231 protein-coding genes, 4 tRNA genes, 1 other RNA gene and 17 pseudogenes (1 of these 253 cut by a window edge) are annotated in these 219,572 nt (G+C 68.7%); 107 read left to right on the top strand and 146 right to left on the bottom strand.

Going from position 1 to position 219,572, the window contains the following annotated elements; translation table 11 throughout:
* Positions 1 to 140 carry the 3' end of a 6-pyruvoyl trahydropterin synthase family protein gene (locus MU852_RS03820; protein WP_249751091.1) on the top strand. Its footprint begins 229 nt before the window's first position, so the window shows 140 of its 369 coding nt (coding positions 230–369); its start codon lies beyond the left edge, outside the window; its stop codon occupies positions 138 to 140.
* Here the strand turns inward: MU852_RS03820 and MU852_RS03815 are convergent.
* The gene (locus tag MU852_RS03815) at positions 137 to 415 is read right to left on the bottom strand and encodes a hypothetical protein (protein WP_249751090.1); all 279 of its coding nucleotides are present in this window, start codon (positions 413 to 415) and stop codon (positions 137 to 139) included. The two genes, MU852_RS03820 and MU852_RS03815, sit on opposite strands and share 4 nt — an antisense overlap.
* A 56-nt stretch (positions 416 to 471) precedes the next feature.
* The gene (locus MU852_RS03810) at positions 472 to 1,344 is read right to left on the bottom strand and encodes an acyl-CoA thioesterase (protein WP_249751089.1); all 873 of its coding nucleotides are present in this window, start codon (positions 1,342 to 1,344) and stop codon (positions 472 to 474) included.
* Between the two features lie 174 nt (positions 1,345 to 1,518).
* Here MU852_RS03810 and MU852_RS03805 point away from each other — a divergent pair, with 174 nt between their 5' ends.
* The 3 genes from MU852_RS03805 to MU852_RS03795 are packed head-to-tail and all read left to right on the top strand — an operon-like array spanning position 1,519 to position 3,152.
* On the top strand, positions 1,519 to 2,010 hold the full coding sequence (locus tag MU852_RS03805) for a winged helix-turn-helix transcriptional regulator (RefSeq protein ID WP_249751088.1): 492 nt from the start codon (positions 1,519 to 1,521) through the stop codon (positions 2,008 to 2,010).
* Between the two features lie 44 nt (positions 2,011 to 2,054).
* Positions 2,055 to 2,756, top strand: coding sequence for a helix-turn-helix transcriptional regulator (locus MU852_RS03800; RefSeq protein WP_249751087.1), 702 nt, complete (start codon positions 2,055 to 2,057; stop codon positions 2,754 to 2,756).
* 54 nt (positions 2,757 to 2,810) lie between these two features.
* Positions 2,811 to 3,152, top strand: a complete 342-nt coding sequence (locus tag MU852_RS03795) for a VOC family protein (protein WP_249751086.1) — start codon at positions 2,811 to 2,813, stop codon at positions 3,150 to 3,152.
* On the opposite strand, the gene mnmA is transcribed toward MU852_RS03795, so the two are convergent.
* The 5 genes from mnmA to MU852_RS03770 form a co-directional block, all read right to left on the bottom strand.
* Positions 3,149 to 4,366, bottom strand: coding sequence for a tRNA 2-thiouridine(34) synthase MnmA (gene mnmA, locus MU852_RS03790; RefSeq protein ID WP_430641186.1), 1,218 nt, complete (start codon positions 4,364 to 4,366; stop codon positions 3,149 to 3,151). The genes MU852_RS03795 and mnmA overlap by 4 nt on opposite strands.
* A gap of 102 nt (positions 4,367 to 4,468) precedes the next feature.
* Positions 4,469 to 4,753 carry a CtrA inhibitor SciP gene (gene sciP, locus MU852_RS03785; RefSeq protein WP_201217154.1) on the bottom strand — a complete coding sequence of 95 codons (285 nt, stop codon included), beginning with the start codon at positions 4,751 to 4,753 and terminating at the stop codon, positions 4,469 to 4,471.
* Positions 4,754 to 4,925: 172 nt separating this feature from the next.
* Positions 4,926 to 6,689, bottom strand: coding sequence for a flagellar hook protein FlgE (flgE, locus tag MU852_RS03780; protein WP_249751084.1), 1,764 nt, complete (start codon positions 6,687 to 6,689; stop codon positions 4,926 to 4,928).
* Between the two features lie 49 nt (positions 6,690 to 6,738).
* A complete protein-coding gene (locus tag MU852_RS03775; protein WP_249751083.1) occupies positions 6,739 to 7,461 on the bottom strand; it encodes a flagellar hook assembly protein FlgD in 723 nt (240 codons plus the stop codon).
* A gap of 2 nt (positions 7,462 to 7,463) precedes the next feature.
* Entirely contained in the window at positions 7,464 to 9,440 is a 1,977-nt protein-coding gene (locus MU852_RS03770; RefSeq protein WP_249751082.1) for a flagellar hook-length control protein FliK, read from the bottom strand.
* Between the two features lie 390 nt (positions 9,441 to 9,830).
* Here MU852_RS03770 and flgK point away from each other — a divergent pair, with 390 nt between their 5' ends.
* The 9 genes from flgK to MU852_RS03730 all read left to right on the top strand — a co-directional run bounded on the left by flgK (position 9,831) and on the right by MU852_RS03730 (position 19,409).
* On the top strand, positions 9,831 to 11,921 hold the full coding sequence (gene flgK, locus MU852_RS03765; protein ID WP_249751081.1) for a flagellar hook-associated protein FlgK: 2,091 nt from the start codon (positions 9,831 to 9,833) through the stop codon (positions 11,919 to 11,921).
* Positions 11,918 to 12,886 carry a flagellin family protein gene (locus tag MU852_RS03760; protein ID WP_249751080.1) on the top strand — a complete coding sequence of 323 codons (969 nt, stop codon included), beginning with the start codon at positions 11,918 to 11,920 and terminating at the stop codon, positions 12,884 to 12,886. Before flgK ends, MU852_RS03760 begins: the two co-directional genes overlap by 4 nt.
* A gap of 68 nt (positions 12,887 to 12,954) precedes the next feature.
* The gene (locus MU852_RS03755; protein ID WP_249751079.1) at positions 12,955 to 14,193 is read left to right on the top strand and encodes a putative DNA modification/repair radical SAM protein; all 1,239 of its coding nucleotides are present in this window, start codon (positions 12,955 to 12,957) and stop codon (positions 14,191 to 14,193) included.
* Positions 14,194 to 14,574, top strand: coding sequence for a hypothetical protein (locus tag MU852_RS17690; RefSeq protein WP_347342334.1), 381 nt, complete (start codon positions 14,194 to 14,196; stop codon positions 14,572 to 14,574).
* Positions 14,571 to 15,644: a UdgX family uracil-DNA binding protein gene (locus MU852_RS03750; RefSeq protein ID WP_347342333.1), complete on the top strand. Its 1,074-nt coding sequence runs from the start codon at positions 14,571 to 14,573 to the stop codon at positions 15,642 to 15,644. Before MU852_RS17690 ends, MU852_RS03750 begins: the two co-directional genes overlap by 4 nt.
* A gap of 229 nt (positions 15,645 to 15,873) precedes the next feature.
* The gene (locus tag MU852_RS03745; protein WP_249751078.1) at positions 15,874 to 16,989 is read left to right on the top strand and encodes an ABC transporter permease; all 1,116 of its coding nucleotides are present in this window, start codon (positions 15,874 to 15,876) and stop codon (positions 16,987 to 16,989) included.
* Positions 16,986 to 17,786 (top strand): ABC transporter ATP-binding protein, encoded by an 801-nt coding sequence (locus MU852_RS03740; RefSeq protein ID WP_249751077.1) that lies wholly within the window; start codon positions 16,986 to 16,988, stop codon positions 17,784 to 17,786. The genes MU852_RS03745 and MU852_RS03740 overlap by 4 nt, the downstream gene beginning before the upstream one ends.
* Before the next feature lie 13 nt (positions 17,787 to 17,799).
* The gene (locus tag MU852_RS03735; RefSeq protein WP_249751076.1) at positions 17,800 to 18,738 is read left to right on the top strand and encodes an MlaD family protein; all 939 of its coding nucleotides are present in this window, start codon (positions 17,800 to 17,802) and stop codon (positions 18,736 to 18,738) included.
* On the top strand, positions 18,735 to 19,409 hold the full coding sequence (locus tag MU852_RS03730; protein ID WP_249751075.1) for an ABC-type transport auxiliary lipoprotein family protein: 675 nt from the start codon (positions 18,735 to 18,737) through the stop codon (positions 19,407 to 19,409). The genes MU852_RS03735 and MU852_RS03730 overlap by 4 nt, the downstream gene beginning before the upstream one ends.
* A 3-nt stretch (positions 19,410 to 19,412) precedes the next feature.
* Here the strand turns inward: MU852_RS03730 and MU852_RS03725 are convergent, their stop codons facing one another.
* The 3 genes from MU852_RS03725 to MU852_RS03715 form a co-directional block, all read right to left on the bottom strand.
* Positions 19,413 to 20,063, bottom strand: coding sequence for a CoA transferase subunit B (locus MU852_RS03725; protein ID WP_249751074.1), 651 nt, complete (start codon positions 20,061 to 20,063; stop codon positions 19,413 to 19,415).
* Between the two features lie 2 nt (positions 20,064 to 20,065).
* Positions 20,066 to 20,770: a CoA transferase subunit A gene (locus tag MU852_RS03720; protein ID WP_249751073.1), complete on the bottom strand. Its 705-nt coding sequence runs from the start codon at positions 20,768 to 20,770 to the stop codon at positions 20,066 to 20,068.
* Positions 20,771 to 21,048: 278 nt separating this feature from the next.
* Positions 21,049 to 21,510, bottom strand: a complete 462-nt coding sequence (locus tag MU852_RS03715; protein ID WP_201216905.1) for a peptidylprolyl isomerase — start codon at positions 21,508 to 21,510, stop codon at positions 21,049 to 21,051.
* Between the two features lie 71 nt (positions 21,511 to 21,581).
* Here MU852_RS03715 and MU852_RS03710 point away from each other — a divergent pair, with 71 nt between their 5' ends.
* On the top strand, positions 21,582 to 22,307 hold the full coding sequence (locus tag MU852_RS03710; protein ID WP_249751072.1) for an RlmE family RNA methyltransferase: 726 nt from the start codon (positions 21,582 to 21,584) through the stop codon (positions 22,305 to 22,307).
* Between the two features lies 1 nt (position 22,308).
* Here MU852_RS03710 and MU852_RS03705 read toward each other — a convergent pair whose 3' ends face one another.
* Positions 22,309 to 22,851 carry a DUF2061 domain-containing protein gene (locus MU852_RS03705; RefSeq protein ID WP_249751071.1) on the bottom strand — a complete coding sequence of 181 codons (543 nt, stop codon included), beginning with the start codon at positions 22,849 to 22,851 and terminating at the stop codon, positions 22,309 to 22,311.
* 190 nt (positions 22,852 to 23,041) lie between these two features.
* Between MU852_RS03705 and guaB the strand changes: the two genes are divergently transcribed.
* The 7 genes from guaB (at position 23,042) to MU852_RS03670 (ending at position 30,305) form a co-directional block, all read left to right on the top strand.
* Positions 23,042 to 24,499 (top strand): IMP dehydrogenase, encoded by a 1,458-nt coding sequence (guaB, locus tag MU852_RS03700; protein ID WP_249751070.1) that lies wholly within the window; start codon positions 23,042 to 23,044, stop codon positions 24,497 to 24,499.
* Positions 24,500 to 24,668: 169 nt separating this feature from the next.
* A complete protein-coding gene (locus MU852_RS03695; RefSeq protein ID WP_249751069.1) occupies positions 24,669 to 25,061 on the top strand; it encodes an MAPEG family protein in 393 nt (130 codons plus the stop codon).
* 9 nt (positions 25,062 to 25,070) lie between these two features.
* Positions 25,071 to 25,517 carry a hypothetical protein gene (locus MU852_RS03690; RefSeq protein WP_249751068.1) on the top strand — a complete coding sequence of 149 codons (447 nt, stop codon included), beginning with the start codon at positions 25,071 to 25,073 and terminating at the stop codon, positions 25,515 to 25,517.
* Positions 25,517 to 26,329: an RsmB/NOP family class I SAM-dependent RNA methyltransferase gene (locus MU852_RS03685; RefSeq protein WP_249751067.1), complete on the top strand. Its 813-nt coding sequence runs from the start codon at positions 25,517 to 25,519 to the stop codon at positions 26,327 to 26,329. Before MU852_RS03690 ends, MU852_RS03685 begins: the two co-directional genes overlap by 1 nt.
* 180 nt (positions 26,330 to 26,509) lie before the next feature.
* Entirely contained in the window at positions 26,510 to 27,205 is a 696-nt protein-coding gene (locus MU852_RS03680) for a 5'-methylthioadenosine/S-adenosylhomocysteine nucleosidase (RefSeq protein ID WP_249751066.1), read from the top strand.
* Positions 27,202 to 28,761, top strand: coding sequence for a glutamine-hydrolyzing GMP synthase (guaA, locus tag MU852_RS03675; protein ID WP_249751065.1), 1,560 nt, complete (start codon positions 27,202 to 27,204; stop codon positions 28,759 to 28,761). The genes MU852_RS03680 and guaA overlap by 4 nt, the downstream gene beginning before the upstream one ends.
* A 272-nt stretch (positions 28,762 to 29,033) precedes the next feature.
* Positions 29,034 to 30,305: a tyrosine-type recombinase/integrase gene (locus tag MU852_RS03670; RefSeq protein WP_430641185.1), complete on the top strand. Its 1,272-nt coding sequence runs from the start codon at positions 29,034 to 29,036 to the stop codon at positions 30,303 to 30,305.
* Here MU852_RS03670 and MU852_RS03665 read toward each other — a convergent pair.
* From MU852_RS03665 to MU852_RS03655, 3 genes are all read right to left on the bottom strand, one after another.
* Positions 30,259 to 30,552, bottom strand: a complete 294-nt coding sequence (locus MU852_RS03665; RefSeq protein WP_249751063.1) for a helix-turn-helix transcriptional regulator — start codon at positions 30,550 to 30,552, stop codon at positions 30,259 to 30,261. The two genes, MU852_RS03670 and MU852_RS03665, sit on opposite strands and share 47 nt — an antisense overlap.
* Positions 30,553 to 31,122: 570 nt before the next feature.
* On the bottom strand, positions 31,123 to 31,932 hold the full coding sequence (locus MU852_RS03660; RefSeq protein ID WP_249751062.1) for a hypothetical protein: 810 nt from the start codon (positions 31,930 to 31,932) through the stop codon (positions 31,123 to 31,125).
* 9 nt (positions 31,933 to 31,941) lie between these two features.
* Positions 31,942 to 32,295, bottom strand: a complete 354-nt coding sequence (locus MU852_RS03655; RefSeq protein ID WP_249751061.1) for a hypothetical protein — start codon at positions 32,293 to 32,295, stop codon at positions 31,942 to 31,944.
* 47 nt (positions 32,296 to 32,342) lie between these two features.
* Here MU852_RS03655 and MU852_RS03650 point away from each other — a divergent pair, with 47 nt between their 5' ends.
* The 3 genes from MU852_RS03650 (at position 32,343) to MU852_RS03640 (ending at position 35,403) form a co-directional block, all read left to right on the top strand.
* The gene (locus MU852_RS03650) at positions 32,343 to 32,855 is read left to right on the top strand and encodes a hypothetical protein (protein ID WP_249751060.1); all 513 of its coding nucleotides are present in this window, start codon (positions 32,343 to 32,345) and stop codon (positions 32,853 to 32,855) included.
* Positions 32,856 to 33,397: 542 nt separating this feature from the next.
* On the top strand, positions 33,398 to 34,789 hold the full coding sequence (locus tag MU852_RS03645; RefSeq protein ID WP_249751059.1) for a ParB/RepB/Spo0J family partition protein: 1,392 nt from the start codon (positions 33,398 to 33,400) through the stop codon (positions 34,787 to 34,789).
* On the top strand, positions 34,741 to 35,403 hold the full coding sequence (locus MU852_RS03640; protein ID WP_249751058.1) for a hypothetical protein: 663 nt from the start codon (positions 34,741 to 34,743) through the stop codon (positions 35,401 to 35,403). Before MU852_RS03645 ends, MU852_RS03640 begins: the two co-directional genes overlap by 49 nt.
* 79 nt (positions 35,404 to 35,482) lie before the next feature.
* Here MU852_RS03640 and MU852_RS03635 read toward each other — a convergent pair whose 3' ends face one another.
* From MU852_RS03635 to MU852_RS03600, 9 genes are all read right to left on the bottom strand, one after another.
* Positions 35,483 to 36,106: a DUF2026 family protein gene (locus MU852_RS03635; RefSeq protein WP_249751057.1), complete on the bottom strand. Its 624-nt coding sequence runs from the start codon at positions 36,104 to 36,106 to the stop codon at positions 35,483 to 35,485.
* A gap of 112 nt (positions 36,107 to 36,218) precedes the next feature.
* Positions 36,219 to 36,887 carry a hypothetical protein gene (locus MU852_RS03630; protein WP_249751056.1) on the bottom strand — a complete coding sequence of 223 codons (669 nt, stop codon included), beginning with the start codon at positions 36,885 to 36,887 and terminating at the stop codon, positions 36,219 to 36,221.
* A gap of 48 nt (positions 36,888 to 36,935) precedes the next feature.
* Positions 36,936 to 37,442, bottom strand: coding sequence for a hypothetical protein (locus MU852_RS03625; protein WP_249751055.1), 507 nt, complete (start codon positions 37,440 to 37,442; stop codon positions 36,936 to 36,938).
* A 56-nt stretch (positions 37,443 to 37,498) separates the two neighbouring features.
* Positions 37,499 to 38,689: an Eco57I restriction-modification methylase domain-containing protein gene (locus MU852_RS03620; protein ID WP_249751054.1), complete on the bottom strand. Its 1,191-nt coding sequence runs from the start codon at positions 38,687 to 38,689 to the stop codon at positions 37,499 to 37,501.
* Positions 38,671 to 39,927 carry an N-6 DNA methylase gene (locus MU852_RS03615; protein WP_249751053.1) on the bottom strand — a complete coding sequence of 419 codons (1,257 nt, stop codon included), beginning with the start codon at positions 39,925 to 39,927 and terminating at the stop codon, positions 38,671 to 38,673. Before MU852_RS03615 ends, MU852_RS03620 begins: the two co-directional genes overlap by 19 nt.
* Before the next feature lie 184 nt (positions 39,928 to 40,111).
* The gene (locus MU852_RS03610; RefSeq protein WP_488225928.1) at positions 40,112 to 41,677 is read right to left on the bottom strand and encodes a hypothetical protein; all 1,566 of its coding nucleotides are present in this window, start codon (positions 41,675 to 41,677) and stop codon (positions 40,112 to 40,114) included.
* Entirely contained in the window at positions 41,674 to 42,003 is a 330-nt protein-coding gene (locus MU852_RS18365) for a competence protein CoiA family protein (protein WP_488225930.1), read from the bottom strand. The genes MU852_RS03610 and MU852_RS18365 overlap by 4 nt, the downstream gene beginning before the upstream one ends.
* 128 nt (positions 42,004 to 42,131) lie before the next feature.
* Entirely contained in the window at positions 42,132 to 42,602 is a 471-nt protein-coding gene (locus MU852_RS03605; protein ID WP_249751051.1) for a HEPN domain-containing protein, read from the bottom strand.
* Positions 42,545 to 43,072, bottom strand: coding sequence for a nucleotidyltransferase domain-containing protein (locus MU852_RS03600; protein ID WP_249751050.1), 528 nt, complete (start codon positions 43,070 to 43,072; stop codon positions 42,545 to 42,547). Before MU852_RS03600 ends, MU852_RS03605 begins: the two co-directional genes overlap by 58 nt.
* 256 nt (positions 43,073 to 43,328) lie before the next feature.
* Here MU852_RS03600 and MU852_RS03595 point away from each other — a divergent pair, with 256 nt between their 5' ends.
* The gene (locus MU852_RS03595; protein ID WP_249751049.1) at positions 43,329 to 45,413 is read left to right on the top strand and encodes a J domain-containing protein; all 2,085 of its coding nucleotides are present in this window, start codon (positions 43,329 to 43,331) and stop codon (positions 45,411 to 45,413) included.
* A 351-nt stretch (positions 45,414 to 45,764) separates the two neighbouring features.
* Positions 45,765 to 46,061 (top strand): DUF736 domain-containing protein, encoded by a 297-nt coding sequence (locus MU852_RS03590; protein WP_249751048.1) that lies wholly within the window; start codon positions 45,765 to 45,767, stop codon positions 46,059 to 46,061.
* A gap of 86 nt (positions 46,062 to 46,147) precedes the next feature.
* Here the strand turns inward: MU852_RS03590 and MU852_RS03585 are convergent, their stop codons facing one another.
* Together MU852_RS03585 and MU852_RS03580 are read right to left on the bottom strand one after the other, a co-directional pair.
* On the bottom strand, positions 46,148 to 46,456 hold the full coding sequence (locus MU852_RS03585; RefSeq protein WP_249751047.1) for a hypothetical protein: 309 nt from the start codon (positions 46,454 to 46,456) through the stop codon (positions 46,148 to 46,150).
* 298 nt (positions 46,457 to 46,754) lie between these two features.
* Positions 46,755 to 47,093, bottom strand: coding sequence for a hypothetical protein (locus MU852_RS03580; protein ID WP_249751046.1), 339 nt, complete (start codon positions 47,091 to 47,093; stop codon positions 46,755 to 46,757).
* A gap of 300 nt (positions 47,094 to 47,393) precedes the next feature.
* Between MU852_RS03580 and mobC the strand changes: the two genes are divergently transcribed.
* The 4 genes from mobC (at position 47,394) to MU852_RS03560 (ending at position 50,577) form a co-directional block, all read left to right on the top strand.
* Positions 47,394 to 47,915 carry a plasmid mobilization relaxosome protein MobC gene (gene mobC, locus MU852_RS03575; RefSeq protein WP_249751045.1) on the top strand — a complete coding sequence of 174 codons (522 nt, stop codon included), beginning with the start codon at positions 47,394 to 47,396 and terminating at the stop codon, positions 47,913 to 47,915.
* A 283-nt stretch (positions 47,916 to 48,198) separates the two neighbouring features.
* Positions 48,199 to 48,903, top strand: a complete 705-nt coding sequence (locus MU852_RS03570; RefSeq protein ID WP_249751044.1) for a relaxase/mobilization nuclease domain-containing protein — start codon at positions 48,199 to 48,201, stop codon at positions 48,901 to 48,903.
* Positions 48,904 to 48,974: 71 nt separating this feature from the next.
* Complete coding sequence (locus MU852_RS03565) at positions 48,975 to 49,568, top strand: DUF6088 family protein (protein ID WP_249751043.1); 594 nt, start codon at positions 48,975 to 48,977, stop codon at positions 49,566 to 49,568.
* Positions 49,561 to 50,577, top strand: a complete 1,017-nt coding sequence (locus MU852_RS03560) for a nucleotidyl transferase AbiEii/AbiGii toxin family protein (RefSeq protein ID WP_249751042.1) — start codon at positions 49,561 to 49,563, stop codon at positions 50,575 to 50,577. Before MU852_RS03565 ends, MU852_RS03560 begins: the two co-directional genes overlap by 8 nt.
* A gap of 72 nt (positions 50,578 to 50,649) precedes the next feature.
* Here the strand turns inward: MU852_RS03560 and MU852_RS03555 are convergent, their stop codons facing one another.
* Genes MU852_RS03555 through MU852_RS03545 form a run of 3 tightly spaced genes read right to left on the bottom strand, consistent with a single transcriptional unit; the run spans position 50,650 to position 56,024 of the window.
* Positions 50,650 to 52,569, bottom strand: a complete 1,920-nt coding sequence (locus MU852_RS03555; RefSeq protein WP_249751041.1) for a PhoX family protein — start codon at positions 52,567 to 52,569, stop codon at positions 50,650 to 50,652.
* The gene (locus MU852_RS03550; RefSeq protein WP_249751040.1) at positions 52,566 to 53,564 is read right to left on the bottom strand and encodes a PstS family phosphate ABC transporter substrate-binding protein; all 999 of its coding nucleotides are present in this window, start codon (positions 53,562 to 53,564) and stop codon (positions 52,566 to 52,568) included. The genes MU852_RS03555 and MU852_RS03550 overlap by 4 nt, the downstream gene beginning before the upstream one ends.
* A 12-nt stretch (positions 53,565 to 53,576) precedes the next feature.
* Positions 53,577 to 56,024, bottom strand: a complete 2,448-nt coding sequence (locus MU852_RS03545; RefSeq protein WP_249751039.1) for a TonB-dependent siderophore receptor — start codon at positions 56,022 to 56,024, stop codon at positions 53,577 to 53,579.
* Positions 56,025 to 56,037: 13 nt separating this feature from the next.
* Here MU852_RS03545 and MU852_RS03540 point away from each other — a divergent pair, with 13 nt between their 5' ends.
* Complete coding sequence (locus MU852_RS03540; protein ID WP_249751038.1) at positions 56,038 to 56,364, top strand: hypothetical protein; 327 nt, start codon at positions 56,038 to 56,040, stop codon at positions 56,362 to 56,364.
* A 150-nt stretch (positions 56,365 to 56,514) separates the two neighbouring features.
* On the opposite strand, the pseudogene MU852_RS18135 reads toward MU852_RS03540, so the two are convergent.
* The 24 genes and pseudogenes from MU852_RS18135 to MU852_RS03430 all read right to left on the bottom strand — a co-directional run.
* Positions 56,515 to 57,036 (bottom strand): annotated as a pseudogene (locus MU852_RS18135) (FecR family protein); the annotation flags it as partial.
* On the bottom strand, positions 57,000 to 57,581 hold the full coding sequence (locus MU852_RS03530) for an RNA polymerase sigma factor (RefSeq protein WP_249751036.1): 582 nt from the start codon (positions 57,579 to 57,581) through the stop codon (positions 57,000 to 57,002). The pseudogene MU852_RS18135 and the gene MU852_RS03530, both read right to left, overlap by 37 nt.
* Positions 57,582 to 57,785: 204 nt before the next feature.
* The gene (locus MU852_RS03525) at positions 57,786 to 58,370 is read right to left on the bottom strand and encodes an LPD7 domain-containing protein (RefSeq protein ID WP_249751035.1); all 585 of its coding nucleotides are present in this window, start codon (positions 58,368 to 58,370) and stop codon (positions 57,786 to 57,788) included.
* On the bottom strand, positions 58,367 to 59,218 hold the full coding sequence (locus tag MU852_RS03520; protein WP_249751034.1) for a type IV secretory system conjugative DNA transfer family protein: 852 nt from the start codon (positions 59,216 to 59,218) through the stop codon (positions 58,367 to 58,369). The genes MU852_RS03525 and MU852_RS03520 overlap by 4 nt, the downstream gene beginning before the upstream one ends.
* Positions 59,219 to 59,288: 70 nt before the next feature.
* Positions 59,289 to 60,185, bottom strand: coding sequence for a type IV secretory system conjugative DNA transfer family protein (locus tag MU852_RS03515; protein ID WP_249751033.1), 897 nt, complete (start codon positions 60,183 to 60,185; stop codon positions 59,289 to 59,291).
* Positions 60,151 to 60,996: a P-type DNA transfer ATPase VirB11 gene (gene virB11, locus MU852_RS03510; protein ID WP_249751852.1), complete on the bottom strand. Its 846-nt coding sequence runs from the start codon at positions 60,994 to 60,996 to the stop codon at positions 60,151 to 60,153. Before virB11 ends, MU852_RS03515 begins: the two co-directional genes overlap by 35 nt.
* 11 nt (positions 60,997 to 61,007) lie before the next feature.
* Entirely contained in the window at positions 61,008 to 61,163 is a 156-nt protein-coding gene (locus MU852_RS03505) for a hypothetical protein (protein WP_249751032.1), read from the bottom strand.
* Positions 61,163 to 61,495: a TrbI/VirB10 family protein gene (locus MU852_RS03500; RefSeq protein WP_283843772.1), complete on the bottom strand. Its 333-nt coding sequence runs from the start codon at positions 61,493 to 61,495 to the stop codon at positions 61,163 to 61,165. The genes MU852_RS03505 and MU852_RS03500 overlap by 1 nt, the downstream gene beginning before the upstream one ends.
* Positions 61,492 to 62,076: a TrbI/VirB10 family protein gene (locus MU852_RS17250; RefSeq protein ID WP_283843771.1), complete on the bottom strand. Its 585-nt coding sequence runs from the start codon at positions 62,074 to 62,076 to the stop codon at positions 61,492 to 61,494. Before MU852_RS17250 ends, MU852_RS03500 begins: the two co-directional genes overlap by 4 nt.
* Before the next feature lie 203 nt (positions 62,077 to 62,279).
* Positions 62,280 to 63,107, bottom strand: a complete 828-nt coding sequence (locus tag MU852_RS03495) for a TrbG/VirB9 family P-type conjugative transfer protein (RefSeq protein WP_249751031.1) — start codon at positions 63,105 to 63,107, stop codon at positions 62,280 to 62,282.
* Entirely contained in the window at positions 63,104 to 63,691 is a 588-nt protein-coding gene (locus tag MU852_RS03490; RefSeq protein ID WP_249751851.1) for a VirB8 family type IV secretion system protein, read from the bottom strand. The genes MU852_RS03495 and MU852_RS03490 overlap by 4 nt, the downstream gene beginning before the upstream one ends.
* Before the next feature lie 91 nt (positions 63,692 to 63,782).
* The gene (locus MU852_RS03485) at positions 63,783 to 63,974 is read right to left on the bottom strand and encodes a hypothetical protein (RefSeq protein WP_249751030.1); all 192 of its coding nucleotides are present in this window, start codon (positions 63,972 to 63,974) and stop codon (positions 63,783 to 63,785) included.
* 1 nt (position 63,975) lies between these two features.
* Entirely contained in the window at positions 63,976 to 64,896 is a 921-nt protein-coding gene (locus MU852_RS03480) for a TrbL/VirB6 family protein (protein ID WP_054765304.1), read from the bottom strand.
* A gap of 9 nt (positions 64,897 to 64,905) precedes the next feature.
* Positions 64,906 to 65,121 (bottom strand): EexN family lipoprotein, encoded by a 216-nt coding sequence (locus tag MU852_RS03475; protein WP_249751029.1) that lies wholly within the window; start codon positions 65,119 to 65,121, stop codon positions 64,906 to 64,908.
* Entirely contained in the window at positions 65,118 to 65,846 is a 729-nt protein-coding gene (locus MU852_RS03470) for a TrbJ/VirB5 family protein (RefSeq protein WP_249751028.1), read from the bottom strand. Before MU852_RS03470 ends, MU852_RS03475 begins: the two co-directional genes overlap by 4 nt.
* On the bottom strand, positions 65,843 to 66,517 hold the full coding sequence (locus MU852_RS03465; protein ID WP_283843770.1) for a TraG/VirB4 family ATPase: 675 nt from the start codon (positions 66,515 to 66,517) through the stop codon (positions 65,843 to 65,845). Before MU852_RS03465 ends, MU852_RS03470 begins: the two co-directional genes overlap by 4 nt.
* A 136-nt stretch (positions 66,518 to 66,653) precedes the next feature.
* Positions 66,654 to 66,851: pseudogene (locus MU852_RS17245) on the bottom strand (hypothetical protein); the annotation flags it as partial.
* Positions 66,755 to 68,191, bottom strand: coding sequence for a VirB4 family type IV secretion/conjugal transfer ATPase (locus tag MU852_RS03460; RefSeq protein ID WP_249751850.1), 1,437 nt, complete (start codon positions 68,189 to 68,191; stop codon positions 66,755 to 66,757). The gene MU852_RS03460 and the pseudogene MU852_RS17245, both read right to left, overlap by 97 nt.
* Positions 68,192 to 68,207: 16 nt before the next feature.
* Positions 68,208 to 68,513, bottom strand: coding sequence for a VirB3 family type IV secretion system protein (locus MU852_RS03455; protein ID WP_249751027.1), 306 nt, complete (start codon positions 68,511 to 68,513; stop codon positions 68,208 to 68,210).
* 21 nt (positions 68,514 to 68,534) lie between these two features.
* Positions 68,535 to 68,717, bottom strand: a complete 183-nt coding sequence (locus tag MU852_RS03450; protein ID WP_249751026.1) for a hypothetical protein — start codon at positions 68,715 to 68,717, stop codon at positions 68,535 to 68,537.
* Positions 68,717 to 69,016, bottom strand: a complete 300-nt coding sequence (locus MU852_RS03445; RefSeq protein WP_249751025.1) for a TrbC/VirB2 family type IV secretion system protein — start codon at positions 69,014 to 69,016, stop codon at positions 68,717 to 68,719. Before MU852_RS03445 ends, MU852_RS03450 begins: the two co-directional genes overlap by 1 nt.
* A gap of 1 nt (position 69,017) precedes the next feature.
* A complete protein-coding gene (locus tag MU852_RS03440; protein WP_249751024.1) occupies positions 69,018 to 69,638 on the bottom strand; it encodes a lytic transglycosylase domain-containing protein in 621 nt (206 codons plus the stop codon).
* A gap of 75 nt (positions 69,639 to 69,713) precedes the next feature.
* Positions 69,714 to 69,974 carry a helix-turn-helix domain-containing protein gene (locus tag MU852_RS03435; RefSeq protein ID WP_249751023.1) on the bottom strand — a complete coding sequence of 87 codons (261 nt, stop codon included), beginning with the start codon at positions 69,972 to 69,974 and terminating at the stop codon, positions 69,714 to 69,716.
* A gap of 59 nt (positions 69,975 to 70,033) precedes the next feature.
* Positions 70,034 to 70,534, bottom strand: coding sequence for an XRE family transcriptional regulator (locus tag MU852_RS03430; protein WP_249751022.1), 501 nt, complete (start codon positions 70,532 to 70,534; stop codon positions 70,034 to 70,036).
* A 249-nt stretch (positions 70,535 to 70,783) separates the two neighbouring features.
* Here MU852_RS03430 and MU852_RS03425 point away from each other — a divergent pair, with 249 nt between their 5' ends.
* The 4 genes and pseudogenes from MU852_RS03425 to MU852_RS03410 all read left to right on the top strand — a co-directional run.
* A complete protein-coding gene (locus tag MU852_RS03425) occupies positions 70,784 to 71,398 on the top strand; it encodes a GntR family transcriptional regulator (protein ID WP_249751021.1) in 615 nt (204 codons plus the stop codon).
* Positions 71,399 to 71,550: 152 nt separating this feature from the next.
* Positions 71,551 to 71,688 (top strand): hypothetical protein, encoded by a 138-nt coding sequence (locus tag MU852_RS03420; protein ID WP_249751020.1) that lies wholly within the window; start codon positions 71,551 to 71,553, stop codon positions 71,686 to 71,688.
* A gap of 56 nt (positions 71,689 to 71,744) precedes the next feature.
* Positions 71,745 to 72,386, top strand: a complete 642-nt coding sequence (locus tag MU852_RS03415; protein WP_249751019.1) for a lasso peptide biosynthesis B2 protein — start codon at positions 71,745 to 71,747, stop codon at positions 72,384 to 72,386.
* A 74-nt stretch (positions 72,387 to 72,460) separates the two neighbouring features.
* Positions 72,461 to 74,026, top strand: a pseudogene (locus MU852_RS03410) (asparagine synthase-related protein); the annotation flags it as partial.
* On the opposite strand, the gene MU852_RS18130 reads toward MU852_RS03410, so the two are convergent.
* Positions 74,012 to 74,743, bottom strand: a complete 732-nt coding sequence (locus MU852_RS18130; RefSeq protein WP_430641213.1) for an alpha/beta hydrolase family protein — start codon at positions 74,741 to 74,743, stop codon at positions 74,012 to 74,014. The pseudogene MU852_RS03410 and the gene MU852_RS18130 overlap by 15 nt on opposite strands.
* On the opposite strand from MU852_RS18130, the gene MU852_RS03405 reads away from it, so the two are divergent.
* Positions 74,642 to 75,076, top strand: coding sequence for a hypothetical protein (locus tag MU852_RS03405; protein WP_249751017.1), 435 nt, complete (start codon positions 74,642 to 74,644; stop codon positions 75,074 to 75,076). The genes MU852_RS18130 and MU852_RS03405 overlap by 102 nt on opposite strands.
* A 164-nt stretch (positions 75,077 to 75,240) precedes the next feature.
* Here the strand turns inward: MU852_RS03405 and MU852_RS03400 are convergent, their stop codons facing one another.
* From MU852_RS03400 to MU852_RS03375, 6 genes and pseudogenes are all read right to left on the bottom strand, one after another.
* Positions 75,241 to 76,425 carry a hypothetical protein gene (locus tag MU852_RS03400; protein ID WP_249751016.1) on the bottom strand — a complete coding sequence of 395 codons (1,185 nt, stop codon included), beginning with the start codon at positions 76,423 to 76,425 and terminating at the stop codon, positions 75,241 to 75,243.
* Complete coding sequence (locus MU852_RS03395) at positions 76,425 to 77,450, bottom strand: TonB-dependent receptor domain-containing protein (RefSeq protein WP_249751849.1); 1,026 nt, start codon at positions 77,448 to 77,450, stop codon at positions 76,425 to 76,427. The genes MU852_RS03400 and MU852_RS03395 overlap by 1 nt, the downstream gene beginning before the upstream one ends.
* A gap of 1,189 nt (positions 77,451 to 78,639) precedes the next feature.
* Positions 78,640 to 79,338 (bottom strand): annotated as a pseudogene (locus MU852_RS03390) (STN domain-containing protein); the annotation flags it as partial.
* A 104-nt stretch (positions 79,339 to 79,442) separates the two neighbouring features.
* The gene (locus MU852_RS03385) at positions 79,443 to 80,450 is read right to left on the bottom strand and encodes a FecR family protein (protein ID WP_249751015.1); all 1,008 of its coding nucleotides are present in this window, start codon (positions 80,448 to 80,450) and stop codon (positions 79,443 to 79,445) included.
* A 10-nt stretch (positions 80,451 to 80,460) separates the two neighbouring features.
* Positions 80,461 to 80,583, bottom strand: a complete 123-nt coding sequence (locus MU852_RS03380; protein WP_249751014.1) for a sigma factor-like helix-turn-helix DNA-binding protein — start codon at positions 80,581 to 80,583, stop codon at positions 80,461 to 80,463.
* 35 nt (positions 80,584 to 80,618) lie between these two features.
* Positions 80,619 to 80,945: an RNA polymerase sigma factor gene (locus MU852_RS03375; RefSeq protein ID WP_249751013.1), complete on the bottom strand. Its 327-nt coding sequence runs from the start codon at positions 80,943 to 80,945 to the stop codon at positions 80,619 to 80,621.
* Positions 80,946 to 81,578: 633 nt separating this feature from the next.
* On the opposite strand from MU852_RS03375, the pseudogene MU852_RS18125 reads away from it, so the two are divergent.
* The 6 genes and pseudogenes from MU852_RS18125 to MU852_RS17240 all read left to right on the top strand — a co-directional run bounded on the left by MU852_RS18125 (position 81,579) and on the right by MU852_RS17240 (position 86,543).
* A pseudogene (locus MU852_RS18125) lies at positions 81,579 to 82,769 on the top strand (IS3 family transposase).
* Entirely contained in the window at positions 82,766 to 82,942 is a 177-nt protein-coding gene (locus MU852_RS03355) for a helix-turn-helix transcriptional regulator (RefSeq protein WP_249751011.1), read from the top strand. Before MU852_RS18125 ends, MU852_RS03355 begins: the two are co-directional and overlap by 4 nt.
* A 1,103-nt stretch (positions 82,943 to 84,045) precedes the next feature.
* A complete protein-coding gene (locus MU852_RS03350; protein WP_249751010.1) occupies positions 84,046 to 84,513 on the top strand; it encodes a hypothetical protein in 468 nt (155 codons plus the stop codon).
* Positions 84,514 to 84,528: 15 nt separating this feature from the next.
* Positions 84,529 to 85,092: a TetR/AcrR family transcriptional regulator gene (locus MU852_RS03345; protein ID WP_347342367.1), complete on the top strand. Its 564-nt coding sequence runs from the start codon at positions 84,529 to 84,531 to the stop codon at positions 85,090 to 85,092.
* A gap of 97 nt (positions 85,093 to 85,189) precedes the next feature.
* Positions 85,190 to 86,095, top strand: a complete 906-nt coding sequence (locus MU852_RS03340; RefSeq protein ID WP_283843845.1) for an MFS transporter — start codon at positions 85,190 to 85,192, stop codon at positions 86,093 to 86,095.
* A complete protein-coding gene (locus tag MU852_RS17240; RefSeq protein WP_283843768.1) occupies positions 86,034 to 86,543 on the top strand; it encodes an MFS transporter in 510 nt (169 codons plus the stop codon). The genes MU852_RS03340 and MU852_RS17240 overlap by 62 nt, the downstream gene beginning before the upstream one ends.
* Positions 86,544 to 86,550: 7 nt before the next feature.
* Here the strand turns inward: MU852_RS17240 and MU852_RS03335 are convergent, their stop codons facing one another.
* The 12 genes and pseudogenes from MU852_RS03335 to MU852_RS17225 form a co-directional block, all read right to left on the bottom strand.
* Positions 86,551 to 87,171 carry a transmembrane anchor protein gene (locus MU852_RS03335; RefSeq protein WP_249751847.1) on the bottom strand — a complete coding sequence of 207 codons (621 nt, stop codon included), beginning with the start codon at positions 87,169 to 87,171 and terminating at the stop codon, positions 86,551 to 86,553.
* Positions 87,172 to 87,185: 14 nt separating this feature from the next.
* Positions 87,186 to 87,509: a HupE/UreJ family protein gene (locus MU852_RS18120; RefSeq protein WP_283843844.1), complete on the bottom strand. Its 324-nt coding sequence runs from the start codon at positions 87,507 to 87,509 to the stop codon at positions 87,186 to 87,188.
* A gap of 77 nt (positions 87,510 to 87,586) precedes the next feature.
* Positions 87,587 to 87,919, bottom strand: a pseudogene (locus tag MU852_RS18360) (HupE/UreJ family protein); the annotation flags it as partial.
* 97 nt (positions 87,920 to 88,016) lie between these two features.
* Positions 88,017 to 89,087, bottom strand: a pseudogene (locus MU852_RS03325) (acyltransferase family protein); the annotation flags it as partial.
* Positions 89,087 to 92,272 (bottom strand): annotated as a pseudogene (locus MU852_RS03320) (efflux RND transporter permease subunit). The pseudogenes MU852_RS03320 and MU852_RS03325, both read right to left, overlap by 1 nt.
* A 15-nt stretch (positions 92,273 to 92,287) precedes the next feature.
* On the bottom strand, positions 92,288 to 93,505 hold the full coding sequence (locus tag MU852_RS03315) for an efflux RND transporter periplasmic adaptor subunit (protein ID WP_249751008.1): 1,218 nt from the start codon (positions 93,503 to 93,505) through the stop codon (positions 92,288 to 92,290).
* Between the two features lie 39 nt (positions 93,506 to 93,544).
* Complete coding sequence (locus MU852_RS03310; protein WP_249751007.1) at positions 93,545 to 94,861, bottom strand: TolC family protein; 1,317 nt, start codon at positions 94,859 to 94,861, stop codon at positions 93,545 to 93,547.
* A gap of 48 nt (positions 94,862 to 94,909) precedes the next feature.
* Complete coding sequence (locus tag MU852_RS03305; protein WP_249751006.1) at positions 94,910 to 95,308, bottom strand: hypothetical protein; 399 nt, start codon at positions 95,306 to 95,308, stop codon at positions 94,910 to 94,912.
* Between the two features lie 151 nt (positions 95,309 to 95,459).
* Positions 95,460 to 96,752 (bottom strand): chromate efflux transporter, encoded by a 1,293-nt coding sequence (gene chrA, locus MU852_RS03300; RefSeq protein WP_283843767.1) that lies wholly within the window; start codon positions 96,750 to 96,752, stop codon positions 95,460 to 95,462.
* Between the two features lie 141 nt (positions 96,753 to 96,893).
* Entirely contained in the window at positions 96,894 to 97,103 is a 210-nt protein-coding gene (locus tag MU852_RS03295) for a hypothetical protein (RefSeq protein WP_249751005.1), read from the bottom strand.
* Between the two features lie 537 nt (positions 97,104 to 97,640).
* Positions 97,641 to 99,212 carry a TonB-dependent receptor domain-containing protein gene (locus MU852_RS03290; RefSeq protein ID WP_283843766.1) on the bottom strand — a complete coding sequence of 524 codons (1,572 nt, stop codon included), beginning with the start codon at positions 99,210 to 99,212 and terminating at the stop codon, positions 97,641 to 97,643.
* Positions 99,121 to 99,675 (bottom strand): Plug domain-containing protein, encoded by a 555-nt coding sequence (locus MU852_RS17225; protein WP_283843765.1) that lies wholly within the window; start codon positions 99,673 to 99,675, stop codon positions 99,121 to 99,123. The genes MU852_RS03290 and MU852_RS17225 overlap by 92 nt, the downstream gene beginning before the upstream one ends.
* A 196-nt stretch (positions 99,676 to 99,871) precedes the next feature.
* On the opposite strand from MU852_RS17225, the gene MU852_RS03280 reads away from it, so the two are divergent.
* The 6 genes from MU852_RS03280 to MU852_RS03255 are packed head-to-tail and all read left to right on the top strand — an operon-like array spanning position 99,872 to position 105,998.
* Positions 99,872 to 101,929, top strand: coding sequence for a TonB-dependent receptor domain-containing protein (locus MU852_RS03280; protein ID WP_249751004.1), 2,058 nt, complete (start codon positions 99,872 to 99,874; stop codon positions 101,927 to 101,929).
* Positions 101,929 to 102,849, top strand: coding sequence for an alpha/beta hydrolase (locus tag MU852_RS03275; protein ID WP_249751003.1), 921 nt, complete (start codon positions 101,929 to 101,931; stop codon positions 102,847 to 102,849). Before MU852_RS03280 ends, MU852_RS03275 begins: the two co-directional genes overlap by 1 nt.
* A 10-nt stretch (positions 102,850 to 102,859) precedes the next feature.
* Positions 102,860 to 103,036 carry a hypothetical protein gene (locus tag MU852_RS03270; RefSeq protein ID WP_249751002.1) on the top strand — a complete coding sequence of 59 codons (177 nt, stop codon included), beginning with the start codon at positions 102,860 to 102,862 and terminating at the stop codon, positions 103,034 to 103,036.
* A 29-nt stretch (positions 103,037 to 103,065) separates the two neighbouring features.
* The gene (locus tag MU852_RS03265) at positions 103,066 to 103,983 is read left to right on the top strand and encodes an ABC transporter substrate-binding protein (protein ID WP_249751001.1); all 918 of its coding nucleotides are present in this window, start codon (positions 103,066 to 103,068) and stop codon (positions 103,981 to 103,983) included.
* Positions 103,984 to 104,007: 24 nt separating this feature from the next.
* Positions 104,008 to 105,129: a YncE family protein gene (locus MU852_RS03260; RefSeq protein ID WP_249751000.1), complete on the top strand. Its 1,122-nt coding sequence runs from the start codon at positions 104,008 to 104,010 to the stop codon at positions 105,127 to 105,129.
* A 14-nt stretch (positions 105,130 to 105,143) separates the two neighbouring features.
* Complete coding sequence (locus MU852_RS03255) at positions 105,144 to 105,998, top strand: class I SAM-dependent methyltransferase (protein ID WP_249750999.1); 855 nt, start codon at positions 105,144 to 105,146, stop codon at positions 105,996 to 105,998.
* A gap of 4 nt (positions 105,999 to 106,002) precedes the next feature.
* Here MU852_RS03255 and MU852_RS03250 read toward each other — a convergent pair whose 3' ends face one another.
* A complete protein-coding gene (locus MU852_RS03250; protein ID WP_249750998.1) occupies positions 106,003 to 106,779 on the bottom strand; it encodes an ABC transporter ATP-binding protein in 777 nt (258 codons plus the stop codon).
* Positions 106,776 to 107,867: a FecCD family ABC transporter permease gene (locus MU852_RS03245; protein ID WP_249750997.1), complete on the bottom strand. Its 1,092-nt coding sequence runs from the start codon at positions 107,865 to 107,867 to the stop codon at positions 106,776 to 106,778. Before MU852_RS03245 ends, MU852_RS03250 begins: the two co-directional genes overlap by 4 nt.
* Before the next feature lie 34 nt (positions 107,868 to 107,901).
* Between MU852_RS03245 and MU852_RS03240 the strand changes: the two genes are divergently transcribed.
* The gene (locus tag MU852_RS03240) at positions 107,902 to 108,657 is read left to right on the top strand and encodes an alpha/beta hydrolase (protein ID WP_249750996.1); all 756 of its coding nucleotides are present in this window, start codon (positions 107,902 to 107,904) and stop codon (positions 108,655 to 108,657) included.
* Position 108,658: 1 nt separating this feature from the next.
* Here MU852_RS03240 and MU852_RS03235 read toward each other — a convergent pair whose 3' ends face one another.
* Together MU852_RS03235 and MU852_RS03230 are read right to left on the bottom strand one after the other, a co-directional pair.
* Positions 108,659 to 109,681: a mechanosensitive ion channel family protein gene (locus tag MU852_RS03235; RefSeq protein WP_249750995.1), complete on the bottom strand. Its 1,023-nt coding sequence runs from the start codon at positions 109,679 to 109,681 to the stop codon at positions 108,659 to 108,661.
* Positions 109,682 to 109,705: 24 nt separating this feature from the next.
* Complete coding sequence (locus MU852_RS03230) at positions 109,706 to 110,995, bottom strand: dicarboxylate/amino acid:cation symporter (RefSeq protein WP_249750994.1); 1,290 nt, start codon at positions 110,993 to 110,995, stop codon at positions 109,706 to 109,708.
* 126 nt (positions 110,996 to 111,121) lie between these two features.
* Here MU852_RS03230 and MU852_RS03225 point away from each other — a divergent pair, with 126 nt between their 5' ends.
* The 7 genes from MU852_RS03225 (at position 111,122) to MU852_RS17215 (ending at position 115,379) form a co-directional block, all read left to right on the top strand.
* The gene (locus tag MU852_RS03225) at positions 111,122 to 112,444 is read left to right on the top strand and encodes an amidohydrolase (RefSeq protein ID WP_249750993.1); all 1,323 of its coding nucleotides are present in this window, start codon (positions 111,122 to 111,124) and stop codon (positions 112,442 to 112,444) included.
* An 83-nt stretch (positions 112,445 to 112,527) separates the two neighbouring features.
* Entirely contained in the window at positions 112,528 to 112,737 is a 210-nt protein-coding gene (locus MU852_RS03220; protein ID WP_249750992.1) for a cysteine protease, read from the top strand.
* A 65-nt stretch (positions 112,738 to 112,802) separates the two neighbouring features.
* A complete protein-coding gene (locus MU852_RS03215) occupies positions 112,803 to 113,468 on the top strand; it encodes a glutathione S-transferase family protein (protein ID WP_249750991.1) in 666 nt (221 codons plus the stop codon).
* Between the two features lie 43 nt (positions 113,469 to 113,511).
* Complete coding sequence (locus MU852_RS03210; RefSeq protein WP_249750990.1) at positions 113,512 to 113,706, top strand: hypothetical protein; 195 nt, start codon at positions 113,512 to 113,514, stop codon at positions 113,704 to 113,706.
* A 142-nt stretch (positions 113,707 to 113,848) separates the two neighbouring features.
* A complete protein-coding gene (greA, locus tag MU852_RS03205) occupies positions 113,849 to 114,322 on the top strand; it encodes a transcription elongation factor GreA (protein WP_249750989.1) in 474 nt (157 codons plus the stop codon).
* Between the two features lie 62 nt (positions 114,323 to 114,384).
* Positions 114,385 to 115,047, top strand: a complete 663-nt coding sequence (locus MU852_RS17220; protein ID WP_283843764.1) for a mitochondrial fission ELM1 family protein — start codon at positions 114,385 to 114,387, stop codon at positions 115,045 to 115,047.
* The gene (locus tag MU852_RS17215; protein WP_347342366.1) at positions 115,044 to 115,379 is read left to right on the top strand and encodes an ELM1/GtrOC1 family putative glycosyltransferase; all 336 of its coding nucleotides are present in this window, start codon (positions 115,044 to 115,046) and stop codon (positions 115,377 to 115,379) included. The genes MU852_RS17220 and MU852_RS17215 overlap by 4 nt, the downstream gene beginning before the upstream one ends.
* Here the strand turns inward: MU852_RS17215 and carB are convergent.
* The 3 genes from carB to MU852_RS03185 all read right to left on the bottom strand — a co-directional run bounded on the left by carB (position 115,370) and on the right by MU852_RS03185 (position 119,873).
* On the bottom strand, positions 115,370 to 118,708 hold the full coding sequence (gene carB, locus MU852_RS03195) for a carbamoyl-phosphate synthase large subunit (protein ID WP_249750988.1): 3,339 nt from the start codon (positions 118,706 to 118,708) through the stop codon (positions 115,370 to 115,372). The genes MU852_RS17215 and carB overlap by 10 nt on opposite strands.
* Before the next feature lie 25 nt (positions 118,709 to 118,733).
* Positions 118,734 to 119,048 carry a hypothetical protein gene (locus MU852_RS03190; protein WP_249750987.1) on the bottom strand — a complete coding sequence of 105 codons (315 nt, stop codon included), beginning with the start codon at positions 119,046 to 119,048 and terminating at the stop codon, positions 118,734 to 118,736.
* A 126-nt stretch (positions 119,049 to 119,174) separates the two neighbouring features.
* A complete protein-coding gene (locus tag MU852_RS03185; RefSeq protein ID WP_249750986.1) occupies positions 119,175 to 119,873 on the bottom strand; it encodes an HAD family hydrolase in 699 nt (232 codons plus the stop codon).
* A gap of 107 nt (positions 119,874 to 119,980) precedes the next feature.
* Here MU852_RS03185 and MU852_RS03180 point away from each other — a divergent pair, with 107 nt between their 5' ends.
* Positions 119,981 to 121,255, top strand: a complete 1,275-nt coding sequence (locus MU852_RS03180; RefSeq protein WP_249750985.1) for a S41 family peptidase — start codon at positions 119,981 to 119,983, stop codon at positions 121,253 to 121,255.
* A 194-nt stretch (positions 121,256 to 121,449) separates the two neighbouring features.
* On the opposite strand, the gene purT is transcribed toward MU852_RS03180, so the two are convergent.
* Positions 121,450 to 122,646 carry a formate-dependent phosphoribosylglycinamide formyltransferase gene (gene purT, locus MU852_RS03175; protein ID WP_249750984.1) on the bottom strand — a complete coding sequence of 399 codons (1,197 nt, stop codon included), beginning with the start codon at positions 122,644 to 122,646 and terminating at the stop codon, positions 121,450 to 121,452.
* Positions 122,647 to 122,842: 196 nt separating this feature from the next.
* Positions 122,843 to 124,834 (bottom strand): transketolase, encoded by a 1,992-nt coding sequence (gene tkt, locus MU852_RS03170; protein WP_283843762.1) that lies wholly within the window; start codon positions 124,832 to 124,834, stop codon positions 122,843 to 122,845.
* A gap of 96 nt (positions 124,835 to 124,930) precedes the next feature.
* On the opposite strand from tkt, the gene MU852_RS03165 reads away from it, so the two are divergent.
* From MU852_RS03165 to MU852_RS03140, 7 genes are all read left to right on the top strand, one after another.
* Positions 124,931 to 125,182 carry a hypothetical protein gene (locus MU852_RS03165; protein ID WP_249750983.1) on the top strand — a complete coding sequence of 84 codons (252 nt, stop codon included), beginning with the start codon at positions 124,931 to 124,933 and terminating at the stop codon, positions 125,180 to 125,182.
* Positions 125,182 to 125,487 (top strand): cell division protein ZapA, encoded by a 306-nt coding sequence (locus MU852_RS03160; RefSeq protein WP_249750982.1) that lies wholly within the window; start codon positions 125,182 to 125,184, stop codon positions 125,485 to 125,487. The genes MU852_RS03165 and MU852_RS03160 overlap by 1 nt, the downstream gene beginning before the upstream one ends.
* Before the next feature lie 57 nt (positions 125,488 to 125,544).
* Positions 125,545 to 125,706, top strand: a non-coding RNA gene (ssrS, locus tag MU852_RS18110) — 6S RNA.
* Between the two features lie 65 nt (positions 125,707 to 125,771).
* Entirely contained in the window at positions 125,772 to 126,317 is a 546-nt protein-coding gene (locus tag MU852_RS03155; RefSeq protein ID WP_249750981.1) for a 5-formyltetrahydrofolate cyclo-ligase, read from the top strand.
* Positions 126,314 to 127,135, top strand: a complete 822-nt coding sequence (locus tag MU852_RS03150; protein WP_249750980.1) for a TIGR00282 family metallophosphoesterase — start codon at positions 126,314 to 126,316, stop codon at positions 127,133 to 127,135. The genes MU852_RS03155 and MU852_RS03150 overlap by 4 nt, the downstream gene beginning before the upstream one ends.
* 21 nt (positions 127,136 to 127,156) lie before the next feature.
* On the top strand, positions 127,157 to 128,167 hold the full coding sequence (locus tag MU852_RS03145) for an MFS transporter (RefSeq protein ID WP_249750979.1): 1,011 nt from the start codon (positions 127,157 to 127,159) through the stop codon (positions 128,165 to 128,167).
* 10 nt (positions 128,168 to 128,177) lie between these two features.
* A complete protein-coding gene (locus MU852_RS03140; protein WP_249750978.1) occupies positions 128,178 to 128,384 on the top strand; it encodes a hypothetical protein in 207 nt (68 codons plus the stop codon).
* 95 nt (positions 128,385 to 128,479) lie between these two features.
* Here the strand turns inward: MU852_RS03140 and MU852_RS03135 are convergent, their stop codons facing one another.
* The 18 genes and pseudogenes from MU852_RS03135 to MU852_RS03050 form a co-directional block, all read right to left on the bottom strand.
* The gene (locus MU852_RS03135) at positions 128,480 to 129,622 is read right to left on the bottom strand and encodes a hypothetical protein (RefSeq protein ID WP_249750977.1); all 1,143 of its coding nucleotides are present in this window, start codon (positions 129,620 to 129,622) and stop codon (positions 128,480 to 128,482) included.
* A 105-nt stretch (positions 129,623 to 129,727) separates the two neighbouring features.
* Entirely contained in the window at positions 129,728 to 130,063 is a 336-nt protein-coding gene (locus MU852_RS03130; protein WP_249750976.1) for a hypothetical protein, read from the bottom strand.
* A gap of 86 nt (positions 130,064 to 130,149) precedes the next feature.
* On the bottom strand, positions 130,150 to 131,565 hold the full coding sequence (locus MU852_RS03125; RefSeq protein WP_249750975.1) for a tetratricopeptide repeat protein: 1,416 nt from the start codon (positions 131,563 to 131,565) through the stop codon (positions 130,150 to 130,152).
* Positions 131,566 to 131,677: 112 nt separating this feature from the next.
* Positions 131,678 to 133,308, bottom strand: a pseudogene (locus tag MU852_RS03120) (peptide chain release factor 3).
* Positions 133,309 to 133,638: 330 nt separating this feature from the next.
* Positions 133,639 to 134,013, bottom strand: coding sequence for a hypothetical protein (locus tag MU852_RS03115; RefSeq protein ID WP_249750974.1), 375 nt, complete (start codon positions 134,011 to 134,013; stop codon positions 133,639 to 133,641).
* A 100-nt stretch (positions 134,014 to 134,113) separates the two neighbouring features.
* Complete coding sequence (locus MU852_RS03110) at positions 134,114 to 135,178, bottom strand: glycosyl transferase family 90 (protein WP_249750973.1); 1,065 nt, start codon at positions 135,176 to 135,178, stop codon at positions 134,114 to 134,116.
* A 421-nt stretch (positions 135,179 to 135,599) separates the two neighbouring features.
* Positions 135,600 to 135,946 (bottom strand): annotated as a pseudogene (locus MU852_RS03105) (transposase); the annotation flags it as partial.
* 204 nt (positions 135,947 to 136,150) lie between these two features.
* A complete protein-coding gene (locus MU852_RS03100; RefSeq protein ID WP_084140465.1) occupies positions 136,151 to 136,759 on the bottom strand; it encodes an HdeD family acid-resistance protein in 609 nt (202 codons plus the stop codon).
* 15 nt (positions 136,760 to 136,774) lie between these two features.
* Positions 136,775 to 137,611 carry a MipA/OmpV family protein gene (locus MU852_RS03095; protein ID WP_249750972.1) on the bottom strand — a complete coding sequence of 279 codons (837 nt, stop codon included), beginning with the start codon at positions 137,609 to 137,611 and terminating at the stop codon, positions 136,775 to 136,777.
* Positions 137,608 to 138,990, bottom strand: coding sequence for an efflux transporter outer membrane subunit (locus tag MU852_RS03090; protein WP_249750971.1), 1,383 nt, complete (start codon positions 138,988 to 138,990; stop codon positions 137,608 to 137,610). Before MU852_RS03090 ends, MU852_RS03095 begins: the two co-directional genes overlap by 4 nt.
* Positions 138,990 to 139,934 (bottom strand): HlyD family secretion protein, encoded by a 945-nt coding sequence (locus MU852_RS03085; protein ID WP_347342332.1) that lies wholly within the window; start codon positions 139,932 to 139,934, stop codon positions 138,990 to 138,992. The genes MU852_RS03090 and MU852_RS03085 overlap by 1 nt, the downstream gene beginning before the upstream one ends.
* Positions 139,935 to 140,184: 250 nt before the next feature.
* Positions 140,185 to 141,288: an efflux MFS transporter permease gene (locus MU852_RS03080; protein WP_249750970.1), complete on the bottom strand. Its 1,104-nt coding sequence runs from the start codon at positions 141,286 to 141,288 to the stop codon at positions 140,185 to 140,187.
* Positions 141,285 to 141,515, bottom strand: coding sequence for a hypothetical protein (locus tag MU852_RS03075; RefSeq protein ID WP_249750969.1), 231 nt, complete (start codon positions 141,513 to 141,515; stop codon positions 141,285 to 141,287). The genes MU852_RS03080 and MU852_RS03075 overlap by 4 nt, the downstream gene beginning before the upstream one ends.
* A gap of 375 nt (positions 141,516 to 141,890) precedes the next feature.
* The gene (locus MU852_RS03070; protein WP_249750968.1) at positions 141,891 to 142,439 is read right to left on the bottom strand and encodes a TetR/AcrR family transcriptional regulator; all 549 of its coding nucleotides are present in this window, start codon (positions 142,437 to 142,439) and stop codon (positions 141,891 to 141,893) included.
* Positions 142,440 to 142,949: 510 nt separating this feature from the next.
* Positions 142,950 to 143,429 (bottom strand): TetR/AcrR family transcriptional regulator, encoded by a 480-nt coding sequence (locus MU852_RS03065; protein ID WP_249750967.1) that lies wholly within the window; start codon positions 143,427 to 143,429, stop codon positions 142,950 to 142,952.
* 170 nt (positions 143,430 to 143,599) lie between these two features.
* Positions 143,600 to 144,064, bottom strand: a complete 465-nt coding sequence (locus MU852_RS03060) for a CsbD family protein (RefSeq protein ID WP_249750966.1) — start codon at positions 144,062 to 144,064, stop codon at positions 143,600 to 143,602.
* 58 nt (positions 144,065 to 144,122) lie between these two features.
* Positions 144,123 to 145,214, bottom strand: coding sequence for an alpha/beta hydrolase (locus MU852_RS03055; protein ID WP_249750965.1), 1,092 nt, complete (start codon positions 145,212 to 145,214; stop codon positions 144,123 to 144,125).
* Positions 145,215 to 145,219: 5 nt separating this feature from the next.
* A complete protein-coding gene (locus MU852_RS03050; RefSeq protein ID WP_249750964.1) occupies positions 145,220 to 145,459 on the bottom strand; it encodes a hypothetical protein in 240 nt (79 codons plus the stop codon).
* Between the two features lie 117 nt (positions 145,460 to 145,576).
* Here MU852_RS03050 and MU852_RS03045 point away from each other — a divergent pair, with 117 nt between their 5' ends.
* From MU852_RS03045 to MU852_RS03035, 3 genes are all read left to right on the top strand, one after another.
* Complete coding sequence (locus tag MU852_RS03045) at positions 145,577 to 146,578, top strand: lipoprotein N-acyltransferase Lnb domain-containing protein (protein WP_249750963.1); 1,002 nt, start codon at positions 145,577 to 145,579, stop codon at positions 146,576 to 146,578.
* A gap of 86 nt (positions 146,579 to 146,664) precedes the next feature.
* On the top strand, positions 146,665 to 147,090 hold the full coding sequence (locus MU852_RS03040; protein WP_039248765.1) for an Ohr family peroxiredoxin: 426 nt from the start codon (positions 146,665 to 146,667) through the stop codon (positions 147,088 to 147,090).
* A complete protein-coding gene (locus MU852_RS03035) occupies positions 147,087 to 147,551 on the top strand; it encodes a MarR family winged helix-turn-helix transcriptional regulator (protein WP_039248752.1) in 465 nt (154 codons plus the stop codon). The genes MU852_RS03040 and MU852_RS03035 overlap by 4 nt, the downstream gene beginning before the upstream one ends.
* 220 nt (positions 147,552 to 147,771) lie before the next feature.
* Here the strand turns inward: MU852_RS03035 and MU852_RS03030 are convergent, their stop codons facing one another.
* Together MU852_RS03030 and MU852_RS03025 are read right to left on the bottom strand one after the other, a co-directional pair.
* Positions 147,772 to 149,355 carry a phytoene desaturase family protein gene (locus MU852_RS03030; RefSeq protein WP_249750962.1) on the bottom strand — a complete coding sequence of 528 codons (1,584 nt, stop codon included), beginning with the start codon at positions 149,353 to 149,355 and terminating at the stop codon, positions 147,772 to 147,774.
* Positions 149,342 to 150,043, bottom strand: a complete 702-nt coding sequence (locus MU852_RS03025) for a TetR/AcrR family transcriptional regulator (RefSeq protein ID WP_249750961.1) — start codon at positions 150,041 to 150,043, stop codon at positions 149,342 to 149,344. Before MU852_RS03025 ends, MU852_RS03030 begins: the two co-directional genes overlap by 14 nt.
* Before the next feature lie 483 nt (positions 150,044 to 150,526).
* Between MU852_RS03025 and MU852_RS03020 the strand changes: the two genes are divergently transcribed.
* On the top strand, positions 150,527 to 150,913 hold the full coding sequence (locus MU852_RS03020) for a hypothetical protein (protein WP_249750960.1): 387 nt from the start codon (positions 150,527 to 150,529) through the stop codon (positions 150,911 to 150,913).
* A 120-nt stretch (positions 150,914 to 151,033) separates the two neighbouring features.
* Here the strand turns inward: MU852_RS03020 and MU852_RS03015 are convergent, their stop codons facing one another.
* On the bottom strand, positions 151,034 to 151,537 hold the full coding sequence (locus MU852_RS03015) for a hypothetical protein (RefSeq protein ID WP_249750959.1): 504 nt from the start codon (positions 151,535 to 151,537) through the stop codon (positions 151,034 to 151,036).
* A 570-nt stretch (positions 151,538 to 152,107) separates the two neighbouring features.
* Entirely contained in the window at positions 152,108 to 153,028 is a 921-nt protein-coding gene (locus MU852_RS03010) for an IS1595 family transposase (RefSeq protein WP_249750958.1), read from the bottom strand.
* Between the two features lie 68 nt (positions 153,029 to 153,096).
* On the opposite strand from MU852_RS03010, the gene MU852_RS03005 reads away from it, so the two are divergent.
* The 5 genes from MU852_RS03005 (at position 153,097) to MU852_RS02985 (ending at position 156,792) form a co-directional block, all read left to right on the top strand.
* Positions 153,097 to 154,253, top strand: a protein-coding gene (locus MU852_RS03005) for an IS3 family transposase (protein ID WP_249751843.1) whose coding sequence is annotated in 2 segments (ribosomal slippage) — positions 153,097 to 153,316 and positions 153,316 to 154,253 — 1,158 coding nt in all. Because the reading frame shifts where the segments join, the coding sequence is not laid out codon by codon here.
* 24 nt (positions 154,254 to 154,277) lie between these two features.
* Positions 154,278 to 154,439 (top strand): hypothetical protein, encoded by a 162-nt coding sequence (locus MU852_RS03000; protein ID WP_249750957.1) that lies wholly within the window; start codon positions 154,278 to 154,280, stop codon positions 154,437 to 154,439.
* A gap of 81 nt (positions 154,440 to 154,520) precedes the next feature.
* Positions 154,521 to 154,772 (top strand): DUF3489 domain-containing protein, encoded by a 252-nt coding sequence (locus MU852_RS02995; RefSeq protein ID WP_249750956.1) that lies wholly within the window; start codon positions 154,521 to 154,523, stop codon positions 154,770 to 154,772.
* On the top strand, positions 154,772 to 155,185 hold the full coding sequence (locus tag MU852_RS02990) for a DUF2924 domain-containing protein (protein ID WP_137720926.1): 414 nt from the start codon (positions 154,772 to 154,774) through the stop codon (positions 155,183 to 155,185). The genes MU852_RS02995 and MU852_RS02990 overlap by 1 nt, the downstream gene beginning before the upstream one ends.
* Positions 155,182 to 156,792, top strand: coding sequence for a recombinase family protein (locus tag MU852_RS02985; RefSeq protein ID WP_137720927.1), 1,611 nt, complete (start codon positions 155,182 to 155,184; stop codon positions 156,790 to 156,792). The genes MU852_RS02990 and MU852_RS02985 overlap by 4 nt, the downstream gene beginning before the upstream one ends.
* A gap of 269 nt (positions 156,793 to 157,061) precedes the next feature.
* On the opposite strand, the gene MU852_RS02980 is transcribed toward MU852_RS02985, so the two are convergent.
* Positions 157,062 to 157,137 (bottom strand) — tRNA-Ala (locus MU852_RS02980).
* A gap of 210 nt (positions 157,138 to 157,347) precedes the next feature.
* On the bottom strand, positions 157,348 to 157,806 hold the full coding sequence (locus tag MU852_RS02975; protein WP_249750955.1) for a TIGR02300 family protein: 459 nt from the start codon (positions 157,804 to 157,806) through the stop codon (positions 157,348 to 157,350).
* A gap of 127 nt (positions 157,807 to 157,933) precedes the next feature.
* Between MU852_RS02975 and aroA the strand changes: the two are divergent.
* The 5 genes and pseudogenes from aroA to mscL all read left to right on the top strand — a co-directional run bounded on the left by aroA (position 157,934) and on the right by mscL (position 162,727).
* Positions 157,934 to 159,243: pseudogene (gene aroA / locus MU852_RS02970) on the top strand (3-phosphoshikimate 1-carboxyvinyltransferase).
* A complete protein-coding gene (gene cmk / locus MU852_RS02965) occupies positions 159,240 to 159,884 on the top strand; it encodes a (d)CMP kinase (RefSeq protein ID WP_249750954.1) in 645 nt (214 codons plus the stop codon). Before aroA ends, cmk begins: the two are co-directional and overlap by 4 nt.
* Before the next feature lie 154 nt (positions 159,885 to 160,038).
* Entirely contained in the window at positions 160,039 to 161,742 is a 1,704-nt protein-coding gene (rpsA, locus tag MU852_RS02960; protein WP_249750953.1) for a 30S ribosomal protein S1, read from the top strand.
* A gap of 254 nt (positions 161,743 to 161,996) precedes the next feature.
* The gene (locus MU852_RS02955) at positions 161,997 to 162,287 is read left to right on the top strand and encodes an integration host factor subunit beta (protein ID WP_249750952.1); all 291 of its coding nucleotides are present in this window, start codon (positions 161,997 to 161,999) and stop codon (positions 162,285 to 162,287) included.
* Between the two features lie 17 nt (positions 162,288 to 162,304).
* Entirely contained in the window at positions 162,305 to 162,727 is a 423-nt protein-coding gene (gene mscL, locus MU852_RS02950; RefSeq protein ID WP_249750951.1) for a large-conductance mechanosensitive channel protein MscL, read from the top strand.
* Between the two features lie 4 nt (positions 162,728 to 162,731).
* Here mscL and MU852_RS02945 read toward each other — a convergent pair whose 3' ends face one another.
* A complete protein-coding gene (locus tag MU852_RS02945) occupies positions 162,732 to 163,883 on the bottom strand; it encodes an N-acetyltransferase (protein ID WP_249750950.1) in 1,152 nt (383 codons plus the stop codon).
* Positions 163,884 to 164,119: 236 nt separating this feature from the next.
* On the opposite strand from MU852_RS02945, the gene MU852_RS02940 reads away from it, so the two are divergent.
* Positions 164,120 to 165,904 (top strand): peptide MFS transporter, encoded by a 1,785-nt coding sequence (locus tag MU852_RS02940; protein ID WP_249750949.1) that lies wholly within the window; start codon positions 164,120 to 164,122, stop codon positions 165,902 to 165,904.
* A gap of 75 nt (positions 165,905 to 165,979) precedes the next feature.
* On the opposite strand, the gene MU852_RS02935 is transcribed toward MU852_RS02940, so the two are convergent.
* Complete coding sequence (locus MU852_RS02935; protein ID WP_249750948.1) at positions 165,980 to 168,055, bottom strand: TonB-dependent receptor plug domain-containing protein; 2,076 nt, start codon at positions 168,053 to 168,055, stop codon at positions 165,980 to 165,982.
* A 165-nt stretch (positions 168,056 to 168,220) separates the two neighbouring features.
* Between MU852_RS02935 and MU852_RS02930 the strand changes: the two genes are divergently transcribed.
* A complete protein-coding gene (locus tag MU852_RS02930) occupies positions 168,221 to 169,186 on the top strand; it encodes a TraB/GumN family protein (protein WP_249750947.1) in 966 nt (321 codons plus the stop codon).
* On the opposite strand, the gene MU852_RS02925 is transcribed toward MU852_RS02930, so the two are convergent.
* From MU852_RS02925 to tldD, 3 genes are all read right to left on the bottom strand, one after another.
* Positions 169,180 to 169,788, bottom strand: a complete 609-nt coding sequence (locus MU852_RS02925) for a hypothetical protein (RefSeq protein ID WP_249750946.1) — start codon at positions 169,786 to 169,788, stop codon at positions 169,180 to 169,182. The two genes, MU852_RS02930 and MU852_RS02925, sit on opposite strands and share 7 nt — an antisense overlap.
* 10 nt (positions 169,789 to 169,798) lie before the next feature.
* Positions 169,799 to 170,089 (bottom strand): hypothetical protein, encoded by a 291-nt coding sequence (locus MU852_RS02920; RefSeq protein ID WP_249750945.1) that lies wholly within the window; start codon positions 170,087 to 170,089, stop codon positions 169,799 to 169,801.
* A 62-nt stretch (positions 170,090 to 170,151) separates the two neighbouring features.
* Complete coding sequence (gene tldD, locus MU852_RS02915) at positions 170,152 to 171,582, bottom strand: metalloprotease TldD (RefSeq protein ID WP_249750944.1); 1,431 nt, start codon at positions 171,580 to 171,582, stop codon at positions 170,152 to 170,154.
* A 116-nt stretch (positions 171,583 to 171,698) separates the two neighbouring features.
* Between tldD and MU852_RS02910 the strand changes: the two genes are divergently transcribed.
* From MU852_RS02910 to MU852_RS02900, 4 genes are all read left to right on the top strand, one after another.
* Positions 171,699 to 172,601, top strand: a complete 903-nt coding sequence (locus MU852_RS02910; protein WP_249750943.1) for an enoyl-CoA hydratase-related protein — start codon at positions 171,699 to 171,701, stop codon at positions 172,599 to 172,601.
* A 128-nt stretch (positions 172,602 to 172,729) separates the two neighbouring features.
* Positions 172,730 to 173,191, top strand: coding sequence for an SGNH/GDSL hydrolase family protein (locus tag MU852_RS17210; RefSeq protein ID WP_283843758.1), 462 nt, complete (start codon positions 172,730 to 172,732; stop codon positions 173,189 to 173,191).
* Positions 173,116 to 173,751, top strand: coding sequence for an SGNH/GDSL hydrolase family protein (locus MU852_RS17205; RefSeq protein WP_283843841.1), 636 nt, complete (start codon positions 173,116 to 173,118; stop codon positions 173,749 to 173,751). The genes MU852_RS17210 and MU852_RS17205 overlap by 76 nt, the downstream gene beginning before the upstream one ends.
* Positions 173,742 to 174,545 carry an autotransporter outer membrane beta-barrel domain-containing protein gene (locus MU852_RS02900; protein WP_249750942.1) on the top strand — a complete coding sequence of 268 codons (804 nt, stop codon included), beginning with the start codon at positions 173,742 to 173,744 and terminating at the stop codon, positions 174,543 to 174,545. The genes MU852_RS17205 and MU852_RS02900 overlap by 10 nt, the downstream gene beginning before the upstream one ends.
* A 22-nt stretch (positions 174,546 to 174,567) precedes the next feature.
* Here the strand turns inward: MU852_RS02900 and MU852_RS02895 are convergent, their stop codons facing one another.
* Complete coding sequence (locus MU852_RS02895) at positions 174,568 to 175,131, bottom strand: GGDEF domain-containing protein (RefSeq protein ID WP_249750941.1); 564 nt, start codon at positions 175,129 to 175,131, stop codon at positions 174,568 to 174,570.
* A gap of 122 nt (positions 175,132 to 175,253) precedes the next feature.
* On the opposite strand from MU852_RS02895, the gene purE reads away from it, so the two are divergent.
* Together purE and MU852_RS02885 are read left to right on the top strand one after the other, a co-directional pair.
* Positions 175,254 to 175,745, top strand: coding sequence for a 5-(carboxyamino)imidazole ribonucleotide mutase (gene purE / locus MU852_RS02890; RefSeq protein ID WP_249750940.1), 492 nt, complete (start codon positions 175,254 to 175,256; stop codon positions 175,743 to 175,745).
* Positions 175,746 to 176,828, top strand: a complete 1,083-nt coding sequence (locus MU852_RS02885; RefSeq protein ID WP_249750939.1) for a 5-(carboxyamino)imidazole ribonucleotide synthase — start codon at positions 175,746 to 175,748, stop codon at positions 176,826 to 176,828. It begins immediately after the preceding gene.
* A 41-nt stretch (positions 176,829 to 176,869) separates the two neighbouring features.
* Here the strand turns inward: MU852_RS02885 and MU852_RS02880 are convergent.
* Positions 176,870 to 177,530 (bottom strand): annotated as a pseudogene (locus MU852_RS02880) (COQ9 family protein).
* A 188-nt stretch (positions 177,531 to 177,718) separates the two neighbouring features.
* Between MU852_RS02880 and rpsU the strand changes: the two are divergent.
* Positions 177,719 to 177,940, top strand: a pseudogene (rpsU, locus tag MU852_RS02875) (30S ribosomal protein S21); the annotation flags it as partial.
* Between the two features lie 96 nt (positions 177,941 to 178,036).
* On the opposite strand, the gene MU852_RS17200 reads toward rpsU, so the two are convergent.
* From MU852_RS17200 to MU852_RS02840, 8 genes are all read right to left on the bottom strand, one after another.
* A complete protein-coding gene (locus tag MU852_RS17200) occupies positions 178,037 to 178,471 on the bottom strand; it encodes an ABC transporter permease (protein WP_283843756.1) in 435 nt (144 codons plus the stop codon).
* Complete coding sequence (locus MU852_RS17195) at positions 178,402 to 178,959, bottom strand: ABC transporter permease (RefSeq protein WP_283843840.1); 558 nt, start codon at positions 178,957 to 178,959, stop codon at positions 178,402 to 178,404. Before MU852_RS17195 ends, MU852_RS17200 begins: the two co-directional genes overlap by 70 nt.
* Positions 178,956 to 179,399 carry an ABC transporter permease family protein gene (locus tag MU852_RS02865; RefSeq protein ID WP_249750938.1) on the bottom strand — a complete coding sequence of 148 codons (444 nt, stop codon included), beginning with the start codon at positions 179,397 to 179,399 and terminating at the stop codon, positions 178,956 to 178,958. The genes MU852_RS17195 and MU852_RS02865 overlap by 4 nt, the downstream gene beginning before the upstream one ends.
* Entirely contained in the window at positions 179,396 to 180,355 is a 960-nt protein-coding gene (locus MU852_RS02860) for an ABC transporter ATP-binding protein (RefSeq protein WP_249750937.1), read from the bottom strand. The genes MU852_RS02865 and MU852_RS02860 overlap by 4 nt, the downstream gene beginning before the upstream one ends.
* 80 nt (positions 180,356 to 180,435) lie before the next feature.
* A complete protein-coding gene (locus MU852_RS02855; protein ID WP_249750936.1) occupies positions 180,436 to 181,023 on the bottom strand; it encodes a M23 family metallopeptidase in 588 nt (195 codons plus the stop codon).
* Between the two features lie 233 nt (positions 181,024 to 181,256).
* Positions 181,257 to 181,481: a YdcH family protein gene (locus MU852_RS02850; protein WP_249750935.1), complete on the bottom strand. Its 225-nt coding sequence runs from the start codon at positions 181,479 to 181,481 to the stop codon at positions 181,257 to 181,259.
* Positions 181,482 to 181,506: 25 nt separating this feature from the next.
* The gene (locus MU852_RS02845; RefSeq protein WP_249750934.1) at positions 181,507 to 181,989 is read right to left on the bottom strand and encodes a TIGR02444 family protein; all 483 of its coding nucleotides are present in this window, start codon (positions 181,987 to 181,989) and stop codon (positions 181,507 to 181,509) included.
* Entirely contained in the window at positions 181,986 to 182,492 is a 507-nt protein-coding gene (locus tag MU852_RS02840; RefSeq protein ID WP_347342331.1) for a UbiX family flavin prenyltransferase, read from the bottom strand. The genes MU852_RS02845 and MU852_RS02840 overlap by 4 nt, the downstream gene beginning before the upstream one ends.
* 208 nt (positions 182,493 to 182,700) lie before the next feature.
* Here MU852_RS02840 and MU852_RS02835 point away from each other — a divergent pair, with 208 nt between their 5' ends.
* The gene (locus tag MU852_RS02835) at positions 182,701 to 182,874 is read left to right on the top strand and encodes a YdcH family protein (RefSeq protein ID WP_249750933.1); all 174 of its coding nucleotides are present in this window, start codon (positions 182,701 to 182,703) and stop codon (positions 182,872 to 182,874) included.
* 97 nt (positions 182,875 to 182,971) lie between these two features.
* Here MU852_RS02835 and MU852_RS02830 read toward each other — a convergent pair.
* Positions 182,972 to 183,633 (bottom strand): annotated as a pseudogene (locus MU852_RS02830) (DUF1013 domain-containing protein).
* Positions 183,634 to 183,855: 222 nt separating this feature from the next.
* Between MU852_RS02830 and MU852_RS02825 the strand changes: the two are divergent.
* The 3 genes from MU852_RS02825 (at position 183,856) to rcdA (ending at position 185,396) form a co-directional block, all read left to right on the top strand.
* Entirely contained in the window at positions 183,856 to 184,458 is a 603-nt protein-coding gene (locus MU852_RS02825; protein WP_249750932.1) for a beta/gamma crystallin-related protein, read from the top strand.
* Positions 184,459 to 184,564: 106 nt separating this feature from the next.
* Positions 184,565 to 184,768 (top strand): DUF1192 domain-containing protein, encoded by a 204-nt coding sequence (locus tag MU852_RS02820; RefSeq protein WP_249750931.1) that lies wholly within the window; start codon positions 184,565 to 184,567, stop codon positions 184,766 to 184,768.
* Positions 184,769 to 184,859: 91 nt separating this feature from the next.
* A complete protein-coding gene (gene rcdA / locus MU852_RS02815) occupies positions 184,860 to 185,396 on the top strand; it encodes a protease adaptor protein RcdA (RefSeq protein WP_430641183.1) in 537 nt (178 codons plus the stop codon).
* Between the two features lie 11 nt (positions 185,397 to 185,407).
* Here rcdA and MU852_RS02810 read toward each other — a convergent pair whose 3' ends face one another.
* Together MU852_RS02810 and rpmE are read right to left on the bottom strand one after the other, a co-directional pair.
* Positions 185,408 to 186,970: a L,D-transpeptidase family protein gene (locus MU852_RS02810; protein ID WP_249750929.1), complete on the bottom strand. Its 1,563-nt coding sequence runs from the start codon at positions 186,968 to 186,970 to the stop codon at positions 185,408 to 185,410.
* 159 nt (positions 186,971 to 187,129) lie between these two features.
* A complete protein-coding gene (rpmE, locus tag MU852_RS02805; protein ID WP_201217105.1) occupies positions 187,130 to 187,354 on the bottom strand; it encodes a 50S ribosomal protein L31 in 225 nt (74 codons plus the stop codon).
* Positions 187,355 to 187,576: 222 nt separating this feature from the next.
* Between rpmE and MU852_RS02800 the strand changes: the two are divergent.
* Positions 187,577 to 189,345, top strand: a pseudogene (locus MU852_RS02800) (ABC transporter transmembrane domain-containing protein).
* Between the two features lie 66 nt (positions 189,346 to 189,411).
* Here MU852_RS02800 and MU852_RS02795 read toward each other — a convergent pair.
* The 6 genes from MU852_RS02795 to MU852_RS02770 form a co-directional block, all read right to left on the bottom strand.
* On the bottom strand, positions 189,412 to 190,467 hold the full coding sequence (locus MU852_RS02795) for a glycerophosphodiester phosphodiesterase (protein ID WP_249750928.1): 1,056 nt from the start codon (positions 190,465 to 190,467) through the stop codon (positions 189,412 to 189,414).
* Between the two features lie 40 nt (positions 190,468 to 190,507).
* Positions 190,508 to 191,314, bottom strand: a complete 807-nt coding sequence (locus MU852_RS02790) for an inositol monophosphatase family protein (protein ID WP_249750927.1) — start codon at positions 191,312 to 191,314, stop codon at positions 190,508 to 190,510.
* Positions 191,315 to 191,407: 93 nt separating this feature from the next.
* Positions 191,408 to 191,974: an elongation factor P gene (gene efp, locus MU852_RS02785; RefSeq protein WP_249750926.1), complete on the bottom strand. Its 567-nt coding sequence runs from the start codon at positions 191,972 to 191,974 to the stop codon at positions 191,408 to 191,410.
* Between the two features lie 102 nt (positions 191,975 to 192,076).
* Positions 192,077 to 192,541: a tryptophan-rich sensory protein gene (locus tag MU852_RS02780; RefSeq protein WP_249750925.1), complete on the bottom strand. Its 465-nt coding sequence runs from the start codon at positions 192,539 to 192,541 to the stop codon at positions 192,077 to 192,079.
* 154 nt (positions 192,542 to 192,695) lie between these two features.
* Positions 192,696 to 193,196, bottom strand: coding sequence for a bacterioferritin (gene bfr / locus MU852_RS02775; RefSeq protein WP_249750924.1), 501 nt, complete (start codon positions 193,194 to 193,196; stop codon positions 192,696 to 192,698).
* A gap of 135 nt (positions 193,197 to 193,331) precedes the next feature.
* Positions 193,332 to 193,517 carry a (2Fe-2S)-binding protein gene (locus MU852_RS02770; RefSeq protein ID WP_249750923.1) on the bottom strand — a complete coding sequence of 62 codons (186 nt, stop codon included), beginning with the start codon at positions 193,515 to 193,517 and terminating at the stop codon, positions 193,332 to 193,334.
* Between the two features lie 120 nt (positions 193,518 to 193,637).
* On the opposite strand from MU852_RS02770, the gene thiE reads away from it, so the two are divergent.
* From thiE to MU852_RS02755, 3 genes are all read left to right on the top strand, one after another.
* Complete coding sequence (thiE, locus tag MU852_RS02765) at positions 193,638 to 194,291, top strand: thiamine phosphate synthase (RefSeq protein WP_249750922.1); 654 nt, start codon at positions 193,638 to 193,640, stop codon at positions 194,289 to 194,291.
* 63 nt (positions 194,292 to 194,354) lie between these two features.
* Positions 194,355 to 196,025, top strand: a complete 1,671-nt coding sequence (locus MU852_RS02760; protein ID WP_249750921.1) for a sensor histidine kinase — start codon at positions 194,355 to 194,357, stop codon at positions 196,023 to 196,025.
* A gap of 570 nt (positions 196,026 to 196,595) precedes the next feature.
* Positions 196,596 to 196,928, top strand: a complete 333-nt coding sequence (locus MU852_RS02755; RefSeq protein ID WP_249750920.1) for a hypothetical protein — start codon at positions 196,596 to 196,598, stop codon at positions 196,926 to 196,928.
* A 3-nt stretch (positions 196,929 to 196,931) separates the two neighbouring features.
* Here MU852_RS02755 and MU852_RS02750 read toward each other — a convergent pair whose 3' ends face one another.
* Both MU852_RS02750 and ilvA read right to left on the bottom strand, forming a co-directional pair.
* On the bottom strand, positions 196,932 to 197,273 hold the full coding sequence (locus MU852_RS02750) for a VOC family protein (protein WP_249750919.1): 342 nt from the start codon (positions 197,271 to 197,273) through the stop codon (positions 196,932 to 196,934).
* 199 nt (positions 197,274 to 197,472) lie between these two features.
* On the bottom strand, positions 197,473 to 198,987 hold the full coding sequence (gene ilvA, locus MU852_RS02745; RefSeq protein WP_249750918.1) for a threonine ammonia-lyase, biosynthetic: 1,515 nt from the start codon (positions 198,985 to 198,987) through the stop codon (positions 197,473 to 197,475).
* Between the two features lie 514 nt (positions 198,988 to 199,501).
* Here ilvA and MU852_RS02740 point away from each other — a divergent pair.
* The 6 genes from MU852_RS02740 to nadC all read left to right on the top strand — a co-directional run bounded on the left by MU852_RS02740 (position 199,502) and on the right by nadC (position 204,787).
* Positions 199,502 to 200,125: a hypothetical protein gene (locus tag MU852_RS02740; protein WP_249750917.1), complete on the top strand. Its 624-nt coding sequence runs from the start codon at positions 199,502 to 199,504 to the stop codon at positions 200,123 to 200,125.
* On the top strand, positions 200,118 to 200,327 hold the full coding sequence (locus MU852_RS02735; RefSeq protein ID WP_249750916.1) for a helix-turn-helix transcriptional regulator: 210 nt from the start codon (positions 200,118 to 200,120) through the stop codon (positions 200,325 to 200,327). The genes MU852_RS02740 and MU852_RS02735 overlap by 8 nt, the downstream gene beginning before the upstream one ends.
* Before the next feature lie 84 nt (positions 200,328 to 200,411).
* Entirely contained in the window at positions 200,412 to 201,491 is a 1,080-nt protein-coding gene (gene nadA / locus MU852_RS02730) for a quinolinate synthase NadA (protein ID WP_249750915.1), read from the top strand.
* 55 nt (positions 201,492 to 201,546) lie between these two features.
* Positions 201,547 to 202,416 (top strand): metalloprotease, encoded by an 870-nt coding sequence (locus MU852_RS02725; protein ID WP_249750914.1) that lies wholly within the window; start codon positions 201,547 to 201,549, stop codon positions 202,414 to 202,416.
* On the top strand, positions 202,413 to 203,930 hold the full coding sequence (locus MU852_RS02720) for an L-aspartate oxidase (RefSeq protein ID WP_249750913.1): 1,518 nt from the start codon (positions 202,413 to 202,415) through the stop codon (positions 203,928 to 203,930). Before MU852_RS02725 ends, MU852_RS02720 begins: the two co-directional genes overlap by 4 nt.
* Positions 203,927 to 204,787, top strand: a complete 861-nt coding sequence (nadC, locus tag MU852_RS02715; RefSeq protein WP_249750912.1) for a carboxylating nicotinate-nucleotide diphosphorylase — start codon at positions 203,927 to 203,929, stop codon at positions 204,785 to 204,787. The genes MU852_RS02720 and nadC overlap by 4 nt, the downstream gene beginning before the upstream one ends.
* Before the next feature lie 52 nt (positions 204,788 to 204,839).
* On the opposite strand, the gene MU852_RS02710 is transcribed toward nadC, so the two are convergent.
* From MU852_RS02710 to MU852_RS02680, 7 genes and pseudogenes are all read right to left on the bottom strand, one after another.
* A tRNA-Ser gene (locus MU852_RS02710) sits at positions 204,840 to 204,927 on the bottom strand.
* A gap of 94 nt (positions 204,928 to 205,021) precedes the next feature.
* Positions 205,022 to 205,962, bottom strand: a pseudogene (locus tag MU852_RS02705) (NUDIX hydrolase).
* 4 nt (positions 205,963 to 205,966) lie between these two features.
* The gene (locus MU852_RS02700; RefSeq protein WP_430641182.1) at positions 205,967 to 206,608 is read right to left on the bottom strand and encodes a YfbR-like 5'-deoxynucleotidase; all 642 of its coding nucleotides are present in this window, start codon (positions 206,606 to 206,608) and stop codon (positions 205,967 to 205,969) included.
* A gap of 98 nt (positions 206,609 to 206,706) precedes the next feature.
* On the bottom strand, positions 206,707 to 207,492 hold the full coding sequence (locus tag MU852_RS02695; protein WP_249750911.1) for a methyltransferase type 11: 786 nt from the start codon (positions 207,490 to 207,492) through the stop codon (positions 206,707 to 206,709).
* Positions 207,493 to 207,567: 75 nt separating this feature from the next.
* Positions 207,568 to 208,428, bottom strand: a complete 861-nt coding sequence (locus MU852_RS02690; protein WP_249750910.1) for an AAA family ATPase — start codon at positions 208,426 to 208,428, stop codon at positions 207,568 to 207,570.
* Between the two features lie 63 nt (positions 208,429 to 208,491).
* A complete protein-coding gene (locus tag MU852_RS02685) occupies positions 208,492 to 208,686 on the bottom strand; it encodes a hypothetical protein (protein WP_249750909.1) in 195 nt (64 codons plus the stop codon).
* Positions 208,687 to 208,696: 10 nt separating this feature from the next.
* The gene (locus MU852_RS02680) at positions 208,697 to 209,029 is read right to left on the bottom strand and encodes a hypothetical protein (RefSeq protein ID WP_249750908.1); all 333 of its coding nucleotides are present in this window, start codon (positions 209,027 to 209,029) and stop codon (positions 208,697 to 208,699) included.
* 265 nt (positions 209,030 to 209,294) lie between these two features.
* Between MU852_RS02680 and flbT the strand changes: the two genes are divergently transcribed.
* Together flbT and flaF are read left to right on the top strand one after the other, a co-directional pair.
* A complete protein-coding gene (flbT, locus tag MU852_RS02675; protein WP_249750907.1) occupies positions 209,295 to 209,717 on the top strand; it encodes a flagellar biosynthesis repressor FlbT in 423 nt (140 codons plus the stop codon).
* Positions 209,677 to 210,039 carry a flagellar biosynthesis regulator FlaF gene (gene flaF / locus MU852_RS02670; protein ID WP_249750906.1) on the top strand — a complete coding sequence of 121 codons (363 nt, stop codon included), beginning with the start codon at positions 209,677 to 209,679 and terminating at the stop codon, positions 210,037 to 210,039. Before flbT ends, flaF begins: the two co-directional genes overlap by 41 nt.
* 248 nt (positions 210,040 to 210,287) lie before the next feature.
* Here flaF and MU852_RS02665 read toward each other — a convergent pair whose 3' ends face one another.
* The 8 genes and pseudogenes from MU852_RS02665 to MU852_RS02630 all read right to left on the bottom strand — a co-directional run bounded on the left by MU852_RS02665 (position 210,288) and on the right by MU852_RS02630 (position 215,564).
* Positions 210,288 to 210,947 carry an exopolysaccharide biosynthesis protein gene (locus tag MU852_RS02665; RefSeq protein ID WP_249750905.1) on the bottom strand — a complete coding sequence of 220 codons (660 nt, stop codon included), beginning with the start codon at positions 210,945 to 210,947 and terminating at the stop codon, positions 210,288 to 210,290.
* A 12-nt stretch (positions 210,948 to 210,959) separates the two neighbouring features.
* Positions 210,960 to 211,208: a DUF3008 family protein gene (locus MU852_RS18105; RefSeq protein ID WP_430641181.1), complete on the bottom strand. Its 249-nt coding sequence runs from the start codon at positions 211,206 to 211,208 to the stop codon at positions 210,960 to 210,962.
* A gap of 32 nt (positions 211,209 to 211,240) precedes the next feature.
* On the bottom strand, positions 211,241 to 212,404 hold the full coding sequence (locus tag MU852_RS02655; protein ID WP_249750904.1) for an isovaleryl-CoA dehydrogenase: 1,164 nt from the start codon (positions 212,402 to 212,404) through the stop codon (positions 211,241 to 211,243).
* 46 nt (positions 212,405 to 212,450) lie between these two features.
* On the bottom strand, positions 212,451 to 212,753 hold the full coding sequence (locus MU852_RS02650) for a hypothetical protein (RefSeq protein ID WP_249750903.1): 303 nt from the start codon (positions 212,751 to 212,753) through the stop codon (positions 212,451 to 212,453).
* A 140-nt stretch (positions 212,754 to 212,893) separates the two neighbouring features.
* Positions 212,894 to 213,532, bottom strand: a complete 639-nt coding sequence (locus MU852_RS02645) for a lysozyme (protein WP_249750902.1) — start codon at positions 213,530 to 213,532, stop codon at positions 212,894 to 212,896.
* Positions 213,533 to 213,612: 80 nt separating this feature from the next.
* Positions 213,613 to 215,027, bottom strand: a pseudogene (gene mgtE, locus MU852_RS18100) (magnesium transporter).
* Positions 215,028 to 215,093: 66 nt separating this feature from the next.
* Positions 215,094 to 215,178, bottom strand: a tRNA-Leu gene (locus MU852_RS02635).
* Positions 215,179 to 215,255: 77 nt separating this feature from the next.
* Positions 215,256 to 215,564, bottom strand: a complete 309-nt coding sequence (locus tag MU852_RS02630; protein WP_249750901.1) for a FliM/FliN family flagellar motor switch protein — start codon at positions 215,562 to 215,564, stop codon at positions 215,256 to 215,258.
* 9 nt (positions 215,565 to 215,573) lie between these two features.
* On the opposite strand from MU852_RS02630, the gene lipB reads away from it, so the two are divergent.
* From lipB to MU852_RS02610, 4 genes are all read left to right on the top strand, one after another.
* Complete coding sequence (gene lipB / locus MU852_RS02625; protein WP_249750900.1) at positions 215,574 to 216,290, top strand: lipoyl(octanoyl) transferase LipB; 717 nt, start codon at positions 215,574 to 215,576, stop codon at positions 216,288 to 216,290.
* A gap of 270 nt (positions 216,291 to 216,560) precedes the next feature.
* Positions 216,561 to 217,898, top strand: a complete 1,338-nt coding sequence (locus MU852_RS02620) for a hypothetical protein (RefSeq protein WP_249750899.1) — start codon at positions 216,561 to 216,563, stop codon at positions 217,896 to 217,898.
* 79 nt (positions 217,899 to 217,977) lie between these two features.
* On the top strand, positions 217,978 to 218,469 hold the full coding sequence (msrB, locus tag MU852_RS02615) for a peptide-methionine (R)-S-oxide reductase MsrB (protein ID WP_249750898.1): 492 nt from the start codon (positions 217,978 to 217,980) through the stop codon (positions 218,467 to 218,469).
* A 52-nt stretch (positions 218,470 to 218,521) separates the two neighbouring features.
* Complete coding sequence (locus tag MU852_RS02610; RefSeq protein WP_249750897.1) at positions 218,522 to 219,094, top strand: hypothetical protein; 573 nt, start codon at positions 218,522 to 218,524, stop codon at positions 219,092 to 219,094.
* 55 nt (positions 219,095 to 219,149) lie between these two features.
* Here the strand turns inward: MU852_RS02610 and MU852_RS02605 are convergent.
* Positions 219,150 to 219,224 (bottom strand) — tRNA-Thr (locus MU852_RS02605).
* Positions 219,225 to 219,572 lie beyond the last annotated feature (348 nt).

The raw sequence follows: 219,572 nt of genomic DNA, 5'->3' as shown, positions 1-219,572 counted from the left end.
AGCATCCGGGGCTGGAACTGCCCAGCCTGGAGAACCTGTGCCTGTGGTTCGCCCGAACGCTTCGGCCCGACTGGCCGGGCCTGTGCCGCATCCAGGTGGCGCGGCCGACCATCAACGAGCGGTGCGTGCTGACGCTTTAGCAGTCGCGGCCCTGACGCCGGCGCTGCTCGCAGCGGCGCTGTTCGCGCTCCCAGTCGCGCTGCTCGCGTTCGCGTTTCAGGCGCGTCTCCTCGTCGGAGGTGGTGACGGCGTCGAAGCCGGCGCCGACCACCGCGCCCCCGGCCTTGGCCGCGCCGCCCACGACGGCGGCGGTCCCGCCGACGACCGCGCCGACGACGCAGCCCTGGAGCATCGCCGCCCCGCCCAGGAGGACGACGATTTGAGCGACGGGAAAACGACGATTTCGACGACGCATGAGGGCTCCTTCAGAGAATTGGAAGAATGGCCCATAACGATGAACGGAGGCTGACTTCAGGCGCCGCGCTGGGGCAGCAGTTTTCGGCGCTGACGCGAGATCGCCAGCGGCGCGCCATCGGCCCCCCAGGCGGTCGCTTCGTCCACCGTCCAGCCCAGGCCCAGGTCCAGCATCCTGAACTCGAAGAAGGCCCAGCCGTCCGGCGCCGTGGCGGGCGTGGGATCGGCCAGGATGTCGATGCGCAGGTCCACCGTGGTCATGGGGGCGGGCCTGGCGCTGGCGGTCCAGGCCGGCGGATAGAGGGCGTCCAGGAGATAGCACAGGCCGACCTCGTCCAGCGGTCGGCGGTCGGCCATCCGCATCCAGGTGCGCTCCACCACCGGCCGGCCCTCGTTGCCGCCCAGAATGTTGGGGCCGCCGTCGAAGCGGTAATCGACGTGGCGCGCGAAGTGCGGCGCCATCGGCCCGCCGATGCGCGCCTCCGGGTCGAGGCTCTCCAGCGGCGGCGGCGGCGCATGGAGGGGCGAAAGCGGCGGCGTCGCCGCATCGACGCCGTACGTGCCGGTGGCGTGGTGCGTCATGCGGCCGTCCTGGTCGGCCTCGATCGCCGCATAGATCACGTTGCGGCCGCCGCGCAGCAGGCGCGGGCGGAAGGCGACGGGCTGGCCGAACCGCGCGGCCGAAAGATATTGGACCGACAGGGTCCGCAGCGGCGCCGTCAGCGCCAGGCCCTGGCGCATGCCCTCGGCGCACAGCGCGGCCAGCAGCCCGCCGAAGGGAAAGCCCTTCTCCGGCGGCGCGCCGCTGGGGCCGTTGGAGAAGTCGCCCGCCACCGAGGCTGACAGGGCGCCATCCTCCATCGGGCGGAAGGCGAGGGCTTGGGCGAGGGACAGGGGCGCGGGGGACAGGGGCGCGGGGAACGTGGTCATGGGCGATCCAGAGGGCCGAAGAGGCGCGGAGGGTCGGGGCGGACCCTCCGCCAGTCAAGGAACAAGGACCGAAGGCCGGGAGGCCCGCAAGTCCGTTGCGAAACAAGACTGACTGACTGGGTTCGGATTGGCAACCCTCTTGCCAACAGGCTGACGCGGGGTCACTTTCCGCGCATGGGACGCACCGCCGACTACAGCCGCCAGAGTTGCTCGATCGCCGCCACGCTGGAGGTGATCGGCGATCCGTGGACGCTGCTGGTCATCCGCGACGCCTTCAACGGGGTCAGCCGCTTCGAACAGTGGCAGGACAATCTGGGCGTGGCGCGCAACGTCCTGGCCGCCCGGCTGAAGAGCCTGGTCCAGCACGGGGTGCTGGAGCCGCGCCTGTATTCCGAACGCCCGCCGAGGAACGAATACGTCCTGACCGCCAAGGGCAAGGATCTGTACGGCGTTCTGGTGACGCTGCACGCCTGGGGGAACAAGCACGTCTATGGCGAGACCGACAGCGGCATCGACATGGTCCACAAGACCTGCGGCCACACCCTGAACCCCCGGATCGCCTGCAACTGCTGCGGCGAGATCGTCAAACCCAGGGACATCCGCCTGACCCGCGCCGAGAACCGCCCCACGGTCGGAGAGGTTCTGCCGCCGAGGGAAGCGGCGTAGCGGCTGCTGCCGCTTTTTGTCAGCAGGCCTGCTAGGGTCGCGCCATGTCGCGGTCCGAGCGCCTTTTCGACCTGTTGAACGCCCTGAGGCGGCGTCGCCGGCCCGTCAGCGGCCAGGCGCTGGCCGAGGAGATGGGGGTCAGCCTGCGGACCCTTTACCGCGACATCGCCAGCCTTCAGGCCCAGGGCGCGACCATCGAGGGCGAGCCGGGCGTGGGCTATGTGCTGCGGCCCGGCTTCCTGCTGCCGCCGCTGATGTTCACGCCGGAGGAGATCGAGGCGCTGGTGCTGGGTTCGCGCTGGGTGGCGGACCGGGCCGACGCGCGGATGCGCGATGCGGCGTTGAGCGCCCTGGCGCGGATCGGCGCGGTGGTTCCGCCGGACCTGCGGGACGAGATGGAGGCCGAGGCCCTGCTGGTCGTGCCCGGCGCGCCGTTTCCGGCCGACCACGTCGATCCGGCGCTGCTCAGAAAGGCGATCCGCACCGAGCGGAAGCTGAAGCTGTGTTACCGCGACGAAGCCGGCGCCGCCTCCGAGCGGGTGATCTGGCCCTTCGCCCTGGCCTTCTTCGACCGGGTGCGGCTGCTGGTCGGCTGGTGCGAACTGCGGGCCGACTTCCGCCATTTCCGCACCGACCGGATCGAGGAGGCCGAGGTGCTGGACGCGCGTTGCCCGGCGCGCCGGGCGGTGCTGCTGAAGCAGTGGCGCGCGAGCCGGGAGACGGCGGCGCAGGACGCTCCATGCTGACAGGAACTGGCAGGATGACGGTCTAGGTTTGTTCTCGCCGCACAGGAGGGACGCATGACCGAGATCGAGGACATTCCGCTGGCCGTCGCCGACCCGGAGGCCGCCGCCCGGTTCTATTCGGGCCTGCTGCGGCGCCGGCCGCTGGCGGCGAGCGCGGACCATGCGGTCTTCGCCCTGTCACCGGGCCGGACCCTGAGCCTGTGGCGCGGCGCGGCGATCCCGCCGGCCCAGGTGGACTTCGCCCTGGCCGCGTCGACCGCCGTCGACGAGCTTCATATCGAATGGTGGGACCGGGGCGCGCGCATCGTCTTGCCGCCGGCCGACGAGGACGGGGGACGCAGCTTCCTGGCCCGCGACCCCGACGGCAATCGGCTGAGGGTCTATGCCGCGGTCTAGGCCTGGAAGGCGGCCGTCGTGTCGCGGATGAAGCCGCCGCCCAGGACGCGGTCGGGGTCGGCCGGATCGTAGAGGACGCAGGCCTGGCCGGGGGCGACGCCTTCCTCGCCCTGGTCGAACAGGACCGCGACCTGATCCTCGACAAGGGCCAGGCGGGCCGGGGAGGGCGGGCGGGTCGAGCGGACGCGGGCCAGGACGGGCGCGCCGGCGGCGGCGGCTTCGTGGATCGTGGCCTCGTCGCCCAGCCAGTTGGTCTCTTCCAGCGTCAGGCGGGCGGTCAGCAGCGCCTCGCGCGGGCCGACGACGACGCGGCGGGCCTCGGGCTCCAGCCGCACGACGAACAGCGGCTCGCCCACGGCGACGTTCAGGCCCCGGCGCTGGCCGATGGTGTAGTCGGTGATCCCCGCATGCGCGCCCAGCACCCGGCCGTCCATGTGCACGATCTCGCCGGCCTCGCGCCCCTGCGGCCGCAGGCGGTCGATCAGGGTGCGATAATCGCCGGTGGGGACGAAGCAGATGTCCTGGCTGTCCGGCTTGGCGGCGATCCTGAGGCCCAGCGAGGCGGCGACGCCGCGCACCTGGGGCTTTTCCAGATCGGCCAGGGGGAAGCGCAGATAGTCGAGCTGGTCCTGGGTGGTGGCGAACAGGAAGTAGGACTGGTCGCGCGAATGATCGATCGCCTTGCGCATCTGCGAGCGATCGCCGGCGACGGCGCGGCGGACATAGTGGCCCGTCGCCATCGCCTCGGCGCCCAGGTCGCGGGCGACGTCCAGCAGGTCGCGGAACTTGACCGTCTGATTGCAGCGGATGCAGGGAACGGGCGTCTGGCCCTTCAGATAGCTGTCGGCGAACTGGTCGATCACCGCGTCCCGGAAGCGGCTTTCGTAGTCCAGGACATAGTGGGGAATGCCGATCGCCTCGGCGGCCAGGCGGGCGTCGTGGATGTCCTGGCCGGCGCAGCAGGCGCCCTTCTTCTTCAGCGCGGCGCCGTGGTCGTAGAGCTGCAGCGTCACGCCGACCACGTCATAGCCCGCCTTGTGCAGCAGGGCGGCGACGACGGTGGAGTCCACGCCGCCGGACATGGCCGCCACCACGCGGGCGCCGACGGGCAGGCCGACGGCGGCGCGCGCGCTCTCGACCGCCGCGTCCATGTCCTGCTGCGAGGTCATAGGGGCGATGTCGGGAACGGGGCAGATGTCTTCGACCAGGCTCATCGCCGCCATTTAGGACCGAACCCGCGCGATTTCGAGGCCCCGCAAAGAACAAGGGCCGCGTCCGTCGCCGGACGCGGCCCCTGATCGGCTTCGGGGAAGCGGTTAGGAGCGGTAGCTCTGGATGCGCGTCGTGCGCAGGCCCTGCATGCCCCATTTGTCGATGGCCTTCTGCCAGGCCAGGAATTCCTCGGCGGTCAGGCGATACTTCGCCAGGGCGTCGTCCAGGCTGATCAGACCGCCGCGGACGGCGGCGACGACTTCCGCCTTGCGGCGGATGACCCAGCGGTCCGTGTTGGACGGCGGCAGGTCTTTCAGGGTCAGCGGCGTGCCGGTGGGTCCGACCACGTATTGTTCGCCTTTGCTGTTAAGGCGTCGCTCTTGCAACATGGGCTTATGCCTCTTTCACCAACACCGTAGTCCGGTGAAAGTACGCGCCCGCCGCTAAGGGCCGTTTAAGCGTCGTGGTGAAGGAACGGCTAACATCCGTCCCTCCACAGCCGACATTCTCAACGATGGTTGAGCGACGATTCATTGAACCTAATGATTACCTACTCGGCGATCAGCGTTTGATGTTGATCAGCTCGGCCAGCATTTCGTCGGCCGTGGTGATGATCTTGGACGAGGCGGAATAGGCCCGCTGGGTGGTGATCAGGCTGGTGAACTCCTGCGACAGGTCGACGGTCGAGGCTTCCAGCTGCTGGGCGGCGATGAAGCCCGCGCCGCCGGTGCCCGCCGCCTTCAGGTTGAAGGTGCCGGACTGCAGGCTGACGGCGTAGGCGTTGCCCGAGACCTCCTTCAGGCTGTCGGGGCTGGGGAAGGTGGCGACCGCGACCTGGGCGATGCGGCGCATGACGCCGTTGTCGAAGATGGCGGTGACGAAGCCCTGGTCGTCGATGGCGATCTCGCTGAGATTGCCGAAGGCCGTGCCGTTGGTGATGGTCGACTGAACCACCGAGGCGGTGTTCAGCTGGCTGAGGCCGCCGGCCGAGGTGTTCAGGTCCAGGGTCAGGGTCTGGGCCGCGATGCCCAGGCCGTCGGCCCATTTCACCCGGCCGTTGTCGGCGGGGTTCAGGGGATCGATGACCTCGTCGGGATCGGATTCCTCGAACGTCAGGGTGGCCTGCGTCGGATCGTCGAACAGGCCCGTGCCGGCCGGCCAGTTCTGCATCGTCTCGACGTCGAGGCGACCCGACGGGGTGAAGGCGATCTTGCCGGTCTTGATCTGGCCGTTGCTGTAGGGTGCGCCGGTGACGACGTCCTCGGGCGGGACCGAGACGATCTCGGCGTACCAGATGTTGGGCTCGTCGCTCTTCAGGAAGCGGATTTCCAGGTTGCGCTGGCCGCCCTTCGAGTCCGAGACGGGGATGTTCATCTTGAAGTCCGGCTTCACGCCCACCGGATTGTCGTCGTCGGCGTCGTACATCGCCATCGAGTTGACCGACGCGTCGTACTTGCTGGCGGCGGCGACGTTGTTCTGCAGGCCGATGTCGGCCAGGGCGATGCCGAAGGGCGCGCCGGTGGCCGGGGTGAAGGTCAGGGTCGACAGGGCGCCGTCGACCGCCGCCGTGCCGTTGTTGGCGGTCAGGCCGGTCAGGCCGGTCAGGGCGCCGGTCGCGGGATCGAACGCGGCCTGGCCGGTGATGGTCTGGGTGCCGGACTTGATGGTGACGTCGTAGGTGTTGGCGCCGGTGCGGGTGTAGCGGACCGAGACGTCGTGTTCGACGTCGGCGGCGTCTTCCACGCCCTTGTAGGTCGAGGCGCTGCCCGCGGCCGACGACTCCTGGGTCGAGCGCAGGTTGGCGTTGATCTGGACGCGGGTGGTCGGCTCGGCCGTGCCGCCCACCGAACCGATGTTGATCGAACGCAGGCGCGACAGGTCCGACGGGTCGGTCGAGATCTCGCCGTTGGAATCCACCGGCCAACCCTGCAGGTACAGGCCCGCGCTGTTCTTCAGATAGCCCATGTTGTCGACGCGGAAGGCGCCGGCGCGGGTGAACAGGCGGGTGTCGGTGGCGGCCACGCCCTCGGCCTTGTCGGTCACGACGAAGAAGCCCTGGCCGTCGATGGCCAGGTCGGTGCTCTCGGTCGTGCGCTGCAGCTGGCCTTCCTGGCTGATGAAGGACCGGGCCGAGACGGCGACGCCGCCGGCGGAATAGCCGCCGCCGGCCTTGGACTGGCTGTTCACCAGGGTCTGGAATTCACCCTGGGTTCGCTTGTAGCCCACGGTGTTCACGTTCGCGATGTTCTGGGAAATCGCGGCCAGGGCGGCGGAGTTGGCGGCCAGCCCGGACACGCCGGCCAGCATGGCGCTGTTGAGGCTCATTGGGGACGCTCCTTAAGCGTAACGGTCATCGAAAAGGCGGCGGAGCGCATCATGCGGCCGCCTCCTCGGTCGGGACGTCCGGATTCTCCGTATCGTCGGTGTCGTTGTCGGCCCTGACCTCGTTGAGCGAGATCACGGTCGAAAGCGGAAGGATGGAATCGCCGATCACCAGATAGGGCTCGCCGTTGTACATCTCGACGCCGGTCACGCGGCCCTGGATCAGCGCCTGCGCGTCGACGGTTCCTCCGGCGGCGTTCTTGGCCGTGACCTTCAGCGTATAGACGCCGCCGTCGTCGGCGACGTCGCCCCCGGTCATCTTGCCGTCCCAGGTGAAGCTGTGGACGCCCTGGCTGTTGTCCGGCGCGGCGCCTTCCCAGACCACCTGGCCGCTGCTGTTGACGACCTGCAGGGTCACGTTGTCAGCCTGGGAGGCCAGTTCGTAGGCCCAGGTGGCCTGACCGTCGTCCAGCTCGGTGGCGGTCCAGGCGGCGGTGACGTTCTTGCCGATGTAGTTGGAGGCGTTGTCCAGGCCGCCGGCGGCCTGGGCCGAGAGCAGGCTGGTCAGCAGGTCGTTGGTCAGCAGCTGCTGCTCCACGCCGGCCATCTGGGTCAGCTGGGCGGTGAACTCGTTGGAATCCAGCGGCGACAGCGGATCCTGGTTCTTCATCTGCGTGGTCAGCAGCGTTAGGAAAGTCTCGAAGTTGTTGAACAGCGAGACCGAGCCCGACGTCAGGCGGCCGGCGGCGTCGACGGAAGAAATGGCGTCGGCCATGATCAGACCCTCACATCGACGCGCTCGGGCGTCAGGGAATGGTTGGTCCAGGCGCCGGGGATCGGCGCGGCGGCGAGGTCGGCCTGGGCGGCCAGGCGAGAGCCGCCGGCGAACAGGGCGTTGCGCTGCTGCTGGCGGTCGAAGGCGCCCCCGCCCGAGGACGGATCACGCTGGGAGAAGTCGAGCGAGTCCTGCGACAGCTGGAAGCCGGCGTCCTGCAACTGGCGACGCAGCTCGTCGGCGCGGCCCCGCAGGTCGGCGGCGGCGGCGGGGTTGTCGAAGGCCAGACGCGCGGCCAGCTGGCCGTCGGCGTCGATTTCCACGGTCACGTCGACGCGGCCCAGGTCTTCCGGCGTCAGCACCATGTCGAAGCGGGTCGAACGACCCTCCAGCTTGCGCGCGATCTGGGCGGCCAGGTGGGCGGTGGTCTCGATGGTGGCGCGAGACAGGGCCGACGCCAGCGGATCGCGCGCCTGGGCGACCGGGTTGTCGGCGCGGGCGGCGTCCGGCGTGGTCTCGGCCGGGACGGCGTCCACGGTCGGGTCGGCGGCCGCCGGGTCCGCCGGGACCGGCGGCGGGATCGCGCCCGAGGGAGCGTCGGCCAGCGCCGGCGCCTGAGACTTGACGTCCGGGCCGGCGGCGGCGGTCGACGGGGCCGCCTGAGCGGCGTCGCCGGGCTCCGACGTCGACGGCGCCGGCGCCTCATGGCGCAGCGGACGCAGCGGCTGGGGCTCGGGCCGTATCGAGGCGGCGAGCGGGGCGGCCGCGGCGCTCGGGCGGATCGGGGCGTCCTGCGACGGCGAGGCCGGTTCGGCGCCGGCGTCCGGCGTCGCTGCGTCGTCGGTTTCCGCCGTCGCGGCGGGCGAGGCCTCCAAAACGGCCGGGGCGGGCCCTTCCACAAGGGGACGGGCCAGGGCGGCCGGGCTGACGACCGGCTTCTGGATGACGGCGCTGATCTGGACCGCGCCGGCGTCGGCCGCCGCCGGGGCCTCGACGGAGCGCACGTCGGCGGCGGCCGTCTTCGGCGTCACGGCCGCCCCGGGGGCGGACCGTTCGGGCGTGGGCGCCGCGGGCGCGGCCGGCAGGGGATCGGCCGAGGCGACCGTCTTCGCGGGCTGCGGCCCTGTCGCCTCGCGGACGACAGGGACGGTCTCGGGCGTGGCGGCGGTCAGGGCCGCATCAATCCCGACGGCGGCGCTGTTGGACGGGGTCGGCGCGGCGGAAGCGGGCGCGGCGGGGGCCGTCGCCTCGGCCTTGGCCGGAACGGGACGTTCGACGGCGGCGGCCGGCTTTTCGGTCCTGGACGGGGGCGGGGCGTCCGATCCCTGAGCAGGGACGGCCGCGGCGCCCTCGGTCGGCGTCGCGGCCGCGTCCGTGGCGGCGTCCTGTTTCTGATCGACGGGGGCGGCGCGGGTCAGGGGCGCGGACACGTCCATGCGCGCCGCCTGCGGATCGGCGGCGTCCGACGCGGCGGCGGGCGCGAAGGGTGAAGCGGGCGGGGTCGCCGCCGCCTCGTCGCCCGTTCCGGCGGACGGTTCGACCGAAAGGGATGCGGGCGCGACGGGAGGGGCGACCTGACCCTGAGGGACCGGCGGGAGCGAGCCCGCGACATCCGGCGTCTCCGGCTCCGCGATCTCCGCCGTTTCATCGACGACCGTCGACAGGAGGTCGTCCGAGGCTTCGGCCTGGACGATCGCGCCTTCAGGCCGGGGCAGGGCGGCGGCGGCGGCCGAAACGTCCTGGCCCTCGGCCTCGCCCAGGCCGGCCAGATCCAGGCGACCGACCAGCCGGACCGATGAGACGCGCGAGGCGGTTTCGCCCTGCGTCCGGGCCGGGGCGTCCTTCACCACGCCCTCGCGCACGCCCGCCAGGGCGGCGGCGAAGGCCTCGGCCGAACCGAAGTCGGCGCCGCCCGGCGCAGGCGCGCCGGCGCCGGCGGCGGCCGGAACAGCAGCAATGAGGGCGGCGGCGGAAGGCATGGGGCGCGAGGCGGCTTTCAAGACGGCGGCGCCTGCTGCGCCCGGAAGGTTCGCCGCCTCCGTCGCAAGCGTCGGGCCACCGGTCGTCGCTCATCAATGGCGAATGAAATCAGTATGTTGTCGGCACCGGCCTCAGGAGCGGCCATCGGTTGCAGGATCATTCTTGCCGTGCGCCGCCGCAATTTTGCCGGGCTTGGCGCGGGGGCCGGATCGGCGCGCGGGTCGCCGTGGCCCAAGGCTTGCGGCGCGTCCGGCCATGAACCCGCGTCAAAAACGCTTATCTTTGCAAATCAAAGTCTTGCGGCGGCCGCTGCGCCGTGCGGCGAGGCAAGATTTGCGCGTGGCCGGGCAAGGCTTGCCGGGCGCGGGCCTGGGCGGGGAGGGCCGGCCGTGTCGCTGAACTCGATCATGAACATCGGCGTGTCGGGCCTGCAGACGGCCCAGACGCAGCTGCGCGTCGTCTCGGACAACATCTCCAACGTCAACACCCCCGGCTATGTCCGCAAGGTTGTCGACCAGACGGCCGCCGTCACCGCCGGGGGCGGGGCGGGCGTGGATGTGGCGCGCGTGCGCCTGTCGACCGACCGCTTCCTGCAGGCGGCGAGCATGAGCGCCAGCGCGGATTCCGCGCGCTACGCCGTGCGCAACGAACTCTACGACCAGATCCAGACGGCGTTCGGCGATCCCAGCGGGGACGGCGGCCTGTTCGGCGACATCGACAGCCTGTTCGCCGACTTCACCGCCCTGGCCGAGACGCCGACCTCCTCGCCCGCGCGGCAGGAGACCATCTACAAGACCCAGGCCCTGTTCAACGAGGCCAAGTCGGTGTCGCAGCGCATCCAGGCCTTGCGCCAGGAGGCCGACAGCCGGCTGGGCACGGTGGTGGACTCGGTCAATCCGCTGCTGGAGCAGATCGACAAGCTCAACAAGACCATCGCCACCGCGACCGTGACGGGGCAGGACGCGACTGGAGCCCAGAACGCCCAGCAGACCCTGATCAACCAGCTGGGCGAGTTGATGGACGTCAAGGTGGAGGCGCGCGCCAACGGCGGGGTGACCATCCGCACCAACACCGGCGCGACCCTGGTGGGCGAGGGGCACGCCACCCTGTCCTATGCGCCGGCGGGCACGGTGGGGGCCACGACCAGCTTCAACGACATCTGGCTGACCGAGCCCAGCGGCGCGCGCTCGCTGGCGCTGGAAGGCGTCGGCTCGGGCGAGATCAAGGGGCTGGTGGAACTGCGCGACCAGGACGCCCCGGCCGCCGCCGAACGTCTGGCCGAACTGACCGCGCGCATCGCCGACGAGCTGAACCGCGCCCACAACGCCAGCACCAGCGTGCCCGCGCCCTCGACCCTGACGGGACGCAACACCGGCCAGTCGCTGGAGACGGCGCTTGCGGGCTTCAGCGGGGTCGTGACCGTCGCCACCGTGGATGCGGCCGGCGTCATCACCGGCCAGGCGGCGATCGACTTCACCAACAATCCGCCGACCGACCTGGCGAGCCTGAACGCCCAGCTGGCCGGGGTGGCCACCGCCAGCTTCTCCAACGGCGTGCTGACGCTGAACGGCGACGGCGGCGCGGGCCTGTCGATCGCCGACGACGCGACCGATCCCAGCCTGAAGGGCGGCAAGGGCTTTTCCCACTGGTTCGGCCTGAACGACCTGGTGGTCAGCGACGCGCCGACCACCTACGACACCGGTCTGACCCTGTCGTCGCCGCACGGCTTCACGCCGGGCGAGAGCGTGACCTTCCGTTTCACCGGGGCGGACGGGGCGCGGGTTCGCGACATCAGCGTCGCGGTGCCGGCCGGCGCCGGCACGATGGGCGAACTGCTGAGCGCGCTGAACAATCCCGTCACCGGCGTGGGCCGCTACGGCGCCTTCAGCTTGGACGGGGCCGGGGCCCTGACCTTCAAGAGCTACGACAGCTCCGGCTCGACCCTGTCGGTGGTGCGCGACACCACCAGCCAGGTTCCCTCGGGCGTGACGATGTCCAATCTGTTCGGCCTCGGCGGCGGGGTGCGCGCGGCGCGCACGGAAGGCTTCTCGGTGCGCCAGGACATCCAGTCGAACCCGTCCAAGCTGGCCCTGGCGCAGCTGAACCTGTCGGCGGCGGCGGGGACCCCGGCGCTGAGCGCCGCGGACGGGCGCGGCGCCCTGGCGCTGTCGGACGTCGGCAAGCGCACGGTCAGCTTCTCGGCGGCCGGCGGCGCGGCGGGCGGGTCCAAGACCCTGTCGAACTACGCCGCCGACTTCTCCGGCGACATCGGCAGTCGCGCCGCCGCCGCCCAGAGCCGGGCCGACACCGCCTCGGCGGTGCTGGAGGAGGCCAACACCCGCCGCCAGTCCAAGGAAGGCGTCAACCTGGACGAGGAACTGGTCAACATGACCACCTTCCAGCAGGCCTATAACGCCTCGGCCCGTCTGATCCAGGCGGCCAGCGACATGTATGACACGCTGATCGGGATGCTGAGATGACCCGCGTCGCCACCTTCTCCAACTACCAGTCCGCGCTGCTGGACCTGATGGGCGCCCAGAGCCGCGCGCAGCAGGCGCAGGAGCGGATCGACAGCGGCCGCATCGCCACCGACATGGCCGGATACGGACGTCAGGCCGAATCCATCACCGCCCTGAAGTCGACTCAGGCGCGGCTGGAGGGCTTCGTCGAGGCGGGCAAGTCGGCGGCGGGGCGGCTGGACGCCCAGGACCTGGCGATGAGCCAGGTGTACGCCGGCGGAAACGGCGCGCGCGAGGCCATCGCCAACGTCCTGTCGGCCGGCAAGCTGGACAGTCTGATGACCGAGCTGGGGCTGCAGTTCCAGACCTTCCAGTCGGGGCTGAACGCGACCTATCAGGGCCAGTACCTGTTCGCCGGCGGCCAGACCGACACCGCCCCCGCCACCGCCAAGTCGATGGCCGACCTGACGGCCGCCGCCAGCGTGGACGACGTCTTCGCCAACGACGCCCTGAAGCACAAGTCGCGCATCGACGAGAACACGACGCTGGAGACCGGCTTCCTGGCCAATGAGCTGGGCGGGCCGCTGGCGACGGTGTTTCGCAACATCCAGGCCTATAACGAAGGCGCGCCCGTCACCATCGACGGCGTGACCTATACGCCCGCCGGCGCGGGGACGCTGAGCGGCAAGCCTTCCGACGACGTGCACGCCTTCCTGACCGAACAGCTGAAGCAGCTGGACGCGGCCAACAAGGAGGTGACCAACCAGACCGCCAAGAACGGCCTGATGCAGAACCACGTCGAGGAAACCCTGGACGCCCACGAGGGCCGCCAGACCTCGCTGGACAAGCTGATGATCGACAAGACCGGCTATGACGCGGCCCAGGCCATCACCGATCTGCAATTGGCCCAGGTGGCGATCGAGGCCTCGGCCCAGGTCGTCAACTCCCTGCGCGCCACGTCGCTGCTGGATCTGCTGCGGACCTAGAACCGGCTGAAAGAAAAAGACAATGGCCACGCTGGACGGAAGCGGTGCATGGAACATATCATGAACGAATGGCCCGTCTCGATCTTCGCCGAAAGCTGTCCGTCCTGGCCGACGCGGCCAAGTACGACGCCTCATGCGCATCGTCCGGCACGTCGAAGCGGGATTCGACCGGCGGACGCGGAATCGGCTCCACCGAAGGGATGGGCATCTGCCACGCCTATACCCCGGACGGGCGGTGCGTCAGCCTGCTGAAGATCCTGCTGACCAACTTCTGCATCTACGACTGCGCCTATTGCATCAACCGGGCGTCCTCGAACGTGGAGCGCGCGCGGTTCAGCGTGGCGGAGGTGGTGGACCTGACGCTGAACTTCTATCGGCGCAACTATATCGAGGGGCTGTTCCTGTCGTCGGGGGTGATCCGCGACAGCGACTATACGATGGAGCAGCTGGTCGAGGTCGCGCGCATCCTGCGCGAGGTCCACGATTTCCGGGGCTATATCCACCTGAAACTGATCCCCGAGGCCGATCCGCGGCTGGTCGATCTGGCGGGCCTGTACGCCGACCGGCTGTCGGCCAATATCGAGCTGCCGCGCGACGAGGCGCTGTCGCGGCTGGCGCCCCAGAAGGACGTCGGCGTCATCAAGAAGGCGATGGGGCAGGTGCGCCAGGCGGTGGAGGCCGCCAAGCCCGCGCGCCGCGATCGCGCCCGCCCGCCCCGGTTCGCGCCGGGCGGCCAGAGCACCCAGCTGATCGTGGGCGCGGATGGAGCGCCGGACACGGAAATCCTGGACCGCAGCGCCTCGCTGTACGGCGGATACGGCCTGCGCCGGGTCTATTATTCCGCCTTCAGCCCAATCCCGGACGCCAGTTCGGTGCTGCCCCTGTCGCGCCCGCCCCTGATGCGCGAGCACAGGCTGTATCAGGCCGACTGGCTGATGCGGTTCTACGGCTTCTCGGCGCCCGAGATCGGCGAGGCGGCGACCGGGGGAATGCTGGACCTGGCCGTCGATCCCAAGCTGGCGTGGGCGCTGAACCGGCGCGAGCAGTTCCCCGTCGACGTGAACCGGGCGTCGCGCGAGATGCTGCTGCGGGTGCCGGGTCTGGGGGTCAAGGCGGTCGACCGCATCGTGGCGGTGCGGCGCTATCGCACCCTGAGGCTGGAGGACGTGGGGCGGCTGACCCGCTCGGTGGCCAAGGTGCGGCCCTTCATCACCGCGCTGGACTGGACGCCCGGCGGGCTGACGGACGCGGTCGACCTTCGGGCGCGGGTGACGACGCGCGCGCCCGAACAGTTGAGCCTGTTCTGAATGGCGACGGCGGAACTGGCGTCCGAAACGGATTTCGACGGCTGGCGGAAGGCGGCGCGCCAGATGCGGCTGGCGGGGGTCGAGCCGGCCGCCGCGCGTTTCGTGGTGGCGGGCGGAACCGGCCAGGGCGGGCTGTTCGACGACACGCCGCCTGGTCGCCGCCATGACAGCAGGCTGGAAGCGGAGTTTTCGGTTCCCAAGGCTTTCGTCGATCTGGCGCAGGCGGTGATCCTGCATCGCTCGGCCGACCGGTTCGACCTGATGTACCGCCTTCTGTGGCGTCTCCGGGATGAGCCCGATCTCATCCGCGTCATTTCCGACCCGATGTCGCCGACGCCGTGGAAAGAGCCAAGAACGTCAGCCGCGCGGCCCACAAGATGAAGGCTTTCGTCCGCTTTCGGCGGACCTGCGACGATCAGGGCGAGGCCTGGGCGGCCTGGTTCGAGCCGGCGCACCGGGTTCTGGAACGCACGGCGCCGTTTTTCCAGCGCCGCTTCACCACCATGCGCTGGTCGATCCTGACGCCGGACGGATCGGCCTTCTGGGACGGCGAGACCCTGCGCTTCGGCCCGCCCGCCAGCCGCGACATGGCCCCGGCGGAGGACGAGATCGAGGCGTTCTGGAAGACCTATTACGCCTCCACCTTCAATCCCGCGCGGCTGAAGGTGAAGACGATGCAGGGCGAAATGGCCAAGGGCTATTGGAAGAATCTGCCCGAGGCGGCGCTGATTCCGGAACTGGTGGCGTCGGCGCAGGTTCGAATGGAGGCCATGGTCGCCGCCCCCGCACCCGACCCGAACGCCCGCTTCGCCAAGGCGATGGCGCGCGACGTCCACCAGGACCGGCCGGACGCCGAGGCGACCCCCGATAGTCTGGCGGCGGTGGAGCGCGGGGTGCAGGCCTGCCGCCGCTGTCCGCTGTATCGCGACGCCACCCAGGGCGTCTGCGGCGAGGGGCCGAAATCGGCGCGGCTGATGATCGTGGGCGAGCAGCCGGGCGATCAGGAGGATCTGGCGGGCCGTCCGTTCGTCGGGCCCGCGGGCCAGGTGCTGGACAGGGCGCTGAAAGAGGCCGGCATCGACCGGTCCGACGTCTATGTCACCAACGCCGTCAAACACTTCAAGCATGAGCCGCGGGGCAAGCGGCGTCTGCACAAGACCCCCAACGCCGGGGAGGTGCAGGCCTGCCGCTGGTGGCTGGACGCCGAGCGTCGCCTGATCCGGCCCAAGGTGATCGTGGCCCTGGGCGCGACGGCGGGGTTGGCGGTTTTGGGCAGAAAGCCCGCGGTGATGCGCGAGCGCGGTCGTCCGCTGGACCTGGCGGACGGCGCAACGGGCGTGCTGACGGTCCACCCGTCCTATCTGCTGCGACTGCCGGACGCCGCCGCCCGGGATGCGGCGCGCGCCGGATTCATCGACGATCTGAGCGCCGTTCGCCGGCTTCTGGCCTGACAGGCGAACGAATCCGGCCTCACCGCGTTTGATCCGGGCTGCGAGCGTAGCGGTTAGGACAGAGACGCATGGGGGATCCACACTTCGCGCGAGATAAGGCGGCGTCGGCATATCAATGTCATCGCACGTTGACTTCGCCCGCCGGCTTGATCATTAGGCGGGCTGGGATCGCGGTTGCGTCGCGGGGTCGGGCGCCGACCGCGATGGCCGCTTGCCGACACGGGGACCAATGAGTCAGGCGGATTATGAAATCCAGGACGTGGCGGACGGCGCCACCCTGCGCCTGACGGGCGACTGGACCACGACGGCGCTGGGACGGCTGCCCCAGCGGCTGAAAAGCGACCTGGACGGTCGCCGGGTCGAGGATGTGGACACCGCCGATCTGGGACGGTTCGACACGGCCGGCGCCCTGGCGCTGGTTCAGGCCTCGGGCGGTCGCCTGCCGAAGTCGGCCTGGAAGGGGCGGCCGGAAGCGGGCCGCATCTACAAGATGATCGAGGCGCTGGAGCGCAAGAGCGCGCCCGCCCCCAAGCGCCAGGACATGCTGACCCGCTCCTTCGCCAAGATCGGGCGCGGCGTCTATGACTTCGGCGCCGAGGCCATGCTGTCGCTGGCCTTCCTGGGCCGACTGATGACCGCGGTGGTCGAGGCCGCACGGCATCCGGGCGACATCCGCTGGCCCGCCTGGGTCAGCCAGGCCGAGCGCGCGGGCCTGGACGCCATCCCCATCGTGATGATGACCAACTTCTTCATCGGGGCCGTGGTCGCCTTCATCGGCGTGGACCTGCTGACCGACTTCGGGGCCCAGGTGTTCGCGGTCCAGCTGATCGGCGTGGCCATGTTCCGCGAGTTCGCGGTGGTGATCGCCTCGGTGCTTCTGGCCGGTCGGTCGTCGTCGTCCTTCGCGGCCGAGATCGGCTCGATGCGCATGAACCAAGAGGTGGACGCCATGCAGGTCATGGGCGTCAATCCGTTCCAGGCGCTGGTGGTGCCGCGGCTGGCGGCCCTGGTGGTCATGCTGCCGCTGCTGACCTTCCTGGGGATGCTGGGCGGCCTGTTCGGCGGCCTGATCGTCTGCTGGACCAGCCTGAACCTGGGGCCCGCCTTCTTCTTCCAGCGGCTGGTCGAGGACGGGACCATGGCCCAGCACATGATGGTCGGCCTGGTGAAGGCGCCGGTGTTCGCCCTGGTCATCGCCGCGATCGGCTGCCGCCAGGGCATGTCGGTGGCCGGCGACGTGGAAAGCCTGGGCCGGCGGGTGACGGCGGCGGTGGTGCAGGCGATCTTCGCCATCATCCTGCTGGACGCCATCTTCGCCCTGATCTTCCTGGAGCTGGACATATGACTGACGCCGCCGCGCCGGCGCCGGACAAGGCCCCGGAAAAGATGATCGAGGTGCGCGGACTGCTGAGCCAGTTCGGCGACCGCACCATCCACGAGAACCTGGATCTCGACCTGGATCGGGGCGAGGTGCTGGGCGTCGTCGGCGGCTCCGGCACCGGCAAGACCGTGCTGCTGAACACCATCATCGGCTTGAAGCAGCCCGAGGGCGGCACGATCCGTCTGTTAGGCCACGACCGGGCCGACCTCAGCAGCGCGGACGCGGCGGACATCGAGCGCCGCACCGGCGTGCTGTTCCAGCAGGGCGCGCTGTTCTCGTCGCTGAGCGTGCTGGAAAACGTCGCCTCGCCCCTGGTCGAGCACACCAAACTGCCCAAGTCGACGATCTACGAGCTAGCCGAGCTGAAGATCGCCATGGTCGGGCTGCAGCCGGAATCGCACTATCTGAAACCGGCGGAACTTTCGGGCGGCATGAGAAAGCGCGTCGGCCTGGCGCGGGCGCTGGCGCTGGACCCCGAACTGCTGTTTCTGGACGAGCCGACCGCCGGCCTGGACCCCATCGGCGCGGCCGCGTTCGACGACCTGATCCGCCATCTGTCGGACGACCTGGACCTGTCGGTCTTCATGATCACCCACGACCTCGATAGCCTTTACGCCATCTGCGACAAGGTCGCGGTGCTGGCGGACAAGCGGGTCGTGGAAAAGGCCACGGTGCAGGAACTGGAGCGTTCCGAGCATCCGTGGATCAAGGAATACTTCCTGGGGCCGCGCGGTCGCGCCGCCACCAAGACGGCCGCCTGAGGAGAGCGGGACAATGGAGAGAGACGCACACTACGCCGCCGTCGGCATCGCCACCGTCGCCCTGCTGGCGGCCCTGGCGGTCTTCACCATCTGGCTGGCGCGCCTGCAGTTCGCCAACGACTACGACCTGTACGACATCGTCTTCTACGGGCCGGTCAACGGTCTGTCGGAAGGCGGCGAGGTGCACTTCAACGGCATCCGCGTCGGCGAGGTCACGGACCTGAACATCGACCAGAAGCGCGGCGACCAGGTGGTGGCGCGCGTGCGCATCGACGGCGAGACGCCGGTCAAGGTCACCTCTCGCGCCCAGCTGGAGCCGCAGGGCATCACCGGCCTGAACTATATCCAGATCACGGCGGGGGCGGCCGACAGCGCCCTGCTGAAGGACCAGTATCCAGACAATGTCGTGCCCGTGATCCAGAGCCAGCCTTCGCCCATCGCCGAGCTGCTGAGCGGGTCGGGCGCTGTGCTGGCCCAGACCGTGGACGCCCTGAACCGCATCAACCGCGTCATGTCCGACGACAACATCCGCAGCTTCTCCACCAGCGTGAAGAACGTCGAGTCCCTGACGACCGAGCTGGAGGCCCGCAAGGCCATCTTCCAGCAGCTGGAAGAGGCGGTGACCCACGCCAACGCCGCGATCCAGGAGTATCAGGGCCTCGCCGCCGACGCCCGCCAGGTGGTCAACACCGACGGCCGCCAGGCCATCGCCAACATCAACCAGGCGACCGCAGAGGCCCGCCAGGCCATCGCCTCGGCCAACCGGTCCGTGACCGGGCTGGAGCAGCCGCTGGATCAGTTCGCCACGTCCAGCCTGCCGCAGCTGAGCCGGACCATCGAGGAGCTGCAGGACGCGACGCGGTCGCTGCAGTCGCTGATCGACGACGTGCGGTCCAGCCCGCGCGACTTCATCGGTCGTCCGCAATCCAAGGAACTGGAGGTTCAACCGTGATCGGTTCGGCTTTGAAGATCGGCGCCGCGGGTGCGGCCGCCCTGGCGCTGAGCGGCTGCTCGCTGCTGTCGACGCCCGATCCGGTGCAGCTGTACCGGTTCGGCGCCGTCATGGATGCGCCGTCGCAGGCGGGCGAACGGCCCGCGCCGCTGCTGGTGTCGATCCGCCGCATCGAGTTCCCCGAGGCGTCCAAGGACGACCGCATCCTGGGCGTGACGGGGACCCAGACGGCCTATATCGGCGGCGCCCGCTGGGTGTCGCCGGCCGAGACCCTGTTCGACGACAGCCTCATGGCCGCCTTCGCCGCGCGGCCGGACCAGGTGCGGGTGCTGGACCGTCGCGAGCCGGGCACCACGCCGCTGGTGCTGCGGGTCGTGATCTCCAGCTTCGAGGCGCGCTACCTGAACGGGCCGGAGGCGGCGCCCACCATCGTCGTCACCGCCCGGGCCCAGCTGCGGAACACGCCGGAACGCGAGCGCGGCGACGGCCCGATCCGTCCCGAGGACGGCCGCACGGTGGAGCGGGTCTTCACCGTGTCCCAGCCGGCGGCCGAGAACCGCGTTTCGGCCATCGTTGAGGCCTTCGACATCGCCACGCGCGACATCAACACCCAGGTCGTCGACTGGACGATCCAGTCGGCCCCCGCGCCGCTGTCGGCCGCGCCCAGCTAGGGCTCAGCCGACGCCCGGCGCCACGGTGTAGGCGGCCTCGGTCTTGGCGGCGACCTCGTCCAGGGTGACGCCGTCGGCCAGTTCGACCAGCTCCAGGCCCGATCCGTCGGGCTTGACGTCGAACACGGCCAGGTCGGTGATGATGCGGTCGACCACGCCCGCGCCGGTCAGCGGCAGGGTGCATTCCTTCAGGACCTTGGACTGGCCGTGCTTGTTGGCGTGGTCCATGACCACGACCACGCGCCGGACGCCGGCGACCAGGTCCATGGCCCCGCCCATGCCCTTCACCAGCTTGCCCGGGATCATCCAGTTGGCGATGTCGCCGTTCTGGGCCACCTCCATGGCGCCCAGGATGGACAGGTTGATGTGGCCGCCGCGGATCATGGCGAAGCTGTCGGCGCTGCTGAAATAGCTGCTTTCCGGGATCTCGGTGATCGTCTGCTTGCCGGCGTTGATCAGGTCGGGATCCTCCTCGCCCTCATAGGGGAAGGGGCCCATGCCGAGCATGCCGTTCTCGCTCTGCAGCGTGACCTCCATGCCCTGGGGGATGTAGTTGGCCACCAGGGTCGGAATGCCGATGCCCAGGTTCACGTAGAAGCCGTCCTGCAGTTCCTTGGCGGCGCGTTCGGCGAGCTGTTCACGGGTGCGGGGCATGGTTACGCGGCGCTCCTTTGGCGGACGGTGCGCTGTTCGATGCGCTTTTCGGAGACGGTCTGGATCAGGCGGTCGACATAGATGCCCGGGGTGTGGATGTGGTCGGGGTCGAGCGAGCCGGTGGGGACGATCTCCTCGACCTCCACGACCGTGACCTTGCCGGCCGTGGCCATCATCGGGTTGAAGTTGCGGGCGGTCTTGCGGAAGACTAGGTTGCCGCGCTCGTCGGCCTTCCAGGCCTTGACGATCGACAGGTCGGCGACCAGGCCGGTCTCCATGACGTAGTCGCGGCCGTCGAACGCGCGGACCTCCTTGCCCTCGGCGACCAGGGTGCCGACGCCGGTGGCGGTGAAGAAGGCGGGGATGCCCGCGCCGCCCGCGCGGATGCGCTCGGCCAGGGTGCCCTGCGGGTTGAACTCCAGTTCCAGCTCACCGGCCAGGTACTGGCGCTCGAACTCCTTGTTCTCGCCGACGTAGGACGAGATCATCTTGGCGATCTGGCGCGTCTCCAGCAGCTGGCCCAGGCCGAAGCCGTCGACGCCGGCGTTGTTGGAGATGACGGTCAGGCCCTTGACCCCGCTGTCGCGCAGGCCGGCGATCAGGTTCTCGGGGATGCCGCACAGGCCGAAGCCGCCGGACATGACGGTCATGCCGTCGAAGGTCAGGCCCTCCAGCGCGGACGTGACGTCGGCGTAGATCTTGCGCATCGCTCTCCCTCTTTTCATCGCCTGATGAATATCGGCGTCCTGGGCCACGCCTACCCCGGCTGCGGGGTGGGGGCAAGTCGGCCGGCCCATCCCAAAGCGTGATTGGGGCGGACCGGGAGGTCCGCGCTCCCTTCGGCGAGAAAAAACACCGTCTGAATAGTGCGAATAGTGTGAAATCGCCTGATCGTCGTTACCCGAAAACACCGTCTGAATAGTGTGAATGGTGTGAAATCGTCCCGGACGAAAAGGCCCGGACGGTCGGTCCGGGCCTTGAGGGATCAGTTCACCGTCGCCTTGACGATCTTGCCCGGATTGCGGGGCGGCTCGCCCTTGGGCAGGGCGTCGACGTGTTCCATGCCGGATTCGACCTGGCCCCAGACGGTGTACTGGCGGTCCAGGAAGGTGGCGTCGTCGAAGCAGATGAAGAACTGCGAGTTGGCGCTGTTGGGGTCCGAGGTGCGCGCCATCGAGCAGACGCCGCGCACGTGCGGCTCGGCCGAGAACTCGGCCTTCAGGTTCGGCTTCTTGGAGCCCGAGGTCCCGGTGCCGGTCGGATCGCCGCCCTGGGCCATGAAGCCGGGGATGACGCGGTGGAAGACGACGCCGTCGTAGAAGCCTTCGGAGGCCAGCTCGGTGATGCGTTCGACGTGGCCGGGGGCCAGGTCGGGGCGCAGCTTGATGACCACGTCGCGCGCTTCGCCGTCGCCGGTGTCCAGGGTGAAGGTCAGGGTGTCGGCCATTTCGGTCGTCCTCTTGATGTTGTTGTGGCGCGGTCATAGCCCGCAACGCCGGTCGGGGCTATGTGGGAACGATGAGCGACGACGAAAAGCCCCAGGACCCCAAGGCGGGCGAGCGCAGACGCATGGTGCGCCCGCCCACGGGCGGCACGGCCGCCGGGCGCGGCATGGGCCAGAAGATGAAGACGGCGGACACCAAGTCGATGTCCAGCCAGCAGTGGATCAAGCGGCAGCTGTCGGACAAGTGGTCCGAGAAGGCGCGCGCCGAGGGCTGGCGCAGCCGCGCGGCCTTCAAGCTGATCGAGATCGACGACAAGTTCCGGCTGATCCGGCGGGGATCGCGCGTCATCGACCTGGGCGCGGCGCCGGGCGGCTGGGTCCAGGTGGCGCTGGACCGCGGCGCGGCGGCCGTGGCGGGGGTGGACCTGCTGATGATCGAGCCGATCCCCGGGGCGACCCTGCTGCAGGCCGACTTCACCCATCCGGGCGTGGATCAACAGTTGATCGAGGCGATCGGCGGGCCGCCGGACCTGGTGCTGTCGGATATGGCGCACAATACGGTGGGCCACCGGCAGACGGACCACCTGAAGATCATCGCCCTGATCGAGATCGCCGCCGACTTCGCCATCCGCACCCTGCGGCCCGGCGGGAACTTCGTATCCAAGAACTTCCAGGGCGGGGACGCCGGCGGGGTCCTGACGCGGCTGCGCGAGGAGTTCGAGACGGTGAAATACGTCAAGCCGGCCTCCAGCCGGAAGGACAGCGCCGAGGTGTTCCTGGTGGCGCTGAACAAGAAGTAGGTCAGGCCGCGGCCGGGCGCGTCCTGGCGCGGCGGGCTTCGATCCGCGACCAGATGCGGTCGTGCAGGGTGAAGAAGACCGTCTGGACCAGGGGCTCGATCACGCCGATGGCCAGGGCGGTGCGCAGGCTGCCGGTCAGGGCGAAGGCCACGGCCACGGCCACGGCGAAGTGCATCAGCCCGTAGGTGACGGTCTTCAGCGCGATCTGCCGGAAGGAACGGGGCAGGGCGTGGGAATGGCCGTGGTGGTCGTGGACGCGGGCCTGTTCCTGGGGCGACATGATGTCGAGACGGGCGGTGAAGGCCTCGGCCGCCTCCTCGATGCCGGAGGCCATGCGGCGCCGTTCGATCCGGTGCCAGACGCGGTCGTGGATCGAATAGGCGATGGTCTGGAACACGGGTTCCACGACCCCGACCGCCAGGGCGACGCGCCAGTCGCGGGTGATGGCGAAGGCCACCAGTATGGCCACGACCAGGTGCATGACGCCGTAGCTGGCGATCTTCAACGCCAGCTTGCGCGCGGTGCTCAGGATCAGGCCGACCATGATGGGAAAATGGCGTCGCGCGCCCAAGGTTGCAAAGCAATAAATTCTATCCGGATCATAGGCGCGGGCGGCGGTTCCGGTCGCATCCTGTCGCCAAGCGTGATCGGTCGAATGCCGCGATGCAGCATCGCGCCCCTTGCCGGGACGCCCCGCATCCCGTTATACGCGGCCCGCAAAACGGAGACTCCCCATGGAGATACGCGAAGGCCTAACCTTCGACGATGTTTTGCTGGAACCCGGCGCGTCCGAGTTCATGCCGGCGATGGTCGATGTCTCGACCCAGCTGACCCGCGACATCAAGCTGAACATCCCGCTGCTGTCGTCCGCCATGGACACGGTGACCGAAAGCCGGCTGGCCATCGCCATGGCCCAGGCGGGCGGCCTGGGCGTGCTGCACCGGAACATGACCATCGAGGAGCAGGCCGACGAGGTCCGCGCCGTCAAGCGCTACGAGAGCGGCATGGTCGTGAACCCCGTCACGGTGGGGCCTGAGACCACCCTGGGCGAGGTGCGCGAGATCGTGGCGCGCAAGAAGATCACCGGCTTTCCGGTGGTGGACCCGAAGTCGGGCAAGCTGGTCGGGATGCTGACCCACCGCGACATGCGCTTCGAAAGCGATCCGTCGGTGACGGCGGCCGCGCTGATGACGACGGGCGACCTGATCACCGTGCGCGAGGGCGCCGGCCGCGAGGAGGCGCGCGAGCTGCTGCGCACCCGCAAGATCGAACGGGTCATCGTGGTCGACGAGGACTACCGGGCCGTCGGCCTGATCACCATGAAGGACATCGAGAAGGCCCAGGCCTTCCCCAACGCCGCCAAGGACGAGCAGGGCCGCCTGCTGGTCGGCGCGGCCTCGACCGTCGGCGACGCGGGCTATGAGCGCGCCATGGCGCTGGCCGAGGCCGGGGTCGACGTGGTGGTGATCGACACCGCGCACGGCCACTCGTCGTCGGTCGCGGCGGTGGTGGAGCGGATCAAGCGCGAGTCGAACCGCATCCAGATCATCGCCGGCAATGTGGCCACCTATGACGCCACCCGCGCCCTGATCGACGCGGGCGCCGACGCGGTGAAGGTCGGCATCGGCCCGGGCAGCATCTGCACCACCCGCATCGTCGCCGGCGTGGGCGTGCCGCAGCTGACCGCCGTGATGGACGCGGCGCGGGCGGCCCGGGACTCCGGCGCGCCGGTCATCGCCGACGGCGGCATCAAATATTCGGGCGACCTGGCCAAGGCCATCGCGGCCGGGGCGAACGTGGCCATGATGGGCTCGATGTTCGCCGGCACCGACGAAAGCCCGGGCGAGGTCTTCCTGTACCAGGGCCGGTCCTACAAGTCGTACCGGGGCATGGGCTCGGTCGGGGCGATGGCGCGCGGCTCGGCCGACCGCTACTTCCAGAAGGAAGTCTCGTCCGAGAAGCTGGTGCCCGAGGGGATCGAGGGCCAGACGCCCTACAAGGGGCCGATCAGCCCGGTGCTGCACCAGCTGGTCGGGGGGCTGCGCGCCTCGATGGGCTATGTCGGGGCGGGGACGATCGCCGACTTCCAGGAGCGCGCGCGCTTCGTGCGGATCACCGGCGCGGGCCTGCGCGAGAGCCATGTCCACGATGTGATGATCACCCGCGAGGCGCCGAATTATCGGCAAGGGTAGTTTTCGTCATCCTCGCCCCTCGGGTCGTGCCTGCACGGCCCGCCCGAGGGCAGGCTCTTGTGGCGAGGATCCAGACTCCCGGTGTTCGACAGCTGGTCTCCAGCGTCTGGCGTCGATGTTTCTGGATCCTAGGCGCAAGGCCTAGGATGACGGGTTGGAGAAAGAGGCCATGACCACCGAGCTGACCTATCTGGCCGTGACGCTGATCCTGGCGCTGGTGCAGGTCTTCCTGCCGGCCGGGGCGCGGACGGTCGAGTTCGGCTCCAAGTGGAACGCGGGCCCGCGCGACCAGACGCCGGCGGCGAAGACGCCGCTGACCGGCCGTCTGGAGCGGGCCCAGGCCAACCTGTATGAAACCCTGCCGCTGTTCATCGGCGCGGTGCTGATCGCCCATGTGGCGGGCCGGAACGGCGCCCTGACCGCGTGGGGGACGGCGCTCTATTTCTGGGCGCGCGTCGTCTATGTGCCGCTGTACGCCTTCGGCGTGCCCTATGTCCGGTCGCTGGCGTGGACGGTCTCCTTCGCGGGACTGGTCATGATCCTGGCGGCCCTGTTCGTCTGAAAGCCTGCCTTGACCCCTGCCGCCCGTCTCGCCGCCGCCGCCTCCGTCCTGGACTCCATCGCCCAGGGCCGCCAACCGGCGGAAGCCGTCCTGAAGGCGTGGGGGTCCGCCAACCGCTACGCCGGGTCCAAGGACCGCCGCGCCATCGCCGACCGGGTCTATAAGGTGCTGCGCGCGCGCGGGCGGCTGTCGTGGATCATGGGCGGGCGCGAGGACGGCCGGGCGCTGGTGATCGGTTCGCTGCACGCGCTCGACGGCCTGCCGCTGGAGGAGATCGAGGCGCTGCATTCGGGCGACGGCTACGGCCCGCGGCCGCTGTCCAAGCAGGAACGCGCGCGGATCACGGCGGGGCAGGGGGAACTGCCCGGTTGGGTCGCGGCGGGCCTGCCCGAGTTCGTGGTCGAGGACTTCAAGGCGACGTTCGGCGAGCGCTGGGCGGAAGAGGCGCACGCCTGATGGCGCCGCGCGCGCCGATCGACCTGCGCGTCAACGGCGCGGTCGCCACGGTGGAGGAAGTCGAGGCCGAACTGCGCGAGGCGGGGCTGGAGCCCGCGCGGACGCCGTGGTCGCAATGGGGCCTGCGCCTGCCGTCGGAGCCGCCGCCCAACATCCAGGCGCTGGAGGGCTTCAAGGCCGGCCGGTTCGAGATCCAGGACGAGGGCAGCCAGGTCGTCTGCTGGCTGGCGGGGGCGGCGCCGGGCATGACGGTGGTGGATTACTGCGCCGGCGGCGGCGGCAAGACGCTGGGCCTGGCGCAGGCGATGGCGGTCCCGGATAACGGCTCCGCCGTTTCCGGGATGACAAAGGGCAGGCTGGTCGCCTCGGACGTGGTCAACAAGCGACTGGAGAACATCCGGCCCCGGCTTGAGCGCGCGGGCGTGGAGGCCGAACTGGTGCTGATCGGCCAGAACGGCGGCGGGCTGGAGGATCTGAACGGCCAGGCCGATCTGGTCTTTGTCGATGCGCCGTGCTCGGGCTCCGGCACCTGGCGGCGCCGGCCGGAGGACGCCTGGCGGCTGACGGCGGAAGAGGTCGACAGGCTGCACGGCCTGCAGGTCCGCATCCTGGGTCAGGCGGCCAGGCTGGTGAAGCCGGGCGGGCGTCTGGTCTATGTCACCTGTTCGATGCTGAGCCGCGAGAACGAGGCCAGCGCCGACGCCTTCGAGGCGGCGCACCCGGAGTTCGCGCCCGTGCCGATCCTCCCCCGCAGCGCGGGGAGGGGGACCACGCGCAGCGGGGTGGAGGGGGCGGAACCGGACTCGGTGTAGATGCGTCCGACGCTGGTGCGGCGTCCGCCCCCTCCACCGCTTCGCGGTCCCCCTCCCCCGTGAACGGGGAGGATTTTTGAGAGACGGACTCGGGGAATTCACCAAGGGCCACCGCATTCGCCTGTCGCCGGCGTCGGCCGATACCGACGGCTTCTTCGCCGCCGTCTATGAGCGCACGGCATGAGGCTTGAGCGGCACGGCTCCGTCTCCGTCCTGCCGGTCATGGCCGCGCCGGCCGAATACGGCGACCATCTGCGCGCCCGCATCGATCCGCTGATGACAGGGATCGGCCCGGTCGAGGGCGCGGTCGTCCTGACCGCCGCACTGGCGCGGCTGGAGGCGGCGGGCGACCTGCCGGACCTGATCGTGTCCCTGGGCTCCTGCGGTTCCCGGGTGCTGGAGCATGCGGCGGTCTATCAGGCGTCGTCGGTCAGCTATCGCGACATGGACGCCAGCCCGCTGGGCTTTGCGAAAGGGGTGACGCCGCTGCTGGACCAGCCCGCCGTGCTGCCGCTGCCGTGCCCCATTCCCGGCGTGCCGACCGCGACCCTGTCGACCGGAGCGAACGTCGTGTCCGGCGCCGCCTATGACGCCATCGACGCCGAGATGGTGGACATGGAGACCTGGGCCCTGGTGCGCGCGGCCCAGACCTTCGGCCTGCCCCTGATCGCCCTGCGCGGCGTGTCGGACGGCCGGGCCGAGCTGAAGGCGCTGGAGGACTGGACCGCCACCCTGCATCACGTGGACCAGAACCTGGCCGCCGCGCTGGACCGCCTGGCCGCCGTGCTGGAGGCCGAGGGGCTCGCCGCGCTTGAAATCCCGGCCCCGCAAGGCCAAGACCCCGCCCAATCGCTCGCCCCGGATTCGACCTCATGACCCAGCCGACCCAACACCAGAAGGTGCTCATCGTCGATTTCGGCAGCCAGGTGACCCAGCTGATCGCGCGGCGCCTGCGCGAGGCCAGCGTCTATTGCGAGATCCATCCGTTCCAGAAGGCCGAGGAGGCCCTGGCCGCCATGAGGCCGGCGGCCGTCATCCTGTCCGGCGGGCCCGAGAGCGTGCACGAGGAAGGCAGCCCGCGCGCGCCCCAGGCCGTGTTCGAGGCCGGCGTTCCGGTGCTGGGCATCTGCTACGGCGAGATGACCATGTGCGAACAGCTGGGCGGCAAGGTCGAGGGCCACACCCGCGAGTTCGGCCGCGCCGAGATCACCGTCGAGAAGGCTTCGCCCCTGCTGGCCGGCCTGGCGCCCGTCGGCCAGGAGGAGACGGTCTGGATGAGCCACGGCGACAAGATCGTGGCCATTCCCGAGGGCTTCGACGTCGTCGCCTCGTCGTCCGGCTCGCCCTATGCGGTGATCGCCGACGAGAAGAGGCGCTTCTACGGCGTTCAATTCCATCCGGAAGTCATGCACACGCCGCGCGGCCACCAGATGCTGAAGAACTTCACCCACGGCATCGCCGGGCTGAAGGGCGACTGGACCATGGCCGCCTATCGCGACGAGAAGATCGCCCAGATCCGCGCGCAGGTCGGCGACGCCAAGGTGATCTGCGGCCTGTCGGGCGGGGTCGACAGTTCCGTCGCGGCCGTGCTGATCCATGAGGCCATCGGCGACCAGCTGACCTGCGTGTTCGTGGACACCGGCCTGCTGCGCAAGGACGAGGCGAAACAGGTCACCACCCTGTTCCGCGAGCACTACAACATCCCCCTGATCCACGTCGACGCCTCGAAGGAATTCCTGGGCGAACTGGCCGGGATTTCCGACCCCGAAACCAAGCGCAAGACCATCGGCCGCCTGTTCATCGAGGTGTTCGACCGCGAGTCCGCCAAGATCGAGGGCGCCGAATTCCTGGCCCAGGGCACCCTCTATCCCGACGTGATCGAGAGCGTGTCCGCCTCCAGCGGCAAGGCGCACGTCATCAAGAGCCACCACAACGTCGGCGGCCTGCCCGACTACATGAAGCTGAAGCTGGTCGAACCGCTGCGCGAACTGTTCAAGGACGAGGTCCGCGCCCTGGGCCGCGAACTGGGCCTGACCGACGCCTTCGTGGGGCGCCATCCCTTCCCCGGACCGGGCCTGGCCATCCGCATCCCTGGCGAGATCACGCCGGACGCCGTCGAGACGCTGCAGCAGGCCGACGCCATCTATCTGGACGAGATCCGCAAGGCGGGCCTGTACGACCAGATCTGGCAGGCGTTCGCGGTCCTGCTGCCGGTCAAGACGGTGGGCGTCATGGGCGACGCCCGAACCTACGAAAAGGTCCTGGCCCTGCGCGCCGTCTCCTCCACCGACGGCATGACCGCCGACTTCTACCCCTTCCCCTGGGACGTCCTGGCCAAGACCGCCACGCGCATCATCAACGAAGTCCGCGGCGTCAACCGCGTCGTCTATGACGTGACGTCGAAGCCGCCCGGAACGATCGAGTGGGAATAATTCCGGCCTTTCGGGAGCTTTCGATAACGCTTCCGATTTGAGCCATAAGGCACTGACGTAAAAGTGAATTCTGTCGAGACCCTTCGGAACCTTTCGGAGGGTCTTTTTTTCGTGATGCCGACCTGACTGACGGTATCGCCCTCCGTTGCTCCCGTGGATTCCGGCTCATACCGTCAGGGCCAAGGCGAGCCGATGACGGTATTCTTTCCGCACAAGACGCGGGAAAGATTGAGAAATATCGACCTCGAACCGCCCGATTTCGATCCTGCCCGGTGCGAGGAGATTTTACCGTGCTTACCGACGCCGCCCTAAAGAATTTGAAACCAAAATCAAAGCCTTACAAGAGTACCGACAGGGACGGCTTGTACGCCTATATTTCGCCCGGCGGGGCGATTTCGTTCCGCTACGACTATCGCTTCCATGGCCGGCGCGAGACGCTGACCCTGGGCCGTTACGGGCGGGGTGGTCTCAGCCTGGCTGAAGCCCGGGAGCGGTTGTTCGAGATCAAGCGGACGATCGCGAGCGGCGTATCGCCGGCTCTGGAGAAGCAGCGCGCCAAGCGCCGTCTACAGGAGGCGCGCAGCTTCGAGCATGTCGCGCAGCGCTGGATGGACACCGCCCCTATGGCGGACAGCACCCGGAACATGCGGCGGTCGATCTTCAATCGCGAGGTGCTGCCGCAGTGGCGAAACCGCCTGCTCAGCGAGATCACTCCGGACGACATCCGGGCGCACTGCAAGACCATCGTCGATCGCGGCGCACCGGCGACGGCGATCCATGTCCGCGACATCGTCAAACAGATCTACGCTTGGGCCATTCTGCACGGCGAGAAGATCGACAATCCGGCGGACGGCGTCGGGCCCGCGTCGATCGCCACCTTCCGGCCGCGTGATCGCAGCCTATCGCCGAGCGAGATCCGCATCATGCTGGGCCTTCTCGGGGAGGTGGCGACCTTGCCGACCATCCGGCTCGGACTGAAGTTCATCCTGCTCAGCATGGTTCGGAAGAGCGAACTGCAGGACGGCGTCTGGCCGGAAGCGGATTTCGAGAACGCCGTCTGGTCGATCCCGGCGGCGCGGATGAAGCGCTCGCGGCCCCACAACGTCTATCTATCGACCCAGATGCTCGACATCCTGATCGCCCTGAAGACCTGGGCGGGGAACTCCAAGTACATCCTGCCGTCGCGCTACGACGCGGACGCGCCGATGTCGCGGGCGACCTTCAACCGCGTGACCTCCGCCATCGCCGAGCTGGCGAAGAAGCGAGGGCTGCCTTTGGAGCCGTTCACCGTGCACGACCTGCGGCGGACGGCCTCGACCCTGCTGCACGAGATGGGCTTCAACTCCGACTGGATCGAGAAAGGCCTGGCCCACGAGGAGCGGTCGTCCCGGGGCGTCTACAACAAGGCGGAGTTCGAGATGCAGCGACGGCACATGGCGCAGCAGTGGTCGGACGCCGTCGAGGCCTGGGAGGCGGGGCGGACCTTCACGCCGGTGCTCAGTGTGCCGGAGGGAGAGGGGCCTCGTTTCGATCCGAAGTTCTGACCGGCCGGCTGACGCGCCGGCGGACGTCCGGCGGCGTCGCGCGGCGGATCGGCTGATTGCGGCGCCGCTCTAGCCAGGCCTCGACCTCGGCCAAGTCCCAGACCACGCAGCGGGGCGTCAGGAGGAACCGCTTCGGGAACTCGCCGCGGCGCTCCATCTCCCAGATGGTGCTGTCGGCGAGCGGCACCATCTGGTGCAGTTCAGGCTTCTTGATCGTGCGCCGCAGGGGCGGGGTCGTCTGGGCCATGGGGCTCTCCTCGGTGGCGACTCGATGGAATCCGAAAGACGGGGAGGTGAAATACGGAGGTCAACGGACGGGATCGAGCGACCGCGAGTCAGCGGGTTGCCGCAAAGCGCTTCACGAAATCGACTGGATCGCCGGCGTCTCGGGCCTTGATGAACCACTAGAGCTAGTGGGCTCGTTAGATCACGACCTGGAAGCCGCCGAGTGCACCCTTGATATTCGGGGTCCACGGCCTGCCGGAGAAATGAGACTTCACCCGATAAAGTCCGCATGATCCGTGAACCCTACGACCAGCACCTTACCGGGCGTGAGCGACCACGTTGCCCAGGATCCTTGGGCAATGGGGCCCACAACCCTCTTCACGGCGTTCGACAAACCTCCCGGTATCGACATCTTCGTGGCGAATATGCCGACGTAGGGCGCGGGATGGGCCTGATAGAAGGATATCTAAGCTGCCGACGGTGGGGATGGCGGCTTTGGTTGTTTAGCCATGAAGATTGTCCTCTCTCAGGCGGACGGGTGCTCCGCCGTCGGATGGTCTAGGGGGCGGGGTCTGGGTCTCAAGCGCCGGGCCTACCCGCTAGGGTCACCGTAGCGTGCTTCGTGGGCGTTCAGGATTCTCTGTTCCGTGGCGGCAGACAGTTGGTTGTCCGGCGTCGGCGGACCGATCAGCTTGTCGGCGCCCCGGAGGGCGGTCTCGCAGGTCTCGCAGAGCAGGATGAGCTCATCACCCCAACCGAGACGCTCGCGGGTGGTGTGAAAGATGCCCCGGGAACCTTGGGCGCCGCAGGTTTCGCATCCCAGATCCGCCTGACGCGTCTCCAGGAGCGTCCAGAGATGCCAGTCGCGCTGGTCGCGCCACTCCTCGGTCTTGAGGTAGTCGCCATAGGGCAAGGCGCGCAGCTCGGCCCTGCGGCGCTCGGTCTGGCGCTCCTTCTCTTCCCACTGCACGTGCCGTTCCTCGGTCACGGCTTCCTGGCAAGGAATGCAGAGAACCCGATAGCCCTCGAACCACCGGGAGCCGCCCTGCGCCCGGTCAAGCGTCTCCTTCATCATGGCCCGACTGGTGATCGGCAGGTCCGTGGCGCAGCGATCGCACGGCACGCCGACCGAGACCGGGCCGATCAACTTGAGCAGGGCCGAAGGGTGGGCGCGACCTGTCGCACCGAAGGCTATGTCCGAGGCGTTGATCTCCGGGGCATGCCAATAGGCGTAGACCGCCGCTTCGAGACGCAGGCGCTTGTCCGGTATGCCGGCCAGCGCCTGAGCCTGTTCATTCCCCCGTACCTTGAGGGCTTTCAGCTTTGCCTCGGTCGCGCGGATTTCCTCGGCGGTGTCGAAGATGGCGTCCAGCTCGGGGCTGACGGGGCGGGGCGTGCTCATACAGGCGGCCTATTCGTAGGGAAGTTCGCCGAACAAGCCGATCATCAGATCGCCTTTCAGTTCACGGAACGGGATTTCGACATAGTGGTCGGGATGCCGAGGCTTGGCGCGCCCATCGCCAGGGCCATTCTTGGTGTGGCCGCGCACGAACTCGCCGTTCTCCTTGATGTACGGCAGCACGACGAGGCGACCGTGATTGGTCGAGAGGATGGTCCCCTCGCGCCACAAGGTGGCTCCATCCTCACCTTTGTCACTGGTGGTCGACTTGACCATCCAGCCAAGTTGTCCGTCGGGTTCGTACCAGAAGACGATCCCATTGCTGACCAGCATTCGCTCGCCGCGCGCCAACGCTTCCGCCAGCAATCGCTGGACGCTGGCGAGTTGAAGCAGCTGGTTTGCCCGGGGAGGATTTGGGCCCGGATCTGCGCTTTGACCTTCCCCCAGTGCGCCTCGTGGTGAAAGCCGAACCCATTGGCGATCCGCGCCCGACGCGCGGTCTCCGCAGACTTCTCGCCAGCGAAGTAGGGCTTACTCCAGCCGCCCTTGGCGTCGCGATACATGACGGCCCGGCGCCCGGCGCCTTCGACGAGGGCGATCCAGAGGTAGGGGTAGAGGTCCAGTTCCGCGGCGAGCGCCTGCCGCAGCGGCTCCGCCTCAGGATGAAGCTGGAGCGCTTCCGCCGGGATGCGCGGGTCTTCTCTGTGGCGCTTGACGGCTTCGGCCAGCATGAGCGCCTCCTCGTCGGCAAGGCGTTGCCGCGCTTGCAGCGCCTTTCTCACCTTCAAGGTCAGGGACGTCTTTTCCGCCTCCGGCATCTCGCGGGCGGCCAGGGCTGCGGCGAGCTCCGGGTTAAGGGCTTCGGCGGCGGCCACGCCTCCCTCGCGCGTGTGATGGATGTCCATCCGGACGTAGCCGTCTTCTGACGGGATACGGCGGTCACGCCAGCGCACCGCTCCGTCATCGGTTTCGACAAGCTCGACCATGAACCAGATGTCGGGAAGCGGCCGATAGGACGGCCAGACAGCCAGGATCGGATCATGATCGCGTCGACTGTCTCCCCACCTGATCATGACGCCTCCCGGTTGTAGAGCTCATCTGACCCTCCCGCGAGGGCGATCGCAATTGGGTTCACGCACGTCCTCAGCCAACTACGCACAAGTTTCTATGTCACCGCGGCGCTGTGCGGCCGGCATGGCCGCCTTCTGCGACGGGCTGGAAAAGCTGGGCTAAGGGCTCCGCCCTCGCGCGGGCCAGGGTGAAGCGGCTTCGCCGCCGGACCGGCCGGTCTCCCCGACCTTCCGCGCCGGCGATGGGTGGCGTCATCGAATGGAGGGCCGGCTTGTGCAGGTCGGGCGATCCCCCTCCGGCCGGTCCGCCCTGGCCCTTGCTACCCCGGTCTCGCCGACGGGCAGGGTTTCAGGCGCGCAGTTCGCGTGCCTGCAACCCTTGCCCAAAGGAGGCAGACATGACTGCTCAATCCATCGAAACCGCCCCGACCGAGGCGATCGCGCCGCAGCACGGCGCGGAGGTGATCGTGCCGCTGAACCGGCTCAAGGCCTCGCCGAAGAACGCGAGGAAGAAGACGCCGCACAGCGCGGCGACCATCGAGGCCTTCGCGGCCTCCATCCAGGCCAAGGGGGTGTTGCAGCCGCCCGTGGTCGAGATCGAGCGGGACGGGGAGGGCGTCCCGACCGGGAACTATCTCGTCACCATCGGCGAGGGGCGCCGTCAGGGGCTTCGGCTGCTGGCGAAGCGGAAGGCGATCAAGCGGACCCATCCGGTGCGCTGCATCGTGGACGTTGAGAACGACGCCCACGAGATCAGCCTCGACGAGAACATCACCCGCGAGGCCATGCATCCCGCCGACCAGTTCGAGGCCTTCCAGCGGCTGGCCGTGGACAAGGGCTACGGTCCTGAAGAGATCGGGGCGCGGTTCGGGGTGTCCGCCCAGATCGTGCGGCAGCGGCTGCGCCTCGGCGCGGCGGCCCCGGAGCTGGTGGCCGCCTATCGGCAGGAACGTCTGGCGCTCGATCAGCTGATGGCCTTCTGCGTCAGCGAGGATCAGGACCGGCAACGGCAGGTGTTCGAGCAGATCGGACCCCATACCCCGGCCTACGCCATCCGCCGCGCCATGACCGAGACCAAGGTGGCGGTCAGCGACCGGCGTGTTCGGTTCGTCGGCGTCGAGGCCTATGAGGAGGCGGGCGGCGGGGTCCTTCGCGACCTGTTCACCGAGGACGGCGGCGGCTGGCTGGAGGACGCCGGTTTGCTGGACCGGCTGGTCGCCGACAAGCTGGCCGGTCTGGCCGACGAAGCCCGCGAGCGCGAGGGCTGGAAATGGGCCGAGCCGTGCGCGGACTACACGGAGGTGTCGGCCTTTGGTCGGGTCTATCCGGTCGCGGTCGAGCGGTCGGAGGCGGACGCCGCCCAGATCGTGGCTCTGTCGGAAGAGTACGACCGTCTCGTTTCCGAGACGGACGCGGCGGACGTGCTGCCGCCCGACGTGGACGCTCGGCTGGAGGAGATCGACGCCGCACTGCAAGCCTTCGGCCCGGACTTCCACTATCCCGCCGAGGTGAAGGCGAGGGCCGGGGTCATGGTCCTGCTCGGGCACGACGGGCTGGCCCGGTTCGAGCGCGGTCTGGTCCGGGCCGAGGATGCGGTGGTCGAGCCGCCGTCGCCCTCGGCCGAGGACGAGTCCGAAGACTCTTCCCCCAAACCGACCGGAGGGTCGGAGAGGTCGAGGCGGTGGACGAGGGGCCGGGGCTGTCCGACCGGCTGCTCATCGACCTCACGGCGCACCGGACGATGGGGCTGCGCGACGCGGTGCAGGCCGATCCGGGCGTGGCCCTCGTGACGGTGGTCCATGCGCTGGCCCTGCAGGTCTTCTATCCGACCTATGGGACGTGGACGCCGTTGCAGCTTCGGCTCTCGCTCACGGGGCTGGAGCGGTTGGCCCCGGGGGTGGACGACGGTCCCGCCGGACGCCGGGTCTCGGATCGGTGCGAGGCGTGGGGCGCGCGGCTGCCCGAGCGAGCGGAAGACCTCTGGGCCGTTCTGGCCCCGATGCTAGGCTCCGATCTGCTCGATCTGCTGGCCTGTTGCGCGGGCGTCGGCCTCTACGCCGTGCGCGATCCGCACGACCGGCGGACCGGCGCCTTGGCGCAGGCCGAGACGCTGGCGACGGCGGTCGGGTTGGACATGGCCGGAACGTGGTCGGCCACCGCCGCCAGCTACTTCAGCCGCGTGTCCAAGGCCAAGGTGGTCGAGGCCGTGACCGAGGCGGCGGGCGCCGAAGAGGCCGGGCGGATCGCCGGGTTCCGGAAGACGGACATGGCCGAGGCCGCCGAACGGCTGGTGGAAGGGAAGGGGTGGTTGCCTCCGGTTCTGCGCACCGCGTCGGACGCGGCGGAGACGGACGAGGCGGTCACGCCGCCGGACGGCGACGCCTATTCGTTCGCGGCCGAATAGATCACCCGACCCTGTAAAAACTCGCCGCGCGCCCTTTGGGGGCGCGCGGTTTTGTCTTGGGTATGGTCATCCGACCCGATCACCACGAACCGCTCGCGACCGTGGTCGGCAGCGTCAGGCTATAGCGATCACCCTCGCTGTCGCCCATTTCGAGCGCCTTTATCTGCGGCTTACGGGGATGGCCGAACCATGTCTCAGCGACATGCAGAAGATCGCCGCTGGAGGGGCGAGACAGAAAGCGGTCGAGCAGTCGGTCGGTAAGCTCCAGGTTCGGCATGGCGTAAAAGTCGCCGGGCGCTGCAATGGCGTCAAGCGAAGCCGCCTCGGTACTTAGCGGGCGCTGAAACATCTTGCGGGGAACCGTCAGTCCCTTGTCCGCGAAGGCCTCCGGGAAGATCGGCGCCATGAAGTCGATGATATGGCTCTCCGTTTGGATCCACATATGAAAGCCATCCTCCGAGGAGGTGATCGTTGAGCCCCGTTGCTCACCGAAGAAGGCCATCTCGGGCGTGTCGTTGGCGCAGAAGGCGAAGGCGCCGGCCACGGCGGAGGCCTTGATCCGGTACTGCTTGTTTAGGATCAGGGCGCCGACGCAGGCGAAGAAGATGCAGCCCTTCTCCGAACCGCCGAACGCCCGACTGACGCCGTGGGCGACCTGATAGATGCGATTGTAGTCGCTCAACGGGATCAGATAGCGGCTCATCGGACGTTCCAGGCGACGGCGCGGGAGGTGTCCCGGCCAAGGCTCCTGGAGTCTAGTCGATCAACGCGCCGGATCGAAACCTCGCAGCGCAAAACTCTGGACGGCGCGACGCCTAGCGCTCGAGCAGAATGTGGCCCACTCGAATTTCCGCAGCGAGGCAGCCGGCGGCCCGGTCGTGCAAGGTGTCGAAATCCACGGACGGGGTGTCTTGGGAGGGGTCGCCATAGGCGGGGTGTGACATCGCCTTACTCTGTATGGCAGCCACCACAGCAGGCTTTGAGAAATGGCTCAACAGCGCGGCCCTCTCCGTCGCGACGGAACCGAGCACTAGGCCTACCATCATCCCGAGGTCCGCCTCCGGCGAGTACTGACCGGTGACGAAGCGGCGCACCCCTTCCTTGACGTAGTGGCCGCGTAGGCTCGATCCGTTGTTCAGGCGCTTAAACTCCATGACCAACGCGGGACCCATGTGAGAGCCATGGAGAAAGACGATATCGGTGCGCCCCTTGATCTTGGGCATGCCGGTGGCGTCCAGCTTCACCTTCGATGCCTCGAGGATGAGGTGTCCGAATCCGACGCCATGGTGCATCAGCCGTTCGTCGTTGGTCAGGGCTTCAAAGAATCCGGCGACGAGAACCGTCTCTCGCTGAGCACTCCACCAGACGGGAGACAGGAGCCGGAGTTCATCCCAGACGGCGCGAACATAGGCCAGCAGCTGGGCCAGGTCGGGCGCGGGGAACAGGGTCGGCGCCGCATCCGGCGCATCGATGATGCGCTTCAAGGGCGGCGGGCTCCGGCATCGACCGAGCTTTTCGCGCCCGCAAGCAGTTCAACGATATCGTCGGCGTCGCGCAGTGCTGCGCTTCGAGTCCAGAACCTCTTGCGAGCGGGTTTGACCACGAAGACATCGGTCCCCCCACACCAGCAGGGCATTCGGCATGGCGAAGAAATCAATCGCCCGTCCTTCGGCCAGTTGCGAGGCGATCGCCTTGAGTATGACGCGCATACTCTCATTCACAGGGGCGCTGCGCTTGGCGGCTCCGTCGGCACCGGTGAAGCTGACATGGACGATATCGAGAGGGGTCCGATCTCCATGCTTGTCGATCACTTGCGCGCTCGCGCGACCGCGACCATCGCCGGCCCAGGCTGCCAAGGTCGCGTCGAGTTGCCGGATGTAGACGGGCATGTCCTCGAAGGTCGCCACATGCTGAAGCGGCGTCAGAAGCTCATCGTAGCTGGTCGGCTGCAGGCTTTCGGCGACCAATTCCACCATATCGCGCACGACCGCCCGTTCCTGCTGAGACAGGCCGAAATAGTCGAAGATGATCTCGTCCATCTCCGGACGGACCTGTTCGAACCGCGCGCTGGCGAACAGCTGCTTGTCAGGCGCGCTCAGGTCTTCGAGTAGGCGCTGGCGCGTTCCAGAGCGGCGGACGCGGCGACCCGATCCGGATGCCGGGCAGGAAGAATGAAGGGGAGGGAGCGGATTTCCGCCAGGGTCACCCGGGCGCGCTCCGCCGCCGCCGAATAACCGGTGAGGATCAGCCAGTATTTGGCCAGGCTGGATCGCAGATAGCAGGTTAGGAAACGTGCCAGCGGACCTTCGTCATCCTTGACCCTGATGCCGCCGACACCGGACGGGAAGCAGAAGGGGGCCGAGGCGTAGGCGGCCCGGATCTCCATCTGTACGGACGTACCGTCTGACCAGAGGATGCGGTGCCCCTCATACATGGCCATCTCGCCGTGGCTGGCGACGCCGCGCTCGACCGGAAGCCGGGTCAGGGCATGTAGATCGACGACAGGCGAGTCCGAGTTCAGGGCTTGGGTGGGCAGGAAATCGTAGGCCTGAAGCGGCCCGGGCGACGCGGTCTTGCCGCCGTCCTTCATGTGGTAGCCCTTGGCGGCGATCCAGCCGCCGTCGCGGATCGCCGCGCCGAGGCTGGGCAGGCTCTTGAGCCGGTTGTGCAGACTTTCGTCGCGACGCCCGCCCCAGAAGCGGCGGCGCAGGACGGCGTTGTCCTCGACAAGCGCATCCCGTGCGATCTCTACCCGATCGTAGTCGTGCAGGGTCAGACGGTTGAAGGCGAAGCTGACGTCGACTTTCGGCGCCCAGTACTCGAAGTTTCCTAGGACCTCATCGTTTTCCAGGGCGGGGCGATTGGTCGCCCGCACGATGGTGCAGGCATGTTCGGCCTGGGCGAACAGCAAGCGCCGGAAGTCCGCGAGATTGATCATCCGGTCCAAGGTGGCCCGCACCGTGAACTGGCGCAGGAAATCCGCATTAGTCGGGGCGGTGATCAGGGAGGTCGGGAGGATGAGAACGATCCGGGCGTCCTGCTTTCCTGCTTGGAGCGTCTTTGCGGCGAACCCCGCCGCGATCTGGCGATGCGGCAGCCGGGTTTGCGTCTCTTGGGCCCAGGCGACTGCCGTCTCGCCTTCGCCAGGTTTGAGTTCCCGCCAGGGCGGATTGGAGATGACGATGTCGAAGGCCTGTCCCGAGGCGAAGCGATTGCTCGGCGAAAAGAAGTCGCCGTCCACCGCCCCCTCAACGATGTTGAGGCCGATCAGCGGGGAAGTCTGCAATCGTGATCCCGTTGCAGATTGATCAGATCCGGCGGCGACAGACGTTCCAGCAGGCACAGGTACAGGCTGAAGGCAGTGACGCGACAGGCGATCGGATTGATGTCGCCCCCGAAGATCGCGCGCTTCAGAAGCGCGATACGTTCCGCGATGTCGAGGAAACGCCCGAGCTTGGCCTGCTCATAGGCGATCGTCTTGCGAAACGCCGTGGTCAACAGGATGCCGGACCCACAGGCCCCATCGTAGATGCGGATATCCGAAAGGTCTTCTAGTCCTTCGAACGCCTGCTCGACCGCGAGCTCGGCCAACACCCGGGGCGTATAGTAGGCACCGTCGACCTTTCGCTCGTCCTGCAGGAAGGTCTCGTAGATGCCGGACAGCAGTTCGACCGGGATCTGGCTGAAGTCGTAGTTCCAGAAATCCTGTTGCCCCGTGCTCAGATCGACGCGCGCGAGCAGCTTGCCGACGACGGCCAGAACCCCGCCGTCGAGGTCGCTCCAGCGGATTTCGTCCGGCTCTAGAAAATCGCCATTGAAGTCGGTCTTGAGGCGATCGATGAGGCCGTCGACACCGGCGCCGTCGCCGCTGCTGACCAGATCCGAGAGCGTCCGCAGGCCATGCTCTTCCCGGTACGCGCCACCGACGATGCCGCGGTGCTCGAGGTAGGAGACGAACAGTACTTGGGCCAGCAGCATCTGCGCTTCGAGCTGCGAGGCGATGAGCGGACGATCTCCGCTGGTCAGGGCGGTGACCGACAGGGACAACTGGCGCAACAGATGCCGATCAACCCGGCGGCTCGGGTCGAACCAATCCTCTAGACGGCGCTGCAGATCAGAGGACTGCACCTCGGCCGCCGACCAGATGCCGTCGGGTCGCGCGTCATCGCGGTTGAGCACGTCCGGATGTTGCTGACGACGCCATTTGGGAATGGAGAAGGCTCTGGCTTCTTCCTCGTCCAGCACCACCAGGGCCGAGGCGAGATTCTGGTTCCAGAGGCGCTGACGGACGGCGTCGATATGAGCGCTGTCGGCGAAGGCAGCGCCCGCGGCGAAACAGATCGTCGGGGTGCTCTCCACCAAGAAGATCGCCGCCATGCCGAAATCCCCCTGAGGGTCCAGCAGGTCGTGCAGTTCGGCCGCGTAGGGACGTCGACCGATCTCGCCCGGCTCACGAAGCAGGGCGTCTCCGACCGTGTCGTATCCCAGACGGTCCAGCCAATCCGCGAGAGAGGTGTCTAGCATGTCCTCCCCTCTACAGTGTGGATCAGGCGCTCGGGTTGAGTTGATCTCAGTTGTGGTGGCCGGCGCAAGCGCGGAGACCGACCGCGATTGGCCGAGGTCCAGCATCTCCTGATTCCGGCTCGAGCGGGAAGCCGATCAGGGACGGGCTCCAGCCTGACCGGTGCGTCGTGGCGGCGAGGGAGGGTCATCGGTTGCGCCGGGTGCCGGGCAGGAGCGAAAGACAGACGGCAAGCGTCCGTTGGTCGATGCAGAACTGAAGAGGCGACAGTAGGCCGAGATCGGGGCGAGCCGCGTTCACGAACAATGCGGCTCTTCGCTCATCGTCGAACACCCGCCGCGCCGCCTTGCGGAGTTGGTCGTGCAGGGCTTCGCGCTCAGCCGCCGCACGCCGCGCGGCCTCCCTTGTGATGCGGATGCGCTCCAGGGCCTGGAAACCTTGACCCAGCCCCGCATCATCGCGAAACGCCAGGTCGCGCCACGCCTCGCCGGCCTCTTGATCGTCCAGCCAGGCCAGGGCGCCGTCTCCCAGAACAGACACCGCCGCCATGTGTAGGCGGCCAACGCGTGCCTCGGCCGCCCGCTTCACCGCTTCCGCCTCTGCGGCCGTTTCCTGAGCGGCGATGGCGTCGCTCTCACGGACGGCTTCGTCGCGTTCGTGCTCCAGCGGAAGCCCGAAGAGATCGCGCGCCGGAACGCCGCCCTCCAGCATGCCAATGATGCCGGCCAGCCCTTCCCGAAGGGCGGTCCAGGTCGCGTCTCCCGCGATCGCGGCCTGTTGCGGGGACGACTCGAGGCCCTGCAGCGGCGTTGCGCGCCAAGACGCCAGAGCAGGAAGGTCGAGATCCTTGGCGAGGTCGACGATCGCACCCAGGCGTCGGTCGAGTTCGTTCACCCGATCCCGCCGGCGGCGATCCTCGTCTTCTTGCCGGCGACGCGCATCGTCGTGAGCCTGCAGACGCTTCGCCCACCCCAGATCGAGCCAGTGATCGCCCTTGCGGTAATAGAGAATGCCCGCCTCGATCAAACGCTCGAGAAACCGCTCGATCGCCACATAGGGAGACTGGAAGTCGGAATGTTTGAGGACCAAGGTCCGTGTCGCGCGCTCTCGCCCCGCGTCGCGCCGGAACTCCGGCGCCAGACAGTCCTGCACAAGGTCTTCAAGCCGATCGACCGTGACCTGACCTAGCGGGCCGAAAACTGGGGCCGCCTGAAAAAGGCGATGGAGCGCGGCGGCCTTCCAGAGGGCACCGGGGGTGGTGAAGCCGTCGTCGACCTTCTGTCCCGTGGCGAGTCCGCCGAGTCCTAAAGCCAGGATCGCGCGACGCATTGTCTGTAAGGCTTCGGGGCGCTGTACCGGCCGACTCCGCAGACGGCGAACAGCCTGTTCGGCTTTCCGCTGCTCCGCTACAGCCTTCCGGGCGGCTTCGGCCGAAAGCTCGGCGCGAAGGTCGTCGCGCGCGCGGTCCACAGCGGGATTGAACAGCCAATGCCGATCCGCTCCGGACAGCAGCGCCTGGCGGACGACCGCCTCGTCCTCGCATTTGCGCCAGGGCGAAAGGTCCACCTCGATCGCCGAGACGCCGTGTTCGCGAATCTTGGCGATCTTATCCGCATCGCTGGCATGGGTGACATGGACCTCGACGATCAGGATCCGGCCATCCGGCGCCGTCAGAACGACATCAGGCACCAAGGTGTCGCGGCGGGTCTCCAGAATCGCTTTGGCGAACACGAAGTCGCGGCCCCGTTTCACCAGCTTGGAGCGGTCGCCGATGGCCGCCTTGACGTCCGGAAGCCGGATATGAAGTTCGCTTTCGAGGACGCGCTTGGCCCAGGCGTGGGCATTGGTTTCGCGGCCAAGGCCGCACCCATCCCCGCTGCCCCCGCATGCGCGAAGTGCGCGATGAGAATCTCGCCCTTGCGTGCGATCAGGGCGACGCCGCAGGCCGGGCACACACAGTCGCAGGCCGCGCCGCGACGGACGTCTTCGACAGCGGCGAGGTCGCCCGATGCGGTCAGACCGTATCGCAGCTCCTTGCTGAGCCCGAGAAACGGGCGATGATCTCCCCGTCGCGCCATGATGAAAAGCAAAGCGGCGTTCGATCGCTGGATCAAGACGACCGCGTAAGGGATACGACCGATTTTGACGTACCGATCTGGGGGTCTCGCATCTCCGATCCGGACGTTGATCTAGTGGTTGCTTGCGGTCACTCCGATGTCGAGGCCCGATCTGCTTGCGCGCGCAACGAGGTCAAACGCGCCTCACTGGCCTCCGTCACGATCTGGCGCAGCATCTCGATCCGCTCGGTCAGCCAAGCCAGTTCTTCGTCCGTGATCCGGTAGTGCCGCGAGTAGCGCGCCTTCACATAGGCGGCGCGGAGCAGTTCGAAGCAGCGCTTCTGGAACTTGGTGTCCTGGGGCCAGACCTCGCGGAGCCGGGGCTCCAGCGGCTCGGTCATCTTCCGCAGGTTCACCAGGTTGTGGCTCTTGGGCGAGTAGAGCGTCAGGACAAGCAGGAGGCCTTGATAGAGCGTCTCCACCGCTTGGTGGAGATTGAAAGCGGCGTTCTTCCTCCATTCCTCATCTTGTTGTCCCTCTTCAGCCGAGATCTTCGCCAGCTTCAGAAAGCGCGACGTCGCACCCGTCCATTCCTCAAAGTACTCGGTAGCCTCTTGCAAAGCCGTAGTTGGGGGAGGGGCTGAGGTTCGGAGAAAACGACTCCACGAGTATCCTTCAGGACGACGCCGTCGCGCAGGATGTCGATGAAGAAGCCGCGCCCATGCTCGAGCTTCCAGTTGAAGTCATCGAGGCTGTGCACGATCAGACTGACCGGCGTGCGCATGGCGCCGGCAGACAATTCGGCAAGCAGGCGCTTCTCGACATCCTCCCAGAATTCGAAATCCGTCAGGTCTTCGTGGTCCACGAGCACGACGATATCGAAGTCCGAGAAATAGCGCCCGACCGGGTCGTGGACCCAATCACCACGCGCGTAGCTGCCGAACAGGATGATCTTGAGGATGCGGCCATTCTTCAGCCGGTCGGCGCGTCGCGTTGCGATGGCCTTGGCGAACCCGGTCTCGATGATCTCGACGGCGGCGTCGAGTTCTCTTTGTTTGGCTGCAGGCAGTTGTCGGAGCGGGCGCTTCATGTCCGGAGTCTCCGAAATGCGGGGTGGCGCGCAAGAGTCCAAACGTCGCGAGGAGGCAAAACCTATGCGCGCATAAGAGTCGCCGCTACAGTGACGATGCGGGCGCTGGTTCCATAGGGCGTCGTCGGTTCGACCTAGGTCCGGTTCGCCGGGAAATTGTCGCGGCGTCGTCTGAATGCACCAGGCCTTCCACAGAGGTTCCAACGCCCGCGCCTCCCTCCACGGGCCGCCATCTCCGCGCGAGGTTCAAGGCGTCATGGCCGGGTTTCTGAAGAAGTTGTTCGGCGGGAAACCGTCACCCGATCCTGAGTCGCGGTTGCGCCGCAGCTCGGCCTCGGAGCCTGAAGCGCTCGCGGCTTCGGCGCAGGCAGGGCCGGCCCGCGCCACGTCCGGCTATTTCGCCGCGATGGCGAGCCAGCAGACCGCGATGCGAGCGAACGACTTCAGTACGGCGGCTGCGTTCGCCTTGGACGGCCTGCGCCTGCTGCCGGGATTCGTCGCCGAGACCGCACACACGTTCGGGCGCTTCGACATCGGATCTATCCCCTGTCTTGAGGAAGGCGGTCGGATCTTCGCGTTGATGAGCGATGCGACGGCGCAGGCCGAACTGGCCCGGGTGGTCAAACAGGCCCCTGAATTGGCGCCCTGGCTGCCGCTGCTGGATCGTCTGGAACACGAACAAGCCTTGGTTCCCCGGATCCTCGAGACCGTAGGCGCTCATGCGGGTTGTCTGCAAACCGATCTGAAAACGCTGCTTAATGAGCCGGACGGGCGGCTGATTGCCACCCTCGTGAGCTTCTTGGAGCGCGCGGGTCGCATCGCCAGGATCCGTGAAGGTCGTACTTATGCGCTGCATCTCGGCGGTTCCCAGCAAATTCCTCCGCCTCCGATCCCTCGCGCCGCCTCTTCCCACAGGTCGGACTCGACCCCGCCGCCTCTGGTCGCGCTGGACCTGACGGCAGCGCCCTTGATCACCTTGCCGCGTGCACCCTCGTCATGGGAGGTGCGCGAAGAGGCGCCGGCCGATCCTGACATCGCGACCGAGTTCGAAGTCCGGGATGCGGCTTGGACGATCGTCACGCTGGAGAAACTGTCGAAGAGCGATCGACCCGACGCCGCCTTTCGTCTTATCCACCCGCAATCCGGCGGCACGCTCATCATCGACGATTTGGGCAAGGCCGGGGGTCTGGGAGAAGTCTCGAGCGCGGCCATGCTCTACGACGCGGCGGGCCGGGTTGCGGCCCGGGCCGGCTTTGGCCGGGACCTATACCGGATCGGCGTTCACCCGCTCGGCCGGGGCTTTATCGGAATGTCGCGAGATTGCATCGTGCATGCGTATGGCGACGACCTGCGGCCGTTGTTTGAAACTCCGCTGGCGGAGGCGCCGGAGGTCATCACCGCCAGGCGTCGGCTGGGCATCGACGGCGAGGCGCTGCGCAACCACATCCGATGCGTCGGCCTGTCCAGGACAGCAGACCGCTATCTGTTCACGGTCGTCGACGAAGCCTGGTGCGTCAGCGCGGAGGGGGAGGGCCTATGGGGGGTTCGATTTCCGATCAACGCCGGATGGTCGCGCCGAGCCTCATCGGGTCCGGCCGGCGGGCGCACGAACCTGAACGCCGCCCTGACCTTGATGAACTTGTCCCTGCCGGTCACGCCCGTGGAAATCAGAGCGCGGTATCGACAGCTCGCGAAACAGTGGCATCCGGACCTGAACCCGCTCGACCCTTCGGCCCCGCAGCGCATGCAGGCCTTGAACGATGCTTGCGAACTACTGACGGGCGTCGATGCGGCCAGCCTCGCGCGAGAGGCTGGCGTCAGATATTTCCGCGAGATCGACCGGCAGGATATACAGGTCGGAGCGAGCACCGTCACTGTGACCATGGGGTTCGAAGGTGGCGAGCGGTCCGCTGCAGACTGGATATACGCCGCCAGCTTCGCCGCCGCGTCGAACGGCGTGTACCTGGCGGGGTACTCCGGCAGGATCGCGATGCTCAACAACGAGGGACATCTAGTCCGAGCTTTTGACATTGGCGCCGTGCCGCGGCGTATCGCCGAATTGGACGGCTATCTCTACCTCCTCACCGACACGCGGCTCTATGTTGTCCGTGGCGATGAACTCCACGCCATTGTCGATGTGTCCCGCGTCGCTGAACTGATCCTGTCATCAACGGGCTTCGGACTGCTGGAGAACAAGCGGCTCCGCTGGTTCACGAGCGAGGGGACATATTCGGGATCCCTCGTGTCGAAGACGCCAATCCGCCGGGTCTATCGGGCGCACGACACGCTGGTTGTCGAAAGCCGCCAGACGCGATGCGTGATCGTCGGCGTCGGTTCTTGATCCTTGGACAGGGACAGTCATGACCCGGAGGGGGCTGAACGACCGCTTCTACATCGGCTGCGGCATTGGGCCCGAGAGCGACCACCGTCTCGCATCGTTATCGCGCCAGCCGGCGCGGCCTCTCGAGGGGCGGATCTGACCGAGGCCCATCCGTCTCTCCGCAACCGCCCGTCCGACTTTCTTCCCCGGCCTTATGGCCTCCTCGCGCGCCAAGAAAGTCCTCCTCCACGGTCCTTCGCTGGCGCTGCGGGGGCTCGCTACGTTCGCCCTGCGCGCCGTCCGGTCCCCGGTCCACCGATCGCCATCGAGGCCGCGGCAGGCGTGGCCCGAAGCAACTAAGGAGAGACTTCAATGGCCACGATCGGCACCTTCACCCAGCAAGCGGACGGCAGCTACAGCGGTTCGATCAAGACCCTGACCCTCAACGTCAAGACGGCCCAGCTGCGGGCCAACGAGAAGACCGACGACAAGGCTCCCGACTTCCGCATCTTCGCCGGCCAGACCGAGTTCGGCGCGGCCTGGAAGAAGACCAGCCAGCAGAACCGCGAATACCTCTCGGTCAAGCTCGACGACCCTAGCTTCCCGGCGCCGATCTACGCCTCGCTGGTCGAGGTCGAGGGCGGGCACAGCCTGATCTGGTCCCGCTGACGGCATTGCGGCGGCGCGCCCGCGCGCCGCCGCAATTCTTCTCGTTTTGACGCTGCTGCGGTTACGCGCATTGGCGAACCCGCCCCCTATTTGTCGAATGGGTCCGCAGGCGGGTGCGCTGGACCAGGAGGTAGGACGGCGACGGTCTGCCCCGGGTCGGTCGTGACGCGCAGTTCGATAGGCCCCATCTTCACGGCCTGCGGGGGTGGAGCGGGCGCGCCGATGAAAAGAAAGAGGGCTACTGCTAGGGCGATGGCGGCGGCGATGATGACGGCCATCGTGGCGGTCGCCCAGGTGATCGTGGCTACACGGGCGGCCTCGATCTTCTGATCGGTTGCTGGGCGTTCGGCGCGCCGGGCATGATTGTGGGAAGACGCCATGACCACCAGGGCCAAGACGCCTGCCAACATTCCGAGGCCTGCAGCCGCGCCCAAGCTCTCTCTCAAGCCTCCCGGAGCAACCACCTTGTCGGAGGACGCGAGAAGAGACGCGGCGGCTGCGGTGACCAAGCCGCAATAGACCAAGAACCCATTGCCGATCGCGCTGAACAGGGCGGGCTGAACCGGAGGCGGCTTAGCCCCGCTCTGCGGTTGAAGCGGCGCGGGCGGTACTGCCGGGGACGTTACCGTAGACGGCGGTTGCGCAGGCGGAACCACAGGCGGCGAGGGCGGGCGATTGACGGGCGGGGCCACATCAGTCCCAATCGAAAGTCGCGAAATACTGCCTCAACCCGGCCTGCTCAATGACGCGGCGCAGCCTTCTGCGGTCCATCATCAGATGGACAAAAGCCAGCGCTGCTGGACGCCCCGTCCGCTGAGTTCTGAACGCCAGGGCCTCTCCGAACGGCTGCGACGCCACAAGGGCCACCACCGGACTGCGCCCGTCTGGTCCCAGTCGGCCCGGAATGGCGTCTTCGAGCGATCGTATGAAGGAAATCACGAGGTCTCTTTCATCGCGGGTAAGGCTGACGTGCCGTAGAAGCGCTTCAAGCGCGAACTCTGGCGTGCCTGACCCAGACGTTGCATCGGTCATGGTTTCCTCCCGCTTTCCGCGACCCTAGGGCAGCTTGCCGACTGTCGTCCAGCAATTGCCCGTCTGTGGATTGGCAGGGATCTACAATTGCTGAGAGCCTCGAACCACCGCCGGAGAAGGAGCCGCGCGATATCGGCTGGTTTGAGCCCGGTTGGGGCGCCCTTCAGGGCGGCGGGGAGCGGCCGTGAAGCGGTCGCCGAGGGGAGGGCGGGCAGCACCGGAGGTCTACGGGGCGAGGGTGGTGATGGTCTAGGGCAGGATAGGCTTTGCGCCGGCAATGTCTGACAGACCCGTTCCCCGATGGACCGCCTCACCCTTCGCGTCTCGCCCGATCTGATCCGCCGGTTCGACGCCGCGGCGGCGGGCCAGGGCGGCCGCTCCCGTTTGCTTCGGCGGCTCATGGACGGGGCGGCGCAGGCGTCCTTGCCCACGGCGCCGGAGGCGGTCTCCACGCCCCGGTCCGGCAAGCTGACCCTGCGTCTGGATGAGGGCGACATGCGTCTGCTGGAGGCCGAGGCCGCCGCCGTGGGGTTGTCCCGAACCCAATGGAGCGTGGCGCTCATCCGGCGGCGTCTGCGGGATCGTCCGCAGCTTAGCGGTCCCGAGTCCCTGGCGCTGATCGAGGTTCGGCGCGAGCTGCGGCGCATCGGCGTGAACGTCAACCAGATCGCCCGCGCCCTGAACACGGCCGTGATGGAGGGGCAGGTGCTCGATCTGGAGCTGGCCCAACTGGGCGCCTTCCAGGCCGAGATCGCGGCCTGGGTCGAGGCCCTGGGCGAGGCCTTCGAGGGCAACCTTGCCTACTGGGCGGTGCGGCCGTGAGCGACTTCCGGCCGCCGCGCGGGTTCGAGGAAGCCTTGCGCCCGCCCGTCGATACTCGGCGCGCGCGGATCACGCCCGCGGTGCTTCGGCCGTCTCGAAACCGGGATCAGGATTCGGTCGCCCGCTTCATCCGCGTCGCGCGCCGAACGCCGGAGGTGATGGTGAAGGTCACGGGCCGAACCCGGGACGGGGGCACCTGAAAGCGCATCTCGACTACATCAGCCGCAACGGCGCCCTGGCGCTCGAAGGGCCGGACGGGGAGACGCTGAAGGGGCGCGCGGAGGTGCATGGGCTCGCCCGCGATTGGGCCGAGGAGTTCGCGATGGAGCCGGGACGGCGGCGTGACGCCTCGATCTCCCTGTCGATCGTGCTCAGCATGCCGACGGGGACCGATGCGGTGCGTCTGCAGGACGCCGCCCGGGCGTTCGCGAGCGAGACCTTCGGCGAGCGCTTCCCCTATGTCTTCGCCCTGCACGACGAGGGACGGCATCCGCACGTCCATCTGACGGTGCGGCGGCTGGGCCGGGACGGCGAACGGCTCAATCCCCGCAAGGCCGATCTGCAGGTCTGGCGCGAGGGGTTCGCCCGTGCGCTGCGCGACCGGTCCATCGAGGCCGAGGCCACCCCGCGACGCGCGCGGGGCGTGACCCGCAAGGCCGAACGGACGCCGATCCGCAAGATGCGGGAGCGGTTCGTGGCCGGGAAGGGCGACCTGCCCGAGACGCTCGCCGCCGCCTATCGCGAGGCGCTTCGGGACGGCGGCGGTCGAGGTCCGTGGCTGGACACGATCCAGGCCCGCGAGCTGGCCATCCGGCGCGCCCTGGTCGCGGAAGCGGTTCGGCTGGGTCAATCCGATCGACCGGCGGACCGCGCCCTGGCCTTGGTGGTGGAGCGGTTTGTGCGGGACCGGCCCGGGCCGAAGACGCGCGATCAGGCCTTGAGGGAAGCGGACGTCGATCGCCCGACCGGACGGGAGCGGAGCCGATGAGGCGGTGCGCGTCGATGGGTTCGGTTGCGGAGTGTCAGAAACAGAACTATATTTCTGACACGGAGACGATCATGCAAGTCCTTGCTGAACAGATCATGGAGCGCGTCCGGGCCTTGCCGGAGGGCGCGCCGGTCGCCGCCAAGGGGTTGCTCCATCTGGGCGGTCGCGCGGCGGTCGATCAGGCCCTGTCGCGTCTCGTGCGTCGGGGTCGGCTCGTGCGCGCCGGGCGCGGCGTCTACATGCGTCCGCTGGAAAGCCGCTTCGGATCGCGGACGCCTTCGGTCGAGACGGTCGTGCGCGCGGTGAGCGAACAGCGCGGCGAGGTCGTCGCCTCCAACGGGGCGGCGGCGGCCAACGCCCTCGGCCTGACCACCCAGGTGCCGATCCGCATGGTCTATCTGACCAACGGGAAGAGCCGGGTCCTCAACGTCGGCAAGCAGACGGTGGAGTTCAAACATGCGCCCGCATGGCAACTGATCCTGCCTGATCGGCCGGCCGGAGAGGCGGTGCGCGCCCTGGCCTGGCTGGGGCCGGAGAAGGCCGCGACGGCGCTGGAGACCCTGAAGCGAAAGCTGGGGCCTTCAGCCTTCGGCGAGCTGGTGTCCGTCGGACCGCGCCTGCCGACCTGGCTGGCGCGCTCGGTCAGCCAGGCGGCGCATGTCTGAGCTCTTCCTGCAGCTTTCGGCCGAGGATCGGGCCGAAGCCCTCGCGGCGGCGGCGTCGGCCTCCGGTCGGCCCGCTCATCTGCTCGAGAAGGACGTCTGGGTCGTCTGGGCGCTGGGCGCGCTGTTCGAGGCGCCTCTGGGCGAGGGGCTGGTCTTCAAGGGCGGGACGTCCCTGTCCAAGGCCTACGACGTCATCCAGCGGTTCTCGGAAGACATCGATCTGACTTGGGACATCCGCCGCCTGTTGCCCGATCTGGCCGATGCGCCCGAGGACCCGGTGCCGGAGACCCGCGCGGAAGAGCGACGCTGGTCGCGGGACGTTCAGCGGCTGTTGCCGCTCTGGATCGAGGGCGAGGTCCGGCCGCTCTTGGAGGCCCGGATCGCCGCCGACGGCGTCGGCGCTTCGGTGCGGATCGAAGGCGCCAAGGCCTTCGTAGACTATGCGCCGACCAGCACCGGCACCGGCTATGTCTCGCCCAGCGTGATGCTCGAGTTCGGGGCCCGGGCGACCGGCGAGCCGAGCGCGCCGCGACCTGTGGTCTGCGATGCGGCGGATCATCTGCAAGGCGTCGTCTTCCCGACCGCCACCCCGCGGGTGATGGCGGCCGAGCGGACCTTCTGGGAGAAGGCCACCGCCGCCCACGTCTATTGCGCGCAAGGGCGACTGCGGGGCGATCGTTTCTCTCGCCACTGGCATGATCTGTCGCGGCTGGATGCGGCCGACTTCGCTGAGACCGCGATCGCGGACCGGGCGGTCGCCGAGGCGGTCGCGCGCCACAAGGCGATGTTCTTCCGCGAGACCGCCGACGGCGCGGAGATCGATTATGGCCAGGCGGTCACGGGCGGGCTGCGTCTGAAGCCGGACGGCGCCTCGCTCGAGGCTCTCGGAGAGGACTACCGCCGGATGGTCGAGGACGGCCTGCTGGAGGCGGACGCCGAACCCTTCGAGGCGCTGATGGACGTCTGTGCGGCGCTCGCGGATCGCGCCAACGCCGCCGCGGCCGGCTGACCGCGCGCTACGCCCCGATCGAGCAGGAGGCGATCCTGCCGAACGCCGTCTGGGAAGTCGTGATCTAGTAGTTCAGTTGCCAATAGGCTCGCCGTCCGCTCTACGAACGGCGACCACGGAGGGTCTTGGAGGAGTCGATGGGTCGAAGTCGGGCCATCGCGTGCTGGGCGTATCGCAGGTCGAGCCATCGCCCTCGCCAGGATGCTGGACGGCCACGAACACCGTGCGACCATCGGGCGTGAACTCCTGTCCCGTCAGTTCCGCGTCCACGGGCGCGGCGTAGAGCATTTTGAACAGGGCCCGGCCCGGTCCGCTGATATCGCACCCGAAGAGACCATCCGGGGCGTTATCGCGCTGCTGGTCGCCGCCTCGATCCGTGGACACCCACAGCCGACCCTGCGGATCGAAGGCGGCGTTGTCGGGCGAGGCGAACCAGGCCTGGTTGTCAGGATGATAGGTCGGCGCGAGGTTCGCGACGGAGGGCGGGCCAGCCTTGACGAACACATCCCAACCGAACCGCTCGGCCGCGTGATCCGGCCCCCAGGATGCCTGCGGCGGCGTCAGGTCGAGGACGTGGCCATGCAGGTTCTCGACATAGGGGTTGGCGGGATTGAGCCGATCGGCCCCGCGTCGGTTGTTGTTCGTCAACATGACAAAGACCCGGCCCGTGCGCGAGTCCACCGCCACGTCCTCTGGGCGATCCATCGGCGTGGCTCCGATCAGGTCGGCGGCGCGCCGCGCTTCGATCAGGACATCGCCCTGGTCGCGGAAGCCGTTTTCGGGGGTGAGCGGTCCTTCGCCGAAAATCAGAGGACGCCAGACCAGCCCATCGTCGTCGAACACGGCGACTGACAGGATCCCGGCATCCAAAAGATCACCGGCGCCGCCTGGTCCACCGGCATCGTAGCGGCCCGTCGAAACGAAGCGATACAGATAGTCGAACCGCTCGTCGTCCCCTGAATACACCACGACGCGACCGTCGCCGTTCAGCACGCAGGTCGCGCCCTCGTGCTTGAAGCGACCGAGCGCAGTGCGCTTCGTCGGCGTCGAGTTCGGATCGCGCGGATCGTATTCGACCACCCAGCCGAACCGGTTGGCCTCGTTAGGCTCTCGCGCCAGGTCGAAGCGTTCCTCGGCCAACGACAAAGGATAGCGCGCGCGTTCGGCCAGGCCATAGCGCCGCCAGGCCGCGGTTTCTGGCGCATTGGCAGGGGCGTCGAAGTAGTAGTTGAAGTTCTCTTCGGCCATGAGGACCGTGCCCCACGGCGTCGTGCCGCCCGCGCAGTTGTTGAGCGTGCCCAGAACACGCCGGCCTTCCGGGTCGGCGTGGGTCCTGAGCCGGCGGTGGCCCGCCGCCGGACCTGACAAGGTCATGGGTGTTGAGGCCGTGATGCGGCGCGCAAGTGGGCTCTGCGGAACGACTCGCCACAGACCGGTATCGGACTGTTCGATCTCCAGAAGCGAACCGCCCATGGCGGCCATCTCGATACGCGCCTGCTCGGCGGTCCTGCTCTCGACCGTCCAGCCCGGGAACATCATCACGCCTTCGCAATACTCGTGATTGACGTGCAGCAGGCCGCGCCGCGAGCCCTCCAGCGGCAGATAGGCGATAAAGTCGTTGTTGTAGCCGAACTGTCGGGCCTGGGCGTCGGCGGATTGCCGCTCCACCGCCCAGCTCGGCGCTCCACCCAGCACAGGGTCGCCCCAGCGGATCAGCACGTCGGCGCGATAGCCCTGCGCGACCGCCTGATCGACAGAAAGCTGAATAGGCAAGGACCTGTACGTGAGGGTTGAGTCCGAAGCGTCGGCGTCCGCCCTCACCTGCGCGGGCGAGGATAGCGAAACCGCCAGACCGCTCGCGCCCGCCAGAAAGAGGCGTCTGCTGAGACGACGACCCGCGATGGCGACGAAGGGTTCGCTCGTCGTCGGGTTGACCCCGACATCCTCGGGTTCGGCCGTGGCGCGCGCAGGCCAGTCTTTGAGCAGGCTCATCGCAGGCTGGCCAGTTGTTCGGCGACCACATCGGCGGGCAGCGGCACATATCCGGCCTCGGTCATCATCGCCTGGGCTTCGTCCGACATGGCGTAGCGCAGGAACTCCTTCAGGGCCTCGGGCATGGGCTCGTTCGGGTCCTGGTCGATGTAGAGCCGGAAGTAGCGCGTCAGGGGATAGGTTTCCGCTGCCAGTTCTTGTGGAGTCGGGGCGATGAATTCGCTGGCCCGCCGCTCGGCTTCGGCCGTTTTCTCGTAGCCCACATAGCCCGCTCCGTCGGCAATGCCGCTGGCGATGGGCAGGATGCGGACACGGCTGTCGTCCAGGCCCGCCGGCGCGAAGCCAATCCCGTTCGGATCGCCCGCGACGGCCGCCACGACCTCGGCCGGGGTGGGCAGTTGCACGATCGACGGCTTCATCTGCCCGGACATGGTCGAGGCCTCCGCCCGCAGGAGACCCCAGGCCCCTCCGCCTTCCGGCGTGGCGTAGAGCGTGACCCGACGCCCGGACCAATCGCCGGACAGACCGGCGTCACCCCAGGTCAGGATCGCTCGCTCGCTCATGAAATAGGTGTTGGAGTAGAGGCCGTCCAACTGGGCGCGGGTCAGACCCGCGATCGGGTTGGACGGGTGGACGAACACGGCGACGCCGCCGATCCCGATGCGGAACGACAGGGGCGGATAGCCCCGCGTCTTGGTGAATTCGTCGATCATGCCGGCGGTCATCGGCCGGCTCATGGGCGCCATATCGGAGCGTCCTTCGATCAGGGCCGGAAAAGCGGTGCCCGAACCGCTGCCGACGGCCTCGACGCGAACGCCCGGGTTCAGTTCCATGAAGCGCGTGGCCCAGCGGGCGAGCACCTCGGTCCCCGAGCGAGAGCCGATGCTCGTGACCGTGCCGGTCAGGCCGGGAACGGGCTGATAGACCTGACCCGCTTGGGCGGCGGCGGTCGTGGCCAGTGAAAAGGCCGCGAGAAGCAGAGCGATGAAACGCATGATGTCCTCGGATCAGAAGTTGTGGCGGAGGCTGAGGACAATGTTCCGGGGCGCGCCGTATTCGATGTTCGCGTTGCCACGCGCCCCCAGATAGTATTCCTCGTCCGTGATGTTGTTGACGACCAGCCGGACGGCGGTATCGCCGAAGCGGTAGCCGATGGCCGTGTCGATCCGCGTGTAGTCGGGAAGGTAGAACTGGGCGGTCGCGGTGCCGGCTCGCTCGCCGACGTAGGTCACGCCGCCACCGATCTCCAAGCCCGACCAAAGGCCGGATGCGATCGGGCTGTAATTCACCCAGAAGCTGCCGGAGTTTCTCGGCGCGCCGGGCAGAGGGCGGCCGCTGACGGTGTTGCCCGCGCCCGTGCCTGTGCCCTGGCCGGGAACCGCGCCGCCGCGCACGGTCTCCGCATCCGTATAGGCGTATTGGGCGACGAAGGTCAGGCCGTCGATCAACTCGCCCGTGACGTCGAACTCAAAGCCGCGCGATCGCGCTTCACCGACGGCGATGAAGGTGTTGGCGACCGGACCCGGCAGGGTCATGTCCGTCTTCTTGATCTCATAGACGGCGGCCGTCGCGACCACTCGATTGTCGAAAAGAGCACTCTTCAAACCGAACTCGGTTTGAGCGCCCCGCTCCAGATCGACGGCGGTCCCCGCTAGGAATGCGTCGTTCTGCTGGGAGAAGGACTCGGCGTAGTTGGCATAGAACGACAGAGTATCCGTCGCCTGAAACACCGCGCCGACGCGGGGCGCCACGGCATCGAAGTCGTAATCCGTCGCGCGAGGAGCTTCGACGACCGCGCCTGCGGCGTTGCGAAGTTCGCGATTGCGAATCTCCTGATTGATCGACTCGTATCTGAGGCCGGCGAACAGGGTGATCCGGTCCGTCACGTCGGCGCTATGGCTGACATAAGCCGACCAAACGCCGGTCTCAGACCGCTGGGCGCTGGTCTGACGGTTGAGTCCGTAAAGGGTTTGGTTTGCTGGCAATGGCGAGAGCGCCAAGGTGAAGACGTTCAGGCTGCGCTGGAACCGGCTGACGCGGTTTTCCTCCTCCGTTTCGAAGCGATAACCGCCACCAATCAGGGTCTGCATCGGCAGGCCGAAAACCGTGTAGTCGATGGTGGCGTAGGTATCGGACAGCACCAAGTCCTGGATGGTCTCGCCGTCGACAATGCTGCGCGAGATCACGCCGGCCGCAAGGGCGGCGGGGGAGTTAAACGAGCTCGGCTCGGTGTTGCGGCGAAGCTCGCGACCTCGGCCGTAGGACGCGACGCTGATGACCTGAATGCCGTCGCCATCGTAGCGCGCCGTCGCCCATGCGGTGTCGGTGTCGTAGTCGTTCTTGTCGAACACCGGGTCACCCAGGAAACGCCGACGGGGAAGCTGGACGACACTGGCCCCCCGCTCGGGCGTGTTGGTCGTGCCTTGTGGGAAATAGGCGATGTGACCCCGGTCCATGCGGCGCGTGTCCTGCACCTTCTCGAACTCAAGGCTGAGGTCGAGAGAGGGCGTCGCCTGCCAGTTCAGCGACGGGTTGATCACGGAGCGATCGACGAAGATGTCGTCCTTGAAGCTCTCGCGCGTCGCGCCGCTGGCGTAGAGGCTGAAATTCAAGTTCTCGACCGGCGTCGGCCCGGTGATCCGCAGACCGGCGCTGCGGTCTTCCCACGACCCCAGGCGGCCAAAGACTTCGCCGCCGAAGGTCGTCTCAGGTTGATGCGTCACGAGGTTGACGAAACCGCCGACCTCGGCGCGACCATAGAGCAGCGTGGACGGGCCCTTGAGGACTTCGACCCGTTCGATGTTGCCGAGGTCCGCCTGGACCCGGCTGACCGACTGCACGCCGTTCCGCAGCAGACCGTTTCGATTGACGCCGAACTCAAAGCCCCGAAACAGGATGTGGTCCTGTCGACCGCCGAACTGGCCCAGTGACTGAACACCGGAGACGTTTCGAAGAACGTCTTCCAGCCCCTGGGGGCTTTGTTCGTCCAGAAGGCGTTCGGTCAGGACGGATACCGACTGCGGTATCTCGAAGATCGAGTCGTCGGTCTTGTTGCCGAAAGACGTCCGCCGACGGTCATAGGCCGGGCTATAGCCGACGACGACCACCTCTTCGACTTCGGTTACTGGGCCATCGCTTGCCACCACTCTCAGGGTTATGACGCGGTCGGTCGCCGAGCCGACCTCTAGCCTTGATCCGCTCAGAAGCCGGTCCAGCGCCTCCCGACGGGTAAACCGACCCTGAAGAGGGGCCACAGATTGACCTTCGGCGGCGGCATACGGAAAAACCAGTTGAACATTCGCTTGCGCCGCGAAGGCGTTCAACGCTTGGGCGCGATCGGTCGCCGTGATGTTGAACGCCACGACATCCGCCTGCGCGAGCGCCCCCGTCGGGTTGCCCGCAACAGCGGCGATAGCCAGGACGGCGCAACTGACGCCAGAAGAAAAAGGCTTCATCGTTCGATCCCCCGTGACCGCGAAACGGCCGATGCAGGGAAGGACGAAGAGCGAGCGGCAAACCGCTATCTGTCGGCGGTCTTTTTCTGCAACAGCAGGCGATCGCCTGAGAGGGGGACGCCTCAACGCCGAACGACTCGGACAAGGCCTTCAAAAATCCGTTCGTGTCGGTGGCGCTGAACCGGCCACCGACGCGAAGCCGAGCGACGTCCCGGTCAGCGATCACGATCTTCTGGTCAAGGTATCGGTTGTATTCCGCGACGACCCTCTCCAGCGGCTCTCCCGAGAAGACCAACTGACCGGCACGCCAGCCAGCCAGCTTTTCGCGGGTCTGGTCTGAAAGAGGCTCCAGCCGGGCATCAGGACCGAGCAGGACTTGTTGGCCGTCGGATGCCGCCAGACTGGCCGCGCCGCCGTTTGTCTCGATCAAAGCCGCCCCGGTCAGGACCGACAAAGTGACTACACCCGTCTCGCGCCGCGCGTTGTAGCGACCTTCGGCCAGCTTGGCCGCCCCGCCGTCCCACTGAAGTCGAACCGGCAGACCGCCGACAGGTCGGACATCGAAGGCCGCTTCCCCGCGCTCGAGCCGCATGACCAGAGCCCCGCTTCGCTGACGCCAGGAAAGTCGGCTGTCCGTGTTGAGATGGGCGTCAGCCTGATCGTCCAGACGCACGGTCAGGGTCTGTCCGACGCCGGTGTTCGCCTGACTCCAGGCGAAGGCTCGGTTGGCGTATACGCCGCCTCCCATCAGGGCGAGCCCGCCGAACGCGGCGGCGCGAAGAAGACGCCGTCTGCTTTGGTCGACAGCACGTGAGCGCGACGCCGTCTCCGGCCGAAGGGCGTCAAGCGACGACCAGGCCTTGCTGACCTGATCGAATGCCCGAGCGTGATCGAGGTCCTGATCCCGCCATCGCTGAAAGGCGGCCGTGTCGATCGCGCGGGTTTCCATCGCCGCCAACCAGTCGGCGGCTTCGCTCAGGACCTTCTCGGGAGGTTTCGAGGCTGCGGCCATGGAATGATGCGACACTCGGAGGCAGGCGGTGGTTCCGGCGCGAGACGCTCCGTCAGAAGACGCATCGCTTTAGACAGGTGTTTCTCGACGGTAGAGACGGATATGTCGAGCCTGACCGCTATCTCGATGGGGGAAAGCCCTTCGATTTTTCTCAACCGGACGACACGCTGGCATTGCGGCGGCAGGCTGTCGAGCGCGGCTTCAATCCGTGCAAGACGTTGATTTTGATCGGCCGAAGCCTCTGGCGTCGGCGCCAAGTCCGCGACCGCAAGTTTCTCCAGGTCGACGGACCTATCGACCGGTCCTCTCGACGTCCTGCGCGCAAGATCGATCGCCAGATTTCTGATCACGGCCAGCACGAAGGCCTTCGGTGACGCCAGATGTCGCCATTGGTCATTGGCGACGACCTTCAGATAGGCGTCTTGGACCAAGTCTTCCGAGATGTGGCGGTCGCGGGAGATGGAATAGGCTGCGCGGCGGTAGGCGGCCTCGTGAGGGCGCACCTCCCTGTTGAACCAGACGTCGAGCTCAGGCTCCACGGTCACGCACAGCTCCCCTCGTGCGGACCGCATTTGTCGTTAACTCATGCGACGCCGTGACGAAGCTGCGGTGACATTCTCGCAAACTGAGTTATCGGGCGCTGCCTAAGCTATCGGATTGCGTTTCCGCGCCGATAGCCGACGGCCAGGCCCTCCAGAACGCGCCTAGGAGGCTCTAAACTGAGGGCTCAATCCTTTGAGCCGCAGCCACTATCGACTCCGGTCCGGTCCACGGGCCGCGTCCCGTTCCATCGGGCGCGGCTGGCCGGCCCGCGCCCACGCGGCCTCCAGCAGCCGGGTCTGGACGGCGGGGTCGGGGATGAGGCGAGCCACCACCACCGCGGCGCGCGCCAACCGCTCGGCGAGCGGGTCCTGCGGGGTCTTTTGGGAAGATGTCCGGTCGACCCCGGCCGCCTGACGATCGCGGTCCCGGGGCCGATGACCGTGGACCTCCAGACCGAGGCTCTGGGCCTGGATCCAGACCTCGCGCCGGAAGGCGGGGTCGCCTGAGACCTGTATCCGCTCCCAGCCGCGGTGCCGCGCGATCTTGAGCATGTCGATGACGGCGTCGGGATAGGCCTGGGTTGAGGTGAGCGATCCGCCCCGGTCGCGGAACATCGGTTCAGGCGCGCGGTGATCCCGAAAGAACTGCTCCGCCCGGCCCCTGAGATCGCGCTCGACCAGATAGCGGTCGAGCACCGCGTCCGGTATATCGCCCTTGATTGTGGAGCGGGCCGGCGCGCCGGGCGCGGGCCGCAGACGGTTGGTCGGTGGGGCGGGCTCAGGCGGGGTCATGGCTCGCGCTCCGGCGGGGTCGCATCGACGACGCGGTCGAGCCAGGCGGCGACGGCGCCTTCGTCCGCGTCGGGCGAGGGCGGTGGGAGACCCTCGGCGGCGAAGGCGCGGGCGATGACGTCGAAATCCATGGGATCCTCCTCGAGGACGTGTGGGGTCGCCGGCCCCGCGACTGGCGGCGCCAAGATCGGGGCGGGACGCAGCCGGAGCCGGAAGATCCGGTCACGCCAGTAAGCGATCTTGCGGCCGCGGACAGGCGGCAGGCCGGCCTTCAGGACGATCAGGGCGGTCTGCGGAAGCTGCATCAGCTCTTGCGGCAGCATCAGCGCCCGGCGTTGGTCGGATACGGTCGTGCTGCGTTGGCCACGCGCGAGGCCGGTCGGCCGGCTGCGGCTGCGTCCGTCAATTGTGTAATAGCCCAGCCGTTCGCTGAGCTCCTGGGCGATCCTCAGCTCCTTCGGTGCGAAGACGATCTCGATCCCGCAGTTGGTCATCACGTCCTCGGCCAGATCGGGTCCGTAGAGCGCCCTGAGCTGGGACGGGCTCTGCAGCACGGCCAGTAATCTCAGCCCGTAGCCCGCCACCCAGGCGAAGGCGTGGGCCAGCACGGGCGCCGGCCCGAGGCGGGCGAACTCGTCCAGCAGGACGAGGGTCGGACGGTCGGAAGAGGCGGGGAGGCTGCGGCTGTTGAGATCGACCAGCTGCTGGAACAGCAGGGCGTAGAGCGGCTGGATCCGCAACATGTTGTCCGGCGTGGCGCCCAGATAGAGGGAGAGCCGTCCGCATCGCAGGTCGCGCAGGTCGAAATCCGAGACCGAGGTGGCGGCGTCGATCCGGGGTTGAGCCACAGCCCCATCCGGGTGGTGATCGACTGCCGCACGGAGGCGAAGGTGTTTTCGCTGGAGCTGGTGAAGTCGGTCAGGGCGGCGACCACGGGGCCCGGGAGAGGCCGCCCCTCCCGCGCTCGCGCGGCGACGGTGCGGGGCAGGCGGGCGCGGGCGTCGCCGGCGGTGAGCTGGCGGAAGATCTCGCCGAGAGTGAACGGGCGATCGGGCGTGGCGGCGACATAGCCGCCCACGCCGATGAAGCCGGTGCGCGACGCCTCGGCCCAGAAGGGATCGGCCTTGTCGTGGGCGGGAAGAGCATCGCCGCCATGCGCTGGAGTTCGTCCAGCACCTGGATCGGGTGGGCCCGATCGATATGGGCCAGGGGGTTGAACCGCGCGGTGCGGCCGTCCGGCGCCAAGGGATCGAACAGATGGACCGTCTGGCCGGCCTCGGCACGGTAGCCGGCGGTGGCGAGATAGTTCTCGCGCTTGATGTCCAGCACCACGACCGAGTCCGGCCAGGCGAGCAGGTTGGGGATGACCACCCCGACGCCCTTGCCGGTGCGCGTCGGGGCGTAGAGCATCACATGCTCGGGGCCGTCGGCGATCAGGAAGGCGCCGTCAGCCCGACCCAGGACCAGGCCGCGGCGAGATCTCAGGCCGGCGCGGCGCTGTTCGGCCGCCGACGCCCATCGGGCGGCGCCGTGCAGGGGGCGTCTCTGGTGGAGCAGGACGGCGACGATCAGGATCCCGCCGACCAGGCTCGCGCACGCCAGGCCGACGGCCAGCCAGCGCCGCACCTCGGGATCGTGACGATAGTACCAGAGCCAGTCGGGAACACGCGCCGGATCGATGTCGCCGGAGAACCGCCCCAGGCCGATGAGGGCGATGGTTGCCGTGAGGACGGCCAGGACCGCGACGGCCCCGAGACCGGCCGTGGCGATCAGCGCCGCCCTAGCCGCCGGGCTGGCGCTTGCGAAGCGGGTCATGCCAGACCTCCGTGACGCGGAAGCGGCCGTCGACCTTCTTCATCTGGACGACGACGTCGACGAGCAGGTGCAACAGGGCGCGGATGTCCTCGCGCGGCAGGTCGCGCCCGCCTTCGGATTCCCGCACCAGCAGGGTCAGTTGCTCGAAGGCCAGGGCGGCGGAATCCGCGTGCACTGTGGTGATCGAACCGGGATGCCCCGAGTTGACGTTGCGCAGGTAGAAGAAGGCCGTGCCGTCGCGGAGCTCCTGCAGCAGGATGCGGTCGGGCCGCATGCGCAGAGCGCTTTCCAGCAGCTGTTTGGGCCCGACCCGCGCCAGACCCTGGCCGTCCTTGGAATAGACCAGATGGACGACGTTGCGGTGGGGCGTCACGAACTCGCGGGTGTCCTCGATCGTCAGCAGACGCTCATGATCGGGAATGAGCGCGATCAGCCCCTTGGCCAGGGTGGTCTTGCCCGAGCCGGTGGCGCCCGAGATCAGGATGTTGCGACGGGCGGTGACGGCCAGGGCGAGGAAGGCCGGCCAATCGCCGACCTCGCGCAGGCGCATCAGCTCCGCATCGACGGGATCGGCGGTCTCGGCGCGGGCGTCGACGACCTGGTCGAACAGGCCTGCCGCCGCGAACTCGGCCAAGCCGAGGCGTCGTCGCGAGGGTTTTCTCAGGGTCAGGGACAGGCCGCCGTCGGCGACCGCGGGCGGCAAGACGATCTGGCAGCGAATGTCGCCGGGCAGGGTGGTCGAGCAGATCGGCTGTTCGGGGCCGACGTCCTGTCGGGTGTAGGCGGCGGCCGCGACCGCGAGCGTGCGCAGCCAGGCCTCGGTCAGGTCAGCTCTGGCGCCTCGGCCCAGCGCCAGACGCCGTCGGCCTCAACCCCGACTTCGCCGGGGCGGTTGACGACGACCTCCGTCACGGCCTCCGGCTCCAGGAAGGGGCGCAGCGGGGCCAGGTAGTGGTCGAGGACGGAGGTGTCGTCCATCACCGGGATCGCAGCTGATAGACGCCGGAGAAGTCCAGATCCTGGGCGACGAAGATCGACACCTCCGCGCCCTGACCCTTGCGCAGCGTCGGCGGGATATCGACCGTGCCCTGGAGGGCGACGCCGGCCGCGTCGGACGGAAGGCGGGCGGCGGCGCCGCCGCTGTCCTCGCGGCCCACGGCGGCGTAGACGCCGTCGTCGACGATCGACAGCAGGAGGGCGCCGCCGAACCGATCCCAGAAGCGGGTGTCGACCACGCCGTCGAAGCCGGATCGGCCGAGCGCGTCGGCGGCCGGCGAGGCGAGGGCGACGGCGACCCCCGTCGGCGTCACCGCCCGGGTCCACAGGACGAACAGGCGCGCCGGCCTTGCTGGAGGCCGCCACGATATTCGCCGAGAACCCGGGTGCCGCGCTCCATCAGGACCACCGCGCCGTTGTCGGACCAGGCGTCGCGGGACAGGACGCAGGTCACATAGCCCGGGGTGGTGCTGTCCATGGCCGTCTGCAGCACACAGGGGACGCTGGTCCCGGCCGTGATCAGCAGGTTGCGGTCGGGCAGACGGCCCGCGCGGCTCTGGCTCACCGGGGTGACCAGCCTGAGCTGGTCCAGGGACGTCTGCGGTCCTGTGAGCGTCGCGCCTTGCGGCGGGGCTTGGGGAGCCGTTGCGGGGCCGCCGCCGGCCCGGCTGTAGGCGAGCACCGGCGCCCGCCGGGCGCTTTCGGCCAGGGCGCGCCGTTCGTCCGCCGGGGACGGACCGGAACGGGCCGCGCCTTGAGGTCCGGTCTCGATCGGCGGAACGGTTGGACCGTCGTCGAGCACGGGGGCCTCGGGATCGACGACCGGGTCGCTGAGCAAGGGGCGGCGGGTCGCGCCGCGCGGGCTCGAACGGCGCGGTCTGACGCGGCGGGTCATCGCGCGTCGTCGGGCCATCGGCGTCGCGGTCGCCGCGATCCCAACTCGCGATCAGGAAGACGGCGCAACCGGCGGCGAGCGCAGCGAGGGTGATCATCTTGCCGCGCGGTCCGCCGAACCGTCCGGCGATCGGCGAGATGCCGCGGTCCGCTACTGTCGAGGCAGGGGGCGGGCTCTCGTCCGGGGAGGCGTCGCGGCCCCGCTCATGACGGATCTCCGACGGGGGCCCGATCGACGACAGGCGAGGCCGTGCCCGTGCCGAGGCCCCTGCCGCGAGGATCGAAGGCTTCATTGAACAGGCAGAGGACGGAGGAGCCGCGTCTCAGTCGCAGACCGCGCGCGACCCCGTGGACGACCACGAACTCACCGCGCACGTCGTAGGGGATGAGCCGCTCCGAGCCGTCCTCGGCGACCTCAAACAGGGCCGGCAAGGCCTGAACCCCCGGAAAGCGCAGGACGGTGAAGCGGCCGTTGTCGCTGACCTCGCTCGGCTGCAGGGCCGCGTCGCCTTGGGCGGACCAGGCCAGATTGCGCGGACCCTCAAGGACGCCGCGGTCCAGTTCCAGGCCGATCAGGCGCTGTTCGACCGCTTCGGCCTGAACAGCCAGGGCGCGGGCGGCTTGGGCCTGATCGTCGGCCGGATAGAGGAAGCGCACCTGATAGGCGAGGGCGGCGCGGTCGCCGGGGTCGCGGGCGACCAGTTCGAAGGCGTAGTGGCGGATGACGCCGGCCCGCTCGGTGACGACCAGCAGATTGGTCGCCTGGTGGCGCTCGCGCGGCTTCAGGAACAACACCGACCCTTCGGCGGCCACCTCCCAGGCGACGCTGTCGCCGATCGCGGCGTGGCGGATGGTCTCCTCGGGCGAGAAGACGATCTGGGTCGCCGTCCGGAAGGCGCCGGCGATGTGGTAGACCGCCGCCGGGTCGTAGACGATCTCCCGGATCCGGGGATCGGGGGCTGTTTGCGCCATCGCCGGGGCGGCGAGGACGAGCCCGGCGATCAGCGCCAGGGCGGACAGGGGGCGTGTCATCGGATGACCTCCGGATCGGCGCGGTAGGAGGTCACCTGGAAGCCGAGAGGGTTCCTCAGCCGGTCCGGCTCCGACATCGGCGCGCGCGTGTAGGTGAAGGCGATGGTGGCGATCCAGTCGCTCTCGACGGTCTGCTGGGCCTGTCGGACCGTGCGGCGGAAGCGGACATTGGCGACGCCGTCGTTGATGAAGCCGATGGCGCGGATCGCCACGATGGCCTCGCCGTCCGGGCCGTAGAGGTTCTGCGGGCTCGCCGGATTGGAGCCCCGGAACAGATCGGCCCAACGGCGTTGCTCAGCGGGCGCGGACAGGATGGACACCAGCCGGAAGGCGTCCTCCGCCGCCGGGTCGAGATAGCCCTCCCGCTGACGGACATATTGTCCGAGGAAGTATTTGCTGATCGCTTCCTCATAGCGGACGGGTCCGTCCTCGGCGGACAGGCCGCGCACGACGTCGACCGCGCCGGTGGCCTGATCGACCCGGATCACGAAGGGCTCGGTCGACTTGAGCGGCGTCAGCAGGGCGACGGCGCCGGTTGCGATGACGGCGAGACCGGTGGCGAGCGCCGCGGCGGACCAGGCCAGGCGGCGCGAGCGGAGGGCGGAGGCCAGACGGTCCTGGTCCCAGCGTCGCGCCTCGACGAAATAGCGTTGCAGTTCGGGGAGGGGACGCCGCTCATGCGCAGCCTCCCGTGTTGGGCGCAGCGACGGGGGCGGCGGGACGGTCGGCCGTCGGGGTCAGCACCGTTCCGTGGAGATTGGCCGGGCGACGGGCGGAGCCGTCGCAGGTCGGAAGCGCCGGATCGCTCCGGTGGGCGCAAGCGGCCAGAAGCAACAGGGCGGCGAGCAGAAAGGGACGGTGGATCATGTCAGGCGCCTCTCGGTCGGATGGAGCCGCCGCTCCTCGGGGGTTGGCGGCTGGATTCCTGCGGACCCTGGGCGCGGCCCGAGCCGCTTCCGCCCAGGGCGGCGGCGTTGGCGAAGTCGGCCAGACCGGCGCTGGCTCCGCCCGCGATGCCGGCGGCGATGGCGGGGGTTTGCAGGAAGAAGATCGCGCCCAGCAGACACAGGGCGATGAAGATCAGGCCGCCGATCATCGGGTCGGCGCCCTGGATCGCGCCCCACTGGTCGCGCACCAGAGACAGCACCAGCTGGAAGATGACGATGATCAGGGCGAACAGGACGAGATAGTTCACCGCCTGGCTCAGCCAGCCGAAGAAGAAGCGCCGCGTCGCGTCGAACAGGGCGCAGGCGATGAAGATGGGGCCGAGCGTGACGAGCAGGGCGAGGGCCAGCTTGGCCACCAGCACCACGCCGAAGCCGAGGGCGGCGGCCAGGGCGCCGACGAGGAAGACCGCCGCCGACACCACATAGGGGCCGGGATTGAAGGCCGAGGCGTCGCGCGAGATGTCCTCGCCCAGCCAGGCCGCATAGGCGAAGAACTGGTCGAAAGCCGCGCCGACGCTCGGCGTGTCCGCGCCGCTGACCGCCCGGGTCAGGGCGTTGGGCAGGCCGGTGAACAGCGGCTCGGTGACGAATGTGGAATAGGCCGCCGTCGTCGCCAGCAGATAGAGGAAGGCCAGCTTCAGCGAGCGGACGGCGAAGTCCATCACCGGCTCGCTGATCGCGCCGCGCAGGATGGCGACGCCGTAGAGCACCACATAGAGGACCAGGGCGATGCGCAGCGGCCCCTCGACCTCGGCGATCACCGAGGACAGGCGGTCGCCGAGAAAGACGTTCAACCGCTCGTCGATGAAGTCGTAGCTCGGCTCGAAGACGCGGAAGCTCATCGTCGGTCCTCAGAAGGCCTGCACATAGGCGCGCATCCGGGCGTCGCGCCGGGCCTCGGCCAGGCCGCGCCGCGCCGCGTCGCATTCCGTTTGCGTCCGTCCAGCGTCGCAGGCGGCCACGACCGCTTCGGCCGCGTCGGGATCGGCGGCGAAGTCTTCCGCGGTCCGCTCGGGCGTTCCGCACCCGACGAGGCCGAGGGCGACGAGCAGGGCGGAGCGTCTCACTGGAAGGCCCTCTCATAGACGCTCATGCGGGCTGTCCGCGCGGCCTCGGCCCGTTCCCGGGCGCGTTGCTCCTCCAGCCGGGCTTCGGCCGTCTGCGTCAGGGCCAGACCCTGCAGCCGCACCTGCTCGTTCTGGATCAGCGCCTGTTCGGCCGCGAGCCGGGCCTCCAGATCCATCACCGCCCGGGCGTTGGGGGCGGTGTCGAGCGCGGACCGCAGCGTCTCGAGGCCCTCGAGCCGCCGGTCGGCGGCGCCGGCCACCGCCTCTCCGACGGCGAGATCGCGCGCCGTGCGGGCGCCCGCCCGCTCCAGACTGTCCCGGTAATAGGCGTCGGCCGGGCTCAGCGCGCCGGCCGGCGGCGTGTAGAGCCGGGTGTCGCGACGGATGGCGTCGGCGCGGTCGGCGAGATCGCCGAGCGCGCCGAGGTCGCCGTTCGCCGCCGCCCGCAGCGACCGCATGTCGGGCAGGGGATTGCGCACGGTCGGCAGGCCGAGCTCGCCGGCCAGGGCGTTGACGTCGGACAGGTCGTTGAGGCTGTCGAACAGCCTCTGGCCCTGTTCGACCTGGGTCTGCAGCGCCTTGAGCTGGTCGAGCGTGGTGCGGGCCTCCTCGATCATCTGGGCGAGCGCCCTCGGGTCGTGGACGATCTGCTGCGCCCGGGCGGTCGGAGCCGTGGCGAGGGCGAGGGCGGCGAGGGCCGCGGCGGACAGGATTCGGGCTCTCACAGGAACCTCCTCTGGTCATGGAAGGGGGCGCGCCAGTGCGCGTAGTCGTCGCCGGTCTCGGCCCGGAGGCGATCGAGCAGGGCGACGGTCTCGGTGCGCCCGGACAGCACGGCGAGCGCGTCATCCATGCCGCGAAGGTCGAGCTCGACCACGACGCTGTCGTGGCCCTGTTTGACGAGGAAGCGATGCGACTCCGGGGTCAGCACCTCACGGACCAGCCGGAACTCCTCCCGGGTCAGGCCGAAGCCGTCGATATAGTCCCGAGCCTGGCCGTGGGCGTTGGGCAGGAAGATCTTGGTCGCGCACTGTTCGAGGATGGCGTGGGCGATGGGCGATTGAAGCGCGTCGGCCGGCGACTGGGTGCCGAACACCATCAGGGCGTTTTGCTTGCGCCAGGTCTTGAGGCCGTCCCGGGCGAGCTCGGTGAAGGCCGGATCGTCCAGCACCTTCCAGAACTCGTCGATGTCGAGCACGAGACGTCGGCCGTCGACGCGCTCGGCGATGCGGTGGAACAGATACAGCATCGCCGGCGTGCGAACCTCGTCGTGGTCCAGCATCTGGGTGATGTCGAAGCCGGCGAAGCGCGCCTCCAAGCTCAGGGCGTCCTCGTCGTTGTCGAGCACCCAGCCGAGCGGACCGCCGCGCTGCCAGCGCTCCAGACGCGCGCCCACGCCCGGCGTCGCCCTGGCCCAGCAGGCTGCGCAGGGCGGCGAGGGATCGACGCTCGCGGGGCAGGGCCTCCAGCGCCGCGACCCCCTGATCGATGGCCCGCGCCTCGGGAACGGTGAGGGGTTCATGGGGGCGGTCGACCAGGGCGCGGACCAGCCGGACCAGGAAGGCGCGGTTCGCCGGCGTCGGATCGAGCGCCTTGAACGGGGCGAAGCCCGTCGGCTCGCCGTTGCGCAGGGCTAGATAGGTCCCGCCGCAGGCGCGCACGAAGATCTCAGCGCCGCGGTCCTTGTCGATGAACAGCTGCTGGGCGCCGAAGCGTTCAAGCTGGGCCAGCATGAAGTTCTGCACGACCGTCTTGCCCGAGCCGGACGGACCGCAGATGAAGGTGTGGCCCAGATCGCCGACATGGAAGTTGAACCAGAAGGGCGATCCGGCCGTGGTGCGCAGCACCGCGACGGCCTCGCCCCAGTGATTGCCGCGGGCCTTGCCGACCGGATGGGCGTGGAACGGCGCCAGGGCGGCGAATTGCGCGAAGTGATGGCGGCCGGCCGGGTGCGGCGGGCGAAGGCCCCGGGGAACTGGGACCAGAAGGCCGCCTCCAGACCGAGATCCTCCCGAGCCACCACCAGGCCGGAATCGGCGAGAATGGCGCGCGCCTTGGACAGATGATCGGCCAGGGCCGCCGGCGTATCGCCGTGCACGAGGATCGAGGCCTGGTGCTCGCCCATCACGAAGCGGTTGCTGACCAGGTCGTCCAGCGCGTCCGACAGGCCGGTGATCTGGGACGCGGCGCGGTCGCGCGCGGACACCATCTGGTTCTGCTTGCGCTCCATCACCGTCCGCGCGGCGGCCTTGGACAGGAAGGCGAAGGACTGGCTGGCCACGAAGCCGAAGCGGACGCTCAGCAGATCGTCCCAGAGGCCCGGGCGGGTCGTCGCGGGATATTCCTTCACCGCCAGGACGCCGGCGTAACGGGCGTCGGCGACGTCCCGCAGTTCCAGGATCTCGCGACCGAAGATGGCGCGGACGGTATGAACGGCCGCGCCGAGGTGGCCGAAGACGATCGGAACCGCCGAGCGGCGACCGGTCAGAACCAGCCGCATGACCTCCATCGGCTCGGAGAACCAGAGACCGTCGCGTTCATACAGGCCCAGCCGGCGCGGGGCGTAGCGGTCGAGATACTGGATCAGGTCGCGGCCCGCTTCCTCGACCCGCTGGAGGTGAGCGGTCTCGACCTCGACGTCCGCCCGTCGCGCCGCCTTCAGGCGACGCGCCAGGGCCGCGGCGCGATCGCCGGCCTCGCGCCCCGGATGCAGGACGAGGGTGACGAAGAGCTCATTGATCCAGAGCTGACGCCCCGCGACCCGGTCGTCGTAGAGCGCGCCCAATTCGCCGGCGAAGTCCGAGCGGAAGCCGACGGACCGCGCGAGTTCGGCCGGCCGACGCACCACATGATGCCAGACCGCCAGGCGATCGTCGGCCAGATTGCGCCAGGCCTGGTTCAGCTTGACGTGCCAGTCGTTCAGATCGCGCGCGTCCGCGGTCTCGAAACTCGCCCCGTCGATCTGGAAGACCATCATCAGGGCGCCGCTGTCGAGCGCCACCACGGCGTCGGAGACGTGGCGCGCATAGGTCAGGTGAGGCCGGGCGTCGGCCTCGCGCCGCAGACGCATGGCGCTCACGCCGCCCTCAGCCACGGGCCAGCTCCGCCGGACGGTAGCGCCGGACCAGCGGAAGCGGCGTCGCCGAACTGCCGCCCCAAAGGGCGGCGTTGCGCGACCGGCCCTTGGTGTCGACATAGACAAACAGCAGGCGGAAGGCGTTGTGGTCCGCCCGGCAGATCGCCCGGAACACCAGGTGCAGGGCCGGCGCGACGAGCAGGTAGAGCAGGCTGCCGCCGACCAGGAAGACGACGCCCGAAAGGATGACGTTGACGCCCATGGCCTCCATGGGCACGCCCAGAACCATGGCCGGCCGCGTGCAGGCCAGAAACAAGGGGTCTCGGTCAGTCGCTCTTCAACCATGCGGGCCTCCGGCGGACAGGCGCGACAGGGCCAGGCCGATCGCGACGCCGGAGGCGAGGCCGGCGAAAATCTGAGCGAAGCGCTTGGGCGAGATCAGCTTCAGGGCGAGCATCAGGACGAGGGCCAGGAGCGCTGACGCCGATCCGATCACGAGCCAGGGGAGGGCGTCGTCCATCAGCCGCCGCCTGTGATCAGATTGACGATCTCGGCCGCGCCGAAGACGACCACGATGCCAAGCACCACGATCGCCGCGCGCCGCAGATCGAACAGGCCGAACATCCAGAGGATGCCGACGATCACCACAGCGAGGACGGCGAGGAGTCGAGCGGTGTTGCCGGTCAGCAGATCGACCACATTCTGCAGCAGGCCTTCGATATTGGCGGAGGCCAGCGCCGGCTGGACGATCATGAGGCTGGCGGCCAGGGCGATCGCCGCGCCGGCCCCGGTCCTGCGAAGAGTGAGCGGGGTGATCATGTCAGAACTCCGGGTCCGGGGTGGGGGTGAAGGTCACGACCCCGCGCGTCGACACCCGGGCGAAGACGTCCCAGGCCGCGGGTGGGGCGGGCGGGACCGGCGGCGTCTGACGGGCGTCGTCGACGCGATGGGATGGGGAAGCGGCGACGGGAAAGGCGACCCCGAGCGTTCGCGCGGCGGCTTCGACACGCGCGACATAGCCGTTGCGGAAGCCCCGCTCGGCGTGGCCGGTGTTGTAGCGCGACAGGGCCACCCTCAGCGTCGTCTGGGGATCGACGCCCTCCGACGGACGATAGCCGGTCCGGAGCACGAGGCCGGCGGCCGCGAGATTGCGGCAGGGGTCGAAGGCGGCCTCGACCGACAGACCGAGCCAGTCCAGATTGTCGCTGTTGATCTGGGCCACGCCCAAATCAAGGTTGGCCCCGCGCGCCAGGAGGGTGCGTGCGATGCGAGCAGCGTCGCTCGCGTCCCTCGCCGCTCGTCCGGGCCGGGGGCCGCGGTTGACCCCGATGGCCAGGGGATCGAAGCGGCTTTCCGCATAGGCGATCGCCGCGAGGGTCTGCGGCGCCACCTGCGGCGCGCAGGCCTGGGACAGGCTGAGGATCAGATTGAGGTCCAGCACGGGCGGCTCCCTTCAGAGCCCCCAGCAAACCGGTCCCCCCGGGATCGCGCGACCCGCGAGCCTCCCGCCGGACATCTACGGTAGGAAAGTCCGCGGTTCGGTGGACCGCTCGGCGACGGCGAGGCGGGCGACCGCCTGGATGCGGGTCCGGACACCCAGCGCGCGGCAGGCGCCCATCAGATGCTCGTCGACGGTGCGGGGAGACAGGCCGATCCGCGCGCCGATCGCCGAAGAGGTCAGGCCGCCGGCCGCAAGCTCGAGGCATTCCCGTTGTCGCTCGGAGAGACGCTGGAGCAGACCTGAAGACGACGGACTTTGGGTGGGAGACGCGCGCATCCGACGATCACACCACGGCGATCTCGCCGGGGGCAGTCCGTAGGCAGGCGGCGGCAGGCTTACGGTGTGCCGTTCCCGGACCCAGGCTCGTCACTCACCGGCGAAACCAGGCGATGTCGCCGCTCTTCCAGCCAGGCGTCGGCGGCGCTGTCGCGGCGCACCGACTGGGCGGCGAGCTCCCGCAGAGCCTTGGTGAAGGTGTTGATGATCGTCAGCGACTCGAGCTCGGCGATGGCGTCGCCCGCCTCCTCGTCGAATTCCTGCAGGGCCACGGCGAGGATGGTGGCCAGTTTGTTGTCGGCGCACCGCAAGGCGAACGCGGGCGAGCCGAGGGCCAGGGCCGCGACGATGGCATGCGGGTCGCTGTTGGTGACCTCGGCGAACCGATGAATCCGCTCGATGTTGATGCGACCGCCGCCGGCTTCGAAATGCTCGTAGGATCGGAGGGCCATGTTCATCGCCTTGGCGACATCCGCGGCGCGGAGCCGGCGATGGCGGCGGATCAGCCTGAGGGCGGTCGATAGGGTCTCGCTCTGGGACTGTCGGTCGCCGCTCTCCATGACGTCGCTTTCACCTCGGTTGGGAGCGGGTCCGATGAGCGCACCGCTCCCCTACTGGTTGAAAAATGGAGCAACAGCGATGCAAATGAAAGCCGGGAAACAAACGGGTCCATGAAACTTGCGGAATCGCGCAAATATACTGCCGTCTGACTGCGAAAACTTCGCGGGATATCGTCTTTACATGGCGATGCGAGGCCACGCGGACCCTTCCGCGCAGACGGTGGCGGGCCTGTCCGCGCGTAGGCAGCCATGAGCCGGGCGCGCGATCCTTATAATGAGGCGCTGGCGGCGCTCCTCGCGTTTGCCGGGGTCGGACGGTTCGGCTGGGGCGAGCCCCTGGTGGCGACAACCTTGGCCGAAGAACTGGGTCTCAGCCCGACCCCCGTCCGCGAGGCCCTGGCCCGCCTGTCCGGGGAGGGGCTGATCGAGCACCGGCCTGGCCGGGGCTACTACGCCCCCAGTCCGAGTCCGGATGACATCGTCGATCTCTACGAGCTCCATCGCCGCCTGGTTCACTGGGCGCTGGATGTGCTCTCGCATCGTGACGATCACAGCCTGCCGATCGTTCTCGACCTGTCGTCCGCCGAAGCTCTCTTCGTGGGAGTGGTCCGGACGTCGGGACGGGCCGTCCTGGCGCGCGCGCATTGGCGGACGACCCTGCAGATCCGACCCATTCGCTCGGTCGAGGCTCGCCTTTTGCCGGAGGATCCGGACTGGCTACGAGCGGTGGGCGCAGACATCGCGACAGGGGATCTGGATTTGGTGCGCGTGGCGGTCGATGCGTTTCACCGCAGTCGAAGCGCGCAAGCAGGAGCCGTGGTCGCGCTCATGCGTCAGTCGCAGCAAAGTATAGATCAAATATAGTTTGAAAACACTGGTTCGCGGGCGCTGCCTGCTCGCGCGGGGCATTGGCGCCCCGTCCAAGGAGGCAATGCGATGACCACCAAGAGCACAACGACCCTGATCGGGCTCGGCTCCGCCCGAGCAAGACCCGCGCCGATCTCTCCGGCGAGAAGATGGAGCTCAATCCCGTCTTTCAATACACGGACGAGGGCGCTCGGGCCTTCAACCTCGGTTCGGCCACCGAACAGACCCGTGCCAGCGAACCGACCGGCGCGCGTGAGCTGATCCCGGTCGACTATTGGACCATCTGAGCCAGATGGGCCGAAGGGGACGGGACGCTCAATCGGCGGTCCCGTCCCCGGATCGGTTGTTCCTGCGGCCGGATGTGCACGGGGTCGCCGTGGGGCCCGACGCCGTCCTGCTTGATGTCGGCGCGGACGCCTACCACTGTCTCCCGGGCGGCGGGGAGATCATCGCATCCCTCACGACGATCGGCGTCAGGGCAGGCGATCCGGGCGTCACGGCGTTGGCGGATGGCCACCTGCTGACGCGTGATCCGGAAGGGCGGTCTCGGCGACCGCTTCCGCCGCTGCCGATCCGGTCCATCATCCATGAGCGTCCGGCGGCCTGTCTTCTCAGCGATGTCGCGCCGGCGCTGAGGGCTCTGGTCGGCATTCAGCGCGCGCGACGCCGCGGCGGCCTTTTGCCCTATCTGCGATCCGAAAGGCGCCACGTGGCGGGAGACTCGACCGACAGCGTCGAGGCCGCGCGTCGCTTCTGGACGCTGATGCCCTATCTGCCGATCGAGGGTGAGTGCCTCGTCCGATCCGCCCTCCTGATGCGGTTCCTTCACGCGCGCGGGCTCGATGCCGACTGGGTGTTCGGGGTGCGACTACATCCCTTCGCGGCCCACTGCTGGGTCCAGTCCGGAGACGTCTGCCTCAACGACGATGTCGAACGGCTCACCGCCTACACGCCGATCTTTGCGGCGGGGGAGGGGTGCTCGTGACCGCGCCAGGCTATCTTGTGGTTTCGACGGCGAGCGGCGTCGCCGATCCGGTTCTGGACGCCACGCTTGAGGCCATGATCCGGGCCGGCTGGTCGGCGCGTGTCGATATCCGCGGCCTTCGCGTCATGACCGCGCCCGGCTTCCATTGGCCTGTCGCCCAGATCCATCGGAGCCACGTTCTGATCGGCGAATGGCGAGGACGGGGCGCGCATCCCTCGGCCGTGGTCGGAAGCAGCCGATCCGGCGCGGCCCTCGTCAGGGACCTGATGCGCGAGGGATGGGGGGCCTATCTGCTGGTCTGGATCGACGACACCGGCGGGCTGAACCTCATCCGGGATCCTAGCGGCGCCCTCGATGCGGTCTGGTGGCGGCGTGGGGGTGTCACCTTGATCGCCGATGGCTTGCCGCCCGTTTTGGACCCGCTGCTGCCCGCCGACCTCGCGATCGACTGGCCCCGGCTCGCCGACATTCTGGCGACCCCTGCCCTGGTGACGGACCGTGTGCCGCTCCTGGAGCTCGAGACCGTCGGTCCCGGCGATTGGGTCCAGGCGGCAACCGGCGGCGGCCGAGAGGCGATCTGGCGTCCCGCCGACCACGCCCGACGCTGTGTGGACGAGAGCGCAGCCGCCCTGGTCGGCGTAGTGGATGCCGCGGTGGACGGTCTGATGCGCTCGCGACGGAGGGTGGTGGCGGAGGTCTCGGGCGGCTTGGATTCGGCGATCGTGGCGGGCGCCCTGACGGCGACCGGCCATGCGTCCAAGGCGGCCTTCGTGACGTATTTCGGCGAGGACCGCGAGGGCGACGAACGGGTCTATGCCGAGGCGGCGGCGAAGACGGGCGGCTTCGACCTCTCCCTGGTGCCCAAGCCCGTGGCCGCCCTGATGCCGGAAGACTTCGCGCCGCTCGGACAGGGTCTGAGACCGGCCCTGCAGGGTGTCGACGTCGCCTACGATCGCGAAGCGGCCCGGCGGCTGGCGGCGATCGACGCCGAGGGACTGGTCACCGGTCAGGGTGGTGACAGCGTCTTCTTCCATGCGCCCGACCCGAGGGTCGCGGCCGACCGGTTTCGCCGCATCGGTGTGAGGGGCTTGGATCCGGTCTATTGGGCGGCCGTCGGTCGTTGGACCCGCCGCTCGGCATGGATGGTCGGTCGGCTCGCGCTCTCGCGGTCTCGCGGCGAGGCGCGTTGCGACCATCCCTGGCTGCAGGACCTCGACGATCTGCCGCCGGCCAAGCGCGGGCAGATCGAGCGCCTGGTAAACAATCAGGTGTTCTGGACCGATTGTCTTCGCGCCCGACAGGCGCCGCTTCTGCATCCGCTCCTCAGCCAGCCGGTCGTGGAACATTGTCTCGGCGTCCCGGCCGACCGCCTGACCCTGGGTCCGCGCGATCGCGGGCTGGCGCGCCTGGCCTTCGCGGACCGCCTGCCGGAAGAGATCCGCGAACGCCGGAGCAAGGGCGACCTGAGCGGCTTCTATGGCCGGCTCACCCGCGCCAGTCTTCCGGCGCTGCAGGCCCTGCTTCTCGATGGATGTCTGGTCGACGCCGGCGTGTTGGACCGCACCCAGCTGGAGATCGACCTCGACGACCAACGGCTGTTGTGGAGCGAGGGCGCGAACCAGCCGCTACTCGCCGCCGTCCTCGAGGTCTGGGCTCGGCACTGGTCGGGGCGGATCGCCGACCGGCGGGCCGAGATAGCGTCCGAGCCAGGCCAGAATCCGCTGGTGGAGGTCGCGGACATTGGCCGGGCTGGCGAGGGTATGTCCCTCACCGAAATAGTTGAGCCAGGCGGCCTCTCGGTTGAGCCGATAGAGGGCGCCAAACAGGGCCCCGTAGCGCGGTCGGTCCAGATCGGACTCGATCAGCAGCGCCGGGGTGGTCAAGGCCGCCGCGTCGTACAGCGGGCTCAGCGCGACATAACGAGCGGCGTCCTCGGGAAAGACTCCGACAGCGGCTTGGCCGGTCTCCGCCCAGCCGATGGAGGTGCCGATGGGGACGCCCTCGTCGACGGCCGTCCGGTAGAATTGCGGCAGGATGAGCGTCGTGCTGTGATCGGCGGCTCCGTTCGAGGCGATGACGGCGGCGAACCGCGGGCTGTGAGGCGCGGCGGACAGGACGTTGTAGCCGCCGTAGCTGTGCCCGATGAGGGCTAGCCGCTCGGCATCGACGGGGGCGACGGCGGCGGCCTTGTCCGCGATGTCGAGAATCCGCTGGGCGAGCTCCGCTCCGGTAAATCGGCCGTCCGAGGGATTGGGTTGGCTGACCAGGAGGACCGCGTATCCGCTCGCCGCGATGACCGCAGGGTTGTTCTGAAGAAGGGTGGAGCCGCGTCCGGCCTCGCGCGGCGCGCTCGGCATGACCCGTCCGACATAGACCTGAACCACCAGCGGCGCCCGCTCGCCGGCGGAAAGGTTCGGCGGCAGCAGCAGCCAGCTCGTAAGGGGTTCGCCGGCGGGGCCGTCATGCGGCACACGGACGGTCTCACCCCAATCGAGAGCGGCTCGATCCGCATTGATCCGCGCCGTCGTTTCGATCCGGTCGCCGATGTGCAGCTTGAGCGCCGAGGCGCCGTCCGCGCGATCCTCGCGCGTGACGATGACGTTCGGACCCGCCGCCAGGACCCGCTCTCCCTCGCCCGGCGGCGCGACACAGGCCGGTTCTGCGGACCGTTGGGACTGAAGGCAGCCTGAGGATCGTATGGCCCAGTAGGCGTCGGGGTCGGGCGTGAATGCCGCCCGGTTGCCGCTGTCGCCGAGATCGCCGAGGTTCGCCGGGGTTCCGGTGGCTACTGTGTTTCCGGAGAGATCGAGGAGCCGCTCGCCTCTGCGAACGGTCGTGCGTTCATCCCAAGCGATCAGCCGGTCGGCGGGCTCGGCGGGCAGATCGGTGAGGCCGTCGGTCGATCGCCAGCGTGGGCTCCCGTCATCATTCCGCACGCGCAGGAGGGGGCACTGGCGCGCCAGCCGCCGAGGGCGATGGGCTCGCCCCAGACGCTTCGCACGAGGGCGGGGGTGTGTCGGTTGCGGCCTAGGGTTTCCACGCGTCCGTCGACCGTGACGACGACATAGTCGCCGCCATCCTCGTAATCGGCTTGGCTGTCCGCGCGGGCGAAGGCCAGAATGGCGCCGCTGTCCGGCCGCCAGCTCAGAAAATAGGGCGCATAGTCGAGCGACCGCGCAAGCGGGATCTCTCCGATCTCCAAGTCGATCAGCCTCAGCGCCCGACGACGCATGGGATCGCCGACCCGAACCGGACGGCCGGCCACGGGCTGAAGGTCCTCCCGTTCCTCCAGCACCGCGACGCGGCGTCGGTCGGGAGACAGCATCAGGTCGTAGATCGCGCCCTCGGCGAGGACCGTTTGGTCTCCGGTGTTAAGGTCGAGGCGGACGAGCTGTAGCGGGACCGCTTGGTCCCGGGTGTCCCGGAGCGCGCCGCTGGGGATGTAGGTCGCGCCGACCCGCGCTCCGGACGCCGTATCCTCCCAAAGGGCGCGGGTGCGGGCCTGGGCCTGGCCGCCGATCTTGAAGGCGATCGGAAGGCTATGGTCCGGGCGAGACACGACCAGAAGCTCGTCGGCGGTCCGCCAGGCTACGGTCCGTCCGAACTGGGTCTCCTCCGGCGTCAGCTCCGTCCAGCGCACCGCGCCGGTCCGTGTCTCCAAGATGCCCAGCGTCCATCGATCGGCCTCCAGACGATAGACCACCATCCGGTCACCGTTGGGTGAGAACGGACCGGCCCGGAAACCGGCCGCGTGACCGGGGTCGGCGAGGACGTGGCGGACGGTCCGGCTCGTGGTGTCGAACACCTCGACCCGGCTGAGCGACACGAAGGTGTATTGCGCCAGGGTGTAGGCCGGAGCCTGGTCGTAAGGCGCCTGGACCTCCATGGCGACCCAGCGGCCGTCGGGACTGACGCGCACAGCGCCGAAATCCTCCTTTCTCAGCAGCACGTCGGTCGTGAACCGCTCTTGAGCCTCGAGGGCGACCGGGCAGGCGGAAGTGATCGCCGAAAAGGCGAGCGCCAAAACTGCGTGGCGCATCACCAGCTCCGCGTCAGCTGGATCGAGACATACCGGCCGATCACATCGGCATTGGCCGCGTCATAGGCGACGCCTTCGGGCGCATCGTAGAAGGGCGGCGCGCGATCAAGAAGGTTCTGGACGGTCAGAGCGACCGAGGTCCCCGCGAAGGGCCCCGTCTGCGGCGCGAAGCGGGCCTGGAGGTCCGCCGTGGTCCAGGAGCCGATCCGCCGTCCCATGAGATCGGCGTAATCCGAGACATAGTCGAGGCTGCCGCCCAGGGTGACGGGGCCGCGCGACCAGGACAGGGTCGTCCGGCCTCGCAGGCTGATGGGATAGTTGGGACGGTCGAGTTGGGCATCGGGTTCGGACGCGGGCGTCGCGCGAACCTCGAACCGTTCGAGCCACGTCAGATTGGTGGAAAGGTCGAAGGCGTTGGGTCCAACCGTGAAGGCGTATCCGACCGTGAGGTCCGCCCCCTGAACCTGGACGCTGGCGGTGTTCACATAGCGCGCATCGACGATCGCCCCATAGGCGTCGGCGGTGAAGAGATCGCGCAGATTGGTCGTGGGCAGATCGAGAATGGCCTGGATGGCCGCGCGATCTTCAGCGTTGCGGGTCGGATCGATCACGCGAACAAAAGGGCTCAGAGCCCCGTCGGTCAGGGCGGTGAAGACGTTCTCAAGCGCCGGTTGGCCGATCCGGTTCTCGAAATCAGTGCGGAAGGCGTTGACGCTGATCCTGAGGCCGTCGATCGCTGGAGGGCGGAAATCGCCGCCGAGGGTCCAGGTGTCCGCAGTCTCCGGTTCCAGGTCCGGATTGCCGCCGTAGAGGATCATGGTGACGATCTGCTGGGATCCTCGCGGCAGGATCGACGGGCTGGCGCTGGCGGCGTCGTTCACTTCCCGGAGCGCAGGCGCGCGAAAGGAGCGACCGTAGTTGGCGCGGAGCCGCGTTCCGACGGCGGGCTCCCAGACGACCCCGACCTTGGGGCTCGTGGTCTGCCCCACGTCCCCGTAGTCCTCGAACCGCGCGGCGAGAGACAGTTGAAGACGGTTCAGACCCGGTCGGGCGTTGCCGGGGCCGAAAAAGGAATGCGGGCTTCCGCGAAGAAGCGCCGACGTCGCGTTCGCTCCTGTTCAGCGGCCCGAGTGTGGGAACCGTGCCCGAGGTGAAGCTGTCCACCTTGCGATCGAAATTCTCGCGGCGCAGGGCCGCGCCGACGGCCACTTTCAGCGGCCCTCCGGGCAGCTCCAGAAGATCGCCGTCCAACATCACATTGGCCGTCGTGATGCGACTCTCGCTCCACAGGCGCGTGAAGCCGCTGCTGATGAAATCCAGAGCGGCCTGGGGGTTGACCGCGCCGGCCCCGAACGGATTGAGAAAGCCGTCGCGCCGGGCGCTGTAGGCGGTGGCCGGATTGTCGGCGACCGCGCCCAGCGCCTCGCGCAGATAGGTCGATTGTAGCGAACCGTCCAAGGCGTAACCGGCTTCTTCCGCGCCGTAGGCGATGTAGCCGGACAGACGCCAGGTCTCGCTGAGATCGAGATCGGCTCCAAAGGTGGCGGACAGCGTCTGGACGTCGCCGCTCTGGGTCGGGTTCGGGATCTGCCCGACGAAGGAGTAGGCGATGGCGTGGGACGCTGCGCCGGTCGGTGAGACGAAGAAGGGATTGTTGCGGTTGACCGTCAGTAGGGCCGTGATGGGGACCGAGCGGGTCTCGTAGTCGCGCTGCGCCCACCGCGCGTCGCCGGACAGCCTCAGACGTTCGCCAAGATCCTGGTGTCCCGCGATGTAAGCGATTTGGCGGGTCTGCCGAGGCAGGACGTTGAGGCCCTGACGGTTGTTCGACAGATTGGTCTGCCCGGCGAGGAAGTCGGAGGGCCGCAGCGCCGTGCCGTCCTGGCCCGGCGGGATGGCGAAGGCCGACACATAGCTCCCTGTCGCCGGATCGATGACGACGACGTTTCCGGGATTGCTGAAGTTCTGGCGTCGATCCGTCCCGCCCAGCCATCGCAGGTCCGCATCCCCGGCGCGGCGGCGCTCCGAGACGGGAAGGGCGTCGCGATCGTGATATTCATAGACTCCCATGAGCGCGCCGCTCGACCAGCGACGTCCCAGGGTCTGAGCCAGAAGTACGTCCGAGAAAGCTCCGTCCGCCGCCGTTCCGTACCGGGCGCGGGTCTCCGTGCCGTCGTAGTCGTCGCGCAGGATGATGTTGACGACACCGCCTACAGCGTCCGCCCCATAGAGCGCCGAGGCCCCGTCCAACAGGACGTCGATGCGCTCGACGGCCGCCGTCGGGATCGAGGACACATCGGCGAAATCCCCTTTCGATCCGGTCCCGGCGATGCGGCGCCCGTTCACCAGGACCAGGGTGGCGTCGCTCCCCAAGCCCCGCAGATTGACGCCATTGGCGTAGTTGGCGTTGGTGCCCGTGCGATCGCCGCCGTTGCCGATCGCGGCTTCGTTGGCGGTGCCTCCGAAGTTCTGGGGCAGGGCGGCCAGGGCTTGGGCGACCGTCGCGTGGCCGTCTCGGTCGATCTGGTCGCGGCCGACGACGACCACGGGCGAGGGGCCGTCGATGATCCCGCGAAGCAGGGTGCCGGTGACCACGACCTCTTCGACCTCGGTGGTCACCAGGTCGTCGAGCTCGGCGCGAGCGGAAGGATCGACGAGCACGAAGACATTGGGACGGCTCCGGCGATAGCCGAGGCCGGTGTCGCGCAGCAGAAGGGCGAGCGCCGACTCGACCGAATAGTCGCCGGACAGCGCCGGAGAGGTGCGATCGGCGACGAGGGCGCTCGGATAGAGGATCTGCTGACCGCTCTGCCGGGCGAAGTCGGGCAGGGTCCGGGACAAGGGGCCCGCCGGAATGTCGAACCGGCGCGCGGGTTCGATCTGCTGGGCGCAGACCGGCGTCGCAGACGCCATCAGAAGCGCGGCGAGCGCCGTTGATGTGAAACCCTGTGTCATGTGTCTCCCCGTTTCTTACCCGCATGGGTGCGGGACGGGGAGGAGACGACCGGTCGCGGCGCTTACCCTAAGTCAGCGGTCGGATTATTTTCATAAGAGGCAGTCAGGACGACACGCCCGTCCTCCGACCGAGATACCTCGAGGTCGTAGAGATCACGCAAGGCCGCGACGAACCCGTCGATATCGCCGGCGTCGAAGACGCCGCTGACCCGAACGGCGGAGAGGTCGCCGACGCGGAGTTCGATCGGGCGACGCGTGTAGCGGTTCATTTCGGCGACGGCCACGCCGATCGGCGTCTCTTCGAATGTCAGCCGGCCCGCCGTCCAACTCGCCGCACTGGCCAGGTCGGTCGCGGCCACATGCGGCTGGCGAGCCGCCGTCTCGAGCTGCTGTCCAGGCGCGAGGTCCCACCGAGCGCCGGGTTGGTTCTCGTCACGCACCTCCACCCGGCCTTCGACCAGGATCACGCGGGCCCCAGCCCCAAGCCGTCGCACATCAAAAAGGGTGCCGAGCGCCGTGACGCGGGTATCTCCCGCGACCACCACGAAGGGGCGATCGGGATCCGGACGGACATCAAAGCGAGCCTGACCGGCGGTCAGGGTGATCAGGCGTGTCTCCCCCGTCATCCGAACCTCGATCCGCGAGGCTGTGTCCAAGAGAACTGACGAACCGTCGGCCAGATCAACGACCTGGCGTTCGCCCACCTGGGTGAAATACGGCCTGGCTTGTTGCGAAGACCACGTCCACCAACCGATCGCGACGGCCATCACGACAGCGCCGACGGCCCCGATCGGAGCGAGCACACCGACCCGTCGTGCTCGTCGGCCCGGTCCGGTCGAAGATCGAGACCGGGCTTCAACTGTCAGAGCGACCATGTCCGGCTGGTCGGACAAGGCCCGGCTCGCGTCCCAAAAGGCCTGCATTCGGTCAAAGGCTCGAGCATTTTCGTCGTCGCGACGCCAGGCGCTGAAGGCCTTGATGTCCGCCGTGGACACCTGACGCTGGTTCAGCCGCGCGAACCAATCGGCGGTCTCCCTTCGTCTGATGTCGGCGTCCGCCTCGGTCGTCATCGGTCTTCGCCTACAGGTCGAGCCGCAACGCGCAGTGCTCCAGCGCTTTCGACATCCGCCATTCCACAGTCTTGACGCTAATATCGAGCATCCGGCTGATCTCGGGATACGTCATACCGTCAAAGCGGCTCAAGACGAAGACGTCCCTGTATAGGGCAGGCATAGACCTCACAATCTCAGCCAGGAGGACTTCATCGAACTGGCTGGCAAATCGACCTCTTGCGTGTGGTGCGCCGTGTGTTCGCGTCTTCTGCGCTCTCGCCTACCGTGGTCGCGAACGACGTTGAGCGCGACCTTCAGGAGGAGTGCGCGAGGATGGAGGATGCCTTTGTCGGCGTAGGGCGCGATCCGGACATAGGTCTCTTGCACGACATCCGCGGCATCGTCCGGGCCGACGCGGGTGCGCAAACGCCGGTTCAACCACGCGGCATAGCGGCGATAGAGAGCGTTCAGCCCTCCGTCCGCATCCGTCTCCAGTGGTTTCGCTTCGCTCACCGTGCCTCTCCAGGCCGCACATCAGCGGCTGGAATCCCGGGCGCGCGGAAAACCGGAGGCCAAACGCTCTCGCGCCCGACGCGGTCACCCGGTCAGCGACAGCCACGCCAAGCGTGGGACGTCGAAGAGAATATCGCACAGGGGATTCCAGGCCCCTGCCGACGCGACGGTCGGCCGGTCCAGCATGAATCAAACGGAATCCAGACGCAAGGCGGAGGGGTCGGGCGTTGGAATCCTCTGCGAATGAGGCCCGCTACTTCAGAGCGAAGCGCCGCCTTCGCCATGGGCGAACCCCGGCTCATGCTGCGTCCCTATCTCGCGGCGCCCGACCTCTCGGATGTAGTCGGGGCTGTCGCGCGGCACAACGACGCGTGACGCCGAGACTCCCGCAGAAAACCTGCGGACAGGCCGCATCATCGACGTTGCGGCGCGCCAATGAGGACGTATACGGATAAAGGCAACAACCTGTGGTGCAGTATGGAAGTTCTTGCCGACGAGCCTGATAAACCGCCGCGCGTCGCCTCATTGAGCCCGCGTGAGCAAGAGTGTCTGCAATGGGTCTGCCGCGGTGACGTGACCCCCTGAAACTCCTCCAGGAATAGCTAGAGTCCGCCCTAACGAAGGACGGACAGAATGAAACGATCAAGGTTCACGGAAGAGCAGATCATTGGGATCCTGCGGGAGCAGGAGGCCGGTGTGACGACGGCGGAGGTGTGCCGGCGTCATGGGGTCAGTTCGGCGACCTTTTACAAATGGAAGGCCAAGTTCGGCGGTCTCGACGTTTCGGAGGTTCGGCGGTTGAAGGCGCTCGAGGACGAGAATGCTCGGCTCAAGCGGATGCTGGCGGACGCGATGCTGGACAACGTGGCGCTGAAGGACCTGCTGGGAAAAAGTGGTGACGCCCGCCGGCTATCGCGAGGCGGCTGGTCATCTGCAGGCCGCCTACGAGATGAGCGAGCGGCGGGCATGCCGTGTGCTGGGCGTCGATCGGACGAGCGTGCGCTATCAGGCGACGCGCCCGGACGACGGCGCCCTGCGCGACCGGCTGAAGGCCCTGGCCCAGGAGCGTCGCCGGTTCGGCTATCGCCGCCTGCACGTCCTGCTGCGGCGCGAGGGTCATGCGGTCAACAGGAAGCGGGTCCAGCGGATCTATCGGGAGGAGCGACTGACGGTCCGTCGACGCGGCGGTCGGAAGCGAGCGATGGGGACGCGGCGACCGCTGGAGCTGCCACTGGCGGCGAACCAGCGCTGGTCGCTGGACTTCGTGGCCGACCAGATGACTGACGGGCGGCGCTTCCGCATTCTGACGGTGATCGACAACTGCACGCGTGAATGCCTGGCGCTGGTGGCCGACACCTCGCTGTCGGGCGCGCGGGTCGTGCGGGAGTTGGACGCCGTCATCCGGCAGCGGGGCCGGCCCGACACCATCGTCAGCGACAACGGGACGGAATACACCTCGAACGCGGTCCTGGCCTGGTCCGACGACACCGGCGTCGGCTGGCATTACATCGCGCCCGGCAAGCCCCAGCAGAACGGCTTCAACGAGAGCTTCAACGGACGCCTGCGCGACGAGTTGAGCTGAACGAGACGCTGTTCCGATCCCTGCCGCACGCCCGCGCAGTGCTGGAGGCGTGGCGACGCGATTACAACGAACGGCGTCCGCACTCGAAGCTCGGGTGGTTGACGCCACAGGCTTATGCAGAAGCGCTCAGCGGACAGATCGGCCGGTCCGCTGCGCTGGTTGGGGGCTGCGCTGACCGGCCTCTTGCCAACCCCGACAACCCCAGTTCAGATCAACCCAGGACTCTCGTTATGGCTGGATGAGAAACGGGGGTCACGTCAGCGGCAAGAGCTCCGCGGATATCGGCGTCATACTCACGCTCTCTCCGCGAACGGTCGACAGCTATCTTGAGAAGGTCTGTTCCAAGCTGCGGGTTCGCACGCGGATAGAGGCCGTGGCTGCGGCCGTTCGGCTGGGCTTGATCGACCCCGGTTAGAAAGGGGAGGGGGCGGGTCTGGAACTTCTGCGAAGAAGCCCGGCGTTTCACCGTCGATCGCCGCCGACGCACTGCGTCCCCTGGCTCAAGATCGACGTCTATCGTTCCGGAACCCGCCGATTTCCCCTTTAGCACGACGGGTATCCATGGCGACCATGGTGATGGACCACGATCCTCTGAGGAACTGCGATTGACTGGTGGAAGACTGGCAATCTTCTACTCCCAAATATCTCGCGATCTCTCGAAACTCCGCGATCATTTGACCCGCCTCGCCGGCGGGATGACGGCCCGCATTGACGGCGTGCGATAGGTTTTTGGATCGTCGTGGGGTTCAGATATCTCCTGACAATCACCGGGCCGGGCATGCCCTACACCCTTCCTCGACCGGACAGAACCTCCCGGCGCTGTTCGCTCTGTCTGACGCGTGTTGGCTGGTGGCCTGTCCGGTCGCGGGTCTGGTTTACGCGGAGGCCGACCCCGCCGCCGCCTTCATGGTGCTGGCCGTGCTGTGGGCCCTAGGGACCGGCCTGGCCTACCTTAGTTCGGCCAACCCACGACCATTGAACCTGTCACAGACGCTTCACTCCGAGCTGAAGGGCGCATCTGAGGCAAAAGAGAGAGGGATTCCTCGTTGGGATCCACGACTGAGAGAATGAAAGCCACTACGCGCAGAACAGACCGCCGGTCGACCGTACCAAAGATACTTTCGGAACACTATCGGTCCAGCTTCCTCTTGTCCGTTTGGACGGCGGCCGAGCCGATCGGAAACAGCACGATATTCAGCTGCACAGCCCGGCGACGGCTTCCTGTAGCTCGTCATCTCAGGGGGTCATGAAACGGACGTCGTTCGATCAAACCGCATCTGCTGCCGCTCCTTGAGAAGACTGACGACACCCCACAACCGTTTGGATACATCTCCCGTCAGCCTCAGCTACCTGGATGGAACCTACGGTCGGTCCATCTTGATCAACGCGCAAGCTCTGGCAGTGCGGCGGCACCGCCGTCGATTAGTCCGGGGAGCCAGTTCGGGCTTGCATCAGCGTTAGTGAGCGGCCGATCATAAATGTTAGCCGGTCGTCTTCACCCTGAAGATGGAGGTGTTCATGCTCGCTTATCTGGAGCCGCAGTGTCGGCTGACGTTACGCCAATCGATTGCGCTGCTGCGTGAGGAAGACGCCAAGGAAAGGGATGTCGCCATGACGGTCGCACCCGAGGTGGAGCGCTCCATGACGGCCCATGATGCAGTTCACGTGATTTTCGCCTGCGATACGTCCGACCGGGGCGAGGCCATCGCGCACGCCTGGATGATGCTGGGGACCACCGTGAAGCATGGCGAAATCCGAGCAGTAACGATGAGCCGGGACCATCGGACGTTCGCGAGCGAGATGGGGCACGCGCGACGACTGGGTGCCCTGATCGCCGCGCTTCCCTCCATCGCCGACGCCGCTTTCCGAGCCCGACGCATGCGCAAGAGGTGGTCCTGGACCGACTACGATCGTTATCTCGAAGTGCCCCTCGTCGATATCCGAAAAGAGTATGGCGTTCGTATCCCTCTGCCGAAGCCTGTCTGATGGCGCGACCGCACGATCGACGAGGACGGGATACTGCGGGCCGCCCGAGCGACCTTTGTGGCGCTCGGGGCTTCGGCCACCACGCGGGACGTCGCTGATGCGGCTGGGGTCAGCCAGGCGCTTCTGTTTCAGCGCTGGCAGACCAAGGAGCGTCTATTCTTCGCCGCCATGCTGCCTCGGCCGCCCTCGCTCGACTTGGTGTTTGATCGACGGGATGGAGAAAATGGGGCCCAGGGACGACTGGTTGGCGTCGCATCCCGCCTGCTGGCGTGGTTGGAGACGTCGATGCCGGGAGCGCTTAGAGCGGCACTGCACCCCAGCTATCCTGCCGCGATCGCGAAGGCGCACGCACCCGAAGGTGCTGAAGCGCTTCACCAGGCCTTGACCAAGGTGTTGAGGGATTTGCGCAGCGATGGCCTGCTGACGGGATCAACAGACCTGCAGGCATCGGCCGCCGCGCTTCTGGACCTTTTACACGGCATAGCACTACGCCGCGCGCTGACCGGAGTGTCGACGCTCATCGAACAGGAAGCGGACCGGGCGGTCAGTGCTATGTTGCGCGGGCTGGAGCCAACGTGAACCTCGCGATCCGCTCTGCTGTTTCGTTCGTCCTGATCGCGATCAGTGCCAGGGTTCATCGGCTCGGTTTTGGGCGCTTCAATCTCTTCTTGTCCTAATGTTTTCCCCACTACGCCATGCCGCCTACCGGCACCTCTTCTTCGCTCAGGTCGCGGCCCTGCTTGGTACGGGCATGGCCACCGTGGCGCTCGGCCTATTGGCTCATGACCTAGCGGGCGCGAGCGCCGGGCAAATCTTGGGGACGGCGCTGGCGATCAAGATGGTCGCCTATATTGGCGTGGCCCCGTTCGCGAGCGCGCTAGCGGCGCGCCTCCCGAGGAAGACTTTACTGGTGTCGCTCGACCTCATCCGGGCGGGCGTTGCAGCGTCGCTGCCCTTCGTAGGCGAGGCCTGGCAGGTCTACGCCCTGATGACCGTGCTCTACCTCGCCTCGGCCGCCTTCACCCCAGCGTTCCAGGCCATGATTCCCGATCTGCTGCCGGACGAAACGGAATACACCAAGGCCCTGTCGCTCTCTCGCCTGGCCGCCGACCTCGAGAGCGTCGCCAGTCCGGTTCTGGCGGCGCTGCTGCTCGCGGTCATCAGCTACAACAATCTGTTTCTCGGAACGGCCTTTGGGTTTGTCGTCTCTGCGGCCTTCGTGCTGACGGCCGCCCTGCCCAGGGCGACGGCGCCTACCACCTTGCCTTTCGTAAGGCGGCTGACCGGAGGGCTGAGGCTCTTCGCCCTGACCCCGCGTCTGCGCGGCCTGCTGGCGATCAGTCTGTCCACCGCCGCCGGCGGCGCCATGGTCTTCGTCAACACAGTGGTTCTGGTGCAATCCAACTTCGGTCTGTCGCAGCAGGCGACGGCCTGGGCGCTGGCGACCTTCGGATCGGGATCGATGATCGCCGCCGTGGTGTTGCCGCGCGCCCTCGACCGCCTGACCGATCGATTGGGCCATGATCCTCGGCGGCGCCCTGATGACGACGGTGCTGGTCGCCGGCGCCGTGGCGGCCCGTAGCTACGGTGTGCTGATAGCTCTCTGGATCGTCATGGGGTTCGGCTATTCCCTGACCATCACCCCCGCCGGGCGCGCCTTGCGTCGTTCCTCGACCGGACAGGACCGCCCAGCGCTGTTCGCGGCTCAGTTCGCTCTGTCTCACGCCTGTTGGCTGGTGGCCTATCCGGTCGCGGGCCTAGTGTCCGCCGAAGCCGACCCCGCCGCCGCCTTCGCGGTCCTGGCCGCGCTGTGCGCCTTGGGGACCGGCCTGGCCTTCCTGGTCTGGCCAGCCCATGATCCCCTGAACCTGCCGCACGCGCATGACGACCTCGGGGCGGGGCATCCTCATCTGCAAGACGACCGCGAGGCGGGAGAGGGGCGAGCGGCGCACGCGCACCCCGTCGTCATCGACGATCTGCACCGGCGCTGGCCCCGGACGTCGCAAGATCCGGGGCCTCGGCGGCGCTGACGGGGCGTCAGACCACGCGCTTGACCTCGGAATAGGCCCCGGTGGTCCGCAGCGTGATGGTCACCGGTTCGCCGGTGCGGTTGCGCCAGAACCAACCATGACTGCCGGTGAAGGCGGCGACGAGCTCGCCCTCCACGCGCTGTTCCGATCCCTTGCCGTAGCCGTGATAGGGCGTCCCGGGCCGGTCGGCGTGGGTGTCGAAGTTGACCGCGCCGCCGCTGCTCACCCAGGTGAACTGGACGCGGGCGCCTTCCTCCATCACCAGTTTGATCTCGGCGCCCTGATCGGGCGCGAGGGTGATGACGGTCTCGTCCGAGCGCTGACCGGCCGGGACGGGGGCGGCGCCGGCCGAAGCGGCGGGGGCGGTGGCGGTGACGACGGGCGCAGGGGCCGCCGGGGCCAGACCCGCCTCCTCGGCCTCGGCTTCGGCGGCCAGCTGCATCTTGATCCGCCCCATTTCCGTCAGGCCGAGCACGGATCCGATGCGGGTCGGGTCCACGCCATACTCGGCGGGCAGGACGACGGTGACCAGGAGCGCGGCGGCGACTGCGGCGGCGATGCCTGTGGACCTCAGCAGTTGCCCGGTCGAGGGCAGTTCGGCGGCGGTGGGTTTGTTCGCATTGTACATGATGGGGTCTCCGGTCAGGCGACGAAGAAGCCGACGAGCTGATAGCCCGCCAGGATGAAGCCGAGGGTCATGACGACCACATTGGCGGTGTAGGCGTGGCGCCAGAAGCCGGAGGTCTTCCTCCAGAAGCCCATGACGATGAGGATAGCCCCGAGCGCGAGCAGTTGGCCGATCTCGACCCCGACGTTGAAGGCCAGCAGATTGCCGATCAGGCCGTCGGGCGACAGGTTGAAGTCCTGCAGCTTGGTCGCCAGGCCAAAGCCATGAAACAGGCCGAAGACCAAGGTCGCGGCCTTGGTGTTGGGCTGGAACCCGAACCAGCGCTGATAGGCCCCCATGTTGTCGAGCGCCCTGTGTAGACGACCGACAGACCGATGATGGCGTCCACCAGATAGCTGGACACGCTGACGTCCGTCAGCACGCCGAGCAGCAGGGTCGAGGAGTGACCGATCGCGAACAGGGTCACATAGATGCTGATGTCCTTCATCCGGTAGAGGAAGAAGATCACCCCCAGCAGGAACAGCAGGTGGTCGTAGCCGGTGACCATGTGCTTGGCGCCCAGGTACAGGAACGGCCAGAACAGGAAGCCCGAGGTCTCCTGGATGTAGCCCTTGTCGCCATCGGCGACGCCGTGAGCGAGCGCTGGACTGAGGGCGCCGTCCACAAGCAGAACGCCGATCACGAGGATGAGGGCCGTCCAAGGCGACCGGAGCCACGACCAGGGGTCGAAGCGCACTGCGGATGTCATGAAGATCCTTTCGCAAGGTTGAGGGGGAGGGGTCGAGGAAGGCGCGACGCGCCCAGCGACGCGCGGGGCGCTCCCACAGGGCATGGAGCGCGAAGGCCGTCGCCAGGGTGATGGCCAGCAACACCCCGGCTTCCCAGACCTGCATGCGGTAGCCGCTGTCGACGCCGGCCAGCAGGCCCACGCCGTTCTTCCAGAGGATCAGAAGGGGAAGATGGACGAGGTAGAGAGCGTAGGAGGCCTCGCCCGCTTCGAGCGCCCAGGGATGGGCGAACAGCCGGTCCGATCCCGACCGCGCGAGCCAGGCCAGGCTCAGGATGACCAGGCCGGACACCCCGACGGTGACCCGCTCGTCGGCGCTGAAGCCCATTAGGGCCAGCAGGACCGTGCAAGAGACCACGGCCGCAGCCGATGACGCCGCCGGACCGGGCCGAAACCGGACCGCCAAGCCGTAGAGGCCGATACCGTAGAGAAACTCCGGCGCGATCCGCAGCACGCCGAGCAGCAGTTCCGCATGGGTCAGGATTTCGCCGAACCGCCAGCGATAGAAGGCGTCGAGCGCCACGAACAGCCCGATGGCCAGGGCGATCACCGCCCATGGATTTCGTCCGTGGCGCAGGCCGACGAAGGCGAAGGCCGGGAAGGCCAGATAGGCCGCCCATTCCGCCGAGAGGGACCACGACGGCCCGTTCCATTCGTTGACGACCATCACCGGAAGCCAGGCGTGCGTCAGGGTCGCGGCCGTCGCCAGCCCGAACAGAGAATAGTCGTCGGCGTCGAAGCTCTGGCCCAGGACGAGCGCCGCGGCCACGATGATCGCCATCACGGCCAGCATGAAGATGTGGGCCGGATAGATCCGCGCCAGCCGGGCGATCAGGAACCGGCGGTGACTGTAACGGCCGCCGCGGATCTGGTTTCCGTAAACGTGGGCCAGGACGAAGCCCGACAGGATGAAGAAGAAATCGACGGCCAGCCGGGCGCGCTCGATCAGGCTGACGCCCGCGCCGCCCTCGGGGACCATGTTGAGCTGGTAGTGAAACAACACCACGCCAAGGGCGAGCCAGAAGCGGATGCTGGTCAGGGCCAGCAACCGCTCCGGCAGGGCCTGCGCCGACGGGTCTGGGACCCCGTCGGCGCCGCCGCCGCCCTTCCGAGGAAGAGCGGCGGACATCAGACGCGTCCGCGGCGGAACGGCAGGTGATCCAGCCAAGCCGGTCGCGGTCGATCGACGGATCGGTCGCGGCCGTGGACCAGGCTGTAGAGAGCCGGCAGGACCAGCAGGGTCAGGACCGTCGAGGAAATGATCCCGCCGATCACGACCGTGGCCAGGGGGCGCTGAACCTCGGCCCCGGCGCCCACGTTCAGCGCCATGGGCACGAAGCCGAGGCTGGCGACGAGGGCGGTCATCAACACCGGCCGCAGCCGGGTCAGGGCGCCCTCGCGGATGGCCTCGCCGACCGGCTTGCCCTCCTCGATCAAGCCCCGGATGAAGCTGACCATGACGACGCCGTTCAGCACGGCCACGCCCGACAGGGCGATGAAGCCCACCCCGGCCGAGATCGACAGCGGAAGATCCCTGAGCATCAGCGCCGCCACCCCTCCGGTCAGTCAGGGCCAGAGGCACGCCGGAGAAGACGATCAGACTGTCGCGCCAGGAACGGAACAGGGCGAACAGCAGACCCAGGATCAGCAACAGCACCGCCGGAACGACGACCTGCAGCCGCTGGGCCGCCGAGATCAACTGTTCGAAGGTGCCGCCGTAGGTGACCCAATAGCCCGCCGGCAGATCGACCTCGCGCTCGATCCGTTCCTGGGTTTCCGCGATGAAGGAGCCAAGGTCGCGGTCGCGGACGTTGGCGGTGACGACGATGCGTCGCTTGCCATCTTCTCGGCTGATCTGGTTCGGGCCGGTTTCCAACGCGATGGTGGCGATCTCGCTGAGCGGCACGAAGGCGCGCGGCTGTCCCTCGGCCGCCGGCAGCGGCACCTGGATGCGGCCGATGGCGTCGGTGTTGCGACGTTGCTCTTCGGGCAGGCGCACGACGATGTCGAAACGCCGGTCGCCCTCGAATATCTGACCGGCCGTCTGGCCGCCCATCGAGGTTGTGATCACCGACTGGACGTCTTCGATGCTGAGGCCCAGGCGCGCGATGGCGGCCCGGTTCGGCGTGATCTGCAGCATGGGCAGGCCGGTGACCTGTTCCGACTGCGGATCGGCCGCGCCGCGAACGCCGCCGACGATCTCCTCGATCTGCGAGCCCAGGGCGACCAGTTGATCCAGGTCGTCGCCGTGGACCTTGATCGCCACGTCGGCGCGAACGCCCGAGAGCAGTTCATTGAACCGCATCTGGATCGGCTGGGTGAACTCGTACTTGCTGCCGGGGATGGCCTCGACGGCTTCCTCCATCTCGCGCACGAGCTCGAGCCTGGGTTTCCTGGGATCTGGCCAATCGTCGCGGTCCTTCAGCAGAATGAAGGTGTCCGCAACCGACGGCGGCACCGGGTCGGTGGCCACCTCGGCGGTGCCGATCTTGGCCACGACGCGCTCGACCTCCGGGAACCGGGCCAGGCGGGCCTCCAGGGCGGTCTGCATCTGGATGGCCTGGGTCAGGCTCGTGCCTGGAATCCGAAGCGCGTGCATGGCGATGTCGCCCTCGTCCAGGTTCGGCACGAACTCGGATCCCATGCGCGAGGCCCCGAAGGCCGCGAGCGCCACCAGGGCCACCGCGCCGCCGATCATGGCGAGGCGGAACTTCAGCGCGAAGTCGAGCGCGGGCTGATAGCCCACGCGCGCCCAGCGCATGAGGAAGCTGTCTTTCTCCTGAACCTTGCCCGTGACGAACATGGCCACGGCCGCCGGCACGAAAGTCAGGGACAGGATCAGCGCGGCGGTCAGGGCGATGACTACGGTGATGGCCATCGGATGGAAGGTTTTGCCTTCCACGCCGTCCAGAGCGAAGATCGGCACATAGACCAGGGTGATGATCAGGACGCCGAACAGAGACGGCCGAATGACCTCGCTGGACGCCCTGGACGCCAGGTCGAAACGCTCCTGCCGCGTCAGCAGGCCGCCCTTCTGGTGCTGGGCCTCGGCGAACCGTCTCAGGCAGTTCCGACGATGATCACGGCGCCATCGACGATCAGACCGAAGTCCAGCGCCCCGAGGCTCATCAGATTGCCCGACACCCCGGCCTGCACCATGCCGGTGATCGTCATCAGCATGGTGATGGGAATCACGGCCGCGGTGATCAGGGCGGCGCGGATGTTCCCCAGCAGCAGAAAGAGGACGACGATGACCAGCAGCGCCCCCTCGACCAGGTTCTTCTCCACCGTGCCGATGGCGCGCTCGACCAGGTCGGTGCGGTCATAGACGGGCGAGGCGACGACGCCCGCAGGCAGGGCCCGCGACGCGACCTCCAGCTGGGCGGCGGCGGCCTGGGCCACCACGCGGCTGTTCTCGCCGGCCAGCATCAGAACGGTGGCCAGCACCGTCTCCTTGCCATTTTCCGTCGCTGCGCCGGTGCGCAACTCCTCACCCATGCCGACGTCGGCGACTTCGGCCACCCGGATCGGGACGCCCCCTCGTGTGGCGATGACGACGTTGAGCAGATCCTCCGTCGTGGACGCCTGGCCGGGAACCCGGATCAGCCACTGCTCGCCGAAGCGCTCGACGTAGCCCGCGCCGACGTTGGCGTTGTTACGCTCCAGCGCCTCGACCACCTCAGCCATGGTGACGCCGAAGGCGGCGAGCCTCACGGAATCGGGGGTGACATGATACTCGCGCACGAAGCCGCCGATGGTGTTGACCTCGGTGACGCCGGGGGTGTTGCGCATCTGCGGACGGATGACCCAGTCCTGCAGCGTGCGAAGGTCTTCGGGCGTGTAGGCTGTGCCGTCCGCCTTGCGGGCGCCGGGTTCGGCCTCGATGGTGTACATGAAGATCTCGCCCAGCCCCGTGGCAATGGGGCCGAGTTCGGGCGACAGGCCGGGCGGAAGCTGGCCGAGCGCGCTTTGCAGACGCTCGTTGACCAGTTGCCGGGCGCGGTAGATATCGGTGCCGTCCTCGAACACCACCGTCACCTGGCTCAGGCCGTAGCGCGAGACGGATCGGGTATAGCTGAGGCCCGGCACGCCCGCGATGGCGGTCTCCACCGGAAAGGTGATGCGTTGTTCGGCCTCCAGAGGCGAATAGCCGGGGGCCTCAGTGTTGATCTGGATCTGGACGTTGGTGATGTCGGGCGTGGCGTCGATCGGCAGCCTCTGGAAGCTCCAGACCCCGACCGCCGCCGCCACGATGACGAGCGCCATGACGACCCAGCGGAACCGGATCGACAGCGCGATGATGCGTTCAAGCATGATGCGCGAGCCCTCTTAGTGGTCGTGGCTCGCGCCGGACTTCTCGATGTCCGCGCGAATGAGGAAAGCGCCGTCCACGACGTACTCGGTTCCCGGTTCCAGGCCGCCGAGCACCTCGGTCCACTCGTCGGTGCGACGACCCAGGTCGAGCATGCGGACCTCATAGGTGTTTCCCACCTTGGCGTAGACGACCGTGAAGTCGCGGAACGGCTGAAGCGCCCGGGTGTAGACCGCGAGCGGAACCTCGCCCGAGCCGACCTGGACCGATCCCTCGACCCCGAGCCCAGGCCGCCAGTTCCCTGACCCTGCCGGCAGATGAACGTGCGCCACCAGGGTCTGGCTGAGAACGTCGGCCGCAGGCAGGATGGCCTCGATCACCGCGTTGACGCGGCTGTCTCCTGTCAGGCTGCGCACCTCGACCCTCTGTCCGACCCGCACCCGCTCGGCGTCGCGCGGGTAGAGGAAGAACTCGGCGTGAAGCTGACTGGGATCGCCGATTTCCAGCATCGGCTCGCCATTGCCCGTGATCTGGCCGGGATTGACGTTCTTGACCGTGATCACGCCCGAGATCGGCGCAGTGACCGAATAGGTCTGCAGGCTCTCGCTGGATTCCACGCGCGCCAAAACCTGGCCCCGACGGACCCGGCTGCCCAATTCCACGTTCATGGAGACCACCCGGCCGGGATAGCGGGCGTGAACCTCGGCCAGGCCCTCCGGCTTGATCTCGACGCGACCGGAGAGGGGCAGCGTCTCGCCCAACACAGCCGAACCCGCCCGCTGGGTCGTCACCCCGCCGGCGCGCGCCGCCTCGGCCGTGATGATCGTTCGGCCTTCATAGGATTGGTATGTCCAGTTCGACCTCTGGCCGCCGCGCGTGGCCGCCACCGCCACGTCGAAGGAGTGGGGCTCCGAGACGATGCCCGGACTGGTCAGATAGTCGTTCTCAGCAGCGAAAGTGAAGCGGTCCACCTTCGGCCCCAGTCGGGTCAGGGCGATGGTCGCCTGGACCTGACGAGGATCGAGAGGCCGGTCGTTCAGATAGGGATAGAGGCGGAACAGGGGTTCCGGCCCCTCCTCGTAGATGGTGACTTCCAGCGAAAAGTCGCCGTCTCGAAGCAGCCGGCCGTTGTGCGGTCCGCGCTCATAGTCGGCGGCGGCGGCTTCCGCGCCTTCGCCATCGGCCGTCTCGCCGCCCCCCGAGCCGCAGGCGGCGAGAGCGAGCGCGAGCGCCATGGTGGCCGCGCCGAAAACGAGGCGCGGGTGTATAGGCTCTCATGGTTGGGTCTCCAGGCCGAGCAGGCCGGCGTGCGCGCCGGTCAGCCGGTCGAGGCGTGCGCGATCGAGGTGAAATTGTCTGAGGACGGCGACCCGGCGAGCCCGGGTCTCTAGCAGGGCGGTCTGGGCGGCGATGACGTCGTTGTAGGTGAAGCCGCCTCGATTGAAGCCGTCGCGCACCAGCACGACGGCGCGTTCCGCCTGGGGCAGGGGTTCTTCGGCGATGCGCCGAGCTTCCAGGGCTTGCGAGGCGAGCAGGACCTGGAGCCGAGCGATCTCGCGCTCGCGCTCCTGGCGCAAGGCCGCCATGTCGGCCTCCGCGGCCGCACCCTCGAACCGGGCGCGCTCGATGGCCCCCTCGTTGCGGTCGTAGCGACCGAGCGGGATCGATCCTCCGACCACAAGGCCGAGATCCTGTCCGTCCCAGAAATGGCGCACGCCGACGCTCACGGTCGCGTCAGGCACCGCCCGCGCCTGCTCCAGGCGGACACGCGCCGTCGCGACGTCGCGCTGAGCGGCCAGGACCGCCAGATCGATCTCCGTGGCGCCGCCGGCGACTTGGCGGGCCGCGCTGGTGTCCTCGAAATCCGCCGGATCGAGAGAGAACTCCGACGCGCCAACCCAGAACCGCCCCAGGGTGGCGCGCGCCAACCGGGCCTGGATCTCGGCCTGATCGAAGTCGATCTGGGCCTGGGCCAGAGCGGCCTCGGCGCGGGCTCCGGCGAACAAGGGATCACGCGCCATGTCGACCCGACGCCGCACCTCCGTTTCAAAGCGTTCCGCCAGAGCCAGTCGTTCGCGGGCGATCTCCAGTTCAGCCTGGGCGGCGAGCGCCTCGGCCCAGGCGCGTTGGACCTGTTCCAGTCGATCCAGGCCCCGGATCGCGGCCTCTGCCTGAACGATCGCGGCCTCGCCCCTCGCCAGAGCCACTCGGGCCGGCCGGTCTCCACCGCGTTCCAGGCGCTGTTCATAGGACAGCGTCGTCTCAGTGCGGTCGATGATGTCGCCGCCGAGCGTTGGAAAGTTCTCGACCATCAAGCCGAGCGTCGGGTTGGGCCGGACATCGGCTTGTCGCACGGCGGCCGCGCCCGCGCGACCGCGAGCCTCAAGACCCGCCAGGGCCGGGTCGGTGGAGGCCGCGCGACGTAGGGCTTCCTCCAGCGGAAGCTGGGTCGAAGAGGCGCTGACCGGCGATTGCGGCACGGCCTGGGCGACCGCCTGCCCGAAGGGCAGGGCGGCTGAAACAGCGAGCGCGAGCGCCGAAGCGGCGTAACGCGCCCACGGTCCGGCGTCGCCGGACAAGGGGTATCTCAAGGGATGTCTCCGAAAACAGGGCGCGCGCAGCCGTCAGGCCGCGCAGGATCAGGCGATCAGGCGCTGCTGTTTAGGAGGGTGGGACGGTCCATCGCCCCTGAGGCCGGGCGGCGCGAGACTGTCCATCGGCCCGAGACGGGCGGCTGCGGAGATCACCGCTTGCGCCGGGTGTGCCGGTGCAGCCAGGGCGACGTGAATATCGCCCCCGCTGTGATGGTGGTGATTGATGGGGCTGTCCCCGCCGGTGTCGGCGACATCGACGGCCTCGGCGATGTCGGTCGAGAGCGGCTCTGGATCAAAGGACTCATGATCGTGACCGTGGTCATGATCCTCAGAATGGTCGTGATCGACCGATGCGGTTTCCGCGTAAGCGACGCCCGGAAACTGTAGGGCGTGATCGATCCGGTGCTGCGTGTTGATCACGCCATGCGCCTGCAGGGCGATCATGACGATCACCCCGAGACAGGCGCAGACGAGACGAGCAAGGTGCGGCACGATAAATCCCCGACCTTCGCCGCTTAGGCGGAATCGGGGCGAGGCGCAACGACCGGATCGTCGCGTCGGTGTGTGGTCAGGCTCCCTCCGGCGCCCGGCACGACTACAGCAGCGCGGCTCCCACCGCGCCCGCCGCCAGGATGCAGACCGGCACGTTCCAACGGCTTTTCCAGAAATAGAGCAACAGCAGCGCCGCGCCGAAGATCGCCAGGCCCACGATGAGCGGATCGATGCGCGTCGCGGTGTCTCTCCCAAGCTCCAGCGTCGTCGCCGCGATAAGACCGACCACACCCGCCGCTACGCCTTCAAGAAGAGCCTGGAGGCGGGGGTTCTCGACCACCTGCTCCAGCCGGTCGTAGAACAGCAAGGAAAAGGCGAAGGCGGGGAGGAAGACGCCCGCCGTCATGGCTACGGCCCCGAGCGGGCCGCCGGGGACGTAGCCCACGAAGGTGGCGAAGATGATGAGGGGCGCGGGCAAGACGCCGGATAGCGCGAGGCCGTCGAGGAACTGTGCGTCGCTCATCCAACCCTGTCCAACCGCGTCGTTGCGAACAAACGGAATGGCGGTATAGGCGCCGCCGAACGTCAGGAGCCCGGCCTTCAGTCCCGAAAGGAACAGGGCCGGCAGTGAGGCTGGGCTTTGCGCCACCGTAGCCTGCGCGGAGGACACATCTTCCGGTGAGAGTAGAACGATAGCCGCGCAGGCGAGAGCCGCTCCGACCCCGACCAGAGCGGCCCAGATCGGCTGCCGCAGGGAAAACAGCGCAAACACCGCACCTGCCGCGGGCAGACTGATCCAGAACGGCGCGCCCGCCAGAGCGCCCAGGGCGCAAGCGGCCGCCACACCCCAAAGTTTGAGGGTCAGAAGAACGTGTTCGCCGATCCGGTGCACAGCGCGCACGATCAGGGCGATGACCGCCGCCTGGACCCCCAGGAAGGCGGCGCCGACTAGAGTGCCTTCCATATCCAGTGCGAAGTACGCCCAGGACAACAGCAGCATCAGCACGAAGCCCGGCGCCATGAAGCCGAGGCCGGCCAGAAGGCCGCCGATCCGTCCCTTGGCGCGCATGCCCAGGTGCACGCACAACTCGTGCGCCTCGGGTCCTGGAAGCACCTGCATCACGGCCAGCAGCCGATTGAAACGATCGCTGGATATCCAGCCCCGCGCCTCCACCAGCTCACGCCGGATCATCGCGATCTGGGCGACCGGCCCGCCCCAGGCCATGAAGCCGAAACCGAGGAAAATCAGGAAGAGTTTGCCGTAGCCCATCTCGGGCGGACCCACGTCCGACTTGCTGGGTGCAGGGGAGGGGGCTTCTATCATCTTTCCATCCATGCGCTCGAAACCACGCGCCTGACGCATGGCCTTGAGCGGGTCTTGGATGACGAAAGCCATCTGTCGCCGGGAGCCCGCGTCGCCCCGGAGCCGTAGTCATCGGCCATCAGGGATAACTTGGCAAGCCGATCGCGCAGCCCGGCGGGGTGCGCCTGGCATACTTGTGCGGTGCTGGGGACAGCGCTTTGCGGGTAGGGAGCCTCAGCCGGTGACTTCGTTCGTCTCGGCCTTGAGACGCCCCAAGCGAAGCCAGACGCCTAGTGACGCCGGAAGCGCTGCAATCGCCGCCAAGCGCGCGGCTTCCGCCTCATGACCAATGGAAACGCCGAGGCCGACCCACAAGATCGCGGCGACGATTGACCCACCGATCAGCATATCGCTGAATTGAAGCTGGAAACGAGACGGTTTCATTGAGAGGCTCCTGGCAAGTCGCCGACCCTAGATCGGAAGAATGAGTTTCTCGTGAAGCCTGGTCTGGAGTGCGAAGCTGGACGCGAGTGTGGCTGACGACCTTGGAGGGAAGCGCAGCGTCAGCGATGGCGATGGAGGCTCTGACTATGCTATTCTAGAGGCGGCAAGTGAACGTGCGGGAATCGATCGTTGATCGGAAATCGAGATTGTCAATACGTCTCGAAACATCGCGCGATCACGCAGTTTTTACATCGGCTTATTTGTTCAATGTTTTCAAGACTAGCGTGATTAATCGGTTGATAAGCCGGTGCGCTCGTAGAGCCGCTTCGATAAAGCCATTTATCTCAGGGCCTTACCGAAATCTGAGTAATCGAGTGGGAGTGACGGCGACGGCGTCGATCCGTTGAAGGTCTGACCCACGGGTCGGTTCACTCAGGCCGGGTGTCGTAAGGGCGCGGCGCGTCGCCTGGGACGGGAGGGCGCCGCGCGTCCCTGTCGGACAGGGGGTCTCGACAGGGACGGCGGGCGAAGGTCGGGTCAGAACCGGTAGGCGACGCCGACTCGCAGGTTTCGGCCGGGCAGGGGCGCGATGTCCTTGAGGAAGGAGGCGTGCTCGCGGGCTTCCTCGTCGGTCAGGTTGCGGGCCTCGGCGAACAGGGTGACGTCCTGCTGGGCGAAGGGCCGCACCGCCGCCGACAAGTTCAGCAGGGTGTAGTCGTCGGTGGGCAGTTCGAACTCGTTGGCCACGCGGTCCTGCTCGCCGATGTGGCGGACCTCGGCGCTGGCGTCGAAGCGGGTCGAGGTGAAGGCCAGGCGGCCGGTCACGGAGTAGGGCGGGATGCGCGCCGCCGGTCCGAAATCGGTCTCGGCGTGGACATAGTCGGCCGCGCCTTCCAGCGACAGGGTGCGGTCGCCGTCCTGCCAGACGGCGTAGGAGCCCTCGGCCTCGAAACCGTAGAACTTCGCGTCGGTCTGGGTGAACTGATAGACGGGGAAGTATTCGTCCTCCTCGTCGAAATAGAACTCCTCGCCGGTCGGGCGCTCGTCGATGAAGCCGTCGTACCAGGAATGATAGACGTGCAGGTCGCCCGAGAAGCGGCCCCTGTCGTAGTGGGCCGTGCCTTCCAGCGTGGTGACCTTTTCGGTGTCCAGGTTCACGTCGCCGGTCTCATAGGCGGCGGTGGCGATGTGCACGCCGTCGGCGAACAGCTCGACCTCGCTGGGCGCCCGTTCGTTGTGGGCCACGCTGAGGCCCAGGAACAGGCCCTTGGCCGGGCGCAGGAAGGCGGCGGCGGACGCCGACCAGTTGTCGAATTCGCGGTTCAGTTCGCTGTCGCCGCCGATGGGCGTGCCCTTCAGCTCGCGGCGGTCGTAGCGCAGGCCGCCCTCGAAGCCGTGGTTCCCGCGATCCAGGCGCTGGACCGTGTAGATTCCCAGTTCGTCGATATCGACGGTGGGCACGAAGGCCTCCTCGCCGATGGCCTCGAAGGTGCGCGACAGGGCCTGGACGCCCACGGCGCCGTTCCAGCCGTTGCGCTCGCGCTGGACCAGGTCGGCGCGGCCTTCCCAGCCGTCGGAGTTGAACACCGTGCCGGGCTCGCCGACATCCTCGAACTCGGTGTGGGTGTATTTCGCATGGCCGTAGGAGCCGCGCACGGCCGAGAACGGGCCGTCGTCGAAGCGGTATTCTCCGCGCGCGTCCCAGCGCTCCTGGTGCAGCTGGATGAAGACGTTCTCTTCGGCGACGGTGCCGTATTCGCTGTCGGTCTCCTTGTAGGAGAGGCCGCCGAAGCCCTTGTCGCCGATGTAGGAACCGCCGACGCCCCAGGCCTCCAGGTCGGTGTAGCTGTTGGGCTGGGAGCCCGTGTCCTCGCGTTCGACGCCTTCGCGGTCGGCCAGGCGCTGGGACATGGCCGGGGCGGGGATGTCGTAGTCGTCGGTCTTGCGCTTCACCGCATCGACGTTGAAGGCGAAGTTGCCGGCGCCGGCCGTGACGCGGGCGAAGCCGCCCCGGCCGTCATCGACGCTGGACGCCTGGGCCGACACCACGCCGTCGATCCCGCCTTCCGGCATCTTGGTGGGAATGCGGTCGTCCAGGATGTTGACCACCCCGCCGATGGCCGAGCCGCCATAGACCAGGGTGGCCGGGCCGCGGATGATCTCGATGCGGTTGGATTCCAGGATCGGCCGCCACGGCGTGGTCGGGGGAGACGGAGCTGGCGTCGATCAGGCCGATGCCGTTGGTCAGCACCTGGACGCGCGGGCCGCTGAGGCCGCGGATCACGGGGCGGCTGGCGCCGGGCGCGAAGTCCGTGGAGCGCACGCCCGGACGGCCGTTCAGCAGATCGCCCAGCGAGGCGGCCGGGGCGGTGGCCAAGGTCTCCTCGTCCAGCACGTCGGTGGCGATCACCGCCGCGCGCTGGCTGACGCCGTAGGGCGCCCCCGTGACGATGATGTCGTCGACCTGGGTGGGCGTCTGCGTCGATTGGGCGGCGGCGGCGCCGGCGCCGGCGAGAACCGACGACCCGACGGCGGCCAGAAGGAGGGATCGAGACACGGGGAGGCGGCGCATGGGGGAGACCTTCGAAAGCGAAGTTGACTTGTTATGAGATAACATCACGGCTCGTCAAGCGGCTTGGACGGAGGCTCGGGCAGACCAGACGCGCGTGTTGCGGAGCGGAAAAGCGAAGGTTCCTGGCGAAGGGCCATTGCTTTTGATAACCATTCGCACTAGTCCGGCGGCCTTGTCTTTCAGGAGATCCGTCATCATGCGCCGCCGCCTGTCCCTTCTGGCCTTTTCCGCCCTGACGCTGCCCACGGCGGCGATGGCGCAGACCGGAGGACCGGCGCAGGTCGACGACATCGTCGTGACCGCCTCGACGCGGGCCCAGCGCGTGGTCGAGGCGCCGGCGTCGATCTCCATCGTCACGGCGGAAACCCTGGCCAACCGCCCCAACGCCGACCTGACCGATGCGCTGCGCGACGTGGAGGGCGTGTCGGTCAGCGGCGGATCGAACTTCCAGGACATCTACATCCGCGGCCTGCCGGGCAGCTACACCCTGTTGCTGGTCGACGGAAAGCGCCAGTCGACCCGCGACAGCCGCACCAACGGCAACGCCGGCCTGGAGCAGAGCTTCACGCCGCCCGTCGGCGCCATCGAACGGATCGAGGTGGTGCGCGGGCCGATGTCGTCGCTGTACGGCTCCGACGCGATCGGCGGCGTGGTCAACATCATCACCAAGAAGGTTCCCGTGCGGTGGGGCGGCTCCATCGGGGCGGACTATGTGGCCCAGGAGGACGGCGACAGCGGCGACTGGAGCCAGGTTCAGGGCTATCTGGCCGGTCCGCTGGTCGAGGGCGTGCTGGGCGCGCAGATCTGGGGTCGGTCCTACCAGCGCGACGAGGACGCCATCCTGGGCGGCGTCGGCGGGGCCGAGGACTGGAACCTGACCGGCCGCCTGGCCTGGACGCCCAACGCCGACCACGAGGTGCTGGCGCAGGTCGACCGCACCGACGTGAAGCGCGAGTTCAACCCGGGCGGGACCCTGGCCGCCACGGCCGCGGCCAACTACAACACCAACGACCGGACCGCCGGCTCGCTGAGCTGGAACGGGCGCTGGGACTGGGGGACCAGCCAGCTCTCGGTGCTGCGCGAGGAGACGACGCGCGAGAACTACGCCATGAGCAGCGGCGACTTCGTCAAGAACGTCCGCGCGCCGGAGCTGACCAACACCGTCTATGACGCCCTGTTCAACATCCCCCTGGAAGGCACGCCGTTGGGCGACCACCAGCTGGTGGTGGGCGGCCAGTACATCGAGAACCAGCTTAGCGACGTGAACCCGGGGGTCGATCCGCGTCAGGCGCAGACCTTCGAGGTCTGGCAGCGGGCCCTGTTCGTCGAGGACGAATGGCGGCTGAGCCCGCAGTTCGCCCTGACCGGCGGGCTGAGGTTCGACGATCACGAACGCTATGGCTCGCACTGGAGCCCGCGCCTGTATGCGGTGTGGACGCCTTCGGAGGCGTGGACGATCAAGGGCGGGATCTCGACCGGCTTCCGCGCGCCGGAACTGCGTCGGGTCGCCGAAGGCTACGCCTACACCACCGGCGGGGCGACCTGCACCGTCGGGCCGACGGGCACCTGCGGCGTCATCATCGGTGATCCGGACATCGTGCCGGAGACCAGCACCAACTACGAGGTCAGCCTGCTGTGGAACCCGTCGCGGACCCTGTCCGCCAGCGCCACGGTCTTCCGCACCGAGTTCAAGGACAAGATCGACAGCGCCCTGGTCTATAACGAGGACGGCTCCATTGCGCGCTGGAGCGAGAATCCGAACTACCGGCTGTACTACTGGTACAATCTGCAGGACGCCGAACTGCAGGGGGTGGAGCTGTCGGGGCGGTGGCGGCCGTTCGCGGCGTTGGGCCTGAAGGCGGGCTACACCTACACCGACTCCGAGCAGAAGTCGGGGACCTACGCCGGCCTGCCGCTGTCGCGCACGCCCGAGCACATGGCCAACATCCGCGCCGACTACGACGCCGCGGCGAACCTGAACCTGTGGGGCGCCGTCAACTACCACGGCGAGGAGATCAACGCGGGCCTGCGCGTCGGCTCGAACGGCGAGCCCGTCCTGAACGGTTCGACCCAGGTGGGACGTCGCTACCCCAGCTACACCACCATCGACATCGGCGCGAACTGGCGGGTGACGCCGGCGGTCAGCGTGAAGCTGGGCGTCTATAACCTGGCCGACGAGGACATCGACGTGGCGGATTACGACTTCCAGGGCGACGGCCGTCGCGGCTGGATCGGCGTGAACTACGAATTCTGATGGCGAGACCGGGCGTCATTGTGATCGCCGCGTTGCTGGCCCTGATCGCCGCGCCGGCGATGAGCCAGGCGCGCGGACAGGCGCCGGCGGGACCGACCGTGGCCGAGGAAGGGTCCGCCTACTACGGCTTCGAACACCTGAGCGTGCCCTCGCGGGATGGAGCGCGGCTGTATCGGGTGCGGATCGCCACGCCGAAGAAGGCGCCGCCGGCGCAGGGCTATCCGGTCGTCTATCTGCTGGACGGCGACGCGGCCCTGGCCCGGATAAGCGAGCCGCTGCTGGCGCGGCTCGACGCCGGCGACCCGCCCGTCATCGTGGCCGTCGGCTACGAGGGCGACCGGCAGTTCGACGTCCTGGCGCGCGCCCTGGACTATACGCCCGCCGCGCCCGACGGCCGGCCTGTCGCCGACCCGGCGGGACGCCCCGGCGGCGGAGCGGACGCCTTCCTGGACGTCCTTGAGGGCGAGATCGCCCAGGCGGCGCAGGGCCGGGCGGCGCTGGATCCGCATCGGCGCGCGATCTGGGGCCACTCCTACGGCGGCCTGTGCGTGCTGCACGCCGCCCTGACCCGGCCCGCGTCCTTCGACGCCTATTACGCCGCCAGCCCGTCCCTGTGGTGGAACTACGGATCGGTCTTGGAAGAGGTCGACCCGTTCCTGGCCGCGCCGCCCCCGGCGGGGCTGCGCCTGACGCTGATGAGCGGCGGGGAGGAGGTCGCCGGTCGCTCGGCCGGCCGCCGCACCCATCCCATGTGGTCATCCGTGCCCTCCAGCGCGATCCGCACCCTGGCCGAGCGGCTGGAGGCGGCGGGCGTGACCGCGCGTTACGAGGAACTGCCCGGCCTCGGCCACGGCCCCATGCTGGGCGCATCGCTGGAGCGCGCCCTATTGTCCATCGCCGGCGTCGCGTCGGCGGCCTGAGGAAGTGCGAATGAACCCGTCCCGACGCATCCTGTTGAGCGGCCTCGGCGGCCTGGCGCTGCTGTCGGCCTGCGGTCGGCGCGACGAGGCGTCAGCGGGCGGCGAGGGGCTGACCGACCTGCGCGACCGGGCCGTGCGCGCCCTGCCGCCCGGCGGCAAGCTGAGCATCGACGACGGCCGCACCTGATCGCCCTGTCGCTGATCCATCCGGACCCGGTGTCGCTGCTGGCAGCGTGGAGCGGGGACGTCAATCGCATCAGCCCGGACATGTACCGCGCCTTCGTCGACAAGTTCCCGACCCTGCCCGACGTGCCCAAGATCGCCCAGTCCGGCCAGGCCTTCAACGCCGAGGCGGTGCTGGCGGCGGGGCCGGCGACGGCGGTGGTGTCGCTGGGCTCCGGCCCGACCGACGCCCAGGCCGCGCAACTGGAGGCGGCCGGCGTCTCGGTGGCCTTCATCGACTTCTTCTCGCACCCCTTCCAGAACCAGTCGCGCAGCCTGGCGCTGCTAGGCGACCTGATCGGCCGGCGCGCGCAGGCGGACGCCTTCAACGCCTTCAAGGCCGCCCGGCTGGACGCCATCGCCGCCAAGGTCGCCGCGATCCCGCAAGACCGCCGCCCGACCGTCTTCCTGGAGCCTCATGCGATGATCAGCCCGGACTGCTGCGCCTCTCCGGGCAAGGGCAACATCGGCGACTACATCGCCTTCGTCGGCGGCCGCAACATCGGCGCCGACGTGCTGGACCAGCCGACGGGCAAGCTGAACCTGGAATATGTCATCCAGCGCGATCCCGACGTCTATATCGCCACCGGCGGGCCGCACCTGGCCAAGGCGGGCGGCTTCGTGGTGGGGCCGGACTTCACGGCCGAGCAGTCGCAGGCCGGCCTGCGCCGCGTGGCGGGCCGGGCGGGCATATCCACCCTGAAGGCGGTGCGCCAAGGTCGCGCCCACGGCCTGTCGCACCAACTGATCAACTCGCCCATCGACGTGGTGGCGGTCGAGGTTCTGGCCAAGTGGATCCATCCCGACCTGTTCGTCGACCTGGATCCCCGCGCCACGCTGGACGAGATCAACCGTCGTTTCCTGGCCGTGCCTTATCGCGGCGACTACTGGGCCGACCTGAAGACCGCCTGACCTTCCCCGGATAGGAGCAAGCTGATGAACACCCTTCGTTTCGCCGCCGCGACCGCCGCCCTGCTGGCGTCCGTCGCGCTTCCCGCCCTGGCGCAGGCGCAGGCTCAGGCCCCGACCGCCCCAACCGCGTCCGCCCCGGCCCGCGCCGCCGCGCCGACGGTGGTCAAGTCCGTCAAGGTCGAGCCGGGCGGCCTCTATCAGATCGTCTTCAATCCGGCGGACAGCACCGTGCTGGTCGCCGCGGTCGGCCCGCGGGGCGAGACGCGCGGCGCCGTGGCGCGGCTGAACGCCGACCTGACGCCGGGGGCGGCGATCGACGTTTCGGCCAATCCGCTGTACGGCCTGGGCTTCAACAGCCGCACCCAGATCCTGTACGGCACCGCGACCCGTTCGGGCTCGGTGGACGCGGTCGACGTCCGCACCGGCCAGGTGGTGGCCCACATCACCGATGGCGACGACGATTCCGCCCACGTGCGCGAGGCCGTCGTCGATGAACGACGCAACAAGGTCTATGTCACCATCGTCGGCGGCGAGGCCGGGGATGCGAGCCGCCCGAACCAGGTCTGGGTCATCGACGGCGCGACCAACACCCTTGAGCGCAAGATCGACGTTCCTGTCGGGGGCCTGACCGGCGCGGCGCTGGACGTCGAGAACAACCGCCTGTTCGTGACCGGCATGAGCTCGGGCGACATCGCCGCCATCGACCTGGCGACGGGCGAGGCGACCGGCCGCTGGCCGACCGGCAGCGAGCGGCCCACCAACGTCGCCTTCGACGCGCGCGGCGGGCGGCTGTTCGTGGCCAGCCAGGGCTCCGGCGACCTGACCGTCATGAACGCCGCAGACGGCGCGATCATCAAGAAGACGCCGACGGGCGAGGGGGCGCTGAGCGTCGCCTACAACCCTGGCGTCGACCAGATCTATGTCGCCAACCGTCAGGCGGGCACGGTCACGGTGGTCGGCGGCGCGGACTACGCCGTCCTGGCCAATCTGCAGACGGGCACCTTCCCCCAGACCATCGCCATCGATCCCGCGACCAACGCCGTCTATGTGACGAACAAGGCGCGGGGCCTGCCGCGCAACGCCCCGGCCGGCACGCCGGCGCCGGTCGATCCGGCGGGCGACACCGTCACCCTGATCCGTCCCTGACCGAGAGGCCCGCCGTGTCCGCCGCGCCCGCGCGTCCGTTCGACTGGAACGGTTCGAACGGCGACCGCTGGGTCGCCAACCAGGCGCGGCTCGACCGGATGCTGCGGCCCTTTGGCGAAGCCCTGCTCGCCGCCGCCGCCCCGGCGATCGGCGAGCGGGTGCTGGACGTCGGTTGCGGCGCGGGCGCCAGCGCCTTCGACTGCGCCCGGGCGGTCGGCCCGTCCGGCCAGGTGCTGGGCCTGGACGTGTCCGAGGCGCTGGTCGCGCTGGCGGAACGGCAGGCGGCGACCCTGGACCTGCCCGTCCGGTTCCAGCTGGCCGACGCGGCGACGTTCGAGCCCGAGGCGGCGTTCGATTGTATCGTCTCGCGCTTCGGGGTGATGTTCTTCCCGGAACCGGAGGCGGCCTTCGCCAATCTGCTTCAGGCGGTCGGACCCGGCGGTCGCCTCGTCTTCGTCTGCTGGCGGGCCGCGGGCGAGAATGACTGGACGCGATTGCCGATGACCGCGATCCGCGACATCGTTCCCCCTCCGCCGCCGCCCGATCTGGAGGCGCCGGGGCCCTTCTCCTTCGGCGACGCCGCGCGGGTCGAGCGGATACTGCGTCAGGCAGGCTGGACGGACATCCGGCTGACGCCCTTCGATCACCCCATCCTGTTCGGCGAGGGCGACACGGCCGAGGATGCGACGGAGGACGCCGTCGACCTGGCGGTGCAGGTCGGCCCGCTGAGCCGCGCCCTGGCCGATCAGCCCGAGCCGGTCCGACAAGAGGCGCTGAACGCGGTGCGTCAGGCCTTTGCGCGCAAGGTCGCGCCCGAAGGCGTCGTGATCGACGGCGCGGCCTGGATCGTGACGGCGCAAAGGGCCTGAGGCCTCACAGGACCGCGTCGACCATTACCTGAAGCTGGCCCCGGGCGCAGGGCTCGACCCGCGCGCGCACCCGCCAGACGTCGGCCAGCACCTGGGGCGTGATGGCTTGGGCCGGCGGTCCCTCGACGCGAAGACGCCCCTGGGCCAGCACGACCACATGGTCCGAGGCGCGCGCCGCGGCCTGGAGGTCGTGCAGCACCATGACGACCACGGCGGCTCTTTCCCGCGCATAGTCGCGCGCCAGGGTCAGCACCTCCAGCTGATGGCGCAGGTCCAGGGCGCTGGTCGGCTCGTCCAGCAGCAGCACCCGGGGCTGGCGCGCCATGGCCTGGGCCAGGGCCGCGATCTGGCGCTGGCCGCCCGACAGGCGGTCCAGGCGACGCCCGGCCAGTTCGGCGGCGCCCACGCGCTCCAGCACCGCCATCGCCGCCTCGGCCGCGCCGCGCGGCGGGCCGTCCAGGGGCGAGGCTTCCAGCGCGGCGATCACCGTCTCCAGCACCGTCAGGGCCACGTCCTGCGGCAGGGTCTGGGGCATATAGGCGACGTGACGCGCGCGTTCCCCGATGGACAGGGCGTTCAGCTCCACATCGCCCAGGCGCGCCGACCCCGAGGCGGGGATCAGGCCGGCGACGGCGCGCAGCAGGGTGCTCTTGCCCGCGCCGTTCGGCCCGACCAGCGACACCACCTGTCCGGCGGGCAGGGGCGCCAGATCCAGGCCCTGGAGGATCGCGCGGTCGCGATAGCCGGCGCCCAGGCCCTGGATGTGCAGGGGCGCGCTCATCCGCGCGCTCCGTTGCGGAAGATCAGCAGCAGGAAGACCGGCACGCCGATCACGGCGGTGACGATGCCGACCGGCAAGAGGGCGCCGGGAACCAGGGCCTTGGCCGCCGTGGAGGCCAGCGACATCAGCAGCGCGCCGCTGAGCAGGCTGGCGGGCAGGAAGACGCGGTGGTCCTCGCCCACCAGCAGGCGGGCGATATGGGGCGCGACCAGGCCGACGAAGCCCACCACGCCGACGAAAGCCACGGCCGTCGCCGACAGCAGGCTGACGCGCAGCAGGGCCAGGAACCGCAGGCGCCCCACGTCGACGCCGAAGCTCATGGCCCGGTCCTCGCCCAGACGCAGCGCCGTCAGCGCCCGCGCCGACCACAGGGAAAAGGGCGCCGCCAGGACCACGACGGCGGCCATGAAGGCGACCGCGCGCCAACTGGCCCGCGACAGGGAGCCCATGGTCCAGAACACCAGCTGCTGCAGCGCCTCCTGGGACGAGACGAACTGAACCAGGGCGGTCAGGGCGTTGAAGGCGAAGACCAGGGCGATGCCGAACAGGACGACGCTTTGCACCCCGCCGCGCTGGGCCCGGGCCAGGCCCTGCAGCAGCAGCACCGACCCGAAGGCGAAGACGAAGGCGTTCAGCGTCGTCACCGCATCGGCCGGGACGAACGGCAGGCCCAGCCCCAGCACGATGGCCAGCGAGGCGCCGAACGAGGCGGCCGACGACACGCCCAGGGTGAAGGGGCTGGCCAGCGGATTGTTCAGCACGGTCTGCATCTCGGCGCCGGACAGGGCCAGGGCCGCGCCCACCAGGACCGCCAGCAGGGCCGAGGGCAGGCGGATGCCCCAGACGATGGCCGCCTCGGGCGCGCTCAGCCGGCCGGGATCGACCAGGCCCGCCAGGATGCGTCCGACAGGCATGGAGGATGGGCCGGTCATCACGTCCAGCGTCAGGGCGGCCAGGCAGGCCAGCGCCAGCACGACCAGGACCAGGCGTCGCCTCGCCTGGCTGCGGCGATGGTCGGTCAGGGCGTCGGACGGGGAGGGGCGGAAATCGAAACGGTCATGGCGCCTGGGATTGGGATTGCGTCGCATTACAACACCGCGACGGAATGGGCTAGGAAAGGCCATGCTCGATCCGACATCGCCGTGGACGCCCTTTCAACCTCAGCGCCAGTGGATGCGGCCGCTGCTGGAGACGCCGGCGGGCCGCCGTTACCGCGTGGCCGTTTCCCTGCCCGATGGGCCGCCGCCGCCCGATGGATGGACGTCGCTGACAGTTTTGGACGGGCATCGGCTGTTCCTGGCTGTCGCCGCGACCGCATCGGCCCTGGCCACGCGGCCGGAGAAGACCGGGGTGCGGCCGCTGGCGGTGATCGGCGTCTTCCATGACGAGACGCAAGGCTCGGTCGAGGACGCGCGCGCGCTGGACTTCACGGACACGCCCTGTCCCGAGCCGGACTGGACGCGGCCGTCCGGCGGCGCGGAGGCGTTTAGACGATTCCTAGTCGAGCAGGCGTGGCCCGCCGCGACGCAAGCCGCGCCGCTGGACGGCGACCGACGCGCGCTGATCGGCCATTCGCTGGGCGGCCTGTTCGTGCTGGAGACGCTGGCGCGGCGTCCCGACCTGTTCGCGCGCTGGATCAGCCTCAGTCCGTCCCTGTGGTGGCGCACGCCCGCCGTCGACAACGCCGACGATCGCCTGCTGCTGGGCTATGGCGAAGGCGAGACGGGCCGGGACATGCGGAGGCGGATCGAGGCCTGGGCGGCCGAAGCGGGGGGCGAAGGCCACGTCCCGCGCCTGAGGATGGCGGCCGGGGCCGACCACGGCTCGGCGCCGTTCGCCCTGATCCCCGAGACGCTGCGCCACGCGAGCGGCGCCTGAGTCACGTCTTGTCGGGCGAAGGCTCGATGTCGGCGGGGCGGGCCACGTCCTCGGCGGCGTCGTTGGCGGACGGGGCGCGGCCGGCGGGCGCGGGGGCGCGGGGCGCGGGCCCCTTGCCGTAGCCCAGCCGGCGCAGAGCGTCGTCGCCCTCCAGGCCGAAGGCGCTGCGGATGCGAAGGTCGGTCTGGGGCAGGGGCACCTCTATGCCCGCCTCGTCCAGGGCGTCGGCCACCAGCCAGGTGTAGGCCGCGTGCATGGCCGCCGGCCGCTTGACCGCATCGCGCGTCGGCCAGACCAGCAGTTCGAAATCCAGGCCCTTGTCGCCGAAGGACACCAGCCAGACCTGGCTCTTGCGGGCCTCGGTCTCGGGCAGGGTGAAGGGGCTGGCGCGGGCGGCGGCCAGCACGGCGTCGCGGACCTTGCCCCGGTCGGCGCCATAGGCGACCGAGAAGGGGATGTGGATGCGCCGGGTGTCGCCCTTCAGCGTCCAGTTGGTCACCGGCTGTTCGATCAGGCGCGAGTTGGGGACCAGGACGTTGACGTTGTCATTGGTGCGCACGCGCAGGGCGCGCGGGCCGATCTCCATGATGGCGCCGCGGATGCCGATGTCCTCGATCTCGATATAGTCCCCGACCGACACCATCCGGTCGAAAATCAGGAACAGGCCCGAGACGAACTCCTTGACCACCCCCTGAAGCCCCAGGCCCACGCCGATGCCCAGGGCGCCGGCGAAGACCGCCAGCGACGACAGATTCAGGCCGGCCGCCGACAGGGCCGAGATGACGCCGAAGACGATGATGCCGTAGCTGGCCAGCCGCTCCAGAAGATAGACCACCTGCCGACTGCGGTCCGAGCGTTCGCGCACGCGTCGCAGGGCGCGCGTCACGATCCAGCTCAGCACGAAGGCGCCGGCCAGGATCACCGCCGCGCTGATCAGGCCGCCGACGGTGATGTTGGCGCCCGCGAAGCGTGTCAGGGACGAGTGCTCGAACCTGGACAGGTCGAACGTCGTGATCGGGTTCATGGCTCAACAGCGCGTGGCGAACGGTCAAGGTTCCGCCGGGACCGCCTCGTCCGGGCCGTTGACGATGCGGGTCGCGGCCAGGTCGGCGGTGACGTTGCCCACGGTGCGGAAGATGTCGGGGATGACCTCCACCGCCAGCAGCAGCGGCAGGACGCCGAGCGGCAATCCCATCGCCAGGCAGATCGGCCCGATGGCGACGAAGAAGCTGACCTGTCCGGGAAGGCCGACGGAGGCGATGGACACGGCGACGGCCGTCAGCCCCCCGGCGATCAGTGCGCCGAGGCTCAAGGACACGCCATACAACTGGGCCACGTACAGGCACACCGCCAGGTTGGCGACGGGGCTGGTGATGCGGAACACGGCGACGGCCAGCGGCAGCACCAGGCCGGCCGTCGTCTGGGGCACGCCCAGCCCGTCGCGCGCCCGCTCGACCATGACCGGCAGGCTGGCCAGGGACGACTGGGTCGAGATCGCCACCACCTGGGCCGGGGCGACGGCGCGCGCGAACCGGCCGGGCGAGACGCGGCCCCAGACGATGGCGACGACATAGACGACGGCGATCAGGCCGATCTGGCTCAGGCAGACGATGGCGACGTAGTGGCCCAGCGTCCCCGCCACGCCCAGCCCGGCCCGCAGGCCCACGCCCAGCGCCAGGGCGAACACCCCGAACGGCGCGGCCAGCAGCACCCAGTGGACGATGACCACCATCGTCTCGGCCACGCCTTCGAAGAAGGTCGCCATGGGACGGCGCAGGTCCGCCTTGATCCGCGTCGCGCCGAAGCCGAACGCGATGGCGAACACCACCACGCCCAGCACGCTGTCCGTCGCCGCCGCCGACACCACGTTCGCCGGGGCCAGGCTGGTCAGGAAGGCGCGCAGGCCGTCGGCGTGGGCCGCTTCGCCCACCGTCGCGGCGGCCTCCGCCGGCACGCCGGCCAGAAGCGCCTGGCCCGACGCCGGGTCGATGGGCCACAGCGCCAGCAGCCCCAGTCCCGCCAGGATCGCATAGACCGTCGCCCCGATCAGAAGGACCGCGAACACCATCAGCGCCCGGATCGCCAGCCGCCCCGTCGCCGCCGCGTCCGCGATGGCGACGATGCCCGTGACCAGCAGGCTGAAGACCAGCGGGATGACCGTCATCCGCAGCGCGTTCAACCAGACCTGGCCCAGGGCTTCGACGGCCTCCAGAGCCGCGGTCGCCACGGGCGCGTCCGCCTCCTGCGCCAGGGCGCCGACCGCCACCCCGGCCACGAGGGCGGCTATGACGAAGAAGCTGAGGGAAGAGAAGAAGGCGGCCACGCGGGATCGGGTCATCGCCCACCGCTAGCACCGCTTTCGCGCCCGCGCTCGCGAAACCTGCTCGCCGACGCCTTCAGCGCCGTTGCCAAGCGTGGCCGCCCGTCGCAGTCTGCCGCAGGGTCATTTCGGGGGACGAGGACGATGAGCAGGCTCTGGACGGTTCTGGCGGCGGCGGCGGCGCTTCAGGCGGGCGGGGCGTTCGCCCAGGACGCGGCCCAGGACGCGGCCCTGGAGGCGGCGGTGAAGGCGGACTACGACGCCAACCTGGCCGCCCTGTTCGACGACTTCCACCAGCACCCGGAACTGTCGGGCCTGGAGGTCCGCACCTCGGGCGTCGTCGCCGACCAGTTGGAGGCCCTGGGCTACCAGGTCACGCGCGGCGTCGGCGGTCACGGCGTGGTGGCGGTGATGAGGAACGGCCAGGGCCCGACCATCCTGGTCCGCGCCGACATGGACGGCCTGCCGATCGAGGAGGCCTCGGGCGTCGCCAATCCGTCGCGCGCGCGTCAGGTCGACAGCGACGGGGTCGAAAAGCCGGTCATGCACGCCTGCGGCCACGACGTGCACGTCACCGCCCTGATCGGCACGGCGCGCCAGCTGGCGGCGCGTCGCGACCGCTGGTCCGGGACGCTGGTCCTGGTCGGCCAGCCGGCCGAGGAGCGCATCTTCGGCGCCCGGGCCATGATGCAGGACGGGCTGTACGAGCGGTTCCCCAAGCCGGACTACGCCGTGGCCTTCCACGTCTCCTCGGGCCTGGAGTCCGGCAAGGTGGTGGTGCCGCTGGGGGCGGCCTATTCCAGTTCCGACAGCGTGGACATCCGCGTTCATGGCGTGGGCGCGCACGGGGCCAGCCCGCACAAGGGGATCGACCCGGTCCTGATCGCCTCGCAGATCGTCGTCTCGCTGCAGAGCGTGGTCAGCCGCACGGTGGATCCGCTGCAGGGCGCGGTGATCACCGTGGGGTCGATCCACGGCGGGATAAAGCACAACATCATCCCCGAGACGGTGGATCTTCAGCTGACGGTGCGGTCCGACGACCCCGAGGTGCGGACCCAGCTTCTGGACGGCGTCGACCGGGTGGCGCGGGGCACGGCCCTGGCCCTGGGCGTGCCCGAGGACAAACTGCCGACGGTCACGCGCTCGACGGTCGAGACGACGCCGCCGACCGTCAACGACGCCGCCTCGGCCCAGCGGGTGCGCGACGCCCTGATCGCCGGCCTGGGCGCCGACCGGGTGGTGGACAAGCCGCGCGAAGGCATGGGAGCCGAGGACTTCTCCTACTTCATCACGCCCGAAACCGGGGTGGAGGGGGTCTATTTCGCCGTGGGCGGCACCCCCGCGGGCCAGGTCGACACCGCGCCGAGCCATCATTCCCCGCTGTTCCGGATCGAGCCGGAGCCGGCCGTCCGATCGGGCGTGGAAGCGACGGTCACCGCGGTCGAGGCCTTGGCCCCGCGCGTCTGAGGCGTTCGCCGCCTCGCCCTGTCGCCGCACCCGGCGAACGCCGGCGACGCCTGCGCGTTCTGTGCGGCGAAGGAGAGATTTCCATGATCCGAATGCACAAGCTGGTTCCCCTGGTCGGCGGGCTGCTGCTGTCGAAGGGCGGTCGCCGGATGGCGGGCCGCCACGCCGGCAAGCTGGCGCTGGCGACCCTGGCCTATGAGGTCTGGCGCAGCCGACGCGCGACCCCGCAGGCCAAGCCGCAAAAGACGCGCCCGGCGCCGCGCGCCCGCTGGAGCGGCCGTCGCCCCAGCTGACAGGCCGGCGGGGGTGGGGAAGCGCGCACGGCCGGGCTATAGCAGGCGTCAAACGGAGCACGGCCATGATCATCGTCCACCACCTCGCCGACAGCCGGTCGCAGCGCGTGCTGTGGCTGCTGGAAGAACTGGGTCTCGACTACGAGGTCAGACGCTATGAGCGCGACCCCCGGACCCGGCTGGCGCCGCCCGAGCTGAAGGCCATCCACCCGCTGGGCAAATCGCCGGTCATCCAGGATGGCGACGTCACCGTGGCGGAGACCGGCGCCATCGTCGAATATCTGCTGGAGACCTATGGCCGCGGTCGGCTGCGTCCGCCCGCAGGCACCGAGGCGGGGCGTCGGTTCACCTATTGGCTGCATTATGCGGAAGGGTCCGCCATGCCGCCGCTGCTGCTCAAGCTGGTGTTCTCCATGCTGCCGCGTCGCAGCCCGGCCCTGATGAAGCCGATCGTCAACAGCATCGCGGCCAAGGCGCAGACCAGCTTCGTCGATCCCCAGACCCAGGCCCATGTCGACTATTGGGAGGCTGAGCTGGGCCGCAGCGCCTGGTTCGCGGGCGACGAGTTCAGCGCCGCCGACATCATGATGAGCTTTCCGGTGGAGGCGGGGGCGGACCGCGCCTTCGACGCCGCCGCCAGGCCCAATCTGAAAGGCTTCCTGGAGCGCATTCACGCCCGTCCGGCCTACCAGCGGGCGCTGGAGCGGGGCGGGGCCTACACCTACGCGTGATCCGCCCCAGGCAACCCCGGGGCGGGCGAGGCGTTAACAGGGCATGAAACTGTACACCGTCCAAATCGTGGCTGGGCTGCTGGCGGCCGTGGCCTTCGTTCTCGCCTTCATGGCCGCCGGCGCCGCCGTGGCGTCGGCCCTGTTCATGGGGTTGGGCCTGGCCGCCCTGGGATGGCTGGCCTACAGCCTGATCAAGCGCGTTCGCCATCGCGGCGGCGCGCCGACATCCCAGGCCTGATGCGTCGGGATTCGGGCGAGGCTCTTGAGTTTCGCCCGCCGGCGCCCTAGCTTATTCGCCCGGCCGCGCCCGCCCCGCGGCCTTTTCTATTGTCGCGTACCCATTCCCTGTCTCCGGGCGAAACCAGAAAATCACGACACCAATGGAAAAAGTGCCGATGACGGCCGAGGGCTACCGCGTCCTCGACGATCAACTGAAGCAATTGAAGTCGGTCGAACGGCCGAGCGTCATCTCCGCCATTTCGGAGGCGCGCGAGCACGGCGACCTGTCCGAGAACGCCGAGTATCACGCCGCCAAGGAGCGCCAGGGCTGGATCGAGGGCCAGATCGCCGAGATCGAGGACAAGCTGAGCCGCGCCCAGGTGATCGACGTCTCCAAACTGTCGGGCGAACAGGTCAAGTTCGGCGCCACCGTCACTGTCGTGGACGAGGACACCGAGGAAGAGAGCCGCTACCAGATCGTCGGCGAACACGAAGCCGACGTGAAGCAGGGCAAGATCTCCATCGCCTCGCCGATCGCGCGCGCGCTGATCTCCAAGGAGGTCGGCGACGTGGTCGAGGTGAACACCCCCGGCGGCGTCAAGGCCTACGAAATCCTCAAGGTCGAGTGGAAGTAGGGGCGCCGCGCCCGAACGTCTCTCCCTCCCCGTCCGGGGAGGGTGGTCGCGCCAGCGACCGGGTGGGGGCGGCCCCGCAGGGCCGCTCCAATCCTCTGTCCATCTGGGTCGTTTCCGACGGCCGCGCGGGGATCGAGAACCAGGCGCTGGGCCTGGCCGAGGCCGTGCAGCGGCTGACCCCCGCCGACATCGCCGTGAAGCGTATCCGCTGGCGGCCGCTGTTCGACCGTCTGCCGTCGGCGTGGAAGACGTCGGCGATGCTCGACCCGTCCTCCGACAAGCTGACGCCGCCGTGGCCCGACCTGTGGATCGCCACCGGCCGGGCGACCCTGCCGCTATCCGTCCGCGTCGCGCGCTGGAGCGGCGGGCGGACCTTCGTGGTCCAGACCCAGGATCCCCGCTGGGCGCTGGGGCGGTTCGGCATGGTGGTGGCGCCGGCGCACGACGGCCTGTCGGGCGATAACGTGTTCGAGATCACCGGCTCGCCGCACCGCATCACGCCGGCAAGGCTGGCCGAGGCGGCGCCGGCCTTCGCGGACCGGCTGGCGGGCCTGCCGCATCCGCACGTGGCGGTTCTCGTGGGCGGTCGGTCCAAGGCCTTTGATCTGCCTGACGCCCACGCCGCCGCCCTGGCCGATCAGATCGCGCGCGCCGTGGACGCGGTCGGCGGTTCGCTGTTGCTGACCTTCTCGCGCCGCACGCCCGAGGCCGCCAGGGCCCGATAACGGCGCGGCTGTCGCCGCTGCCGGGCTGGATCTGGGACGGGCAGGGGGACAATCCCCTGTTCGCCTTCCTGAACGCCGCCGACCATGTGCTGGTGACCGAGGACAGCGCCAACATGGCGACCGAGGCCGCCTCGACCGGCAAGCCGGTCCATGTCCTGCCGATGGTCCCGTTGAAGCCTGCGGGCAAGTTCGCCCGCCTGCACGCCGACCTTCGGTCCCACGGCGCCGCGCGCCCGTTCGACGGGGCGCTGACGCCCTGGACCTATGAGCCGCTGGCGGAGACCGACCGCGCCGCGCGCGCGGTGCTGGAGGCGATGGCGGCTCAGGCGTAGGCCTGGATCGCCTTCACATCCAGGTCGCCGGCCTTGATGGCGCCGATGGCCTGGGCCGCCGCCAGGGCGCCGGCGGTGGTGGTGTAGTAGGGGATCTTCATCATCAGGGCGGTGCGGCGTAGGCTGAAGCTGTCCTGCAGCGACTGCTTGCCCGAGGTGGTGTTGAAGACCAGCTGGACCTCGCCGTTCTTCATGGCGTCGACGATGTGCGGGCGGCCTTCCAGCACCTTCTTGACCAGGCCCACCTCCAGCCCCTGTTCGACCAGATAGGCGTGGGTGCCGCCCGTGGCGATCAGGGTGAAGCCCTCGGCCAGCAGGGTCCTGGCCGCATCCAGGATAAAGGGCTTGTCCTCGTCCTTGACCGAGATGAAGGCGCAGCCCGAGGTCGGCAGGGTGGTGCCGCCGCCGATCTGGGACTTGGCGAAGGCGCGGGCGAAGGCGGGCGCCATGTCGGCCTCGCCGTCACGCTTCCAGTCCAGGCCCATGACCTCGCCGGTCGAGCGCATTTCCGGCCCCAGCACGGTGTCGACGCCGGCGAAGCGGGCGAAGGGGAAGACCGCCTCCTTCACCGCGATATGGTCGTAAGGTTTGTCCGTCAGGCCGAAGGAGGACAGCGGAACGCCGGCCATGACCTTGGCGGCGATGGCGGCGATCGGCTGGCCGATGGTCTTGGCCACGAAGGGCGCCGTGCGGCTGGCGCGCGGGTTGACCTCCAGCACGAAGATGCGCGGGTTCTCGCCGTGCGGCTCCTCGATGGCGAACTGCACGTTCATCAGGCCGCGCACCTTCAGGGCCTTGGCCATTTCGGTGGTCTGGCGCTTCAGCTCGGCGACCGTCTCGGCGGACAGGGAGTAGGGCGGCATGGAGCAGGCGCTGTCGCCCGAATGGACGCCGGCTTCCTCGATATGCTCCAGCACGCCGGCGACGAAGACCGTCTCGTCGTCGCACAGGGCGTCGACGTCAACCTCGGTGGCGCGGTTCAGATAGTGGTCGATCAGGACGGGATCGTCGCCCGAGACGCGCATGGCCTCATGGACGTAGCGGTCCAGCTGCTCGCGGTCGTGGACGATCATCATGCCCCGTCCGCCCAGGACGTAGGAGGGGCGCAGGACCACGGGATAGCCGACGCGGTCGGCCTCGGCGGCGGCTTCCTCGGCGCTGCGGGCCAGGCCGTTCGGCGGCTGGCGCAGGCCGATCCCCTCCAGCATCTGCTGGAAGCGTTCGCGGTCCTCGGCCAGGTCGATGGAGTCGACCGAGGTTCCCAGCACCGGAATGCCGTCTTCCTGCAGCGCATGGGCCAGCTTCAGCGGCGTCTGGCCGCCGAACTGGACGACGCAGCCGATCAGGTCGCCCTTCGACCGCTCGACCTCGATCAGCTCCAGCACGTCCTCGGCCGTCAGCGGCTCGAAATACAGGCGGTCGGAGGTGTCGTAGTCGGTCGAGACGGTCTCGGGGTTGCAATTGACCATGATCGACTCGACGCCGATCTGGTCGAAGGCGAAGGCCGCGTGGCAGCAGCAGTAGTCGAACTCGATCCCCTGGCCGATCCGGTTCGGCCCGCCGCCCAGGATGATGGCCTTCTTCCTGTCCGACGGCTCGGATTCGCACTCGGGGACCTGGCCCAGGACGCCGGTCTCGTAGGTCGAATACATATAGGCGGTGGCGCTGGCGAACTCGGCCGCGCAGGTGTCGATGCGCTTGAACACCGGGCGGACGCCCAGCGAACGGCGCAGGGTGCGGACCTCGCGCTCGGTCGTCCCGGTCAGCTTTGCGATCCGGGCGTCGGAGAAGCCCATCGCCTTCCATTTGCGGAACAATGGCGCGCGGATGTCCACGTCCGCCTTCGTCTCGCCGGTGCGGACCTGGAGGTCCGCGCTCCGGACGCGGATATGCCCCTCTTCGCGCACGATGTCCGCGATCTGGCGCAGGAACCACGGCTCATAGGCGCAGGCCGCGGCGACCTCTTCCACCGTCAGGCCGTGGCGGAAGGCCTGGGCGATGACGCGGATGCGGTCGGGGGTGGGGACGCCCAGGGCCCGGACCACGGCGGCGCGGGCGGCGGCGTCGTCCTCGGCGCCGGCCACGCCGTCGATCTCGATCTCGTCGAAGCCGTTGAGGCCCGTCTCCAGACCGCGCAGGGCCTTCTGCATCGATTCCTGGAAGGTCCGGCCGATGGCCATGACCTCGCCCACGGACTTCATCGAGGTGCCCAGCAGGGGCTCCGACCCCGGATATTTCTCGAAGGCGAAGCGCGGGATCTTGGTGACGACATAGTCGATCGACGGCTCGAAGCTGGCCGGCGTGACCTGGGTGATGTCGTTCTGCAGTTCGTCCAGCGTATAGCCCACGGCCAGGCGCGCCGCGACCTTGGCGATGGGGAAGCCGGTGGCCTTGGACGCTAGGGCGGACGAGCGCGACACGCGCGGGTTCATCTCGATCACGACCATGCGGCCGTCGGCGGGGTTGATCGCCCACTGGACGTTCGATCCGCCGGTCTCGACGCCGATCTCGCGCAGGACGTTGATCGAGCCGGTCCGCATCCGCTGATATTCTTTGTCGGTCAGCGTAAGCGCAGGGGCGACGGTGATGCTATCGCCCGTATGGACCCCCATCGGATCGACGTTCTCGATCGAACAGATGATGATGCAGTTGTCCGCCGTGTCGCGGACGACCTCCATCTCGTATTCCTTCCAGCCCAGCACGGACTCTTCGATCAGCACCTCGGTGGTGGGCGACAGGTCCAGGCCGCGCAGGACGATCTCCTCGAACTCCTCGCGGTTATAGGCGATGCCGCCGCCGGTGCCGGCCAGGGTGAAGGACGGGCGGATCACGGCGGGCAGGCCGACGAACTCCAGCCCCTCCAGCGCCTCTTCCATCGAATGGGCGGCCTTGGAGCGGGGGCTCTCCAGGCCCAGCTTGTCCATGGCGTCGCGGAACTTCTGGCGGTCCTCGGCCTTGTCGATGACCTCGGCCTTGGCGCCGATCATCTCGACCCCGTGCTTCTCCAGCGCGCCCGATTCATGCAGGGCCAGGGCGGTGTTCAGCGCCGTCTGACCGCCCATGGTGGGCAGAAGGGCGTCGGGCTTTTCCTTGACGATGATCTTCTCGACCATCTCGGGCGTGATCGGCTCGATATAGGTGGCGTCGGCCACCTCCGGGTCGGTCATGATGGTGGCGGGGTTCGAGTTGACCAGGATGACCCGGTACCCCTCGGCCTTCAGCGCCTTGCAGGCCTGCACGCCGGAATAGTCGAATTCGCACGCCTGGCCGATGACGATCGGGCCGGCGCCGATGATGAGGATGGACTGGATGTCCGTGCGCTTGGGCATGGGAGCCTCTTCTTCTTATTGAACGCTAATGGGTCACGACCGCGCATTCCCAGCCGTCGTAGTCCAGCTGGAAGGCCGCGGCCCAGGTCTGCATCATGGCCGAGGTGGCCGAGAACGACGCCTCGTCCACCGCCATGGTCGTCTCGAGCACCGTCATGTCGTCGGCGCCGCGCGTCAGGAAGCCGGCGCGACGGGCGACCTCGTTCAGATCGCCGTGGTCGCCCTCGCCATAGAAGTAGAACAGCGTATGGCGCGGCGTCACGCCGCTGTCGCCCTGCTCGGCCAGCGCCGCGCGCACCATGGCGTCGCGTTCGTCATGACTGATGTCGGAGGCGTCCAAGGTCTTCGCGTCGTCCTTCGCTCGTCGCGCGCGCGAGAAGTCCCCGCACGGCGGGGCCATGCGACGTGCGCGTCATGTTGTCGGTTAAGCGGCCCGTTTAGAGAGGGCAGGCCGGGGGGCAAGAGCTTATGCGTCGATCGCTGCGATCCAGTCGGGCAGTTCGCCGATGCGGCTGAGCGAGACGTAGCGGGGGTGGCCTTCCGGGGCGTCCGCCAGTTCGTGCGCCCAGGTGACGTGATAGGGGATGTGGACGCCGAAGGCGCCGGCCTCGATCGCGGGAAGCACGTCGGATTTCATGGAATTGCCGGCCATGACGGCCTCGGCCGCACCGGTGCCGTGGCGGGCAAAGACGCGCTCGTAGGTCCCGCGATCCTTTTCCGAGACGATCTCGACGGCGCTGAAACGTTCGCCCAGGCCCGAGGCCGCCAGCTTGCGCTCCTGGTCCAGAAGGTCGCCCTTGGTGATCAGGACCAGGCGGTATCGTTCGGAAAGCTGGGCGACCACCTCGTCCACGCCGGGCAGGGTCTCGACCGGATGGGCCAGCATCTCGCGGCCGGCGGCCAAGATCTCGCGCACCACCTCGGGCGGGGCGCCGCCGTCGCACAACTCCATCGCGGTCTCGATCATGGACAGGGTGAAGCCCTTGATCCCATAGCCGTAGAGCCGAAGATTGCGACGCTCGACCTGGGCCAGGCGCGCCTCGATCACGTCGGCGTCGCCGTGGTCGTCCAGCAGGTCGACGAACCGCGCATGGGTCAGGCGGAAGAGGGTCTCGTTGTGCCAAAGGGTGTCGTCGGCGTCGAGGCCCACGGTGGTGATCGGCATGGTCGCTCCGGGGATGGGAGGGCTGTTTGGCGCGGCGCCTGCGTGGAAGCAAGCGTGCGCGGGCGCCGCCCCTTGATGCGGGGCGTGTTATTGCCGACAACGTCGTCATGAACCGGACCGCGCATCGCAGGCTCTTGGGCGTCGTCCTGATCGGCCTGGCGCTGACGGCGGGGGCGCCCGCGGTTTCGGTGAGCCAGGCCGTCGACGCGCCGGCCGCCTCCGCGGCCATGGTCGGGCCCAGCCCTGAGCGCGCACGCATGAACCGGCGTGTCTTCGACCGCGTGTGGGAAGAGGTTAGACGCGGCTATTACGATCCGACGCTCCACGGCGTGGACTGGCGCGCGGCGCGCGAGCGGTTCCGGCCGCAGGCGCTGGCGGCCGGCGACGACCGCGCGCTTTATCATGTGCTGAACGAGATGCTGGAGCTGCTGGACGACGGCCACGCCGGGGCCAGCCCGCCGGCTGCCGTGCGCCGCCAGGATCGCCAATACCAGCGCCGCGCCGTCATGGGGCTGACCCTGATGGCGGGGGACCAGCGGGACGTCTGGACGGTGGAGCGGGTGCGGGCCGGATCGCCGGCCGAGGCCGCGGGCGTGCAGATCGGCTGGACCCTGAACACCCTGGACGGCCGGGCCTGGGGCGCGGATGTCGAGGTGTTCGACGGGCGGCCGGTTCAACTGGCGCTGACCGACGAGACCGGCGCGCGCCGCGACGTGACGGTGACGCCGCGCCTGATGGACGGCCCCCAGCCGTTCACCGCCGACCGCTCCCGGCCCGGCGTCCTGGTGCTGACGGTCGAGCAGTTCGATGAAGGCCTGGGCCGCTGGGTCGCAAGCCAGCTCGACGGACTGGAGCCGGACGTCGACGTGATCCTGGACCTGCGCGCCAATCCCGGCGGGCGGCTGTGGGAGGCGGAGTCGGTGCTGACCTGTTTCCTGCCGCGCGGCCAGGCCTGGGCGACCCGCACCACGCGCTCGGGGCGCGCCATCGTGCTGCGCGCCGACGGGGATTGCGGCGATCATGAAGAGCCGGTCGCCAATCCGGTCGCCGTGCTGGTCGATCGCGCCAGCCGCAGCGCCGCCGAACTGACCCCCGCCGCCCTTCAGGAAGCCGGGCGCGGCCTGGTCGTCGGGGAGACGACGGGCGGGTCCGTCCTGATCGCCCAGGACACCGACCTGCCGGACGGCGGGCGGCTGACGCTGAGCCGATCGGATTTCGTCACGACAGGCGGCGTGCGGCTGGAGAAGCGGGGCGTGACGCCGGACCTGGCCGCGCCGCGCACCCTGGCCCAGCGGCGCTCGGGCGACGATCCGACCCTGGAGGCGGCCATTGCGGCCCTGAAGGGGGTGGGCTCGACGGCCGCAGCCGTCTTGGATCGCTAGGTTTGATCGACATTCAGGGGGCCCGGGCATGCCTAGTCCGTCATTCCGGGGCTGAACGTAGCGAAGAACCCGGAACCCAGGGCTTCAGTCACGCTACTGGCCGGGTTCGACGCCGGATGCTCGCCTCCTGGGTTCCGGGTTCGTCCTCACGGACGCCCAGGAAGGACGACGCCAGACTGAACGTCGATTGGACGTCAGCCGGCGACCGGCCGGACGCGGCCCGCGGCCTGGCGCGCCCGTTCGCGGGCCTGATCGACGTCGGCGCCGCGCGCGGTCGCGACGCCCATGCGCCGCCGCTCGAAGCTCTCGGGCTTGCCGAACAGGCGCAGGTCGGCGGTCGGAACAGAAAGAGCCTCGGCGACGCCCTCGAAGGCGATGCCTTGCGCCTCCACGCCGCCATAGATGACCGCGCTGGCGCCCGGCTCGCGCTGGCTCACGTCGACCGGCAGGCCCAGGATGGCGCGGGCGTGAAGGGCGAACTCGCTTTGCGTCTGGGTGGCCAGGGTGACCAGGCCCGTGTCGTGCGGGCGCGGGGACACCTCTGAGAACCAGACCTGGTCGCCCTTGACGAACAGCTCCACGCCGAAGACCCCCAGGCCGCCCAGCGCGTCCGTGACCTTGCCGGCGATGTCCTGGGCGGCGCTCAGGGCGGCGGGGCTCATGGCCTGGGGCTGCCAGCTTTCGACATAGTCGCCCTTCACCTGGCGATGGCCGATGGGGGCGCAGAAGTCGGTCCGGACCTGGCCGTCGGCGCCCAGCGAGCGGACGGTCAGAAGCGTGATCTCGAAATCGAAGTCGATGCGGCCCTCGACGATGACGCGGGCGGCGTCCACCCGGCCGCCGGACTGGGCGTAGGCCCAGGCGTTGGGGGCGTCCTCCAGGGCGTCGATCATCGACTGCCCCTTGCCCGAGGACGACATGACCGGCTTGACGAAGACCGGCAGGCCGATGCGGTTCGCCGCCTCGGCCAGTTCCATCGCGCTGCCGGCGAAGGCGTAGGGGCTGGTCGGCAGGCCCAGCTCCTCGGCGGCCAGGCGGCGGATGCCCTCGCGGTTCATGGTCAGCTGGGTGGCGCGCGCGGTGGGGATGACGCGGGCCAGGCCGGCGGCCTCGATCCCCGCCAGCACGTCGGTGGCGATGGCCTCGATCTCGGGCACGATGATGTGCGGCGCCTCGGCCAGGATGACGCCGTTCAGCACCTGGGCGTCGGTCATGGGGATGACGTGGCTGCGGTGCGCGACCTGCATGGCGGGGGCGTTGGGATAGCGATCGACGGCGATGACCTCGACGCCCAGGCGTTGAAGCTCGATGGCGACTTCCTTGCCCAGTTCGCCGGAGCCCAGCAGCATCACGCGGACGGCGCTGTCTGAAAGCGGGGTGCCCAGTTTCATCATCTGCTCCTTGCGCTCCTCCCCTGTGAAGCGCAGCGCAACGGGGGAGGGGGACCGCGAAGCGGTGGAGGGGGCGGACCTCGCACCGGCTGTGGAAAGTTCAAGCGGAGTCCATGCGGATACATCTCGCCTGCATCCGCCCCCTCCACCACGCTGCGCGTGGTCCCCCTCCCCGCAAGCGGGGAGGATCCGAGGCTTACAGACGCGCCTTGGCCGCCGCGACCACCGCCTCGGCCGTGACGCCGAACTTCTCGTAAAGCACCTCCGCCGGAGCGCTCGCGCCGAAACCGGTCATGCCGACGAAGCCGCCGTCCTCGCCGATGAAGCGTTCCCAGCCCTGCTTGATGGCGGCTTCCACCGCCACGCGCACCGTGCCCCGGCCGATGACCGAGGCCTGATAGGCGGCGTCCTGCCGTTCGAACAGTTCGAAGCAGGGGACGGAGACGACGCGGGTCGCCACGCCTTCGGCCTCCAGCGTCTCGGCCGCCTTCAGCGCCAGCGCCAGCTCCGTGCCGGTGCCGAACATGGTGACCTTGGCCTCTCCGTTCGCGGCCTTGATCTCATAGGCGCCGCGGGCCGACAGATTGTCCGACGCGGCGACCGTGCGGACGGCCGGCGTCTTCTGACGCGACAGGGCCATGGCCGACGGCGCGGTCTTCGTCTCCAGCGCGATCTTCCAGCATTCCATGGCCTCGACCGTGTCGGCGGGGCGGAAGACCAGCAGGTTCGGAATGGCGCGCAGCGCGGCCAGGTGTTCGACCGGCTGGTGCGTCGGGCCGTCCTCGCCCAGGCCGATGGAGTCGTGGGTCAGCACGTGGATGGCGCGGACCCCCATCAGGGCGCCCAGGCGGATGGCCGGGCGGCTGTAGTCGGAGAACACCATGAAGGTGCCGCCGTAGGGGATGACGCCGCCGTGCAGCGCCAGGCCGTTCATGGCGGCGGCCATGCCGAACTCGCGGATGCCCCAGTTGACGTAGCGCCCCTCATAGGTCGGGGCGTCCAGGATCGGCGTGTCCTTGACGAAGGTGTTGTTCGAGCCGGTCAGGTCGGCCGAGCCGCCGACCAGTTCGGGGATGGCGGCGAACACCTGCTCCAGCGCGGCGCCGGACGACTGGCGCGTGGCCTGGGCGGGCTGGGTCTCGACCAGTTCGGCGATCTTGGCGTTCAGGGCGTCGAAGGCGCCCTCGGGCAGGTCGCCCCTCATGGCGCGGGTGAAGTCGGCGGCCTGCGGCGAGGCGGCCAGGCGGGCCTCCCACTTCTTGCGATCCTTGGCGCCGCGACGGCCGACCTTGCGCCAGGCCTCCTCGATGTTGGCGGGCAGTTCGAACGGGTCGTGGTCCCAGGCCAGGCCCAGTCGGGTGGCGGCGATCTCGGCGGCGCCCAGGGCCGCGCCGTGGGTCTTGTGGCTGCCTTCCATGGTGGCGGCGCCCTTGCCGATCTTGGTCTTGCAGGCGATCAGCGTCGGCTTTTCCTGACGCTGGGCCCACTTCAGGGCGGCCTTGATCTCGCTCATCGAATGGCCGTCGATGGCGCGCACGGCCCAGCCGGCGGCCTTGAAGCGCGCCTTCTGGTCGGTGGCGTCCGACAGCGACACCTTGCCGTCGATGGTGATCTCGTTGTCGTCCCACAGGACCGTCAGCTTCGACAGCTTCAGCCGGCCGGCCAGGGCGATGGCCTCCTGCGACACGCCTTCCATCAGGCAGCCGTCGCCGGCGATCACCCAGGTGCGGTGATCGACCAGATCGTCGCCGTACTTGGCCGCCAGATGGCGCTCCGCCAGGGCGAAGCCGACCGAGGTCGCCAGCCCCTGGCCCAGCGGGCCGGTGGTGACCTCCACGCCCGGCATGTGGCCGTATTCCGGGTGGCCGGCGGTCTTGGATCCCCACTGGCGGAAGTTCGACAGTTCTTCCTTGGTCGCCGCCTTGTAGCCCGTCAGGTGCAGCAGGGCGTAGATCAGCATCGAGCCGTGGCCCGCCGACAGGATGAAGCGGTCGCGGTCGGCCCAGTCGGGATGCGCCGCATCGAACTTCAGGAACCTGGAGAACAGCACCGTGGCCACGTCGGCCATGCCCATCGGCATGCCGGGGTGGCCCGACTTGGCCTTCTCGACCCCGTCCATGGCGAGGACGCGGATGGCGTTGGCCATCTGCTCGGGGGTGGCCTTAGGTGCGGCTTTGGCGTCGGTCACGGCGGAGACCTTTCGTCGAAAGGCGGAAAAACAGGGGCGCGCCGCCTTTACCCCGACGCGTCCTCGGGTTCTATACGGAATCTGAAGGAGCGACCGATGGCCGACGCCACCACGGCCGCACGGGCCCGCATCGACCGGGCCCTGGCCGAACTGGAACGCAAGATCCTGGACCTGAAGGCGCGCCCGGCCTCGGCGCCGCCGATCCCGGACGACGACCTGTTCGCGCCCCGGCCCGAGGCCGCGCGCGTGGCCGAATTGGAGGCCGCCGGTCGCGAGGCGTCCCAGGCCCTGGCCCGCGCCGCCGAGGCGGTGCGCGAGGTGCTGGCCGAAACGGAAGGGGCCGTCTGATGGCGACGGTGACGGTCGAGGTCAACGGGCGCCCCTACGCCGTCGGATGCGCCGACGGCCAGGAGGACCGCGTGCGCGCCCTGGCCCGGCAGTTCGACGCCCAGGTGCGCGCCGTGGCCGACAGCGTGGGCAATGTCGGCGACCTGCGGCTGTTCCTGATGTCGGCGCTGATCCTGGCCGACGAACTGCAGGAGGCGAGGGGCGGCAAGGCGTCGGCGGCGCCGGCGGCCGCATCGTCCGACGGCGTGGCCGAGGCGCTGAACGCCGTGGCCGCCCGGATCGAGAAGATCGCCCAGAGCGTCTGACGACAGCACGGCGCTCTGGCGCCGGACGACGCGAACGCCTATCTTGTCCGGCGGCGGGTCCTGCTGCGGCCCTCGTCGAAGGCAACATTTCCTCGCGACCTTAATTCACTCGAAGGGATCTGTCCCTGTTTGGGCTCGAGGGCCCGGGCACACGGAGCCCACCTGGCTACCCAGGTCGAGAGGATTTAAACCGCCCTTCACGGTTCACGCGGCGCCGCCACCCTTTCTCTTTGGTCTGGGCGCCACCGCTCGCGACGCGGTCGCTCGCTGTTTGAGCGCCCGCAATGTCCGACAAGCACGAACTCAGATCGGCGGCCCGCGCCCTGCGAAAGCGGCTGGCCGAGGCCGATCCGACGGCCGCCTCGCGCGCCGCCTCCCATGCTGATCGCCTGCCGCCGGGCCAGATCGTGGCCCTCTATCGCGCCGTGGGCTCGGAACTGGACACCGACGCCTTGGCGATGGCGCTGGAAGCGGCCGGGCGCCGGCTGTGCCTACCCGTGGTCCTTGAACGCGCCGCGCCGATGATCTTTCGCGCCTGGTCGTTCGGTGATCCGCTGGAGTTGGATGTGGCGGGATGTCCCGCCCCCTTGCCGCTGGCGGCGGTGGTCGACCCCGATCTGATCGTCACGCCGTTGCTGGCCTTCGACGCCGAAGGAGGGCGGCTGGGGCAGGGCGGCGGCTACTATGATCGCACCTTCGCCGCCCGGCCCGACGTCGCGCGGGTCGGCTTCGCCTATGCTGGCCAAGTCGTCGATCGGCTGGACCTCGACCCGCACGACATCCGCCTGCATGGCGTTCTGGCCGAGACCGGCTATACGGCTTTCGAATGAGACTGGCATTCTTCGGCGACGTCATCGGCAAGTCCGGCCGTGACGGGATCAGCGACCATCTTCCGGGCCTGAAGCGCGACCTGAAGCTCGACTTCGTGGTGGTCAACGCCGAGAACGCGGCGGGCGGGTTCGGCATCACCGAGAACACGGCGCGCGAACTGTTCATGGCGGGCGCCGACTGCCTGACGCTGGGCAACCACAGCTGGGACCAGCGCGAGGCTCTTACCTATATCGTGCGCGAGCCGCGCCTGATCCGGCCGGCCAACTATCCGCGCCTGATGGACGCGCCGGGCGCCGGGGCCAATCTGTTCGAAACCCACAGCGGCCGCACCGTGCTGGTCATGAACGTGCTGGGCCGCGTGCACATGGATCCGATGGACGATCCCTTCGGCGCGGTGGAGCGCGAACTGGCCGCCGCCCCCCTGGGCGCCGTGGCCGACGCCGTGATCGTCGACATGCATTGCGAGGCGACCAGCGAGAAGATGGCCATGGGCCACTTCTGCGACGGGCGCGCGTCGCTGGTGGTCGGCACCCATACGCACGTGCCCACCGCCGACTGCCAGATCCTGCCCGGCGGCACGGCCTATCAGACCGACGCCGGCGGCTGCTGCGACTACGACAGCGTCATCGGCAACGAGAAGGACGAGCCCCTGCGGCGCTTCACCACCCGCATCTCCGGCGGCCGCTACACGCCGGCGTCGGGACCCGCGACGGTGTGCGGCGTCTTCGTCGAGACCGACGACCGCACCGGCCTGGCGACGCGCGTGGAGCCGATCCGCGTCGGCGGTCGACTGAGCCAGGCCGTGCCCGTGGTCTGAAGTCCCGCCGGGGAGGGCGTCATGCGCGATGATGCGGCGCCGTCGTCGGCGTTCATGGCGGGGCTGGGCGTCGCCTATCTAGCGGCCTTCATCGCCATGGCGCCGCTGCTGGGAATGCTGGTCCCGTTGCGGGCGGAGGCGATCGACGCCGCCGCCAAGGAAACCCTGCTGAGCACGGCCCTGTTCTGGGGCGCGATCACGGCGGCGGTCTCCAATGTCGCGGCCGGGGTGCTGAGCGATCGGACGCGCTCGCGTCTGGGGCGTCGGCGGCCGTGGATGGCGGGCGGCGTCGCCGGGGTTCTGGCGGCCTATGCGGTGATCGCCACGGCGACCACGGGCGCGGCGCTGACGGCGGGGGTGGTGCTGTTCCAGATCGGCTTCAACGCCTTGCTGGCCGCGCTTCTGGCGCTGTTCGCCGACCGGACGCCCGCGGCCGCGCGGGGGCGTCTGTCGGCGGCGATGGGGGTCAGCTATCCGCTGGGAAACATGGTCGGCGCGGCCCTGGTCGGCGGCTGGCTGACACAGGACGGGGCCCGCTACGGCGCATTGGCGGCGATCCTGGTCGTCGGCGTCCTGCCCTTCGTGTTCCGCATGCGCGAAGACGGCGCGCGCGACGGCGAAGCGCCGGTCGAGGCGACGCCCGGCTCGGTCACGGCCTGGTTCGGGCCGTTCGCCCACAGGGACTTCGTTCTGGTCTGGCTGGGCCGGTCGGCGATGACCACCGGCTTCGTCGTCGGCAACGTCTATCTGCTCTACTTCATCGCCGCGGACACGAACTTCCAGGCCCGTTACGGCGCGCCGCCGGAGGCCGGTCTGGCGCTGCTGACCGGGGTGTCGTTCGGCGTCGTCCTGGGGGTGTCGCTGGTCCTGGGACTGGCGGGTGGGCGGCTGCGACGGCGGCGCGGGCGCCGTGACCGGCGCGGCGGTTCTGGCGATGTCGGGCGGGCTTCTGGCGATGGCGTCGGACTGGCCCTGGGTCGTCGCCGCCTTCGCCGTTCACGGCCTGGGCACGGGGATCTACTACGCCGTTGAGACCGGGCTGATGGTCGACGCCCTGCCGCCGCGCGACCAGAGAGGCGGGGACCTGGGCCTGATCAACCTGGCCGCCGCCCTGCCGCAGGCCTGGGCCCCGTTGATGGCCCTGGCGGCGCTGGATCTGGTCCAGGCCGGCTACCGTCCGGTGCTGTGGCTGTCGGCGGCCGCCTTCGCGATGGGCGCGGTCCTGTTCGGGGCCCTGAAGCGGAACTGACCCTTACGCCCGGGCGCGCAGACCGACCGCGCGGTCGGCCAGAACGAGAGCGCCCATCTCGCGGGCCACGGCCTCGGCCTCCAGCAGGCCCAGCGTCAGGGCGGGGGCGGCGCCTTGCCGACCGCCAGGCGCGCCAGGGCCAGGCGGGCCATGCCCAGCTGATCGGCGACCCAGTCCAGCGGCGCCTTGCCCGCGGCCGGAAGGCGGTCGCGCAGCCGCGTCTCGATCTGGTCCAGCCCGGCCCGGTCGCCGACCTCGGCCGCCAGGGCGATCTCGCGCGCCAGCCGTCGTTCGCGCGACAGGGCGCCCAGCACCAATCCCTGGCCCTGGGTCAGGGCCTCCGCCTGGACCAGAGGCATCAGCGGGCCGTCGCCTTCGCCGGCCTGGGCCACCTGGATCGCGGCCCAGTCCAGGGGACTGTGATCGGGGGTGAACTGTTCGGCGGCGGCCTGGAACATCATCAGCCCCTGCGCCTGGGCCTGGGAATGGCCGGCGGCGGCGGCCAGGGCCGACAGTCCGGCGCCGCACAGCGCCAGCACCCGCGCCCGGCTCAGCGGCCGGCGGTCGGGCGAAAAGGTCTCGGCCAGGGCGCTCAGGTCCCGGCCCGCCAGGTCCAGCAGGCGGCTGTCGCGGTTCAGGATCCCGACCTCCAGCGCCAGGGCGGCGCGATCCAGCTTCAGGTCGTCGGCGTTGGGCAGCCCCTTGGCGACGGCGGCCTGCACCGCGGCGTCCAGGGCGGCGGAGGCCTCCTGCAGCGCCTCTCCCTGGTTCGACAGACGGGCCTGGCGCGCCTGGACCAGGGCCTGGACCGCCATCGCCTCCGCCGTCACCCAGCCCCGTCGCGTCGGCCGGGCCGCGCCGAAACCCTCCAGCGCCATCGCCAACCGGGTTGGATCGCCGCACAGGTCGAACCGCAACAACAGCACCTGGGCGCGGTCGATGGCGGCCAGGGCGCGCTGATCGTCAGAGGCGGCGGCGCGCGAAAGACCTTCGGCGGCGCGCTCGGCCCGATCCAGGCTGTCGCCCGCGCCCGTGCGGCGGGCGTGCTCGCGCCACAGCGCGCCGGCGCGGCGTTCGGTCTCGAAGGGTCGGGCGCAGGAGACGCGGCCGGCGTCGATGGATTCGCGGCGCGCCTCGGCGTGCAACAGGTCCACGCCGATCAGCTCGACCCAGCCCAGATCCTCGCTCTCGCGCGCCTTGTCGAACAGTTTGCGAAGGTCTCGGCCGAACTCGAACATGGGCGACTCGCGTGTATTCCCGGTTCGGGACGAAGGTTGCGCCCCAGGCGTCTGCAAAGCAAACGCGACGCCGCCGCTCCGGTTCGCCGGGTCTTATCCCCAGCTTCAGTCCAGCTTGGGCGCGCGCTCGCGGCATTGGCGCAGGGCGGCCCGCGCGGCGGGCGCGTCGGCGCTCAACTGGCGCACACCTTCGATGCGGGCGCGGGTCTGGTCGTTTTCGGCCGCCTGGCTGGTCCGGCCCGCCGCGGTGCCGGCCCGCATGGCCGCCAGCGACCAGTAGAGGGCGGCGTCATAGAGCGCGCGCCCCTCCGGGCTTTCGCCGCCCTCCAGTTCCGACGCCGCCTGGGTCAGGCCGGCGCAGCGCACCGCTTCCTCATAGGAAACCAGCCCGCCCGGGGACTGGGCGAACAGGACGGCGGCGACGGCGGGTGCGAGAACCATGATGCCTCCGGCGCTAAGGCGCCCGACGGGCGGAACGATGGCGCCTTCCTCGTCGCAGGGGAAGGGGCGGGCGACCGCGTCGTCGTTCAGCGTGCATCGGCGCCTGACTGGGCGCCTTCGGGCAAGGCTGTTCGGCCATCCGAGTGGGGATTGTTCGCGACGGCCTGAAGCACGGCCCGGGCCTCGTCTTCCCGTCCGCCGGCCCTCAACGCCTCGGCCGCTTCCTGCCTTATCCCCATCACCTGAGGCGCATAGGCCACCGCGAGACGCCACGTCTGCAGGTCGTTGTCGTTGGGATATCCCGTCGCGCCGCGTCGCGTTCTCGCCAGGGCTAGGTAGATGCGGTAGTCCGTCGGCGCGGCCTGGACCGCACGCGCCAGATAGCCGCGCGCCTCGTTGACGAGGATCAGCCGCGCCGCCTCGTCCGTCGCCTCCCGACTTTGCATTACTCGCCGGTTCGCAGCCAGTTGCAGGGCCTCAGGGTCGTCGGGCGTTATCGACAGAACCTTGGCTAGCGCCGCTTCGCCCGCCTCCGCATCACCCCACTGGAATTCGGCCCGGGCAAGGGTGGTCAGGGCCAGAGGGTCTTCGGGATAGGGGGCCGCGTCCGCCCGTATGCGAGGGAGAAGTTCCTGGATTTCCTGCGGCGACTTGGGGTAGCGGATCGTCAAGCTGTCGAACAGGAGACGATCGGCGCTCGCCGGCAGCGCGGCGAAGCGCACCTCCGGATGGACGTCCGACAGGTCCGCTTCCGCATAACCCATTCGTCCGCGAAGATAGGCGCGCAAGGCGGCTTCCAGGCTGGCGTAGTCGTGGCCCAGGTGGGTTTTTAGCGCTTCCGCCTCGGGCGTCCCGCGGCCGACGGCCGCCAGATAGGCGTCCAGGCCCCGGCGACGTTCGGGGTCCATAACCAGATAGTGGGTCAGCAGCCAGGACTGCGAATAGAAGGCGGCGCGCGCATAGCGCTGTTGCAACTGGCGCGGCCGCGCCGTCAGCAGCGTCTCCATGGGAATCCAGGCGACGTGGTTCAGTACGTTAAGGCGGCCCTGATTGAAGTAGCCGACCTTCACGGCGTCGGCGTTCTCGACCGTCGCCGTCATGAAGAACTCGGCGAATCCTTCCGTGAACCAGCCGGGATAGGCGCCCGGAAAATTCTGGTACATGAAGTGGTGGGCGTATTCGTGCAGCAGCACGTCGTCGCCGCTGCGCCGATTAAGCGCGGCGTAGACGTCGATCTCGCTCGCCGAATAGAACCCTGCCGCGCCTTCCGGCAGGCCGGGGTGAATTTCCCGCAGTTCCCGGCCCGTATAGACCAAATAGACCGGCAACTTGCGCGCGCCCTCCGCCGCGCCGATCCCGAATTGGCGACGCATCATAGCGTCGAACCGTTCCAGCTTCTCGGCATGACGGCGTAGGTCGTCGGGCCGCCCCTCGCCATAGACGACGAAGTTGTCGGTCTCGGCCCGCAGCCATTCGGCGTTCGCCGGCGTCGCTGCGGCCATCGCGACTGCGGCCGCCGATACAATCGCCCCAACCCTCACGCCGTCCTCCACACGTCCCCCCACAGGGCTTACTCGGAGAAGATGACAGCCGCAACGCGACGTCCTGCCCCGATCAGCCGCGCTCCTTTGTCTTCAGGAAGGCGATCTTGGGGAAGCGTTCGCCGACATAGCCGGTCTCCCATGACGACTTGGCCAGGAAGACCGGGTTCTGGTCGATATCGACGGCCATCTGCGGGCGGTATTTGGAGGCGAAATCCTCCAGGTCCGCCTTCTCGCCCGAAATCCAGCGCGCCTCGGCGTAGGGGCTGTGCTCGAAGATGACTTCCAGGCCGTATTCCTCGCCCAGCCGGTCGGCCATGACCTCGAACTGCAGCTGGCCCACGGCGCCGACGATGAAGTCCGAGCCCAACTCGGGCCGGAACAGCTGGGTCACGCCTTCCTCGGCCAGGCCTTCCAGCGCCTTCTTCAGGTGCTTGGCCTTCAGGGGATCCTTGACCCGCACGCGCTGCAGGATTTCCGGGGCGAAGTTGGGCAGGCCGGCGAACCGTATCATGCCGCTTTCCGACAGGCTGTCGCCGACGCGCAGCACGCCGTGGTTCGGAATTCCGATCACGTCTCCGGCGTAGGCGTCCTCGGCCAGTTCGCGATCGGAGGCGAAGAACATGATGGGTGCGTTCACCGACAGCTGCTTGCCCGTGTTCTGGACCTTAAGCTTCATGCCGAGCTTGAAGCTGCCCGAGGCCATGCGGAACATGGCGATGCGGTCGCGGTGGTTGGGGTCCATGTTCGCCTGGACCTTGAAGACGAAGCCCGTCACCTCGTCCTTGCCGGGTTCGACCACGACATCCTCGGGCGCCGGGGCGTTGCGGGTCTCGGGCGGGGCCTCCTTCCTCGCCTTCATGGTCTTGGGCGCCGGGGCCCAGTCGCCGATGGCCTTCAGCAGTTCGTCGATGCCGAAGTGGCGCAGGGCCGACCCCACAACACCGGCGTCATGTGCCCTTCCAGGAAGGCCTGACGGTCGAAGGGCTTGTAGCCCGCCTCGACCAGCTCCAGCGCCTCGGCCAGGTCGGCCTGCTCCGAGCCCTCGAAATGAGCGGCGGCGTCGGACAGCGGCAGGGCGGCGGGATGGTCCGGGTCTTCGTCCGAGCCGGCGGTCTTGCGGGCGTAAGGCTGGAACGTGCCGGTCCCCAGCTGCGCCATGCCCCGCAGGCGATTACCGCTCTCGGCGGGCCACCAGATCGGCGACGGGTCCAGCTGCAACCGGCTGGCGATGTCGTCCAGCAGCGTCATCGGGTCCTGGGCCTCGCGGTCCAGCTTGTTGATGAAGGTGATGATCGGGATGTCGCGCAGGCGGCAGACCTCGAACAGCTTCAGCGTCTGCGGCTCGATGCCCTTGGCGGCGTCCAGCACCATGATGGCGCAGTCGGCGGCCGTCAGCGTGCGGTAGGTGTCTTCCGAGAAGTCCTCGTGCCCCGGCGTGTCCAAGAGGTTGAACATCTTGCCGTCGTGCTCGAACGTCATGACCGAGGCGGTGACGGAGATGCCGCGTTCCTTCTCGATCTTCATCCAGTCCGAGCGCGCCCGCCGGTTCTCGCCCCGCGCCCGCACGGCCCCGGCCGCGCGGATGGCGCCGCCGGCCAGCAGGATGTGCTCCGTCAGGGTCGTCTTGCCGGCGTCGGGGTGGGCGATGATGGCGAAGGTGCGCCGTCGCGCAGCCTCCTCGGGCAGGGTCAGTGTCGACATGTCGGGATCCTCGGAGCGGCGCAACTAGCCCGAACCGGGCCCGAAGTCACGATTTTGCGCGAGATCAAATAACCCCTCGCCATAGAGGGCTATTGGAGTCATTGTCCTGTCAACGGCGCCGATCCCGCCATCAGAGCGGGACGCCCGTGAAGGGAAAGGAAACGACGATGGCTGTGATCCATCCTGAAGACCGTGCGATCGGCTATGCGCCGAGCGAACGTTCCACCGAACACGCTGCATCCCGCGATCGGCCTGGCGGTCGGCTTCGGCTTCATTGTCGGCGTGGCCACGCTGGTCCACGTGGTGTTCAACACCCTGGTCTAGACCGGGTCAGGCCGCCAGGCGGTTCCAGACGGCGCGGTCGGCGGCGACCGCGTCCAGGCGACGGCCCTTGGCCTGAAGTTGGCGGATGACCGCTTCGGGCAGGGCGCAGAAGCGCGGCTCGACCAGATCGGGCTCGCACCCGGCGTCCGGCGCGGCGAACAGGGCGGCGTTCACGTCGGGGCTGCGGTTGGCGATCAACCAGGCCAGGCGACGCGCCCGGGCCGGGTCGTTTCGATGCAGCAGCGGATCCTCGGCGAACAGCTCGCAGCCCAGCTCCAGCACATAGTCGAAGCCCAGCTGTTCGAAACGGCGCGCGTCGGCGGGCGTGGCCGGGCAGGCCTCGTCCAGATCGAACACGACGTCGTTCAGAAGAAACAGCATGGGGCGAAACGCTCGGACAGGCCGGACGGAAACGTCGTCCTGTCGATCACCCTAGCGATCGGCGCTTGCGGTCCCGTTCACGGACGCGGTTAAGCGAATCTCACCATGACAGTCCGGCGATCCGGGCCAGGACGGCGCGCGCCTCGGGTCCGCCCGGCGCCAGCGTCACCCGGTCGGCATAGGTCTGGACCACCGCCGCGAGCAGCCGGTCTTCGCTCTCGGGGTCGCCGAAGGCGGCCATGAAGACCTGGCCTGCGCGGGCCATGTCGCGGCAGGCGGCGTCGTTGTCGCGGCACCAGGCGTGGACCTCGGCCAGGTCGGACAGGTCCGAGGCGACCGGCACATAATGGACGAACGGCCGAAGCATCGCCTCGCAAGCCCAGGATTCGACCGTCGGCGTCGGCATGACCGGGACCGACTGCGAAGCCAGGATCCATTTCAGCCCGGAGGAGACGTCGTTGCCCTCCAGCACCAGCAGGAACTTAGAGCCCAGCAGCTGCGTCATCGACAGGTGCGGGCGCGTCGCCGCGTGGATCGTCTCCAGCGGCACGTCGACCAGGTGCTGCGGACGGGTGACCAGGCTGTAGCCGATATCCCAGTCGGCGCGGGCCGCGCCTTCGCCCGCCAGGCGGTGGACATGGTAGCGGGCCGAATAGGGCGGGGCGTCCGGCTCGGCGCGGATGAAGCGGCCGGTGGTCGCGCCGCGCCAGACCAGGCGGTCGTCCTTGTCGGCGTAGGGGCGATCCACGGCGGCGACATCGGCGACGGGGCTGAAATGCCGGGCGTGGTTCAGCGGGGCCAGGACGCCCTGGCCCGGATCCTCGATCATCCGCGACTTGACGAAGCCGGGGCGGCTCATGGCGTCGCGGTTGTCGCCCAGACGGGCCAGGAAGGGGCGCCGCCGTCCGGCGGCCAGGAAGGCGCGCGACACGGGCGCCACATAGGTCTCGACCAGTTCGCGCAGGCGCCGGGAGGGGAACTTCGCCGCCTGAGCGCGCCCGTAGGGCAGGCCAGCGAGCGTCTCCAGCACCTCGTCCACCGTCTGGGCCGGGCCGCACAGCGCCATTTCGACCGTATCGGGCACGTCATAGGTCGTCGGCGTCGCCCCCGCGATCGGGGCCGCATAGGTCGCCAGGCGGTCGTCGAATGAGGGCGCGTCGGTCATCGCGGCAGCCATGCGGCGCGTCGCGCGCCGGGTCAACGCGAGACGAAAAGCAAAGAAGCCCGGCTGCCTTCGCAACCGGGCTTCAGGAAACTGGTGGTGTGCCAAGGAGGGGAGGTCATTCTCTCCGTGACCGGCACATCCAAAATGTGCCGGCTGATTCCCTGATCGAGCCGCTTAAACAGGGAATAGCTCAAACTTAGCCAAATCCTCTCTGCCGCCTAAGCCGTTAAACTAATGCTTCTTAGAAGGTTTTCACGATCCTGCGCCAGAAATGCGGTTCCAAATACAGGGAAACGCATGTCATTTCAGGCAGAGCGTAAAGCGACTCGAGCCAAATCTGAATAAACATCGTAGCTATCGTCGGCGGCCGACGATCACCTGTCCAAAGTCACGATATGTCTATGGTGGTGGAGCACCCCCAGGCGCGCCGCTCTGACACGTTCAACTCGGCCCGCACCTTGTCGATACAGGCCCAGAGACGGGCAGGGCTCAGAAGTTCCCTCGGGCCGTATCCGACAGGATCAGCTTGTCCAGCGTCAGGTCCGACACCGCACGACGCAGTCTGGCGTTCTCAAGCTCCGGCGCCTTCATCCGTTTGACCTGATCGGTCTTCATCCCGCCGAACGCCGCCCGCCAGCGGAAGTACGTCATCTCCGTCACCGCGATCGTCTTCAACGCCTCCGAGATCGACTTGCCTTGCCCCGTCAGCACCTCGACATGGCGCAGCTTGGCTATGATCTCTTCGGGCTTGTGACGCTTCCTGGCCATCCTTGGCTCCATCCATTCCGGTCCGCAGACCAACATAGGGGATGGATCACTTAAAAGGGCGCAGACCACGATCGCGGATACGGTAAGCCTCAGGGCAGTTATTCTCGGCCTGCGCCGTGATGCATTCGGCCAGCAGACCCTCGACCGCGGCCTTCAGGGCGGCTGCGATCAGAGGGGCGGCAGTCCGTTTTCCGAACGACACGTTCAGCTCGTTATTTTCCGCAGTTTGAGCGCCAGAGCGACCGTGAGCACGCCCGCGACGATGGCCCAGGCGCCGATCAGCCAGACCAGGGCCAGGGCGCCGGCGCCGGGGGCGGCGATGACGGCCAAACCGAACAGCACAGAGATCGCGCCGGACAGGATCAGCAGCCACTCCTTGCGGATCGTCTTGCGCAGCTGGATGGCGCCGACGATCTCGAAGATACCGCGCGCGATGGCCGCCGCGCCGATGATGACCACAAGGGCGACGGCGGTCAGGTCGGGCAAGGCCAGGGCGACCGCGCCCGCCGCCAGTCCCACGAGTCCCACGACGGCCAGCCACCAGCGCGGCGCCAGGCCGCCGCCACGGATGGCCCCGAGCAAGGCGAACGCGCCGTCCAGAATGGCGTAAACTCCGTAGAGGATCACCAGCGTCAGCAACGTCACCTGAGGCCAAACGAAGGTCAGGACGCCGAAGGCAATGGCGGCCAAGCCGCGCAACAGCAGCAACCACCAGGCCCGGCTCAGAAAATCTCCAAGCGGATTGAAATGCGTATCCATGAGTTCAGCCCCGTCATTTGCGGCGTCATTCGCCGCGTGGAGGCCGGGCGTCATCGCCCGACCGGAAAACTACCAGCCGCCGAAACGGCGCACGATCAGAATCCCCGCGATAGCCATCTCCTGTTCGTCTCGAGCCTGGATCAGGGGGCTGTCGGCGACGTCGCTCATTGCCCGCTCGGCGTTGGCGAAAGTCGCCACGGCCCAGCGGTCGCCGATCGGCGTCAGCATCAGGAAGGCGACGCCGGTGTTCCGGACGCCGCTTCCCGGCGCATAGGGCGTAAGACCGGTCACACTTGCCGCGTCGGCGTCGACGCCGAAATAGGCGTCGTTGCGGGCGTCACCGCCTCGCGCATACAAGGTGCTCTGCAACAGGCCGATGCGCGTCACGCCCTGGTGCGAGGCCGAGGCGTAGTAGGTCGTTCCGTCGGTCTGGCCGCTGATGTCGCGCATGACACGTCCGCCGACCGAGATGTTCCCCGGAATCCGGACGAAGCCATAGACCGCCATGTCGGCGCCGAGGTCGGGCAGGTCCAGCCCCTCGATAGCCGACTTACCGCAATAATGCGGCCGAAGCTGCACGCCCGCCCTCAGCCCGTCGTCGGCCACGATATTGTAGCCGAGCCCGTCGAGCGGATTGCCGTAGACCCGGTTGCGCCAGTTGAAATCGGCCCAGGGCGTGGCGTTCACCCGGTTCGCCTCTCGCCCGGTCGAGCTGAAGCCAGAGACCGCCCCGGCGCTGATGTCGACGTTCCATTCCGGTGTGTCCGGCACGGGTTCGAACGGCTGGGGCTGGGCCGACGCCGCCCCGGCGACCGCCATCCCCAGAACGACGCCCAATGCGGCGCCGAGGGCGCCGGCCAGCATATTACAGGCGCCGAGACGCCGGAAACCGGGACGCGGCATCATGGTTGCTCCTGGTTGACCGGTGAATTCCATCCGCCGCCCAAGGCTTGATAGAGGGCGACTGCATTCAGCAGCTGGTTTTCGCGCAGTTGAACGATCATAAGTTCCGCGCTGAACAGGCCACGTTGGGCGTCAAGCTCCTCCAGGTAGGCGGCGTAGCCCGCGCGGTAGCGGTTGCGGGCGTGGAATAGGGCTTCGTCCTGGGCCGCGCGCTGGGCTTCGGCTTGGCGGGCCTGGGTCTCCAGACGCGTCGTGCCCTCCAGCGCGTTCTCAACCTCGGCGAAGGCGCCCAGCACCTCGCGCCGATAGGCGAAGGCGGCCTGATCGCGGCGCGCCTCGGAGGCCTCGGCCTGGGCCGACAGCCGTCCCCCGTCGAACAGCGGGGCCAAGAGGCTGCCGCCCAGGCTCCATACGGTCACCGGATCGAGGTGTTCAATAAACAGTTCTCCGAGCGAGCCGGTCAGCCGCACCTGGGGCAGAAGCGCCGCGCGCGACGCGGCCAGGCTGGCGTCGGCGGCGACCAGCTGCGCCTCGGCCTGGGCGATGTCGGGACGCCGGACCAGAAGGCTGGAGGGCAGGCCCGGCCCGGGTTGCGGCAGGGCCAGGGTGTCGAATCGGCCTCGCTCGACCGCGCCGGGCAGGTCGCCGGTCAACAGTCTGAGGCCGTTCTCCTGGCGACGGATCGCCAGTTCCAGCGCGGGAACCCGCTGTGCCGTCGCTTCATACTCCGCCTGGGCCTGGGTCAGCTCTAGACGCGAGATCTGGCCCGCCTCGACGCGGCGCGTGGCCAACCGCAGGGCCTCTTCGCGCGAGGCCAGGGTGCTGCGCGCCACCTCCAGCTGGGCGTCCAGCGAGGTGAGGGTCACATAGGCTCGGGCCGTGGCCGCCGCGACCGAGAGGGCGGCCGCGTCGCGACCGAAGCGGCTGGCCTGGAGCGAGGCCCGGGACGCAGCGTCGGCGTTGCGCAGCCTGCCCCACAGATCGACCTCATAGGCGACCTGAAGCTGGGGCTGGGCCACGGCCGCCTCCGAGGGCTGGCCGAAGGCGTTCAGTTCGCGCGCGTCCTGGACCGCGACCGAGCCGGTCAGTAAGGGCAGAAGCGCCGCGCGCGCCTGGGTCGACAGCGCCTCGGCCTCTCTGACCCGCGCCTCGGCGACAGCCAGGTCGGTGTTGCGCGCCAGGGCCGCCTCCACCGCGGCGGTGAGGCCGGGATCGCCGAACGCGGCCCACCATCCGGTCTCGGCGACGGCCCCGGTCGGCGCAGCCGCGCGCCAATCCTCCGGCGCCCCGACGGCGGCCTCGGGCGGCGGCGGGGACGGCGCGACGGTGGCGCATGCCGAAAGCGCCATTGCGGTCGCGCCCATCAGCAGGAGGGGGCGCATCAGCGGTCGCTCCCCGCGGTCGAGGTGTCGACGCGCGCCACCACCGACATGCCGGGACGCAGGCGTGCAAGACCGTCCTGTCCGGTGTCGAGCACGATCCGCACAGGGAGCCTTTGGGCGATCTTGGTGAAATTCCCGGTGGCGTTCTGCGCGGGCAGGACGGCGAACTCCGAGCCCGTCGCCGGCGAAATTTTCTGGATCCGCCCGGTGAAGCGCCGGTCGCCCAGGGCGTCGACGGTCACTGTCGCCGCCTGCCCCTCGATCATGCGGCCAGCCTGGCGCTCCTTGAAGTTGGCGATAACCCAGAGCTGAGGCGGCACCAGCGACACCAGTTGCGATCCCGCCGTCACATACTGCCCGCGACGCGCGCCCACCTGGCCGAGTTGTCCAGCTTCGGGGGCGGTGATGACCGTGTTGGCCAGGTCGATCTCGGCCAGGCGCACGGCGGCGCGGGCGCCTTCCACGGCGGCGACCAATCCCTGGCGCGAGACGCCGACGGAGCGTTCGTCCTGGCGGGCCACTTCTCTGCCCGCCTCGGCCTGACGGACGGCGGCCTCGGCGGACCTCAGGGCGGCCTCGGCTTGGTCGCGCTCGCGCAGGGAAACGGACCCGTCCGACGCCAGATCCGCGACCCGGTTCATATCGGCCTGGGCGCGGGCCAACTGGGCGCGGGCCGAGGCGATCTCGGCCTCGCGGGCGCCGAGGGTAGCCCGTCGCGAGGCGCCCGCTTGCGCGGAGTTGGCCAGGTCCGCCTCGCGCGCCGCCAGGGTCGCCTCGGCCTGATCCAGCCGCTGGCGATAGATGCGGTCGTCGATGCGGAACAGGGGCTGACCTGCCTGCACTGCCTGGAAGTCCTTGACCATGACCTCCGTGATATAGCCGCTGACCTGTGGGGAGATCACCGTGACCTGCCCCCGGACATAGGCGTTGTCGGTCCGCTCCATCGCGCCTCCGAAGGGGGCAGCTTCCAGGCGTAAAGGATCAACAGGACGGCCAGCACGCCGAGAAGGCCCGCGAGGATCGCCGCGCGCGGCGTCATTTTGGGTCGGGCTTTCGGCGCCGGCCCTGGAGATGCCGCCCCAGGCGCAGGTTTGGTTTGGCCGACATCCTCGGGCTGAGGCGCGGTGTGAGGATGATGGGGACCCGAAGGGCTCATGTCTGTCATGGCGCGGTACGTCTCAGGCGAAAGGGGGGTCAGATGGCGGCTGCGCCGGCGGCGCTTGGCGTATCGGCGGATTTGGGCGCATTGCGCATTTTCAACATCGTTCGGAGCGTAAAGATCACGGTCAGGACGAGCTGAGTTATCGCGACCCAGAAGATCAACCAGAACACGTCGTTGAAGGCGAGCACGTTGGCCTGCTGGGTGACCTGCTGGGCCACTGTTGAAAGGCCTTGAAGGCTTTGCCCGGCAGGATCAGCGATACTGGAACGAAAAGCGCCGCTATAGGTCTGCAGCAGGCTGGCGACTTGGGGATCCGATCCGACGAGTGTTTCGGACAGATAGGCGGCGTGATGCTGGGCCCGCCAAATCTGAAAGGTGCCGAGGATGGCGCCCCCGAGCACACCGCCGATCACCTGAGTCACGCCGAAGGTGACGGAAAAAGTGATGACCGACCCGAAGCCTCGCTGCACGAGCTGCCCGATGCCCAAAATCACGGCGGCTCCCATGAACATGGCGGCGGCGAAACCGATCAGCGCTTGGCTGACGTAGAGATTGGCCGGCGCGGTCTGCACCGTGGAATGCGCGTCCATCCAGGCGCCGATCGCGATCAGGATCAGAGTTCCCAAAGACTGGATGATCACCAGCTTGGGCGAGATCATGAGCATGACCGCGCCCGCCAGCACCCCGGCTACGGTGGCGAAGGCGACGATGACATAGAGATGCTGGACCTGTTCTGGCGCCATGCCCAGCGCCTGAAGAAGGCCGGTCGATCCCACAGGCTGCTCGGACAACAACATGCGGACGAAAAGGATGGCGATGGCGAAGCGAAAGTATCCGCCGGTCAGAAACCAGCGCGTATCGACCAAGGGATTTTCCCGATAGTGCTCGAACGTCCAGCCGATCAGGATCAGGGCCACGCCCGCGGCCAGGGCCCAGCCGAGCCAGGGACGGTCGAACCACCATTCAAGTCGCCCGAGCCCGAGAACGGCCACCACCAGCGCAAAGCCTGAGGCAAAAAGCAAAAAGCTGACAATGTCCTTCCACTCGAAGGTGTGGATGCGGATTCCAGGGGGAATGCGCACGATCAGCACGGCAGCCAGACTGGCCACGGCGAGACCGGCTTCAAGGGCGCTCACTCCATGCCAACCCCGAGATCGATCAGCATTGGCGAGAGGATGCGGGCGAGCGGCATGCCTAGCTGGGAGGCTCCGATCCCCAGGACCAGGGCCTGCAGCTTGTATTTCGGCGGGAGAGCCTGGAGCATATAAAAGACGGTCAGCGCGCCCATTGCCGCGCCCGTGACGCCGGAGATCGCCCGCACCCCCAGGGCGATCGGATAGCCTGTGACGAAGAGCTCCGCCACGGCTGCTCCAGCGTAGAATGGTCAGAAAGACCATGACGAATCGAGAGATGCCGAATTGCTGGCGATACTTCACCAGAAGCAGATTCATCGCGACGTTCGTCATGATGTAGATGCTGCTGAGCCAGGCGCCCTGGACGGGAGTCAGACCGAGTTCGCCCTGGATCTGATTGAGGTTCACGGACACCAGAGCCGTGCCCAAGGATCCCGTCAAACCCAGAAGCAAGGCCACGAGGCCGTATTTCAGCCTCTCGGAGCCCGGCATGTCCGGTGTTGACGGCGAGCCCGGTATCATGGGCCGCTCGTGCGGCTTCCAGTCCGGAACGTCGCCGATCGTCTGACCGAGCTTTTCGCGCGGGGCGAACAGGGGAACGCGGCTCATTCCGAACCCCTCAGAAGGCCGTCGAATATGAGACTTACGACCTTCTTTCGGGTCGATGCATCGGGCGCGCTTCGCATGCCGACACCGATCATTTGCGCCGCGATCAACACCAATTCCGGCGTGAGATCGTGACGTATCCGGCCCGCCCGTATCGCGGCCTCGAGCGGTTCCTTCAGAGCGGTCTTGAGCCGATTTCGCAACGCGACCATGGCGGGCTCGTCAGGGGGCAACATGCGCCACGCCTCGGCCAACGCCGCATCCCGTTCCGACGCCGCCGCCGCTTCTTCCAGGAAGACCTTGATCTTCCCTTCCAAAGGGGATGGCGTCATCGCCGCAATGAGCGTGTCGACTTCCGATTCAACGACCGCCGCCAACAAGGCGGCCCGATCCGGAAAGTGACGATAGAGAGTGCCTCGCCCGAGCCCTGCCGCGTCTACGATCGCGTCAAGAGGCGCATATACCCCCTGTTCAGCGAATACCGTTCGTGCCGCGCTTAGCAGGGCCAAGCGATGCCGCACGACATCTCTGCGTTCGATCTTCGTCATCGAATACGAAATGGACGAAAATGTCCGGGTTGTAAAGTGGCGATTGATACTGAACTTGTGTGGGCTCGCGTTGGATATCGGAGCGTCAACGGGTTTCACCGCGCCTTCGCGCTCGTGCCCCTCTCGAATTCAAAACGTCATGGAATACCAGATCGGCGCAAATCCGGACGCTTGGATCGCCGGCTTCGGGTTCACCTCGCCGCATTTCGGGACGATGATCAGATTGCCCGAACGGTGGTGCTGTTGGACCGGTCGTTCAAGGCACACCGTGACGATGCTACCGAAGCCGAGCTGCTCGGCGTCGAGGGCCGCCGGTCCAGCTTCTTTGAAGAAGAGTCATGTCGGCGCTTATGTCCGGCAGATCCAGCGTTTGGACGGTCTATGAGCCTGAACCAGTGAGCTCATTCCGCAGATTGCGAGTTGGATGGCGCGGTCGAAAGCAGCGAAGGGGTTGGCTTTGACGCTCCGCTCATTGCGCAAATGAAGCATTGAGGGCCGCAGCTTGGAATCTCAGACAGCCTCGTGGGGCGTGATGATTTGGTTGACCAGTCGCCAGGCCCGATCCGCCAGATCCCTACGCTCCGCTTCGTTTCGACCGTAGAGGGCGCCGCTCATCAAGGTCAGAAGCAATAGGACGTCCGCTGGTTGGAGGTCTTTTCGGCAAGCACCGGCCGCCGAGGCCCGCTCGATGAGGCCATAGAAGGTCGCCGTCAGGCGTTCCAGGGCCGTCTGGATTTCCGGGAGGCGCCGGTCCGCCTGCTGCCAATAGTCAATCAGGGGCGAGCGCAAGGTGATGCGATCGGCGACGAAGCGGAGCAGGATCAGGAAGCCGTCATCCTGATCGGCCACGCGTGTGGCTTCCGCTTCGACCTCCTGAAGTCCGCGCTGGAGCAGCGCCATGATCAGGGCTTGTCGGTCGGCGAAATTGCGAAACAGGGTGATCCGCGCCCCGCCCGCGCGCTGGGCGATCAGATCAAGCGGCGCGTTCAAGCCCATCTCGACGAAGGCGGCTTCGGCGGCGTCCAGGAGTTGGGTGCGGTTCTGTTGGGCGTCCGCCCGGTGTCTGGCCATGCGGTCGTTGGATGGGACCAGTCCGCCGCTGTCAAGCCCGCCAGCAGGAGGGGCGGGCGACTCGACGGCGGACATCGTCGATTTCGTTTTCAATCGCCCCGGCGCGCCTTGGCCTGATGGTCGAGCCAGTCGCGGGTGTCGCTGAGCCAGGTGTTGACCTGCGCGGCGGCGGCGTCGCGGGTCAGGTCGAACCGGGTCTGAAGGCGCGAAACCAGCAGATCGATGTCCGCCTCCACCGCCTCGCGCCGGTCGGCCAGGTCCGCCCTGGCGTCATCGACCTGGGCCTTCGCGGCCGCCCAGCGATCGGCCATCACGGTGTTGAAACGGTCCCCTTGGGCCTGGAGGGTTGCGACCGGCTGATGCTCCTTTTGCCAGCGGTTCATGGCTTCCTCGGTCTGCTCCGCCGCGAGGCCGAACTCCCTCTGGACCAGGCCCGCGATCTCCCTGAGGTTGCCCTTGATCGCTCCGGTCTGGTCATCGAGGCTTTCGGCCCACAGGCGCTGTATGCGCCCCGAAATGATCTTCCATTCGCCGGCCAGCTGGTTCTTGTTCATCGAAGCGGTCCGTGTGCTTGGCTGTCTGGGACAGGCTGAGTGATATGGATTTTATCTTTTAATCCCGCTCCACGGATGCACCTTGATGTGGATCAATCACCGGTCGGGGAGAACTGAGGGCGTCCGCTTCGTCCACTTCGACGCGCGGCCCCGGCGGTGTGACGTCCCGGGCGTCATCTGCGATCGTGCGCGTGTCCGAGGGCGCGACCGCCTCGGCGGGGGCGGCCTGGGGCTGACGCGTCACCGGAGCCTTTTGGGAGATGTCGGAAGTGATCGCCTCGGCGACGTCCAGAACCAAGGCGCCTAGCGGCAGGTCGGAGCTTCCCGACAAGCCCGGGCCGGACACCAGGCTGCTGCCCAGCAGCCGGACCACCTCGGGGCTCTCTGAGAAGACTGAATGGTTCAGCCGGTCACGGCCGCGGACATCGGCCAGATTGATGACGGTGACGCCGCCGGTCCGCTCCAGCTGGCTGCGGATAGGCTCCTCGGAGGGGTCGAGGGCGCCGACGCGTTGCACGCCTCCGGCAAGCAGGCGCGAAACCCGCAGGGCCTGGTCGTCGCGCGAGACCAGGAAGGTGAAATGGGGCCGGTCAGGGCCCAGAACCGCGACCTGCTGGGCGAAGACGTCCACGTCCAGGTCCGGCGCGGCGAGGATCACATTCTCGATCTTTGGGTCGACCCGTCCCTCGCGGATCGCGTACTGGCGCAGCGCCTCGACCGCGATCCAGCTGCCCATCGAATGAGCCATGACGGTGACCTCGGTCACATTCGGATTGCGCGCGGCCAGCCGGAGCAACTGTTCCAGGGCGTCGCGTGAATAGTTGGCGCTTTCCCTATCGTAGACATAGGCATAGATCCGGCCCAGCGAGGGCCATGTGAACAGGACCGGCGCGGCCTGGATGCCGGAATCATTCGTCAGCTGGGCGAGGGAATAGACGGCCCGGTCGAACGGCACATTGAAGCCGTGCACGAAAATCAGCAGGCGGCCTTCCTTCAGTTGCGCGTTCATCCACGCCTCGGCCGAGGCGTCGTCGACGACCGGATCGATGGAGAGGGTGGCGAACTCCCGCGCGGGATCGGCCTCGCGCCGACGCGGCCATTCGACGGCGCCGATCTGGTGGGCAGGAGGGATCGAGACGTCGACCACCATGGCCGTCAGGTGTTCCCCCTCTTGCCTGAATAGACCACGCCCGGCGCCTCGGTTGGGGCGCGCGTGGAATAGACCAGCATGCTGATCTCCTGCACGCCCGGATGGGGCGTGGTGATCGGCAGCAGCACGCCGGACGGCGCGGTTGCGCACGCCTGGACCCCCAGGCCGAGAAACAGCAGAAGGCCCAGCGCCAGGGCTCGGGGCAGGGAGCCTGGACCGGCCCAGGCCGTTCGAAAGGGAATCATTGATCGCACGCCTGGATGCCGCTACCGATTATTGGAACTCGACGTATCATTTGGGTTCGCGCTGATCCAGTCAGATTATCGGTGTCGACCCGATGCCAGGACGACGCGAGGAAATAAGTGTTGAATCGAACGGCGCGCGCCGCGGCGAGCCTTCTCATCGTGGTCCTGGCGGTCTTCTGCGCCCTGGCGATCCGCTACTGGGTCCCGTGGCCGGTCTGGATTCGCGATGCGGGCGCAGTTGCGTTCCCCGTGCTGGTCCTGGGGCTGTGGTTCGCGCCGGCGCGATGGCGGCGCGCGAGGCGCGGCGTCGCGGCCGCCATGCTCGCCATTGTCCTGACGGCTTACTGGACCAAGTCGCCAGCGCCTCAGGACTGGCGCGACCTGCATGCTCAGGAGGCTTGGGCGGTGATTGAGGGCGACCGGGCGACCATCCACAATTTCCGCGACGCCCTACATGATCCTGGCGTCGCGTCGACGCCGCGCTGGACCACAGCGACTTTCGATCTCGCGACCCTCGAGGGGATGGATCTGATCCTCCAGCCGTTCGGCGACCTGAAGGCGATGGAGCATGTGATGCTGTCGTTCCGGTTCGCCGACGGCCGTCACGTCGTCGTCTCCATGGAGGCGCGCCAGGCGAGGGGCGCCGAGTTCGACCCCCTGGCGGGCTTCTTCCGGCGCGACCCCATCTATCCGGAACTGGCCACCGAGCGCGACCTGTTCTGGGAGCGGTTGGCCAGGACGCCGCCGGACGAGATCCAGATCTATCCGATCCGCCAGAGCCCTGAGGTCGTCCGCGTTTATTTCGAGCGCATCCTGCGGTTCACGACCCAGGTTCACGAGCGCCCCAAGTTCTATTCGACCCTGACCGAGAGCTGCATGACCTCCTTCATCAACCTGGCGCCCGAACGTTTCGCCTCGGTGCCATGGTATGATTTGAGGCGCTGGATTCCCGGCTATGCCCTGCCGCTGTTCCAGCAGCTGGGTCTCGTCGACGACACCATCCCCGCCGATGCGCTGGCGCGGGTCAGCAGCCTGCCAACCGATGTTCGACCCCCGTCGGAGTTTCCGGACGATGCGTCCTGGAGCGCCTATCTCCGAGCGCAGCTTTCAGCAAGGTGATCCGCAGCGGCGCCTCTCGGTGCGAGCTAGATATTCCATGGCCGCGCGAATATATGGCTAGCCATATATTTCTGTCAGGTGGAATGATGAGCGCTCTCTACACAACCAAGGTACACGCCGTCGGCGGCCGCGCCGGCTCTGTTCGCAGCGAGGACGGATTGCTCGACCTTCCACTCGCCCTGCCCCCGAGCCTTGGCGGCAAGGGAGACGCGACCAATCCGGAACAACTGTTCGCCGCAGGTTACGCCGCCTGCTTCGGCAACGCCGTGATCCACATCACCCGCAATCGGGAAAAGAAGATCGGAGACGACGGCGTCGAGGTCACCGCGACCGTGGGCATGGAGCCCAATGCCGGTGGGGCGTTCGCCCTTACCGTAGCGCTCGATGTCACCATCGCTGGCGTCGATCAGGAGGCGGCCGAAGCGATCGTCGAGGAGGCGCACAAGGTCTGCCCCTATTCGAACGCGACCCGGGGCAATATCGATGTCGCGCTTTCTGTGAAGACGCGGTGAAACCAGACACCGATCCGGCCGAAGGGGAAGACCTGCTCAGGCTCGACCATCAGGTCTGCTTTCCGCTCTATGCGGCGACGAACCTCATGCAGCGGCTCTACAGGCCGCTTCTTGAACCCCTGGGCCTCACCTACGCCCAGTATCTCGTTATGCTCCTATTGTGGGCGCAGGCGCCGATGTCCGTCGGAAAACTGCGTGCCTGCCTCCATCTCGACATCGGGACTTTGAGCCCGCTTTTGAAACGCATGGAGCGGAGCGGGCTCATCACACGGCGGCGCGACGCCGACGACGAGCGCCGCGTCCTCGTCGCACTGACACCGCTGGGGTGCGCCCTGCGGGATCGCGCCCGAAGCATTCCCGCGGAACTTTCAAGGAAGACGGGCATGAGGCCGCGTCAGGTCGACGACCTCCGCGAGCGGGTGCAAACGCTGGTCACGCAGCTGGCGGGCGCCCAGGCCTAGACTGCAGGGAAGGGCTGACTTGGGGATCTTCGATGCCGCAACAGACCCGGCAGACTTGGCGCCGCAGCCTGAATCAGCGCCCGACAAAGGGGCTTCCCAGGTCGCCGACACGTTATGACCCGCTCTTGGATCGAAACTGTCCCTACACCCCCGGAACTGAAGTGCGATGCGAGGCGCCGCCGGACCCAGGTTGAATTGCGTCAGCGCGTCTTGATGACCTTCATCGTAGATCCTTGAGCAGCACCTTGGCCGCGCTGCGTCCGCTGGCGCCCCACACGCCGCCGCCCGGATGGGTGCTGGCGCCGGTCAGATAGACGCCGTCGATCGTTGTCTTGTAACCGGCCAGGTCTGGCAGGGGTCGGAAACCGAACATCTGGTCCATGCTCATTTCCAGATGGGTGACGTCGCCCTGGACGAGGCCGATCCGGCGCTCGATCTCCAGCGGCGACTGGATGTAGCGATCGATCAGCTTGCCCTTCATGTTGGGGGTGTATTCGCAGACCACGTCCCAGATCTTGTCGGCTTCGCGCTCGGCGATGTCATCCCAGTTCTCACCGTCGAGATGGTAGGGATGATAGGAGGACCAACTGTAGAGCAGGTGCTTGCCCTCGGGCGCCAGGGTGGGATCGACGGCGGTGAAGCTCATCTGCATCACCGGCGGATAGTCGGGCGTGCGGCCGACACGGCCCAGGTTCATCGATCGCGTGAGGGTGTCGACGGTGGGACACAGCAACTGCATGCCGTGATGGCATTCGCCCACCCCACGGGTGTTGAGCGCCTGGCCCGCATACGCCGGCAATTCCGAAACCGCCTGGCGCACCATGAAGCCCGACCCATTCATCACCTTCAGCGCCTCGAGCCGGCGCACCAGGTTCGGCTCGACCAGATCGCGATCAAGCAGCTTCAACAAGGCGGTCTGGACGTGGCATCCAAACAGGACGGTCTTGGCCTGCACGGTCTGGTCGCCGGCGCGGACCTCGAAGCGGGCGCCGCCGGCCGAGGAGAGGCTCGAAACCTTTTCCACCTCCGCATTGGTCAGGATCGTCCCTCCCATGGCTTCGAAGGCGCGGCCCAGGGCGACCGAGACCATGCCCGAGCCGCCGATGGCGCGATAGGCGCCGTCCTCGTGGATCATGCCGTAGTGGCCCAGGATGGTGGCGCTGGAGGCCGCGTCCGGATGTGGGCCGTTCTGCGCCCCCAGCCAGACCAGGGCGGCCTTCAATTCCTCGCTCTCGAACAGTTCCTCAAGCAGCCGGGTGGAATCGATCAGAACCTGGCGCACGAGGTCGTCGGCCTTGAGCGCGGTGCGCACCGCCCCGGGTCGGGAGAAGGCCGCCTTGATCACAGAGGCGATCGTCTGTCCCATCTGGGGCGGCGCCGACATCGCCGGCCATATCAGCCGCTGGACGTCGGCCCAGGTGGTCATGAACTCGCGATATGTTTCGGCGTCGCGCGGATTGATCGCCGCAATGCTGTCGCAGGTCTTGTCCAGGCTACGGTAGAAGGTGATGGCCTTGTCCGTGCCCCGAATGGGGTAAAAGCCCCATGGGTCCAACTCAATATATTCAAGACCGTGCTCGGCGAGACCAAGGTCCTCCATGATGCCCGTGGTCGGGAAAAGCACATGGATCGAGGAGCCTATATCGACCTTGTAGCCGCCGAACATTTCCTCGGTGCAGGCCGCGCCGCCGATCACCGGCCTGCGTTCCAGCACCGCCACCTTCTTGCCCGCCTTGGCAAGATAGCAGGCGCTGACCAAGGCGTTATGGCCCGCGCCGACGACAGCGACATCATAGGTTGGCATCGGAACACTCCTGTTGGAAAGGCGAAGGAGCCGAGGCGGCCCCCAGTAAAAGCTCGACCACCGCGGCAACATGGCGGCGACGGTCCTCGGCGGTCTCTTTGGGGTCGACGCCGAACAACATCCGCCGACGCGGGCCGACGACGGCGGCTTCAAACAGAATGGTGGCCATGCGCTCGACGTCGGGCGCCTCAAGCTCATGGCGATCCGCCGCCCCGCCGAGGATCGTGGCGATGACACGCACGGGCCGGGCGCTCGAACGGTCGAACATGGATTGCACCAGATCGGGATCGTGATCCCGCGCCCACAGCAGCAGGCGCTCGATGGCCCGGAGTTCGGTCTCCGCCGACGCCTCGAGCATTTCCGAGAGCAGAGAGGCGAGCCCGGCACGCCAGTCTCCATCCAGCACCGGCCGACGCAGCGGCGCCAGCCGGAGTTCCACAGCGTGGTTCAACACAGCCAGAAACAGGGCCTGTCGCGTCGGAAACCTCGCATAGAGAGTGCGCTTGGACACATGGGCGGCCTGGGCCACCGCGTCAATCGTGACGCCTTCCAGATCATTTGCGCACAAAAGCTGAAGGGCGATGCTCAGGATGTGAGTCTCAAGCTTGGCGGCGACGTCCTGGGTGGGCCGACCGCCTTGGGCCGGGCGCGGCTGCAGCACGAGATCCTTGGTCGCCGCCTTCATCATGGGTTGTCAACGCAAACGGTCCGAAAGCGTTCCGTTTTAGGCTCCTAGAGCCTCTAGACCTCCGCTGGCCCCAGAACAGGTGACCGCCACGGACAACAAGTTGGACCCTGCAACCTATGCGACCGATGCAGTACCATGTACGCTAGGGCAGTAGGTCAAGTTAGCGACCACATCGGTGGGGCGGCATGCTCGCCAGCCCGAGCGGCCCCGCCGCGATAATTCCATTCTCGTTCGACGTGTTGAACTGAAGGTGTGACGTGACCCCCTGAAACTCCTCCAGGAATAGCTAGAGTCCGCCCTAACGAAGGACGGACAGAATGAAACGATCAAGGTTCACGGAAGAGCAGATCATTGGGGACCTATATACGTGTGTGACCTTGCCCGTCGCCTCTCTGCGAGAGGCCACCGATGGGTTGTTGATGACCAGGAGTGTATGAGGGGTTATACTAGGCAAGCCGCGCGGAGCTGAGTAGTTGCAGCATCATGGCTGGCTGGGGCGTGGGAGGCGAGCTGGTGTTAATGGGGCTTCTGGCCGCGATAGTGGTTCCGACTTCAGAAACGTGGAGTTGCACATTCGATGAAGATCATCCAAACGGTGGCTACACCACAACTTTTGTCGTTGGTAGTGATCGCGTCGTAGAGACGGGGCTCATGCCCTATGGCTATGAGGTCCTTGAGGATAACTACGAGCACCTCACTTTTGCCCGGTCACAATACAACGCGATGCTCAACGCGGGTTTTCGGCTCGACCAAGTCGCTGTGGTTGTAACGATTGATCGCGACACGAATGCGGTTAAAAAGATCTTCCTTCAGGATCACGGAGAGCAGACGTCCATCCAAAGGGGATCGTGCGAAAGGATCGACGTCTGAGCGCTTATAGGTGGCGTTTCACATACTGATACCGATGTCTAGACTCTCCCCTAACTGAGGTTCCGCACGTCGCTCAGGACGCGGCTTCATGCGGGAACGTATTCGGAACGGTGACTTGTTCTACAGACCGTGTGCGTTCCCCCAATATCGAGCAGGCTCATACACGTCCTCCTTCGGCCAGTAGCCTCGACCCTCGATCTGCACGATCTGGTCTTGAGCACGCCATAGGATCGTTCCTAGGGCTTTGATCGGATCAGCCCCTTTTACGACCAAGCCGCGCCCAGAAAGAGCTTCATGAAGCTGACGGCGGCTCATCGGCTGGCCGTGCTGGCGCAGGATTTCTATCGCTGCTGGGATGAGTACTGCAGGCTTCGGATTGTCTGAGACGCGTGTGCGCTTGACAGGTGATTCGGCGCTTTGGACCGGGAGACTCACGTCTCGGGACGGAGTAGCTGTGGACGAGTCATCGACCGACAAGTCGCCCGTCATAGATGATTTGATCGCCGCCTCACCGTGGAGCAGGACTGTCGCTTTTTCCGCTGAGTCCACAAATTGCTGAAGGATTGCAATCTGTTGCTGGAGTGCTGCAATCCGCTCTCTGGCTTCCGTCAGGATGTCGGTCATAGATGCCTCCTGTGTGTCGAAGGTCATCTACCACGTATTTAATCCAGCGGGGAAACTTTGAGGCGGCATTCGGGACTAGGCGCCGGGCATAAGTCCGCTATTGTGGCTTTGGTAACCACGTCGCGAGGCTCGCCAATGAAGTGATGACACCCTGAACGACAAAAGCCCCCGCATGAGCAGGGGCTTCCGTTCATACAACAAGCACGTCGCCGCGCCGATCTTCGGAGGTGAGAGCCTGAATTCTGGCGCAGCGGCGATTCCCTGTCAACTCCATACAGGAGGCTGCCATGGATCCGACGCCGCATTATCCGGTCAATCAGTACCGGCGCATCACCAAGGCTGGAAAAATCCAGATGGTGAGAGAGCATTGGAAGCCGAAGCCGCGACCGCACCAGCGGCGCTAATCGGAAGGGCCGTCAGGTTTGGGCTTCGGCCCAGGTCTGGCGGCCTTCTTCTTCTGGCCTGGCGCGGGAGTTACCTCTTCGGGCTTGGTTTGGGCGAAGCGCCTTAGCGCCTCTCCGAAATCCATGTTGAGATAGAGCGGCCGCTCAGGTTTCGGTGCCTCGTCGCTCATGCGGTCAGCACCTTCCAAGGCATAGGACCTTCGATTTGCGACAGCAGGGCCGTGGTGCGCTGCCCCTTGTCCATGTCGCGGCGGTTCAGGCGGAACGTCATCTCGTTAAGATAGGCGTCCATGTGCTTGGGCGAGATGAAGTGGTGAGTGCCGTGATACTGGCGCTTGAAGAGAGCCCAGAGGCTTTCGACGGCGTTCGTGGTCGCCTTGCCCGACACGTACTCGCCCGCGCCATGGTTGACGGTCTGGTGGTCGTAGCGGGCATTCAGGCCGCGATAGCCACGGTGTTCGTCCGTGTAGACCGTGGCTCCGGCCTCGACGTGGTTCTGAATGACGCCGTGAAGCGTCTCTGACTTCACGTTGTCGATCACGCCAGCACGCACTTGCCCGCCGCGCTGCACCAGACCCATGACGACCGTCTTGCCGATCAGACCACGACCGACGTGCTTCTTCTTGCTCTCGTGCTTGTTCTTTTCCAGACCGCCGACAGCTGTTTCGTCCACTTCCACTTCGCCCGACAAGGGCGCGTTGAAGCTGTCCGTGCGGGCAGCGTGGCGAAGGCGATGCAGGACGAACCAAGCCGATTTTTGGGTGATGCCCAGATCAGTCGCCAGCGTCGTCGAGGCGATACCTTTCGGGTGGTTCGTGATCATCCAGATAGCAGCATACCAGGTGCGCAGGGGCAGCTTGGTGTCTTGGAAGATGGTGCCGACCTTGATGGAGAAACGCTTGCGGCACTCGTAGCACTTGTGGGTGTTCGTGCCGGTCAGCGTCCCGATCTTCGCCGCGTTCGCGTTGCCGCAGAGGGGGCAGAACTTGCCATTCGCCCAACGGATCGCCGTCAGGTGGTCGATAGCCGACTGCTCCGTCGGGAGGGCCGCGAAGAGTTGGGGAAGGGTTTTGAACGACTGGATCACGGCTCGACTCCTGCCCTTGTTATGGGGCATTCAGCACACTGGGTCAAGCACGTATATAGGTCCCCAACATTGGGATCCTGCGGGAGCAGGAGGCCGGTGTGACGACGGCGGAGGTGTGCCGGCGTCATGGGGTCAGTTCGGCGACCTTTTACAAATGGAAGGCCAAGTTCGGCGGTCTCGACGTTTCGGAGGTTCGGCGGTTGAAGGCGCTCGAGGACGAGAATGCTCGGCTCAAGCGGATGCTGGCGGACGCGATGCTGGACAACGTGGCGCTGAAGGACCTGCTGGGAAAAAAGTGGTGACGCCCGCCGGCTATCGCGAGGCGGCTGGTCATCTGCAGGCCGCCTACGAGATGAGCGAGCGGCGGGCATGCCGTGTGCTGGGCGTCGATCGGACGAGCGTGCGCTATCAGGCGACGCGCCCGGACGACGGCGCCCTGCGCGACCGGCTGAAGGCCCTGGCCCAGGAGCGTCGCCGGTTCGGCTATCGCCGCCTGCACGTCCTGCTGCGGCGCGAGGGTCATGCGGTCAACAGGAAGCGGGTCCAGCGGATCTATCGGGAGGAGCGACTGACGGTCCGTCGACGCGGCGGTCGGAAGCGAGCGATGGGGACGCGGCGACCGCTGGAGCTGCCACTGGCGGCGAACCAGCGCTGGTCGCTGGACTTCGTGGCCGACCAGATGACTGACGGGCGGCGCTTCCGCATTCTGACGGTGATCGACAACTGCACGCGTGAATGCCTGGCGCTGGTGGCCGACACCTCGCTGTCGGGCGCGCGGGTCGTGCGGGAGTTGGACGCCGTCATCCGGCAGCGGGGCCGGCCCGACACCATCGTCAGCGACAACGGGACGGAATACACCTCGAACGCGGTCCTGGCCTGGTCCGACGACACCGGCGTCGGCTGGCATTACATCGCGCCCGGCAAGCCCCAGCAGAACGGCTTCAACGAGAGCTTCAACGGACGCCTGCGCGACGAGTTGCTGAACGAGACGCTGTTCCGATCCCTGCCGCACGCCCGCGCAGTGCTGGAGGCGTGGCGACGCGATTACAACGAACGGCGTCCGCACTCGAAGCTCGGGTGGTTGACGCCACAGGCTTATGCAGAAGCGCTCAGCGGACAGATCGGCCGGTCCGCTGCGCTGGTTGGGGGCTGCGCTGACCGGCCTCTTGCCAACCCCGACAACCCCAGTTCAGATCAACCCAGGACTCTCGTTATGGCTGGATGAGAAACGGGGGTCACGTCAGAAGACATGATGTTGTCGGCGATCTGGACGCGGCTGGAGCAGGCGGGGGACCTGGCCACGGCCTCCGACGTGATGGCTGCCCTGCCAGATGTGGCGGCGCTCGCGGATGAGACGGCCATATTGGCCCGCGCCCTGGAACTCCTTCGGCGGACAGAATCCGAAGGCTGAGATTTCTCCTTCTTCCATTGGACTTGGCGGCGGAAGCAAGCGTTGGTCGCTCCACCGCAAGGGTGCGGATGGAGAGAAATCATGAACCAGAACAATATGAAGCCGGCTGGCGAAGGTGCGTCACAGCCCGCGCGCTTCAGCAAGATCAGCCAGGTGGTCGCCCTACTGCGCCGCCCCGAAGGCGCCACGGCGGCTCAGATCATGGCGGCGACCGGCTGGCAGGCCCACAGCGTGCGCGGCGCCATCGCCGGGCAGATCTGCAAGAAGCTGGGCCTGACGGTCGCGACCGAGAAGGTCGGGGGCCTGACCGTCTATCGCATCACGGCCGCCTGATGGCGGAAGACACGGTGACCCTGGAGGGCCTGCGGGCGGAATGGCGGGACAAGTTCATGACCGCTCCGCCAAAGCTCAGATCCCGCGACCTGATGGCGCGGGAGATCGCCTATCGCGAACAGGTCGCCCGCGAGGGCGGCCTGTCCCGGACGATGGAACAGCGCCTGGCCAGGTTGGCGGAGCGGTTCGCCGAGGACGAGGCCTACCAGCCGTCCCAGGCCCCGAGGATTAAGCCCGGTAGCTGCTTCGTGAAGGACTGGCGAGGCGAACGCCATGAGGTCTGGGTGAAGGAGGAAGGCTTCAACTACCGGGGTAGGGACTTCGCTTCCCTCAGTCAGGTCGCCTTCGCCATCACCGGCACCAAGTGGAACGGACCGGCCTTCTTCGGTCAGAGGAAAGCGGGGCGGCCATGAAAGCCCTCCGCTGCGCCATCTACACCCGTAAATCCACCGAGGAGGGGCTGGAACAGGGCTTCAACAGCCTGCACGCCCAGCGGGAGGCCTGCGAGGCCTATGTCCTGTCCCAGGCCGGCGAAGGCTGGCAGGCCCTGCCCAGGGAATATGACGACGGCGGCTATTCCGGCGGCAGCATGGAGCGACCGGGGCTGAAGCAACTCATGGCCGACATCGCCAAGGGCGAGATCGACATCGTGGTGGTCTACAAGGTGGACCGCCTGACCCGGTCGCTGCCGGACTTCGCCAAGATGGTGGAGGCCTTCGACGCCAGGGGCGTCAGCTTCGTCTCGGTGACCCAGGCCTTTAACACCACCAACAGCATGGGACGGCTGACCCTGAACGTGCTGCTGTCCTTCGCCCAGTTCGAGCGGGAGGTCACGGCCGAGCGGATCCGAGACAAGATCGCGGCGTCCAAGGCCAAGGGCATGTGGATGGGAGGGCCGCCGCCGCTGGGATACGATGGCGTGGACCACAGGCTGATCCCGAACGCCGATGAGGCGCCCACGGTCAGGATGATGTTCGAGCGATACCTCGAACTGCGCTCGGTCCTGGAACTACAGGCCGAACTGAGGCGACAGGGCGTTCGATCCAAGCTCCGGACGACCAAGGCCGGCAAGGTTCGGGGCGGGGCCGTGATCAGTCCCGGCGCCTTGCGGCTGATCCTGATGAACCCCGTCTACAAGGGCGCGCTCAGGCACAAGGAGAAGCTGGTCGAGGGGGCGCACGAGGCGATAGTGCCTCCCGAGACCTGGGAGGCCGTCAACGCGGCTTTGACACGACGCAGCCAATCGCTCGCCGAGGATCGCGCCCGGGGAACCAGCGGCCTTCTCTGCGGCATCCTGAAGGATGACCGGGGGCATACGATGCGGCCGGTGCATACCAAGGGGAAGGCTGGCCAGCGTTACCGGTTTTACTCCTCGGTCGCCCTGGAAAATGGAAGGAAGGACGAGGCCGGTAGCGTGACGCGAATCTCCGCCGGGGTGATCGAGGCCTTCGTCGCCAACAGGATCCTTCCGGCGCTCGATCCAGCCTGGAGGCTGGACGCCGAGCCCGACCAGCGTTTGAGAACCGCCATGGCCAAGGTCACCCTGGGCGAGACTCAGGTTCGTATCCTGACGGCCAAGGGAGCGATTCCTGGTGACCGAACGATCCAGGGCGCCGAACGAGAGGAGCGGGCCGATGGCGAGATCGAGTGGATCCTGCCGGTCCGGCTGAAGCACCGGCACAACGCGGTCTTGATCGAGGCCGAGGGACAATCCCCAACGGCCGCCAATCGGATCGATCGCGCCCTGGTCAGGGCCGTCGCCATGGCCAGGCGATGGACGGCCGACCTCAGGACCGGTCGTCATGGATCGACCGCCCAACTGGCCAAGGCCGAGAATCTCTGTGTTCGCTACCTCGGCCAGATCCTGCCCCTGGCCTACATGGCGCCGGATCTGGTGGAGCAGATCATCGCGGGACGTCAGCCCCAGGCCCTGTCACTCGGCGCCTTGATCGCCCATCCCTTCCCGATGGATTGGAACGAGCAGCGCAGGCTGTTCATGGCCATCGGCGCGGTCGGCTAGACCCGACCCTTCCTCACGATCGGAGACTTAAATCCCGCCGCCGGTCCTCCGGCGGCGGCTCGGTTCGGGCTAACCCTTCTCCGCGGACACCTGCGGCCAAACCCGGAAGTGGAAACATGGGCCTGGAGAATGGGGCGGGGAACAGCCGGCCAAACCGCGCGGAAATCCTCTCCACGGCGGGATTGGCGTCCGCGTTAACCGTCTAACTGTCTGAAAAGAGTGGCCAGTCTCCCCCTTCCCCGGCCGGCCGGTGAAAGGGGGAGACTGATTGGTGGAGCTAAGCGGAGTCGAACCGCTGACCTCTTGAATGCCATTCAAGCGCTCTACCAACTGAGCTATAGCCCCGGACCTTTCGGTCTGGTCCGCCCGGTTCATCTTGCGATGGCCCCCGGCGAGGCGGCGGAAACTATGTCAGGGCTTTTCGGTGATCAAGCCCGTTTTCAGATTTATTTTCGCATCGCTTCCATTTGCGAAAATTCTTCGTGTTTTCAACCTTGAAGGCGGAAAACACTCGGCCTGCCGCGCCGCGTGACGCGGCAGGCGCAACCCCTGGGATCAGTCGTCGTCGCGCGACGGCTTGGCGATGTCCTCGTCGATGGAATCGTCGTCGTCGTCCTCGATGAACGGCACGGAGTCGTCATCGTCGTCGTCCAGGACGTCGTCGTCGTCGCCGTCGGACGAGTTCATGCCGGCGTCGTCGTTGTTGTCGCTCGCGTCGTCATCGTCGTCGGGCGTCAGGATCGGCTCATGGCCTTCCTCGTCGATCTCCGGCGCGCGGACGTCCTCTTCCTCGTCGTCGTCGCTGTCGGCGGCCTTGTCCTTGACCTGGTCCTCGGCGTCCTCGTCGTCGGCGGGATAGCCGGGACGGACGCGGCGGCCGCGCAGCTTCAGCGCTTCTTCCGGATCGAAGTCCGTGCCGCACTTGGGGCAGTGGGCGGGGCGACGGTTCAGGTCGTAGAACTTCGCCTGACAGTTCGGGCAGACCTGCTTGGCGCCCAGTTCGGGATTGGCCACGGGAGGAGACTTTCCAACGGATTGAATTTCGGGGCGGTCCCTTGCCACCCCTTAGGGCCGCTGTCAAAAGCTGTCTTTCGCGCGCCCGCGCGGCGTTCCCCCATGATCCAGCCTGAAGCGGGTGCCGATGCCTTCCCAACTGACCGCCCGACGCTCGACCGCCCTGTCGGGGAGGGTGCGCGCGCCGGGCGACAAGTCGATGTCGCACCGGTCGATGATTCTGGGCGGCATGGCCTCGGGCGTCACCGAGGTGGAGGGGCTGCTGGAAGGCGACGACGTCCTGGCCACGGCCCGCGCCGTCCAGGCCTTCGGCGCCCGCGTCGACCGCCTGGAAGACGGCAGATGGCGGGTCGAGGGCGCGGGCGGTTTTCGCACCCCGCGGTCGGTCATCGACTGCGGAAACGCCGGAACGGGGGTGCGCCTGCTGATGGGGGCGGCGGCCGGCTATCCGCTGACGGCGACCTTCGACGGCGACCAGTCGCTGCGCAAGCGGCCGATGAAGCGGGTCACCGGACCCCTGGCCGACATGGGCGCGCGCTTCGACTGGCTGGCGGCCGAGGACCGGCTGCCGGTGGCCCTGACGGGCGGGGCGTTGAAGGCCGTCGACTATGTGCAGACGGTCGCCTCGGCCCAGGTCAAGTCGGCGATCCTTCTGGCCGGGCTGAACGCCGACGGCGTGACGACGGTGGTCGAGCCGGAGAAGAGCCGCGACCACACCGAGCGGATGCTGCGCGCCTTCGGCGCCGAGGTCGGGGTTCAGGACAACGGCGAGGGCTGGACAATCTCGCTGAGAGGCGGTCAGCCGCTGACGGGAACCTTCGTCGCCGTGCCGGGCGACCCGTCGTCGGCCGCCTTTCCTTTGGCCGCCGGCTTGATCGTCCCCGGTTCGGAAGTGACGGTCGAGGGCGTCATGCTGAACCCCCTCCGAACCGGACTGTTCGACACCTGGATCGCCATGGGCGCGGACCTGACGATCGCGAACCGGCGCAACGCGGGGGCGAGGCGGTCGGCGACATCACCGCTCGGCATTCGAAGCTCAAGGGGATCGTCGTGCCCGAGGCCCGGGCCGCTTCCATGATCGACGAATATCCGATCCTGGCCGCCACCGCCGCCTTCGCCGAGGGCGTCACCGTCATGCGCGGCGTCGGTGAGATGCGCGTCAAGGAAAGCGACCGGATCGCGCTGATGGCGGCGGGTCTTCGCGCCTGCGGCGTCCAGGTGGAGGAGGAGCCCGAAGGCTTCATCGTCACCGGTTCGGCCTCGGTGGCCGGCGGCGCGACCGTCCACACCGCCCACGACCACCGCATCGCCATGAGCCACCTGGTCCTGGGCCTGGCCGCGCAGGAGCCGGTGTCCGTCGACGAGCCGGGCATGATCGCCACCAGCTTCCCCGGCTTCGTCGACATGATGAACGGCCTGGGCGGAGAAATGGGGTGACCCTGGTCATCGCCGTCGACGGACCCGCCGCCTCGGGCAAGGGCACCATCGCCGCGCGCCTGGCGCGGACATACGGCCTGCCGCACCTGGACACCGGCCTGCTGTATCGCGCCGTGGGGGTGAAGGTGCTGGGAGACGGCCATTCGCTGGACGACGCCGAGGCCGCCGCCGCCGCCGCCTGGTCCCTGGTTCCGGCCGGCCTGACGGAGGACGAACGCCTGACCACCGGCGAGGCGGGCGAGGCGGCCAGCCGCGTCGCGGGCCATCCCGCCGTTCGCGCCGCCCTGCTGGAGCTGCAGCAGGCTTTCGCCGGGCAGCCGGGCGGGGCGGTGCTGGACGGGCGCGACATCGGCACGGTGATCGCGCCGGACGCCGCGGCCAAGCTGTTCGTCACCGCCACGCCCGAGGTCCGCGCCACGCGGCGCTGGAAGCAGCTGACGGCGCGCGGCATCGATATTTCCTTCGACGCCATGCTGGCCGACATCCGCCGCCGGGACGAGCGCGACGCCGGCCGCGGCGCCGCCCCGATGGTGCAGGCGAAGGACGCGGTCTTGCTGGACACCACCGACATGGGTATAGAGGCCGCCTTCGATGCGGCCCGCCGTATCGTCGAGACCGCGCGAGCGAGACACGGGCTCTGAGCCCCGATCGCAAATCCAACGCGCCGGCCTCGATCTCCGCGGGCGTTCCTGGCCGACCGGTCTCGCATCCGACGACCTGACTATCCTTTCAATCCATCCCGCGCGGGACCGTCCGGTCGCGCGCCCTAGCCCTTACAGGACGCTTCTCGGCTCCATGACTGACACTCTCACCCCCACCCGCGACGATTTCGCCGCCCTTCTCGACGAACAGCTGCAAGGCCGCGACTTCGGCGAAGGCCAGGTCGTTCACGGCCGCGTCGTCGGCATCGAAAAGGACATCGTGATCATCGATGTCGGCCTGAAGACCGAAGGCCGCATCGCCATGCGCGAGTTCGGCCAGGGCGAAGACGCCAAGCTGCCCAAGGTCGGCGACAACGTCGAGGTTTACCTGGAGCGCGTCGAGAACGCCCTGGGCGAAGCCGTCATCAGCCGCGATAAGGCCCGCCGCGAGGAAGCCTGGACCCGTCTGGAAGCCGTGTTCGCCGAAGGCCAGCCGGTCAACGGCGCCATCGTCGGCCGCGTCAAGGGCGGCTTCACCGTCGACCTGGGCGGCGCCTCGGCCTTCCTGCCGGGCTCGCAGGTCGACATCCGTCCGGTCCGCGACGTCGGCCCGCTGATGGGCAAGGAGCAGCCCTTCGCCATCCTGAAGATGGACCGTCCGCGCGGCAACATCGTCGTCTCGCGTCGCGCCATCCTGGAAGAAGCCCGCGCCGAACAGCGCACCGAGCTGGTCGGCCAGCTGCAAGAGGGCGAAGTCCGCGAAGGCGTGGTCAAGAACATCACCGACTACGGCGCGTTCGTGGACCTGGGCGGCATCGACGGCCTGCTGCACGTCACCGACATGTCGTGGAAGCGCGTCTCGCACCCGTCGCAGGTCCTGGCCGTCGGCGACACTGTCAAGGTGCAGATCGTCAAGATCAATCCGGACACCCAGCGCATCAGCCTGGGCATGAAGCAACTGCAGTCGGACCCCTGGGACGGCGTGGAAGCCAAGTATCCGGTCGGCGCCAAGTACACGGGCCGCATCACCAACATCACCGACTACGGCGCCTTCGTGGAGCTGGAAGCCGGGGTCGAGGGCCTGGTGCACGTCTCGGAAATGTCCTGGACCAAGAAGAACGTCCATCCGGGCAAGATCGTCTCCACCTCGCAGGAAGTGGACGTGGTCGTGCTGGACGTCGACGCCTCCAAGCGCCGCATCTCGCTGGGCCTGAAGCAGGCCCAGGACAATCCGTGGGACGCCTTCGTCGCCAACCACCCGATCGGCTCGACCGTCGAGGGCGAAGTCAAGAACGCCACCGAGTTCGGCCTGTTCATCGGTCTGGACAACGACATCGACGGCATGGTGCACCTGTCCGACCTGGACTGGTCGGTGTCGGGCGAGGAAGCCATCCAGCGCTACCGCAAGGGCGAGATGGTCAAGGCCAAGGTCCTGGACGTCGACGTCGAGAAGGAACGCGTCTCGCTGGGCATCAAGCAGCTGGGCGGCGATCCGATCGGCGAAGGCGACACCTATCGCCGCGGCCAGCAGATCACCGTCACCGTCTCGTCGATCGAGACCGGCGGCATCGAGGTCAAGTTCGGCGAGGACGACGCGCCCGTCACGGCCTTCATCCGCAAGTCGGACCTGTCGCGCGACCGTAACGAGCAGCGTCCGGAACGCTTCTCGGTCGGCGACCGCGTCGACGCCATGATCACCGCCGTGGACAAGGCCTCGCGCCGCGTCTCGGTGTCGATCAAGGCGCTGGAAATGAAGGACGAACAGGAAGCCATCGAACAGTTCGGCTCGTCCGACTCGGGCGCTTCGCTGGGCGACATCCTGGGCGCCGCGCTGAAGAACGCCGGCTCCAAGGAGTAAGGACTCTCAAATCGCGGAGCGCCTCGCGCTCCGCGACGGAGGCCAAGATCGGGCGGCGGGGGATCACCTCGCCGCCCTTTTTTGCGTCCGGGCGCGCGTCGGCGCCCGCCTGTCCCCTTGCGCCTCTGTCCGGCAACCGACATGGTGCCGTCGAACGAAGGCGCGCAAAGGGGCTTTGTGCAATGTCGTTCGGGGGTTAGGGTGGACCGAACCTCAAAGCACGTCTCAGCGGAAGGGTCAGGGCAGGGGCTTTCATGATCAAGTCGGAGATGATCGAGAAACTGGCGGCCGAGAACACCCATCTGACCCATGCGGAGGTGGAGCGGCTGGTCAATGTCATTCTCGGCAAGATGACCGACGCCCTGTCCGAGGGCGGCCGGGTCGAACTGCGCGGCTTCGGCGCCTTTTCCGTCCGGTCGCGGCCCGCGCGGCAGGGCCGCAACCCGCGCACCGGCGAGACCGTCGACGTCCCCGCCAAGGCGGTGCCCTTCTTCAAGAGCGGCAAGGAATTGCGCGAACGTCTGAACGCATCCGGCGACGCCTGAACCGTAAGGAGCATCCCATGAGCCTGGTTTCCGAATTCCGCGAGTTCGCGGTCAAGGGCAACGTCGTCGACCTGGCCGTCGGCGTCATCATCGGCGCGGCCTTCAACGGCATCGTCAAGAGCCTGGTGGACCAGGTGGTGATGCCGCCCATCGGCCTGATCACCGGCGGCATCGACTTTTCCAAGCTGGAATGGGTGCTGCGGCCCGAGAATCCGGCGACCGAAGAGGTCGAGAAGGTCGCCATCCAGTACGGCGCCTTCCTGAACACCGTCATCCAGTTCCTGATCGTGGCCTGGGTGGTCTTCCTGGTGGTCAAGGGCGTCAACGCCCTGCGCCGTCAGCAGGCGGCCCAGCCCGATCCGGCGCCGGCGGCCCCGACCCCGACCGAGGCCCTGCTGACCGAGATCCGCGACGAACTGAAGGCCCGCCCCAACCCCTGAGGCGTCAGGCCTTCATCGCCTGACCGACGGTTGCGGGCCGGCGCCGCGCCGCGGGGACGGACCGAACCGGCGCCGGCCGCGAGCAGATCGAGAAGTCGCCGTCGAACGGCGTCGGCGCCCACAGCGCGGCCAGGGCGTCGTCCGTGATGCGGGCGTGGCAATGACCCCAGCCGCCCTCCTTGCGGGCCCGCGTCGCCAGCGGCCCCAACCGGGCCAAGAGGTCTGGCGACACCATCGGCAACCGCACCTTGGCCGCGCCCATTCCCCGGGCGTTGGCGATCAGCGTGCGCGCCAGATCCTGGATGTCCCCGTCCGCCCCAGGGCCGGGCAGGGCGGTCAGGTCGATGATGTCCAGACAGGGCGGCTCGAGGATGCTGGTCTTGGCGATCATCGCCATCGCCGTGGCCTGGATCGCGCCGTCGCGCACCACGGCCAGCAGCAGGGGCGGGCGCGCCTGGTCCGGGTCGGCCAGTCGCCAGCGCATCGTCTCGGGCGACCGATCCGCGACCAGCGGCGTCGCCGCCTTCAGCGTCGTCCAGTAGGCGGCGTAGGCCGAGCGGTCCGACAGATCGCGCAGAACCTGCACCCCCTCGGGCAGTCGCAACGGCCGGTTCGCATCCAGTCGGCGGTTCAGCAGCCGTTCGCCGATCCGGTGCGCCCGTTCCGCCGGCGTGCGAGCGTAGAGGGCGCGCAGCAGGCGTCCGCCCAGGCTGGCCGCCCAGTCGACCCGCCAGGACAGCTTCAAGGCGTGCGTCCGGTCCGGGAAGGGACGCAGGCCGAACATCTTGTAGAGCGGCGCGGCCTTGGGATTGGCGTTGAAGGTGTAGGCGGCGAACAGACCCGGCTGCTTCATCACCGCACGGATCAGGGACCGGCTGACCCCCGCCCGCGACGGCGGCACCACGATCGAAAAGCCCGTCGCGCCGATCAGTCGGCGCTCGCCGGCGTGAAAGCGCTGCACCAGGTTTCCGACCACGGCCGCGGGCGCGTCGGCCTCGTCGGCGATCACCCATCCGACCGGCGCGGCGGTCTCCAGCCGCGCGGGGTTGGCCTCCAGCCAGCGCCAGCCCGCCAGCGACCGTTCCGGCCAGCCGACCGAGCGATAGAGGCGGTTGACCCCCTCATAGTCCGACGGCTGCATCGGCCGCACGGCCATCGCCTTCTCCTCGTCCCACGCCGGCACATCCCGCGCCGGTCGCCCAGCCATCAAGCACGGCGCGGGCCAGCCCGCCGGGGACGGGACAAGTTAACGCGGCGCTAGCCTTAAGCCTTGTTCGGGCGGGCCGACCGTGCTGCTTATGCGCCTTTCGCGCGCCGGGTCATGGCGCGGCAGTTGGGAGTGAGCCGTTGACAGCGACGGATGGGGGGGCGCTCGCGCCTCGCAAGACATTCTTGGGCCACCCGCGGGGGCTGGTGATCCTGTTCTTCACCGAGATGTGGGAGCGGTTCTCCTACTACGGCATGCGGGCGTTGCTGGTCCTGTACCTGACGCAGCACTTCCTGTTCGGCCCGGCCGAGGCGCAGGGCATCTACGCCGCCTACGCCGCCCTGGTCTATCTGATGCCGGTCATCGGCGGCATGATCGCCGACAGGTATCTGGGATCACGCAAGGCGGTCATCATCGGCGCCGTATTGCTGGTCTTGGGCCACTTCACCATGGCTTTCGAAGGCTCGGGCGGCCGTGAACGCCTGACCATCGGCGACACCACCTATGAACTTCAGGTCGAGGGTCGCGACCAGAACCGTCAGATCTTCGCCGTCAACGGTGACGAGCGCGTTCACATCGCAATCACGCCCGAAGGCGTCTCCACCGTCGGCGCCGAGCCGTCGGCCGCGAACGCCGCCGACGTCGCCGCCGTCGCCACAGGAGCCGCTCTCGACGCCCAACCGACCGGCGCTCTGGATCCGGCCGCCGCCGCCGCGCCGCAAGCATCGGCCCAGGCCGGCTTCCCCGCCTTCACCGCCGCCGGCGGATACACGCTGGAAACCACCCGCGACACCACCTTGGGCGAGCCGGTCCTGTTCCTGGCGCTGTCGCTGATCATCGTCGGCGTCGGATTCCTGAAGGCCAACATCTCCACCGTCGTCGGCGCCCTCTACGAAGAGAATGATCCCCGTCGCGACGGCGGCTTCACCATCTTCTACGTCGGCATCAACCTCGGCTCCTTCCTGGCCACGATCGCCTGTTCCTATCTCGGCATCAAATACGGCTGGGCTTACGGTTTTGGTCTGGCCGGCATCGGCATGCTGGCGGGCCTCCTGACCTTCGTTCTGGGCCAGTCGTGGCTCGAGGGCCGTGGCGGACCGCCGGTTCCGATCCAGGGCCGTTCGATCCTGGGCGTGCCGTTGGTGCCCTTCTTCTGGATCGCCGGCATCATCGCGGTGATCCCGACCTGGCTCCTGATGCAGCGTCACGAGATCATCGAGACGGCGCTGCCGTGGATCGCCGGGGTTATCTTCGCGGGCGTGGTGGGCTTCACCGTGCTGCGTCTGAAGGGCGCCGAGCGGTCGCGCATGCTGGTCGCCCAGGTGCTGATCTTCTTCTCCGTGCTGTTCTGGGCCCTGTTCGAACAGGCCGGCTCCTCGCTGACCCTGTTCGCAGACCAGTCGACCGAAATGCCCTCTTGGTTCAACGCGGCCATGACCCAGACCTTCAATCCGGGCATCATCGTGCTCGGCGGCCCGGTCATGGCCGCCCTGTGGGTCTGGCTGGCCAAGCGCAATCGCGAGCCTTCCACGCCGGTCAAGTTCTCTTTTGGTCTGGTGCTGGTGGGCTTCGGCTTCCTGGTCCTGACTTGGGCGGCGTCGAACATGGCGAACGACGCTTTCCGCGTCCCCCTGATGTTCCTGTTCCTGACCTACTTCTTCCACACGATCGGCGAACTGTGCCTGTCGCCCGTGGGCCTGTCGATGATCACCAAGCTGTCGGTGGCGCGGGTGGTCGGTTTGATGATGGGCGTCTGGTTCCTGTCCAGTTCGGTGGCCCACATCGTCGCCGGCATCATCGCCAAGGCGACGGCGACGGACACCGTCGCTGGGGTGGTCACCAGCCCGGCACTGGCGCTGCAGACGTATGGCTCCATCTTCGGGACCATCGGCTGGGTCGGCGTCGGCGTCGGCGTCTTCCTGCTGCTGATCTCGCCGCTGCTGAAGAAGGGCATGGCCGGCGTCCACTGACCGGCTGAACCATCCGGCACGGAAAAGCCCCGGCGGAGCGATCCGCCGGGGCTTCTTCTTTGCCGCTCTCCGACCTCAGAACGTCTTGCGGATCCGCAGGGAGACGAAGGTGCGGGGATCGATCTCCCGCTCCTCGACGAACAGGGTGTCGCGCGTCTCGCGGTCCGTGAAGACCGTGCGCCGCAGGGTGAAGTCGTCCCACACGTTCAGCTGGGCGCGGATCGCCAGGGTGGAGGTCGGCTTGTATTCCACGAAGGCCTCGACATAGTCCGATCCGCGCCAGCCCGAGACCTGGTCCGGGTCGTAGGTCGGCTGTCCGCTCAGATAGGGCAGCCAGTTGACGCCCCATTGCAGCTTCCAGCTGGCGATGTCCTGCTGCACGCCGACGTTGGCCTGGGTCGAGCGCACGCCCGAGATGGGGCGTTCCTCGCCCGTGGTCGGGTCCGTCACGCGGGTCTTGTTCCAGTCGTTCTTGAAGGTGAACTGGCCGCCGGTGAAGCCGATCTTGTCCAGCGGGACCACCACGTTCAGCGACAGCTGGTCCAGCGTGCCGTCGCCGATGTTGCCGATCGCCGACAGGTCGTCGGCCAGGGGGATCACGTCGATCACGTCGACGATCTCGTCGTGGCGATAACCGATGGAGACCACGCCCTCGCCCCAGAAGCGGCGCTCGTAGGTCAGTTCGCTGATCCAGCGCTGTTCCGGTTCCAGGTCGACGTTGCCGCCGAACACGTTCTCGTCCTGCAGTTCGGCCGAGGCGGCGAAGTCCGAGAAGTCCAGCTGGCCCAGCTCGCGCTCGAAGCGGAAGCGCAGCTGGTTGTCGGGCATCGGCGTCCAGGTCGCCTGGAAGCGCGGCTTGGCGAAGAAGAAGCTCTTTTCCTGGTCGGCGTCGCCCGATTGGCTGATGGTCGAGGCCTCCAGCCGCAGACCGCCCTCCAGCGTCAGATCGGGGTGCAGCCGCCAGGTGCCCTTGGAGAACAGCTCGCCGCGGGTCTCCTCCACCTTCACCGAGGCGCTGGGCAGGGGAATGTTCGTTCCGCCGACGGTGAAGGCCTGTTCGGTCTCGCGCATGTTGTAGGCGATCTCGCCGCCGGTCTCGATCGTCACCTTGGGCGAACGTTCGTGGCGGACCAGGGCGCGCAGGATGCTTTCCGAACTGTTTCCGGAATAGGCGAAGGCCTGCTCGGGGGCGGCGACGCCGTCCTCGCGGACCGTATAGGTCGACAACCCGTCCCAGCTGCCGAAATCGTGCATCAGCCGGGTTTCCAGCTTGAAGCGGTCGTTCAGCGGACGCTCCCAGGTGACGCCGAACTCGCCGCCGTCGCTGTCCTCGCCGTCGCGGCTTTCGCGATAGGCCGTCGCGGACTGGGCGATGTCGTAGCTGTGCCAGTCGTTGACGCCGTAACGGGCCGTCAGGTCCACCTTGCCCCCCGCCAGAGGGCCGGCGTAGGTGCCGCGGATCGAGTTTCCTCCGCCATAGCCGTCGTTGATCGTCGCCTCGTCGCGCAGCACGTTCCCGGCCGCATCCCGGCGGATCAGCCGCCCGGCGCCGTTGGAATCGCTCATGCTGACGCCGTCGGACAGCGTCACGCCCCAGCTCCGGTCGCCCTCGCGCGCGGTGAACTGATAGCTGCCGCCGTACAGGTCCGTACCGGCGCCTTCGAACTGGGTGGTGTTCCAGGTCAGGATCGACTGGCGGCTGCTCTCGGCCTTCAGGATGACGTTCACCACGACCGAATAGCCCTGCATGTCGATGCCGGGCGCGCCGCCGCGGATCAGCTCGATCCGGTCCACCTGACGCGCCAGGGTGCGGGACAGGACGTTCGAGCCGGTGTCGTTCTTGGAGGCCGGCCGGGCGTTGTTGATCAGGACGTTGCCGACCGCGCCCTCGAAGCCCCGCGCGCCCGATCCGTCGTCGACCGAGAAGCCGGGGACGCGGTTGACCATGTCCAGCGCGGTGTTGGGGCTCTGGGCCGCGAAGAAGTCGGGCGTGAACACCAGCACGCCGCGCTGGGCGGCGTCGGCCAGGGGCGCCTGGCGGGTCGCGCCGGTCGGCACGGGGGCCTCGGCCACTTGCGGTTCGTCGCCGGCCCAGGCCGCGGAGCTGGCGAACAGCAGGGCGGTGGTGGCCATCAGGGCGGTCTTTGTCATTGGTCTTCCCCTCGGATTTGGTGGGGAAGGTGTGACGATCCGCGCCGGTCATCTCCAGTTACAAGGCGGAAAGGTGGATTAAATCGGCGACATCATTACAGGGATTTCACGTGCCAATACTTCAGAGACGAAGTCTATACGGTTTGTAATGTTTGGGAGGTCGCCATGCGATTGAAGATCGTCTGCCTGGGCCTGATGGTCGGGCTGCTGGGCGCTGGCGGCGTTTCGGCCCAGCCGGCCCCGCCGCAGGACGCCGTCGCCACGGTGGACGAGATCGTGGTGGTGGCGCGCCGGGCCGGCCTGCCCATGTGGACCGTGGAGACCGCGACGGGATCGGTCATCCTGGTCGGCGCCATCTCCGGCGTGCCCCGCGACTACGCCTGGCGGCCCGAGGCGCTGGAGGCGGCGACCGCGCGGGCCGAGCGGATCCTCTATCCGATCGAGGGCCGGGCTTCGCTGGCCGATGTGATGCGGGTCATCTGGCGCATCCGCACCGTGGCCCGGCTGCCCAAGGACACGACCATCGCCGATTACGCGTCACCCGAACTGATGGCGCGGTTGGAGCGGCTGCACGCCGGCGAGCGCGCGCAGGGGTGGCGCACCGAGACGCCCACCGCCCAGAGCTTCGATCTGCTCAGGAGCGCGGGCGCGCCCCGGGGAGAGCGGGCGGTGGAGCGCGTGGTGCGCGAAGCGGCGCGCCAGGCCGACGTGCCCGGCCAGTCGGTGGGCTTCGTGCGGGGCGACGAGATGATCGACAACCTGCTCCAGGCGCCGCCAGAGACCTATCTGCCCTGTCTGGACGCGGCGTCGCGCGCGGCCGAGGCGGGGCCCGAGGGGGCGGCGCGACGCCTGGACGACTGGAGCCGACTGCGGGTCGCGGCCGTGCTGGCCAATCCGCTGGACCAGGCCTTCGACCGCTGCTGGCCGACGGGCGATCCCGAAATCGGGCCGGCGCTGCGGCAACGCTGGATCGCGGCGGTTCAGGCCGCCTTGGCGGAGCCCGGCGTGACGCTGGCGGTGGCGCCGCTGCGGCTCCTGGCCGAGGACGAGGGCGTGCTGGATCGTCTTCAGGCGGCCGGCTTGGAGGTGCGCGGTCCCGACTGGCGCGCCGGGCCGTCGGCGGCTCAGTAGCCCATGTCGGCGTAGGGGCGGGCGCGCCGTTCGGCGGCGTCGCGCGCGGCGTCTTGGGCGGCCCGCGCCTCCCACGCGTCGCGTCGGGCGCGACGTTCTGCGGCGTAGTCGGGCCGAGGGGCGTCGAACCCGTAGGCGGCGGGGGACCCGACGAAGGCCTGCGCCTGGTCGGTCGGGCGCGGGGGCGGCGCCGGCAGGGTCACGACCGGCCGCCAGCCGTCGGATCGAACCCCGCGAACGGCGTCCTGATCAGACTCTTCGACGTAGGCGTCGCCATAGTCGTCTTCATGATAGGCCAGGGCGGCCGCGGCGGCGGCTTCGTCCGCGCGGCGGGCGGCCTCGGCTCGGATCAGCACGGCCCGGTCGAAACCGTCGCTCAGCCGCCCCACATCCATGACCTCTCCGGGCTCGACCTCGGGCTCGGGGGGCGCCACCAGGCGAATCTGGATCAGGGACGGGTCGATCTCGGCCGTCGCCGGCGCAGGACGCGCCGTCATCGCGACGAACGCCGCGCCGGTCGCGACGATCGCCAGACCGCCCAGTCCCCAGCGCAGGCGGGGACTGGAAAGCCAGGCGTTCAGCCGATCCGGGCGCGGCGCCATCGAAGCGAAATCAGTTGGGGCGTTCGGGAACCGCGTCGCGCGCGGCGTCGCCGATGTTGTCCGCCGCATTGCCCACGCTGTCGGCGGCGCCGGCGATGGCGTTGGATTCCACGGCGTCGTTGCGGCTCATGTTCATCAGGAAATAGCCGATCACGAGCACGGCCAGCAGGCCGATGACCAGCGCCACGATGGCGCCCATGCCGCCGCCGCCGCGACGTTCGACGACGGTGGGGGCCGCCGAGGTCTCGGTGATGCGTTCGACGCGGCCGTCGGGATGCTCAACAGTACGTTCGGTGGGCATTGGGGGTCTCCTCTCCGGTGTGGCGGGGAAACACGTCACTGTCCGATACGGTTCCGCTAGGCTCAGACCGCCGTGCCGCCCACGGTCAGGCCGGCGATCTTCAGGCTGGGCTGGCCGATGCCGACCGGCACGCCCTGGCCCGCCTTGCCGCAGACGCCGACGCCGGGGTCGAAGGCGAAGTCGTCGCCGATCATCTCGATCCGGGTCAGGGCCGTGGCGCCGTCGCCGATCAGGGTGGCGCCCCGGACGGGCGCGGTGATCACCCCGTCCTCGATCAGATAGGCCTCGTTGCACTGGAAGACGAACTTGCCGTTGGTGATGTCCACCTGGCCGCCCGAAAAGTTGGCGGCGTAGAGGCCGCGCTTGGTGCCGGCGATCATGTCGGCCTTCGAATCCTTGCCGCCCTCCATGAAGGTGTTGGTCATGCGCGGCATGGGCATATGGGCGAACGATTGGCGTCGCCCGTTGCCGGTGGCCTGAACCCCCATCTGCCGCGCGGACAGCCGGTCGTGCATCAGCCCGACCATGATCCCGTCCTCGATCAGCACGTTTCGCTGCGTCGGGGTGCCCTCGTCGTCGACGGACAGCGAGCCGCGCCGCCCGGCGATGGAGCCGTCGTCCACCACCGTCACGCCCGGCGCGGCGACCCGCTTGCCCATCATGCCGTTGAAGACCGACGAGCCCTTGCGGTGGAAGTCCCCCTCGAACCCGTGGCCGATGGCCTCGTGCAGCAACACGCCGGGCCAGCCGGCGCCCAGCACCACGTCCATCTCACCGGCCGGACAGTCGACCGCCTCCAGGTTCACCAGCGCCTGGCGCAACGCCTCGTCCACCTGGGCCTGCCAGCGTTCGGGCGCGACCCAGGTCTCGAACCCGGCGCGGCCGCCGGCGCCGGAGGAGGCGCTCTCGCGCCGCCCGTCCTGCTCGACGGTGACCGAGACGTTCAGCCGCACCAGCGGGCGGATGTCGCGCACCGCCCGGTCGTCGGCGCGCAGGATCTCGATGGCCCGCCGCTCTCCGACCAGCGAGGCCGAGACCTGCACCACGCGCGGATCGCGGGCGCGGGCCCAGGCGTCGATCTCGGCCAGCAGGGCGATCTTGTCGGAAAACGCGGGCGAGGCGAGGGGATCGACCTCGCCATAGAGCTTCTGGTTGGTGGCGCGCGGGGCGTCGGCCGCGACGCCCGCGTGGCCCTGCTTGGCCAGGGCGGCGCTATCGGCGGCGCGGCGCAGGGCGGCGGCCGAAATCTCGTTGGCGTGGGCGTAGCCGGCGGTCTCGCCCGCCACGACCCGCAGGCCGAAGCCCTCGGTCGCGTCATAGGCCGCCGACTTCAGCCGCCCGTCGTCGAACACCAGGCTCTCGCTCTCGGCGCGTTCCAGGAACAGCTCGCCGTCGTCGGCGCCGGCCAAGGCGCCCTTCAGGATCGACAGGGCCTCGTCGGGATCGACCCCGGCGGTTTCGAGGATGGGCGGCGGGGAGGCGTGAACGGTCATGGGCTCTAGGTAGGGTCTCGCGCGCGCTTCGTCACCTGTCCGGCGACAAGCGCTTTTCCAACGGCGACCGGGAGCGCTACATCCCTCCCGAACGTTCTTCGGCCAAGGAGCCCGACATGACCGACCGCAAGCCGACCGAAGCCGACCTGGAAGCCCTGGACGTCACCGACGCCGAAGAGGCCGAGATCAACCGCATCGCCCACCCGCTGGTCGCCGACCCGGCGCCGGACGCCAACGACGATCTGGTCCAGATCGACGCCACCGCCGACGGCGTGGTCTTCGTCACCATCAACCGGTCGCACAAGAAGAACGCCTTCGACGCCGCGACCATCGCCGCCCTGCACGAGGCGTTCGAGACCCTGCACGGCGCCGACCGGGTTCGCGTCGTCTTCATCCGCGGCGCGGGCGGGACCTTCAGCGCCGGCGCCGACCTGAACTGGATGCGCGACGCCGCCGGCTGGTCCGAGGCCGACAATCGCACCGACGCGCAAGGCCTGGCCCGGATGCTGAAGGCCCTGCACGACGTGCCCGCCCTGACGGTGGCGGTGGTCGAAGGGTCGGCCATGGGCGGCGGCGCCGGCATCGTGGCGGCCTGCGACATGGCCGTGGCCGTGGCGGGCGCGCGCTTCGCCTTTTCCGAGGTCAAGCTGGGCCTGATTCCGGCGACCATCGCCCCCTATGTGATCGAGGCGGTCGGCGCGCGCCGCGCGCGCCAGCTGTTCCTGACCGGCAACATCTTCGACGCCGACTACGCGGCCCACGCCGGCCTGATCGACATGGTCCTGCCGGAAGGTTCGGTCGACCAGTTCATCGAGATGCTGTCCGACAGCCTGTCGGCCAATGCGCCCGGCGCCATGGGCGACGCCAAGCGGCTGGTCCACGACCTCGCTCACCACAAGATCGACACGGGTCTGATCGACGACACCGCGCGCCGCATCGCGCGCGCCCGCGTGTCCGACGAAGGCCGCGAAGGCGTCGCCGCCTTCCTGGACAAGCGCCCGCCCAACTGGGCGGGGTAAAGCCGCACAGCCGCATCAGGTCGCGCAAAATTGCTCCAGATGCTGACGAAACGGCATCTTGCGCTCGCCGCGAACAGGCGCACAGTGAGCCTCAACGGCCGCGCTCATGACGGCCGTGGGAGGATTCAATGCCACGTTTCGTCACCGGCGGCGCCGTCGCCGCCCTCGCGCTCGCCGCCTGCGCCTTCGCCGGCGCCGCCTCGGCGCAATCCTATGATCGCCTGGTCGTTTTCGGCGACAGCCTGAGCGACAACGGCAACTTGTATCTGGCGACCGGAGGCGCGACGCCGCCGTCGCCGCCCTATTTCCAGGGCCGCTTCTCCAGCGGGCCGGTGTGGACCGAGCTGCTGGGCTTCAACGCCGCCAACTTCACGGGCTCGGTCTCCGGCAGCATCAACTACGCCTTCGGGGGATCGCGGACCGACGCGTCGACCACGCCCCGCCGGGAATGCTGGCGCAACTGGGCGCCTACACCGGCCGCGGCGGCCGGTTCGGCCAGGGCGACCTGGTCACGGTGCTGGGCGGCGCCAACGACATCTTTCAGACCCTGGCCCTGGCCGGCGCCTCGTCGGCGCCCCTGGCCTATATGAACACGGTCACCAACACCGCCTCGAGCAACGTCAACACCCTGGTCAACGCCGTCGCCGGCGCCGGGGCGGGCACGATCCTGGTGGCCAATCTGCCCAAGCTCAGCCTGACGCCGCAGTTTCGCTCGCCCGCCGGCGCGCCCGCGGCCGGCCTGGCGGACGCCGCGGCCGGCAACTTCAACTCGACGCTGCTGACCAAGCTGAACGCCACAGCGGCGGCGCAACCGGGCAGCAACATCATCCTGATGGACCTGTTCAGGATTGGCGACGTCATCGCCGCGAATCCCGCCGACTTCGGCTTCACCAACGTTACGGACAAATGCTTCACCGGGACCAGCGTCTGCGCCAGTCCCGACACCTATTTCTATTTCGACGACGTCCATCCGACGGCCGCCGGCCACCGGGCGATCGCCCGCCTGGCGACGGACTATCTCTACTACGCCGACATCGGCGCCCAGGCGACGCTGGCGGGCGAGACGGCCTTCCGGCACCGCGAGGATGCGCTGGACGCCGCCAGCGAGGCCTTCTCGGGCCGCCAGGATTGGACGCGGGGGTGTCCCTGACCGGCTCGGCCATGGTCGACAGCGCCGACTACGACGCGCGCGGCGTCGTGGGCGACGCGTCGTCCGACGGCTGGGGCGGGCGGATCGCGCTGGAGGCCGGCCCGTCCGAGGCGATGCGCGTCGGCCTGGCGGGGACCGCGCGGGTCAGCGACGTGGAAAGCCAGACGCTGACGTTCGAGGTCGAGAGCTTCGGCCTGGACCTCTACGCCGGCTGGCGCGCGCCGTCGGGCGTCTTCGTCAACGGCGTGGTCGGGGTGGCGCGCGACAATATCGACGACATGAAGCGGATCACCAGCCTGGCGCCGATCGTCCACACCGCCGAGACGACCGCGGTCAGCACCGGCGCGCGCCTGCAGGCGGGAACCTGGTTCGACATGGGCGGCGTCGCCCTGTCGCCGCGCGCGGCCCTGACGTGGACCTCCAGCCAGGTGGACGGCTATTTCGAGCAGGGTCTCGCGGCCCAGTACGCGTATCAGGATCGAGACCTGAAGGCGCTGAGCGGCGAGGTGGCGCTGCGCGCCGAGGCCGACCTGGGCGGCTTCGCCCTGTTCGCCGAAGGGGGCTATCGCGATGCGCTGGACGACAGCTCCGATCCGCTGCGGGTCGGCCTCCACAACAATCCGGCCCAGGTTCTGGAACGCGAGATCGACGATCCGTTCGGCGGCCAGGTCCTGGCCTCGGCCGGGCTGGAGGGCGAGGTCGGGCCCGTTCGGGTGACGGTCGGCTATCGCGGCCGCTTCGGCGATCACGCCGACAGCCACATGGGCGGCGTCCAGCTTCGGCTGCCGCTGTAAGCAATACGAGCGGGAAGGGGCCTCAGCGCCCCTTCTTTCGCACCCACATGGCGGCGTCGGCCTCGGCCAGCCAGGCTTCGGGATCGGCATGGCCGTCCCAGGCGCGCACGCCGAACGATCCGCCCAGGGGCGCGGTCCGGCCCTCCCAGGCGAAGGGTTCGGCCGCCAGGGTTTCCGCCAGCTGCCGGGCCTTGGCGCGGCCCTCGTCCAGCCCCGCATTCAGCATCAGCAGGGCGAACTCGTCGCCGCCCAGGCGGCCCACGGCGTCCGATTCGCGCAGGTTCGCCAGCATCAGTTCGGCGACCTTGACCAGGGCGGCGTCGCCGGCCGCGTGGCCCAGCCGATCGTTGACCCCCTTGAACCCGTCCAGATCCAGATAGAGCAGCGTCGCCGGCACGTCGTGTCGCCGGCAGTAGGCGATGGTCCGCTGCATGACCGCAACAAAGCCGCGCCTGTTGAGGGCCGGCGTCAGGACGTCGTGATCGGCCGCCGCCTCGGCCGCCTCGGCGCGCAGGCGCAAGGTCTCGACCTCGGCGCGCAGGCGCTCGATCTCGGCGTTCAGGTCGATATCGGCCACGTCGGTCACGGCGCGAAAGGCTCCCCGGAGCGCGACTCAGCAGGTCGCGCGACAGGCCGATGCTAACGCCGTTGGTTGCGGGCGCAACGCGTGTGCTGTAACGGGCGCCTTTCCGAGAGGGGCCCGAACGCATGGCGACTTCCGAAACCCCGGTGGCGATCATCATGGGCAGCCGGTCCGACTGGCCCACCATGAAGCTGGCGGCCGATCGGCTGGACCAGCTGGGCGTCGGCTGGAAGGCCAGCGTCGTCAGCGCGCACCGCACGCCCCATCGGCTGGTTCAGTTCGCGACGGGCGCCAAGGGGGCCGGCTTCAAGGTGGTGATCGCCGGCGCCGGCGGGGCGGCCCACCTGCCGGGCATGGTCGCCTCCATGACCGAACTGCCGGTGCTGGGCGTGCCGGTCCAGTCCAAGGCGCTGAAGGGCTTGGACAGCCTGTTGTCGATCGTGCAGATGCCGGCGGGCGTGCCTGTCGCCACCCTGGCCATCGGCGAGGCGGGCGCCGCCAACGCCGGGCTTCTGGCCGCGCAGATCCTGGGCCTGGCCGACCCGGCCCTGGCGGGACGTCTGGAAGACTTCCGCGCCGCCCAGACCGATTCCATCGCCGAAACCGTCGAGGACTGAGTGCCCGATCTGCCGCTTCCCCCCGGTTCGACCCTTGGCATCCTGGGCGGCGGCCAGCTGGGCCGGATGCTCAGCCAGGCCGCCTCGCGCCTCGGGCTGGACGTCGTGATCCTGGACCCGGAGCCCGACAGCCCCGCCGGCCGCGTTTCCGCCCGCCAGATCGTGGCCGCCTATGACGACCCGGACGCCCTGACCGCCCTGGGCCGCGCCGCCGACGTCGTGACCTTCGAGTTCGAGAACGTGCCCGCCGATCTGATCGAGCGGCTGGCCGAGGCCGGGGCCCTGGTCGCGCCAGGGCCGACGGCGCTGCGCGTGTCGCAGGACCGGGTGGACGAAAAGACCTTCCTGAACGCGGTCGGGGCGCCGACGGTGGCCTTCGCCGTGGTCGACACCCTGGACGACCTGGTCGTGGGCCTGACCGAACTGGGCCTGCCGGCCCTGCTGAAGACCCGGCGCGAGGGCTATGACGGCAAGGGCCAGGTCTGGATCCGCGCCATCGAGGACGCGCCCGCCGCGCTGGAGAGCCTGGGCGGCCGCCCGGCCATCCTGGAGGCGCGCGCCGCCTTCGTGCGCGAACTGTCGGTCATCGCCGCGCGCGACTGGGACGGGCGGATGGCGGTCTATCCGCTGGGCGAGAACCGGCACGAGGGCGGGGTTCTGCGCACCACCCTGGCCCCCGCGACGGTGGACGAGGCCACCCAGGTCCGCGCCCGCGCCATCGCCGAGGCCATCCTGGACGGCCTGGACTATGTCGGCGTGATCGGGGTCGAGCTGTTCGATCTGGGCGACGACGTCCTGCTGGTCAACGAGATCGCGCCGCGCGTCCACAACACCGGCCACTGGACCCAGGACGGCTGCGTCTGCGACCAGTTCGAGCAGCACGTCCGCGCCGTCGCCGGCTGGCCGCTGGGCCCCACGGCGGCGCACGCCCGCGTCGAGATGAGCAACCTGCTGGGCGACGAGGTCGACCAGTGGCGCGACCTGGCCGGAAAGTCCGATCGCCGTCTGCATCTCTATGGCAAGGCCGAGGCGCGCCCGGGCCGCAAGATGGCCCATGTGAACCGGGTGCTCGGTTCTCTTTGATCCGTTCATCCCGGCGAAAGCCGGGATGAACGGAAAGGCGCTTACGCTCGCGCGCCGTAGCGCATCCGGCTCAGCGCGTCGGTCACCTTCCGGAACGGCGCGTCGAAGTCCTTGCCGGCCTTCCACTTCTCGAACGCCATGACGTTGTCGATGCGGCGCGCCACGAACGCCTCCGCCGCCTCGCGCCCGTCGAACCAGCGCAGGGTCAGGGCGGGGATCAGGATGCCCGACAGGATGGTGCGCTTGGAATAGTGGTTCCAGTCTGTCGCCGTGTCGCCGGCCCAGCGCCACAGGTGGTCGGCGCTTTCCCACGCCAGCTTCAGCCCCAGGTCGGCGTTGACCGGCAGGGCCAGGAAGGCGGCGCAGCGGCGCGTGGCCTCCAGGTCGGCGGCGCCGGCCTCCATCCGTTCGGACACGGCGCGGGCGATCTCGCTCGCGAATCTTCAGCGCGGCGGCGTCGACGGCCCCCAGGGCCTGAAGGGCGCGGGCGTCGTGGCGACGCGACAGCAGGGCGGCCAGATCGCGCGCGCCGTTGGGCAGCAGCAGTTCCTGATCGCCCAGCGACAGGCCGCAGGCCTCGCACGCCTCGCGGACCAGCCGGGCGTTCCAGCCCAGGGCGGGCGCGCGGGCGATGGCGGCGTCCAGGACGGTCTGTTCGGTCTGGGCGGCCCAGTCGGGGGCCCCGTCGGCGGCGTGCGTCATGACGCCGATCATACGCCTGTCGGCGACCGCTTTCGAGCCTTCACAATCGTCGGCATCGGCTGGACAGCGGCGGGAGGCTCGTGTATCAGCGCGCCTTCATCCGGGAGCCCTGCTTTCGGAAGAGGATTTTATTTGTCTGCCCGTCTCCCTTCGAAAGGACGCGGCGGGCGGCCAAAGGAGAGAGAACCCTGGTTCAGATTTTCGTCCGCGACAACAACGTCGATCAGGCGCTCAAGGCCCTGAAGAAGAAGATGCAGCGCGAAGGCAGCTTCCGTGAAATGAAGCGCCACGTGCACTACGAAAAGCCGTCGGAAAAGCGCGCCCGCCAAAAGGCGGAAGCCGTCCGTCGCGCCCGCAAGCTGGCCCGCAAGCGCGCCCAGCGCGAGGGCCTGCCCCCGCGCCCAAGCCGCGCGCCGGCCGCTAAGACCAGGCGAAAGCCTGAAAGATCAAAGGCCGCTCCATCGGAGCGGCCTTTTTCTTTCCGTGTTGAGGACTTCTTCCGCGCGTCAGGCCCGGCCGGTGATCGCCCGGCCGAAGCTTTTCCAGCTCAGCTTCACGTCCGACAGGGCGCCGGCGCGGAAGGCGCGGCCGGCGATCCAGACCATCAGGGCCGCGGCGGCGAACATGCCGATCAGGGTCAGCACGATCTCGATCATCGGCGGATGGGCGGGCGCGCGCGCGCTCATCAGGAAGGGGGTGAACAGGGGGATCCACGACAGCACCTTGACCACGATGGCGTCGGGCGTCCGCAGGGCCATCTGCATGACCAGGATGGGCACCACCAGCACCATCATGATCGGCCCCATCAGGGTCTGGGCGTCGCGCGGCGTCTCGCAAAAGGCCCCGATGGCGGCGAACAGGACCGCATACATCAGATAGCCGCCCACCATGTAGGCGATGAAGTAGAAGACCATGCCGTCGCGCAGCAGGGCCTGGCCCACATCCACGGCCACGTCGGGCGCGGCGCTGAGCAGGCTGAAGGCGCCGATGCCGCCCCAGACCGCAGGACCGTCAGCGTCAGCAGGGCCACGCCCAGCACCTTGCCCGTCAGGATCTCGGTCGCCGAGGCCGAGGACAGCAGGATCTCCAGGATGCGGTTGGACTTTTCCTCCATCACGCTGTTCAGCAGGATCGAGGCGCCGGTCAGGATCAGCGACCACAGAACGAACCCGGCCCCCAGGCCGATGAACGACGGCAGGCGGTCGCGCAGGGACACCTCGCCCCCGCCCGCCGCATTGGGCGAAAAGGCCTTCACCTCCGGCCGGAAGTCCTCGACATCGGCGATGACGGCGGCGGGCACGCCGGCGGCGCCCAGCGTCTGCTCGCGATAGGTGTCGGACAGGGCGTCGCGGATGAAGCCGGCGACGTTGTCGTCGTTGGTGCGGCTGGTCCACACCTGGGCGGCGGGCTTGCCGTCCTGGCGCGTCAGGAAGACGACGGCGTCCAGCCGCTGGTCCTCGGGCGCCTGCTTGTCCAGCGCCGCGCGGATGGCGGCGTCGCGCGCCGCTCCCGGCGGGGCGTCGGCGATGGCGGGGGCGGCGCGACGAGACGCATCTTGGGCGCGGCCAGGGCGGTGGCCACGGCCCGGCCGGCGCCGGCCTCGGCCTGTCCGGTCGCGTCCTCCACGCGGGTTCGGGCCTGATCGACCTCGGCCTGGAGGGCGTCGCGGACCGCGGCGGCCAGGCCGGAGGCGGCCGGGCCTTCCTCGATCACGGCCACGGCGCGCACCGGCTCGGACGAGCGGATGAGAACGGGAATGGCGCCGCCCAGCACGGCGAACATCGGAAAGGCCAACAGCGACAGCCAGAAGCCCACCGTCTTTGCGTAGGCCACGTATTCGCGGCGCGCGATCAGAAGGGTGCGGTTCATCGGGCCGCCTCCGCGGTGTGGGAAGAGGTCTGGGGCTGGTCCGGATGGTCGCCGGTCAGGCCGATGAAGGCGTCGTGCAACGTCGGCTCCTTCAGGGCGAAGCCGCGCACGTCCAGTCCGGTCAGGAAGGCGGCCTTCAGCGTGTCCTGGCCGCCCGCGCCCGCAGCCAGCGCCGCTTTCAGCCGCCGCGTGTCGCCCGCCTCGTCCACCACCTCGACCCCCGTCACGCCGGGCAGGGCGGCGACCGCCTGGGTCGACAGGGCGCCGTCCAGTTCCAGGAAGCGGGGCGCGGTGGCCCTGGCGGCCTCGACCGAGCCCTCGAACGCCTTTCGCCCGCGCGCCAGCAGCACCACCTTGTCGCACAGCCGCTCGGCGTGCTGCATCACATGGGTGGAGAACAGGACCGTGGCCCCCTGGGCGGCCAGGTCGCGGATCATGGTCTCCAGGCCCTGCTGGTTGACCGGGTCCAGGCCCGAGAAGGGTTCGTCCAGGATCACGAATTCGGGGCGATGCACGACAGAGGCCAGAAGCTGGACCTTCTGGGCCATGCCCTTGGACAGCTCCTTCATCTTCTTCTTCTGCGAGGCGCCCAGCCCCTGCTGCTCCAGCAGGGCGACCGCGCGCTTGCGGCCTTCATGGGCGGGCAGGCCCTTCAGCGAACCGAAAAAGGCGATGGCCTCCACCGGCGTCATCTTGCGATAGAGGCCGCGCTCCTCCGGCAGGAAACCGATTCGGTCGCGCACCTCGCGCCCGTCGGCCGCGCCCAGGATGTCGATGCGCCCGGACGTCGCCGGCTGCAGGCCCAGGATCATCCGCAGGGTCGAGGTCTTGCCGGCGCCGTTCGGGCCCAAGAAGCCGCAGATCGAACCCTTCTCCACCTGGAAGCTGAGATCGCGCACGGCCTCGAACGTTCCGTACCGCTTGCCCACGCCTTCCAGCGTCAACGCCGCCGCCATGTCGCCTCCCGTCCCTTTGCGGCGAGCCTAGCAAGGGCGACGCAGAAGGCCAGCGGCAAACGACGGACCCGCTGTCGCGGTCAGGCTTCGACGACCACGGCGAAGCTGCGGCCGACGACCTTGGCCGGATTGATCTGGGCGTCGTTGCGGCGCACCTCGAAATGCAGGTGCGGCCCGGTGGAATAGCCGGTGGAGCCGACCAGGCCGATGCGTTGGCCGGCCGCGATCGCCGCGCCGCGCGTCACGTCGATGCGGCTGAGGTGGGCGTACAGGGTGCTCATGCCGTTGGGATGGCGCACCTCTATGAAGGCGCCGTAGCCGCCGGCCTCGTAGCCGGTGCGGACCACGCGGCCCTCGGCGGCGGTGAAGACGCTCGTGCCCTTGGGGGCGGCGATGTCCACGCCCTTGTGCGCCCGGGCCTTGGCCTCGATCGCCAGTTTGCGAAGGCCGAACTTGGAGTTCACCGCATGGCCGCGGACCGGGGCGGCGAAGACGATCTGGCGCATGATCGGGCCGGCGTCCTCGACCTCGGCCTTGACGGGCGGCGCGACCGGGGCCGCCTTGGCCTCCGTCAGGGGCGCGGGCGGCTGGGTGGCGACATTCGGGGCGGCCGCGGCGGCCAGGACGGCCACGGCGGCGAAGGCGGCCGTCTGGCCGGAGTGGATCAACAGGGATTTCGCCCGCGTCCCCGCCTTTTCCAGGGGGCGGACGAGAACAGGCGTCGCATTCGGCGGCGTCTCCGACAACAGGCGCGATGAGGGCGCGGGAACCGGGACGGGGCGGCGCGGGGCCGCGCGGCCATCCCGGCGAGGAGGCCGCTTATGCCGGGCGCATGGGGCGACTTTGGGACGGGGCGGGCGGCGCATGGTCGCACCGGGGGACGCGCGCGCCGAACGGTCCGTCAGGCGATGATGTCGGGCAGGATGCGGTCCTCGATCTTCACGATCTCGTCCTTGATCGACAGCTTCTTGCGCTTCATCCGGGCGATCATCAGCTGGTCCGGCACGGCGGCGGCGGACAGGGCCTCGATCGAGGCGTCCAGCTCGGCGTGCTCCTGGCGCAGCAGTTTGACGCGGGCGTGAAGCGCCGCTTCCTCCTCGCTGATTTCCGGAACGTCGTCGTTCATGTCGAATCCCCGGCGGGCTTATACGTCAGGGCGATTCACGCCGGAAGGGCCTCGGCCAGGCGCGGATCAGGGCCGGGCGCGGCGTGACGCGCGACCACAGGCGCGTCGTGGCGGTCAGGCCATCGATGGCCGGGCGCGGCGCGCCGTCCGGCGCGGGGGCCAGCGCCTCCAGCGCCTCCAGCAGATGGCGCTCGGCCTCGAGTTCCAGCGCCTTGACGCGGTCGCGCACGGACTGGCGGGGGCCGTCGTCGATGTCGGGGACCGGCGCCTTCAGGGTGCGGCGCACCGCGCGCAACGGCGCCACGACCACGCCGTCCCACGCACGGGCTGTGTCGCAGGCGGCCTCGATGGTTTCCTCGTCGGGGCGTCGGCCGGTGGCGGCGAGCCAGGCCGACCACAGCAGCAGCGGCACATTCTGTTCGTGATGATCCTGCAGGGTCAGGCAGGCGTCGGCGACGCCGGGCGCGCCATAGGCGGCCACGGACCAGTCCCACAGGCCTCCGCTCATTTCAGGCCGTCCCACCGGCGCACGGCGCTCCAGTCCAGGCCGAACAGGTCCAGGGCGCGGCCGACCGACTGATCGACCATCTCCTGGATCGAGGCGGGGCGGGCGTAGAGGGCGGGCAGCGGCGGGGCGATCACGGCGCCCATTTCCGCCAGGGCCGTCATCGTGCGCAGATGGCCCAGGTGCAGGGGCGTCTCGCGCACCATCAGCACCAGCGGTCGGCGCTCCTTCAGCGTCACGTCGGCGGCGCGGGTCAGCAGCGATGAGGTCACGCCGGTGGCGATCTCGCTCATCGTCCGGACCGAACAGGGCGCGACGATCATGCCCAGGGTGCGGAACGAGCCGGAGGCGATGCTGGCGCCGACGTCGGCCAGTCGATGCGTCGCCGTGGCCTTCGCCGACAGGCCGTCGGCGGTCAGATCCGTCTCCTGCGACAATGTGAGCAGGGCGGCCTTGGTCACGACCAGATGGCTCTCGACGCCCAGGTCGTTCAGCGCGTCCAGCACGCGGGCGCCGTAGATCGCGCCGGAAGCGCCTGAAATCCGACGACCATCCGGGGCGGCGAATTTCGTACGGCTCCGTTCACATCATCGACCATTTTAGGGGTCAGCCTCCCTGGTGTCCGGCGCGGCCGGCTGTCACCGGAATGTGATTCCACAGCCTGTCGAACCGGGCGCTCACTCTAGTGGTCCCTAACCAACGGAGGCGCAAGCCATGACCATCGAGGCTCGTATTCGCGAACTGGGTAATCGTCATCGCACCCTGGATGAGACCATCCAGAAGGAGATGACCCGGCCATCCGTGGACACGCTGCAGGTCAGGGAGCTGAAGCAGAGAAAGCTTCGGCTGAAGGAAGAGATCACCAGCCTGGAGGCGCGAACCCACTAGCGGTTCCCGACCTCCCGAAACACGACGACGGCCCCGGAGATCGCTCTCCGGGGCCGTTTTTCGTTCGGGCCCTCTCCACTTGGGAAGGGTTGGACGATCAGCTCTTCGTGCCGAACACCGAATCCGCCGTGGGCTCGGCGCCGCGCGCCTCCGGCTCCTCGGGCACGAACTCCGGCTCGATCTCCTCGGCGACCGGCAGGATGGTGCCGCCGCCGTTCTTGGCGTCGTCCTTGGCCTTCTTCTCGGCGGCCTTCCTGACGATTTCGTCCAGCGCCAGCTGGCCGACCAGGCCCAGGGTCACGGGATCGACCGGCTTGATGTTGGCGGTGTTCCAGTGGGTGCGGTTGCGCACGCTCTCGATGGTGGACTTGGTGGTGCCCAGCAGCTTGGCGATCTGGGCGTCGGTCACTTCCGGGTGGTTGCGCACGAACCAGGCGATGGCGTCGGGACGGTCCTGGCGACGCGAGACGGGCGTGTATTTCGGGGCGGGCTTGGCCGACTTCAGCAGTTCGGCGTGGCGGCTGACGACCGCCTTCATGCGGTAGTTGGAATCGGCCTGGGCCTTGTCCAGTTCCTCGCGCGTCAGCTGGCCGCCCGTGACCGGATCGACGCCGCGGATGTCGCGCGCCACGTCGCCGTCGGCGATGCCGCGCACTTCCAGCGGATGCAGCCGCAGAAGTCGGCGATCTGCTCGAAGCTGAGGGAGGTGTTGTCGACCAGCCAGACCGCGGTGGCCTTGGGCATCAGGATGTCGCTCATGGACTTGGGTCCCGGTTCTTCTGGGCCCGCGCGGCGCGATGCGGCGGGCGTTGGATACGACGGCGCCCGGCCTTTCGACCGGGCGCTGATGACGCCGATATAGGCCTATTCGGAAGAAAAGAAAACGCCGCCCGACAAGGGCGTACAGCAAAGGTTCATGTGCGCCGCGCAACCTTGGCGGTCCTGAAGTCTTAGACATCCGGGAGAGAGAGGAACCAACCCATGTCGATTCTGCTTGGCGCGGCCATGGCCGCTGCGATGATGGCCCCCGGACAGGGGCCGACGGACGTTCAGCAACGGGTCGCCCCCCGCGGCAGCTACGCCCAGAGCTGCACCGGCGCCTATGTGAACCAGGGCCGTCTCTACGCCGATTGCCGCGACCAGCGCGGCCAGCCGCGCGGCACCTCCATCGAACTGGCGCGCTGTTCCAGCGCCGAGATCGCCAACGACAACGGCCTGCTGGTCTGCGGCAATGTGCGGGGAAGCTATGAGGACAGCCGTCCAGGATACCCGGGCACGCCGGGTCGCCCTGACCGGCCGGACCGTCCCGGCGACGGCTGGGGCGGCGGCCGGACGTCGATCACCGTCTATGAGGATTCCAACTACCGCGGCCGTTCCATGAGCTTCAACAGCGAGGTGGCCAACCTGGATCGGTCGGGCATGAACGACCGGATCAGCTCGATCCGCCTGCGCGGGCGCTGGGAGGTCTGCACCGACGCCTATTTCCGCGGGTCCTGCCGCGTCGTCAGCGGCGACGAGCGCAACCTGGGCTCCAGCGGCTTCAACGACCGCATCTCCTCGCTCCGTCCCGCGCGGCGCTGGTAGAACGAACGGCGACGCGTCGACGGACGCGTCGCCCGCCTGCGCCCATTCGTCAGCGCCCGGCTTTGTGATAGGACTCGGAATCCGGCCAGCGACGCGAGGAGAGGCCATGTTCGAGGATCTGGAGCCGCGCCCGCGGCGGGACGAGGCGTTGAGCGCCCTGCGACGCGAGGACCTGGACGCCTATTCGGTGGAGGACCTGACCGAAAGGGTCGCCGATCTGGAGGCCGAGATCGAACGGTCGCGCGCCGCCATGGACGCCAAGCGCGCCAAGAAGAGCGCGGCGGACGCGCTTTTCACCTTCAGGCCCTGACGCTTGCGCCGCTTTCGTGGCATGACCATTGCAGTCCGTGTTCGGAGTTCCGGCTCCCCGGCCGATTGCAGGACAGGCGTGCGTATTCCCGATGAAGATGTCTGAGTTGACCGTGGGCGATCCTTCCTTTTCCGAACCTCCGGCCGGGCCGGACCGCGCCCGCACGGTGCGTGACTTCGCGCGTTCCGAACTGTTCGACCGCACCTTCCGCGAGGGCATGGAGCTGGTCGAGGAAACGGCGGCGTATCTGGACGGGGAGGGGCGGCGCGAATCCCGCATCCTGTCCCGCTCGGCCGCCCTGGCCTATGCGGCGGAAAGCATGAAGCTGACCACGCGCCTGATGCAGATCGCGTCCTGGCTGCTGGTCCAGCGGGCCGTGCGCGAAGGCGACATGACGCCCGAAGCCGCGTGCGAGCCGCGCTATCGCCTGAACGAGCGCAAGATCGACGCCGAGCCCAGCCACGCCGAACTGCCGATCGCCCTGGTCGAATACCTGGTGCGGTCCGAAAAGCTGTTCGACCGGGCCCTGCACCTGGACCGCCGGATGTATCTGGGCGACGCCCAGGAGACGCCGCCCAATCCGGTCCTCAGCCAGCTGGGAATGCTGGAGGCGGCCTTCCGGGGCTGATCCGGCCGGCCCTACGGCCCGACGTCGTTCTCGTCCTTGCGGCCGTCGTCGACCACGCGCGGCAGGCTGACGGCGATGCCCAGCGCCTGGGCCAGCTTGGCGTCGCGGTCATAGACGTCCTCGCGGAAGGCCACGCGGCCCTGGCCGTCGACGAAGGCGGTCCAGTACAGCAGACGCACGCTGATTTCGCGGCCCGTGGTCACGCGGGTGGTCTCGCGGCTGTCCTGCGCCACGTCGAACTGTTCCAGCTTGGCCGGATCGGGCGACAGCAGCAGGCGGGCGAACTCCACCGCGCCCTGAACACGCACGCAGCCGTGGCTGCGCTGGCGCATGGACAGGTTGAAGGCCGCCTTGGACGGCGTGTCGTGCAGGAAGATGGCGTAACTGTCGCGCAGCTCGAACTTCACATAGCCCAGCGCCGACTTCGGACCGGCGCGCTGGATGACCGTGCCGTTCGACACATACATGTCGTTGGCGGCCAGATAGCCGGGGCCCTTGGGCAGGATCTCGCGCCGGGCGATGCCGGCGGGGACATACCAGGGCGGGTTGGCCACGACCGAGGCGAAGGGCTTCTCCAGGCTGGGCGTCTGGTTGTCGTGCGAGCCGACGACGACGCGGTTGGAATGGACCGGCTTGGCGTCCTTCCAATAGACCATGATGGCCGCGGCGGTGTTGACCTCGATCCGCTCGGGCGCGACGTCGCGCTTCAGCCAGCGGCGGCGTTCCAGGTTCAGGGCGATCTGGCGGGCTCGGTCCTGGGCCGAGGCGCCCAGAGAACGCTGGGTGGCCGGGCCGACGCGGCCGTCGGCGCCCAGGCCGTGACGCGTCTGGAAGCTGCGGACCGCGGCCTGAAGCTCTGAATCATAGACCAGCCCCTGGGCCTTGAGGCGCGCGCCGTCGGCGGCCGACAGGTCGCCCTCGGCCGTCAGGCGGTCGATCAGGGCCGGGACGCGGCGGTCGCTGGCGCCCGGTTCGATGGTCGCGCCGGCGGCGAAGGCGGGCCAGCCGCCCTGATTGGCCAGGCGGCTGTAGCGGACATAGCCCGCCGACAGGTTGGTGTAGCCGATGTCGGTCGGCGCCAGGCCTTCGTACCAGTCCAACAGGACGCCGCGCGACAGGGCGTCGTTCAGGCCGCGCGGCAGGTCCACGCGGTTCTTCTGCATTTCCCACAGCTCCTCGACCGTCTCGGGGCGCACCTTGCCCTCGGCCAGGATGCGGGCGTAGGCCAGGGCCGCGGCGGTGGTGCGTAGGTCGGAGGTGGCCGGATCGGCCGCCAGGCCGACGAAGTCGAACTGGTCCGCGCCGGACAGGCCGTGCCGTTCGGCGCGGGCGGCGACGGCGTTCAGGTCGCGCAGGCGTTCGCGCGTCCACACCGGCCGCCAGCCGTTCAGTTCGTAGAAGGCGCGCACGTCCGGCTGCTGATCCTGGGGCAGGCGGCCGATCTGGTCGGTGAAGCTGTTGTAGAAGGCGGTCGCCTCGGGCGAGCGCTGCATATAGACCTGCTGCGCGCGCGCCGCCGAGCCGAGGGCAAGGGTCGCCGATGCGACGCCGAGACCCAGTTGCCGTCTGTTCATGACTCTTCCGCTTCTTGATCGACCCGGCGCGCGACGCCGGAGCCCCTGAAATCCGAACGCCGCCATGTTATCGGCGTTCCGGGCAAACAAAAAGCGCCGGTCGTCCGACCGGCGCTTTTCGAGACCTGATCGCTGCACCGTGTCGCAGCGGGGTCGCGCTTACTTCTTGATGAAGCCGGCGAACTTGTTGTTGAAGCGCGAGACGCGGCCGCCGCGGTCCATCAGGTGGGCGTTGCCGCCGGTCCAGGCCGGGTGCGTCGTCGGATCGATGTCCAGGTTCAGCGTGTCGCCTTCCTTCCCGTAGGTCGAACGGGTCTTGTAGGAAGTGCCGTCGGTCATCACCACGGTGATGAAGTGGTAGTCGGGGTGCGTGTCCGCCTTCATGGTCGTCGTCCGGTCTCTGGCGCGATGACGATGCCGACCGTCGCTGCGCATGAAATGAGAAACCCGCCAGAACTCCGGCGGGAATGAGGGGCGGCGTTTACACCGGGGGGCGTTCCGGGGCAAGAGGCGGGCGCAATGACCGACCGATACGACGCCACCGATTATTCCGCCCGGGCCGAGGCCCAGGGACGTCCCGGCGCCGGCGCGGTGCTGGCCGAGCAGATGGCCGACGCCGGGGACAAGCGCGCGCGCCGCCGCGACATCCGCCCCCTGGCCCGGTTGATCCCCTTTGCGATGCGGCACAAGGGCCATGCGCTGGCGGCGCTGTTCTGGCTGGTGGCGGCGGCCGCGTCGTCCCTGTCGCTGACGGCCCTGGCGCGCGGGGCCATCGACCACGGGTTCGAGGACGGCGGCCGGAACCTGAACTTCTGGTTCCTGCTGCTGGGGGCCAACGCCCTGTTCCTGGGCGTTTCGTCGGCGGCGCGCTACTATTTCGTCACCCGCACCGGCGAGCGGACCATCGCCGACCTGCGCAAGGGTCTGTTCGGGCGCATCCTGACCCTGGACCCGTCCTTCTACGCCCGGATGCGGACGGGCGAGGTGCTGTCGCGCCTGACCACCGACATCGCCCTGGTCGACACCCTGATGACGACCTCCATCTCGTTCGCGCTGAGGAACTTCCTGACCCTTATCGGCGGCTTGGCCCTGCTGTTCGTGGTCAGCCCCAAGCTGACGGGCCTGGTGCTGCTGATCGTGCCCTTCCTGCTGGGACCGATCTTCCTGTTCGGCCGCAAGGTGCGCAAGCTGACCGTCGCCTCCCAGGACCGGTTCGCCGGCGCCGTGGGCTTCGCCGGAGAGAGCGTGGACGCCATCGAGACGGTCCAGGCCTTCGGGCGCGGCGACAGCGCCATCGCCCGCTTCGGCGCGGCGGTCGAGGACGCCTTCGACGCCTCTCTCAAGCGGATGAAGGCCCGCGCGTTGATGACCGCCATGATCATCGTGGTGATGTTCGGCGGCGTGACCCTGGTGCTGTGGCTGGGGGCGCTGGACGTGGTGTCGGGCGTGATGTCGCCGGGCGCGCTGCTGCAGTTCGTGCTGCTGTCGGTCTTCACCGCCGGCGCGGTCGGCGCGCTGGGCGAAAGCTGGGGCGACGTGCAGAAGGCCGCCGGCGCCATGGAGCGGATCGAGGAGCTGATGCGGGCCACGCCGGGCATCGCCGCGCCCGCCCATCCGCGCGCCCTGCCGCAACCCCGCGCGGCGAGGTGTCGATGTCGGCGGTCCAGTTCGCCTATCCGGGGCGGCCCGACCTGCCGGCGCTCAAGGGCTTCAGCCTGACGGTGCGGCCGGGCGAGACGGTGGCGCTGGTCGGCCCGTCCGGCGCGGGCAAGTCGACGGTGTTCCGCCTGCTGCTGCGCTTCTACGACCCGCAGTCGGGGCTGGTGTCGGTGGACGGCGTGGACGTGCGCGACGCCGACCCGGTCCAGGTGCGCGATCGCTTCGCCTGGGTGTCGCAGGAGACGCCGCTGTTCTCGGGCTCGGCGCTGGAGAACATCCGTTTCGGCCGCGAGGACGCCACGGTCGAGGAGGCCCGCGCCGTCGCCGAGAAGGCCCAGGCCCTGACCTTCCTGGACGCCCTGCCGGAAGGGTTCGACACGCCGCTGGGCGAGCGCGGCAAGAGCCTGTCGGGCGGCCAGCGCCAGCGCCTGGCCATCGCCCGCGCCCTGGTCCGCGACGCGCCGATCCTGCTGCTGGACGAGGCCACCAGCGCCCTGGACGCCGAAAGCGAGCGCCTGGTCCAGGCGGCCTTGGACCAGGCGATGGAGGAGCGCACCACCCTGGTCATCGCCCACCGCCTGGCCACGGTCCTGCGCGCCGACCGCATCGTGGTCATGGACGACGGCCGCGTGGTGGAGGAGGGGACGCACGCCGAACTGGTCGCGCGCGGCGGCCTCTACGCCCGGCTGGCGGAACTGCAGTTCCGGGGCACCTGACGGTCCCCTTCGTCCCGTCGTCCCCTGGCGTGGCCCGACGATGGCGGGACGGGGGAAGCCGAGGCGTCAGGGCGTCGAAGCCTCGACCTTTTCCAGCCCCTCGCGCGCCAGGCCCGGAAAGTCGCTGAACACCGCATCCACGCCCGTCCTCGCCAGGTCGCGGACATAGGCCGGCATGTCGCCGTGGGCGGCGAAGTCCTGGCCGCGCCGATGTTCCGTCGGCAGAAAGGCGTTCTCGGCCCGCGCTGTCCAGACGACGACCTTCAGCCCCGCCGCATGGGCGTCGGCCACGATCCGGCTGGGCGCGCCCGAGCGTCCTTCGGCGTCGCGCGGCAGGACCAGCGTCATCTCGGGCGCGACCCAGGCGGCGTAGCCGGCGATCCTGCCCAGCCCCTCCGCCGTGATCATCTCGGCATAGGATTGCTGCGGCCGATCCGCGGGGGCGCCGGAGCCGTTGATCAACTGCGCCAGCGGCGCGTCGATACGCATCGACAACCGCTCCAGCGGCCCCACCTCGAAACACTGGATCAGGATCGGGGCGTCGGCGCCCGTCAGGCCCAGCTTTTCCAGTTCGGCGACGAACCGATCCTCCATCGGCAGGCCGATCGAGGCGAAATAGGTGGGGTGCTTCAGTTCCGGCGCGACGGCGATGGTCCGCCCGGTCCGCGCGGACGCCTCGCGGGCGAGGGCCGCCACCTCGTCGAAGGTCAGGATCGGATCGCGGTCGTTGAAGGCGACATTGCCCGTTCGCACCTGCGGCAGCCTCTCCCGGGCCCGCAGCGTCTTCAGTTCGGCCAGGGTGAAGTCCTCGGTGAACCAGCCGCTGGTCTCCACGCCGTCGATGACCTTGGTCGTGCGGCGGGCGGCGAACTCGGGCCGGTCGGCCACGTCTGTCGTGCCGCCGATCTCGTTCTCGTGGCGGCTGACGAAGACGCCGTCCCTGGTCAGGACCAGGTCGGGCTCGATCACGTCCGCGCCCTGTTCGATCGCCAGCTCATAGGCCGCCCGCGTGTGCTCGGGCCGTTCGCCGGACGCGCCGCGATGGGCGATGATCAGCGGCGACTGGGCCACGGCGGGCGCTCCGGCGAGCAGGGTCAGGGCGGTCACGATGGCGCGGATCATGCGCCCTGGGTAGGGCGCCGACGCGACAGGCCGGTGACGATCACGCCGCCTGCAGCACCTTGCGCAGGGCGGGGTGAAGTTCGGCGTTGGTGGCCAGGATGCTGGCGCCCGTCTTGGGGTCTCCATCGGGCTCGATGGTCGTGACCGTGCCGCCGGCCTCGGTGACGAACAGGACGCCCGCCGCCACGTCCCAGGGCTTCAGATTGCGCTCGTAATAGGCGTCGTACCGCCCCGCCGCGACCCAGGCGAAGTCCAGGGCGGCCGAGCCCAGGCGGCGGATGCCCGCGACCCGCTGGCCCACCGCATGGATGTCCTTGATGGCCTGGGCGTGGCCCGTCTTGCCGATGAAGGGCAGGCCGGTGGCGACCAGGCTGTCGGCCAGGTCCTTGCGGCCCGAGACGCGGATGCGCTGGTCGTTCAGATAGCAGCCCTTGCCCTTTTCGGCCCAGAACAGCTCGTTCATCACGGGGTTGTAGGTGACGCCGGCCACGATCTCGGACGACCCGTCCGGCGCGCGCCGCTCCAGCCCCACCGTGATGGCGAAGTGGGGCATGGCGTGCATGAAGTTGGTGGTGCCGTCGATCGGGTCCACGATCCAGGTGTGGGACTTGTCCGTGCCCTCGACCAGGCCGCGCTCCTCGCCCAGGAAGCCGTAGCCGGGGCGGGCCTTGGTCAGCAGTTCGAACAGCGTCTCCTCGGCCTTCAGGTCGGCGGCGGTGACGAAATCGCCGGGCCCCTTGCGCGACACCTGAAGCTGCGAGACCTCGCCGAAGTCGCGCATCATCGGGCGGGCGGTCTTGCGAACCGCGTCGGTCATCACTTGAAGAAGGGCGGAGGCGAGGGCCATCGAGGATCTCCTGGTCCGCAGGTCCTTGAAAGGCGTCGAGCCCGGACAGGCGGAGAAGTTCAAAAAGGGACCGGCCCGAACGGGCCGGTGGTCTTAGTCCGCGCGGCGGACGTATTCGCCGGTCGTGGTGTCGACGACGATCTTTTCGCCGGCCGACATGTACGGCGGGATCATGATGCGCACGCCGTTCGAGGCGAGGGCGGGCTTGTAGGACGAAGAGGCGGTCTGGCCCTTCACCGTGGGCTCGGTCTCGGCGACTTCCAGCACGACCTGTTCCGGCAGCTCCAGGCCGATCGGACGCTCTTCGTGCATCTCGATGACGACCTTCATGCCTTCCTGCAAATAGGGGATGCGTTCGTCCCCGACCCAGTCCTTCTGCAGTTCGATCTGCTCGTAGGTGGCGTCGTCCATGAACACCAGGCTGTCGCCGTTGTCGAACAGATAGGAGAAGTCCTTCTGTTCCAGCGTCACGCGCTCGACCTTGTCTTCCGAGCGGAAACGTTCGTTCAGCTTGTTGCCGGTCTCGAGGTTCTTGGCCTCGACGTTGGCGAAGGCGCCGCCCTTGCCGGGCTTGACGTGGCTGGCCTTGGTGACGACCCACAGGCCGCCGTTATGCTGCAGGACCATGCCGGGCTTGATGGTGTTGCCGTTGATCTTCATGGATTCACATGGGGAAAGAGCGGGCCGCGCGGCCGAGGCGGCGGGGCGAACAGGGCGCGATCCCTAGAGGAAGCCCCGGCAAAGGGCAAGCTGGCGCGCGTCTCAGTGCAGGGTGCGTTCGCGGGCGGCCTCGTCGGCCTTGCGATGCAGGAAGTTGCCCAGCCGCACCCCGGACCCGGTGGGCGAAGCCATCTTGCCCGCGCCTTCGTCCAGCTTGCGCGCCTCGTGGGCGAAGGCGGCGGCCAGGCCGGCCGCCGACATCGCGGCTGCGACCTGCTTCCACATCGACGACGGCCGCAGGCCCAGCCAGACGGCGTTGACGGTCTGGGCCGCGGCCCACAGCGCCATCGCCACCGTGCGCTCGCGCCGGGGCGGGGCGTTCCAGACGCGCACCGCCGACAGGGTGGTGGCGGAAAACACCGCCGGCAGGATCAGGCTGAACGCCCCGCGCGGCTTTTCCGTCACCGGCAGGTCGCGGTTCCGGACGTGCTTCAGCGTGCGTTTGGGCCGCAGCGCGCCCGAGGCGATGCCCGAGGCCAGCAGCGCGAAACCGACCGTCAGGGCCACGCCCAGGCGACGTGCCCCACGCTGCGGCCCTCGCTGTTGAGGAAGTCTGTGGCGGCGTCCCTCACGTCGTCGATGGCGTCGTCGATGTCGGTCATGGTCGGCTCCCAGCTGCCTCTTCGAAAAGGGCTAATGACCGGGACCGACCCGGGTTCCGTCAGCCGCCGGTGGCCGCGCCTTCGGTGACGATCTCCTTCATCGCCGACTGCAGATAGTTCTGCGCGCCCATCAGCTCGATCAGCTTGTGCTGGTTCTCCAGGAAGTCGATGTGCTCTTCCGTGTCGGCCAGGATCTTCATCAGCAGGTCGCGGCTGACATAGTCGCGCGTCTCTTCGCATTGGGTCACGGCGGCCGCCGTCGCCGCGCGGCTGTCGATCTCCAGCTGCAGGTCGGCGCTCAGGCATTCGATCGGCTCTTCGCCGACCTTCAGCTTGTGCAGATCCTGCAGGTTGGGCAGGCCGTCCAGGAACAGGATGCGCTTGATCAACATGTCGGCGTGCTTCATCTCGCCGATCGATTCCCGGTAGATCACGTCGCCCAGGTGCGCCAGGCCCCAGCTTTCGAACATCCGGGCGTGCAGGAAATACTGGTTCACCGCCGTCAGTTCATTGGTCAGCACCGCGTTCAGGGTGCGGATGATCGCGGGATCGCCCTTCATGGCTCTTGTCCTTCGTCGCGACGGGCCAAGCGCGCCGTCCTTCGAGCCGTGGATATCACAGTAAAACCCGCGTTGTTTATTTGCGAGTTTTTATCACTACATTGATAGTGCGAGTGATTTTCGGACGCGGAAAGACTATTCGGCCGCCAGGGCGAAGGCTTCGTGGCTGTCCTGGATCATCTGGCGCATCTCGCAGACGCACTTGGCGCACTGGGCCTGGCACTGGTGGCGGGCGAAGATGTCGCGCGGGCGGCAGGCGCCGGCCTCGATGGCCTGGGCGACGTCACGCTGGCGAAGACCGTTGCAGTTGCAGACGTACACGAGGGATCACGCGTTCGATGAGACTGATAATGGTTCTCTATAGCGAGGATAAAGGCGATTGCAAGTCGTTCGCACGCCTGCGCCGTTGACGCGGCGAGCGGGGCGGCGCAGGGCGAAGGCATGGCGCGTGAACCTCGCATTTCCGACCGGCCGCCGTGCCGGCTCTATCTAATCACCCCGCCCGCGATCGCCGATCTGCAGGCGTTCGCCGGGCGTCTGGAGACGGCCCTGGCCGCCGGCGACGTCGCGGCGCTGCAGATCCGGCTGAAGCCCGCCGACGACGACACGATCCGCCGCGCCGTGGCCGTGCTGGGGCCGGTCGCGCGACGGCGCGGCGTCGCCGTCATCCTGAACGACCGGCCCGACCTGGCGCGAGAGACGGGATGCGACGGGGTGCACATCGGGCAGGGGGACGCCTCCCTGGCCGACGCGCGCCGCATCATGGGGCCGGACGCCATGATCGGCGTGACCTGTCACGACGACCGCGACCTGGCCTGGGACGCCGCCGAAGCGGGGGCCGACTACGTCGCCTTCGGCGCCTTCTTTCCCACCGACACCAAGGTCACGACCCATCGACCCCCGCTCGACCTGCTGACGGAATGGCAGGAGACGGTCGAGGTCCCTTGCGTCGCCATCGGCGGCATAACGGTCGAGACGGCGGCCGAGACGGCCCGGGCCGGGGCCGACTTCGTGGCGGTCAGCGCCGGCGTCTGGAGCTATGGCGAAGGTGAAGCCGCCGCCGTTAAGGCGTTCAATCTTGCGTTGAAAACCTGATCTCAGGGGAATCTTAGGGAAGATCGGCCACTCTGCGGAACAGTGAAGTTCAGCGAGTCCCACATGACCATGAGCCCTGCGCTCGACGTCAAGTCCGAGGTCCGCCCCCAGGGCGCGCCGGCCGTCGCCCTGGAGGCCGGCCGGATCGACCTGTTCGCGCACCCGATGGTGCCGGTGGTCACGGCGCTGGCGGTCGCGATCCTTGTCGCCCTGGCGGTCGGCTATGCGCGAACCTCGGGCCTCATCGTGGGCCTTTGGGCGGCGGGCGGCGTCGCGGTCGCCGTCTGGCTCAGGACAAGTCGCGGGCGGCGACATGATCTGGCGCTGGGCTCCATCCTGGCGGGCAGCATCCTGATCGGCGAGATCGTGGCGGGAAACCCGCCCGCCCTGTCGATGCTGTTCACCGCCACCAACATGGTGGAGATCGTCACCGCCGTGGTGCTGGCCCGGCGGTTCGCGCCCACGTTGAACGTGTCCAGCCTGACGGGCATCGTCCGCTTCCTGGGATGCGCGGCGCTGGCGCCGCTGCCGGCGGCCGTGCTGTCGGCCGGCGCGCTGAGCCTGTTCGGCGCCGGCGACCTGGTGGAGGCGGCCCAGACCTGGTGGTTCGGCCATGCGCTGGGGATCGCGCTGATCGGCTGCCTGGGGCTGTCGCTGACCCGATCGACCCTGCGGCGCTTCGCCCGGCCCGCGCGCGCGCTGGAGGCGGCGGTGCTGCTGGGCGGGCTGTTCCTGGTCTATTATCTGGCCTTCATGGCGCATGTGCCGATCGGCGCCTTCATGGCGCCGATGCTGTTCCTGATCGCCGTGCGGCTGGGCGTGGCGGGCATGAGCTTCAGCCTGGTCGTGGTCGCCGTCCTGGCCATTGGCGGCGCCATGGAGGGCTACGGCCCCTATTCGCAGGGCCTGACGCCCAGCGAGCAGGTGCTGCGCGCCCAGATGCTGGTGCTCATCGCCTTCGTGCCCGTGCTGCTCGTCGCCGCCCTGCTGGAGGAACGCGACCGGCTGGCCGACCGCGCCAGGCTGGGCCAGATCCGCGCCGAGAAGGCCTCGGAAGCCAAGTCGCGCCTCCTGGCCAATGTCGCCCACGAGATCAAGAGCCCGGTCGCCGGCGTGATCGGCATCGGCGAGTTGTGGGGCAAGGGTCAGCTGGGCCCCGTGACGCCGCAGCAGGCGGAGATGGCCGACATGCTGGTCAAGACCGCCCGCCAGGTGGAGGCGCTGGCCCACGACCTGCTCGACGTGGCGCGGGCGGAGGCGGGCGCGGTCAAGGTCGAGCTGCGACCCACGGACGTGCCCGGCCTGCTGGAGGACGTGCGCCGCTCGGCCATCCTGCGGCCCGAGGCGCGCAACGTCGCGATCGACCTGCTTTGCGAAGGCGACGGGCTGATCGCCCTGGCCGATTCCCAGCGGATGGCCCAGGTCGTCGGCAACCTGGTCACCAATGCCCTGAAGTACGGATCGGCGGGCGAGCGGGTGCTGATGCGGGCCTCGCGCCTGGACGACTGGATCAGGATCGAGGTCACCGACTTCGGGCCCGGACTGACCGCGCAGAAGCAGGCGCAGCTGTTCGAGCCCTTCAACCGCCTGGGGCTGGAGCGGTCGACGATCGAGGGGCACGGCGTCGGCCTGGCCCTGGCCAAGCGGCTGGTGGAGCTGCAGGGCGGTTCGATCGGCGTGATCTCGGCGCCAGGCGAAGGCGCGACCTTCTGGATCCTGCTGCCCAAGGCGTGAGACGCGCCCCGCGCGGCGGCGTGGCCTTGCCGTCGCCGCAGTCGCGGGCGATGGTCGTCGCATGACCGTGCTCGTTCTCGCCGCCGTCCTCCTTTCCGGCCAGGCCGCGCCGCCGGCGCGCTCGGCGACCGACCTGACCCGCGACCTGAACAGCGCGCCGCCGGGCGCGATGACGACCCCCGCGCCCGTCCGGCCGGCGGAGCCTGAAGCCGAACCTGAACCTGAAACCCAAGCCCCGGCGCCGGCTCGCCGTTCGACGCCGCCGCGGGCCGCGACCGCGCCCTCGGTCCCGGCGCCGGAACGCCCGGGGGCGTCGCTGACCCGGGACCTGAACAGCGCCCCGCCCGCCGCCATCATGGCGCCCCCGACCGCGGCGCCCCCGACCGTGGCGCCCTCGACGCGCGCCCCGACCCCGCAGCCGGCTCCGGAACCCGCCCCAGAGCGCGCGCCCGCGCCTGCGCCCGCGCGGGTCCCGGTCGCGGCCCCGCCGCCGACCGCCGCGGCTTCGCCAGCCCCGGCGACGCGGCCCGCGCCGGCGGCGGACACGCGCCGGCCGATCCGTTGGCGGCCTTGCCGTTTCGGATCGATCTGCCGGCCGGCTTCACGATCGAGCCCTCGGACGCGGGGCCGCAGGCCAAGGTCTATGCCGTGAAGCGCGACGGGCGCAGCTTCGTGATGATCTACCAGGGTCCGGCCTCGCAGTTCCCGATCTATGACGGGCAGTTGATCGACGCTGGCGGCCGGGCCTCGGTGGTGATCGAGCAGGACGGCCGCCGCCGGGCCGTGGAGCACCTGTTCGCCAAGGACCTGGAATCGCGCGAGACCCACGTCTGGCTGTCCTATCTGGACGGAGAGGACAGCCTGCTGGCCGAGCAGATCGCCCAGTCGGTCGAGCCGCGCTGAGCCTTACGTCTCGGACCACACCGCCAGTTCGGTCCCGGCCGGGTCTGTGAAGTGGAAGCGCCGGCCGCCCGGAAAGGCGTAGATGGGCCTTGCCACCGTTCCGCCCGCCGCCTGGACCTTGGCCAGCATGGCTTCCAGGTCGTGGGCGTAGAGGACGGGCAGGGGCGTGCGCGTCCGCTCGGCGGGGTCGGCGTCGAAGCCGCCGTCCAGCCCCTGGTCGAAGGCGGCGTAGGTCGGGCCGTAGTCCTGGAAGGTCCAGCCGAAGGCGTCGGCGTAGAAGGCCCTGGTCGCTCCCAGATCGGTCGCGGGCAGTTCGAGGTAGTCGAGTTTTCCGTCTTCACGCACGGTTGATGCTCCTGTCGATCGCCACCGACATCTGACGCTTGCACGAAGGGCCGATCCGCGCAAACCTGCTAACGGTTCGCAATAGCAGGGAGTCGGGCATGATCGTGATGACCGGATCGACGGGGCTTCTGGCCCTCATGCGAACGGGGCAGGGGCGTGCGGGACCCTCCGCGGCCGAGCGGCCCGCCAACGACCGGCCTCAGGCGCCGTCCAGGAACAGCCGGCAGGCGGGATTGTCGGTCTCCTCCACGTAGGGATAGCCCAGGGCGGCCAGGGCCGCGTCGAAGCGCGCCTGATCCTGGGGCGGGGCGCTGATGCCGGCCAGCACGCGGCCGACGTCGTCGCCGTGGTTGCGATAGTGGAACAGGGTCAGGGCCCATTCTGGCTGCAGGCTGTTGAGGAAGCGCAGGAAGGCGCCCGGCCGCTCGGGGAACTGGAAGCGCAGGATGCGCTCGTGCGGCAGGCCGACGGTGCGGCCGCCGACCATGTAGCGGACGTGCAGCTTGGCCGTTTCGTTGTCGCTCATGTCCTCGACGTCGTAGCCGCCCGCGCGCAGCGCCTGGACCAGGTCCAGCCGTTCGTCCTGGCCGCCGCGCAGGGCCACGCCGACGAAGATCTGCGCCACCCCGTCGCCGGACCAGCGATAGTTGAACTCGGTCACCGACCGGCCGTCCAGGCTGTCGAGGAAGCGGCGATAGTCGTCGCGGTCGTCCTTCATGGTCACGGCCAGCAGGGCCTCGGCGCCCTCGCCCAGCTCGGCCCGCTCGGCGACATGGCGCGCCCGGTCGAAGTTGACGTTGGCGCCCGAATTGATCGCCACCAGCGAGCCGGCGCCGGGATGATCGGCCGCCCAGGCCTTGAGCCCCCCCAGGGCCAGCGCCCCGGCCGGTTCGGCGATGGCGCGGGTGTCGTCGAAGATGTCCTTCACGGCGGCGCAGATGGCGTCGGTGTCGACCAGGACGATCTCGTCCAGCAGGTCGCGGCACAGCCGGAAGGTCAGGTCGCCCGCGCGGCGCACGGCCACGCCGTCAGCGAACAGGCCGACCTCGTTCAGGCTGACCACCTCGCCGGCGGCGATGGCGGTCTTCATGGTGGGGGCGTCCACCGGCTCCACGCCGATGATCTTCGTCTCCGGCCGCAGGAAGCGAAGGATGGCCGCCACCCCCGCCGCCAGGCCGCCGCCGCCGATGGGCAGGAAGACGGCCTCGATCGGATCGGCGTGCTGGCGCGCGATCTCCAGGCCGACCGTGCCCTGGCCGGCGATGACGTCGGGATCGTCGAACGGGTGGATGAAGGTCGCGCCCGTCTCGGCCTCCAGCGAACGGGCATGGGCGTAGGCGTCGTCGAAGCCGTCGCCGTGCAGCACGACCTGGCCGCCCAGGGCGCGCACCGCCGCCACCTTGATGCCCGGCGTGGTGGTCGGCATGACGATGGTCGCCGCCGCCCCGCGCCGCGCCGCCGCCAGCGCCACCCCTTGCGCGTGATTGCCCGCCGAGGCGCAGATGACGCCCCGGGCCAGTTCGGCCTGGGTCAACTGGGCGATGCGATTGTAGGCGCCCCGTATCTTGAACGAGAAGACCGGCTGCAGATCCTCGCGCTTCAGCAGCACCGGACGCGACAGGCGGCCCGACAGGCGCTCCAGCGGGTCGAGAGGCGTTTCCTCGGCCACGTCATAGACGCGGGCGGTGAGGATGCGGCGAAGGGTGTCCTGCATGAAAATGTCGTCTTGGGGCCGTCGGTCGGAAGGATCGCGCTGTCCGTCTAGGCGATGTCGGCCGCCCGGGGAAGGTTGTTGCGGCCACGGCGCCGGCCGCGATTTCGCATCCAACGAAAAAACACAGTGTGAATCGTGTGAATCCGTCGGCCTCCGGGCGCGGCTGCGGATGGCGGCGGCGAAAAAGACCGTGTGAATAGTGTGAATAGTGCGAAATCTCCCTCTGCCGTCCAGCCCGGTCGTCAGCATGAGCATGACACGGTTTCAGGGCGTGGCGGGTCGATGGCGATGTCCCTAGACCATGTCGTTGATTGGTCTTCGATTTCTCGCGAGAAATAGGATGGGGGCGTGGCCTGACGCGCGGCGCGCCGAGTTCGGCCCTTGCTGATGTAACCTGTAGGTTATATGTAACCCATAGGTATCGTTTGCCGGAGGGGGTATGGATCGGACGTCTGAGAATCTGGCGATGTCGAGGGCGCGGGCCCGGTTGCGGCGACAGCGGTGGCAATGGGGCTTGCTGGGCTTGCTGACGATGGCGGCTTCGGCGTTGTTGGCGGTGTCGGCGACCATGCGCGGCGGATATGCGCTGTTCTCGATGGCCGGTTTGGGCCTGGCCTTTCTGGTTTTGGGTTTGACGGTCGTGCTGGCGTTCGATCTGTGGGGGCAACGCGAAGCAGACCTTGAGGCGGCAAGGATCGGTGGCGGGCGGGATCACGTTCAAAGCGCGGAAGCATTGAACCTGCTCGGGCTAGCTGCATTCGGCCTCGTTTACATGGTGTTTGGCGTCGAAGCGGCCTGGGGAGTCGCCGCGGGCGACGAGGGGCTGCGCGAGGGATATCGAGCGTTGTCTTCACTCGCCATTCCGGTGGCGGTCATGGCTGTGATCCTGGGACGAAAGCAGGCACGAAGGCGGCCAGGCGCCTTGCCGAAGCCAGCGGACGAACTGACGATTTTCTTCCGGCAGGACGCGCTGGTCTGGGCCGTCACGGCGACCTTGATCGCGGCGGCCGTTCTGTTTGTCGCCGGTCTGTTCCAGCCGCCGCTGGCGGTGGCGGGCATGCCCGCGCTGTTCGAACTGGCGGCCTTGACCGCCGCGCTGAGGTATTGGTGGCTGGATCGGCAGGCGTCGCGTGGCTGAGCCCAGATTGCTTGTGCGGTTGAAAGACGTGCGGGTCGAGGCGGGGCTCACGCAGCAAGAACTGGCGGACCGCGCTGGGGTGTCGCGCAAGACGGTGAACACCATCGAGAACCGTGTATTCACGCCTTCGGTCGTGGTGGCGCTGATGCTGGCCAAGGCGTTGGATGCGCCATTGGACGATTTGTTCCGACTGAGCGACTGAACGAAGGCCTTGCGTCCCCCCTGGATCGGCCTACATTGGTCCTGCTTATGCTAACTTTGAGCATAAGGGTAGGGAGTGACGATCATGGCCGACGGCGCCTTTGGTCTGACGAAGGAACTGGAGCGGGAGACCGCCGGGGTGTGGGCCAAGGTCCGCGACCACGTCACGCCGCTGGAATGGCCCGGACAGGCCCGGCTGATCAGCGAGATCAATCGGCTGAAGCGCGAGCGCGACGCGGTGATCCTGGCCCACAACTACATGACGCCCGAAATCTTCCACGGCGTCGGCGACTATGTCGGCGACAGCCTGGGCCTGGCCAAGGAGGCCGCGCGGTCGGACGCCAAGGTGATCGTCCAGGCGGGCGTGCACTTCATGGCCGAGACGTCCAAGATCCTGTCGCCTGAGAAGACGGTGCTGATCCCCGACCTGCGGGCCGGCTGTTCGCTGGCGTCGTCGATCACCGGCGCGGACGTGCGACTGATCAAGCAGCGCTATCCGGGCCTGCCGGTCGTGACCTATGTGAACACCACCGCCGACGTGAAGGCCGAGACCGACATCTGCTGCACATCCGCCAACGCCGTGCAGGTGGTGGAATGGGCGGCCAGGGAATGGGGCGTCGACCGCGTCATCCTGATCCCCGACGAATTCCTGGCGCGCAACGTCGCGGCCCAGACGACGGTGGGCATCATCGCCTGGAAGGGCCATTGCGAGGTGCACAAGCGCTTCACCGTCCAGGACATCGCCGACATGCGCGACGCCTGGCCGGACGCCGAGGTCCTGGCCCACCCCGAATGTCCCGAAGAAATCCTGGCGGCGTCGGACTTCGCCGGATCGACGGCGGCGATGACCGACTATGTCGAGCAGCGAAAGCCCAAGCGGGTGGTGCTGATCACCGAATGTTCGATGGCGTCCAACATCAAGGGCGACGTGCCGGGGGTCGAGTTCGTGGGGCCGTGCAACCTGTGCCCGCACATGAAGCGGATCACCCTGGAGAACATCCGCGACTGCCTGGCGCACATGCAGTTCGAGGTCACCGTGCCGCAAGAGATGCTGGAGCGCGGCCGCCTGGCCGTGCAGCGGATGATCGACCTGCCGCCGCCGGTGAAGCCGGCGCGCTACGATCTGGTCAAGGCGCGCCACCACGTCGATGTGGAGCTGATCTGAGGCGCGGCGTTCGGTCCCCTCGTCGGGACCGGGCGCGAGGCCCATCTGAACCGCCATGAGCGACACCGAAAACACCCTTCGCAAGCCGGGCCGCGCCCCAGGCCCCTGGGACCCCAAGCCCGAGGCCGCCCCCGTCGCCGGGCCGGCCCGCGCCACGGCCCCCGCCGCGGACCAAGCGCCGGTCGAAAAGGACCAGAGCCTGGTCTGGGCCGCGGCCTCCACCCTGCTGATGGGCGGCTTCCTGTGGTGGATCACCGGCAGCGTGATCGTGGCCGGCGCCATCCTGTTCGGCCTGTTCGTGCACGAGGCGGGGCACGCCCTGGTGATGAACGGCGTGGGCATGGGGCCGGCGCGCATCTACATCATTCCGTTCCTGGGCGGTCTGGCCAAGGGCCGGCGCGAGCCCCGAAGCGAATGGGACGGGGTGCTGGTGTCGCTGGCGGGGCCGGCGTTCGGCCTTCTGGCCATGATCCCCTTCGTCGCCGTCGGCCTGGCGACCGGGCAGGGCGAGTGGATGGCGGGCGCCTTCTTCATCGCCATGCTGAACCTGGTGAACCTGGTTCCCGCGCCGCCGCTGGACGGCTCCAAGGCGCTGGGGCCGGTGCTGACCCGGGTGCATCCGCGGCTGGAGCAGGTCGTGCTGCTGGTCATCGGCGCGGCCGTGGTCTGGTGGGGCGTCTCGACGGGGCGGTTCATCCTGGCGGTCTTCCTGGGCCTGGCGGTCGTCGCGCACCTGAAGCGGGGCGTGTGGCGTCCGGCCTGGGGAACGCTGAGCTGGCTCGAGGCGGGCAAGAGCCTGGGTCTGTATCTGCTGACGGCGGCGCTGTGCGGCGCGGCGGCCGTGGGCGCCCTGCTGCCGGTGGCGGAGGGTTCGCCCGCCGACGCCGTGCGGCTGGGCCTGGCCTATCTGGGGTTCGGGCGATGAACCGCGTGCGCCATGACGGGGTGCTGGTGGTCGGCGCGGGCCTGGCGGGGCTGTCGGCGGCGCTGGAGGCGGCGCGCGCGGGGGCCAGGGTGCTGGTCGTCACGCCCGAGCCGCTGCTGAGCGGCTGTTCCTCGGCCTGGGCGCAGGGCGGAATGGCGGCGGCGCTGACCGCGGCGGATTCGCCCGTCCTGCACGCCCGCGACACCGAGGCGGCCGGCGCCGGCCTGGTCGAGGCCGAGGCGGCGCGCGCGCTGACGGACCGGGGCCGCGAGACGGTGGAGTGGCTGGCCGCCCTGGGCGCGCCGTTCGACCGGGACGCCGACGGCGGCTTCGTCGTCAGCCTGGAGGCGGCGCACAGCGTGGCCCGCGTCGCCCGCGTGGGCGGCGACGGGGCCGGGCGGGCCATCCTGTCGGCCGTGGTCACGGCCGTGCGCGCCGAGAAGGCGATCGAGGTCTGGGAAGACGCCCGGCTGACCGGCCTGTTGCAGGACGAGACGGGCCGCGTGGTCGGCGCGGCGGTGGGGCGCGGCGGGGCCGGGCGACGCCTGGAGATCGTCGCGCGAGCCGTGGTGCTGGCGACCGGCGGCGCGGGCGGCCTCTACGCCGCGACGACCACGCCCGGCGCGCTGAAGGGCGAGGGGATGGCGCTGGCCGCCCTGGCCGGGGCCGAAATCCTGGATCCCGAGTTCGTGCAGTTTCATCCCACGGCGATGGACGTGGGGCTGGACCCCGCGCCGCTGGCGACCGAGGCGCTGCGTGGCGAGGGGGCGCGGCTGATCGACGGGGCCGGACGGTTCCTGCTGGGCCAGGCGGCCGACGCCGACCTGAAGCCGCGCGACGTGGTGGCGCGGGCCGTCCATGCGGCGCGGATGCAGGGGCGCGGCGCCTTTCTGGATGCGCGCGCAGCGGTGGGCGAGGCCTTCCCGCACGAGTTTCCCGCCGTCTTCGCCGCCTGTCTGAGAAGCGGGCTGGACCCGCGCGTCAGTCCGATCCCGGTGATGGCGGCCTGCCACTATCACATGGGCGGGATCGCCGCCGAGGTCGACGGGCGCACCAGCCTGGCGGGCCTGTACGCGGTCGGAGAGTGCGCCGCGACCGGCGTGCACGGGGCCAACCGGCTGGCGTCCAACTCGCTGCTGGAGGCGGCCGCCTTCGGACGCGGCGCGGGCCGGGCGGCGGCGGCCCAGACCGGAGGCGGGCGGCCGCGCCCGGCGCCCCGGCTGGCCGACCTGCCAGAGGCGGCGCTGGCGGAATTGCGGGCGGCGATGACCGATCATGTCGGGGTGGTGCGGGACGCGGCGGGCCTGTCGGGCGTGCTGGCGCTGATCGACCGGCTGGAGGCCGAGAACGGCCCGGCGGCGCCGCTGATCGCCGCGCGGCTGGTCGTGCAGGCGGCGCTGGACCGGCGCGAAAGCCGGGGCGGGCACTATCGCTCGGACTATCCGGAAACGGCGGCCGAGGCGCGGCGCACGCGGGTGCGCCTGACGCAGCCGGAAATGCTGGCGGCGGAATGATGCGAAGCCTTCCCGACGTCATGATCGAGCCCGTCGTGCGCCTGGCCCTGGCCGAGGACCTGGGGCGGGCCGGGGACGTGACGGCCGCCGCCTGCATTCCGGCGACGGCGCGGATGACGGCGGCCTTCACCGCGCGCAAGCCCGGGGTGCTGGCCGGGATCGACGCGGTGCGGCTGGCCGTGCGGGCGATGGACGCCGAGGCGCGCGTCGACCCGCGTCATCGCGACGGAGAGGCGTTCGAGGCCGGGACGGTGCTGGCGGTGGTCGAGGCGAACGCGCGCGCCTTCCTGTCGGCCGAGCGGACGGCGCTGAACCTGCTGGGCCGGCTGAGCGGGGTGGCGACCCTGACGCGCGCCTATGTCGAGGCCGTCGCGGGCACGAAGGCGCGCATCGCCGACACGCGCAAGACCACGCCGGGCCTGCGGGCGCTGGAGAAGCACGCGGTCGCCTGCGGCGGCGGGATCAACCACCGCTTCGGCCTGGACGACGCCATACTGATCAAGGACAACCACGTGGCCGTCTGCGGCGGGGTGGGGCAGGCCGTGCGCCGCGCCCGCGCCTTCGCGCCGCACCTGATGAAGGTCGAGGTCGAGGTGGACGGGCTGGACCAGCTGGACCAGGTGTTGGCCCTGCTGCCCGAGGGCGTCGGGCCGGACGTCGTCATGCTGGACAACTTCAGCCTGGCGGACCTGCGCCGGGCCGTGCGTCGCGTGGACGGACGGCTGACGCTGGAAGCCTCGGGCGGGGTGGACCTGACCACGGTGCGCGCCATCGCCGAGACCGGCGTCGACGTCATCTCGGTCGGCGCCCTGACCCACTCCGCGCCGAATCTGGACATCGGCCTGGACGCGCTCTGACCCGCGCCGTCGGCCGGGATCGGCGGATCAGACCAGGCTGTTTTCGGCGGAATGGCGGAGAGGGGGGATTCGAACCCCGGTACCCGTAAAGGCACGCCGCATTTCGAGTGCGGTACATTCAACCACTCTGCCACCTCTCCGCGAGGCCGTTTCCATGAAGGCATGGTTGAGCGAGCGGCTTCTCTAATGGGCGGCGCGGCGCATCGCAAGCCGTTCGTGAAAGAAATCCGTCCGCTATCGCTGGGCGGGCAGGGACAGGCCCGGAGCGGCCCCCGCCTGGGGATCGACGCCGCGAAACCGGAAGAGTTCGGCGGGCCGGCCGCCGGTGGCGGCCGACATCACGCCGGTGGGCTCCACCAGGCCCGTGCGCTCCACCCCGCGACGGAAGTTCTGCTTGTGCAGCGACAGCCCGGCGATGGCCTCGGCCGCGGCCTGAAGCTGGGACAGGGTGAAGGTCTCGGGCGTCAGGTCGAACAGCACGGGGCGGTATTTCAGCTTGCTGCGAAGCCGGCCCAGGGCCGTCGCCAGGATCCGGCGGTGGTCCGAAGCCATCGGCCGGCCGGGCGTGTCGGGCGGGGCGGGCTGGTCGGCGTCGCGAAAGGCCTCGGCCACCAAGCGCGCCTCATAGAGCAGCTCGTAGCGCTCCAGCACCCGCTCCTCGTTCCAGCGGTGGTCGGGGGCCAGGGCGAACAGGGCGCGCGCGCGGGCCAGGCGGCGCGGGTCGGCGCCGGCCCAGTCCAGCAGGCGCTGGGCGACGGCGGCGGGCAGGGCCGGCGCGCCGCCGCGCCGGTCCTCCCACGGGAAGAAGTCGAACACCGCGTCCCAGCGCGATCGTGGGTCTGGTCGTCGGCCGCGTCGGGCGTCAGCGCCAGATAGCCGACCGAGACCTCGCGCATCTGGTCCGGGCCCGGCGTGGCGCGCGGCGAGGCGCGGCCGGCGTCGCCGAAGGTGTAGAGCTGCTCGACGAATCCCAGGCGAAAGCCGGTCTGGTCGGTCACATAGTCGCGCAGCGCCCGCTCGAACGTGCGGTCGCGGGCGGGGTCGAAGGGGCCGAAGGGCAGGGCGCGGACGCCGCCTTCGATCGGCGCGGTCAGAACGACGGCCTGGGCGCCCCGCAGGGTCATGACGACGACCGACAGGCCGATGCGAACCCCCTGTTCCGTCGCCTGCGCCATGTCCCTACTCCGTGTGCCAGGCGTCGTCGGAGGGGATCAGACCGACCGCCTTGGCCAGCACCTGGTATCGCTCCAGATAGCGGGCCTGGGCGACCGAGGCCGGCTGGGGCTCGATCACCAGGCTGTAGCCGGGCGGGGGCGACCCGAAAAAGCCCAGGGATTCCTTTTCGGTGAAGCCCGCCAGCTGGGTGGCCTCGAAGAAGGCGCAGGCTTTATCCGCCTTCTTGATCAGGGACTTGATGGTCTGGGGCGTCTTGGGCGGCAGTCCGTAGCGGACGTGGATCGCCGCCTCCAGCCGCGCCTCGAACTCCTTGTAGCCCGAGCCCAGCGCCGCCTTGAACGGCGAGATCATGTCGCCGATCACATATTCCGAGGCGTCGTGAAGCAGGGCGGCCAGGCGCCATTTCGGGTCCAGGCCCGGCTTGATGTGGGCGGCGATCTCCTCGACCACGACGCTGTGCTGGGCGACGGAGAAGGCGTGCTCGCCGATGGTCTGGCCGTTCCAGCGCGCCACGCGCGCCAGGCCGTGGGCGATGTCCTCGATCTCGATGTCGAACGGGGAGGGATCGAGCAGGTCCAGCCGGCGGCCGGACAGCATCCGTTGCCAGGCGCGGGGTTCGTTCTTCTTCCGGGGGCGCTCGGCCAAGTCGTCCGTCCTGCAGTCGTTGGGCAGGTCAGGTGACGCATTGCGCGCCGCGGATCAAGGCGCGGCGGCCCGATAGGGCACGCCAAGCGTGGAAAAGCCTAGTCGCCGACGTTCAGGGCGACCAGGTCCTTGGCGGCGTCGAACACCCGGTCATGCCGATCCTTGGAGCGCACGGCCGCCACCACCAGGGGGCCGCCGGCGGGGCCTCGCGCCTCGAAGCCGACCTGGCGCCAGCCGCCGGGCGGTACCGCGTCGTCGGCCAGCAGGAAGGTGACGCGGGTGCTGTCGCCGGGCGCGCGGGTGCGCACGCGGGTCGTGTCGCCGGCGGAGTCGACGCTGACGGCGGTCTTTTCGGTGCGAACGCCCTGGCCGTCCGCGGACTGGATGTTGATGCCGGCGATGCGGACGCTGGCCTTGTCGCCCTGGGTCTCGATGTGCAGGCCCGGCAGGCTGACGGTGGCGTCCTCGCCCTTGGCCTGGATGTTGACGCCCGGCGCCTGGACCGAAGCGGTTTCCGGCTGGTCTCCGTCATCGGCGCGGGCGTCGATGCGGACGGCGGCCTGGGGCATGGCCGCCAGGGCGTCCTGCTCGAACCGCGCCAGCGCCTGTTCGACGGTGAGACCGTCCAGCGGCACCAGATGCAGCACCACCTCGGAGCCGCGCGGCCCGCCATAGGTGCAGGCGGCGCCGCCCGGATCGGCCGAACCCTTGCGCGTCAGGGCGCCCAGCGTCTGGGGGCATTGCAGCGCGTCCACCACCTTCAGCACGCCCAGGGCGTCAGGGGAGGAGGAAGAGGTGGTGGTCGTGGTGATGCGGACGGCGTTGTCGCCGTCGCAGCCGGCCAGGCCGGCGGCAAGCATCAGGGGGATCAGAACGAAACGCATGGTCGACACCTCTTGTCGCCGGTCATTGTGCGCCTGGCGCGCCGCCGTTCCAGTGAAATCGAGGTAATGCCGGCCTCAGCCGCCGGGCCGGCCGCCTTCGCGGCGGTTCAGGAAGGCCAGCCGCTCGAACAGGTGCACGTCCTGTTCGTTCTTGAGCAGGGCGCCGTGCAGCGGCGGGATCAGCTTGTTCGGCGCCTTTTCGCGCAGGGTCTCGGCGTCGATGTCCTCGACCAGCAGCAGCTTGAGCCAGTCCAGCAGTTCCGAGGTGGAGGGCTTCTTCTTCAGGCCCGGCGTGTCGCGGATCTCGTAGAAGGTCCTGAGCGCCTCGGCGACCAGGCGCGGCTTTACGCCGGGGAAGTGGACCTCGACGATCGCGGCCAGCGTCTCGGCGTCCGGGAAACGGATGAAGTGGAAGAAGCAGCGGCGCAGGAAGGCGTCCGGCAGCTCCTTTTCGTTGTTGGAGGTGATGATGACGATGGGGCGGATGTCCGCGCGGATGGTCTCGTCGGTCTCCTGGACGTAGAACTCCATCCGGTCCAGTTCCTGAAGCAGGTCGTTCGGGAACTCGATGTCGGCCTTGTCGATCTCGTCGATCAGAAGGACGGGGCGGACGGGGGCGGTGAACGCCTCCCACAGCTTGCCCTTCTTCAGGTAGTTGCGGACGTCGTGCACGCGTTCGTCGCCCAGCTGGCTGTCGCGCAGACGGCTGACGGCGTCGTATTCGTAAAGGCCGTTGTGGGCCTTGGTCGTGGACTTGACGTGCCAGGTGATCAGGGGGGCGTCGAAGGCCTTGGCGATCTCATAGGCCAGGACGGTCTTGCCCGTGCCGGGCTCGCCCTTGATCAGCAGCGGCCGTTCCAGCGCCACGGCGGCGTTGACCGCGACCTTCAGGTCGTCGGTGGCGATATAGCGATCGGTGCCTTCGAACCGGCCCATGAAAAACCCGCTCCGTGAATGTCACGAAGCGGGTTAGCGGATCGGGGCGATCCTGAACAGCGATCAGGTGATGCGCTTGGCCGAGACCGGGTCGCTGGCGGGGAAGGTTTCCTCGATGCCTTCGTCGACCAGGGCTTCCTGGCGGCTTTCGGCCTTGCGGTCGCCTTCGTTCAGCTGATCAGGCTTGGCGGCGTCGGCGGGCGCGCGCTTGGCGTGCGGGGTGTCGGTGTCGGCGTCGCGACGGGCGTCCTTGTCCATGGGTCTCTCCTTATCGTTGCGGTTGATCGGCGTCCGCGTCGGGGCCGTAACCGAGGTCTTCGATGTCGTCGTCCGAGAGGCGCTTGGCCTCCCAGTGCGCCGCGCTGGCCTGGGCCCCGCGCTGGTTCCGCATCAGTCCGGAATAGACGAGTTCGACCTCGTCGTCGGCCTGGGCGCCGTTGCTGTCGGCGTCGGACTGGTTGCGCTGCTCGCCGTCGACGCCCAGCAGGGCGTCGGCTTCGCGCTCGACCCCGTCCAGGGCCAGCTGGTCGTCGATGTCCAGGTCGTCCTCGTCGAAGGCGTCCTCGTCGGCGTCGCCGTCGGCCTGGGTCACGTCCAGCACCGGATCGGCCTCGTCCAGCAGAATTCGCCGTCGCCCTCGTCGTCGAGATGCGTCTCGTCGAAGGTTTCGGACTGTTCCTGATCGTCGTCAAAATCGATGTCGGCCATCGTTCGCCTCCTGTCTGGTTCGACAACGTGAGGCGGGGGCTAGGCGTTCCCACGGACCCGGCGGACAAGGGATGGTTAACCCTGCTTCTTTAACCTGGATTCGTTCCGGTCGGCTTATGACGCAAGCGATCGCGCCGGATCGTGGGAGTCCTCCGCCGATGCCTTTGAAGCTGTCTCTCAAGCCGGGCGAGAAGTTCGTGCTGAACGGCGCCGTGGTGCAGAACGGCGATCGTCGGGGCGTGTTGATCCTGCAGAACAAGGCCAGCGTCCTGCGCGAGAAGGACATCATGCAGGCCGAGGACGTCACCACGCCCGCGCGCCGCATCTATTTCCCGATCATGATGATGTATCTGGACGAGGGATCGGCGGCCAAGTTCTACGACGAGATGGCGCTGCGCATCACCGAGTTCATGGGCGCCACCCGCAATGCGGACATCCTGGCCGAGTGCGTCTCGGCGTCGCGCCACGTGCTGGCGCGCGAATACTACAAGGCCCTGATGTCGGCCCGCAAGATTGTCGAATATGAAGAGAGAGTGCTGAATGTCGCTTCAGGCGTACACGGCGGCGGCGACCCGGACTGAGTCGCCGCGCGACATGGAGTATCGCCTGTTCGGTCAGGTGACGCGCGCGCTCGTCCACGCCTCGGGCGTGGAGCCGACCGACGTGGCGACGCGGATCGACGCCCTGGACTGGAACCGGCGGCTGTGGAGCGCGCTGGCGACCGACTGCACCAGCCCGCACAACGCCCTGGGCCAGTCGATGCGGGCGCAGATCATCTCGCTGAGCCTGTTCGTGAACCGCCATTCGTCGGCCGTCATGCGCGGCGAGGAGACCTTCCAGGACCTGATCGACCTGAACCGCATGATGATGCAGGGCCTGTCGGGCCAGCAGCAGGCGGCCTGACGGCGCGCCCTTCACGAAATCGGGAAGCCTCTTTGCACAAGGCCTTGGGGCGTCTTACCTTTCATCTCCCTGTTCAACAGTCGAAAGGAGGTGATCCAGTGTCTCATTGTCATCAATCGCGTGCGGTGGCCGCGACCCTGGGCCTCGGAGAGGTTCGGGCCTGATCCTTTCAGGCTGAGTTGCGGTCCGGCCGTTCGCGGTCAGACAATGAAGGGCCGTCGCGGCGACGCGGCGGCCCTTTTGTTCTCTCAGCCCGCCAGGTGGGCGAACCAGCCCGCGACGTGGTGGGCCACCTCCACCACCGTGGCCCAGATCAGGAACAGGTACAGGCCGCAGGCCGCCGTGGCGATCACGCCCAGGATGATGGCGGCGCCGTCGCGCTGCATCATGCCCATGGCGAACAGCACCAGGGCGATGCCGGGCAGGGCGTCCCCGAACGGAATGGGCAGCGCCATGATCAGCGCCAGGACCACGCAGACCAGGCCGGTCACGATGTCGGCGACCTCGCCGGTGAGATAGTGCAGGCGGGGCCGGGTCAGCGCCTCGACCCTGCGGATCAGTTTCATGATGCGCGAGACGCCCGATCGGTAGGCCGCGCGGCTGACCGAGGCGCGCAGGGCCCAGCGGGGCAGCCAGACGGTGTCGCGCTGAAACGCCAGCTCCAGCGACATCAGGATTATGGGCAGGGCGAAGACCGCCTTGCCGCCCGGCGGCCAGGGCAGAAGGGCCAGCAGCGAAAGCACCAGGATGATCGCGCCGAAGCCGCGCTCGCCAAAGGCGGCGACCAGTTCCTGCAGCGTCAGTTTCGGGTCCGCGCCCTCGCCCAGGGATTCCAGCACGTCGGAGAAGCGGCGCGTGGCGTCGGTCTGGTCGTCGATCGGGGGCATCGGCAGCGGCGCTCGGGTCACGGTTGGAGGCATTTAGGCGAGATGATCCCGGCCCGCCACATACCGTTTCGTAAGATCGCCAAGCCGCCGCGCCGCAGGCTCAGCGCTTGACGTGCTCGGGCTTGCCTTGCGCTTGGTGTGGGCGAATTCCTCGAGCTGCTTTTCGCTCATCGACAGCATCGACTTGGACGCGCCCTTCAGTTCGGACTTGGGCGTGTCGCCGCGCTTGGCCGACAGGGCGGCGCCGGCGGCCTTTTGCTGGGCGGCGGATTTGGCGGGCATGGGGATGGTCTCCTTCCGTGAAGGAGAAGCCGTCAGCTTCCCAGCAGTTCCCGGCCGATCAGGAAGCGGCGGATCTCGTTGGTGCCGGCGCCGATGTCGTAGAGCTTGGCGTCGCGGACCAGCCGCTCGACCGGCCATTCCCTGGTGTAGCCGGCGCCGCCGAGGGCCTGGACGGCTTCCAGCGTGACCTTCACGGCGTTCTCGGAGGCCAGCAGGATGGCGCCGGCGGCGTCGTAGCGGGTGGTCTTGCCCTGGTCGCAGGCGCGGGCGACCGCATAGACGTAGGCGCGGGCGCTGTTCAGGGCCACGTACATGTCGGCCACCTTGGCCTGCATCAGCTGGAACGAGCCGATGGCCTTGCCGAACTGCTTGCGGTCGCGGACGTAGGGCAGGACCACGTCCAGCGCCGCCTGCATGATGCCCAGCGGACCGGCCGACAGCACCGCGCGCTCATAGTCCAGGCCGCTCATCAGCACGGCGGCGCCGCGTCCTTCGCCGCCCATGATGTTGTCTTCGGGGACTTCGCAGTCCTCGAACACCAGTTCGGCGGTGTCGGAGCCGCGCATTCCCATCTTGTCCAGCTTCTTGGAGACGCTGAAGCCCTTCATGCCCTTCTCGATCAGGAAGGCGGTGACGCCGCCGTTGCCGTCGCCGGTGCGGGCGTAAACCACCAGGGTCTCGGCGTGCGGGGCGTTGGTGATCCAGAACTTGGTCCCGTTCAGGACGTAGCGGTCGCCCTTCCTGTCGGCGCGGGTCTTCATCGACATGACGTCCGAGCCGGAGCCGGCCTCCGACATCGCCAGGGAGCCGACGTGTTCGCCCGAGATCAGCTTGGGCAGGTATTTCGCCTTCTGCTCGGGCGTGCCCCAGCGGCGGATCTGGTTGACGCACAGATTGGAGTGGGCGCCGTAGGAAAGGCCGATCGAGGCGGAGGCGCGCGACACCTCCTCCATCGCCACGACGTGTTCCAGGTAGCCCAGGCCCAGGCCGCCGAACTCTTCCTCGACAGTGATTCCGTGCAGCCCCAGTTCGCCCATCTCGGGCCACAGGTCGCGCGCGAAGGTGTTGGTCGCGTCGATCTGGGCCGCGCGCGGCGCCAGCCGGTCGGCGGCCCAGCGGGCGGTCGTGTCGCGAATGGCGTCGGCGGTCTCGCCGAGGCCGAATTCCATGGATTGGGGCGCGAAGGGAATGCTCATGCCCAAGGGCGTAGCATCGCGCACGGCCCTTCGCCAAGCGCGGCCTTCAGCGGCCGGGACGGCCCCAGCGCTGATACAGGTTCCAGCCCGCGACCGCGATGCAGGCGACGGCGATGACGCCCAGGGCGGCGCCGATCAGTCCCGTGTCGCCGCCGCCCGGATGCGCCGCACGACGAAAGGCGGCCCCGGCGGCCCCCAAGGCCACCATGCCGAGCGCGCCCAGGATGAAGAAGGGCCAGGGGCTGCCCGGATCGGCGCTGGCGGGGGCCGGCTTCAAGGTCTCGGCGGCCTCGGCGGGGGCGGCGGCCTCGTCAGTCTGTGCGGCCGGGGCGTCGCCCGACCACACCACGCGGGTGTCCGCCGGGGCGGGGTCCGCAGCCGCAGGCGCGGGCGGGGCGTCGTTGGCCGCCGACAGGGCCAGTCGGTCCGTGGCGGTCCGTTCGGTCAGCGTCAGAACCGCCCCGGCGTCGAGAGACGCCGGGGCCGCTCTTATCGGATCACGGGCGGTGAGGGGACCGTCCGTGCCGAAACCCGCCGGAGCCGAGGCTCCGAAATCGGCGTCGTTCGCGCTGGGGAAAGGCGCCACGTCGGCGTCCTGGGGCGAGGCGTCCTGCGGCGCGGCCACGGCCGGAAACGGCGCCAGAGCTGCATCAGCAGGTCGACCAGGGCGGCGGGCGCGCCGGGCGCGGTGTTGAACAGGGCGCGCTCGGCGGTGCGGCGACGCGGCGGCAGATGTGCCTCGGCCGCGTCGTGCCAGCCCAGGATGGCGGCGGCGGCGTCCTGCGGCCGGCCGGCGTTGACCAGGACCAGGACGTCTGAGACCAGGAACCGCTCGACCCCGACCGAGAAGGCGAAGCTGGCCAGGGCGTCGAACTGATGCCCGTTCAGCGGGACCGTGACCGCCTCGCGCACGGCGCGCACCACCGGGATCAGGTCGTACTGAAGCAGCAGTTCGGCGTCCGATTCCGAGACGGTGGCGCCCTCGCGGGCCGAGGCGGTGTGGCCATAGCCGATCACCCACACGCCGTCGGCGCGGCGCACGGCCGCCGGGCGAAAGCCCTCGAAGCTCTTGATCAGGATGACCCCGGCGCGGGACACCTTGTTCGGATTCACTACGGCTTCGGACACGATTGACCCAATTCGATACGGAGGCGGGGCCCTCGCACCGATCTCAGCAAGGGGCGGGCCGACCTACGCCCGCCTCGCGGCTAAAGCAGGACGATCGTCGCCAGGCCCAGGAAGATCAGGAAGCCGAAGAAGTCCGTCGTCGCCGTGACGAACACGGCCGAGGACACCGCGGGGTCCAGCTTCAGCCTCGACAGGGTCAGGGGCGTCAGCATCCCCACCATCGCCGCGACCAGCAGGTTCAGCACCATGGCGGCGGCGATGACCAGGCCGATGCGCCAGTCCTCGTCGCGGAACCAGAAGGCGGCCGCCACGCCGATCAGCGGCGCCAGGACCAGGCCGTTGGCCATGCCCACCGCCAGTTCGCGCAGGAAGGTGCGCGTGGCGTTGGCCGAGTTCAGCTCACGCGTCGCCAGCGCCCGCACCGTCACCGTCAGGGCCTGGGTCCCGGCGTTGCCGCCGATGGCCGACACGATCGGCATCAGCACCGCCAGGGCCACGATCTGCTGGATGGTGCCCTCGAACAGGCCGATGACGCTGGCGCCCAGGGCCGCGGTGGCCAGGTTGATCGCCAGCCAGGGCACGCGGCCGCGCACGATCTCGGCCACGCTGGAGCCGCGATCCTCGTCGGACACGCCGGCCAGGCGCAGGATGTCCTCGCGGTTCTCTTCCTGGATGATGTTGACGATGTCGTCGACGGTGATCTGGCCCACCAGCCGCCCGCCGGCGTCGACCACGGGCGCCGAGATCAGGTGGTATTTCTCGAAGATGTAGGCGACCTCTTCCTGGTCCTGGTCGACGGCGATCTCGTTGATCGGGTCCATCAGGTCCGACAGGGGCGTGGACCGGGGGCGCGCAGCAGGCTGCTGACCGCCACGCCGCCGACGGGGCGGTTCACGGGATCGACCACATAGATGTCGAAGAACAGTTCGGGCAGGTCGTCGCCCTGGCGGCGGATGTGGTCGATGGTGTCGCCGACGTTCCAGAACTGGGGCGCGGCCATGACCTCGCGCTGCATCAGGCGGCCGGCGGAATCCTCAGCATAGCCCAGGCTGCTCTCGATGGCGGCGCGGTCGACCTCGGGCATGGCGGCCAGGACGCGTTCGCGCTGGTCGTCCTCCAGGTCCTCGACCACGGCGGCGGCGTCGTCGGAATCCAGTTCCTGCAGCGCCTCGGCCAGGGTGCCGTGCGGCACGCGCTCCAGCACCTCCTCGCGGATGCCGTCGTCCAGCTCGGGCAGGGTCTCGGCCAGCAGTTCGGGCGGCAGCCACAGCACCACCACGGCCCGGTGCTCGGCCGTCAGGAAGCCCATCAGGTCGGCGACGTCGGCGGGGTGCAGGTCTTCCAGCAGCGAGCGCAGCCGCATTCCGTCGCCGTCGTCGGCGGCGTCCACGACCTTTTCGACGAAGCCGGGCGTGAGGACGTAGTCCTCGTCCAGGGCGACGTGTTCCTCGACATCCGGCTCGGCGCTCAGGAGGGCGGTGTCCGTGGTGCTCACGTTGTCGCCTCCCGTTGGTAGTGTGCCCAGCCGCAGTTAGCCGATGAATCGCCCTGTCAAACCAGATGGTGCGGTCGAGAAGACTCGAACTTCCACGGGTTGCCCCACAGCGACCTCAACGCTGCGCGTCTACCAATTCCGCCACGACCGCTCGCATCGGAGCGGCGGCGAATAGACGAGTGGGCGGCGGGTGTCTAGTGCCAGCAACGACGTCGCCGGGACGGGCCGTCAGGCCGCGCCGGCCATGAAGTCATAGACGTCGGCGGGGCGGGTCACGGTGATGGCGATGCGGTCGTCGCGAATCTCGATCTCGCCGCGCGCCACCGGGTGGTTGTTGGCCAGGATCCACACCTCGTCCCGCTCGGAGGCGTCCAGCGGAATCACCGCGCCGCGGCCCATGCGCAGCAATTGGGACATCGGCAGCACCGACCGGCCCAGCACCACGGAGATTTCGACGTCGACAGCTTCGATCTGGCTCAAGATGCGATCCGGTTCACTCGGGCGCGCGCCCTTGCGCAACCGCCCCGCCGCCCACATTGAAGGGTCATGCTTGCCGAGCCGTTAAGTCCCCCGTCCAGGACGCTGTTTCGCGACGACGATCGTCCGGTCGAATGGGCGGTCTCCGCCGCCCCCGTCGACTATGCGGCCGCCGAGGCCTTCATGGAGGCGCGCGTCGCCGCCATCGCCGCGGGCGAGGCGGCAGAGATGGTGTGGCTGCTGGAGCATCCCCCGCTCTACACCGCCGGCGTCTCGGCGCGGGACGAGGACCTGCTGGACGCCGGGCGTTTCCCGGTCCACCGGACGGGGCGGGGCGGGCAGTTCACCTATCACGGCCCCGGCCAGCGCGTGGCCTATGTGATGCTGGACCTGGGCCGGCGCGGGCGCGACGTGCGGGCCTTCGTGCGCGGGCTGGAAGGCTGGCTGATCGAGGCGCTGGCCGCCTTCGGCGTCCCGGCGGGCGTGCGCGACGGCCGCGTCGGCGTGTGGGTCGAACGCAAGGGCGCGGGCTGGGCGCGCGAGGACAAGATCGCCGCCATCGGCGTGAAGGTCCGCAAATGGGTGACCTTCCACGGCGTCAGCCTGAACGTCGAACCCGACCTGTCCCACTTCGGCGGCATCGTGCCGTGCGGCATCCAGGAGCATGGGGTGACCAGCCTGGTCGACCTGGGCGTCCTGGCGGCGATGGACGAGGCGGACGGCGCGCTGCACGACAGCTTCCGCCGCCTGTTCGGCCCGACGACGCCGGCGACGCCGCCCCTGTAGGCCGCGCCGCATCGCCGCATCCGGGGCGATGCGAGGGCGAAAAGGCGGCCTGCGGGGTTGGCAAGCGTGGGGACGTTAAGCTTTAACGTCGTCGCCCCCTTCGTGAGCAGGCTTCAGGAGTTCCCCCATGACCCGCATGTTCGCCGCCGCCTCGGCCCTGGCCGTGGCTCTCGCCGCCGGCGCCGCCTCGGCCCAGGATTTCCGCGCGCTGGCGCAGCAGGACCTTCAGGCCGCGCACGACGCCTTGGCCGCCAACCATCCATCGCCGCCGTGGTTCCCGGCGCCGCCAGCGAGGACTTCCGCGCCTGGATCGACGCCGGCCTGCAAGAGGCCCTGGGTCAGGTCGGCCGCGTCAACAGCGGCGACAGCCACGCCTATCTGATGCGGTTCTACGCCAACGGCTTCCGTGATTCGAACATCGCCATCCGCCCGACCTATGACGGCCTGGGGCCGTTCTTCGCCATCGGCTGGCCGGGGCTGGCGACGGCCTGGCGCAACGGCGAATACGTCGTCTCCTATGTGCAGCCGGGCGTGCGGGGCCTGCCGCCGGTCGGCGCCGTCTTCGTGGGCTGCGGCGAGGAAACCGCCGCCCAGATGGCCTCCGAAAAGCTGGACCGCTGGGAAGGCGACCTGACGACCGAGGCGGGCAAGGTGCGCACGGCGCCCTATCTGCTGTGGAACCGCAACAACCCGTTCGCCGGCGGCGTTCCGACCGGGGAATGCCAGTTCAAGCAGGGCCGTCGCACCCGCGACTATCGCCTGCCGCCCCAGACCGTCGACCGCGCGGCGATGGAAGCCGCCTACCGCGCCAGCGTCTATACGCCCGGCGCCAATCCGCTGGCGGTCGAAACCGTCGACGGCCGTCCCTGGATCCACGTCCACAGCCTGGCCGACGACGCGGGCTGGGACGCCTTCTACGCCGCGGTCGAGGCGCAGCTGCCGGCGATCCGCGGGCCGCAGGGCGTGGTCATCGACCTGCGCGGGGCCAACGGCGCCGCGCTGAACGCCACGTCGCGCGGCTATGGCCTGGCCAACCGCATCTGGACGCCGGAGTTCACCGTCAGCCGCCAGCCCGAGGCCGGCTCCGTCACCTATCGGGCCACCCCGGCCAACCGCCAGTGGTTCGTCGACACCCTGGCCCGGATGCAGGCCGATCCGCGCTTCGTCCAGGAATCGGCGCCGATCATCGAGCAGACCCAGGCCATCGTCGCCGCCTTCGATTCGGCCCTGGCGGCCAATCAGGCGACCTTCACCCTGCCGGGCCGCCCGTCGGTGCCGGACACGGGCGCGGCTAACCCTGTGCAGGGGCCGGTGATCGTGCTGGTCGACGGCGGCTGCACCAGCGGCTGCCTGGACACGCTGGACCTGCTGACGCGCCTGCCGAACGTGCGCCTGGCCGGATCGGCGACGGCCGAGGATTCGATCTTCATCGAGCCGACCGTGCTGCGCCTGCCGTCGAACTATGCGGAGCTCAGCTACGGCCACAAGGCCTGGATGACGCGCGAGCGGGGCAACGACGCGCCGTTCACGCCGGCCCAGGGCCTGGCCTACACCGGCAATCCGACCGACGAGGCGGCCGTGCGGACCTGGGTGGGCACGCTGTTCTAGGCGCGCCGCCAGGCCTGATCTTGCAGGCGGGGGCCGGGCAGGGGTGGAACCTCTGTCCGGCCCTTCTTATTTGCGTGTCATGACCGACACCGACACGCGCCCCGCCCAGCCGTCCCCCTCGGGTTTCGACCTGACGCCGCCCACCGACGAAGAGCGCGCCCGGCTGGAGGCCGATCTGTCGCCGGAGGAGAAGCGGGTGCTGCTGGCGCACGGCACCGAGGCGCCGTTCTGCGGAACCTTGCTGGGCGAAAAGCGCGCGGGCGTCTTCTGCTGCCGCGAATGCGGCCTGCCGCTGTTCCGCAGCGGCGCCAAGTTCGAAAGCGGCACAGGCTGGCCCAGCTTCACCGAGCCGGTCGATCCCGCCAACGTCCGGGCGGTGCGCGACACCAGCTACGGCATGGTGCGGGTCGAGACCCGCTGCGCCCGCTGCGACAGCCACCAGGGCCACGTCTTCCCCGACGGGCCGCCGCCGACCGGCGACCGCTACTGCATCAACTCGGTCGCGCTGACCTTCGTGCCCGAGGGCGAGCCCTTGCCGGACCCGCTGGGCCGGGGCGACGGAAAGGCCTGACCTTGGCCGCAATCGCCGTGATAGGATGGCGTCAGCGTAAGGAGTATCGACCATGTTGATCGCCAGCCTGCTGACCATCGCCGCCCTGGCCGATCCCGACGGCGTGGTGACCACGGCGCCGACCGGCGCGCTGGACCTGGCCGCCGCGGCTTCGGCGCCGGCGCCGGTCGCGGCGCCCGCTCCGACGGCCCAGGACGCCACGCCGCACGGCATGACCACCGAGGAGCAGATCCAGCGCTGGCTGGCTGCGCGCGAACGGGCGCCGTCCTTCGAGGAAGCCGTGGCCGCCGCGCCGAGCGACGATCGCGAGATCCACGGCATGGTGGAGGCGGGCATAGGCACCGGCGGCTATCGCAGCTACGGCGCGGCCGTCTCCCTGCCGGTGGGCGAGAACGGCCGCCTGGACCTGGCGTACCGCGAGGGCCGCAACCAGCCCTATTATTGGGGCTATCCCGGCGCGTTCGGCCCGACCTACGGCCCGACGTATGGCCTGGGGCGCTATCGCGGCTATGACGGCGGCGACAGCCGCACCCTGTCGATGGGCTTCTCCTGGTCCAAGGATCGCGACGACGACCGCGACTCTTGGCCGAATTCTCCCGGTCGGGGCGGTCTGCTGGCCGATTGAGCGGCGGCGCAAACGAAAAAGGCCCGGCGGATCGCCGGGCCTTTTCAGTCTCAGATGGTGCCGCCGGGCAGGATTGAACTGCCGACCTCAGCCTTACCAAGGATGCGCTCTACCACTGAGCTACGGCGGCCCCGACTGAGGAAGCGGCCGTATAGCCAAACCCTTCCGGCGATGGAAGCCCGTTTTTGACCTGAGCAAAGAAAGTTTGGACAGAACCCCGGATCGCGCCATGATCGCGCCATGAGCCAGCCGCCGCATGACGCCGATACGCCGCCCGACGCCGGGACGCCGCCGAATCCGTCCGATCATCAGCGCCTTCGGCGGCGGACAAGGCGCGGATGGAACGGGCCGCGCGGCTGGCCTCGGCGCTGCGCGAGAACCTGCGGCGCCGCAAGGCGCCCCGGCCGGCGGCGCCGCTCAAGGACCGCAACTGAAGTTCATCGGTCCGCGGCCTTTCCCGCCGGTGCGGCCGCTTGCT

It is taken from the genome of Brevundimonas albigilva (genome assembly GCF_023503965.1).
In the GTDB taxonomy this organism is placed as follows: domain Bacteria; phylum Pseudomonadota; class Alphaproteobacteria; order Caulobacterales; family Caulobacteraceae; genus Brevundimonas; species Brevundimonas albigilva.
The sequence above is the reverse complement of the archived record's forward strand: the minus strand, read 5'-3'. Positions and strand labels throughout refer to the sequence as shown.

What these genes read in the sequence shown, in the direction of transcription:
- MU852_RS03055 (WP_249750965.1), bottom strand. Translation starts at nt 145,214, where the DNA reads ATGGTGGTCGACGTCTCGATCCCTCCTGCCCACCAGATCGGCGCCGTC.
- MU852_RS03210 (WP_249750990.1), top strand. Translation starts at nt 113,512, where the DNA reads ATGAAACTGTACACCGTCCAAATCGTGGCTGGGCTGCTGGCGGCCGTG.
- MU852_RS03495 (WP_249751031.1), bottom strand. Translation starts at nt 63,107, where the DNA reads ATGACACGCCCCCTGTCCGCCCTGGCGCTGATCGCCGGGCTCGTCCTC.
- MU852_RS03280 (WP_249751004.1), top strand. Translation starts at nt 99,872, where the DNA reads ATGCGCCGCCGCCTGTCCCTTCTGGCCTTTTCCGCCCTGACGCTGCCC.
- MU852_RS03750 (WP_347342333.1), top strand. Translation starts at nt 14,571, where the DNA reads ATGAAGGCTTTCGTCCGCTTTCGGCGGACCTGCGACGATCAGGGCGAG.
- MU852_RS02695 (WP_249750911.1), bottom strand. Translation starts at nt 207,492, where the DNA reads ATGCGTTTCGTTCTGATCCCCCTGATGCTTGCCGCCGGCCTGGCCGGC.
- MU852_RS03445 (WP_249751025.1), bottom strand. Translation starts at nt 69,016, where the DNA reads ATGATCACCCCGCTCACTCTTCGCAGGACCGGGGCCGGCGCGGCGATC.
- MU852_RS02945 (WP_249750950.1), bottom strand. Translation starts at nt 163,883, where the DNA reads ATGGCCGTGCGGCCGATGCAGCCGTCGGACTATGAGGGGGTCAACCGC.
- MU852_RS18120 (WP_283843844.1), bottom strand. Translation starts at nt 87,509, where the DNA reads ATGGGGGCCTATCAGCGCTGGTTCGGGTTCCAGCCCAACACCAAGGCC.
- MU852_RS03775 (WP_249751083.1), bottom strand. Translation starts at nt 7,461, where the DNA reads ATGGCCGACGCCATTTCTTCCGTCGACGCCGCCGGCCGCCTGACGTCG.
- MU852_RS02690 (WP_249750910.1), bottom strand. Translation starts at nt 208,428, where the DNA reads ATGGGCCGGTTCGAAGGCACCGATCGCTATATCGCCACCGACGACCTG.
- nadC (WP_249750912.1), top strand. Translation starts at nt 203,927, where the DNA reads ATGATGCGAAGCCTTCCCGACGTCATGATCGAGCCCGTCGTGCGCCTG.
- MU852_RS03795 (WP_249751086.1), top strand. Translation starts at nt 2,811, where the DNA reads ATGACCGAGATCGAGGACATTCCGCTGGCCGTCGCCGACCCGGAGGCC.
- MU852_RS03140 (WP_249750978.1), top strand. Translation starts at nt 128,178, where the DNA reads ATGGTCGACGCCCTGCCGCCGCGCGACCAGAGAGGCGGGGACCTGGGC.
- MU852_RS03150 (WP_249750980.1), top strand. Translation starts at nt 126,314, where the DNA reads ATGAGACTGGCATTCTTCGGCGACGTCATCGGCAAGTCCGGCCGTGAC.
- MU852_RS03695 (WP_249751069.1), top strand. Translation starts at nt 24,669, where the DNA reads ATGACCACCGAGCTGACCTATCTGGCCGTGACGCTGATCCTGGCGCTG.
- MU852_RS03125 (WP_249750975.1), bottom strand. Translation starts at nt 131,565, where the DNA reads ATGGCCGCAGCGACGCCGGCGAACGCCGAATGGCTGCGGGCCGAGACC.
- MU852_RS03665 (WP_249751063.1), bottom strand. Translation starts at nt 30,552, where the DNA reads ATGGCCCAGACGACCCCGCCCCTGCGGCGCACGATCAAGAAGCCTGAA.
- MU852_RS17250 (WP_283843771.1), bottom strand. Translation starts at nt 62,076, where the DNA reads ATGACCCGCCGCGTCAGACCGCGCCGTTCGAGCCCGCGCGGCGCGACC.
- MU852_RS03185 (WP_249750986.1), bottom strand. Translation starts at nt 119,873, where the DNA reads ATGCCGATCACCACCGTGGGCCTCGACGCCGACGACACCCTTTGGCAC.
- MU852_RS03460 (WP_249751850.1), bottom strand. Translation starts at nt 68,191, where the DNA reads ATGCGTCTGCGGCGCGAGGCCGACGCCCGGCCTCACCTGACCTATGCG.
- MU852_RS03070 (WP_249750968.1), bottom strand. Translation starts at nt 142,439, where the DNA reads ATGACGAAGATCGAACGCAGAGATGTCGTGCGGCATCGCTTGGCCCTG.
- MU852_RS03090 (WP_249750971.1), bottom strand. Translation starts at nt 138,990, where the DNA reads ATGCGCCCCCTCCTGCTGATGGGCGCGACCGCAATGGCGCTTTCGGCA.
- purT (WP_249750984.1), bottom strand. Translation starts at nt 122,646, where the DNA reads ATGAAACTGGGCACCCCGCTTTCAGACAGCGCCGTCCGCGTGATGCTG.
- MU852_RS03760 (WP_249751080.1), top strand. Translation starts at nt 11,918, where the DNA reads ATGACCCGCGTCGCCACCTTCTCCAACTACCAGTCCGCGCTGCTGGAC.
- MU852_RS03680 (WP_249751066.1), top strand. Translation starts at nt 26,510, where the DNA reads ATGAGGCTTGAGCGGCACGGCTCCGTCTCCGTCCTGCCGGTCATGGCC.
- MU852_RS03240 (WP_249750996.1), top strand. Translation starts at nt 107,902, where the DNA reads ATGCTCGATCCGACATCGCCGTGGACGCCCTTTCAACCTCAGCGCCAG.
- mnmA (WP_430641186.1), bottom strand. Translation starts at nt 4,366, where the DNA reads ATGAGCCTGGTCGAAGACATCTGCCCCGTTCCCGACATCGCCCCTATG.
- MU852_RS03030 (WP_249750962.1), bottom strand. Translation starts at nt 149,355, where the DNA reads ATGCCAACCTATGATGTCGCTGTCGTCGGCGCGGGCCATAACGCCTTG.
- MU852_RS03740 (WP_249751077.1), top strand. Translation starts at nt 16,986, where the DNA reads ATGACTGACGCCGCCGCGCCGGCGCCGGACAAGGCCCCGGAAAAGATG.
- MU852_RS03135 (WP_249750977.1), bottom strand. Translation starts at nt 129,622, where the DNA reads ATGTTCGAGTTCGGCCGAGACCTTCGCAAACTGTTCGACAAGGCGCGC.
- bfr (WP_249750924.1), bottom strand. Translation starts at nt 193,196, where the DNA reads ATGAAGGGCGATCCCGCGATCATCCGCACCCTGAACGCGGTGCTGACC.
- MU852_RS17210 (WP_283843758.1), top strand. Translation starts at nt 172,730, where the DNA reads ATGCCACGTTTCGTCACCGGCGGCGCCGTCGCCGCCCTCGCGCTCGCC.
- MU852_RS03115 (WP_249750974.1), bottom strand. Translation starts at nt 134,013, where the DNA reads ATGCTGTTTCTTCTGAACGACGTCGTGTTCGATCTGGACGAGGCCTGC.
- efp (WP_249750926.1), bottom strand. Translation starts at nt 191,974, where the DNA reads ATGAAGATCAACGGCAACACCATCAAGCCCGGCATGGTCCTGCAGCAT.
- MU852_RS02795 (WP_249750928.1), bottom strand. Translation starts at nt 190,467, where the DNA reads ATGATCCGCGCCATCGTGACCGCCCTGACCCTGCTCGCCGGAGCGCCC.
- MU852_RS03340 (WP_283843845.1), top strand. Translation starts at nt 85,190, where the DNA reads ATGTTTTCCCCACTACGCCATGCCGCCTACCGGCACCTCTTCTTCGCT.
- ilvA (WP_249750918.1), bottom strand. Translation starts at nt 198,987, where the DNA reads ATGCAGGACACCCTTCGCCGCATCCTCACCGCCCGCGTCTATGACGTG.
- MU852_RS03505 (WP_249751032.1), bottom strand. Translation starts at nt 61,163, where the DNA reads ATGGACGACACCTCCGTCCTCGACCACTACCTGGCCCCGCTGCGCCCC.
- MU852_RS03270 (WP_249751002.1), top strand. Translation starts at nt 102,860, where the DNA reads ATGAACCCGTCCCGACGCATCCTGTTGAGCGGCCTCGGCGGCCTGGCG.
- MU852_RS02860 (WP_249750937.1), bottom strand. Translation starts at nt 180,355, where the DNA reads ATGGCGGCGGCGTTGACGCTGGAAGGCGTGGGCAAGCGGTACGGAACG.
- MU852_RS03020 (WP_249750960.1), top strand. Translation starts at nt 150,527, where the DNA reads ATGGCTGGCTGGGGCGTGGGAGGCGAGCTGGTGTTAATGGGGCTTCTG.
- MU852_RS03595 (WP_249751049.1), top strand. Translation starts at nt 43,329, where the DNA reads ATGGCCGGGTTTCTGAAGAAGTTGTTCGGCGGGAAACCGTCACCCGAT.
- MU852_RS03755 (WP_249751079.1), top strand. Translation starts at nt 12,955, where the DNA reads ATGGCCCGTCTCGATCTTCGCCGAAAGCTGTCCGTCCTGGCCGACGCG.
- MU852_RS02685 (WP_249750909.1), bottom strand. Translation starts at nt 208,686, where the DNA reads ATGGACAAGGACGCCCGTCGCGACGCCGACACCGACACCCCGCACGCC.
- mobC (WP_249751045.1), top strand. Translation starts at nt 47,394, where the DNA reads ATGGACCGCCTCACCCTTCGCGTCTCGCCCGATCTGATCCGCCGGTTC.
- guaB (WP_249751070.1), top strand. Translation starts at nt 23,042, where the DNA reads ATGGAGATACGCGAAGGCCTAACCTTCGACGATGTTTTGCTGGAACCC.
- MU852_RS03640 (WP_249751058.1), top strand. Translation starts at nt 34,741, where the DNA reads ATGGGGCTGCGCGACGCGGTGCAGGCCGATCCGGGCGTGGCCCTCGTG.
- MU852_RS02820 (WP_249750931.1), top strand. Translation starts at nt 184,565, where the DNA reads ATGTTCGAGGATCTGGAGCCGCGCCCGCGGCGGGACGAGGCGTTGAGC.
- MU852_RS03660 (WP_249751062.1), bottom strand. Translation starts at nt 31,932, where the DNA reads ATGAGCACGCCCCGCCCCGTCAGCCCCGAGCTGGACGCCATCTTCGAC.
- MU852_RS03625 (WP_249751055.1), bottom strand. Translation starts at nt 37,442, where the DNA reads ATGGACGAGATCATCTTCGACTATTTCGGCCTGTCTCAGCAGGAACGG.
- MU852_RS03800 (WP_249751087.1), top strand. Translation starts at nt 2,055, where the DNA reads ATGTCGCGGTCCGAGCGCCTTTTCGACCTGTTGAACGCCCTGAGGCGG.
- MU852_RS03450 (WP_249751026.1), bottom strand. Translation starts at nt 68,717, where the DNA reads ATGGACGACGCCCTCCCCTGGCTCGTGATCGGATCGGCGTCAGCGCTC.
- MU852_RS03615 (WP_249751053.1), bottom strand. Translation starts at nt 39,927, where the DNA reads ATGCTAGACACCTCTCTCGCGGATTGGCTGGACCGTCTGGGATACGAC.
- MU852_RS02910 (WP_249750943.1), top strand. Translation starts at nt 171,699, where the DNA reads ATGACCGACCGCAAGCCGACCGAAGCCGACCTGGAAGCCCTGGACGTC.
- MU852_RS03215 (WP_249750991.1), top strand. Translation starts at nt 112,803, where the DNA reads ATGATCATCGTCCACCACCTCGCCGACAGCCGGTCGCAGCGCGTGCTG.
- lipB (WP_249750900.1), top strand. Translation starts at nt 215,574, where the DNA reads ATGCTTGCCGAGCCGTTAAGTCCCCCGTCCAGGACGCTGTTTCGCGAC.
- MU852_RS03550 (WP_249751040.1), bottom strand. Translation starts at nt 53,564, where the DNA reads ATGCGTTTCATCGCTCTGCTTCTCGCGGCCTTTTCACTGGCCACGACC.
- MU852_RS03430 (WP_249751022.1), bottom strand. Translation starts at nt 70,534, where the DNA reads ATGGAGAGCGGCGACCGACAGTCCCAGAGCGAGACCCTATCGACCGCC.
- MU852_RS02610 (WP_249750897.1), top strand. Translation starts at nt 218,522, where the DNA reads ATGTTGATCGCCAGCCTGCTGACCATCGCCGCCCTGGCCGATCCCGAC.
- msrB (WP_249750898.1), top strand. Translation starts at nt 217,978, where the DNA reads ATGACCGACACCGACACGCGCCCCGCCCAGCCGTCCCCCTCGGGTTTC.
- MU852_RS02760 (WP_249750921.1), top strand. Translation starts at nt 194,355, where the DNA reads ATGACCATGAGCCCTGCGCTCGACGTCAAGTCCGAGGTCCGCCCCCAG.
- MU852_RS03815 (WP_249751090.1), bottom strand. Translation starts at nt 415, where the DNA reads ATGCGTCGTCGAAATCGTCGTTTTCCCGTCGCTCAAATCGTCGTCCTC.
- MU852_RS02845 (WP_249750934.1), bottom strand. Translation starts at nt 181,989, where the DNA reads ATGAGCGGAGGCCTGTGGGACTGGTCCGTGGCCGCCTATGGCGCGCCC.
- thiE (WP_249750922.1), top strand. Translation starts at nt 193,638, where the DNA reads ATGGCGCGTGAACCTCGCATTTCCGACCGGCCGCCGTGCCGGCTCTAT.
- MU852_RS03705 (WP_249751071.1), bottom strand. Translation starts at nt 22,851, where the DNA reads ATGGTCGGCCTGATCCTGAGCACCGCGCGCAAGCTGGCGTTGAAGATC.
- nadA (WP_249750915.1), top strand. Translation starts at nt 200,412, where the DNA reads ATGGCCGACGGCGCCTTTGGTCTGACGAAGGAACTGGAGCGGGAGACC.
- MU852_RS18130 (WP_430641213.1), bottom strand. Translation starts at nt 74,743, where the DNA reads ATGCCGAGCGCGCCGCGCGAGGCCGGACGCGGCTCCACCCTTCTTCAG.
- MU852_RS02935 (WP_249750948.1), bottom strand. Translation starts at nt 168,055, where the DNA reads ATGACAAAGACCGCCCTGATGGCCACCACCGCCCTGCTGTTCGCCAGC.
- MU852_RS03355 (WP_249751011.1), top strand. Translation starts at nt 82,766, where the DNA reads ATGAGAAACGGGGGTCACGTCAGCGGCAAGAGCTCCGCGGATATCGGC.
- MU852_RS02955 (WP_249750952.1), top strand. Translation starts at nt 161,997, where the DNA reads ATGATCAAGTCGGAGATGATCGAGAAACTGGCGGCCGAGAACACCCAT.
- MU852_RS02630 (WP_249750901.1), bottom strand. Translation starts at nt 215,564, where the DNA reads ATGTGGGCGGCGGGGCGGTTGCGCAAGGGCGCGCGCCCGAGTGAACCG.
- MU852_RS02655 (WP_249750904.1), bottom strand. Translation starts at nt 212,404, where the DNA reads ATGAGCATTCCCTTCGCGCCCCAATCCATGGAATTCGGCCTCGGCGAG.
- MU852_RS03525 (WP_249751035.1), bottom strand. Translation starts at nt 58,370, where the DNA reads ATGACCCCGCCTGAGCCCGCCCCACCGACCAACCGTCTGCGGCCCGCG.
- MU852_RS17225 (WP_283843765.1), bottom strand. Translation starts at nt 99,675, where the DNA reads ATGCGCCGCCTCCCCGTGTCTCGATCCCTCCTTCTGGCCGCCGTCGGG.
- purE (WP_249750940.1), top strand. Translation starts at nt 175,254, where the DNA reads ATGGCGACTTCCGAAACCCCGGTGGCGATCATCATGGGCAGCCGGTCC.
- chrA (WP_283843767.1), bottom strand. Translation starts at nt 96,752, where the DNA reads ATGGCTTTCGTCATCCAAGACCCGCTCAAGGCCATGCGTCAGGCGCGT.
- MU852_RS03770 (WP_249751082.1), bottom strand. Translation starts at nt 9,440, where the DNA reads ATGCCTTCCGCCGCCGCCCTCATTGCTGCTGTTCCGGCCGCCGCCGGC.
- MU852_RS02990 (WP_137720926.1), top strand. Translation starts at nt 154,772, where the DNA reads ATGGCGGAAGACACGGTGACCCTGGAGGGCCTGCGGGCGGAATGGCGG.
- MU852_RS03295 (WP_249751005.1), bottom strand. Translation starts at nt 97,103, where the DNA reads ATGAAACCGTCTCGTTTCCAGCTTCAATTCAGCGATATGCTGATCGGT.
- MU852_RS03110 (WP_249750973.1), bottom strand. Translation starts at nt 135,178, where the DNA reads ATGACCGACGCGCCCTCATTCGACGACCGCCTGGCGACCTATGCGGCC.
- MU852_RS03145 (WP_249750979.1), top strand. Translation starts at nt 127,157, where the DNA reads ATGCGCGATGATGCGGCGCCGTCGTCGGCGTTCATGGCGGGGCTGGGC.
- MU852_RS03745 (WP_249751078.1), top strand. Translation starts at nt 15,874, where the DNA reads ATGAGTCAGGCGGATTATGAAATCCAGGACGTGGCGGACGGCGCCACC.
- MU852_RS03305 (WP_249751006.1), bottom strand. Translation starts at nt 95,308, where the DNA reads ATGATCGCCCTGCAGGCGCATGGCGTGATCAACACGCAGCACCGGATC.
- MU852_RS03000 (WP_249750957.1), top strand. Translation starts at nt 154,278, where the DNA reads ATGATGTTGTCGGCGATCTGGACGCGGCTGGAGCAGGCGGGGGACCTG.
- MU852_RS03580 (WP_249751046.1), bottom strand. Translation starts at nt 47,093, where the DNA reads ATGACCGATGCAACGTCTGGGTCAGGCACGCCAGAGTTCGCGCTTGAA.
- MU852_RS02930 (WP_249750947.1), top strand. Translation starts at nt 168,221, where the DNA reads ATGCGATTGAAGATCGTCTGCCTGGGCCTGATGGTCGGGCTGCTGGGC.
- MU852_RS03130 (WP_249750976.1), bottom strand. Translation starts at nt 130,063, where the DNA reads ATGGTTCTCGCACCCGCCGTCGCCGCCGTCCTGTTCGCCCAGTCCCCG.
- MU852_RS03260 (WP_249751000.1), top strand. Translation starts at nt 104,008, where the DNA reads ATGAACACCCTTCGTTTCGCCGCCGCGACCGCCGCCCTGCTGGCGTCC.
- MU852_RS03805 (WP_249751088.1), top strand. Translation starts at nt 1,519, where the DNA reads ATGGGACGCACCGCCGACTACAGCCGCCAGAGTTGCTCGATCGCCGCC.
- MU852_RS03635 (WP_249751057.1), bottom strand. Translation starts at nt 36,106, where the DNA reads ATGAGCCGCTATCTGATCCCGTTGAGCGACTACAATCGCATCTATCAG.
- MU852_RS02720 (WP_249750913.1), top strand. Translation starts at nt 202,413, where the DNA reads ATGAACCGCGTGCGCCATGACGGGGTGCTGGTGGTCGGCGCGGGCCTG.
- MU852_RS03720 (WP_249751073.1), bottom strand. Translation starts at nt 20,770, where the DNA reads ATGCGCAAGATCTACGCCGACGTCACGTCCGCGCTGGAGGGCCTGACC.
- MU852_RS03040 (WP_039248765.1), top strand. Translation starts at nt 146,665, where the DNA reads ATGAGCGCTCTCTACACAACCAAGGTACACGCCGTCGGCGGCCGCGCC.
- MU852_RS03810 (WP_249751089.1), bottom strand. Translation starts at nt 1,344, where the DNA reads ATGACCACGTTCCCCGCGCCCCTGTCCCCCGCGCCCCTGTCCCTCGCC.
- MU852_RS03710 (WP_249751072.1), top strand. Translation starts at nt 21,582, where the DNA reads ATGAGCGACGACGAAAAGCCCCAGGACCCCAAGGCGGGCGAGCGCAGA.
- MU852_RS03350 (WP_249751010.1), top strand. Translation starts at nt 84,046, where the DNA reads ATGCTCGCTTATCTGGAGCCGCAGTGTCGGCTGACGTTACGCCAATCG.
- MU852_RS02825 (WP_249750932.1), top strand. Translation starts at nt 183,856, where the DNA reads ATGTCGATTCTGCTTGGCGCGGCCATGGCCGCTGCGATGATGGCCCCC.
- rpmE (WP_201217105.1), bottom strand. Translation starts at nt 187,354, where the DNA reads ATGAAGGCGGACACGCACCCCGACTACCACTTCATCACCGTGGTGATG.
- MU852_RS03235 (WP_249750995.1), bottom strand. Translation starts at nt 109,681, where the DNA reads ATGAACCCGATCACGACGTTCGACCTGTCCAGGTTCGAGCACTCGTCC.
- MU852_RS03545 (WP_249751039.1), bottom strand. Translation starts at nt 56,024, where the DNA reads ATGAAGCCTTTTTCTTCTGGCGTCAGTTGCGCCGTCCTGGCTATCGCC.
- MU852_RS03425 (WP_249751021.1), top strand. Translation starts at nt 70,784, where the DNA reads ATGAGCCGGGCGCGCGATCCTTATAATGAGGCGCTGGCGGCGCTCCTC.
- MU852_RS02810 (WP_249750929.1), bottom strand. Translation starts at nt 186,970, where the DNA reads ATGAACAGACGGCAACTGGGTCTCGGCGTCGCATCGGCGACCCTTGCC.
- MU852_RS03600 (WP_249751050.1), bottom strand. Translation starts at nt 43,072, where the DNA reads ATGAAGCGCCCGCTCCGACAACTGCCTGCAGCCAAACAAAGAGAACTC.
- MU852_RS03060 (WP_249750966.1), bottom strand. Translation starts at nt 144,064, where the DNA reads ATGAACAAGAACCAGCTGGCCGGCGAATGGAAGATCATTTCGGGGCGC.
- sciP (WP_201217154.1), bottom strand. Translation starts at nt 4,753, where the DNA reads ATGTTGCAAGAGCGACGCCTTAACAGCAAAGGCGAACAATACGTGGTC.
- MU852_RS02865 (WP_249750938.1), bottom strand. Translation starts at nt 179,399, where the DNA reads ATGAACCGCACCCTTCTGATCGCGCGCCGCGAATACGTGGCCTACGCA.
- MU852_RS03165 (WP_249750983.1), top strand. Translation starts at nt 124,931, where the DNA reads ATGGCCGACGCCACCACGGCCGCACGGGCCCGCATCGACCGGGCCCTG.
- MU852_RS03435 (WP_249751023.1), bottom strand. Translation starts at nt 69,974, where the DNA reads ATGCGCGCGTCTCCCACCCAAAGTCCGTCGTCTTCAGGTCTGCTCCAG.
- MU852_RS18365 (WP_488225930.1), bottom strand. Translation starts at nt 42,003, where the DNA reads ATGGCGCGACGGGGAGATCATCGCCCGTTTCTCGGGCTCAGCAAGGAG.
- MU852_RS03735 (WP_249751076.1), top strand. Translation starts at nt 17,800, where the DNA reads ATGGAGAGAGACGCACACTACGCCGCCGTCGGCATCGCCACCGTCGCC.
- MU852_RS17240 (WP_283843768.1), top strand. Translation starts at nt 86,034, where the DNA reads ATGATCCTCGGCGGCGCCCTGATGACGACGGTGCTGGTCGCCGGCGCC.
- MU852_RS03590 (WP_249751048.1), top strand. Translation starts at nt 45,765, where the DNA reads ATGGCCACGATCGGCACCTTCACCCAGCAAGCGGACGGCAGCTACAGC.
- MU852_RS03420 (WP_249751020.1), top strand. Translation starts at nt 71,551, where the DNA reads ATGGAGCTCAATCCCGTCTTTCAATACACGGACGAGGGCGCTCGGGCC.
- MU852_RS18105 (WP_430641181.1), bottom strand. Translation starts at nt 211,208, where the DNA reads ATGCCCGCCAAATCCGCCGCCCAGCAAAAGGCCGCCGGCGCCGCCCTG.
- MU852_RS03315 (WP_249751008.1), bottom strand. Translation starts at nt 93,505, where the DNA reads ATGGCGCTCGCGCTCGCTCTCGCCGCCTGCGGCTCGGGGGGCGGCGAG.
- MU852_RS03230 (WP_249750994.1), bottom strand. Translation starts at nt 110,995, where the DNA reads ATGACCCGATCCCGCGTGGCCGCCTTCTTCTCTTCCCTCAGCTTCTTC.
- MU852_RS03155 (WP_249750981.1), top strand. Translation starts at nt 125,772, where the DNA reads ATGTCCGACAAGCACGAACTCAGATCGGCGGCCCGCGCCCTGCGAAAG.
- MU852_RS02925 (WP_249750946.1), bottom strand. Translation starts at nt 169,788, where the DNA reads ATGGCGCCGCGCCCGGATCGGCTGAACGCCTGGCTTTCCAGTCCCCGC.
- MU852_RS02985 (WP_137720927.1), top strand. Translation starts at nt 155,182, where the DNA reads ATGAAAGCCCTCCGCTGCGCCATCTACACCCGTAAATCCACCGAGGAG.
- MU852_RS02835 (WP_249750933.1), top strand. Translation starts at nt 182,701, where the DNA reads ATGACCATCGAGGCTCGTATTCGCGAACTGGGTAATCGTCATCGCACC.
- MU852_RS03385 (WP_249751015.1), bottom strand. Translation starts at nt 80,450, where the DNA reads ATGACGACCGAGGCGGACGCCGACATCAGACGAAGGGAGACCGCCGAT.
- MU852_RS03485 (WP_249751030.1), bottom strand. Translation starts at nt 63,974, where the DNA reads ATGATCCACCGTCCCTTTCTGCTCGCCGCCCTGTTGCTTCTGGCCGCT.
- MU852_RS02920 (WP_249750945.1), bottom strand. Translation starts at nt 170,089, where the DNA reads ATGCCCACCGAACGTACTGTTGAGCATCCCGACGGCCGCGTCGAACGC.
- MU852_RS03335 (WP_249751847.1), bottom strand. Translation starts at nt 87,171, where the DNA reads ATGTACAATGCGAACAAACCCACCGCCGCCGAACTGCCCTCGACCGGG.
- MU852_RS03225 (WP_249750993.1), top strand. Translation starts at nt 111,122, where the DNA reads ATGAGCAGGCTCTGGACGGTTCTGGCGGCGGCGGCGGCGCTTCAGGCG.
- MU852_RS03555 (WP_249751041.1), bottom strand. Translation starts at nt 52,569, where the DNA reads ATGAGCCTGCTCAAAGACTGGCCTGCGCGCGCCACGGCCGAACCCGAG.
- flbT (WP_249750907.1), top strand. Translation starts at nt 209,295, where the DNA reads ATGCCTTTGAAGCTGTCTCTCAAGCCGGGCGAGAAGTTCGTGCTGAAC.
- MU852_RS03715 (WP_201216905.1), bottom strand. Translation starts at nt 21,510, where the DNA reads ATGGCCGACACCCTGACCTTCACCCTGGACACCGGCGACGGCGAAGCG.
- MU852_RS03725 (WP_249751074.1), bottom strand. Translation starts at nt 20,063, where the DNA reads ATGCCCCGCACCCGTGAACAGCTCGCCGAACGCGCCGCCAAGGAACTG.
- MU852_RS03245 (WP_249750997.1), bottom strand. Translation starts at nt 107,867, where the DNA reads ATGCGACGCAATCCCAATCCCAGGCGCCATGACCGTTTCGATTTCCGC.
- MU852_RS02725 (WP_249750914.1), top strand. Translation starts at nt 201,547, where the DNA reads ATGAGCGACACCGAAAACACCCTTCGCAAGCCGGGCCGCGCCCCAGGC.
- MU852_RS03095 (WP_249750972.1), bottom strand. Translation starts at nt 137,611, where the DNA reads ATGATGCCGCGTCCCGGTTTCCGGCGTCTCGGCGCCTGTAATATGCTG.
- tldD (WP_249750944.1), bottom strand. Translation starts at nt 171,582, where the DNA reads ATGACCGTTCACGCCTCCCCGCCGCCCATCCTCGAAACCGCCGGGGTC.
- MU852_RS02850 (WP_249750935.1), bottom strand. Translation starts at nt 181,481, where the DNA reads ATGAACGACGACGTTCCGGAAATCAGCGAGGAGGAAGCGGCGCTTCAC.
- MU852_RS03565 (WP_249751043.1), top strand. Translation starts at nt 48,975, where the DNA reads ATGCAAGTCCTTGCTGAACAGATCATGGAGCGCGTCCGGGCCTTGCCG.
- MU852_RS03560 (WP_249751042.1), top strand. Translation starts at nt 49,561, where the DNA reads ATGTCTGAGCTCTTCCTGCAGCTTTCGGCCGAGGATCGGGCCGAAGCC.
- MU852_RS02790 (WP_249750927.1), bottom strand. Translation starts at nt 191,314, where the DNA reads ATGGCCCTCGCCTCCGCCCTTCTTCAAGTGATGACCGACGCGGTTCGC.
- carB (WP_249750988.1), bottom strand. Translation starts at nt 118,708, where the DNA reads ATGCCCAAGCGCACGGACATCCAGTCCATCCTCATCATCGGCGCCGGC.
- MU852_RS03480 (WP_054765304.1), bottom strand. Translation starts at nt 64,896, where the DNA reads ATGAGCTTCCGCGTCTTCGAGCCGAGCTACGACTTCATCGACGAGCGG.
- flgE (WP_249751084.1), bottom strand. Translation starts at nt 6,689, where the DNA reads ATGAGCCTCAACAGCGCCATGCTGGCCGGCGTGTCCGGGCTGGCCGCC.
- MU852_RS03685 (WP_249751067.1), top strand. Translation starts at nt 25,517, where the DNA reads ATGGCGCCGCGCGCGCCGATCGACCTGCGCGTCAACGGCGCGGTCGCC.
- guaA (WP_249751065.1), top strand. Translation starts at nt 27,202, where the DNA reads ATGACCCAGCCGACCCAACACCAGAAGGTGCTCATCGTCGATTTCGGC.
- MU852_RS03100 (WP_084140465.1), bottom strand. Translation starts at nt 136,759, where the DNA reads ATGACGCCCGGCCTCCACGCGGCGAATGACGCCGCAAATGACGGGGCT.
- MU852_RS03400 (WP_249751016.1), bottom strand. Translation starts at nt 76,425, where the DNA reads ATGCGCCACGCAGTTTTGGCGCTCGCCTTTTCGGCGATCACTTCCGCC.
- greA (WP_249750989.1), top strand. Translation starts at nt 113,849, where the DNA reads ATGGAAAAAGTGCCGATGACGGCCGAGGGCTACCGCGTCCTCGACGAT.
- MU852_RS03645 (WP_249751059.1), top strand. Translation starts at nt 33,398, where the DNA reads ATGACTGCTCAATCCATCGAAACCGCCCCGACCGAGGCGATCGCGCCG.
- MU852_RS03515 (WP_249751033.1), bottom strand. Translation starts at nt 60,185, where the DNA reads ATGACCCGCTTCGCAAGCGCCAGCCCGGCGGCTAGGGCGGCGCTGATC.
- MU852_RS03085 (WP_347342332.1), bottom strand. Translation starts at nt 139,934, where the DNA reads ATGGAGCGGACCGACAACGCCTATGTCCGGGGGCAGGTCACGGTGATC.
- flaF (WP_249750906.1), top strand. Translation starts at nt 209,677, where the DNA reads ATGTCGCTTCAGGCGTACACGGCGGCGGCGACCCGGACTGAGTCGCCG.
- MU852_RS03180 (WP_249750985.1), top strand. Translation starts at nt 119,981, where the DNA reads ATGAACCGGACCGCGCATCGCAGGCTCTTGGGCGTCGTCCTGATCGGC.
- MU852_RS03250 (WP_249750998.1), bottom strand. Translation starts at nt 106,779, where the DNA reads ATGAGCGCGCCCCTGCACATCCAGGGCCTGGGCGCCGGCTATCGCGAC.
- MU852_RS03015 (WP_249750959.1), bottom strand. Translation starts at nt 151,537, where the DNA reads ATGACCGACATCCTGACGGAAGCCAGAGAGCGGATTGCAGCACTCCAG.
- rcdA (WP_430641183.1), top strand. Translation starts at nt 184,860, where the DNA reads ATGAAGATGTCTGAGTTGACCGTGGGCGATCCTTCCTTTTCCGAACCT.
- MU852_RS03025 (WP_249750961.1), bottom strand. Translation starts at nt 150,043, where the DNA reads ATGATGAAGGCGGCGACCAAGGATCTCGTGCTGCAGCCGCGCCCGGCC.
- MU852_RS03160 (WP_249750982.1), top strand. Translation starts at nt 125,182, where the DNA reads ATGGCGACGGTGACGGTCGAGGTCAACGGGCGCCCCTACGCCGTCGGA.
- mscL (WP_249750951.1), top strand. Translation starts at nt 162,305, where the DNA reads ATGAGCCTGGTTTCCGAATTCCGCGAGTTCGCGGTCAAGGGCAACGTC.
- MU852_RS17690 (WP_347342334.1), top strand. Translation starts at nt 14,194, where the DNA reads ATGGCGACGGCGGAACTGGCGTCCGAAACGGATTTCGACGGCTGGCGG.
- MU852_RS03050 (WP_249750964.1), bottom strand. Translation starts at nt 145,459, where the DNA reads ATGATTCCCTTTCGAACGGCCTGGGCCGGTCCAGGCTCCCTGCCCCGA.
- MU852_RS03275 (WP_249751003.1), top strand. Translation starts at nt 101,929, where the DNA reads ATGGCGAGACCGGGCGTCATTGTGATCGCCGCGTTGCTGGCCCTGATC.
- MU852_RS02995 (WP_249750956.1), top strand. Translation starts at nt 154,521, where the DNA reads ATGAACCAGAACAATATGAAGCCGGCTGGCGAAGGTGCGTCACAGCCC.
- rpsA (WP_249750953.1), top strand. Translation starts at nt 160,039, where the DNA reads ATGACTGACACTCTCACCCCCACCCGCGACGATTTCGCCGCCCTTCTC.
- MU852_RS03220 (WP_249750992.1), top strand. Translation starts at nt 112,528, where the DNA reads ATGATCCGAATGCACAAGCTGGTTCCCCTGGTCGGCGGGCTGCTGCTG.